Genomic DNA, 167,883 nt, shown 5'->3' on the forward strand with positions numbered 1-167,883 from the left:
CGAGGCGGACGCGCCCCCGGCCCCGGCCAAGAAGGCCACCAAGCGCGCGGCGAAGAAGGCCGCCCCGGCCGCCGCCGAGGACGGCGCCCCCGCCGCCCCGGCCAAGCGCACCCGCAAGGCCGCCGCCAAGAAGGCCGGAGCCGTCGAGACGAACGAGCAGCCCGCCGGCAAGGACGAGCTGATGCGCGCGGTCGAGGAGACCACCGAGGCGGTGCGGGCAGCCGCCGAGGCGGACGCGCCCCCGGCCCCGGCCAAGAAGGCCACCAAGCGCGCGGCGAAGAAGGCCGCCCCGGCCGCCGCCGAGGACGGCGCCCCCGCCGCCCCGGCCAAGCGCACCCGCAAGGCCGCGGCCAAGAAGGTCACCGCCACCCCGGTGGTCGCGCCGGCACCGATCGCCCAGCCCGGCAACCCCGCGGCGCCCTCCGCCCCGCAGCCGGAGCCGCCGAGCCCCGACCCGGCCGAGCCGAACGAGCCGCAGGCGCCCGCCGACGGTGAGCACGCCGGCACCGGCGGCAGCTCGCCGGCCGACACCGCCTCCGAGCCCGGCGCCGAGCTGGTCCCCGACACCGTGCCCGAGCCCGCCGGCACCGAGTCGGCCGCGCCGACCACGGCGACGGACGACTCCACGGAGCCGGACACCACCGGCACCGACGTCCCGGCCACGGCCGGGGCCGCCGAGCCCGAGCCCGCGCCCGCGGTCTCCGGCGCCGAGGTCACCACCGCCGACCTGGTCACCAGCGAGGTCACCGACCTGCCGGCCGCTCCCGACGAGGCCCCTGAGCCCACCTCGACCGCCCTGGTCGAGGCGCTGCCCGACGGTGAGACGCCGGTCAGCACCTCGGTGCCGGCCGCCTCCACGCCGGCCGGCACGGAGGTCAGCCAGGAGGCGCTGGCCGCCGTCGTCGACGGCTGGTCCTACGACCCGCACGGCGTGCTCGGTGCCCACCGGCTGCCCGAGGGCTGGGCGGTGCGCACCCTGCGCCCGGACGCCGTCGCGGTGGCCGTGGTCGACCAGGACGGCACCCGCTACGAGGCACGGCAGGTGTTCCGGGGCGGCGTCTTCGAGGCGCGGCTCCCCCAGCAGCCCGGCGACTACCGGGTCGAGGTCGTCTACCCCGACGGCGCCGGCGGCACGAACACCTACACCGTCGACGACCCCTACCGCTGGCTGCCCACCCTGGGTCAGCTCGACCAGCACCTCATCCGTGAGGGCCGGCACGAGGAGCTGTGGAAGGTCCTGGGCGCGCACGTGCGCGGCTACGACACCCCCGGTGGCCGGGTCGAGGGCGTCTCCTTCGCCGTCTGGGCGCCCAACGCCCGCGGCGTGAAGGTCACCGGCGACTTCGACTACTGGGAGGCCCGCGCCTACCCGCTGCGCTCGCTGGGCTCCTCCGGCGTGTGGGAGATCTTCGTGCCCGGCGCCCAGGTGGGCACCCGGTACCGGTTCCACATCCTCGGCGCCGACGGCCAGTGGCTGGTCAAGAGCGACCCGATGGCCTTCGCCACCGAGGTGCCGCCGTCCAACGCCTCGGTCGTCACCGCGTCCTGGCACGAGTGGCAGGACGACGCGTGGCTGGCCAGCCGCGCCGAGGGCAACTGGCACGAGCGCCCGATGAGCGTCTACGAGGTGCACATCGGCTCCTGGCGACAGGGGCTGTCCTACCGCGAGCTCGCCGACGAACTGGTCGACTACGTCAAGGACGCCGGGTTCACCCACCTGGAGTTCCTGCCCGTCGCCGAGCACCCCTTCGGTGGGTCGTGGGGCTACCAGGTCACCTCCTACTACGCGCCCACCTCGCGCTTCGGCTCGCCCGACGACCTGCGCTACCTCATCGACCGCGCCCACCAGGCCGGCATCGGGGTCATCGTCGACTGGGTCCCCGGCCACTTCCCCAAGGACGAGTGGGCGCTGGGCCGCTTCGACGGCACCGCGCTGTACGAGCACGGCGACCCCCGCCGCGGCGAGCAGCTGGACTGGGGCACGTACGTGTTCGACTTCGGCCGCAGCGAGGTGCGCAACTTCCTCGTCGCCAACGCCCTGTACTGGCTCAAGGAGTTCCACGTCGACGGCATCCGCGTCGACGCGGTCGCCTCGATGCTGTACCTGGACTACTCCCGGCCCGACGGCCAGTGGACGCCGAACGAGTACGGCGGTCGCGAGAACCTCGAGGCCGTGGCGTTCCTGCAGGAGTTCAACGCCACCGTCTACCGCGAGGTCCCCGGCGCGATCACCATCGCCGAGGAGTCGACGTCCTGGCCCGGCGTCACCCGCCCCACGCACCTGGGCGGGCTGGGCTTCGGCTTCAAGTGGAACATGGGCTGGATGCACGACTCGCTGGACTACATGTCCACCGCGCCGATCTACCGCAGCTACCACCACAACCAGCTCACGTTCTCGCTGGTGTACGCCTTCTCCGAGAACTTCGTGCTGCCGATCAGCCACGACGAGGTCGTCTACGGCAAGGGCTCGCTGATCCGGAAGATGCCCGGTGACCGCTGGCAGCAGCTGGCCAACGTGCGGGCGTTCCTGGCCTTCATGTGGGCCCACCCGGGCAAGCAGCTGCTGTTCATGGGCTCGGAGTTCGGCCAGCTGTCGGAGTGGGCCGAGAGCCGCTCGCTGGACTGGTGGCACCTCGACGACCCGGCCCACCGGGGCGTGCTCGACCTGGTCCGCGACCTGAACACGGTGTACGCCGAGCACGAGGCGCTCTACACCCAGGACAACGACCCGGCCGGCTTCCAGTGGATCGACGCGAACGACAGCCAGGGCAACACGCTGACGTTCCTCCGCTACGGCAAGGACGGCCAGGCGCTGGCCTGCGTGGCCAACTTCTCCGGGCAGCCGCACACCGAGTACCGGATCGGCCTGCCCCGCGGCGGCCGGTGGCGCGAGGTCATCAACACCGACTTCGAGGGCTACGGCGGCTCGGGCTCGGGCAACCTCGGCGGCATCGAGGCGGTCCCGGAGTCCTGGCACGGGCAGCCGTGGTCGGCGACGCTGACCGCGCCGCCACTGGGCACCGTGTGGTTCGTGCACGAGGGCCCCGAGCCCGAGCTGCCGGACGACGGCGAGGCCGCCGACCCCGCGCAGATCGCCGCCGCCGAGGCGTCCGGCGACCTCGAGGCGGCCGGTCAGGTCGAGGTGGCCGAGCCCACCCAGGGCTGAGCGGAGCAGGCGTACGGGGCGGGGACCTGCGGGTCCCCGCCCCGTCGTCGTCCCGGGGCGGCCGGCGTCGGTCGCCCCACCTGCCGGGAGCGCGCCGGTCCGGCAGGATGGGGGCACAGCCGCCGGTGCCGGCGGCCCGGACCGATCGGGAGCCCATGTCCTCCACGCCCCGCCGGGCGCTGCGCCGCGCCGTGCTGGGTGCACTGGTCGCGTCGGTCGCGCTGACCGGCTGCGCGGCCACCCTGATCGAGGGCGTGGCAACCCCGGAGGCCGGCGCCCGCGCCGACGTCGCACCGGCGGACTTCCCGATCATCGGGGCCGCCGACGACGACGTCGACCGCGGCGCCCGCAACGCGCTGGCCGACCTGAACACCTACTGGGGCGAGCAGTTCCCCGAGACCTTCGGCCAGGAGTTCACCCCGCTCACCGGCGGCTACTTCTCCGTCGACCCCGACGACCTCGACCCCGCCCGCTACCCCAACGGCCAGATCGGGTGCGGGCAGGAGATCGAGGCGGTCACCGGCAACGCCTTCTACTGCTCGTCCGAGCCCGGCGAGCCCGGCGGCGACGCGATCCAGTACGACCGGGCCTTCCTCGGTGAGCTCGCCGACGGGTACGGCCGGTTCATCCCGGCCCTGGTCATGGCCCACGAGTTCGGCCACGCCGTGCAGGGGCGCGTCGGGTACCCGGTCGAGCGGTCGATCAACGTCGAGACCCAGGCCGACTGCTTCGCCGGCGCCTGGACGGCGTGGGTGGCCTCCGGAGCCGCCCCGCACAACTCCATCCGGCCCGGCGAGCTCGACGACGTCCTGCGCGGCTACCTGCTGTTGCGCGACCCGGTCGGCACCGGCACCCGCGAGGAGCAGGCCCACGGCTCGTACTTCGACCGGGTGTCGGCCTTCCAGCAGGGCTTCGACGACGGCCCGGTCGCCTGCCGCGACGAGTTCGGGGCCACCCGGCCCTTCACCCAGCAGCAGTTCCAGAGCGACCAGGACCTGCTGTCCGGCGGCAACGCCTCCTATCCGGAGACGGTCGGGACGATCATGCCCGAGGGCCTCGCGCAGTACTGGACGGCGACCCTGCAGGCCCGCGGCGTGACCTTCGAGCCGCCCGCTCTCCAGCCGTTCTCCGGCCGGGCACCCGAGTGCGACGGGGAGCAGCCCGACACCGACCTCGTGTACTGCCCCGCCGACCGGTCCGTCGGCTTCGACGAGACCGACCTCACCCAGCCGGTGTACGCCTCGGAGGAGGGCGGCGACTACGCCGTGGTGACCGCGGTGGCGATCCCCTACGGGCTGGCCGTCCGCGACCAGCTGGGCCTGTCCACCGAGGGTCCGGACGCCGTCCGGTCCGCGGTCTGCCTGGCCGGGGCGTTCACCCAGGGCGTGCGCAACGGGGAGACGACCGTCGTCATCTCCCCCGGCGACGTGGACGAGAGCGTGTCGTTCCTGCTGGAGTCCAGCGGCGACCCCTCGGTGCTGGGCGACAGCGGGCTCACCGGCTTCCAGCTGGTCGACGTCTTCCGCGGCGGGGTGTTCGAGGGTCTCCCCGCCTGCGACATCGGCGCCTGAGCCAGCACCGCCGACCGGCCGGGCGCCGGGCCGACGGTGATCAGGTCCCCTGATCGAACTCTGTCCCCCTGCACCAACGTCGGTGCAGGGGGACAGACGGTGATCAGGGGACCTGATCACCGTCCGGCCTCAGAACAGGGCGGCCATCAGGGCCCGGCGGGCGGGGGCGACCCGGGGGTCGTCGTCGCCGACGATGCCGAACAGGTCGATGAGGTGCGTGCGCGCCAGGTCCCGGTCCTCGCCGGCCGTGCGCCGGACGACGTCGAGCAGCCACGCGAAGGCCGCGTCGACGTCCCCGGTGCCGAGCAGGAAGTCCGCGGCACGGGTCTGGGCCGCGACGTCGTCGGGCGCGGCCTCGGCGGCGGCCAGCGCGTTCGGCCCGGCCTCCTCCGCCCGGCGGAACAGCTGGACCTGGCGCAGGGCGAGGCCCGCGACCGGGTGGTCGGGCTCGGTGTCCAGGATCGAGCGGTAGGCGGCCTCGGCCCCGGCGAGGTCCCCGGCGTCCAGCGCGGCCTCGGCGGCGTCCAGGCGCGGGTCCTCGGGCTCGGCGCCGTCGCCGTCCTCGGCGCCGGGCAGCGCGCCGCCGGAGGTGGCCGCGACGAGCTCGGTGATGAACTGCCGGGCCTGCTCCTCGGGGATGGCGCCGGTGAACTCGGTGACCAGCTGGCCCTGCCAGACGGCCTTGACCGCGGGGATGCCCTGCACGCGCAGGCCCTGGGCCAGCGCCGGGTTGGCGTCGACGTCGATCTTCGCGAGCACCCAGGTGCCGCCGCCCTCGGCGGCCAGCCGCTCGAGCACCGGTGACAGCTGCTTGCACGGCCCGCACCACTCGGCCCACAGGTCGAGCACGACCGGCACCTGGAACGACCGGTCGAGGACCTCGCTCTGGAAGGTCGCCTCGTCGACGTCGACCACGGCGCTGCCGGGGGCGCCGACGGGCGCGGCGGCGCTGGGCGGCGGCGCGGCCTGCGCACGGGCGGCCGCCTCGTTGCGCGCCTGGACCGCGGCGAGGTCGACCGCGCCGGCCAGCGAGGCCGCCATCCGTGCCTGCTGGGCAGCGGCGCGGGGGTCGGTGCGCGGAGCGGGACGAGCGGGACGGTTCGGCTGCATGACCTCGATCATCCCACCGCCGGGCAACCGGACGGGCCGGGGTCAGTCCGGTGGGGCGGCGACGTCCCCGGCGCCCAGGCGGATCTTGCGCAGCAGCTGGAAGAGGGTGTCGAGCTCGGCCTCGGTCAGGTCGGACATGCCGAAGTCCTGGCCGGTCACCGCCGCGGTCGCCGGCGGCACGACCTCCCGGCCGCGGTCGGTGATCGCGGCGAGCACGCCCCGGCCGTCGGCGGGGTTGGGCCGGCGCTCGACGTAGCCGGCCGCGACCAGCCGCTCGATGGCGTTGGTGACGCTGGTCGGGTGCACCATCAGCCGGCTGCCGATCACCTTCAGCGGCAGCGCCCCGGTGCGGGAGAAGGTCAGCAGCACGAGCACCTCGTAGCGGGCGAAGGTCAGCCGGTGCGGCTTGAGCGCCTCGTCGAAGTGCGAGATGAGGATCTGCTGCACCCGGAACACCGACGTCGCCGCGCGCATCGACCCGGCCGGGCCGAAACGCTCCTCCCACGTCTGCGCCGCGCGTTCGATCGGGTCGAACGGCAGGCCCAGCGGTCGCACCATGGCCGCGAGCCTAGGTGCCCGCCCCCGGGGGCCCGCTCAGAGCGCGGGCTTCAGCCGCGGCGCCCGCCGGATCCCGAACACCTCGCGCAGCGCCACCCGGGCGGCGTTGTCACCGCAGTGCCCGTGCACCGCCGGTCCCGGCGGGGTGGCCGCCGACGCCAGGTAGGTGCCGCGGACCGGGGTCTTGTAGGTGTTCCAGCGCGGCACCGGCCGGGCCAGCATCTGCCGCAGCGAGGCCTCGCCGTTGGAGATGTCGCCACCGACGTCGTTGGGGTTCCACTGCTGCATCTCCCCGGCGTGCATGGTGTGCCGGGCCAGGACGGTGTCGCGGAAGCCGGGGGCGAACCGCTCGACCTGGTCCTCGATCGCGTCGGTCATGTCGACCGTCGAGCCGTGCGGCACGTGCACGTAGGCCCAGAACACGTGCCCACCGGCCGGGGCGCGCGACGGGTCGACCACGGTCGGCTGGACGGCGAGCACGTAGGGCTTCTCGGCCAGCCGGCCGGCAGCGGGTGCGGCCTCGCCGGCGATGGTCTCCTCCATCGTGCCGGCCAGGTGCACGGTGCCGGCCCGGGCGACGTCGGGGTTGGTCCACGGCACCGGCTCCGACAGCGCCCAGTCGACCTTGAAGACGCCGGGACCGTGCGAGTACCGCTGCACCCAGCGCCGGTAGCCGTCGGGGACCTGGTTGCCGGCCATCGCGACGAACGCACCGGGCGAGGTGTCCAGCAGCACCGCCGGGACGCCGGCGAACTCGCGCAGGTCGGAGACCTCGTGCCCGGTGACCACCTCGCCGCCCTGCTGCTCCAGCGCGGTGACCATCGCGTCGGCGACCACCTGCGAGCCGCCCTCGATGACCGGCCAGCCGTTGTGGTGGCTCATCATCCCCAGGAACATGCCCAGCGCCGCGGTCAGCGGGCGGGACAGGTCGAGCATCCCGTGCGCGGCCGCGCCGGCCAGCAGGGCCTTCGCGGCGTCGTCCTCGAAGTACCGTTCGGCCAGCCACTTCACGTTGGGCAGCCCCTGCAGCCCGAAGCTGGCCACCGCCAGCGGGCTCTTGAGCGGCAGCCGCCGGAAGGCCGAGGTCAGGAAGAACTCGGTGATGTCGTCGGCGTGGGCCAGCAGCGGCGCGAACAGCCGCCGGTAGCCGTCGCCGTCCCGGCCCAGCCCCTGGGCGGTCTGCTCCAGCGAGTGGTGCGACAGCGCCGCGCGGCCGCCGTCCAGCGGGTGGGCGAAGTTGATCTCGGGCTGCAGGACGTTGACCCCGCGGCTGGCCAGGTCGAACTCGCGGAAGAACGGCGCGGTGGCGGCCATCGGGTGCACGGTGGAGCAGATGTCGTGCTGGTAGCCCGGCAGCGTCACCTCCTCGGTGCGCAGCCCGCCGCCGGCCCGGTCACCGCGCTCCACGACCTGCACCCGCAGGCCGGCGGCGGCCAGCCGCAGGGCGGCGGCCAGCCCGTTGGGGCCGGCTCCGACGACGACAGCGTCCGGGGTCCCGTTCACGCGGCCATCCTCCCCGCGTACGGTCCCGCCCGCCCGGTCAGGTGCGGGCGGGGACGTGCAGCAGCAGCGCGTCGCCCTGCCCGCCGCCGCCGCACAGCGCGGCGGCCCCGACCCCGCCGCCGCGGCGGCCGAGCTCGAGCACCAGGTCCAGCACGATCCGCGCGCCGCTCATCCCGACCGGGTGGCCGAGCGCGATCGCGCCGCCGTTGGGGTTGACCTTGGCCGGGTCGATGCCCAGCTCGCGGGTGGAGACGATGGCGACCGCGGCGAAGGCCTCGTTGAACTCGACCAGGTCCAGCTCGGCGGGGTCGATGCCCTCGCGCTCGCACGCGCGCTGCACGGCGCGGGAGGGCTGGGTCTGCAGGGTGGCGTCGGGGCCGGCGACGACGCCGTGCGCGCCGATCTCGGCCAGCACCGTGCACCCCAGCTCGGCCGCCTTCGCCGCGGACATGACCACGACCGCGCAGGCGCCGTCGGAGATCTGGGACGCCGACGCCGCCGTGATCGTGCCGTCGGCGGCGAAGGCCGGCTTCAGCCGGGCCAGGCTCTCGACGGTGGTGTCCGGGCGGATGCCCTCGTCGGCGCGGACCTCGATCGGGTCGCCCTTGCGCTGCGGCACGAGGACCGGGGTGATCTCGGCGTCGAAGGTGCCGTCCTTCGCCGCCCGGGCCGCCTTCTGGTGGCTCGCGGCGGCGTAGGCGTCCTGCTCCTCGCGGGTCAGCCCGTAGCGGCTGTTGGCCGCCTCGGTGAGCTCGCCCATGGCGACCTGGTCGAAGGTGTCGGTGAGCCCGTCGTGGGCCATCGCGTCGACCAGCGTCGCGTCGCCGAACCGGGTGCCGGTGCGCGAGCCCTTCAGCAGGTGCGGCGCCTGGGACATCGACTCCATGCCGCCGGCGACGACGACGTCGAACTCCCCGGCCCGGATCAGCTGGTCGGCCAGCGCGATCGCGTCCAGCCCGGACAGGCAGACCTTGTTCAGCGTGAACGAGGGCACCGACATCGGGATGCCACCGGCCACGGCGGCCGGGCGGGCGGGGTTCTGCCCGGCGCCGGCCTGGAGGACCTGGCCCATGATCACGTAGTCGACCTGGTCGCCGGTGACCCCGGCCCGCTCGAGCGCGGCCCTGATCGCGATGCCGCCGAGGTCGGCGGCGGAGAGGTCCGTGAAGGCGCCGAGCAGGCGGCCCATGGGGGTGCGGGCACCCCCGACGATCACGGACCGGGGACGGGTGGGCTGGCTCATCAGGGCTCCAGGTGCTCCGGTCGCCGCCGTTGGCGACCGCTCTCCGCGGACACCGCGACCGTTCCGGGTCGTCGGCGCGCTGAGGATAACGAGCAGCGACCGGCGGCGACCAGCCTCCGGTCCCCCTGGCGGACACCGGGTGCGCCTCTCGGACGCCGGTCACCGACGCCGAGCCACCGCCCTGCTGGAGCCCCTCGCCCGCTGGTGGAGGACCTGGCCGCCCCCACCGTCCGCCGGCTCGTGGCGGGACCCTGCAGCCAGGCCGGTCCTGCCCTGCCCCGGTCGACGCGGGGACGGCAGGATGCGGGGGGTGACCGCCACCCCCGCCGACGACCTGTTCACCACGATCGACCACGTGGGCATCGCGGTGCCCGACCTGGACGTCGCGATCGCGTTCTACGCGCAGACGCTCGGCGTGCACTCGGTGCACGAGGAGACCAACGAGGAGCAGGGCGTGCGCGAGGCGATGCTGGCCGTCGGCGATGGGACGACGCGCATCCAGCTGCTCGCCCCGCTGACCCCCGAGTCGACGATCGCGCGCTTCATCGGCCGGTCGGGCCCGGGGCTGCAGCAGCTGGCGTTCCGGGTCACCGACGTCGAGGCGGCCGCCGACGTGCTGCGCGGCCGCGGCCTGCGACTGCTCTACGACGAGCCCCGCCGCGGCACCGCCGGCAGCCGGGTCAACTTCGTGCACCCGAAGGACGCCGGGGGCGTGCTGATCGAGCTCGTGGAGCCTGCCGCGCACTGACCGTGACGCCCCTGGGACGGGCAGCGACCGCCGGGTCGGAGCCGCCCTGCCGTCGGCCGGAGTCGGCTGTGAGAGGTCCGGACCACAGTGCCCCGGAGCCGTCCGCAATGCGAGGATGACCGCATGAGCGACCCCCGCGACGACCAGCTCACGTTCCGCGAGAGCGCACCCACCTTCGACGTGGTGCGCAAGGGTTACGACCGGGAACAGGTGGCCGAGACGCTCGCCGGACTGGACGCCGACCTGCGGGTCGCGCTGGCCGACCGCGACGCGGCCGTCTCCCGGTCGGCCGACCTGGCCCGCCAGCTGCAGGCCCTGCACGGCGAGGCCGAGGCGCTGCGCCGCCGCGCGGCCAGCGCCAGCGCCCCCACGTTCGAGAACATGGGCGAGCGCATCTCCAACATGCTCCAGCTGGCCCAGGACGAGGCCGCGGAGATCCGCCGGTCCGCGCAGGAGCAGGCCGCCGCCCTGCAGGCCGCGGTGGCCGCCGAGGTCGACGCCGTCCGCGAGCGGGTCGCCGGTGAGGAGCGGGCCCTGGGCGAGCGGTCCGCCGCCAGCCAGGCCGAGGCCGAGCGGCTGGTCTTCGAGGCCCGCCAGCACGCCGAGCAGATCTCCGCCGTCGCCCAGGCCCGGGCCGACGACCTGGTCAACAAGGCCCGGGAGCGCGCCGCGCAGCTCGACGCCGACTCCCAGGCCCGCCGCACCAAGGTCGAGCAGGACTTCGAGATCGCCCAGCGGGCGCGCCGCACCGAGGCCGCCCGGTTGGAGGAGGAGCGCGAGCAGGCCTCCGTCGCCGCCGCCCAGCAGCGGGTCGCCGCTGCCGACGCGCACGCCGCCCGCACGGTCGCCGAGGCCGACGCCTCGGCCGTCGAGATCCGCCGGATCCGGGACGACGTGACCCGGCGGCTGGCCGACGTCCGCACGCTGCTCGGGCAGCTGCCCGACCTGGCCGACCAGCCGCAGCAGGCACCCGCGCAGGCCACCGCGCAGGCCACCGCGCAGGCCGGGCCCGCCCCCGCCGACGGGGCAGCCGGGGCCCCGGCCGCCGAGCAGCCCGAGCAGCCCGCCGCCGAGCCGGCTGCCGCGCAGGCACCCGCCGCGCAGCCCGCGGCCCGGGAGGCCACCGCGGAGGTCGCGACCGCCGACCTCCCGGCCGAGCCGGCCGCCGCGCCGGAGCGCCCCCAGGAGCAGCCGGTCGCGGCGCAGACCCAGGAGGTCCGGGTCCCGGCGCCGTTCGGCACCTCCGCACCGGCCGAGGCGCCGGCCGCGCCCCGCCAGGCCGGTCGCACGCCCACCCCGGCGCACCCGACGTCGCAGGCGGCGCAGGGCCCGGTGACCGCCGAGCGCGTCGCCGCCCAGGGCGCCCGGCAGACCCCGCCGGTGCCCGCCCGGGCCGCCCGCACCCAGCCCCCGGCCGCTCCCCCGCTGCCCGCGCCCACCGGCGGGCCGGCGGCCCCGAACCGGGGCTGACCGCACCACAGCCGCTCCCCACGGACCCGCCGGGCACACTGCCCGGCGGGTCCGTGTGCGTTGCGTGGCGCCACGCCACAGGTCCGCGGTGGGCATCCGGCAGCAGACCGGGCACCATCGGTCCACGACGTCGGCCCACCGCACCGCACCGGTGCGCCCGTCGCCGCAGCAGCCGCACCGAGCGCCGGAGGAGGTCACCGTGGCCGAGCCGACCGACCCCGGCGCCACCGTCACCGGCCAGGACGGCGGTCCCCGGGCGGCCCGCGACGCCGCGCCCCACACCGTCCCCGGTCGCCGCAGCCGCCGCGCCCGGCAGCCCGCCGAGGCGCCCCCCGTCCGGCCCTCGTCGTCCGTCGCGGTGAGCACGGGCGCCGTCGACGGGCCGGGGTCCGCCGCGGCCCCGCCGGCCGTCCAGCGGCGCGCCCGGCACCGGGCGGCCCGGCAGCCGTGGCCGGAGCGGGTGCGGGTCGGCCTGCTGTGGCCGCTGTTCGCCCTGGTCGTGGTCGGGCTGGTGGGTGCCCGGATGCTGCGCGGGCTCCCGCTCCCGGGCGACGGCGACCTCGCCGCACCCGCCTTCGCCCTCTCCCGCGGCACGGCCGACCTCGCCCCGCTGTCCCCGGAGGGGCTGGCCGCCGTGCACGCCGCGGTCTACGCGACGGTGACCCGGGCGTTCGAGCGCTCCGCCACCCTCGTCGCCGCCGAGCGGGAGCTGCTGCTGGTGGTCCTCGTGGTCAGCGCCGCCCTGCTCTGGCGCACCGCGCGCCGGCTCGGCGTCCCCGACGCCGGGTGCGCGCTCGGCGTGCTGGCCTTCGGCGCACTGCCGGTGCTGGTGCCGCTGCACGCCGTCGCCACCCCGGCCGCGCTGGCCGTGCCGTGGCTGCTGCTGGCCGGATGGCTGCTGACCAACTGGCTGCGCCCGGCCGGCGACCACGAGGCGGGCGGCTCGCTGCGCGGCCGGGTGCCCGTCGCGGTCGGGCTGCTCGCCGCCGTCGCCGTCGTGCTGGCCGTGCTGCTGGCCCCTGACGTGCTGCTCCTGCTGGTCGCCGGGCTGGCGACCGCCGCCGCCGGGCGGGGCGACCCCGCGCGGCGAGCCGCGGTGGCCGCCGGTGGCGTGCTGCTGCTGACCGGTGGGCGGGCGCTGGTCGAGCGCTGGGCGCCCGAGGCCGCCGACCCGGCCCGCTGGGGCGCCGACCGCACCGGCGTGCTGGTGACGACCGGCGTCCTGCTCGCCGTGGGCGTGCTGGCCACCCTGCTGCTCCCCCGCCGGCGCCCGCTGGGCGTCGCCCTGGCCGCCGCCGCGCTGCTGTCGGTCGCACCGCCCTCGCAGCGGGTCGCGGCACTGCTCGTGGCCCTGCCGGTGGCCGCGCTGCTCGTGGCCGCACTCGGCACGCTCGCCGCCGCGCACCTGGGGCGGCCGGTGCTGGTGCGCCCGCGGGCCCGGCTGGTCGCCGGGCTGGCCGGGGCGCTGGCCCTGGTCGTCCTGGGTGCGCTCGCCGCGACCAGCCTGTCCCGCACCCCGCGCAGCGACTTCGGTGCCGCGGCCGACGCGCAGCTGGTCGACTGGCTGGACGGGCAGCTGCCCGACGACGCCGTCGTCACGGCCGACCCCCGGCTGACCACGGAACTGGTGCACGCCGGCGCCGACCCCGACCGGGTGCTGCCCGGCGCCGAGCTCCCGGTGCCCGCCTCGACCGGGCTCACCGCCCCGGTCCTGCAGATCACCTCCGGCACCGCGCCCGCCGGCGGCACGCCGGTCGCCCGGTTCGGCGCGGACGGCGGCCTCGTCGTCACCGACCCGCAGGCGGTCACCCCCACACCCGAGCAGCTGGCGGCCCGCCAGCAGCTGGGCGCGGCCCTGCTGGCCAACCCGACCAACCGGTTCCCCGCCGCCGACGCCGACCTGCTGACCCAGGGACGGGTCGACCCGCGGCTGCTGACGCTGCTGGCCGGCATCGGCGCGCAGTTCGGGGTCGGGGTCGGATCGCTGCCCGCCGTCCCCGGTGAGCCGGGCGACGCCCCGGTGCGGCAGGCGGTCCTCACCACCGTGGGCGGGACGCAGCTGGCCGACGACCCGGCCGCCACCGAGCGCCTCCGCGGCTGGCTCGGCGCACAGCATGAGCCCTACGTGCCCGACCGCGTCACGGCGGTGCCCGGCGGGCTGCTGATCGGCTACGCCCTGGCGAGGGACCCGGACGCGCTCGTCACCGCCCCCCGGCGTTGATCACCCTGCGTCGATGACCGCGGACTCGGCGTGCGGGATCCCGGTCACTCGGGTACACCAGGACGGACCGGCCACCGTGATCGAAGGAGCTCCATGTCCCGGCTCACCCGAGTCCCCCTGCTCGCCCTGCTGTGTGCAGGGCTGTGCGCGCTCGGACTCCCAGCCGCCTCGGCAGCTCCGACGCCCGGCTCGGACACCGGTCTGGTCCGGATGATGCACCTGTCCCCGGACACCCCCTCGGTCGACGCCTACATCGACTCGGTGTCCGCACCGGGCACCGGTGTCGTGCTGCCCGGCGTGAGCTACGGCGACGTCTCCCCGTACCAGCAGGTCCCGGCCGGCACCTACACGGTGAGCGCACGCGGCGCCGGCGCCGACCCGTCGAGCCCGCCGGTGCTGGCGACGACGGTCACGGTCGCCGGCGGGACCGCCACCACCATCGCCGGCGTCGGGTACTTCGCCGACCTGGGCTTCGCCGTCCTGCCCGACGACCTCACCCTGCCCCCGGCCGGCCAGTCGCGCGCCCGGGTCATCAACGCCGCGGCCACCGGATCGCCGGTCGACCTGTCCCTGGGCACCGACACGTCCCTGGCCCGCGGGCTGACCTTCGCCGACAACACCGACTACGTCGACATCCCGGGTGGCGCCGAGACGCTGGAGGTCGCCCCGGCCGACGGCGCCCCCGCCGACCTGCCGGTCGACCTGGCGGCGGGCTCGGTCTACACGGTCCTGGTGCTCGACCGCAGCAACGGTGGGCTGTCGGTCTCCACCGAGCTCGACGCCGCCAGCCCGGGCGTCGTCCCGGTCGGCGGGGTCGAGGCCGGTGCCGGTGGCGCGGCTGCCGACGGCGGCGTGCCGGCCGGCCCGCTGGCGCTGGCCGGCCTCGCGGTCGGCCTGCTGCTGCTCACGCTGCGCAGCCGGCTCCCCCGCCGCGGGCACGAGCCGCGGCACCTCGCGGCCTGACGCCCGTGCCGGAGGGCCCCGACCGGGCGCCGGAGGGAGCGACCCGGGTGCCCGCCGTGCTGGCCCGGGTGGCGGACGGCGGGGGCACCGTCCGCCCGGCGCGGGTCGAGGGCCGGCACCGCCGGCCGCCCCGCCGCGGCGTGGTCGTGCTGCGGGTGCTGCTCGTCGTCGTCGCGCTCGCCGCGGGCGCGGTGGCCCTCGTGTCGGGCACCGGCAGCGAACCGGTCGTGCCCGCGGCGGCCGAGGCGCCGCCGGCGCCGGTGGTGCGCACCGGCACGGTCGCCGACGCGGTCGCCGCGCCCGTGCAGGTCACCGTCCCGGCGATCGACCTCGACACCGACCTGGTCGGCATCGGCGTGGACGCCGCCGGCGCCCTCCTCCCGCCCGCCGACTTCGACCAGGCCGGCTGGTTCTCCGCCGGCCCCGCACCCGGCGACGTGGGGCCGGCGGTCCTGGCCGGGCACGTCGACGACCGGTCGGGGCCGGCGGTGTTCTTCCGGCTGGAGGAGCTCGTCCCCGGCGACGAGGTGCTGGTGACCCGCAGCGACGGCCGGCGCGTGGCCTTCACCGTCACCGAGGTGGCCGCCTACCCGAAGACGGCGTTCCCGACCACCGAGGTGTACGGCCCGACCACCGGCGCGGAGCTGCGGCTGATCACCTGCGGCGGCACCTTCGACCGCAGCCGCCGCAGCTACACCGACAACGTCGTGGTCTACGCCCGCGCGGCCTGAGGACAGCGCCTCACCGGCGCCGGTCGCGGTTGCGCCAGCACGCGGTGTGCCAGTGCCGGCGCCAGTCCGCGGACGACTCGGTGTCCCACGGCTCCAGGTCGGAGGCGCGGGCGTAGGCGGGCCAGGCGACGACGTGCGGCACCCCCGGGCGGATCTCCTGGTCGCAGCCGGGGCAGCGGTAGGTCTTGTCGCTGGCGGCCCCGGTCAGCGGGCGGACCACCCAGTCGCCGTCCCCGGCCTGCTCGATCGGCTGCACCGGACGGCGCGACGGCGACGTCCCGGACGGCGAGCGGTGCTCGTCCCGACGTCCGCCCCGGTTCCCGCCCCGACGGCCCACGGCGCTACCGCCGCCGGTCGCGGGGACCGCGACCAGCCGCGTCACCTCGCGGACCGGCGGGGCCGGCCTGCGTCGCTGCTGTGGCCATCTGCCCCTCCTCCCGCGTCGGTGGTCCGGTGCAGTCTCCCACTGCGACCCGCGGGCCCCGTCCGGCGGAGGGCGGGAGCCGGGTCAGAACAGCCGCTGCGAGGGGTCGTCGGTGCCCTTCAGGACGGCGTAGTCGACGGTCAGGCAGTCGATCCCGCGGTCGGCGGCCAGCACCCGCGCCTGCGGCTTGATCTCCTGCGCGGCGAACACGCCCTTCACCGGGGCCAGCAGCGGGTCGCGGTTGAGCAGCTCGAGGTAGCGGGTCAGCTGCTCGACGCCGTCGATCTCGCCCCGCCGCTTGATCTCCACGGCCACGGTGGTGCCGGTGGCGTCCCGGCACAGCAGGTCGACCGGGCCGATCGCGGTCGGGTACTCGCGGCGGACCAGCGACCAGCCCTCGCCGAAGGTCTCGACGTGCAGCGCCAGCAGCCGCTGCAGGTCGGCCTCGACGCCGTCCTTCTGCAGGCCCGGGTCGATGCCGAGGTCGTGCCGGTGGTCGTGCTCGACCGACTCGATGGTGATGACCAGCTGCTCACCGGCCTTGTTGGTGACCGTCCAGGTGCCCGCGCCGTCGGTCAGCTCCTCCTTGAGCGTGCACGGCGGGGTCATCCAGTTCAGCGGCTTGTAGGCGCGGTCGTCGGCGTGGATGGACACCGAGCCGTCGGCCTTGACCAGCAGCAGCCGGGTGGCGAGCGGGAGATGGGCGGTGAGCCGCCCGATGTAGTCCACGGAGCAGCGGGCAATGACCAGGCGCACGGGGTGGGACGCTACCCGTCGCCGCTGCCGGCCGGGACCGGCCGTTGCGACCCCACCGGGTGGACGGCGGCCGTGGCGGGCAGGCTGGACCGGTGGCCGACCCCGAGCAGCTGACCCTCACCGCGCCGCGGCCGGCGGGGCGCACCGTCTTCACCCAGAGCTGGCGCGACCTGGCCTTCCTGCACTGGGCCGTCGACCCGGCGCTGGTCGCGCCGCTGCTGCCCGCCGGCACGACGCCCGACCTGCTCGACGGCGTCACCTACGTCGGGCTGATCCCCTTCCGGATGCACCGGATCGGCTTCCTCGGCGCCCCGGGCCTGCCGTACCTCGGGTCGTTCCCGGAGACCAACGTGCGGCTGTACTCCGTCGACGCGCTGGGCCGCCGCGGCGTCGTCTTCCGCTCGCTGGAGGCCAGCCGCCTGCTGCCGGTGCTCGCCGCCCGCTGGGTCGCCCGGCTGCCCTACACCTGGGCCGGCATGGACGTGACCCGGGACGGCGACCAGGTCACCTACACGTCCTCGCGCCGCTGGCCGGGCCCGCGGGGCGCGCACAGCCGGGTACAGGTGCAGGTCGGCGAGCGGCTGCCCGGCGGAGACCCGCTGGGCACCTTCCTCACCGCGCGCTGGGGACTGCACCGCCCCGGCCGGCGCGGGCCGGCGTACTGGCCCAACGAGCACGCCGAGTGGCCGCTGCACCGGGCCGAGCTGCTCGAGCTCGACGAGTCGCTGCTGGCCGCGGCCGGCCTGCCCGGCGTCACCGGGGCGCCGGACAGCGTGCTGTTCTCCGCCGGGGTCGCCGTCCGGTTCGGCCCGCCGGTGACGTGGCCGGCCGCGCGTGGTCGACTCGGCGCATGAGCACCCCTCGCACGGACGCCGTCCGCTTCGGCCTGGTCGGCTACGGCTTCGGTGGCCGGTACTTCCACGCCCCGCTGATCGCCGCCGCGGCCGAGTGCACGTTGCTGGGCGTGGTCACCCGCTCCGCCGACCGCCGTGCGCTGCTGGCCCGCGAACACCCCGGCGCCGCGGCGTTCGACTCCCTGGAGCAGCTGGCCGAGGCCGGCGCCGAGGCGGTGGCCATCTCCACCCCCGCCGACACCCACAGCGCGCTGACCGACCGCGCCCTGGACCTCGGCCTGGCCGTGGTGTGCGACAAGCCGTTCGCCCTCGACGCCGCGGCCGCCCGCGCCTCGGTGGAGAAGGCCGAGCGGCTGGGGCTGCCGCTGGCGCCGTACCAGAACCGGCGCTGGGACTCCGACTTCCGCACCGTGCGCGCGCTCGTCGGCGACGGCGTGCTGGGCACCGTCACCCGCTTCGAGTCACGCTTCGAGCGCTTCACCCCCGAGCCCGGCCCGGCCCCCTCCGGCGGCGGCACCCTGCTCGACTTCGGCAGCCACCTCGTCGACCAGGCGCTGGTGCTGCTCGGCCCGGTCGCCACCGTCTACGCCGAGTGGCGGGTGCGCGACAGCGGCCTCGACGACGACGTCCTGGTGGCGCTGACCCACACCTCCGGGGCGCACTCGCTGCTGGCCGGCAGCTGGAGCGAGGGGGCGCCGGGCTGGCGGTTCCGGGTCACCGGCTCGACCGGCAGCTACGTCGTCGACGGGCCGATGGACGGGCAGGAGGACGCGCTGGTCGCCGGGCACAGCCCGAGCACCCTGGGCGACGCGTGGGGCGCCGAGCCCGAGGCGCGCTGGGGCCGGCTGCGCAGCGGCGACACCGCCGTCGTGGTGCCCACGCTGCCCGGCGCCTGGGACACCTTCTACCCGACCTTCGCCGCCGCCGTCCGGGGTCGCGGACTGGTGCCCGTCGACGCCCGGGACGCCGTCGCGACCGCCACCGTGCTCGACGCCGCCCGGCGCAGCGCCACCGAGGGCGTCGTCGTCCACCTCGGCTGAGGCCGAGTGGGTCCGTCGGCGTCAGCTCGACGGATCCACTCCGCCACAGCGGGTGCACGGGAGTGGCACACTCGGCCGAGGGGCGTGGCCGTCGGCCGCACCGAGCAGGAGGTCAGCATGCCGATCGACGCCGGGAGCCTGCACTTCGCCGTCGGACCGGGCATCGCCCTGGTGGCCCTGGCCGTCATCGCGCTCTTCGCCCGCTGGGCCTTCGGCTCCGGTTCGACCGCCAAGCCGGTCAAGGCCGAGGAGCTGCTGACGCCGGTGGCGACGCTGACCCGCCGGGAGTCCGCACTGGCGCTGCGCGCGGTGCTGTCGGACGCCGGCATCCGGTCCACGATCCGCGAGCCCGCCGCGCACCGCGCCGACGTCCTCGTGTTCCCCGAGGACCTCGCCCGGGCGCGCGCCCTCGCGCTCTCCTTCGGCGGCAACTGAGCACGGACCCCGGCGCCGGGGCCCGGGGCTCAGCTGGGGCGCTGGGTGCGCTCGATCTGGACGCCGACGCCGCGCAGCTGCTCGAGGAAGTCGGGGTAGCCGCGGTCGACGTGGTGCACGTCCTGCACCTCGGTGACGCCGTCGGTCAGCAGGCCGGCCAGCACCAGCCCCGCCCCGGCGCGGATGTCGGTGGCCAGCACCGGGGCGCTGGAGAGCCGCTCGCGGCCGCGGACGACGGCGTGGTGGCCGTCGATGCGCACGTCGGCGCCCAGCCGCACGAGCTCGTTGACGAACATGAACCGGCCCTCGAAGACGTTCTCGGTGATCAGCGCGGTGCCGGTGGACACCGCCGCGAGCGCCACGGCCATCGGCTGCAGGTCGGTCGGGAAGCCCGGGTAGGGCAGCGTGACGACGTCGACGCCGCGCGGCCGCTCGTCCATCCGCACCCGGACGCCGTCGGCCTGGGGCTCGACGGTCGCGCCGGCGGTGACCAGCTTGTCCAGCGCGACGCTCAGGTGCTCGGCCACGGCCCGCTCGACGAGCAGGTCGCCGCGGGTCATGACCGCACCGATCGCCCAGGTGCCGGCCACGATGCGGTCCGGCACGGTCGTGTAGGCGACCGGGTGCAGCCCCTCGACGCCCTCGACGGTGATGGTCGAGGTGCCGGCGCCGTCGATCCGGGCGCCCATCGCCACGAGCATGCGGCACAGGTCGACGATCTCCGGCTCGCGGGCGGCGTTGTCGACGACGGTGGTGCCCTCGGCCAGCACGGCGGCCATCACCAGGTTCTCGGTGGCCCCGACCGAGGGGAAGTCCAGCCAGATCGAGGTGCCGGTCAGCCGGGGCGCGGTGGCGACGAGGAAGCCGTGCTCGCTGACGATGGTGGCGCCGAGCCGCTCGAGGCCGGCGATGTGCATGTCGAGCCCGCGCGAGCCGATGGCGTCGCCGCCGGGCAGGGCGACCTTGGCGGTGCCCAGCCGGGCGACCAGTGGGCCGAGCACGCTGATCGAGGCACGCATCCGGCGGACCAGGTCGTAGTCGGTCTCGCTGGAGGGCCGCTCCGGGACGTCGATCAGCACCCGCCCGCCGCCGCTCGGGCTGCTGCCGGGCTCGAGCGGGTAGCGCTCGAAGCTCACCTCGCAGCCCAGCCGCCGCAGCACCTCGCTCATGATCGACACGTCGAGGATGTCGGGCACCTCGTCCAGCGTCGTCCGTCCCGGGGCCAGCAGCGCGGCAGCCATCAGCTTGAGCGCGCTGTTCTTGGCCCCGGTGACGCGGACCCGGCCGCGCAGGGACGCCCCACCGGTCACCTCGAAGCACTCCACCCGGCCAGCCTACGGGGGGCCCGCCGGACGCCCGCACCGCGCGCCCGCCCCTGCCGAGGGGCGGCCGGCCCCTTCTAGGCTGGCCGCATGACCGTCCGGCTGACCCGCATCTACACGCGCACCGGCGACGCCGGGCAGACGCACCTGGGCGACATGAGCCGGGTGACCAAGACCGACCCGCGCCTGGTGGCCTACGCCGACGTCGACGAGACCAACAGCTCGCTGGGCGTGGCCATCGCGCTGGGCAGCCCGCCGCCGGAGGTCGCCGACCTGCTGCTGAGCATCCAGAACGACCTGTTCGACCTGGGCGCCGACCTGTCCACGCCCGTGCAGCCGGCGCCCGAGCACCCGCCGCTGCGCATCACCGCCGCCTACACCGAGCGGCTGGAGGCGGCCTGCGACGTCGCCAACGAGCAGCTGCCGGCGCTGACGTCGTTCGTGCTGCCCGGGGGCACGCCCCTGGCCGCGCTGCTGCACGCCTCGCGCACGGTCGCCCGCCGTGCGGAGCGCAGTGTGTGGGCCCTGCTCGCCGTCGACGGCGAGCGCACCAACGCCGAGAACGCGCGCTACCTCAACCGGCTGTCGGACCTGCTGTTCATCCTCGCCCGCGCGGCCAACCCGGACGGCGACGTCCTGTGGGAGCCGGGCGCGCACAGCGGGGTGCACGCGCAGCGCGCCGCCCGCACCCCACGCTGACCGACGCACCCCGCCACGACCGACCTCCTCGCAGGGCCCGCCGCGAGCCTGCGAGCGGTGGGGCGAGGAGGTCCTTCGTCAGCGGTCGACGGGCGGGGCGGACTCGATCCAGGACAGGAAACCGGTCACCGTCGAGGAGTCCATCGCCAGCTCCTGCGGGCCGAGCCCCGTCTGGCAGGTGAGGATGACCGTCTCGCGCGGCAGCGACAGGTCGTCGGCGGTCGGCCGGCGCCGGGCGTCGACGTGGAACGCCGACCGGCACAGCCGCCGGTTGGGGCGCACCGACAGCGACAGCGCCCGGTACCAGAGCAGGTCGTTGCCGGAGTACCAGGCGACGCCGACGGCCCAGCGCGGCGCCCCGGGGGCGCGCAGCCACATGGTGACCGCGCCCAGCCCGGAGAGCAGGAACCGGCGCCGCAGCAGGAACGCGGCGACGAGGGCCACCACCAGGACGGCGAGGACGACCAGGACGGCGGTGGTCACCGGGGCTGGCTGTCGGCCGCTGCGAGGTCGGAGGGGGTCGGGCGGAGGCGGGTCAGGCGTCCTGGCCGGCGGCGCGGAGCCGGGACTCGGCACGCCGGGCGGCGGCCAGCGCCTCCGGGTCGTCACCGGCGGCCTCGGCGCGGCGGAGCGCCTCGCGGGCCCGCTCCACGTCGATGTCGGTGGAGATCTCCGCGGTCTCGGCGAGGATCGACACCCCGCGCTCGGTGACCGAGAGGAAGCCACCGTGGGCCGCGACGAGGAGGTCCTCACCGGACTCGGGGCGGATGCGCACGACGCCGCCGGGGGCCAGCTCGCCGAGCAGCGGCGCGTGGCCGGGCAGGACACCGAGCTCACCCTCGGTCGTACGGGCGATCACCATGCTGGCCTCACCGGACCAGATCATCTTCTCGACGGCCACGAGCTCGACCTGCAGGGTCGCCACGTCTCTCCTCCGGGTCCACCGGCCGGCCCGTCAGGGCGGCGGTGCGGGTCGCCGGTCCGGACGGACCCGGCGACGGGTCTTGCTCCACTCTAGCGGCGTGTCGCGGGGCACTGCGCCACAGCCCGGTCAGGGCCGGTCCAGCCCCCGCGCTCTGCGGGAGCCGCGGTGCGCGCGGGAGTCGCTCAGCCGGCGTCGCGGCGGTACAGGACGGTCCAGCGCCCGACGCGCAGCTGGGGGTGCCACACCACCGACGGCGGTGCCCACTCGTCGGTGTCGAAGGACTCGACGTCGGCCAGCACCGGCGCGTACGGGGGCCAGCTCCACTCCAGCGCATCGGCCGGGAGGACGTCGGGCAGGCCCCGGCCCGCCCCGGTGACGGTCGCCGTCCTGGTGCTGCTGCGCCGCAGCACCGCGGCGACTCCCGACCTCTGCACGTGCTGCTCCCGGACCTGGCGTCCGCGGCTCGGACGCGCTCCTCCCATCATCGGTCGCTGCACCCGATCGGTTGAGCGCCGGGGTGCCCTGCCACCCGATCGGATGGCACCCTGCGACCTCCCCCGCCCGGCGACGGCAGCGAGCACGCTCACGGGGCCCCGGGAACGGCAACGGCCGGGCCCCCGTGGGGACCCGGCCGTTGCGCGACCCGTCCAGGTGCGGACGGGTGCTCGATCAGCTCTTCTTCAGCTTGTCGTAGTTGCGCTCGAGGTCCTCGAGGCCACCACACATGAAGAACGCCTGCTCGGGGACGTGGTCGTACTCGCCGGCCGCGACCGCCTTGAAGGCCTGCAGGGTCTCGCTCAGCGGCACGTACGAACCCGGCTGACCGGTGAAGGCCTCGGCCACGAACATGTTCTGCGACAGGAAGCGCTCGATGCGACGGGCCCGGTTGACCGTGACCTTGTCCTCCTCACCGAGCTCGTCGATGCCGAGGATCGCGATGATGTCCTGCAGCTCCTGGTAGCGCTGCAGGATCCGCTGCACCTCGCGGGCGGTGTCGTAGTGCTCCTGCCCTACGTACTGGGCGTCGAGGATCCGGCTGGTGGAGTCCAGCGGGTCGACGGCCGGGTAGATGCCCTTCTCCGAGATCGGCCGGGAGAGCACCGTCGTCGCGTCAAGGTGGGCGAACGTCGTGTGCGGTGCCGGGTCGGTGATGTCGTCGGCGGGCACGTAGATGGCCTGCAGCGAGGTGATGGACCGGCCTCGGGTCGAGGTGATCCGCTCCTGCAGCTCGCCCATCTCGTCGGCGAGGGTCGGCTGGTAGCCCACGGCGGAGGGCATGCGGCCCAGCAGCGTGGAGACCTCGGAGCCGGCCTGCGTGAACCGGAAGATGTTGTCGATGAACAGCAGCACGTCCTGCTGGATCTCGTCGCGGAAGTACTCGGCCATGGTGAGGGCCGAGAGCGCGACGCGCAGGCGGGTGCCCGGCGGCTCGTCCATCTGGCCGAAGACCAGGGCGGTCGAGTTGATGACGCCGGACTCGGTCATCTCGGTGATGAGGTCGTTGCCCTCACGAGTGCGCTCGCCGACACCGGCGAACACCGAGACGCCACCGAACTCCTGGGCGACGCGACGGATCATCTCCTGGATGAGGACCGTCTTGCCCACGCCGGCACCGCCGAAGAGGCCGATCTTCCCGCCCTTGACGTAGGGGGTCAGCAGGTCGATGACCTTGATGCCGGTCTCGAGCAGCTCGGTGCGGCCCTCGAGCTGGTCGAACTTCGGCGCGTGGCGGTGGATCGTCCAGTGCGGGGCGTCCGCGCCGTAGCCGGGGGTGTCCAGGCACTCGCCGAGCGCGTTGAACACGTGGCCGGTGACGGCCTCGCCGACCGGGACGGAGATGGCCGAGCCGGTGTCCCGGACCTCGGCACCGCGGACCAGGCCGTCGGTGGGGGCCATCGAGATGGTGCGGACCACGTTGTCACCCAGGTGCTGGGCGACCTCGAGGGTCAGCGTCTTGCCCAGGTCGGCCAGGGTGACGTCGACCTTCAGCGCGTTGAACAGGTCGGGCATCGCGTCGCGGGGGAACTCGACGTCGACGACCGGCCCGGTGACCCGGACGACCCGGCCGGCGCCGGTGGTCCCCTGGGTGCTCGGACGATCCTCGGTGACGGTCATCTGTGCTGCTCTCCTGCCCTCGGGCTGTGTGGGTCCCGCTGTCGATCAGTGTCTTGAGTGTCCCCGGTCGCGGCGACGTGCGCCGCCGCGACCGGGGTCGTGCTCGGTGCTCAGGCGTTCAGTTGTCCGAACCCGCGGTCACCAGCGCGTCGGCGCCGCCGACGATCTCGCTGATCTCCTGGGTGATCTCCGCCTGACGCGCCTGGTTGGCCTGCCGGGCGAGGTTCTTGGCCAGCTCCTCGGCGTTGTCCGAGGCCGACTTCATCGCCCGACGACGCGACGCCGACTCCGAGGCCGCGGCCTCCAGCATCGCCGCGTAGATGCGGGTGGTGATGTACTTCGGCAGCAGCGCGTCCAGCAGCGCCTCGGCCGACGGCTCGAACTCGTACGAGGTCGGGACCTCGCTGTTCCGCTCGGCGGCGGGCGCCTCGTCGCGGAACTCGTCGACCTCCTCGACCACCAGCGGCGCCATCCGCTTGGCCACGGGGACCTGGGACAGCAGCGAGCGGAACTCGGTGTAGACGATGTGCAGCTCGTCGACGCCCTCGATGCCGTCGGCACCGCCGCCGGTCTCGTCGTCGTCCTCACCGGCGGTGAAGGCGTCGATGAGGGCGCGGCCGACCTCCTGGGCGTCCTCGTAGCCGGGCTGCTCGGAGAAGCCGGTCCACGAGTCGACGATCGCCCGGTCCCGGAACCGGTAGTACGTCTCGCCCTTGCGGCCGACGACGTAGAGAACCGGCTCCTTGCCCTCGTTGCGCAGCAGGCCGAGGAGCTCCTCGGTGCGGCGCAGCACGTTGACGTTGTACGAGCCGGCGAACCCCCGGTCGGAGGTGATCACGAGGACCGCCACCCGCCGGGCGCCGGAGCGCTCGGTGAGCAGCGGGTGGTCCAGGCTGGCCGACCCGGCCAGGGCCGACAGCACCCGGGTGATCTCCCGGGCGTAGGGCTTGGAGGCCTCCACCCGGGCCTGGGCGCGCACGATGCGGGCACCGGCGATCAGCTCCTGCGCCGAGAAGATCTTCTTCGTCGACTGCGTGGAGCGGATGCGGCGCCGCAGCGCGCGGAGGGAACCGGCCATGGTCAGCGGCCTCGCTTGACCTGGACGGTCTCCTGGCCACGGTCACCGGCGGCCATGGCCTCGACCTCGGGCTCGTGGCCCTTGAGCTTCTCGCCCTCGGAGGTCGTGAACCGGCCGTAGAAGGTCTCGACGGCCCGCTCCAGGCTGCTCACCGTGTCGGCGGACAGCTGCTTGGAGTTGCGGATGTCGGCGAAGATCGTGTTGTCGCCCCGGGAGATGAACTCCTGGAACTCCGACTCGAAGCGGCGCACGTCCGGGATCGGGACCAGGTCCAGCTTGCCGGTGGTGCCCAGCCACAGCGAGACGACCTCGCGCTCGACCGGGAACGGCGAGTACTGGCCCTGCTTGAGCAGCTCGACGAGCCGCTGACCGCGGTCCAGCGTCGCCCGGCTGGAGGCGTCCAGGTCCGAGGAGAACGAGGCGAAGGCCTCGAGCTCGCGGTACTGGGCCAGGTCCAGGCGCAGACGACCGGCGACGGACTTCATCGCCTTGATCTGGGCCGACCCACCGACGCGGGACACCGAGACGCCGACGTTGATCGCCGGGCGGACACCGGAGTTGAACAGACCGGTCTCGAGGAAGATCTGCCCGTCGGTGATCGAGATGACGTTGGTCGGGATGTACGCCGAGACGTCGTTGCCCTTGGTCTCGATGAGCGGCAGGCCGGTCATCGAGCCCGCGCCCAGCTCGTCGGAGAGCTTCGCGCAGCGCTCGAGCAGGCGGGAGTGCAAGTAGAAGACGTCGCCGGGGTAGGCCTCGCGGCCCGGCGGACGGCGCAGCAGCAGGGAGACGGCACGGTAGGCCTCGGCCTGCTTGGACAGGTCGTCGAACACGATCAGGACGTGCTTGCCCTCGTACATCCAGTGCTGACCGATGGCCGAACCGGTGTAGGGGGCGATGTACTTGAAGCCGGCCGGCTCGGACGCCGGGGCGGCGACGATGGTCGTGTACTCCATCGCGCCCGCGTCCTCCAGCGCCGCACGGGTGGCGGCGATGGTGGAGCCCTTCTGGCCCACGGCGACGTAGATGCAGCGCACCTGCTGCGACGGGTCGCCGGTCGCCCAGGCCTGCTTCTGGTTGATGATCGTGTCCAGCGCGATCGCCGACTTGCCGGTCTGGCGGTCACCGATGATCAGCTGACGCTGACCGCGGCCGATCGGGGTCATGGCGTCGATGGCCTTGATCCCGGTCTGCATCGGCTCGTGCACCGACTGGCGCTGCACGACCGTGGGGGCCTGCAGCTCGAGGGCGCGCCGCGACGTGGTCGCGATCGGGCCCGCACCGTCGATCGGGTTGCCGAGCGGGTCGACGACCCGGCCCAGGTACCCGTCGCCGACGGCCACGGAGAGGACCTCGCCGGTCCGGCGGACCGTCTGGCCCTCCTCGATGCCGGCGAAGTCGCCCAGGATCACGACGCCGACCTCGCGCACGTCGAGGTTCAGCGCCAGACCGCGCACGCCGCCCTCGAACTCGAGCAGCTCGTTGGTCATGACCGAGGGCAGGCCCTCGACCCGGGCGATGCCGTCGCCGGCCTCGGTGACGACCCCGACCTCTTCCCGGGAGACGTCCGGGGTGTAGTCGGAGACGTAGTTCTGGATGGCACTGCGGATCTCGTCCGCGGAGATCGTCAGCTCGGCCATGGCTTCGCGTCCTCTTCTGCTGGTGTCTGTGGTGGTGCGGTGGAGCCGCGGTCGGCGGTGCCGGCCCGCGTGGAGCGGTCGGTCAGCCGGCCAGGCGGCGTCCGGCCTCGTCGAGGCGGTGCGCGATGCTGCCGTCGATGACCTCGTCGTCGACGCGGATCACCAGGCCGCCGAGCACCGTCGGGTCGACCTGGACCTGCAGGCCCATGGTCCTCCCGTACAGCCGCCCGAGGGTGGCGGTGAGCCGCTGTTCCTGAGCGGCCGTCAGCGGCACCGCGCTGACCACGTGGGCGACCGACTGGCCACGCCGGCGAGCCGCCGCCGTGGACAACCGCTCGATCTCGTTCTCCGCGTTGTGCACGTGCGAGCTCGTCAGGGAGTTCCGGACCAGCCGCTCGGTGACCGGGCTGACCTTGCCGGTCAGCAACCGGTCGAGCAGCGCCGTCTTGCCCTCACGCGGCGCCGACCGGTTCCCGAGGATCCGGGCCAGGTCGGCGTCGGCGGCCACGATGCGGGAGAAGCGGAAGAGCTCGTCCTCCACGCTGTCGAGCTCCCCGCGGGCGTCGGCGGCGTCGAGCGCCGCCTCGATCGCGAGGGTCTCGGTGGCCTCGACCAGGTCCAGCGGCCGCGACCAGCGCTGCCGGGCGACGGTCTCGACCACCGCGACGGTGTCGACGCCGACCTGGGCCGACAGCAGACGACGGGCCAGGCCCGCCCGGTCCTCCGGACGCGAGGAGGCGTCCGACAGGGCCCGGCGGAGCGAGGGCTGGCCGTCGAGCAGGTGCGCCACGGCGTAGAGCTCGTCGGCCAGCACCAGCAGCGCGTCACCGCGCGTCCGGCTGCGTGCGCCGTCGGTGTACCGCTGGAGGCTGGCGCGCGACTCCTCCATCGCGGCCCGGCTGGAGGCGTGCATCAGCGGGCGTCCTGCGGGACGTACGCCGTGCTGCCGCCACGACCGTCGGCGGAGCCGGTGGTCGCCGACATGCCGTCGAGCTCGCTCAGGAAGCGGTCGACGGTGCCGCTGCGACGCGCGTCGTCGGCGAGGGACTCCCCGACGACACGGCCGGCCAGGTCGACGGCGAGCGTGCCGATCTGGCCACGCAGCTCGTTGAGGACCTGCTGCCGGGACGCGGTGAGCTGCTCCTCGCCGCGGGCCACGATGCGGGCCGACTCGGCCTGCGCCTGGGCGCGGAGCTCCTCGATGATCTGCTGCCCCTCGGCGCGGGCGTCGTCGCGGATCTTCGCGGCCTCGGCCTGGGCCTCGGCCAGCTGCGCGCGGTAGTGCTCCAGCGCAGCCTTCGCCTCGGCCTGCATGGCCTCGGCGCGCTCGATGCCACCCTCGATCGCCTCGCGCCGCGCCACGAACGTCTTCTCCAGCTGCGGGAAGACGAACTTGATCAGCACGAACAGCAGGATGCCGAAGGTGATGAGCCCGACGACGATCTCGCCGACGGGCGGCAGCAGCGGGTTGTGTGCTTCCGCGGCCAGGATGTTCATGCTCTGCACGTCCCTACGTCAGCTGGGAACGCCCCTGGGAGGAGGGACGTCACTGCCCGAAGATGAACGGAACGACCAGGCCGATCAGGGCCAACGCCTCGGAGAGGGCGGCACCGAGGAACGCGTAGGTGCGGGTGAGGCCGGCCGACTCGGGCTGACGCGCGGTGGCCTGGATGTAGGCCGCCCACACGACACCGACACCGATGCCGGGGCCGATCGCTGCGAGGCCGTAGCCGACCGAGCCGATGGAGCCGGTCAGTTCTGCCAGAACGTCCATTGCGGGGTGTTCCTCCTGTGTCGGTCGCCCGAGGTCGTCCCGGGCGGCTGGCGGGGTGGTGCTGGGTGGTGCAGCTGTGGGGTGTTGCGGCGGATCAGTGTGCAGGCTCGACGGCACCGTTGAGGTAGGTGGCCATCAGGACGGTGAAGACGTAGGCCTGCAGCACGATCACGAGGAGCTCGAAGAACGTCATGACCAGGGCCATGAGGAACGAGAGCGGCGCGAAGACGACCGAGAAGTTGCCGACCTGGAGCAGGTAGACCGCGCCCAGGGAGAAGACGACCAGCAGCATGTGGCCGGCGAACATGTTCGCGAAGAGTCGGACGGCCAGGGTGAACGGCCGGATCACGAAGACCTGCAGCAGCTCGATCGGCGTGACCAGGATCAGCGCTGCCTTGGGCACGCCCGGCGGGATGGCGGCGTCCTTGAAGTACTTGGCCGCACCCTGCTCACGGATGCCGATGTAGTTGTAGATCACCCAGCAGATGACCGCGAGGACCAGCGGCACGGCGAACTTGGAGTTCGGCGAGATCTGCGCGAACGGGATGATGCTCATCGCGTTGTTGGCGAGGATGAAGAAGAAGAGCGAGGCGAGGAACGGCGCGAACGGCAGGCCCTTGGGGCCGATGACGTCGCGGGCGATGCCGTCGCGCACGACGGAGTAGCCGCTCTCGGCCAGCCACTGCATCTTGCCGGGCACGATGCTGGGCTTGCGGACCGCGGCGACGAGCAGGGCGCCGATCGCGATCGTCGCGATCCACATGATGATCGTGATCCGGGTGATCTCGAAGTCCACCCCGAGGAGCGAGAACGACGCGATCGACTCGGGGTAGAACTCTTCGATCGTCGGCGACTGGAAGCCACTGTCCCCTTCGCCGCTCTCGGCGGCGAGCACGTTGACGAGCGCGAGGGCGCTGGAGGTCACCGGTGTCCCTTCTGCGTCCTGGGCTGACTGGATCGGCCACCCGGGCGGTTGTGTCCTGTTCCCCGACCGGGCGGTGGCACGGGCGGGGCGTACTTCATGACGATGATGTAGATCGCCACGCCGAGACCGAGCAGGAGCCCGACCAGGGCCAGGAAGCGCGTTCCCAGCCAGTGGTCCAGCGCCAGCCCGGCGCCACCCCAGACGATGATCCCCGACAGCATCGTGCCGGTGATCCCCCACCCGACATCAGCACCGCTGTGGTGCTCGTCCGGGTTCTCGGGTCGCGGTCGGGCTCCCCCGCGGGCGGGAGTGTCCTCGGCCATCGGTCCGGACACTATCAGCCGCTTGTCGTGCGGTTTTCCGGGTCACCCGTGAGGGGTGGCGCGGTGGTGGAGGCGTGCTGGGGGGGATGCGGAGCGCGAGGGGCTGGCGGCGTGACGTAGTACAGCTGACGGGTCCACACCCACCGGCTCTGCACGACGCTCCAGAAGAGCGCTCCGGCGATCACCGTCCAGCCCAGCACCCGCCGGTCGAGCCAGCCGTCGTCCGGGAGCGACTCGAAGACCGCCCCGATGACGGCCACCTTGATGACGAAGGTGCCCAGGGCCGCCGGCAGCGTGAAGGCGTCACCCACCCGGCCCGCCCAGGCGATGACCGCTCCCGACAGGCAGAAGAAGAGCGCGACCACACCGGCGCCGAGCAGCACGCTGACCGCGGCCGCCCAGCCCATGAGCAGGCCCACCACCACGGCGGCGAGCGCGGCGGCCGGCATGCTGGCCAGCAGCCCGGCGCGCAGGAACGACAGGCTCCACGGGGAGACGCCCCGGTCCCGGTCGGCGCTCACCGGGGCACCGTCGCGGTCGTCGAGGAGCCCGTGCGCGGCGGGCTCACCGCACCCGGCCCCTCACCCCGCACGCCGCGGCTGGCCGGGTGGGCGGCGCGGCTGCGCTCCTTGAGCGCGGCGATCTCGGCCTGCCGGGCGGCGATCGCGGCGCGCCGGGCCCGCGGGCTCAGCACGACGACGACGCCGACGACCAGCAGGGCGCCGATCACGACCAGCACCTCGACGGTGCCGCCGGTGATCGACAGCGCCACGGCGCCGAAGCTGAGCAGCGCGGCCCAGAAGTAGATGATCAGCACGGCCCTCCGGTGCGAGTGCCCGATGGACAGCAGGCGGTGGTGCAGGTGCATCTTGTCCGGCCGGAACGGCGACTGGCCGCGCCGGGTGCGCCGGACGACGGCCATCACCAGGTCGGCGAACGGGATGAACAGGACCGCCGCCGGCACGAGCAGGGGCAGCATGAGCGGCAGCAGGCCCGCGGCGGAGCTCAACGTCTGGGAGTCGGTCTGCCCGGTGGCCGAGACGGCCGCGGCGGACAGCATCAGCCCGACCAGCATCGACCCGGAGTCGCCCATGAAGATCCGGGCCGGACTGAAGTTGTGCGGCAGGAAGCCCAGGCAGGCACCGGCCAGCACCGCGGTGATCAGCGCCGGGGCGCTGGCGACGTCGTCGTAGCCGACCAGCCCCAGGTGGTAGCTGTAGGCGAAGAAGGCCAGGGCCGCGATCGCCGACACCCCGGCGGCCAGCCCGTCGAGGCCGTCGATGAAGTTGAGCGCGTTCACCGTGAGCACGGTCAGCGCGATGGTGGCCGGCACCCCGACGTCCGGGCCCAGCGAGAGGGTGCCGATGTCGGCGACCGGCAGGAACAGGTACGCCAGCTGCACGCCGAGCAGGACCATGACCCCGGCCGCGGCGATCTGCCCGGTCAGCTTGGTCAGCGCGTCGAGGCCGAACCGGTCGTCGAGGACGCCGAGCAGGCAGATCAGCCCGCCGGCGACCAGGACGGCGATGGTCTGGGTGCTGAACTCGAAGCTGCGCTGCAGCGAGGGCAGCTGGGTGGCGACCAGCACGCCGGCGGCGACCCCGAGGTACATGGCCACTCCCCCACCGCGCGGGGTGGGGATGACGTGCACGTCGCGGTCGCGGACCGCGGCCATCACCCGGAACCGGACCGCCGCCACCCGGACCACCGGCGTGGCCAGGAAGGTGACCAGGGCGGCGGCCAGGAGGACGACGGCGTACTCGCGCATGGGCTCAGACGGTCCGGGCGGGCTCGGGGTACGCGGGGTGCGCGCTGACGAGCTTCTCGACGCCCGCGGCGACCTCGGCGGTGCGGGAGCCGTCGGCGTCCCGGATCGCCACCCCGATGAGCTGGGCGATCTCGGCCATGTCGGCCTCGACCATGCCCTGCGTGGTGACCGAGGGGCTGCCCACCCGGATGCCCGAGGCGACCGACGCCGGCTGCGGGTCGAAGGGGATCGCGTTCTTGTTCAGCACGATCCCGGCGGCGTCGCAGCGCGCCTCGGCGACCTTGCCGGTGACGAGCTCACCGGCGGTGTCGGTGACCTTGCGCAGGTCCAGCAGGGCCAGGTGGGTGTCGGTGCCACCCGCGACCGGGCGGAGACCCTGGTCGGCCAGGCCGGCGGTGAGCGCCTGGGCGTTGGCGACGACCTGGCGGGTGTAGGCCTGGTACTCGGGCTGCAGGCACTCCTTGAGGTTCACCGCCTTGGCGGCGATGGCGTGCATGAGCGGCCCGCCCTGCATCATCGGGAACGCCGACTTGTCGATGGCCTTGGCGTGCTCGGCCTTGCACACGATCGCCCCGCCGCGCGGGCCGCGCAGCACCTTGTGGGTGGTGAAGGTGACGACGTCGGCGTAGGGCACCGGCGAGGGGATCGCCTTGCCGGCGACCAGGCCGATGAAGTGCGCCGCGTCGACCATGAAGACCGCGCCGACCTCGTCGGCGATCTCCCGGAAGGCGGCGAAGTCGATCAGCCGCGGGATCGCCGAGCCGCCGGCGATGATCAGCTTCGGCCGGTGCTCGCGGGCGAGGTCACGGACCTGGTCGTAGTCGATGTGCTCGGTCTCCGGGTCCACCCCGTACTGGACGGCGTTGAACCACTTGCCCGAGAAGGAGACCTTGGTGCCGTGGGTCAGGTGGCCACCGTGCGGCAACGCCATGCCCAGCATCGTGTCGCCGGGCTGCAGGAAGGCGCCGTAGGCGGCCAGGTTCGCGCTCGCGCCCGAGTGCGGCTGCAGGTTGGCGTGCTCGGCGCCGAAGAGCTCCTTGGCCCGCTCGATGCCCAGCGACTCGGCCCGGTCGACGACCTCGCACCCGCCGTAGTAGCGGCGGCCGGGGTAGCCCTCGGCGTACTTGTTCGACAGCGTGCTCCCCAGCGCAGCCAGGACGGCGGGGCTGGTGAAGTTCTCGCTGGCGATCAGCTGCAGGCCGCTGCGGAGCCGGTCCAGCTCGTCGACGACGACGCTGGAGATCTCCGGGTCGAAGGCGGCCAGGGCGTCGAAGTCAGGGCCCCAGAACGGGGTCGTGGCGGGGGTGCTCATCGCGGGTGCACTCCTGCTGCTCGGTGCCGGTGCCCGCGCGCACCCTCGGACGGGACACGCGGCTGTCGCACCACGGTATCGCTGTGTCATGGCGATGCTCCGCATCGCATCGCGGCCACGTGCCGTCCCCGGCTGCCGTTGAGCCGCTCAGTGCGAGGACGGCGGGACCCTCCGGGCCCGCGCCGTCCTCCCACAGTCGTCCTCCGGACGACGCCGGGGTCACGTCCCGAGGTCCTCCGGACGCCGGGGTCACGTCCCGAGGTCCTCCGGACACCGGGGTCACGTCCCGAGGTCCTCCGGACGCCGGGGTCACGTCCCGAGGTCCTCCGGACGCCGGGGTCACGTCCTGAGGTCGGGCCCGACCGTGGTCACCCTCACATCGGGCCGTACGGCTGGCAGCGGTGCGGCCCGGCAGGGTCGCAGGTCAGTCCGTGATCTCGGGGACGACGGTGCGCAGGGACTCCAGGTCGACGGCGCCCAGGCGGAGGACGCGCGGGATCAGGGTGGTGCAGTCGACGATGGTGCTGGCCGCCGAGTTGGTGCGCGGGCCGCCGTCGAGCACGACGGCGGCCATCTCGCCGAGCTGGTAGACCGCCTCGGCGGCGGTCGTCGCGGCGGGGCGGCCGGAGCGGTTGGCGCTGGAGACGGCGAGCGGGCCGGTGCGGCGGAGCAGGTCGCGGGTGATGTCGTCGGCGGGCAGCCGGATGGCGACCGTGCCCTCCGCGTCGCCGAGGTCCCAGGCGAGCGTGGGCGCGTGCTCCACGACCAGGGTCAGGCCACCGGGCCAGAACGCCTCGGCGAGCGCGCTGGCCGACGGGGGCACGGCGGCCACCAGCCCGGCGAGGGTGGGCGCCTCGCCGATCAGCACCGGGACGGGCATGTTGCGCCCGCGGTTCTTCGCCGCCAGCAGCTTACCGACCGCCGCCGGGGTGAACGCGTCGGCCGCGACGCCGTACACGGTGTCGGTCGGGGTCAGCACCAGGTCGCCGCGGGACAGCGAGAGGACGGCAGCGGTCAGGCCCGCCTCGCGCTGGTCGGGGTCGCTGCAGTCGTAGAGGTCCGCCACGGCTGGGGAGTCTCCCCCACCTACGCTGCGCCCGTGCAACAGGTGGGTGTACCGACGGTGCGCGCGGCCGTGCCCGCTCTCGTCGCCGTCCTGCTGGCCGGGTGCGGCGCGCAGCCGGCGGAGGTGGCTCCCGGGACGTCCGGGACGCCGGCCGCGGCCCTGGCCGGGCTGGCCGTGGGCGCCCGGGTCGACTACCAGCTCGGCGGCCCCCACCCACCCGCCGCGGCGGTCGCCGGCGTCGTCCGGGACCGCACGGCCGCACCCGCCGCCGGTCTCTGGTCGGCCTGCTACGTCAACGCCTTCCAGACCCAGCCGGGCAGCACCGACTGGCCGGCGGACCTCCTGCTGCGCGGCGCGGACGGCGAGCCCGTGGAGGACCCGGACTGGCCCGGGGAGTTCCTGGTCGACATCGGCACCGCCGGGCAGCGCGACCGGGCGCTCGCCGTCGTCGGCCCGTGGCTCGACGGGTGCGCCGCCGCCGGCTTCTCCGCCGTCGAGCCGGACAACCTGGACAGCTGGACCCGCTCCGACGGCCTGCTGGAGGCCGACGACGCCGCGGCGATGGCCCGCGCCCTGGTCGACCGCGCGCACGGCGCCGGGCTGGCGATCGGGCAGAAGAACGCCCCCGAGCTGACGGCGGCCGGGTTGGGCTTCGACTACGCCGTCGCCGAGGACTGCGGGGCCTACGACGAGTGTGCGGTCTACACCGCCGCCTACGGGACCGTGCTCGACGTCGAGTACACCGACGACGGGTTCGACGCGGCGTGCGGGACGCCGGGGACGAGCGTCCAGCGGCGCGACCTCGACGTCACCCTGCCCGGCGACCCGGCCTACGTGGTGGAGTGGTGCCCCGACAGCTGAGCGGTCGTGTAGCGCGGCCGGCCGGCGAGGTCGGGGTGGTCGGCGACGTCGGTCCACCGGCCGTGCGCGCGCACCAGCGCCGGCAGCGCGCTGCCCTGCAGGTCCGCGTGCTCGATCCCCAGCCAGCCGCCGGGGCGGAGCAGCCGGACGGCGGTGTCGAGCAGCCCGCGGACGACGTCCAGGCCGTCCGGGCCGCCCCACAGCGCCAGCGGCGGGTCGTGGTCGACCACCTCGCGGGGCAGCCGGGCGTCGTCCGGGACGTAGGGCGGGTTGGACACGACGACGTCGACCGTGCCGTCGAGCCCGGTGAGCAGGCCGGGGTCGGTCATGTCGCCGGCGAGCACCTCGACCGGGGTGTCGCCGGCCGCGGCGCGGGCCGCGGCGTTGTGCCGGGTCCACTCGATGGCCCCGGGGTCGCGCTCGACGGCCACCACCCGGACGCCGGGGTGCTCGTTGGCCACCGCGAGCGCGATCGCGCCGGACCCGGTGCCGAGGTCGACGACGGTCGGCGCGGGCAGCCCGGCGATCCGCTCCAGCACCCACCCGGCGAGCAGCTCGGTCTCCGGGCGGGGCACGAAGACGCCGGGCCCGACCGACAGCTCGAGGTGACGGAAGGGCGCGCTGCCGGTGAGGTGCTGCAGCGGCACCCGGTCGGCCCGCTGCTCGACCAGCGCGGCGAACCGCGCGGCGGGCCCGTCGGCGACCTCGCCGGTGGTGAGCAGCGCCGTGCGGGAGACGCCGAGCGCGGCGGCCAGCAACAGCTCGGCGTCCACGCGCGGGGACTCCACGCCGGCCGCGGCCAGCCGGGCGGCCGCCTCGCGGACCAGGGCCTGGGCGGTCAGGACTCCCCCGCCAGCAGCTCGGCGGTGTGCGCGGCGGTGAGCGCGTCGAGCACCGGGTCGAGCTCGCCGTCCAGCACGGCGTCGAGGTTGTGCGCCTTGAAGCCCACCCGGTGGTCGGAGATCCGGTTCTCCGGGTAGTTGTAGGTGCGCACCCGCTCGCTGCGGTCGACCGTGCGCACCTGGCTGCGGCGCTGGTCGGAGGCGGTGGCCTCGGCCTCCTCGCGGGCGGCGGCCAGCAGCCGGGAGCGCAGCACGCGCAGCGCGGACTCGCGGTTCTGCAGCTGGCTCTTCTCGTTCTGCGAGCTGACCACGATGCCGGTGGGCAGGTGGGTGATCCGCACCGCCGAGTCGGTGGTGTTCACGCTCTGCCCGCCGGGGCCCGACGAGCGGAAGACGTCGATGCGCAGGTCGTTGGGGTCGACGGTGACGTCGACGTCCTCGGCCTCGGGCAGCACCAGGACACCGACGGCCGAGGTGTGGATGCGGCCCTGGGACTCGGTGACCGGCACGCGCTGCACCCGGTGCACGCCGGCCTCGAACTTCAGCCGGCTGAAGATGCCCTCGTCGGTGCGCGACTTGATGGCGACCGCGACGTCCTTGTAGCCGCCGAGCTCGGCCGGGACCGCCTCGAGGACCTCGGTCGACCAGCCGCGCCGCTCGGCGTAGCGCAGGTACATGCGCAGCAGGTCCCCGACGAACAGCGCGGACTCCGCACCGCCCTCCCCCGCCTTGACCTCGAGGATGACGTCCTTCTCGTCGTCGGGGTCCTTGGGCAGCAGCAGCTCGGTCAGCCGGGCGCCCAGCTCGCCGACGGTCGCCTCGAGCTGCTCGGCCTCGGCGACGAAGGAGGGGTCGTCGGCGGCGAACTCGCGGGCCGCGCCCAGGTCGTCCCGGGCGGCGTCGAGCGCGCGGGCGGTCTCGACGACCGGCGCCAGCGCGGCGTAGCGCCGGCCCAGCCGGCGGGCGCGGGCGGCGTCGGCGTGCACAGCCGGGTCGGCGAGCTCCGCCTCCAGCTCGCGGTGCTCGGCGAGCAGGCCGGCGAGCCGGTCGCTGCCGGACTCGGGACTGCTCACGGGCGGCGCCTCTCAGAGGGAGGGGCGAAAGTGGCCACTTTCGCCCGGGTGTGCACGGACACGACGACGGCGCCGGTGTTGCGCTTGCCGAACCGCTTCTCGAAGCGGGCGACGCGGCCACCGGTGTCCAGGATGCGCTGCTTGCCCGTGTAGAACGGGTGGCAGGCCGAGCAGGTCTCGACGGTCATGGTGCCGCCGGGCGCCGTGCTCTTGGTCTGGAACGTGTTGCCGCAACCGCAGGTCACCGTGGTGACGTGGTAGTCCGGGTGGATGTCGGCCTTCATGCCGGTACACCCTCTCTCTGGTCTCGTGGTCTGGTGTCTCGCACGCCGCCGGGGTCTGGCCGACCCACGCGACGAAGGCTCGATGGGCCAGTGTACGGCCCCGGCGAGGTGCTGGAGCGGCCCCCTCGTCGGGGGCCGCTCCGGCCTCAGTCCTTCTCGCCCAGGCCCAGGGTGGTCTTCTGGACCTGCATGAGGAACTCGATGTTGTTGCGGGTCTTGCGCATGCGGTCGAGCAGCAGCTCCAGCGCCTGCTGGGGCTCCAGCGCCGAGAGCACCCGACGCAGCTTGATCACGATCGCCAGCTCGTCCGGGGAGAGGAGGATCTCCTCCTTGCGGGTGCTGGAGGCGTTCACGTCGACGGCGGGGAAGACCCGCTTGTCGGCCAGCCGCCGGTCGAGCTTGAGCTCGGCGTTCCCGGTGCCCTTGAACTCCTCGAAGATGACCGTGTCCATCGTCGACCCGGTCTCGACCAGCGCCGAGGCGATGATCGTCAGCGAGCCGCCGTTCTCGATGTTGCGGGCAGCACCGAGGAAGCGCTTCGGCGGGTAGAGCGCCGTGGAGTCGACACCACCGGAGAGGATGCGCCCGCTGGCCGGGGCCGCCAGGTTGTAGGCGCGGCCCAGCCGGGTGATCGAGTCCAGCAGGACGACGACGTCGTGGCCCATCTCGACCAGGCGCTTGGCCCGCTCGATCGACAGCTCGGCGACCGTGGTGTGGTCGGCCGGCGGCCGGTCGAAGGTCGAGGCGATGACCTCGCCCTTCACCGAGCGCTGCATGTCGGTGACCTCCTCGGGCCGTTCGTCGACGAGCACGACCATGAGGTGCACCTCGGGGTTGTTCACCGCGATGGCGTTGGCGATCGACTGCAGCACCATGGTCTTGCCGGCCTTGGGCGGGCTGACGATCAGGGCGCGCTGGCCCTTGCCGATCGGCATGACCAGGTCCATGACCCGGGTGGTCATCAGGTGCGACTCGGTCTCCAGCCGCAGGCGGTCCTGCGGGTAGAGCGGGGTCAGCTTGGTGAACTCCGGACGGTCCTTGGCCTGCTCGGGGTCCAGGCCGTTGACCGACTCCAGGCGCACGAGCGCGTTGTACTTGTCCTTCTTCTCGCCCTCGCGGGGCTGGCGGACCGCACCGGTGATCGCGTCACCGCGGCGCAGGCCGTAGCGGCGCACCTGGGCCAGGGAGACGTAGACGTCGTTCGGGCCGGTCAGGTAGCCGGAGGTGCGCACGAAGGCGTAGCTGTCGAGCACGTCCAGGATGCCGGCGACGGGCAGCAGCACGTCGTCGTCGCTGACGGTCGGCTCACCGGAGTCGAAGCGCTCGCGGCCACCGGCGGCGTTGCCACCCCGGCGGTTGCGGTCGCGGTAGCGACGACCACGCCGGCCGCGGCCGTCGAAGTCGTCGTCGTCCTCGTCGGGGCGAGCGTCACGCGGGGCGTCGGTACGGGTGTCGGTGCGAGCACCGTCCCGGGCACCGTCGCGCCCGTCGCGGGCGGCGTCGCGCCCGTCGCGGGCACCGTCCCGGCCGTCGCGGGCGCCGTCGGCGGCGTTGCGGTTGCGGTTGCGGCCACCGCGCTCCTCGCCGTCGCGGGGGGCGCCGTCGCGGCCACCGTCACGGGCGGCGGCGTCACGGCTGCGGTCGTCGCGGTTGCGGTCGTCCCGGCCACCGCGGTCCTCGCGCTCGGCGCCGTCACGGGCCGGACGCTCGCCGGCGTCCCGGGCCGGACGCTCAGCGCCGTCACGGGCGGCGCGCTCGCGGCGGTTGCGCGGCGGGCGCTCGCCCTCGGTGCGGGCCTCGGCCTGCGGGGCCTGCGCCTCGCGGCCGCCCGCCTGGACCGGGGCGGTGTCGGCGGCGGCCGGCTCGGCCGCCGACTCGGCGTCCGCGGTGGGCGCGCCGGCCGGACGGCTCGCGCCCCGGCGGCGGCGGCCGGTGGGGGCGCCGTCGGCGGTGCTGTCGTTCGTGGTCTGCTCCGGGGTGCCGGTGACCGGTCCCCCGTTGGCGCCACCGCTGATCGGCGCCTCGAGCGGGGCGGCCGAGGTCGCGACGCCGCCGGTGGGGGCGGTGTCGTCGGACGGCGTGGTGTCGCCCGGGGTGCTCTCGGCGCGCGGCGCCGGCTCGGCGGCGACGGGCTCGGCGGCCGGGACGGCGGAGCCGTTGCTGCCGGACCCACCCACCTGCCGCTCGGAGATGGCGGCGACGAGGTCGCTCTTGCGCATCTTGCCGGTGCCGGGGATGCCCAGCTCGCCGGCCAGGCGCTGCAGCTCGGGCAGCAGCATCCCGGACAGCCCGGTGCCGCGGCGACGGGAACGCGCGGCCCCGTTGCCGGCAGCAGCCTCGTCGGACGGGGCGGCGTCGCGCGCGCCGTCGAGGAGGTCGGTGGTCTCGCTCACGTACAGGTCCTTCCCTGCGGTGACCTGCGCCTACCAGCGCAGGAGGTGACCCGCTCCCTGAGGCGAGAGCCCTTGTGTGGACGTCCGCGTCGGCGGGGAGTGCACGGGTCTGTGGAGGTGCGAGGAGGTCGGCGGCGACGGATCGCGGCCCACGCCCCGCTCGAGGCGCGCCCGGAGGCGGCTACGGCGTCAGCCTAGACACAGCCTGACGTCGCCCACAACACAGTCCGTCACCGGTGTGTTCCAGGCGACCCAGACGATACCGCACCGTGATTAACGCCCAGCGTGGTCACGACCGCACCGTCGTGGTCGACCCGCAGCGGCAGGCAGGCCCAGCCCGCGGGGACGGCGGCGGCCAGCTCCCGCACCGCGGCGGCCGAGGCCGGGTCGCCGGGGTGCTCGTCGGGGCCCAGGACGGCGAGGGCGAGCACGCACGGGCCGGCGCCGGAGACCACCGCGGCGTGGCCGTCGGCGCGCAGCCGGGCCAGCAGGGCCGCGCTGTCGGGCATCGCCGGCGCCCGCTGGGCCTGGTGCAGCCGGTCCTCGGTGGCGTCGAACAGCAGCGCCGGGTCGCGGGTGAGCGCGTGCACCAGCAGCGCGGACCGGGCGGCGGCGTGGGCTGCGTCGGCGTGCGGCACCGTGGCCGGCAGCAGCTCGCGGGCCAGATGGGTCGACAGCGTCGTCCCCGGGACGAAGAGCACCGGGACGACCTGCGGGTCGACGGCCAGCCGCACGGCCCGCGCCCCGGCCGGGGTGGTCCAGGACAGCGTCGCCCCACCCAGCAGGCACGGCGCGACGTTGTCCGGGTGGCCTTCGAGCTCCGAGCACAGCCGCAGCACGGCCGCGTCGTCGACGGCTCGTACGTCGGGGCACAGCGCCCAGGCGGCGAGCACCCCGGCGGTGACGGCGGCGGCCGACGAGCCCATCCCCCGGCCCTGCGGGATGCCGTTGCGCGCGGTGAGCCGCAGCCCGGACGGCGTCCAGCCCAGCTCGGCGCACGCGGCGCGGAACGCCTGCACGACCAGGTGCGACTCGTCGGTGGGCAGCGAGCCGGCGCCCTCGCCGGTCACCTCGACCACCAGGCCGCCGTCGGTGACCTCGACGTCGAGGGTGTCCCAGCAGCTGAGCGCGAGCCCCGCGCAGTCGTAGGCCGGCCCGAGGTTCGCGCTGGTCGCCGGGACCTGGATGCGGACGCCGGTCACTCAGAGTCCGAGCTGGGCGGCCGCGGCGCCGGCGTCGACCGGGACGGTGACCGGCACCGGCGCACCGGCGATGGCCCACTCGGGGTCCTTGAGGCCGTTGCCGGTGACCGTGCAGACCACCCGCTGGCCCGGCTCGAGGCCGCCGGCCTCGGCGACCTGCAGCAGCCCGGCCACCGAGGCGGCCGACGCCGGCTCGACGAAGACGGCCTCGCTGCGGGCGAGCAGCCGGTAGGCGGCCAGGATGGCGCGGTCGGTGACGGCGTCGATCCGGCCACCGGAGTCGTCGCGGGCGGCCAGCGCCTTGGTCCAGGACGCGGGGTTGCCGATCCGGATGGCGGTGGCGATCGTCTCGGGACGCTCGACCACCTTCCCGCTCACGATCGGCGCGGCACCGGCGGCCTGGAACCCCCACATCCGCGGGGTGTGCGTGGCCGGGCCGTCGGCGGCGTACTCGCGGTAGCCCTGCCAGTAGGCGGTGATGTTGCCGGCGTTGCCCACCGGGAGGCAGTGGACGTCCGGGGCGTCGCCGAGCACGTCGACGATCTCGAACGCCGCGGTCTTCTGGCCCTCGATGCGGTACTGGTTCACGCTGTTGACCAGGCTCACCGGGTAGTCGATGGCGAGCTTGCTGGCCAGCGCCAGGCAGTCGTCGAAGTTGCCCTCGACCTGCAGCAGCTTGGCCCCGTGCACCAGCGCCTGGGCGAGCTTGCCGGTGGCGATCTTGCCGGTGGGCACCAGGACGGCGCAGGTCAGCCCGGCGCGGGCGGCGTAGGCGGCCGCGCTCGCACTGGTGTTGCCGGTGGAGGCGCAGATGACCGCCTTGGCCCCCTCCTCGAGGGCCTTGGTGATCGCCATGGTCATGCCGCGGTCCTTGAAGGACCCGGTCGGGTTGGCGCCCTCGACCTTCAGGAACACCTCGCAGCCGGTGCGGCGGGACAGCTCGGGTGCGGGCACCAGCGGGGTGGCGCCCTCCTGCAGCGTCACCACCGGCGTCGAGGGGCTCACCGGCAGCCGGTGCCGGTAGGCCTCGATCAGCCCCGGCCAGTGCGGCGAGACCGCTCCGCGCAACGTCGTCCCGGTCATGACAGCCCCTCGACTCGTAGGACGCTGGTGACGCCCCGGACAGCGGGCATCCCCCGCAGCTTCTCCACCGTGGTCGCCAGCGCCGCGTCGGGCGCCCGGTGGGTGACGATCACCAGCGTGGCGGCGTCGCCGTGCCCGTCCTGGCGGACGGTGGCGATGCTGACGCCGTGCGCGGCGAACTCCTGCGCCACGGTGGCCAGCACGCCCGGCACGTCGGCGACGTCCAGGCTCACGTGGTACCTCGTGGGCGTCTCGGCCATCGGGCGCACGGTCAGCCCGGCGTAGCCCGTCGTCCCCGGGCCGGCGGCGCCCGCCAGCCGGTTGCGGGCCACCGCGACCAGGTCGCCGAGGACGGCGCTGGCGGTGGGCTCGCCACCGGCCCCGCGGCCGTAGAACATCAGCTCGCCGGCGGCCTCGGCCTCGACGAAGACGGCGTTGAAGGCCCCGCCGACCGCGGCCAGCGGGTGCGTCGTCGGGATCATCGCCGGGTGCACGCGCACGGCCACCGCGTCGTCGGCGCCCTCGGCCCCGGCCACCCGCTCGCAGATGGCCAGCAGCTTGACCGTGCAGCCGATCTCGGCGGCGCGGGCGACGTCGGTGGCCGAGACCGCGGAGATGCCCTCGCGGTACACGTCGGCGGCGGTGACCGGGGAGTGGAAGGCCAGCGAGGCGAGGATGGCGGCCTTGGCGGCGGCGTCGAAGCCGTCGACGTCGGCGGTCGGGTCGGCCTCGGCGTACCCCAGCTCGGTGGCCTCGGCCAGCGCCTCGCCGAACCCGGCGCCGGTCTCGGCCATCCGGGACAGGATGTAGTTGGTCGTCCCGTTGACGATGCCCACGACCCGGCGCAGCTGGTCACCGGCGAGGGACTCCCGCAGTGGGCGCAGCAGCGGGATGGCACCGGCGACGGCGGCCTCGTAGTACAGGTCGACCCCGCCGTCGGCGGCCGCGGCGTGCAGCGCCACCCCGTCGTCGGCCAGCAGCGTCTTGTTCGCGCTGACCACCGACTTGCCCGCGGCCATCGCGGCCAGCAGCAGCGACCGGGCCGGCTCGATGCCGCCGATCACCTCGACCACCAGGTCGACGTCCGCGCGGGTCACCAGGCCCAGCGCGTCGGTGGTGAGCAGGTCGGCGGGGACGTCGGGGTGCCGGTCGGGACGCCGGACGGCGACCCCGGCGACCTCGATCGGCCGGCCCACGCGGGCCGCGAGGTCCCCGGACTGCTCCGACAGCAGCCGCAGCACGGCACCGCCGACGGTGCCGCAGCCGAGCAGCGCGACCTTCAGGGGCTCGCTCACGAGGTGGCTCCGACCGGGTGCTCGGGCGCCGGCTGGTCGATCGCCGGACTGGGGGCGGGGACGCCGGCGAGGACGGCGTCGAGGGCGAAGACGTCGGCCAGGGTCTGCCGCCGGACGATCTCGGTGGCCGCACCGTCGCGCACGGCGACCACCGGGGGCTTGAGCAGGTAGTTGTAGTTGCTGGCCATCGACCAGCAGTAGGCGCCGGTGGCGGCGACCGCCAGCAGGTCACCGGGCTGGACGTCGGAGGGCAGCCACAGGTCGCGCACCAGGACGTCGCCGCTCTCGCAGTGCTTGCCGACCACGCGGCACAGCGCCGGCGGGGCGTCGGAGCTGCGGTTGGCCAGCACGCAGGTGTAGCTGGCGTCGTAGAGGGCGGTGCGGATGTTGTCGCTCATCCCGCCGTCGACGGACACGTAGTTGCGCACCAGCGGGGCACCGGGCGCGCCGCCGCCCCCGCCCAGCCGGACCGGCTTGATGGTGCCGATCTCGTAGAGGGTGACCGTGCCCGGCCCGGCGATGGCCCGGCCCGGCTCGACGGCCAGCCGCGGCACCGGCAGCCCCAGCGCGGCGCACTCGGCGGCGACCACCGACCGCAGCTTCACCGCGACGTCCTCCGCGCTCACCGGGTCGTCGTCGGACAGGTAGGCGATGCCGAAGCCACCGCCGAGGTTGAGCTCGCCGAGCACCTCGCCGGTGGCCTGGTGCACCTGGCCCATCAGGCCGACGACGCGGTGCGCGGCGGCCTCGAACCCGGCGGTGTCGAAGATCTGCGAGCCGATGTGGCTGTGCAGGCCCGACAGGTGCAGCGCCGGCTCCCGGATCACCCGGACCGCGGCGGTCAGCGCGTCGCCGGTGGCCAGGGAGAAGCCGAACTTCTGGTCCTCGTGGGCGGTGGCGATGAACTCGTGGGTGTGCGCCTCGATGCCGACCGTGGAGCGGATGAGCACCGGCACCGGCGTGCCCCCGGCGGCGACCCGCGCCGCGGCCATGGGGACCAGCCGGTCGATCTCGTCGAAGGAGTCGAGCACCACGTGGCCGATGCCGGCATCGACGGCCAGCTGCAGCTCCACCAGCGACTTGTTGTTGCCGTGCAGCGCGATCCGCTCGGCCGGGAAGCCGGCGGCCAGCGCCACGGCCAGCTCGTTGCCGCTGCAGGCGTCCAGGTGCAGCCCGTCCTCGGCGATCCAGCGGGCCACCTGTCCGCACAGGAACGCCTTGGACGCGTAGTGGACGTCGGCGTCGGCGAACGCGTCGGCGAAGTCCGCGGCCCGGCTGCGGAAGTCGGCCTCGTCCAGCACGAACAGCGGGGTGCCGTGCGCGCGGGCCAGCTCGGTGACCGGCCGGCCGGCCAGGTGCAGCTCGCCGTCGACGCGGGTGGCCGAGCGCGGCCAGACCTGCGGGTCGAGCGCGCCGAGGTCCTCCGGCGCGGCCCCCACCGCCGGCGGCGGGGAGATGTTGCCGTGCAGCGGCCCCGCGGGATGTGCCCTCACGTCCGGTCCCTCCAGCTCTGGAGGGGCCAAAGTCGCGACTTTGGCCCCTGGGGGGCGGTCACATGCGCTCCGGGGCGGAGACGCCGAGCACGGTCAGCCCGTTGCGCAGCACCGTGGCGGTCGCGGCGCACAGCCACAGCCGGGCGGTGGTCAGCGGCGTGGCCTCCTCGTCACCGCGCGGCAGCACCCGGCAGGCGTCGTAGAACCGGTGGTAGGTGCCGGCCAGTTCCTCCAGGTACCGGGCCACCCGGTGCGGGGCGCGCAGCTCGGCGGCCGAGGACACCACCTGCGGGAACTCCGCGATCGCCCGCAGCAGGTCGCTCTCCCGCTGGGTCTCCAGCAGCGCGGTGTCGACGGCGGCGGCCTCGCCCAGCGGCAGGCCCAGATCGGCCGCCCCGCGCAGCAGCGAGGCGATCCGGGCGTGGGCGTACTGGACGTAGAAGACCGGGTTGTCGTTGGTCTTCCGGGTCCAGGCGTCCAGGTCGAGGTCGATCTGTTGGTCGACCGAGGCCCGGGCCAGGGCGTAGCGGGCGGCATCGGCGCCGATCGCGTCGACCAGGTCCTCGAGGTTGACGACCGTGCCGGCCCGCTTGCTCATCCGCACCGGCTCGCCGTTGCGGACCAGGTTGACCAGCTGGCCGATCAGGATCTCCAGGTTGGTGGCCGGGTCGTCGCCCATGGCCGCGACCAGCGCCTTGTACCGGCCGACGTAGCCGGTGTGGTCGGCGCCGAGCATGATCACGACCCGGTCGAAGCCGCGCTCGCGCTTGTCCAGGTAGTAGGCGCAGTCGGCGGCGAAGTAGGTGGGCTCGCCGTCGCTCTTGACCAGCACCCGGTCCTTGTCGTCGGCGAAGTCCGTCGTGCGCAGCCACACCGCGCCGTCGGTCTCGTAGACGTGCCCCTGCTCGCGCAGCCGGGCGATCGCCTTCTCCAGCGCGCCGCTGTCGTGCAGCGTCTTCTCCGAGAAGTAGGTGTCGAAGACGACGCCGAAGCCGGCCAGGCTGCGCTTGATCTCGGCGAACATCAGCTCGACGCCGTGCACCCGGAACCGCTCCTGCTGCTCGTCCTCGGGCAGCTCCAGGACGCCGGGGTCGGCGGCGACGACCTGAGCGGCGATCTCGCCGATGTAGTCGCCGGCGTAGCCGTCCTCCGGCACCGGCCGGCCGTGCGCCGCGGCCATCAGGCTCCGGGCGAACCGGTCGATCTGGGAGCCGGCGTCGTTGAAGTAGTACTCCCGGGACACCTCGGCGCCGCTGGCGGTGAGCAGCCGGCCCAGCGCGTCGCCGACGGCGGCCCAGCGGGTGCCGCCGATGTGCACCGGGCCGGTCGGGTTGGCCGAGACGAACTCCAGGTTCAGCCGCTGCCCGGCCAGGACGTCGGTGCGCCCGTAGGCCTCCCCCGCCGTGACCGTGTGCACCGCGACCTTGCCGAGGGCGTCCTTGGCCAGCGTGATGTTCAGGAAGCCGGGGCCGGCGACGTCGACCGCGGCCACGCCGTCGGCCGCGCGGAGCTCGGCGGCCACCGCCTCGGCCACCTCGCGGGGCGGCCGGCCGGCCGGCTTGGCCAGCCGCATGGCGATGTTGGTGGCGTAGTCGCCGTGCTCGGGGTTCTTCGGACGGTCGATCACGACCGCGTCGGGGACGGCGACCGCGAGCGTGCCGCGCTCCACGGCCGCCGCGACTGCGGACCGGACGACGTCGCTGAGCTGCTCGGGTGTCACCGCTCGATCGTACGGAGAGGTGCGACCCCGTCCCTCCCACCCCGCTCCGCGTCCCACAGGGTGAGCACGCCGACACCCAGCAGGACCGGGTTCCCCACAGGCGGGCGACCTACACTCGCTGCCGCCGGACGGGACTCCCGCCCCGGGACGGAGGAGGCCCGCCTCCCCGGTCAGCAGCGCGATCAGACGCACAGCAGTCAGGAGCGGCAGTGGCCAAGGACCCCAAGCCCCGGAGCGGTGGCGCCACCCGTGCCGGCTCGACCGGCGGGCGCGCACCCGGAGGCAAGGGCCGCACCCGGCCGCCGGCCAACGTGGTCACCCCGCAGCGGCCCTGGGGCCTGATCGCCGCCGCCGTCGCGGTCGCGGTGTTCGCCGTCGCCGTCCTGGGCTACGCCGTGATCAGCGTCAACCGGTCCAACGCGAACAAGGTGACCTCGGCCGACCAGATCGCGGACCTCGCGACCTTCGACTACGCCGGCGCGCAGCACGTGACCACGCCGGTGACCTACACCGAGTCGCCCCCGGTCGGCGGCCCGCACGACAACGAGTGGGCCGACTGCACCGGCACCGTCTACGACGTCGACATCCGGCACGAGAACGCGGTGCACAGCCTCGAGCACGGCGCCGTGTGGATCACCTACAACCCCGACACCATCGCCGACGGCGACCTCGCCACGCTCGAGGAGCTGGTCGACGGCCGGCAGGGCATGATGCTGTCCCCCTACGCCGGGCTGACCTCCCCGATCAGCCTGCAGTCGTGGAACCACCAGCTGTTCGTCGACTCGGCCGGCGACGAGCGGGTCGAGCAGTACGCCGACTTCATGGTGTTCAACGCCGACTTCTACCCCGAGCCGGGCGCGACCTGCGAGAACCCGTCCTTCATCTCGGACCCGCTCGTCGTGGGTGACCAGACCCGGGTGGGTGCTCCCGCCGTGCCCAGCGACGCGCCGGTCTCCGAGACCCCCGCGCCCTGACCCTGGGCGCACCGGCCGCGGCGACCCGCCGCGGCACTCCCCGAGAGGCACCCGACATGACCGAGCCCACCGCGCAGTCCGCGGCCACCACCACCCGCCGTCCGTCGGCGCTGACCGCGGTGCTCCTCGCGGTCATCGCCGTCGGCCTGCTGGTGGCCGGCGGCGGGCTCGCGGTGGCCCTCGGCATCGGGCGCACCGACACCCCGGCGGCCGACTCCGTGGACGCCGGGTTCTCCCGGGACATGTCCCGGCACCACCTGCAGGCCGTCGAGATGGCCAACCTGGCGCTGACCAACAGCTCCGACGAGGAGGTGCGCCGGCTGGCCTTCGACATCTCCGCCACCCAGACCAACCAGGCGGGCCGGATGCAGGGCTGGCTGGCGCTGTGGGGCCTGCCGGCCACCAGCGGCGAGGTCATGGGCTGGATGGACGACGGCGCCATGACCGGGCACGACATGGGCGGCATGGGCGGCATGCACGGGGTCGACCCGGCCGCGGCCGCCGACGGCGCGGTGATGCCGGGCATGGCCACCGAGACCGAGCTGGCCGAGCTCCGCAGCCTGACCGGACAGCCGTTCGACGTGCTGTTCCTGCAGCTGATGACCCGGCACCACCAGGGCGGGCTGGAGATGGCCGAGTACGGCGAGGAGCACGCCACGCAGCCCGCGGTCGCCACCCTGGCCCGGTCCATCGCGCAGAGCCAGACCGCCGAGACCACCACGATGGAGCAGATGCTGCGGGCCCGCGGCGGCAGCCCGCTGCCGGCTCCCTGACCGTCACCGGAGCCCCCTGCTCCGGGCCCGACCGGCGGCTGGTAACGTCCCACCGGCGCCGAGCGAGAGCGGAGCGCAGCACCACCGCCACACCGCAGGTACGAGCCCCCGTAGCTCAGGGGATAGAGCACTGCCCTCCGGAGGCAGGGGCGCAGGTTCGAATCCTGCCGGGGGCACCACCAGCCCCACCGCTCGTACCGCGACTCCCCGCCCGCTCGGCCACCGGCCGAGCGGGCGGAGTCGGCTCAGGCCTCGGTCACCCGCCCGCCGGCGACGGCGAACCGGCGCGTGGTGTGCACCGCCTCGAGCATCCGCCGGTCGTGGGTGACCAGCAGCAGGGTGCCCGGGTAGTCGGCCAGCGCCTGCTCCAGCTGCTCGATCGCCGCCAGGTCCAGGTGGTTGGTGGGCTCGTCGAGCACCAGCACGTTCACCCCGCGGGCCTGCAGCAGCGCCAGCGCCGCGCGGGTCCGCTCCCCCGGCGAGAGCGTGCCGGCCGGGCGCAGCACGTGGTCGGCGCGCAGCCCGAACTTCGCCAGCAGGGTGCGCACCTCCGCGTCGGGCAGGTCGGGCACCTCGGCACCGAACGCCGTCGCCAGCGGCTCGTCGCCCAGGAAGAGCCCGCGGACCTGGTCGACCTCCCCCAGCCGCACGCCCGAGCCGAGCGCCGCCGTCCCCTCCGCGAGCGGGACGCGGCCGAGCAGCGCGCCGAGCAGGGTGCTCTTGCCGCTGCCGTTGGCCCCGGTGATGGCGACCCGGTCGCCCCAGCCGACCTGCAGGTCGAGCGGGCCGAGGGTGAACGACCCGCGCCGGACGACGGCACCGTTGAGCGTGGCGACCACGGTGCCCGACCGCGGGGCGGGGGCGATCTCCATCCGCAGCTCCCACTCCTTGCGCGGCTCCTCGACCACCTCCAGCCGCTCGATCCGGCGCTCGGTCTGCTTGGCCTTGGCCGCCTGCTTCTCCGAGCTGGCCCGGTTGGCGGCCTTGATGTGCTTGTCGCCGTCCTTGGACTTCTTGATCGAGTCGCGGACGCCCTTGGCCATCCAGTTGCGCTGCATCTGCCCGCGCGCCTCCAGCGAGGCCTTGGTCTCGGCGAACTCCTCGAACTCCTCGCGGGCGTGCCGCCGGGCGACCTCCCGCTCCACCAAGTAGGCCTCGTAGCCGCCGTCGTGCACGCGCACCAGCTGCTGGGCCAGGTCCAGCTCCACCACCCGGGTGACCGTGCGGGCCAGGAACTCGCGGTCGTGGCTGACCAGCACCACCCCGGTGCGCAGCCGGGTCACGAAGCGCTCCAGCTGCTCCAGCCCGGCCAGGTCCAGGTCGTTGGTGGGCTCGTCGAGCAGCAGGACGTCGTAGCGGGACAGCAGCAGCGAGGCCAGCCCCACCCGCGCGGCCTGCCCGCCCGACAGGCCGGTCATCTCCGCGTCCAGCGCGACCCCGGGGGCGACCTCGGCCACCACCTCCGCCGACCGCTCGGCCAGGTCGGCGCCGCCCAGGGCCAGCCAGCGCTCCAGGGCGTCGGCGTAGGCGTCGTCGGCGCCGTCCTCCCCCGCGGTCAGCGCCTCCAGGGCGGCGTCCATCACGCGCTGGGCGTCGGCGACCCCGGTGCGCCGGGCGAGGGCGTCGAGGACGGTCTCCCCCGGCAGCCGCTCGTGCTCCTGCGGCAGGTACCCGACGGTCGCCGACGGCGGGCTGAGCACGATCTCCCCGGCCTCGGCCGGCAGCACCCCGGCGAGGGTCTTCAGCAGGGTCGACTTGCCGGCGCCGTTGACCCCGACCAGGCCGACGACGTCACCGGGGGCGACCACCAGGTCGAGGTCGGCGAACAGGACCCGGGCGCCGTGACCGGCGGCGAGGGAGCGGGCGAGCAGCGTGGCGGACACCCGCACATCGTGCCGACCCACCCGTGCCTGGTGACACGGGGGCGACCCGGCCACCGCACGGGCGGCGCTCACCCGCTCCCGGGCGTCCGGTGGTCCGACACGGCTGAGCCGGTGACGACGAGCGGGTCGTACCGGCCCGCTCGCTCGTCCTGCACCGACCCGACGAGGACCTGCGGTGGTGCACTCCGGAGCGGGTCGATGGCCGCCAGCACGTCCGCATCAGTGCGTCCCGTCGTCGGCGGGGCGGGCGCGATGCCCAGGCTGCCGGGCCAGCCGGGGAGCCACAGGACTGCTGCCGTGCCGCCCAGCTGGTCCACGAGCGCGAGAGCCGACCCGTCGTCGTGCACGGACCACCGGCCGTGCACCCGCCGGTCGGCGACCGAGGACCGCACACGCCGCAGACCGTCATCGCTCAGCAGGAGCGCGACGGTGCCGGTCCCCGACCGCGGGGGGAGCACCCGGTGCGCGGCGACGACGAGGGGCGGCCCCCCGCCGGCGACGCGGAGGGCGAGCACTCGCCGTGCCGAGACCAGCACGCCGTCGAGGACCTCGCCCGACCGCACCAACAGCGAGTGCTCGACGCGCAGGTCGGCCGCCCGGCGGAGTGCCGTTGCGGTCTCGGCGACGTCGCCGCCGAGCAGGGCGAGACTCGTCCCCACCAGCACCGCGTGGCGGTGGACGTCCTCCGGTCCACCGAGGTCGTCCTCGGTCAAGGCCGACCTCGCGACGTCGATGAACTCCCGGTCCTCCCCGGTCAGCGGCCCGATCAGTGCTGTCAACACCGTGGCGAACCAGGCGTTGAGCACGCCGGTCGTCGCCGTCCGTCGCGACAACGACGCCTGGTCCAGCATCTCCATCGTGGAGCGCAGCTGGCGGGCTGCGTCACCTGGGCGACCAGCCTGCGCATAGGCCTCGACGAGCTGCGCCGACAGGCTGCCACGGGCGTGCGGGCCCATGTTCTCGACCGCCAGCGCACCTTCGAGGAGACGGACGGCGTCGTCCGGCGCACCGTCGTCGAGGAGCAGGTCGGCCTGCGCGCTGACAGCCGGGAACCCCCTCTCCGCGGGAGGTTGTCGATCCAGCAGCGCCTCGCCCTGCCGGATGAGCGCGCGGAGGCCGGTCTGTCCCGGCCGTCGGCCGTCGAGGCTGCGCAGGTCACGCAGCAGGGAGGCCAGGGAGGAGGCCAGCGCGACATCCTGGCGACCGCTGTCCCAGACCTCGGTCGCGATGGCGATCGCCTTGCCCGCCTCGCCAACGACCTCCTCGACCCTGGTCGACGCTCGCAGCGAGCACTCGGTCGATGCGATGGCGACCTTCAGGTGCAGGGGCGTGCGGGGACCGCCCCAGTGGCTCAGGAGCGCCTCCTCCCTGCGCAGCAGGCCCAGGGCCGCGTCGAAGTCCCCGGTGATCGCATGGAACTTGCTCACGTTCCCCAGGAGCGTGGCCAGGGAGGCCTCGGGCTCGGGCGGGTCGTCGAGCAGGAGGGCCTCCGCATGCCCTGCCGCCACCAGGGCCGACGGCAGCAACCGGCGGACCCCGCGGTAGTCCTCCGCGTCGATGCGGGTCAGCACCTCGTGGTCGAGCACGACGACGTCGGCCAGCAGCGCGGTGCGAGCCAGTGCGGGCGGCATCTCCTGGCGCAGCACCTGCAGGACCAGCTCGTTGGTCGACACGGTGTCCGACGAGTCGTCGGCCGGGTCCCCCACCTCCCGGGTGGCGAGGCTGGCGCGCCCCAGGTCCTGCACAGCGCGGTCGACGAGCAGTTCCGGGACCGGCTCAGCCACGTCGGTGCCGGATCCCTGCAGCGCGTCCAGGACCATCTGACCGGCCTTGGCGGCGCACCGGGTGGGCACCTCACGGGCCGGCAGGAAGGTCATCGCGCACAGTGCCGCCATCGCCAGGGAACCCCGGGCCTCGCCCCGTGCCCGCAGTGCTCCCAGGGCGTGCAGGACGGCGGCCACGAGACTGGGGTGGGTCTCGTACCCCTCCGGCCTCATCGCCGGGTCGCTGAGCGCGGGGAGGGCGAGCTCGTCGAGGTACTCCCCGGTGAAGGCCAACCCCCTGCCGCTCGTGGCCAGGTGGGCGCAGGCGAGCTCGAGGGCGAGGGGCCAGCGTTCCAGCCTGGTCGCGAGCAACTCGACCTGACCGTGCTGCGTGGCATCGGCCAGGTGCACACCGCCGCCGAGCAATCGGGTCGCCACCAGGGCCTCCGCCTCCGCCTGGCTCATGGTCCCGACCACCACCTGCTCCCACGAGGTCCACTCGTTCCCGTCGGTCGACGTCGCGACGACGTCGACGTGCCCGACCGTGGGGAGCCAGGGGGCCAGCGAGCGCCCCGAGGAGGCGTTGTCCATGACCAGCAGCCAGGTGGCCGGCGACGTCGCGAAGTGGTCGCGGACGGCGGAGGTGAACTGGTCCGTCGTCAGGTGCTCGGTCGAGCCGCCCACGACATGGGCCAAGCGGTGTCGGATCGAGTCGTCGCTCTCGGCGTCGACCCAGACGATCCAGTCGTACCGGGCCGCGTAGCGGTGCGCATAGTCCGCGCACGCACTCGACTTGCCGATACCGGACAGCCCGCTCAGCACACACCGGCGGGGCGTCCGCGTCAATTCCAGGGCGGTGAAGTGAGCAGCGAGACGCTCGACCAGCTCACCACGGTCGACCGCCGGCCTGCGCGGGAGCGCGCCCACCGGCCGGCCCCAGTCGTAGCGGCCCAGGGCTCGCGCGACGACGAGGCCGTCCTGCTGGAGGAGCCGCCCGAAGTCGCCCACGGTGAAGGCCCGGTCGGCCGATCGCGCGGAACGGGCAAAGACGTCGGCGATCAGGTGGTTCACCATCAGGGACGCCGACTCCGGGCCGGTCCCCCGGACACCGCCCCGGCGGATCCGGAGGACGTCGTCACGCAGGTCCCCCCAGACTGCGGCCAGGTCCCGCTCATCACGCTCGATCCGGCAACGGGTCAGCCTCGACCAGGTGGACTCGTCGACGCCGTCCAGGAGCGACAACCCAGCCGGCGACTGCGTCAGCACGAGCCGGACGGCTCGGGCGAACTCGGCCTGCGACAGGCCGTCCGCCGCGGTCAACGTGTCGGCCAGGGCACGGACGCCTGGGCTCAGCTGCCTGTTGGTGGCGAGGCGGTAACGGCGTGAGTCGACCGTCACCAGCTGGAGGAGCGTCTCGACGGCCGCCCGGGGGGACAGTTCCGCCGCGGCGCTCCCCGTGCCCTTGACCTGCACGACCTCCACGTAGTGGCCGTCGGGTCCGCTGAGGGAGTAGTCGACCGCGTGGTGCACGGAGTCCTCGGTGTGGATGACCAGGTCGAGCTCGCCCCGCCGCCACTCACGTACGGCTGCCTCGATGGTGAGGAGGTACTGGTACCGGAGCCCGAGAGCCGCCGCGACGCCACCCGCCTCTGCCATCGTGCCCCCCGAGCACTCGCCTGCGTGGTCGGACGGTAACCGTCGCGCACCCCGCCGGACGTGCGCCCCGCCGTGTGCCGGGGCGGCGCAGGGTCATCCCGTCGCACCCCTGCCCGGCGCCTCCGGATCTTCGGAACCGGAGAGCACGTCGTCGGCGATCTCGTCGAGCAGCTGCTCCAGGACGGCCACCCCCGGGTCGGCGTCCTCCTCCGCCGTCCGGCGGCGGACCAGCCAGGGCTGCAGGTTGTCGTAGCCACGCACCGACACCCGGCTCAGCGGGCGGACCCGGTAGGCGGCGACCCCGCGCAGCCGGCGGGCCAGCTCCTCGTCGACCAGCACGGTGCCCGGACGGGCGATCGAGGTCAGCCGGCTGGCCAGGTTGACCACCGGTGAGTAGACGTCGCCGAGCCGGGTGAGCACCGGGCCGCAGGCCGCGCCGACCCGCAGCGGCGGCCGCTCGGGGGCGGCCCACTCGTCGGGCAGTCGCAGCCCGATCTCCACGGCGTCGACCGGGTCGGTGCAGGTGAACAGCACCGCGTCGCCGACGGTCTTGACCACCCGGCCCCGGTGCCGGGCGACCAGGTCGGCGGCCAGGCCCTCGAAGTCCTCGACCATCGCACCCAGCTCGCGCCCGCCCATGCCGCGCGAGCGCGAGGTGTAGCCCACCAGGTCGGCGAAGCCCACCGCCAGCTCGCGCCGGTCGACCGCGCCGGGGCCGGTGGCGAACAGCCGGCCGGCGTTGGCGGTCAGGTGCCGCCGCCACACGTAGTCCTGCAGCTCGGCCATCAGCGGCAGCAGGTCCTCGGTCGCCGCGACGACGTCCGCGCCGACGTCCTCCCCCTCGGCGGCCGCCAGCTGCCCGGCGAGCATGTCGGTCTGCCAGTCGGCCAGCCGGGCCAGCGCCTGGCCCATCGCGCGGGCGACCGAGGCCTCCGCGCCGGTGCCGACGAAGCCGGAGTCGATCAGCGCCGACAGCCGGGCCAGCGCCCGCACGTCGGCGTCGGTGAAGGCGGGGTCGTCGTCGGCGACGTCGGCGAAGCCCAGCGCCCGCCACAGCCGCTGGGTGCGCTCGGGCGGCATCCCGGCCAGCCGGGAGACCTCGCCGCGGGTGTACCGGCGCGGGCCGCCCAGGAGCAGCTGCTCGAGGGCCTCGCGGGGGTCGGTGCCGCCCGGGGGCGGGGCGGACCCGGGCTCGGTCAGCGGTGGGTCCGTGCGACGTCGGTCACGGCGACCGACGCTATCCGACAGCGGGTGCCGACGTGAGCCGGATCTCGGACGCGGGCGTCCGGGACGCCCACCCGCGGGCCCGGCTGCGCCAGGATGGCCGCGACGCCGGACACCCCCGGCGCGACCCGAGGAGGACGGCATCAGCAGCGCCAGACAGGCCGTGGTCGACCCGGTCCGGGTCGACGTGCAGGGCCTCACCAAGACCTTCGGCCAGGTCCGGGCGGTCGACGACCTGAGCTTCACCGTCGAGCCGGGCCAGGTCACCGGCTTCCTCGGCCCCAACGGGGCCGGCAAGACCACCACCCTGCGGATGGCCCTGGGCCTGATCGACCCCGACCGGGGCGGGACGACGTTCAACGGCGTCCCCTACGTGGCGCTGCCCGAGCCGATGCGCCAGGTGGGCGCGGTGCTCGAGACCGCCTTCCACCCCGCCCGCAGTGGCCGGGACCACCTGCGCGTCTACGCGAAGGCCGCCGGTCTGCCGGCCCGCCGGGCCGACGAGGTGCTCGACCAGGTGGGCCTGGGCCCGGCGGGCCGGCGGCGCGCCGGCGGCTACTCATTGGGCATGCGCCAGCGGCTGGGCCTGGCGACCGCGCTGCTGGGCGACCCGGCGGTGCTGGTCCTCGACGAGCCGGCCAACGGCCTGGACCCCGAGGGCATCCAGTGGCTGCGCGGCTTCCTGCGGCACCTCTCGCACGACCAGGGGCGCACGGTGCTGGTGTCCAGCCACCTGCTGTCGGAGGTCGAGCAGACCGTCGACCGCGTGGTCATCGTCGGCGCGGGCCGGCTCGTGCGGCAGGGCTCCATGGCCGAGCTGCGGGCCGGGGCCGGCAGTGGCGAGGTGCTGGTCCGCAGCCCGCGGGCCGCCGCGCTCGCCGAGCTGCTGCGCGCCGCGGGCGCGGTCGTGGCGCCCACCGACGGCGTCCCCGACGGGCTGACCGTCAGCGGGCTGACCACCGCCGAGATCGGCGGCCGCGCCTTCACCGGCGGCGTCGAGCTGCACGAGCTGCGCGCCCACACCAGCGGCCTGGAAGAGGTCTACTTCCGGCTCACCTCCGGCTCCGAGCAGTACGCGGCCGGTCCGACCGGGAAGGACGCCGCCTGATGGGCCGCCTCGTGCAGGCCGAGTGGACCAAGCTGCTGACCACCCGGGTGTGGATCGGCCTGCTGCTGGGCTCCTGCCTGCTGGTCGGGGCCTTCGCCGCGCTGTTCACCGCGTTCGCCGGCAACGACGACAGCGGCATCGCACCGGTCGGGACGCCGCAGTACGAGCAGCTGGCGCTGGCCGTCGCGGCCAACGCCAACATCCTGTTCATCGTCCTGGGCATCATCGGGACCACCCAGGAGTACCGGCACCGCACCGCGACGCCGACCTTCCTGGCCACCCCGCGCCGCGGCCGGGTGGTGATCGCCAAGCTGGTGGCCTACGCGCTGGCCGCCGTCCCGATGGCGCTGGTCGTCATCGCCGTCGACGTCGTCGTGGTCTCGGTCTACGCCGGCGCGAAGGGCGACGCACCGGCGCTGGCCGGCGACAACCTGCGCGTGCTCGGCGGGGCCTGGGCCGCGCTGGTGCTCTTCACCGTGATCGGCGTCGGCGTCGGCGCGCTGCTGCGCAACCAGGTCGGGGCCATCGTCGGCGCGCTGGTCTACCTGTTCGTCGTCGAGGGGATCATCTCGAGCATCCCGGCGACCCAGCCGGTCTACAAGTGGCTCCCCGGCGGCGCACTCGAGGCCATGACCGCCACGTTCAACCAGACCGACCTGCTCAGCGCCTGGCAGGGCGGGCTGCTCCTGCTGGCGTACGCGCTGGTGTTCTCCCTGGTCGGCACCCTCCTCGCCGTCCGGCGGGACGTCGTCTGAGGTCCGCTCCCGGCGCGCCGTCCGCCCCGGTCCGGGCCCGGACGGACGGCGCGCCGCACGGCGGTGAGCGGTGACACGTGCGCCACGTCACGCATGATCACCGTGGGTCGAGGAGCGAGGCGTAAAGTCGGCACCCGGTCCAACGACGTCCCTCGACGAAGAAGGCACTCGACCCTGTGTCAAGCGTGAGCTCACCCCAGCCCTCCCCTGCCCACTCCGACAACCCGGTGGCGGGCTTCGGCACCAACGAGTGGCTGGTCGAGGAGATGTACCAGCAGTACCTCGCCGATCCACGCAGCGTGGACCAGGCCTGGCACGACTTCTTCGCCGACTTCCGCCCGGGCTCGGGCGACGGCGCCCAGGCCCCGGCGGCTGCCGCCGCCGCGCCCGCCGCGGCGGCGCCGCCGGCCGCCGCGCCTGCCGCACCGTCGGCGAAGGCCCCTGCCGCCGCGGCCCCCGCCGCGCCGCCGGCCGCGCCCGCGGCACCGGCCCCGAACGGTCGGTCGACGGCCGACGCCCGGTCCGAGGGCACCGTGGTGGCCCGGGCCGCCGAGCGCGCCTCGCAGCAGCAGCCGGCCGCCCCGGCCAAGGCCGCGAAGCCCGCCGCCGCGCGTCCGGCCGGTGGTGAGGAGGGCGGCCCGAAGCGCTCCCCGCTGCGCGGTGCCGCCGCGGCCGTGGTCAAGAACATGAACGCCTCGCTGACCGTGCCCACGGCCACGAGCGTGCGGGCGGTGCCGGCCAAGCTGCTGGTCGACAACCGCATCGTGATCAACAACCACCTCGCCCGCGCTCGCGGCGGCAAGGTGTCCTTCACGCACCTGATCGGCTACGCGCTGGTCCGCGCGCTCGACGACTTCCCGAACATGAACAGCGCGTTCGCCGAGGTCGACGGCAAGCCGGTGCTGGTGACCCCCGAGCACGTGAACTTCGGCCTGGCCATCGACCTGCCGAAGCCCGACGGCTCGCGGTCGCTCGTGGTCGCCTCCATCAAGGGCGCCGAGGAGATGGACTTCGCCGAGTTCTGGGGTGCCTACGAGGAGGTCATCCGCCGGGCCCGGGCCAACAAGCTGACCATGGAGGACTTCTCCGGCACGACGATCAGCCTGACCAACCCCGGCACCATCGGCACCAACCACTCGGTGCCGCGGCTGACCACCGGCCAGGGCACGATCGTCGGCGTCGGGGCGATGGACTACCCGGCCGAGTTCCAGGGGATGAGCCGCGAGGCGCTGGCCGAGATGGCCGTCTCGAAGATCATCACGCTGACCTCCACCTACGACCACCGGGTGATCCAGGGCGCGGAGTCCGGCGACTTCCTGCGCCGGATGCACGGGCTGCTGCTGGGTGAGGACGGCTTCTACGACGAGGTCTTCCGCTCGCTGCGGGTGCCCTACGAGCCGGTCCGCTGGGTCGCCGACAAGCGGGTCACGCACGAGGGGCAGATCGCCAAGGAAGCCCGCGTCATCGAGGTCATCGAGGCCTACCGGCGCAACGGCCACCTGATGGCCGACACCGACCCGCTGGAGTTCAAGGTCCGCACCCACCCCGACCTGGACATCGTCCAACACGGGCTCACGCTGTGGGACCTCGACCGGCAGTTCCCCGTCGGCGGGTTCGCCGGCGAGCGGGTCATGCCGCTGCGCGACATCCTCGGCGTCCTGCGGCAGTCGTACTGCCGCACGGTCGGCATCGAGTACATGCACATCACCGACCCCGAGGAGCGCACCTGGCTCCAGGAGCGCATCGAGGTCAAGCACGACCAGCCCACCCGGGAGAAGCAGAAGCGGGTGCTGGGCCGGCTCAACGCCGCCGAGGCGTTCGAGACCTTCCTGCAGACCAAGTACGTCGGGCAGAAGCGCTTCAGTCTCGAGGGCGGCGAGTCGGTCATCCCGCTGCTGGACGAGGTGCTGCTGGCCTCCACCGAGTACGGCCTGGACGAGGTCGCGATCGGCATGGCCCACCGCGGCCGGCTCAACGTGCTCGCCAACGTGCTCGGCAAGAGCTACGCCAAGATCTTCGGCGAGTTCGAGGGCAACATCGACCCGGGCACCGTGCAGGGCTCCGGCGACGTGAAGTACCACTTGGGCGCCGAGGGCACCTTCGAGCACGAGGGCCGCTCGATCGCCGTCTCGCTGGCCAGCAACCCCAGCCACCTGGAGACGGTCAACCCGGTGCTCGAGGGCATCGTGCGGGCCAAGCAGGACATGCTCGACAAGGGCCCGGACGGGTTCACCGTGCTGCCGGTCCTGCTGCACGGCGACGCCGCCTTCGCCGGCCAGGGCGTGGTGCAGGAGACGCTGAACCTCTCCCAGCTGCGCGGCTACCGCACCGGCGGCACCGTGCACGTGGTCATCAACAACCAGGTCGGGTTCACCACCAGCCCCGCGCACTCGCGGTCGAGCCTGTACTCCACCGACGTCGCGCGGATGATCGGTGCGCCGGTCTTCCACGTGAACGGCGACGACCCCGAGGCCTGCGTCCGGGTGGCCAAGCTGGCCGTCGACTACCGGCAGGCGTTCAAGAAGGACGTCGTCATCGACCTGGTCTGCTACCGCCGCCGGGGCCACAACGAGGGCGACGACCCCTCGATGACCCAGCCGCTGATGTACGACATCATCGACCGCAAGCGCTCGGTCCGGAAGCTGTACACCGAGGCGCTGGTCGGCCGGGGCGACATCACCCTGGCCGAGGCCGAGGAGGCGCTGAAGGACTACCGCGAGCAGCTGGAGCGGGCCTTCGCCGAGACCCACGACGCCAGCGACTCCTCCGGCCCCGGGCCGGTCATGGACCCCCGCTCCCCGCAGCAGGTCACGGTCGACACCGCGATCACCCCCGAGGTGCTCAAGACCGTCGGTGACGCGCAGGTCGCGTTGCCGGTCGACTTCACCGTCCACCCGAAGCTGCAGAAGATGCTGGAGCGCCGCTCGGCGATGACCAGCGAGGGCGGCGTCGACTGGGCGATGGGCGAGCTGCTGGCCTTCGGCTCGCTGCTGATGCAGGGCGTGCCGGTGCGGCTGGCCGGCCAGGACTCCCGCCGCGGCACCTTCGTGCAGCGCCACTCGGTCCTCATCGACCGGGAGAACGCCGCCGAGCACACCCCGCTGGCGAACCTGACCCCCGACCAGGCGAAGTTCTTCGTCTACGACTCGCTGCTGTCCGAGTACGCCGCGCTCGGCTTCGAGTACGGCTACTCGGTGGCCAACCCCAAGGCGCTGGTGCTCTGGGAGGCGCAGTTCGGCGACTTCGTCGACGGCGCGCAGATGGTGATCGACGAGTTCATCAGCAGCGGCGAGGCCAAGTGGGGCCAGCGCTCCGGCGTGGTCATGCTGCTGCCGCACGGGCTGGAGGGCCAGGGGCCCGACCACTCCAGCGGCCGGATCGAGCGCTTCCTGCAGCTGTCGGCCGAGAACAACATGACGGTCGCCAACTGCTCGACCCCGGCGAACTACTTCCACCTGCTGCGCCGCCAGGCGCTGTCGGAGGTGCACCGCCCGCTGGTGGTGTTCACGCCGAAGTCGCTGCTGCGCGCCAAGGCCGCGGTCAGCTCGGTCGCCGACTTCACCGAGCAGCGGTTCCGCCCGGTGCTGCCCGACCCGGGGCTGGCCGGCAAGCCGCTGGACGCCTCCGCGGTGCGCCGGGTGCTGCTGTGCAGCGGCAAGGTCAGCTACGAGCTGCTCGCCCAGCGCGAGGCCGAGCAGAACACGGCCACCGCCGTCCTGCGGGTCGAGCAGCTCTACCCGCTGCCGGCCGAGGAGATCGCCGAGGCGCTGGCCGCCTACCCGGACGCGACCGACGTCGTGTGGGTGCAGGAGGAGCCGGCCAACATGGGCGCCTGGCAGTTCATGGCCTGCAACCTGCCCGAGCAGCTGCCGGCCGGGCGCACCCTGCGCCGGGTCAGCCGCCGGGCCTCGGCGAGCCCCGCGGTCGGCTCGGCGAAGGTGCACGAGGTCGAGCAGCGCGGGCTGGTCGCCCAGGCCTTCGCCGACTGAGGCACCCGATGTACTTCACCGATCGCGGCATCGAGGAGCTGGCCGGCCGGCGGGGCGAGGAAGAGGTCTCCCTCGCCTGGCTGGCCGACCAGCTGCAGGCCTTCGTCGACCAGCACCCCGACTTCGAGGTGCCGGTCGAGCGGTTGGCCACGTGGCTGGCCCGCGGTGGCACGGACGACGACGTAGACGACTGATGGCCTCGCTGCAGGGTCCTGCCACGAGCTCGCGCGTGGTGGGGGGCAGCGAGGTCCTCCCCCTGCTCGAGGCTCTCCGCCGGGCCGGGGTGGCCGACGTCGACGGCTCGGGGCTGGCCCGCGCGCTGTACTCCACCGACGCCTCGCTCTACCGGGTGCTGCCGCGGGCCGTCGTCCGGCCCCGGCACCCCGACGAGGTCGTGGCGACCCTGACGGTGTGCCGCGAGCTCGGCGTCCCGGTGACCGCCCGCGGTGCGGGCACCTCGATCGCCGGCAACGCGGTGGGGCCTGGCGTCGTCTTCGACACCAGCCGGCACCTCACCCGCGTGCACCACGTCGACCCCGAGGCCCGGACGGCGGTCGTCGACCCGGGCGTCGTCCAGTCGTCACTGCAGGCCGCGGCCCGGCCGTACGGGCTGCGGTTCGGGCCCGACCCGAGCACGCACAACCGCTGCACGATCGGCGGGATGATCGGCAACAACGCCTGCGGCTCCCGGGCGCTGGGCTACGGCCGCACCTCCGACAACGTGGTGGGCCTGGACGTCGTCACCGGGGGCGGCGAGCGGCTGGCGCTCACCGGCGGCCTCCCCGCGAGCCCGCTGGGCGACCGGCTGCGCGCCCTCACCGACGCCCACCTGGAGCTGCTGCGCACCGAGCTGGGCCGCTTCGGCCGCCAGGTCTCCGGCTACGGGCTCGAGCACCTGCTGCCCGAGCGTGGCCGCGACCTGGCCCGCGCGCTGGTGGGCAGCGAGGGGACGCTGGCCCTCACGCTGGGCGCGACGGTGCGGCTGGTGCCCGAGCCCACCGCCCGGGCGCTGGTGGTGCTGGGCTACCCGTCGATGCCCGAGGCGGCCGACGCCACCCCGGCGCTGCTGCGCCACTCCCCGACCGCGATCGAGGGGCTGGACTCCCGGATCGTCCAGCGGCTGCACGACGTGCCGGCCGCCGTCGTCCCCGCCCTGCCACGCGGCGAGGGCTGGCTGATCGTGGAGATCACCGGCGACGACCCGGCCGAGGTCGCGGCGCGCGGATCGCGGATCGCCGCCGATGCCGGTGCCGTCGACACCATGGTGGTCACCGACGCGGCGCACGCCGCGGCGATCTGGCGGATCCGCGAGGACGGCGCCGGGCTCGCGGCCCGCACCTCCGACGGCCGGCCCGCGCACGCCGGCTGGGAGGACGCCGCCGTCCCGGTCGAGCAGCTGGGCTCCTACCTGCGCCGGTTCGAGGCGCTGCTGGTCGACCACGGGCTGCAGGGGCTGCCCTACGGGCACTTCGGCGACGGCTGCGTGCACGTGCGCATCGACTTCCCGTTCGGCCCCGGCTCCCCCGAGACCGACGCCGGCCGGGGGCGGTACCGGGCGTTCATCGGCGACGCCGCGGCCCTCGTGGCCGAGTACGGCGGGTCGGTGTCCGGCGAGCACGGCGACGGCCGCGCGCGCAGCGAGCTGCTGCCCACCATGTACTCCCCCGCCGCGCTCGACCTCTTCGCCCGGGTCAAGGGCCTGCTCGACCCCGACGACGTGCTCAACCCCGGCGTGCTGGTGCGGCCGGCGCCCCTCGACGCCGACCTCCGGGTGGCCGCGGCGCCGGCCCGCCGCACCGGGCTGGCGATGGCGTACCGGCACGACGGCGGCGACCTGTCGGCGGCCGTGCACCGCTGCACCGGGGTGGGCAAGTGCCGGGCCGACCTCACCGACGCCGGCGCCGTCATGTGCCCGTCGTTCCAGGCGACCCGCGAGGAGAAGGACAGCACCCGCGGCCGGGCCCGGGTGCTGCAGGAGATGCTCGCCCCCGGCGGGCCGGTGCACGACTGGCGCTCCCCCGAGGTGCACGACGCCCTCGACCTGTGCCTGTCGTGCAAGGGCTGCGCCCGCGACTGCCCGACCGGTGTCGACATGTCGACCTACAAGGCCGAAGTGCTGCACCAGTCCTACCGCCGCCGGCTGCGCCCCCGCGCGCACTACGCGCTCGGGCGGCTGCCCCGCTGGGCCGACCTCGCCGCCCGCGCGCCCGCGCTGGTGAACCGGTTCCTCGCCAGCCGGCCCGGCGGCGCCCTGGCCCGGTGGGGCGCCGGGGTCGACCAGCGCCGCGACCTGCCGGCGTTCGCGCCGCGCACCTTCCGCGCCGGGTGGACGCCGGTCGCGGACGACGGCCGGCCGGTGGTCGCGCTGTGGGTCGACTCGTTCACCGACCACTTCGCCCCGCAGGTCGCCGACGCCGCCGTCCGCGTGCTGGACGCCGCCGGGTACCGGGTCGAGGTGCCACCGGCCGACACCTGCTGCGCGCTCACCTGGATCACCACCGGCCAGCTCGACGCCGCCCGCCGGGTCCTCACCCGCACCGTGGCCGGGTTGGCCCCCTGGGCGGACGCCGGGGTGCCGATCGTGGGCCTGGAGCCCTCCTGCACCGCGGTGCTGCGCGGCGAGGTGGTCGAGCTGGTCGACGACCCGGCCGCGGCCCGGGTGCAGGCCGCGACCCGCACGCTCGCCGAGCTGCTCACCTCGACCGCGGGCTGGACACCACCGGACCTCGCCGGCACCGAGGTGGTCGCCCAGCCGCACTGCCACCACCACGCGACGATGGGCTGGACGACCGACGAGCGGCTGCTGCGCGACGCCGGCGCCGCGCTGACCCGGGTCGGTGGCTGCTGCGGGCTGGCCGGCAACTGGGGCGTCGAGCGCGGCCACCACGACGTCTCGGTGCAGATCGCCGAGCACGACCTGTTGCCCGCCGTGCGCGCCGCCGGGCCCGGGGCCGTCGTCCTGGCCGACGGCTTCTCCTGCCGAACGCAGCTCGACCACCTCGCCGACCGGGATGGCCGGCACCTCGCCGAGCTGCTGGCCGACCGCCTGCCGGGCTGAGCGCCGGCCGGGGTGCGCCGGTGCGCCTCCCGGGGACAGGCGCACCGCCGGGTGACCCTGGGTCCGTGCTCGGTCACTCCCACGCCCTCTCCGGCTTCGCCGTCGGCGCCGCCACCCTCCCCTGGGCGCCCGTGGAGGGCACCGTCGCCCAGGTCGCCTGGGTCTCCGCGGTCGGCGGCCTGGCGATGCTGCCCGACCTCGACCAGCAGGGCTCGACCATCTCCCGGATGTGGGGCCCGCTCACCGACGCGCCGTCCGGGCTGGTCAACGTCGTCGCCCGGGGCCACCGCTGGGGCACCCACGACGCCGTCCTGGCGCCACTGGCGTTCGGGCTGCTCGCCCACGTCGCCGCCTGGGCCCACTGGTCGAGCCTGCTGGTGCTGGCGCTGGCCATCGGTCTGGCGCTGCGCGCGCTGCACGTGGTCATCCCCGGCCGGGCCGAGAACACCGTGCTCGGCAACCTGGTGCTCTCCTTCGGCGGCGCGTGGCTGCTGCTGGCGCACAGCCCGGCGCCGGGCTGGCTGCCGTGGGCCGTCGCGGTCGGCGTGCTGACCCACATCGCCGGCGACTGGCTGACCCGCGAGGGGGTGCCGGTCCCGGTGGTCTGGCTGGTGCGCCGCAGCCGGCTGGCCCCGGTGCACCTGCGCACGGGCGCGACGGTGGAGAAGGCCGTGCTCGTGCCGCTGTTCGTGGTCGCGACCCTGGCGTTCCTGTACCTGAACACCGGCGCCCAGGACCTGGTCGACCCGCTGCTCGCCCGCCTGGGCCAGTAGCAGGACCCCTCGTCCCCCTACGACGGGGCCGTCAGCGCGGAGCTGGGGGGAGCCGGCCGGGGCGGGGCCGCAGCCGGGCGACCACCCGGCCGACGACGACGGCGGTGCCGAAGGCCCGGGAGTCGTCGGTGACCAGCGGGTTGTCGCCCTCGACCCAGTGCCCGCCCGGGACGGCCCGGCGCACCCGCTTGACCACCAGCAGGTCCGGGCGGGCGGGGAACCGGGCCAGCACGACGGCGCCGGGCGCCACGGCCGCTCCGGGGCGCACCCGGCGCACGAGCAAGCGGTCACCGTGGCGCACCGTCGGTGACATCGAGGGCCCGCTGACCCGGGCGAGCACCCAGGAGGTGGCCAGCCCGGGCACGGTGCGGCCCGGGCCGCTCGCGGAGTCCGGGGTGATCACCGAGAGTAGGGTCGCAGACGAACGTCCCCCCAGAAACCGGAGGCACCCCCATGCGTCTGTCCAGCATGTTCTCCGCAGTCGAGGCCACCGCGCACTGCGACCTCCCCTGCGGCGTCTACGACCCCGCGCAGGCCCGCATCGAGGCCGAGTCGGTCAAGGCCCTCCAGGAGAAGTACCAGGCCAACGAGGACCCGGTCTTCCGCACCCGCGCCATCCTGATCAAGGAGCAGCGGGCCGACCTGGTCAAGCACCACCTGTGGGTGCTGTGGACCGACTACTTCAAGCCCCCGCACTTCGAGAAGTACCCGGAGCTGCACGAGCTGTTCAACAAGGCGACCAAGCAGGCCGGCGCCGCGGGCGCCAAGGGCAGCATGGACCCCGCCGAGGGCCAGAAGCTCCTGGACCACATCGCCCAGATCGACAAGATCTTCTGGGAGACCAAGGCCGCCTGAGGCCCCGGACCCGCCGGACGACGGCGGGACCACAGCGCGACCGGACTGCCGGGCTCCCCTGCGGGGGCAGCCCGGCAGTCCCGTACCTGCCGCCCCCGCCCGGTGCCGGCCGACCCGCACCGAGGCTGGAGCCCCTGCGCATGAGCCCGACGTTCGACCTGCGTTCCCTGCTCGAGCGGGTGGAGGCGGCCCCGCCGATCGACGCGGTCACCGCCGTCGCCGACCAGCTCGCCGAGCTCTCCGGCGCCACCGAGGTGTCCTTCCTCATCGCCGACTTCAGCGGCCACGCCCTGGTCCGGCTGGGCACCGCCGTGCGCGCACCCGAGGGCTCCCGGGTGCAGGGCGCCGAGCACGCCGAGACACTGCCCCTGGAGGGCACGGTGCACGAGCAGGTGCTGCGCACCCAGCGCGCCGAGGTCGAGTCCCTGGCCGGCGGCACGGTGCGGATGATCGTCCCGGTCACCGACCGCGGTGACGCGATCGGCCTGCTCGAGCTGGTGCTGCCCGAGCCGCCCGACCGGGAGATGCACGCCGCCGTGCGGGCCGCCGGCCACGCGCTGGCCTACGTGATCATCGCCAACCGCCGGCACACCGACCTGTTCGAGTGGGGCCAGCGGACGACGCCGTTCTCGCTGGCCGCGGAGATCCAGCGCCGCCTGCTGCCACCGGCCTTCACCTGCGAGGCCGGGCAGTTCACCCTCGCCGGGTGGCTGGAGCCGGCGGCCACCGTGGGCGGGGACACCTTCGACTACGCCCTCGACCGCGACTGCCTCCAGGTGTCCATCAGCGACGCCGTCGGCCACGAGGTGGGCGCCGCGCTCCTGGCGACCCTGCTGGTCGGCAGCCTGCGCAACGAGCGCCGGCGCGGAGCCGGCCTGGCCGAGCAGACCCGCAACGCCAACGACGCGCTCGCCCAGCACGCCGCGCCCGGCCAGTTCGTCACCGGCCAGGTGCTGCGGGTCGACCTGTCGACCAACCGGGCGCAGGTGGTCAACGCCGGGCACCCGCTGCCGCTGCGGTTGCGCGCGGGCCGGGTCGAGGAGGTGCCGCTGCTGGTCGACCTGCCCTTCGGCGTGCAGGAGGGCCTGGAGTACCGGCTGCAGGAGTTCCCGCTCGAGCCCGGTGACCGGGTCGTCTTCGTGACCGACGGCATGCAGGAGCGCAACGCCGTCGAGCTCGACGTCGCCGCGGCGCTGGCCGCCAGCTCCGGGCTGCACCCCCGCGAGGTCGTGCACTCCCTGGGCGCCGCGGTCATGCGCGCCACCGGCGGCGAGCTCACCGACGACGCCACCGTCGTCTGCCTGGACTGGTACGGGGGGCCGCAGCGACCGCGGGAGAGCGACGGCGGCGCCGACCGCCGGCTGGCCTCGTCCTGACCACGCCCGGCCGTCGGCGGGGCACCGACAGCCACCCCCGGTAACCTCGGACCCCCATGCGCATCGACCGGGCCGGCTGGCCCTTCCTCGCCGTCCCCCTCGGCCTCGCGGCGGCCACCGCCGCCCTCGGCCGGGTCGTCGGCGCGCGCTGGGTCCGGCTGCTCGCCTGGCCGTCCCTGGCGCTGTCCGCCTACATGACGCTGTTCTTCCGCGACCCGCAGCGGGCGGCCGACTCCGTCGCCCCGGCCGACGACGACGTGATCGCCCCCGCCGACGGCGTGGTCATGGTCGCCGGTGAGCCGCAGCCCGGCGTGGCCCCCGAGGGTGACTGGCAGCAGGTCAGCATCTTCCTGTCCGTCGTCGACGTGCACGTGAACCGGGCGCCCTACGGCGGCCGGATCACCCGGTCCACGTACCGCCCCGGCAGCTTCCTGGCCGCCTACCGGGCCGAGAGCGCGCACCGCAACGAGCGCAGCGAGCTGTGGGTCAGCGCCGGCGACCGCACCGTGGTCTTCCGCCAGCTCGTCGGCGTCCTCGCCCGCCGGATCGTCACCCGCGTCGTGCCGGGCCAGGAGGTGGCCACCGGTGAGCGGATCGGGCTGATGAAGTTCGGCTCCCGGATGGACGTGTTCGTGCCCCGGGAGTGCGCGGTCCTGGTCACGAAGGGGCAGCGGGTGCGCGGCGGCGAGACCGTCATCGCCCGCTGGTCCCGGCCCAGCTGAGGAGCGGGAGGATGCCGGGCAGGCGCACCACCACGGTCGAGTTCGTCCGCGGGTCCGTGCGCGGCGGACGACGGCGGGCGCGCTCGTGGCTGCCCAGCCTGTTCACCCTCGCCAACATGATGTGCGGTTTCGGGGCCGTCCTGGTCGCCTTCCGCGGGGAGTACCGGCTGGCGTGCGCGCTGATCGCGCTGTCGGTCGTCTTCGACATCGCCGACGGTGCGGTGGCCCGGCTGGTCGGCGCCGTCTCCCCCTTCGGCCTGCAGTTCGACTCCCTGGCCGACCTGGTCTCCTTCGGGCTGGCGCCCGCGCTGCTGGTCTTCGCGCTGTTCTCCGACGGCCGCGACGAGCTCGACGCGCTGGGCTGGATCGCCTGCTTCGTCTGGGTGGCCTGCGCGGCGATCCGGCTGGCCCGCTTCAACACCACCATCGACCCGACGGCCGACAAGCGGTACTTCACCGGCCTGCCCTCCCCCGGCGCCGCCGGTGTCGTGCTGGCCAGCGTGTTCGCCTTCGCCGACCTCATGCAGGGCCGCGACCGGCTGTGGGTGCTGATCGTCGTCCTGCTGCCGGCCCTGCTGATGATCAGCAACGTGCGCTACCGGTCGTTCCGGTCGCTGGTCAGCCCCAAGAGCGGGCGCCCGTACGGGCTGGTGGTCACCCTGCTGGTCGTCGTCGTCGGCCTGGTCCTGGTGCCCACCGTGGCCTGCTGCGTGATCGCGTACAGCTACCTGTTCTCGCCGCTGTTCATCCCGGTGCTCAGCCCGCTGGCCCGGCTGGTGCCCGACCGCGTGAAGGAGGCGCTGTCGTGAGCGTGCGCCCGGTCCGCCCGGACGACGTCGCGACGGTGTGCCGGCTGGTGCGCGAGCTGGCCGCCTACGAGCAGGCCGAGCACGAGGCGCAGATGACCGACGAGCAGCTGCACACCGCGCTCTTCGGCGACTCCCCCGCGCTGTTCGGCCACGTGGCCGAGACGCCCGACGGCGAGGTCGCCGGCTTCGCGCTGTGGTTCCTCACCTTCTCCACCTGGCGGGGCACCCACGGCATCCACCTCGAGGACCTCTTCGTCTCCCCGCGCCACCGGGGCACCGGCCTGGGCCGGGAGCTGCTGCGCACGCTGGCTGCCGAGTGCGTCGACCGCGGGTACGCCCGGCTCGAGTGGTCGGTGCTGGACTGGAACACCCCGTCGATCGAGTTCTACAGAGCGGCCGGTGCGCTGCCGATGGACGGGTGGACGGTCTTCCGCCTGACCGACTCCCCGACCGAGCAGGCACTGACCCGGTTCGCCGCCGACCGACGGTGACCCACCCGACCGAAGAGGAGAACGGCGTGACCACCGAGCGCGGCGAGTCCCAGTGCTGGCTCAGCGACATGGACGGCGTCCTGGTGCACGAGGGCAACGCCCTGCCCGGCGCCGCCGAGTTCCTCGCCCGGCTGGTGGAGCGGCAGCGCCGGTTCCTGGTGCTGACCAACAACTCCATCTTCACCCCGCGCGACCTCTCCGCCCGGCTGGCCCGCAGCGGCCTCGACGTCCCCGAGCAGGCGATCTGGACCTCGGCGCTGGCCACGGCCGACTTCCTGGCCTCCCAGCTGCCCGGCGGCTCGGCCTACGTCATCGGTGAGGCCGGGCTGACCACCGCGTTGCACGAGGCCGGCTACACCCTCACCGACACCGCGCCGGACTACGTCGTCCTCGGTGAGACCCGCACGTACTCCTTCGAGGCCATCACCCAGGCCATCCGGCTGGTCGGCGCCGGCGCCCGGTTCATCGCCACCAACCCCGACGTCACCGGCCCCTCGCCGGAGGGACCGCTGCCGGCCACCGGCTCGGTCGCCGCGATGATCACCAAGGCGACCGGCGCGGAGCCCTACTTCGTGGGCAAGCCCAACCCGATGATGTTCCGCAGCGCCATGAACCGGATCGAGGCCCACTCGGAGTCGACCACCATGGTCGGCGACCGGATGGACACCGACGTCGTGGCCGGCATCGAGGCCGGGCTGGACACCGTGCTGGTGCTCACCGGCTCCACCCGGGCCGAGGACGTCAGCCGCTTCCCGTTCCGCCCCAGCCGCGTCCTGCCCTCGATCGCCGAGGTCATCGACCTGATCTAGCCGGGCCCTTCACCGGTCGCTGTACGCCAGGCGGGCCTCGGGGGTGGCGAGCAGGTAGAGCACGACGCCGACCAGGGCCAGGACCGGGACGCCGATCAACGGCCGGTCGGCCTGGAAGGCAGCCGTGTAGGCGAGGATGCCGAGGAAGATCTGCAGCGCCACCACCGGGCCGCGGGCCCACGGCGCCAGCCGCCACAGCCCCCGCGCACAGGCCAGGAGCACGCCCGCCGCCAGGCCGACGAACACGACCTCGGCCAGCGCCCGGCCCAGGCTGTCCGGCGACCCGGTCACCGTCAGCACGAGCAGCACCAGGGCGAGTGCAGCCAGCGCCGTGCCCTCGACCCCGACGGCCAGCGCGGCCCGGCGGACCGAACCCGGCACCTCGGTCGCGGGCCGCTCGGGGCGCGGCGTGGTGCGCTCGGCGGCGCTGCCGAGGAGCCCCTCGACGCGGGACCGACGACGTCCGGGGAGGTCCGGCTGCTGACCTGGCACGACGCCGAGGTTACGCCGGGCACCGCGGGTGCCGGGCCGGTCGGGAGGCGCTGCCGGGGACGCCCCCCACGCTGGATAGGTTGGCGGCATGCGTGCGCTGCTGGTGGCGAACCCGGCGGCCACGACCACCACCCGCAAGGTGCGCGACGTCCTGGTCCGCGCGCTGTCCACCGAGCTGCAGGTCGACGTCGTGGAGACCGAGCGCCGCGGCCACGCCCGCGACCTCGCCGCCCAGGCCGCCGCCGACCGCGTCGACGTCGTGGTGACCCTCGGCGGTGACGGCACCGTCAACGAGGCGGCCAACGGCCTGCTCGCTGCGGGTCCGGGCGACACGGTGCCCACGCTGGCCGTCGTCCCCGGCGGGTCGACCAACGTCTTCGCCCGCGCGCTGGGCCGCTCCCGGGACCCGGTCGAGGCGACCGGGGAGATCCTCGACTCGCTGCGCGCCGGCCGCACCCGGCTGGTGTCGCTGGGCACCGCCTCGGCGCTCACCGAGGACGGGAGCTGGACGGGCCCGCGCTGGTTCGTCTTCGCCGCCGGCCTCGGCTTCGACGCCGACGTCATCTCCCGGGTCGAGGCCCAGCGCGCCCGCGGGCGCCGGTCGAGCGGCGCCCTGTACGTGCGGTCGGGCGTCGACGCCTTCCTGCTGGGCCGCGACCGCCGCCGTCCGCCGATGACCCTCGAGCTGCCCGGCCAGCCCCCCGTCGACGGGCTGTTCCTGGCGCTGGTGTCCAACGTGAGCCCGTGGACCTACCTGGGCGCGCGGCCGATCGTGCCCAGCCCCGAGGCCTCCTTCGACACCGGCCTGGACGTCTTCGCCATGGGCCGGGTGGGCATCGTGCGGATGCTGCACCACCTGCGGCAGACCATGGCCGACCGGCCGGACGCCCGGGGCCGCGGCGTGCACCGCTGGCACGACCTCGGCGAGCTGACGCTCACGGCCACCCGGCCGCAGGGCTGGCAGCTCGACGGCGACCACCTGGGCACCACGACCGGCCTGCGGCTGACGTCGGTGCCCGACGCCCTGCGCGTGGTCGTGTAGGAGCACTGTGACCCAGCGCCCAGCGCGGGCGTGACGCAGCTGACGTGGACGTCGACGCCGGACGAGTGGCGGGCTCCGCGGAGGCGTGGTGAGCTTCCTCACGAGCACCTCGGAACGACGTGAACTGCTTGACAGTGCGTCGTCCCGTGAAAGCATCACACACAAGCAACCTGCCCGTAACAGGGCGGGCGGTCGCTGTTCAACGTGCTGAGACATCCGCGCGCTGACCTGCGGGGGCGGTCTGGAGACCGGCGACCGACACCCGACGATACCGAGGAGTACACCGCCATGGACTGGCGCCACCGCGCGCTCTGCCGGGACGAGGACCCGGAGCTCTTCTTCCCGATCGGGACGACGGGCCCTGCGGTCGTTCAGATCGAGCAGGCCAAGGCGGTGTGCCGTCGCTGCCCGGTCGTGGAGTCGTGCCTCGAGTGGGCACTGACCTCCGGACAGGACTCCGGCGTCTGGGGCGGACTGTCCGAGGACGAGCGCCGCGCCCTCAAGCGCCGCACCGCCCGCACCCGCGTCCGCACCGCCTGAACGACGACCCCTCCGGGGGTCGTGCAGCGAGAGCCGTTCCCCTCGGGGAGCGGCTCTCGCTGCGTTCAGCGGCGGGGACGGCCGGCACCGGGCAGGGTCAGCACGGCCTCGGTCCCCGGTCCGCTGGCCGGCGGGCCCATCTCCAGCGTGCCGTGCAGCTCGCTGGTGACCAGCGTCCGCACGATCTGCAGCCCCAGGCCCGTGCTCGCCGCCGGGTCGAAGCCCTCGGGCAGCCCCCGCCCGTCGTCGTGCACCCGCACCACCAGGTCGTCGCCGTCCCGCTGCGCGCCGAGCAGGATCGTGCCCGGCTCCCCCTCGGGGAAGGCGTGCAGGGCCGCGTTCTGCAGCAGCTCGGTCACCGCCATCACCAGCGGCGTCGCCACCGCCGCCGACAGCTCGCCGAACGCCCCACCGCGGGTGAACCGGGCCGGTCGCCCCACCGCGGTCACGTCGCCCAGCATCGGCAGCACTTGGTCGAGCACGTCGTCGACGTCCACGACGTCCTCGCGGCTGCCGGCCAGCGTCTCGTGCACCACCGCGATCGAGGCGACCCGGCGCACCGACTCCTCCAGCGCGGCGCGGGCGGCCGGCTCGGTCATCCGGCGGGCCTGCAGCCGCAGCAGCGCCGCGACCGTCTGCAGGTTGTTCTTCACCCGGTGGTGGATCTCCCGGATGGTGGCGTCCTTGGTCATCAGCGCCCGGTCGCGCCGGCGGACGTCGGTCACGTCGCGCACCAGCACCAGGGCGCCGGCCTCGCCGCCGGGGGCCTGCAGCGGCAGCGCCCGGACCAGCATCGTGGCCGCCTCGTTCTCGACGTCCATGGGGTCGGGGAACCGCCCGGCGACGGCCGCGCCGATGCTCGCCGCCACCGCCTCCCCCGCGACCTGGTCGGCGGCGACCGTCCGGGTCACCTCACCGAGGTCGGAGCCGACGACGTCGCCGGTCACGCCCATCCGGCGGTAGGCCGACAGCGCGTTCGGGCTGGCGTAGACGGCTGCACCGCTCGCGTCCAGCCGCACCAGCCCGTCACCGACCCGCGGGCTCATCTCCGCGTCGTCGAGCATCCGCGGCGGGAAGGTGCCGGCGGCGACCATCAGCGACAGGTCGGCGGCGATGTCGAGGTAGGTGAGCTCCAGCGCCGAGGGCGACCGGGTCGCGGCCAGGTTGGTGTCCTTGGCCAGGACGGCGACCACCGCACCGTCGTGCCGCACCGGGATGACCTCGCGCCGCCGGGGGAACGCACCGGACCAGTCGGGGTCGCCCTCGGTGATGGGCCGCCCCTCCCGCTGGGCGAGCACCAGCGGCTCGGCCGCGGGCCCGGCGACCTCGCTGCCGACGAGGTCCTCGGGCTGGCTGGTGGGGGCGGTCAGCGGCCGCACCTGCGCCACGCACCACCAGGCCCCGCTGGCCAGCGGCACCCACAGCGTCAGGTCGGCGAAGGCGAGGTCGGCCAGCAGCTGCCAGTCGGCCACCAGCCGGCGCGCGTGGTCGACCTGCGACGGGCTCGCCGACCCCCGGGTGAGACGTTCGGACAGGCTGCTCATGGTGCGGGAGAGCGTAGTTGACGGGCCCGGCCGCCCCCCCGACCCTCGCAGGCTCGGGCCGGGCCCTGCACCGGGCCGACTAGCCTGCGGGCGTGGTGCCAGCGCTGACGATCGACCGGGCCGTCCCGGCGGACTTCGCCCGGATCGCCGAGCTGACCGTCGGCGTGTACGAGGGCGAGGACCTCGTCTCCCCCGAGTACGTGCCCCAGCTCGCCGACGTGGCCGGCCGGGCCGACCGCGCGGAGCTGCTCGTGGCCCGGGACGCCGGCGGGAGCATCGTCGGCAGCGTCGCGCTCGTGCTCGCCGGGGACTTCGGTGAGGTCACCCGGTCACCGGACGAGGCGGCGTTCCGCATGCTGGCCGTCGACCCGGGTGCCCGGGGACGGGGCGTGGGCGAGGCGCTGGTGCGCACGTGCCTGGACCGCGCCCGCGCGGCCGGCCGGGCGCGCATGGTGCTCTCGACCGGGGAGCTGATGACCGCCGCCCACCGGCTGTACGAGCGGCTGGGCTTCCAGCGGCTCCCGGAGCGCGACTGGGCCCCGCGGCCCGGCGTCGACCTCCGCGTCTACGCCCTGGAGCTGTAGCCGGGCCCGGACCGTCCCGGGCGGGGCCGTCAGAGCTGGACGGTGGCGATGAGGTCGCCCTCCTGGAGGACCTCGCCCTCGGTGACGTGCAGCTCGGCGACGGTGCCGGCCCGCTCGGTGAGCACCGGGATCTCCATCTTCATCGACTCGAGGATCACCAGCGTGTCGCCCGCGGCGACCTCGGTGCCGGGGGCCACGAGCACCGTCACCACGCTGGAGACCATCTCGGCGTGGATCTCCTCGACCGCCACCGGTGCCTCCTCCTCGCCTCGACCCGCCGGACCCCGGCGGAGTGCACATGAAAGCACGGTCACCGACCGCGTCCCGCCCAGCGGTGGACGGGACGGGTCAGCAGTCGGGCACCAGCGCGCCCGCGATGCGCTGCAGCACGCCGCAGACCGCGGCCCCGTCGTGCGGGACGCCGGTCTCCGGCAGGCCGGTGAGCAGGTCGGTGGCGGCCGCGGCGGCCCGCGCCGGGCTGGGGCCCGAGGCGCTCACCGTGGCCAGCAGGGCGTCGTACCAGCCGTCCAGCCGGTCACCGGGCTCGTAGCCGCTGTCGGCGACGACCTCCGGGCCCAGCAGCGGACGGCGGCCGGTGCGGGCGCGGATGTCCGGCAGGCGCCCGGTGACCCGGCCGGCCGTGCCGGGCGGGAGCGTCGAGCGCAGCTGCACCGCGACGGCGGCGCGCGGGGTGCCGGGCAGGACCGTCGGCTCCCCGGGCCGGCCGGAGGCGCTGCGCAGCGCCAGCTCGACCGCGTCCACGCCGTGGGCGCGCTCGAGCACCGCCATGTCCAGGGAGAAGCCGGCCGCCACCTCGGCCAGCTCGCCGTCGGGGTCGATGCCCACGGTGACCAGCCCGCGCCAGCCGATCTCCGGCAGCCGCCGCGCGGCCGGCGGCAGCGGCCCCAGCCCGTCGGCGGGGGTCCAGGAGACCCGGGGGGTGCCCCCGGCGCGGTCGCGCAGCACGGGGGTGACGTGGTGCAGCCCGTCGGCGGTGACCCAGGCCAGGAAGCCGCGCTCGCTGGCCGGCTCCACGCCGTCGCCACCGAGCCGCTCGAGGACGTCGGCGGGCGGCCCCACCCAGGTGAGCTCGGCGTCGGCGACCGCGGCCGCCAGCCGGGCGCTGCCGGCCAGGGCGGGGGGCACCGGCAGGACGGCGTCCACGCGGGTGCGGCGGGCGGCCTCGACCAGCCGGCGCACGTCGAGGTAGGACTGTGCGGCCGGGGCGGGGCCCAGCAGGACCGACTCGTCGGCCAGCCGCACGTGCCGGGCGTCCCGCTCGGGCTCGGAGTACACGGCCACGGCCTTCACGCCCAGCCGCCCGCAGGCCCGGATCACCGCACAGGCCATCGGCCCCCGGCCGGCCACCAGCACGCTCTCGACTGCCTGGACCACGTCGTCCCCCCGTTCCCCACTGACCCGGCCATCCTCCCCCAGGCACCCGGGGGCGGGCGCGGCGGCACGGACGGCCGGGACGCACCACCGCCGGGCGGCGCAGCCACCCGTGAGACCCTGGGCGGGTCAACCGGGCCGTGTCCGGGGTGCGTCAGCACCCCCCGGCGGCCGTCGATCAGCTCCCGGGCCGCAGGGTCCGGCGGCCACTGAGGAGAGGAGGGCAGCGATGTCCAAGCGTGGACGCAAGCGGCGCGCCCGCAAGAAGAGCGGCGCCAACCACGGCAAGCGCCCCAACGCCTGAACCGGAGAGCCCCCGTGTCCCGCCGCGCGGCGGGGCAAGGGGGCTCTCAGGTCCTCGGCGCCGGGGCCCTCAGGCCGTGGGGCGGTCGACGCTGAACGTCTCGACGCTGGTCTTCTCGACGCGCACCTGGGTGCCGTCCTCCTCGAAGGAGACGGTGGTCAGCTGCACCTTGATCCGGTCGCGCAGGCCCACCGGGGTCGGGTCGCCGCCGCAGCGGCGCCGGACCAGGGCCTTGAACTCCTGCTCGATGCCGAACTGCCGCAGGCACGGCGAGCAGTCCTCGAGGTGCTCGGCGATGACCGCGCGGCGCTCGGGGCCGGTCTCGTTGTCGAGGAACTCGAAGACGTGCGACAGGACGTCGTCGCACGAGGTGATCTCGTCACCGTGCAGCTCGTGAGCGTCGTTGCCCATCAGTGCGTCGCCTCTTCCGCGGCCCCGGCACGGACGAAGCCGCGCTCCCGGGCGTAGTCGGCCAACAGCTTCTGCAGACCGCGACGGCCGCGGTGCAGGCGGGACATCACCGTGCCGATGGGCGTGCCCATGATCTCGGCGATCTCCTTGTAGGCGAACCCCTCGACGTCGGCGAGGTAGACCGCCAGACGGAAGTCCTCCGGCAGCTGCTGGAGCGCTTCCTTGATGTCGGAGTCGGGCAGGTGGTCCAGCGCCTCGATCTCCGCCGACCGCAGCCCGCTGGAGGTGTGCTCCTCCGCGGCGTACAGCTGCCAGTCCTGCACCTGCTCGGTCGGGTACTGCTGCGGCTGCCGCTGCTTCTTGCGGTAGCTGTTGATGTAGGTGTTCGTCAGGATCCGGTACAGCCACGCCTTGAGGTTCGTGCCCTCGGCGAACTGGTGGAAGGCCGAGTAGGCCTTGACGAACGTCTCCTGCACCAGGTCCTCGGCGTCGGAGGGGTTGCGGGTCATCCGCAGCGCCGCCGGGTACAGCTGGTCCAGGTAGGGCAGGGCGTCGCGCTCGAACCGGGCGTCGCGCTGCGCGCGGGTCTCGGCGAGCTCGCTGCGGCTGCCGTCGGCGCGCGCCTCGGGGGTCTGCTCGGGCGTCTGGTCGGTCAGCGCCGCCGTGGTGGCGGGGCTGTCGACCGCGGGCTCCTCAGGCACCGACCGTCCTCTCTGCGGCGCCCGGGAACGGACGACCACGTCGGTCGATCGTAGCCGGGCGGGGCCGGGTCGGCCGGGGGGACGGCGGACGGACGACGACCCGCGCGCTGTACGCGCCGGTGCGCCCGGGACTGTGCTGCTCACGGTCGGTGCAACGGCGCCCGCCCGGGGTCGATTCCCGCCCCCGCCGCTCCCTCGCCGGTGCGCTCCCCCGGGGCCCTAGGCTGCTGCGCCGTGGCGGCGACACCTGCGGTGCGGGCAGCGGAGGGAGCCGGCGTGGCGTGCGTCCTGCACGAGTACGACCCGGCGATGAGTGCGGAGGGGCACGGCTACGGCGCGGTGGCCGCCGCGGCCCTGGGCGTCGACCCGGCGCGGTTGTTCAAGACCCTGGTCACCCGGGTGGACGGCGCGCTCACCGTCGCCGTCGTCCCGGTCAGCGGGTCGCTGGACCTCAAGGCGCTGGCCGCGGCGGCGGGCGGGCGCAAGGCCGCGATGGCCGAGCCCGCCGACGCCGAACGGGCCACCGGCTACGTGCGCGGGGGGATCAGCCCGCTGGGCCAGCGCAAGGCGCTGCCCACCGTGGTCGACGAGAGCGCGCTGGGACTGGGGACCGTGCTGGTCAGCGCCGGCCGCCGTGGCCTGCAGATGGAGCTGGCGCCGGCCGACCTGGTGCGGCTCACCCGGGCCCGCACCGCCCCGATCGCCCGCTGACGGACCCCTGCGCCCCGCACGTCCGCCGCCGGACCTCCTCGAGGTCTAGCCGTACGGGGTGAGCAGCTGGTCGACCGGGGCGAAGTCGTCGGTGAGGACGGCGGCGTCGCCGACGAACGCGGTGAGCTGCTCCCCCGCGGCGACCTGCCAGGCCAGCCCGCGGTCGGCCATCGCCGCGGCGATCGCCTCGGCCGGCAGCGGGCGCCGGGACGCCACGGCGACGACGTTGCCGCCGTCCTCGCCGGCCAGCACCGGGGCGCGGGCCAGCAGCAGCACCTCGGGGAAGACCGACCGCAGGGTCGCGAGCTCGGCCCGCACGAAGTCCAGCGGCGGGTGGTCGATGAGGTTGACCGCGTAGACGCCGTCGTCGGTGAGCGCGTCGTCGACCAGCTGCAGCGCCTCGGTGGTGGTCAGCTGCCACGGGACGGACAGGCCGCCGAAGGCGTCGCCCACCACCAGGTCGCGGGTGCCGGCCGGCTCCGACCCCAGCGCCACCCGGGCGTCACCGACCTGCACCTGCAGCTCGGGCGAGGTGCGCAGCCCCAGCTCCTGCTCGTCGACGTCGACGACGCCGGGGTCGACCTCCAGCACCCGGCCCACCGTGCCCGGCCGCACCTCCACCAGGTACCGCGGCAGGGTCGCGCCCCCGCCGCCGACGTGCAGCGCCGACAGCGGGGCGCCCGCCGGGGCCATGGCGTCGGTGACCGAGGCGATGGCCTGGACGTACTCGAACTCCAGGTACGTCGGGTCGGCCAGGTCGACGTAGGAGTGCCGCAGGGTGTCGAGCACCAGCACCCGGCCGCTGCTGCGCTCGGGATCGGTCTCGACCCGGGCGCAGTGGTAGGAGGTCTCCTGCTCGCACGGGGTCGGGGCGACCGCGGCGAGCACCGGCGCGGCGACGGCGAGCACGAGCAGCCCGGCCGGCAGCCGCGCGGCGACCCCGGGCGTGCGACGGCGCAGCAGCACCGCCAGCGCGAGCCCGACCAGGACGACCAGCAGCCCGGTGCCCACCAGGATCACGCTGCTGGGCAGCACCGCGACCAGCAGGAAGCCGGTGGCGAAGGTGGCCACGATCCCGCCGAGCGTGCCGATGCCCGACAGCCGGCCGACCACCGACCCGGTCTCGGCGAGGCTGCCCAGCTGCAGCGCCACCACCATCGGCGGCACGGCCGACAGCAGCGCGGCCGGCACGACGACCGCCACGGCGGCCAGCAGCAGGACGTTGCCCGCGGCGGCGCCGGTGAGCAGCTCGCCGGCGAAGCGCACCAGCGGCAGGACGGCGACCACCAGCGCACCCCCGGCCACCAGCAGCGGGGCGATCAGCCGGCGCGGGTCGGTGCGGTCGGCGGCCGCACCACCGGCCCAGGCGCCGATCGCGATGGCGGCCAGCGCGAAGCCGATGATCGCCGTGTTGGTCTGCAGGGTGATGCCGACGTAGGGCGCGATGAGCCGGAGCCCGACCACCTCGAGCACCAGCACCGCTCCCGAGGCCAGGAAGGTGACGCCGGCGGCGATCCAGTCGGGCAGTGCGCGGGAGACGGCGGCCGGCGGCCCGGGCGGGGTCGTCGTCGCCACGTCAGAAGAGGGCCGGCTGGTCGGCCGGCTCGCTGACCTGCTCCTGGCGGGCGGTGAGCTGGGGACCGTTGTTGGCCACGTTGCCCACGGCCGCGCCGACCGGCCGGATCTCCAGCCGCTCGACGTACTCCGGCGGGGTGGGTGCCGCCACCTGCGTGACGTCCTCCTGCGCCGGGTCCAGCCACGGCGCCCAGCGGTCGGGCGGCAGCACCAGGGGCATGCGCGGGTGGACCTCGGCCAGCGCGCCGACGGCGGGCGCGGTGACCACCGTGCACGTGTAGAGCCGGTCGTCGCCGCGGCCCCAGACCTCCCACAGGCCGGCGAAGGCCAGGCCCGTGCCGTCCTCCGGCGTGACGAAGTACGGCTGCTTGCCGGGGGCGTCGTGCCGGGGCGCCCACTCGTACCAGCCGTCGGCCGGGACCAGGCAGCGGCGGGTGGCCGCGGCGGTGCGGAAGGCGGGCTTCTCGGTCAGCGACTCGACCCGGGCGTTGAGCATCCGGTTGCCGATCGAGACGTCCTTGGCCCAGGAGGGCACCAGCCCCCAGCGCACGACCCGCAGCTCGCGGTGCGCGCCGCCGGTGAGCGCGCCCTCGGCGTCCCGCTCCCTCTTCTGCCGCACGACGTACACGTCCTTGGTGGGCGCCACGTTGTGGTCGGCCGGCAGCGGCGTCTGCCCCTCGGCGACGACGGCCTCGAACTCGACCACCAGGTCCTCCGGACGGCGGCTGGCGGCGTACCGACCACACATGACGGCTCCTCCCCGGGCCGCCCCGGCGCAGGCGGCCCGGCTCCGAGCGTAGGGGCGACCACCGACGGGAGCGGCCCGGACGGCCCGGGGAGCTGCCATCCTGTCCGGCCATGAGGTTCTCCAGCACCGTCGAGCTGGGCGGGAAGACCGCCACCGGCATGGCCGTCCCGCCCGAGGTCGTCGAGGCACTCGGCGCCGGGAGGCGGCCCCCGGTCACCGTCACCGTCGGGGGGCACACCTACCGCAGCACGATCGCCGCGATGGGCGGGCGGTACCTGCTGCCGCTGAGCGCGCAGAACCGGGCGGCGGCGGGGCTGGCGGCCGGTGACGCCGTCGAGGTCGACGTCGAGCTGGACGACGCCCCGCGTGCGGTCGAGGTGCCCGCCGACCTGGCCGCGGCCCTGGACGCCGAGCCGGGCGCCCGGGCCCGCTTCGACGAGCTGTCCCCCAGCGCCCGGCGCCGGCACGTGCTGGCGGTCGAGGGGGCGAAGGCCGAGGCGACCCGGCAGCGGCGGGTCGCCGCCGTGGTCGACGCGTTCCGGGCCGGGGCGGACAGGGCAGGATGAGGCCCATGGTCGAGGTCTGGGCACCCCCGTCGCGCCGCACCCCGGTGGACGCGGTGGTCACCCTGCCCGGCTCCAAGTCGCTCACCGCCCGCGCCCTGGTCCTGGCCGCGATCGCTGCCGGCCCGAGCCGCCTGGTGCGCCCGCTGCGGGCCCGCGACACCGACCTGATGGCCGCCGCCCTCCGCGCCCTCGGCGTCCAGGTCACCGAGGACGGCGCCGACTGGCTGGTCACCCCCGGCGAGCTGCGCGGGCCGGCGGAGGTCGACGCCGGGCTGGCCGGCACCGTGCTGCGCTTCCTGCCTCCGGTCGCCGCGCTGGCCACCGGGCCCGTCCGGCTCGACGGCGACCCCCGGCTGCGCGACCGCCCCAACGCCGGGCTGATCACCGGCCTGCGCGACCTCGGCGTGCGCATCGACGACGAGGGCCGCGGGCGGGCGCCGTTCACCGTGCACGGCACCGGGTCGGTGCGCGGCGGTGCGGTCACCGTCGACGCGAGCGAGTCCAGCCAGGTCGTCTCCGGCCTGCTGCTGGCCGCGGCCCGCTTCGACGAGGGCGTCGCGCTCACCGTGGCCGGCAGCCTGCCCTCGCTCCCGCACGTGGAGATGACCGTGCGCACGCTGGCCGAGCACGGGGTCCAGGTCACGGCCACCGACGGCGGCTGGCGGGTGGCCCCCGGGCCGATCGCCCCGCTGGACCGGGTCGTCGAGCCCGACCTGTCCAACGCCGCCCCGTTCCTCGCCGCTGCGCTGGTCACCGGCGGCCGGGTCACCGTGCGCGACTGGCCCACCGACACCACCCAGCCCGGCGCGCAGCTGGACCGGCTGCTCACCGCGATGGGCGCCGACGTCGTCCGCACCGACGCCGGGCTCCAGGTCACCGGGGGCGACCGGATCGCCCCGCTGGACGCCGACCTCGGCGAGGTCGGTGAGCTGACCCCGGTACTGGCCGCGCTGTGCGCCCTGGCCGACGGCCCGTCCCGGCTGACCGGCATCGCGCACCTGCGCGGCCACGAGACCGACCGGCTGCAGGCCCTCGACGAGGTGCTGACCGCGGTGGGCGCCTCGGTCGAGCAGCTGCCCGACGGGCTGGTCGTCACCCCGGGCCCGCGCCGGGCGGCCCGGCTGGACTCCTACGCCGACCACCGGATGGTGCACGCCGCCGCGCTGCTCGCGCTGGCGGTCGACGGCATCGAGGTCACCGACCCCGGGGCGGTGGCCAAGACGCTGCCCGACTTCACCGACCGCTGGGCCGCCCTGGTCGGGGCGGGCCTGCCCGGGGTCGTGTCGTGAGCGGGCGGCGGATGGACAGCCGCTCCGACGAGGACGACGTCCGCGTCCGGGCGTCCCGGCACGGTTCGCGCCCACGCACCCGCACCCGGCCGGCGCACGAGGAGGCGGTGCCCGGGCTGGTGGTCGCCGTCGACCGCGGCCGGATGACCGTGCGGGTGCAGGGCCCCGACGGCGCCCCGGTCGAGGTGACGGCGATGCGCGCCCGCGAGCTGGGCAAGCACGGCGTGGTCGTCGGTGACCGGGTGCGGCTGGTGGGCGACACCTCCGGGCGCACCGACAGCCTGGCCCGGATCGTCACCATCGCCGACCGGGTCACCTCGCTGCGCCGCACCGCCGACGACACCGACCCCACCGAGCGCATCGTGGTCGCCAACGCCGACCAGCTCGTGGTCGTCACCTCGATCGCCGACCCCGAGCCCGCGCTGGGGTTCCTCGACCGGTGCCTGGTCGCCGCCTACGCCGGCGGGCTCGAGCCGCTGCTGGTGCTCACCAAGAACGACCTCGCCAGCGCCCAGCCGCTGCTGGACCGCTACGCCGGCCTGGACGTCGACGCGGTGCCGATGTCGCCCGAGGCGCCGCTGGACGACCTGGTCGCCCGGCTCCGCGACCGGACCAGCGTGCTGGTCGGGCAGTCCGGCGTGGGCAAGTCGACGCTGTTCAACCGGCTGGTGCCCGGCGCGTTCCGGGCCACCGGTGACGTGAGCAAGATCGGCAAGGGCCGGCACACGTCGTCCTCGGCGGTACTGCTCGACCTGCCCGGCGGCGGCACCCTCATCGACACCCCCGGCATCCGGTCCTTCGGGCTGGCGCACGTCACGGCCCGCGACGTCCTCGCCGCCTTCGACGACCTCGCCGAGGCCGCGGTCGACTGCCCGCCGCTGTGCGGGCACACCGCCGAGGACCCCGGCTGCGCGCTCGACCCGTGGGCCGCCGCCGGGCCGCCCGCCCGGCAGGAGCGCCTGGCCAGCTTCCGCCGCCTCCTCGCCGCCGTCGGTCAGCTCGGCCCCGGCCACTAGCGGCCGAAGGCCGCTCGGCCCCGTTGCGGGACCCGCGACGAGCTCGCGAGTCGTGGCGGGCAACGGGGTCCTCCCTCAGACCTCCACGTAGCCACCGCTGCGCCAGTAGAGGCCGGCGTCGCGGCTGAGCAGGCCCTCGTCGACCAGGTACCGGCGCAGCGCGGCCACGTCGGGGTGCCAGGCCGCGAGCAGCGCGTTGACCTCCCGCTCGGGGTACCGGACGCCGGGCTCGAAGACGTGCACGAGGTGCTCGAGCACGACCAGCCGCTTGGCGCGCTGCGCCGGGATCGACACCAGCCGGCCGTCGCGGAGGAAGGCGCGCAGCACGGCGTCCTGGCCGGGGTCCCCCGACAGCGGCTCCGGTGCCGGCGCGCTGGCCGCGGCGGCGCGGGCGGCCGCAGCGAACCGCTCGGTGTGCAGCGCCAGCGCGTGCCCGTCGCGGTCGACCAGCCCCGCGCGGGCCAGCCGGCGGGCGGCGAGTGCGACGTCCTTCAACGACAGGTCCGCGGCCCGGGCGACGTCCTCGATCGTGGCCGCGCCCAGCGCGAGGGCGGCCACCACCTTCAGCCGCACCGGATCGGCCAGCAGCCCGACGATCGTCCCGGCCTCCATGCCCCGACGGTATCCGGGCCCGGGGCGGGGACTCGGCAGGCCCGCGGCGGGGTAGGGCCGGGGCATGGTGAGCCCGATCGACATCCAGAAGGCCCTGTCCGGCATCGAGTACCCCGCCAAGCGGGACGACGTGGTGCAGCACGCCCGGTCCCAGGGCGGTGGCGACGACGTCATCGAGGCCCTCCAGGGCATCGACGACCAGGAGTACGACACCCCCGCGGCCGTCAGCAAGGCCGTCTTCAAGGACTGAACCAGCTCGTCGGGCGGGGTCGTCGCGCCCCGCCCGATAGGTTCGCTGCCATGACGGCTGGCGCGCGGGGCTACAACGAGGACATGCGCCTGGCGCACGTGCTGGCCGACCAGGCCGACGCGATCAGCCTGGACAGGTTCCGGGCCCAGGACCTGCAGGTCGACACCAAGCCCGACCTCACCCCGGTCACCGACGCCGACCACCGGGTCGAGGAGCAGCTGCGCACCACGCTGTCCCGCGCGCGCACCCGCGACGCCGTGCTCGGTGAGGAGTTCGGCAGCACGGGGCGCGGCGACCGCCGCTGGGTCATCGACCCGATCGACGGCACGAAGAACTTCGTCCGCGGCGTCCCGGTGTGGGCCACGCTGATCAGCCTGCTGGAGGGCGACGTCCCGGTGGTCGGGCTGGTCTCGGCCCCCGCGCTCAACCGGCGCTGGTGGGCGGCGGCGGGCACCGGCGCCTGGACCGGCCGCCGGCTGGAGAACGCGACGCGGTGCACCGTGTCGGCGGTGGGCGACCTCGCCGACGCGAGCCTGTCCTACTCGTCGCTGTCCGGGTGGGAGGAGCGTGGCCTGCTCGACCCGTTCCTCGACCTGACCCGTCAGGTGTGGCGCACCCGCGCCTACGGCGACTTCTGGAGCTACATGATGGTCGCCGAGGGCGCCGTCGACGTGGCCTGCGAGCCCGAGGTCTCGCTGTGGGACCTCGCCGCGCTCGACGTCATCGTGCGCGAGGCGGGCGGCGCCTTCACCGACCTCGGCGGCGCGCCCGGCCCGGCCGGTGGCAGCGCGGTGGCCAGCAACGGCGTCCTGCACCCCGACGTGCTGACGGCGCTCGCCCCCCGCGAGGGGCGAGCGCCGTCGGTGTAGCGCGACCGGTCAGCGGACCGGGCCGGACCCGTTCCCGCGGCCGCCCTGGATGCGCCGGCGCACGTCCTCGATCTTGGCCCGGTTCTTGGGGTCCTTGGCGAACGTCTGGGCCTTGTCCGTCGCCTGACGGATGACCTGCTTGCCCTTCGGGCTGTTCGCGAACTGGATGACCTTGTTCAACAGCGACGCCACGACGCGTCCACCCCCTCTGCTCCGGCGAGCCCCGTACGGGCTCCGCTCGTCGATGTCAACGGTGACAGCCGCGGAGTCGTTCCGCTCGGTGAGCTCAGGTCGCCGCGGCCCACCGCTCCCGGACGGCGACCGCCGCGGCCGGCTGCCGTGGCTCGACCACCGGGTCCACGACCCGCTGCGGCACCAGCTCCCGCCCCACCCCGCGGGCGGCGAGCACCGCGGCCCCCGCGGCCGAGGCGCTGCGCACCTGCACGTGCTGCACCGGCCGGCCCAGGACGTCGGCCAGCAGCTGCTGCACCGCGGGCTCACGGGCCCCGCCGCCGGTGAGCACGACCAGCTCGCCGTCCACCGGGGCCAGCAGGTCGAGGGCGACCGCGACCGCGCAGGCCACGCCCTCCAGCGCCGCCCGGGCCAGGTCGGCGCGGGTGGTGTCGGCCGAGAGCCCCGTCCAGCTCCCCCGCGCCCCCGGGCCGGCCACCCCGCCGCGCTCGCCGGTGAGGAACGGGACGAACGAGACGCCGCCGGCCCCCAGCGGGGACGCCGTCAGGCTGCCGGCCAGCCCGGCCCAGTCGAGCCCGAGCACACCACGCACCCAGTCCCACGCGGTGCCGGCGTTCTGCAGCGCGGCCATGGCGTACCAGCCGTCCCCGGCGTCGGCGAAGCAGTGGACGACGGGGTCGGCGGCCGGGGCGGGGTGCACCCCCGGCCGCAGCAGCTGCGCACCGGACCCGAGGTTCACCTGGACCCCGGTGCCGGTACCGGCGGCCAAGAGCGCCAGCGGGGTGTCCGCGCCGCCCACCACGACCGGGGTGTCGCCGCCGAGCAGGCCCGTGGTGCCCACGACCTCGTGCCCCGGCCGGACCGCGGGCAGCAGGCCCGGGTCGATGCCGGCGGCCGCGGTCGCGGCGGCCGACCAGCGGTCACCGGGGACGTCCCACAGCAGCGTGGCCGAGGCGTCGCTGCGGTCGGTCACCGCCGGGTCGGCACCGGGCACCAGAGCGGCACGCACGGCGTCCTTGGGCAGCAGCACCGTGGCCGCAGCGGCGAGCAGCCCGGGCTCGTGCGCGGTGAGCCAGGCCAGCAGCGGCCCGGTCATGCCGGCCGCCAGCGGGTTGGCCAGCGCGGCCCGGTCGCCGGCGGGCAGCTCCCGCCACCGCCGCAGCTCGGCGGCCGCCCGCTGGTCGGGCCACAGCAGCGCCGGCGCCAGCGCCGCCCCGGTCGTGTCGGCCAGGACGGCGCCGTGCATCTGGCCCGACAGCCCGAGCGCGCCGACCGGCCGGCCCGCGAGCCGGCGGCCCAGCTCGGCAGCGGCGTCGTCCAGGGCGCGCAGCCAGACCGCGACGTCGGTCTGCGCCCAGCCCGGACGAGGACGGTCGACGCCGTAGGCCGCCTCGCTCTCGGCGACCACGGCTCCGGCGTCGTCCAGGGCCGCGAGCTTGAGCCCGCTGGTGCCGAGGTCGGCGCCCACGACGACGGGGTCGGACGGGCGGGACGTCATCCGCTGATCCTGCACCCGGCGGGCGCCGCGCGAGGTCCGGCGCTCAGGCGCCGTTGAGCACGCCGGTGGTGGTCAGCTCCTCGGCGACGTCACGCAGCTTGACGTTGTTGCGTTGCGAGGCGTGGGTGAGCAGCGTGAACGCCTGCTCGGCGGTGATCTTGTAGCGCTCCATCAGGATGCCCTTGGCCTGCTCGATGACCCCGCGGGAGGCCATCGCCCGGCGCATGTTGAGCACGTCGTCGCTGGCCCGCGCGGCGGCCTCGGCGTTGCCCACCGCGATCGCGACGAACGCCGCCACCTCCTCGCCGAGGGCGATGTCGGCCTCGCCGAAGGCCCGCGGCCGGACGGCGTAGTTGTTCAGCGCACCGATCGTCGCCCCCTGGAAGGGCAGCGGTACCGACAGCGAGCTGCCGACGCCCCGCTCGGCGGCGTGCACCGCGTAGTCGGGCCAGCGCTGCTCGGCAGCCATGTCCTCGACGACGAAGATCTCCCCGGCGCGGCCGGCGTCCAGGCAGGGGCCGTAGCCGCGCTCGTACTGCAGCTCGTCGGCGTCGAGGGCGATCTGCCCGTCGAACGCGGCGGTGTAGGCGCGGTCGTCCCGGATCAGCGTGATCGAGGTGGCGTCGGCGCCGGGCATGACGCTGCGGGAGATGCGGACGATCTCGGTGAGCACGTCGGGCAGCTCACGTCCGACGAGGACGACACCAGCGAGGCGCTCGTGCAGCGCCCCCAGGGCAGCGGCGGACATGGCAGTACGTCACTCCTCAGACCACGGCGGATGCGCCGTGATTTCGACGTCCCGCGTGCCCGATCGAGTTCCGGGCACCGACGAGGATAAACGGCACCTCGCCGTCGATCATCGTGCCGCTGGACACGATCGACCACAACCGGCCTGTCCAGGGCGGCGCCGGCCGCTGCGCCGTCCCCGTCTGGTGGGATGGGTGCACGGGCAGCGGCAACCGGCCGCGCCCGGTGTCGAGGAGGCCTGCGTGCAGTACGCCGAGTCCGTCATCGAGCTCATCGGTGACACCCCCCTGGTGCGGCTGCGGTCGGTCACCGCCCACCTGGGCCCGGACGCACCCCTGGTGCTGGCCAAGGTCGAGTACCTCAACCCGGGCGGCTCGGTGAAGGACCGGATCGCCCTGCGCATGGTCGAGGCGGCCGAGGCCTCCGGCGCCCTGCGGCCGGGCGGCACGATCATCGAGCCGACCAGCGGCAACACCGGGATCGGGCTGGCGCTGGTGGCCCAGACCCGGGGCTACCAGTGCGTCTTCGTCTGCCCGGACAAGGTGGGCCAGGAGAAGATCAACGTGCTGCGGGCCTACGGCGCCGAGGTGCACGTCTGCCCCACCGCCGTCGACCCGAGCGACCCGCGCTCCTACTACTCGGTCTCCGACCGGCTGGCCCGGGAGACCCCCGGCGGCTGGAAGGCCGACCAGTACGCCAACCCGGACAACCCGCGGTCGCACTACGAGACCACCGGTCCGGAGATCTGGGCGCAGACCGAGGGGCAGGTGACGCACTTCGTCACCGGCGCGGGCACCGGCGGCACGATCTCCGGCGTCGGCCGCTACCTCAAGGAGGCCAGCGGCGGCCGGGTGCAGGTCATCGGCGCCGACCCCGAGGGCTCGGTCTACTCCGGTGGCACCGGCCGGCCCTACCTGGTCGAGGGCGTGGGCGAGGACTTCTGGCCCGAGGCCTACGACAAGTCGATCGCCGACGAGATCATCGCGGTCTCCGACGGCGACTCCTTCGCCATGACCCGGCGGCTGGCCCGCGAGGAGGGGCTGCTGGTCGGCGGCTCCTGCGGGATGGCCGTGGTCGCGGCGCTGCGCGTGGCCGAGCGGCTCACGAAGGACGACGTCCTGGTCGTGCTGCTGCCCGACGGCGGCCGCGGCTACCTGAACAAGATCTTCAACGACGAGTGGATGGCCGACTACGGCTTCCTCACCGCCTCAGGCGGGGAGACGGTCGGCGAGCTGCTGGACGCCAAGTCGGGCACCACCCCGACCCTGGTGCACACCCACCCCACCGAGACCGTGCGCGACGCGATCGACATCCTCCGCGAGTACGGCGTCAGCCAGCTCCCGGTGGTCAAGGCCGAGCCGCCGGTCACCGCCGGCGAGGTGGTCGGCTCGGTCGCGGAGAAGACGCTGCTCGACGCCCTGTTCTCCGGCCGGGCCACGCTGTCGGACCCGGTGGAGCGGCACATGTCCGCACCGCTGCCGATCATCGGCTCCGGTGAGCCCGTCACCGCCGCGGTGAGCGCGCTGGGCGACGCCGACGCGCTGCTGGTGCACGTCGACGGCAAGCCCGCCGGTGTCGTCACCCGGCAGGACGTCCTCGGGCACCTCGTCGGCCTGCCGCCTACGGTCGCCTCATGACCGGTTTCAACACGCGCGCCATCCACGCCGGCCAGGAGCCGGACCCGGCGACCGGGGCGGTCATCCCGCCGATGCACCTGACCACCACCTACAAGCAGGACGGCGTGGGCGGGCTGCGCGGCGGCTACGAGTACAGCCGCAGCGCCAACCCGACCCGCGACACCCTGCAGACGGCGCTGGCCTCGCTGGAGCAGGGCAGCCGCGCCATGACGTTCGCCTCGGGCCTGGCCGCCGAGGACGTCCTGCTGCGCACCGTCTGCCGGCCCGGCGACCAGATCGTGCTGGGCGGCGACGCCTACGGCGGCACGTACCGGCTCATCTCCAAGGTGCAGGAGCCCTGGGGCGTCGGGCACGTCCCGGTCGACCTCAACGACCTGGACGCCGTCCGCGAGGCGGTCGCCCCGGAGACGACCCGGGTGCTGTGGTGCGAGACGCCCAGCAACCCGCTGCTGAACATCGCCGACATCGCCACGCTCGCCGAGATCGCGCACGCCGCCGGCACGCTGCTGGTCGTCGACAACACCTTCGCCAGCCCCTACCTGCAGCAGCCGCTGACCCTGGGCGCCGACGTCGTCGTCCACTCGACCACCAAGTACCTGGGCGGGCACTCCGACGTCGTCGGCGGCGCGCTGGTGGTCTCCGACGCCGAGCTCGGCGAGCGGCTGGCGTACCTGCAGAACGCCGCGGGCGCGGTCAACGGCCCGTTCGACGCGTGGCTGGTGCTGCGCAGCCTCAAGACCCTCGGCGTCCGGATGGACCGGCACAGCGCCAACGCCGGCCGCATCGCGGAGTGGCTGCTGGAGCACTCCGCGGTCTCGGCCGTGCTGTACCCGGGGCTGCCCGAGCACCGCAACCACGAGATCGCGGCGAAGCAGATGTCGCAGTTCGGCGGGATGGTGTCCTTCCGGCTGCGGGCCGGGGAGGAGGCCGCGCTGCGGGTCTGCGAGCGGGCGCGGGTGTTCACCCTGGCCGAGTCCCTCGGCGGGGTGGAGTCGCTCATCGAGCACCCGCACCGGATGACCCACGCCAGCGCCGCCGGCTCCCCGCTGGAGGTGCCCGCCGACCTGGTGCGCCTGTCGGTGGGCATCGAGGACGTCGACGACCTGCTGGCCGACCTCGACCAGGCCCTGGGCTGATGGAGGACCCCCGTGCCCCCCACCGCTCGCAGGCTCGCGGCGGACCCTGCACGGGGGCCGAGGGGAGGCCCTGCCCGACGTCTACGCCGGGAGCGTGAGGATGCGCGGGCCGTCGTCGGTGACGGCGACGGTGTGCTCGACGTGGGCCGCACGGCTGCCGTCGGCGCTGCGCAGCGTCCAGCCGTCGGCGTCGACCCGGTAGTCGTCGGAGCCGCCGGCCAGGAACCACGGCTCGATCGCGATGACCAGCCCGGCGCGCAGTTTCAGCCCCCGCCCGGCGCGGCCCTCGTTGGGCACGCTGGGCGCCTCGTGCATCGACCGGCCGATCCCGTGGCCGCCCTGGTCGGTGTTGATCCCGCACCCGCCGGCCCGGCCCACCGCACCGATGGCGGCCGAGACGTCGCCGAGCCGCCCGCCGACGACGGCCGCGGCGATCCCGGCCTCCAGGGCCCGGGTGGTGGTGTCGAGCAGCCGCAGGTCCTCGGCGCGGGGCGTGCCGACCGGGAAGGTGATGGCCGCGTCGCCGACCCAGCCGTCGAGGGTGGCTCCGGCGTCGACGCTGAGCAGGTCGCCGTCCTCGAGCTCCTGGGAGGTCGGGATGCCGTGCAGCGCGACGTCGTTGACCGACAGGCAGACCACGCCCGGGAACGGCGGCGTGCTGCGCAGCGGCGCGTAGCCGAGGAACGGCGAGCTGGCCCCGGCGTCGGCCAGCACCTGCCGGGCGGCCTCGTCGAGCTGGGTGAGCCGGACGCCGGGAGCCGCCAGTGCCCGTACCGCCGCGTGCATCCGGGCGACCACCGCGCCGGCGGCCCGCATGGCCTCGATCTCGCCCGGGGTGCGCAGTTCGATCACGTCGTCCTCCTGGTCCTGGTATTGCTATCCCGGTATTACTATCACGCCCATGGTGCGACCGCCGCTGAGCCCGGAAGAGCGTGAGCGCGGCCGTCGGCTGGGGGCGCTGCTGCGCGAGGCCCGCGGCGCCCGCACGCCGGGCGAGGTGGCCCTCGCCTCGGGGGTGAGCCTGGAGGCGCTGCGCAAGATCGAGTCCGGCCGCGTCCCGACGCCGGCGTTCTTCACCGTCGCCGCCCTCGCCCGGGCCGTCGACCTCCCGCTCGACGAGCTGGCCCTCGCCCTCGACGACACCGGTACCGCCCTCTCGGCCTGACCGGCGCCCCGGGTACAACTCTCCGGTGCACAGCGAGCCTGCGGTCAGCGTCGTCATCGCCACCCGGGACCGGCGGGCCTCGCTGCTCCGGTCACTGGCCCGGCTCGACGACGGCGTCCACCCGGTGGTCGTCGTCGACAACGCCTCCTCCGACGGCACCGCGGCCGCGGTGCGGGGACAGCACCCGCGGGTCGACGTCCTGGAGCTGCCGGCCAACGCCGGGGCGGTCGCCCGCACCGACGGCGTCCGCCGCGCCACGACCCGGTACGTGGCCTTCGCCGACGACGACTCCTGGTGGGAGCCGGGCGCCCTGGACGCCGCCGTCGCCCTGCTGGACGCCCACCCCCGGCTCGCCGTCGTCGTCGGCCGGGTGCGGATGGCCGGCGACGGCAGCGAGGACGCCGTCACCCGCAAGCACCGGCGCGCACTGCTCGGCCGCTCCCCCGCGGGACCCGACGTGCTGAGCTTCCCGGCGTTCGCCGCGGTGGTCCGCCGGGACGCCTACCTCGGTGCGGGCGGCTTCTCGCGGCTGCTGTTCTTCGGCGGCGAGGAGCACCTGCTGGCCCTGGACCTCGCCGCGGCCGGGTGGCAGCTCGTGTTCAGCGAGGACGTCGTCGCCTGGCACGACCCGGCCGGGCCGGACCGGCCCAGCGCGGCCCGCTGGTCGCTGCAGACCCGCAACGACGTGCTCGTCGACTGGCTGCGCCGTCCGCTCCCCGTGGCGCTCACCGCGACCGCGCGGCTGGCCCACCGGGCGGTCACCGAGCCGGCCGCCCGGACGGCGCTGGCCGGGCTGGTGCGCCTGCTCCCGGCCGCTCTCGCCCAGCGGCGGCCGGTGCCGGCGGAGGTGGAGCGACGCTTCGCCACCGCCCAGCGGCCGGCCGTCAGCCCTGCAGCCGGCGGCTGAGCCACTCCCGCGCCTGCGCGTTGGACGCCGCACCACGCTCCTGGGCGGCGGTGATCGCCTCGGCGAGCGTGCCGGACAGCGCGTGCTCGAGCGCGGCGTCCAGGGTGTGGGCGTCGACCTGGTCGCCCGGCACCACCAGCGGCCAGCCCAGCGCACCGGCCTGCGCGGTGACCTTGGCGCCACCGACGATGGCATCGCAGGCGATGACCGGCTTCCCGTGCGCCAGCCCGAGCACCAGCGCGTGCAGCCGCATGCTCACCACCGCGTCGGCCCGCCGGATGAGCGCCTCGACCTGCAGCGGGAACCGCTCGTAGGGCTTCTCGAAGCTGTCCATGGTCAGCTCGAACCACGGGATGGCGCGGGCGCCGAGCCACCCCTCGATGGCCGCGCGCACCTCGACCGCCCGGCTGCGGTCGCCGTACTCCTCCTGCGGCGGGGCGAACGCGACGGCCAGCACCGGGACGTCGGGCGTCCGGGTGGCCATGGCCAGGTCCGGGCGGGCGACACCGGGGGCGTCGCGCTCCCACACCTCGTGGAACAGGGCCCGGCCGGCCTCGGTGACCACCGAGACGTTGACCGCCCAGCGCTGGGCACCGGCGAACGCCTCGGTCAGCTCGCGCAGCAGCGGGGTGTCGGAGACCGGGCCGCTGACGAACACCAGGTGCGTGAAGTCGGCCGGGTCGAGGTCACGCCAGTTCGGCCCGCGCTGCAGGAAGGGCGCCCAGGCCACGGAGTGGTCGACGTCCAGCTCACGCAGCCAGCCCGCCACCACCTCGGCGCCCAGGTCGTCGCCGACGGTGGCGATCACCTCGTCGAAGCTGAACCAACCGGTGACCAGGACGCGCATGCGCCCAGCTTCGCAGGCGCTCCGCGCCGGACCTCAGGAAGGGTCGGCGACCAGGTCGCGGTACTCGGGGTGCCGCTCGATCCAGCCCTTCACGAACGAGCACTGCGGGACGACGGTGCCGCCCTGGCTGCGGACGTCGTCGAGCGCGGCCCGCACCAGGGTGCTGCCCAGCCCGGAGCCCTCGCTCTCGACCTCGGTGTGGGTGAACACCACCGTGGAGCCGTTGCGGAGGTACGCGGCGATGCCGAGCAGCCGGTCGCCGTCGCGGATCTCGTAGCGGCTGTCCTGCGGGGCGTCGGAGACGGTCGGTTCCATGCCCCTGCCGAACGGTGCTCCCGGGCGGGGTGTTCCCCCGCCCGGGAGCGCGTCAGCTCAGCCGGCGGGCCGCGGGGCCGGACGTGACGGTCAGCGTGACCGGCTCGGTCAGCCCGCGCTCGCGGCAGGCGGCCACGACCGCCGCGTCCACGGCGGCCGCGTCGGCCGGGCGGATCAGCGCGATCGCCGAGCCGCCGAACCCACCGCCGACCATCCGGGCACCGAGCGCACCGGCCGACCGCGCGGCCTCGACGACGACGTCGAGCTCGACCGCGGACACCTCGTAGTCGTCGCGCAGCGAGGCGTGCGAGGCGTCGAGCATCGGCCCGATCTCGGCCACCCGGCCGGCCCGCACCAGCTCGACGACGGTGTCGACGCGCTGGTTCTCCCCGACCACGTGCCGGGCCCGGGCCTGCAGCCGCGGGTCGGTGAGCCGGACGACGTCCTCGGGGGTGGCGTCGGACAGCCACTCCAGGCCCAGCTGGCGGGCCGCCTCGTCGCAGTCGGCGCGGCGCTTGGCGTACTGGCCGTCGGCGAGGGTGTGCTTGACCCGGGTGTCGATGACCATCAGCTCCAGCCCGGCCTCGGCCAGGCCCAGGTGCACCGGCTCGGTGCGGAAGTCGCGGGTGTGGATGAGCAGGGCCGAGCCCTCCTCGGCCAGCAGCGCGACCGTCTGGTCCATGCCGCCGGTGCCGGCGCCCACGACCTCGTTCTCCGCCCGGATCGCGGCCTGCACCAGCACGTGCCGCAGCTCGACCGAGTCGGTGCGGCCGGCCAGCTCCGCCGCGGCGAAGGCCACCGCGGCCTCCAGCGACGCCGAGCTGGACAGGCCCGCGCCCAGCGGGACGTCGCTGCTGACCGACAGGTCCATGCCGGGTACGTCGATGCCGGCCTGCTGCAGCGCCCACAGCGTGCCCGCCGCGTAGCCGGCCCAGCCGGTGGCGGTGCCCGGGCCCAGGTCGCCCAGCCGGCCCTCGAACGGCGCGGCGTCCGGGTCGGTGCTCGACAGCCGGACGACGTCGTCGTCCCGGCGGCGGACGGCGGCGGCGGTGATGCGGGTCAGCGCCATCGGCAGGCAGCGGCCGCCGTTGTAGTCGACGTGCTCACCGATCAGGTTGACCCGGCCGGGGGCGGTCCAGACGCCGTCCGGCTCGACCTCCCAGGTCGCGCGCAGCTCGGCGACCGCGAGGTCGGCCTGTTCCCGGGCGCTCACGACGCCACCTCCCGCAGCCGGTCGGCGATGCGCTCCGGCGTCGTGTCGTTGATCCAGGCACCCATGCCGGACTCGGAGCCGGCCAGGTACTTGAGCTTGCCCGGTGCCCGCAGCAGCGAGAACAGCTGCAGGTGCAGCCGGCCCAGGTCGCGGTCCTCGCCGGTCGGCGCCTGGTGCCAGCCGGAGATGTAGGGCACCCGGTCGACACCCGGGTGGAAGCGGGACAGCCGGCGCAGCAGCTCCTGGTAGACCACCGCGAGCTCGGCCTTCTCCGCGTCGTGCAGCGCGGCGAGGTCGGGCACGTCGCGGTGCGGGGCCAGGTGCACCTCGATCGGCCAGCGGGCGGCGCGGGGCACGTAGGCGGTGAAGTGCTCCCCGCTCAGCACGACCCGGGTGCCCTCGGCCTGCTCGGCGGCGAGCACGTCGGCGAGCAGGTTGCCCCCGGTGGCCTCGCGGTGCTTGCGGGCCTGCTCGACCAGCTGCGCGGACCGCGGCGGCACGGTCGGGTAGGCGTAGACCTGCCCGTGCGGGTGGGTCAGCGTCACCCCGATCTCCTGGCCGCTGTTCTCGAACACGAACACCTCGGCCACCTGCGGGTCGGCCGAGTGGGCGGCGGTGCGCTGGGCCCACGCCTCGACGATCGTGCGCATCCGCGCCACGGGCAGGTCGACGACGGCGGCCTCGTGGTCGCTGGAGAACACCACGACGTCGCAGTGCCCGTACGCGGGCCGGTCGGCGGGACCGAACGCCGGCGGCGCGGCGTCCGCGCCCGGGCCGACGGTCAGCGGCGCGAAGCTGGGGAACCGGTTGGCGAAGGCCACGACGTCGTAGCTGCTGTCGGGCACCTCGGTGGGTCGCGCCGGGTCCAGGGTCGGGTCCAGCGGGCAGTCGGCGGCACTGGGCAGGAACGTGCGGTTCATCCGGTGGCCGGCGATCGTCACCCACTCCCCGGTGAGCACGTCGAAGCGGACCTCACCGGCGTGCGGGGGCTCCGGCAGCGGGCGGGTGTCCTCGGCCTCGTGCACCGCGCCGGCAGTGGCCACGTCGTCGAAGTAGAACATCGGACGGCCGTCGGCCATCGTCCGCTCGGTGACCTGGCCCGGCCACTGGTCCGCTCCGTCGGCGGGGTGTCCCACCGTGGGTCCGGCGTCCATGTGTGTCGTCCTCCTGTCGAGCTGTGTTCCCCCGAACGGACTGAGTCTGCACGGGCACGCACGGCAGACAGACGGAGGGCCCGGTCACCTGTTCGGTGACCGGGCCCTCCGGTTGGTAGCGGGGACAGGATTTGAACCTGTGACCTCTGGGTTATGAGCCCAGCGAGCTACCGAGCTGCTCCACCCCGCGTCGCAGGGAGAACACTACCCCACGTCCGGCCGGCGCGCTCGCGGGGGGCCGTCCGGCGTCCAGGGCGCGGGCTCGGCCGGCTCCGCCGGCGGCTCCCGCAGCGGCAGCTGCCACCAGCCGACGTCGTGCCAGCGGCCGGCCTTGTACCCGGCGGCGCGGTAGACGCCCACCGGGGTGAAGCCGAGCGCGGTGTGCAGCCCCACGCTCGCGTCGTTGGGCAGCGCGATGCCGGCGAAGGCCGTCACGTACCCGAGCGGGAGCAGCTCGGCCAGCAGCCGCTCGTACAGCGCCCGCCCGGTGCCCGCGCCGCGCTCGTCGGCGGAGAGGTAGACCGAGCAGCTGACCGACCAGCGGTAGGCCGCACGGACGTTGTGCGGCGCCGCGTAGGCGTAGCCGACCACCGCGCCGTCCCGCTCGGCGGCGACCCAGGGCAGGCGGGGCGCGCCGAGCATCCGGCGGGCGATCTCGGCCGCGTCCGGCGGCACGGTCTCGAAGGAGGCCACCGAGCCGGTGACGTGCGGCCGGTAGACGGCGGCGATCCCCGCGGCGTCCGCGGTGTCGGCGGTGTCGGCGGCTCGGACTCCGGCGGGGCTGCGCACGGCGGGCAGCGTAGCCAGGAGACGACGAAGGCCCGGTCACCCTGGGGGTGACCGGGCCTTCGTCGGTGGTAGCGGGGGCAGGATTTGAACCTGCGACCTCTGGGTTATGAGCCCAGCGAGCTACCGAGCTGCTCCACCCCGCGTCGCTGGGAAAATCATACCCCACCTGCGGTGGCTCGCTGCGCAGGGGTGGTCCCCGGGGTCACGACCCCGGGGACCACCCGCCTGCTCAGCCCGTCGGCGACGGGGCCGGCGTGGACGACGGCGCGGCGGACGCCTGCCCGTTGGCCGCCTGGTAGGCCTGCACCGCAGCCTGCAGGTCGGCCTGCGCCTGCCCGATCCGGGCGAAGTCGCCGGCCCGGGTGGCCTCCCCGAGCGCGGTGATCGCGTCGTTGAGCCGGGTCACCGCCGCGTCCCGGGCAGCCTCGTCGACCGGCCCGGCGCTCGGTGCCGGGGTGGCGCCGTCGGTCGGTGCCGGGGTCGGCGTGGTCGGCGTGGCCGGCGGGGTCCCGCCGTCGGCGGCCACCTCGCCCACGCCCTGCCCGAAGACCTGGTCCAGCGCCTCGGCGAGGGTGTCGGCGTAGCCGATCCGGTCGGCGTAGTTGACCAGCACCTTCTGCAGCAACGGGAAGGAGTTCTCCCCGGTCCCCTGCACGTACAGCGGCTCGACGTAGAGCAGGCCGGCGTCCCCGATCGGCAGGGTGAGCAGGTTGCCGAACACCGCCCGGGAGTTCTCGCTGCTGAACAGCGTGAGGTCGGGCCGGACCTGGTTGTTGGTCACGAAGGCGTTCTGCACCTGGTTCGGCCCCCGGTAGGGGGTGTTGCCGGGCAGTCGCAGCACCTGGATGTCGCCGTAGGTCTCGGGGTCGGAGGAGGCGGAGACGAACGCCGACAGGTTGTCCCGCTCGAAGGCGTTGAGCGCGCTGGTGAGCTGGAAGCTCGCCTCCTCGTCACCCGGCCGCTGCGACAGGATGTAGTACGGGGGCTGGTCCTCGTCGGTGGTGGTGCCCTGCTGCGTCGGGTCCGCCGAGACCTGCCACCGGTCGTTCTGGTTGTAGAAGGCGATCGGGTCGGACACGTGGTACCGGGTCAGGATGTCCCGCTGCAGCTTGAACAGGTCCTCCGGGTACCGGACGTGGCTCTCCAGCTCGGCGGTCACGTCGCTGCGCGGCTTCACCAGACCCGGGAAGGCCTTCATGTAGGTCGCCAGCACCGGGTCGGTGTCGTCCCAGGCGTACAGGCTGACCGTGCCGTCGTAGGCGTCGACCGTGGCCTTGACCGAGTTGCGGATGTAGTTGAACTGCTGGTCGGGCAGGGCGGTCGTGCCCGTCCCGGTCAGCGCGTCCGCGGCGCTGTCCCGCAGCGACATCTGCTCGGAGTAGGGGTAGGCGTCCGAGGTGGTGTAGCCGTCGAGGATCCACACGATCCTGCCGTCGACGACCGCCGGGTAGGGGTCGCCGTCCACGGTGAGGAAGGGCGCGGCCTTCTCCACCCGGTCGCGCGGGTTGCGCACGTAGAGCACCTTGGACTGGTCGTTGACCGCGCTGGAGAGCAGGAAGTTCCGCTCCCGGTAGTAGATGGCGTAGGTCAGCCGGCGGAAGAAGCTGCCGACCGAGACGCCCCCGGCGCCGTCGTAGGTGGAGTTGATCTGCCCCTCGCCGGACCCACCCTCGGGCTGGTCGAACTCCCGGGGCGAGGGCCCGCCGACGACCGAGTAGACGTCGACGCCGTCGTTGTTGAGCAGCTCGCCGTAGTAGATCTGCGAGCGGTCGACCTGGATGTCACCGCGGTTGGGCAGGTCGCCGGTGGTGAAGTTGGGCTCGCCGCCCTCGGACCCGGCGACCACCTCGTTGGCCGGCGCGGCCACGAAGCCGTTGCCGTGGGTGTAGACGGTGTGCCGGTTGATCCAGCTGCTCTGGTTGCCGCTGAGCTCGGAGCTGTTGAGCTCGCGCACGGCCACCACGTAGTCCTGGGTGACGCCGTCGACGGTGTAGCGGTCGATGTCCAGCTTCTCGGGGAAGCCGTAGACGTTGCGGATCTGCTGGCGGGCGGTGAACGTCGCGGACAGCACGTTGGGGTCCAGCAGCCGCGCGTTGGGGATCGTCTCGGTGTCGTCGCGCAGCGCGGCGATGGCCGCGTCGCGGTCGGCGCCCTCGGTCTGGTCCTGCGCGTAGTTGACGTACTCGATGTCGTTGAGCTGGTAGGCGTCCAGGGTGGAGGTGATCGCCCGGCCGGTGAACTCCGCCTCCCGCTGGTCGGCCGAGGGCCGGACGACGAACTGCTGCACGATCGCGGGGTAGGCGAAGCCGATGAGCAGGCTGGCCACCAGCAGCAGCCCCAGCGCCGCGGCCGGCAGCACGGTGTTGCGCACGGCGATGTTGACGAAGAACGCGATCGCGCAGATCGCGGCCACCACGACCAGGATGTTCTTGGCCGGCAGCAGCGCGTTGACGTCGGTGTAGGAGGCGCCGGTGTACAGCCCGCCCCGGTCGGAGTACACGAGGCTGTAGCGGTCCAGCCAGTAGGCGACCGCCTTGAGCGCCACGAACAGGCCCAGCAGCACCGACAGCTGCACCCGGGCCGCGCCGGTGAGCTTCTGCCCCGGAGTCTGCAGCCGCAGCCCACCGAACACGTAGTGGGTCAGCACCGACCCGATCAGCGCCAGCAGCACGATCGTGAACCCGAAGCCCAGCGCGAGCCGGTAGAAGGGCAGGTCGAACACGAAGAAGGAGATGTCCCGGCCGAACTGCGGGTCGGTGGCGTTGAACGGGGTGGCGTTGCGCCAGGCCAGCCAGGTCTGCCAGCTGCCCTGCGCGGCCGCCCCGGCCAGCAGGCCCAGCACGACCCCCAGCGCGGTGAGCACGACCTTGCGGCGGGGCTCCAGCGACTGGCGGTAGCGCTCGAGGTTCTGCTGCTCCAGCGACATCGGCCGGAACGCGGGCCGGAACCGGTAGGCCAGGTGCACCGCCAGCACCACCAGTCCACCGGTGGCCACCCCGGCCAGGGCGAACAGCAGGGCGCGGGTCTGCACCTCGGTCCAGAACACCTCGGTGAAACCGGTCTCGTCGAACCACAGGTAGTCGACGTAGACGTTGGTCAGCGTGCCGATCACGGTGGACAGCACCAGCAGCACGGCGACGACGCCGATGGCCAGCTTGGCGCGCCGGGACAACGCCGGCACCGGCACGGGGGGCCGCATGGCCACGGTCGGACTCCTGTCTCAAGGGTGGGCGCGGGCACGGGGCCCGGCCGCGGGAACTCGGACACGGAGAGCCCGCACCCCGCCGTGAGCGGGGAGGAGCGGGCCTGGGGTCCGCTCCCTCAACTGCTGTCGGCGGCGGCGGGTTCCCGGCCGTGCCACAAGCACACCACGGTCCGGCGCCCGGGCGGTCAGCAGGGAGCGGGCGTCCTCCCGGCGCGCAGGTCACCCAGCGCGGTCAGGGCGTCGTCCAGGGTGGCCACCTTGGCCATCGGCAGGCCGGGCTGGGCGTTGGCCAGCGCCTCGGCGCAGTTGGCCGCCGGCACCAGGAACAGCACCGCGCCGATGTCGCGGGCGGAGACGAGCTTGAGCGGGATGCCGCCGATCGGGCCGACCGCGCCGGTGGCGTCGATGGTGCCGGTGCCGGCGATGACCGCGCCCTCGGTCAGGTCGGTGTCGCCGACCATGTCGATGATCCCCAGCGACAGCATCAGCCCGGCCGAGGGACCGCCGACGTCGTCCACCTGGATCGACACGTCGAAGGGCGCGTAGGGGGTCTCCAGGACCTGGATGCCCAGCGCCGAACCGTCGCCCTCCTGCGCCGCGCCGGTGGTGACCGTGGCGGTGCCGGCGACGCCCATCCGGGTGTAGTCGACCTGCACCGCGGTCGAGGGCGGGATGGCCTGCAGCGCGGCGAGCAGCGCGTCCTGGGTCGGTGTGGGCGTGCCGTCGACGGCCACCACCGCGTCGCCGTCCTCCAGCCGGCCCGCCGACGGCGACCCCTCCGGCAGGCCCTGGACGACGACCTGCACCGGGTAGCCCAGCTCGGCCAGCGCGGCCCCGCGGGCGGACTGCTCGGAGGTGAGGAATGCCTGCCGGTTCTCCGCCTGCGTCTCCTGCACCGACTTCCCCGACGGGTAGACCTGCTCGCGCGGGACGACGGTCACCTCGCCGTCGAGCCAGCCCTGGACCGCGCGCACCAGGTTCAGCGAGCCCTGCGGGATGCCGACGGTGGTGAGGTTGAGGTTCCCGGACGTGTCGTTGGGCTCGCGGCCGGTGACGGTGATGATCGGGGTGCCGTTGATGTCGCCGAGGGTGTTGTAGGTGGGCCCGGGCACCTGCGCCACGTAGGGCACGGGCAGGACGGCACCGAGCACCCCGAACAGCAGCAGCAGGACGGTGCCGGTCACCAGCACGGTGCTCCGACGACTCACGGTTCCTCCTCGCGGCCAGCGGCCGACGTCGGCTGGCCGCCCGGCCCCGTCGGCCCCGAGGCCGCGGCGAGCGCACCCGTCGAACGGCGAGCGTAGGTGACCGCGGCGACCGGGCGGCCCGGGGCGGGTTCGCCGAGGGCGGAACCGCAGGAGCCCAGGAGTCCGGTCGGGGCCGGTCGGGCGGGTGCCCGCGCGGCTACGGTGGAGCCATGAGCGATGTGCCCTTCGGCTTCGGACTCCCCGACCGCGACCCCGAGCGACGGGGTGAGTCCGACGGGCCCGGCGGCACCGGGCCGAGCGCGAACGACCCGTTCGGCCTCGGCGCCCTGTTCGGCGGCGGCCTGGGCGGGCCCGGCGGGGGCGACCCGTCGGAGCTGCTGGGCAAGATGCCGCTGTTCGCCGAGCTGCAGAAGCTGATGAACTACTCGGGCGGCCCGGTGAACTGGGACCTCGCCCGGCAGGGCGCGATCAGCCAGCTCGCCCCCGGCCACCAGCCGACCTCGGCCGCCGAGCGCGCCGCGGTCGCCGAGTCCCTGCGCCTGGCCGACCTGTGGCTGGACCAGGTCACCGAGCTGCCCTCGGGCATCGACCGCGGGCTGGCCTGGTCGCGGGTGGAGTGGGTCGAGCAGACGCTGCCGGCCTGGAGCGCGCTCATCGACCCGCTGGCCGAGCGCGTCGTCGCCGCGATGACCAGCGCACTGCCGGCCGAGGCCGCCCAGATCGCCGGCCCGCTCGCCGGGATCATGGGCCAGATGGGCGGCGTCATGTTCGGCGCCCAGGTCGGCCAGGCCCTGGCCAAGCTGGCCGACGAGGTCACCACCAGCACCGAGGTCGGGCTGCCGCTGGGGCCCAAGGGCGCCGGCGTGCTGCTGCCGCAGAACGTCACCGCGTTCGGTGCAGGTCTCGACCGCCCCGAGGACGAGGTCCGGTTGTTCCTCGCCCTGCGCGAGGCCGCCCACCAGCGCCTGTTCGCGCACGTGCCGTGGCTGCGCCAGCAGCTCACCGACGCCGTCCACGCCTACGCCCGCGGCATCCACGTCGACCCCGAGGCGATCCAGCGTGGTCTGGACGAGGCGATGAGCGGCATGGAGGGCGGGCTGGACCCGCAGGACCCCGAGAGCATCCAGCGGCTGCTGGGCAGCGGTGTGCTCGAGCCGGAGGAGACCCCCGAGCAGGCCATGGCGCTGCGCCGGCTGGAGACCCTGCTGGCCCTGGTCGAGGGCTGGGTCGACACCGTCGTGGCGGCCGCGGCCGCCGAGCGGCTGCCCGGGCACTCCGCGCTGGCCGAGACGATGCGCCGGCGCCGGGCGTCCGGCGGACCGGCCGAGCAGACCTTCGCCACCCTGGTCGGGCTGCACCTGCGCCCGCGCCGGGCCCGCGACGCCAGCACGGTGTGGGGCGCGATGGCGCAGAAGCACGGCCCGGCCGAGCGGGACCGCCTCTGGTCGCACCCGGACCTGCTGCCCACCTCCGACGACCTCGACGAGCCGCTGGACTTCGTCGCCCGCCAGGGCGCGGCCGACCCGTTCGCCGAGCTGACCGAGGGCTCCGACCCCCGCGACGACCAGGACGGCGACACCCCCGAAGGCCCCACACCGCAGAGCTGAGGAAGGACCCCCTTCCCGGGGCCCCACGCGCTCCGCGCGCGGCGGGCCCCGGGAAGGGGGTCGACCGAGCCTGGTGGTGCCGAGCGGCCCCGGTCAGGCGACGGTGCCGGGCTCCAGGTCGTCGTCCTCGGGACGGCTGCCGGCGGAGCCGTGCTCGACGCCCTCCAGGAAGCCCAGCGCCCGGTCGGCCTGCGGGTAGGCCCGCACCAGCGCCCAGAAGTGCTCGTCGTGGCTGGCCTCGAGCAGGTGCGCGAGCTCGTGCACCAGCACGTAGTCGACGACGTACTCCGGCATGCCGCGCAGCCGGCTGGAGAGCCGGATCGACCGGTCCGCGGGGGTGCAGGAGCCCCACCGGCGGTTCTGGTTGTCGACCCACCGGATGCTCGCCGGCACCGCGCGGCCGCGCAGGTGGGCGTCGGAGAGCTCGAGCGCACGCACCATCAGGTCCTCGTCGGAGGCCAGGTTGCGCCGCCGGCGGTCCTCGCGGGTCTGCAGCTTGGCGACCATCTGGTCGACCCACCGCCGCTCCTCGGCCGCGCTGAACGCCGCGGGGATGAGCACCACGGTGCGGCCGTTCTCGCGGTAGGCGGTCACGGTCCGGCGGCGTCGCGCGCTGCGGCGGACCTCCACCTCGCTGTCGAGGCGCGGCGCCGTGCGCACGGCGGGGACGGCGGCCGTCGACGCAGCCGGCGGGCGGCGGTCAGGTCGTGGTTGCACGAACGCACCGTAACCGGCAGCCGCGAGCGCCCCCTGATGAGGACACCCGGACGTGGACAGGTGCACACGGACAGTGGACACCTGGCCCCGGGGCGTCCCCCGAACGGTGGAACGGCCGTCCCGTGTCCACAGGCCGCCCGCCGCGTCCGTGCTGGTGGGGACGGCGTTCACGCCCCGTTGGGCCGGTCGTCACCCCCTGGGTCCCCTGCCGGTGCACAACGACACCCCGACGGGTCCCCACGGTGTCCACAGCTGTGTCCACAGGCTGTGGGCACAGCTCGTCCAGCGCGCCCCGCGGGAACCTACGGCCGCTGTCCACGATCTCCGCGCCGACGCGCCGGAGCACCTGTGGACGAACTGCGCGGACGGGGCTGCTCCGCTGGCACGCTGCCCGCGATGACCGAGACCCCGCACCCGCTGCTGCCCGCCACCACCCCGGTCCTCCGGCTGGACGACGACCTGCTGCAGGTCGGCGGGGTCGACGGCCGCGCGGGACTGCGCCTGCACCCCGCCGGGGCCGAGGTCACCGCGCTGCTGCGGGGGCTGGACGGCCGGCGGAGCGAGCGGGCCGTGCGCAGCGAGTCGGTCGCGGGCGGGGTACCGGCCGAGGTGGTCGACGACCTGCTCGCCGGGTTGCGGGGCGCCGGCCTGGTGCACGACCTCGCCGCCACCGACCTGCTGGCGACCGACCCGGGCCCGGCGGCCGCGGCCCGGGCCGGGCTGGAGCTGCCCGCGGCCATGCCCCGCGCGGGCACCGGTGGGCGGTGGCGGTCCCGCCGGCAGTGCGCCGTGGTGGTCGACGGGGCGACCCGGGTGGGCACACCGCTGGCCGCGGTGCTGGCCGCCAGCGGGGTCGGCCGGGTGCACGTGCGCGACCGCGGGCCCACCCGGGCGGGCGACACCGTCGTCGGCGGGGCGACGGCGGCCGACGAGGGGCGGCCCCGGGCACTGGCCGCCGCGGACGCCGTCCGCCGGGTCAGCCCGCTCACCGACCTGCGGCCGCTGCCGCCCGAGCGCACACCCGACCTGGTCGTGCTCTGCCGCCCGTGGGCGGCCGCCGACCCGTTGTCGGCTGCGCTGCAGCGGGCCGGCACGCCGCACCTGGTGGCCACGGTCCGCGAGGAGACCGGCGTGGTCGGCCCGCTGGTGCTGCCCGGTGGCACCAGCAGTTGCCTGCGCTGCGCCGACGCGCGCCGCCGCGACGACGACCCCGCCTGGCCGCGGCTGGCCGCCCAGCTGGCCGCGACCGACCCCGGGCCCAGCGGCGCCACCGTCACCTGCCTGCTCACCGCGCTGACCGCCGCGGTGCAGGTGCTGGCCCTGCTCGACGGCGACGACGAGCCGGTCACCGTCGGGGCGACCCTGGAGCTGCGGCCACCGGACCTGCTCCCCCGGCTGCGGCGCTGGCCCCCGCACCCGGACTGCGCCTGCGGGGCGGCGGCCCGGCTCGCCGCAGCCGGTGGCTGACCGCCGCCGCAGCGGTCGCGGGTCGCGGCCGGGGCGGCGCCGGCCGCGACAGGGGACACTGTGGGGGTGAGTGACACGGGGCGCGACATCCCACGGGGGGCGGTGTCCCGCACGGCCCGCCTGGCCGCACTGCCGCTGGGCGCCGCCGGCCGGGCCACCCTCGGCATCGGCAAGCGCCTGTCCGGCCGGCCGGCCGACGAGGTGAACGCCGAGCTGCAGGAGAAGGCGGCCGAGCAGCTGTTCGCCGTCCTCGGCCAGCTCAAGGGCGGGGCCATGAAACTGGGCCAGCAGCTGTCGATCTTCGAGGCCGCGGTGCCCGAGGAGATGGCCGGGCCCTATCGCGAGGCGCTGGTCAAGCTGCAGGAGGCGGCCCCGCCGATGCCGGTGCGCACCGTGCACGCGGTGCTGGCCCAGCAGCTGGGCGCCCGCTGGCGGGAGCGGTTCCGCCACTTCGACGACACCCCGGCGGCCGCCGCCAGCATCGGCCAGGTCCATCGCGCCACCTGGCGTGACGGCCGCGACGTCGCGGTGAAGATCCAGTACCCCGGCGCCGGCACCGCCCTGATGGCCGACCTGAACCAGCTGGCGCGCTTCGCCCGGCTCTTCGCGGCGATGTTCCCCGGCATGGAGGTCAAGCCGCTCATCGCCGAGCTCAAGGCCCGGGCCGAGGAGGAGCTCGACTACGGGCTGGAGGCCGACGCGCAGCGGGCCTTCGCCCAGGCCTACACCGACGACGACCAGATCGTCGTCCCGCGGATCGTGGCCAGCGCCCCGAAGGTGATCGTCTCCGAGTGGCTCGAGGGCACGCCGCTGTCGCGGATCACCGCCGAGGGCACCCGGGAGCAGCGCGACCGGGCCGGCCTGCTGATGGCGGTGCTGCACTTCTCCGGCCCGCAGCGCGCCGGGCTGCTGCACGCCGACCCGCACCCGGGCAACTTCCGGCTGATGCCCGACGGCCGGCTCGGGGTCATCGACTTCGGCGCCACCGCCCGGCTGCCCGACGGGCTGCCCGAGCCGATCGGCCGGCTGGTGCAGTGGGCGCTCGCCGGGCGGGCCGAGGACGTCCTCACCGACCTGCGGGCGGAGGGCTTCGTTCGCCAGGACATCCAGGTCGACGCCCAGGGCGTGCTCGACTTCATCCTGCCGTTCCTCGCGCCGCTGTCCACGCCGTCGTTCCGGTTCACCCGCGCCTGGATGCAGGAGCAGGCCCTGCGGATCGGCGACCCCCGCAGCGACGCCAGCCGGCTGGGCCGGCAGCTGAACCTGCCCCCGGCGTACCTGCTCATCCACCGCGTGACGATCGGGTCGATCGGCGTGCTGTGCCAGCTCGACGCCGAGGCGCCCTACCGCGGCGTCTGCGAGGAGTGGCTCCCCGGCTTCGCCGGCTGAGCCGGGCCGGGACGTCCCCGGTCGGGAGACCGCGGTCTCCCGGCCGGGGACGACGTGGGCGCCCCGGTCACCAGACGGCGGAGCTGGCGCGGGCGGCCCGCTGGGACGCCTGCTCGGCACGCCGGGCCCAGCGCCGGGCGCTGGCCACCCGGCGGGCGCGGGAGGCCTGGTCGGCCTCGGCCAGCCGCTCGGCCTGCCGGCTGCGGACCAGGCCCTGGTCGATCATGTACATGACGGTTCCTCCGGACGGAGCGCGCCGGCGGACGGCGCGACGGACTGGCAACGGTCGACGGGACGCCCGGCGCGGGGACGCCGGACGGCGGGACGGCGGGGAGCACCCGGCGGCTGCCGCCTCACGCGGCGACCTCCGCCCGGACCTTGCGGGGACGGCCCCGGGGCCGCTTGCGGGCGATGACGACCCCCCGGTCGAAGATCTCCCCGCCCCAGACGCCCCAGGGCTCGGCCCGGTCGAGGGCGCCGGCGAGGCAGGCCGCCTGCACCGGGCACTCGACGCACAGGCGCTTGGCCTGCTCGAGCTGGTCGGGGCTCTCGGCGAACCACAGGTCGGGGTCGGTGACCCGGCAGGGCAGCGCCCGGCGGACGACCTGCCCTGCCGGTACCCGGGTGGACACGTGCGTGCGGTCGAGCCCGGGCCGACGGTGGGACGTCGCGGGGTCGATCGTGGTGTGCACGGTCGCTCCTCCTCTTCCTCAGTCAGTGCGTCCGGTCGGCGGAGACCCGCCGACCAGTGGTCGGTGGGGGCCGCGGACAAGGCCTGAGAAGACAGAGGCCGCGGTTCCCGGTGTCCGGGAGCCGCGGCCTCGAGGAGGTCCAGCCGAGCTGTGTCAGCTCAGGAGGGCTCTTCGGGGCAGGTCACCCGGGGTGCTGCTGGTGCGCTCGGCGTAGCCGCCGTTGGTGGCGGGCAGGCGCTGGGCGCCGATCTCGACGGCGGGCAGGGCATCGGGGCCGGTCGGCAGACCGGTGGTGCCGAACGCGCCCCAGCCGGTCTTCGAGCCACGGAGCCGGACGGCCATGCCGGCGAACGGCAGACCGGTGGTGGTGGACGGGGCACCGGCGGTGGCCGTCGCCAGGACGGCGGGGCGCACGGAGGCAGCGCAGCGGCCGGCAGCCGGAGAGGTCACGGTGGTGCCGACGGTCGTCGTGTCGGTGCTGTTCACGGGGCCCCTCCTTCCGGGGACGGAGCCCGGCCTCTCGGCCGGTCTCGGTGCTGGCTGGTGCGTGGGCGTGCGGTGGTGCCGGTGCGTCCGGGATCACTCCCAGGTGGTGCAGCGAAGGCTAGGGGACCCGCCACCGGGGGGTCAACCGATTAACGGCGATTCCTGCAGGAGCGTGTTCCCGCTGGTCAGCGAGCCGTCAGGCGTCGATGGCCGCGAGGACCCCGGCGCCGTAGAGGTCGAGCTTGCGGGAGCCCACCCCGGGCAGCCCGGACAGCTCGGCGAGGCTCGAGGGGCGGGCCTCGGCGATCGCCTGCAGCGTCGCGTCGGTGAAGACGACGTAGGCCGGCACCGAGGCCTCCTGCGCGGCGCTGCTCCGCCAGGCGCGCAGCCGCTCGAACAGCTCGCCCGCCTCGCCCTCGAGCACGACCCTGGCCCGCTTCACCGGGCGGCGGACCGCCGCTGCGGCGTCCGGGGCGAGGCCGTCGAGGAAGCGGCTGCGCGGGCGGGACCGGCGTCCGCCGGGGTTGCGGGCCAGCGACCAGGACAGCGTGAGCTGCTCGCGGGCGCGGGTCACCGCGACGTAGAGCAGCCGCCGCTCCTCCTCGACCGCCTCGGGGCGGGACTGCGACTGGGCGATCGGCACGACCCCGTCGACCAGGCCGACGACGAACACGGCGTCCCACTCCAGGCCCTTGGCCGCGTGCATCGAGGCCAGCGTGACCCCCTGCACCGTCGGGGCGTGCTGGGCGTTGGCCCGCTCGGCCAGGTGGGCGACGAAGCCGGCCAGGTCGAGGGTGGGCTGCTCGGCGACGAGGTCGACGGCGAGGTCGACCAGGGCGGCCAGCGACTGCCACCGGTCGCGGGCGGCGCCACCCGGCGGGGGCCGGTGCTCGGCCCAGCCGACGGAGGCCAGCACGTCGCGGACGGCGGGCACCAGCGCGCCGGGGTCGTTGCCGCCGGCGGCCGCGCCGCGCAGCAGCACCACCGCCTCCCGCACCTCGGGGCGCTCGAAGAACCGCTCGCCGCCCTTGAGGACGTAGGGCACACCGAGGTCGGCCAGGGCCGACTCGTACACCTGCGACTGGGCGTTGATCCGGAACAGCACGGCGATCTCGCTGGCCGGCAGGCCGCTGTCGACCAGCTCGCGGCAGGCCCGGGCCACCGCCGCGGCCTCGGCCGGCTCGTCGTCGTGCTCGACGAACCGGGGTGCGGGGCCCTCGGCGCGCTGGCCCAGCAGCCGCAGCCCGGGCAGGCCCTTGCGGGGCGGCGCCTGGCCGATGAGCTTGTTGGCCAGCCCGACCACCTGCGGCGTGGACCGGTAGTCACGCTCGAGCTTGACCACCTCGGCGTCGCCGTAGCGGTCGGCGAAGCCCAGCAGGTACTCCGGGTCGGCGCCGGTGAAGGAGTAGATGGTCTGGTTCGGGTCGCCGACGACGCACACCTCGGCGCGGCCGCCGAGCCAGGCGTCGAGCAGCCGCTGCTGCAGCGGGTTGACGTCCTGGTACTCGTCGACGACGAAGTGCCGGTACTGGGCGCGCACCTCGCGGGCGACGTCGTGGTGCTCCTCGATGGCGTAGGCGGTGACCAGCAGCAGGTCCTCGAAGTCCAGGGCCCCGTCGCGGGACTTGGCCTCCTCGTAGCTCTGGTAGACCGCGGCCACCGCGGCGGCGTCGAAGGGCAGGTCGCGGCCGGCCGCGGCGGCGCGCGCCGGGTAGTCCTCGGGGGTGGCGAGCGTGGTCTTGGCCCACTCGATCTCGCTGGCCAGGTCGCGCAGGCTGGTGCGGTCGGTGGTGAGCCGGTTGCGGGTGGCCGCGCCCGCGACGACCCGCAGCTTGTTCTCGATCAGCTCGGGCATCGGGCCGCCGAGCACGCGGGGCGCGAAGTACCGCAGCTGGCGCATCGCCGCGGCGTGGAACGTGCGGGCCTGCACCCCGCCGACGCCCAGCGCCGACAGCCGGCCGCGCAGCTCACCGGCGGCGCGGGCGGTGAAGGTCACCGCGAGCACCTGCTCGGGCACGTACTCCCCCACGTGGACGCCGTAGGCGATCCGGTGCGTGATGGTGCGGGTCTTGCCCGTGCCGGCGCCGGCGAGGATGCACACCGGCCCCCGCACGGCCGCCGCTGCGGCCCGCTGCTGCTCGTCGAGCCCGGACAGGACGGCGTCCGCTCCCGCGCCGCCGTCGGTGCCCGTCCGCGCGCCTGCCACGTCTGTCGTCCCCACGGGGCGATCCTCCCAGCCGGGACCGACGGACGGGGGAAGCATCCCCAGGGTGGCGGCGTTCTGCGAGCGGCACACCCCCGACGTCGGCGCACCCCACCCGGGTGTCCCGCCCGGGGGACGACGAGGGAGGATCCACCAGATGAGCGCTCCGGCAGCCGCGGTGACGATGTACACGACCAACTGGTGCGGCTACTGCATGCGGTTGAAGAAGCTGATGCAGCGCGAGGGCATCGAGTTCGCCGAGGTGAACATCGAGGAGGTCGACGGCGCCGCCGACATCGTGATGGCCGCCAACGGGGGCAACCAGACCGTCCCCACCCTGGTGTTCACCGACGGCACGGCGCTCACCAACCCGAGCATCGACCAGGTCAAGGCCCAGCTCGCGGCGTCACCCCGCGCGTGATCCCCGGACCGCGGCCCTCGGGGGGCGACCACCGCCTCCCGGGAGGCTGCGGTGGGGCGCCGGCCGGCGACGAGCCGGCCGTGCGCCCGCCCGTCCCCGTCGTGTTCCCGCCCGAGGCGGTGCACGGCCCCTCGGGTGGCCCGGCGGCCCTGGTCGTCCGCACCACCCGCGGCTGGGCTGTGCTCAGCGGCGACCGGGACGCCGGACCCCCTGCCGAGGCCGACGGGCTCACCCTGGTCGAGGCCATGACCCTGGCCGACCTGCTCGCCAGCGAGCTGGGCGCCGGGCCCGAGCCCGACCGGGCCAGCCGACGGGCCGCCCGCACGGGCGCTGCACCGGCCGCCGAGGCCGTCGACCCGCGGGACGCCGAGATCGCCGCCCTGCGCCGCACCGTGGCCCAGCTCGAGCACGCCCTGGCCGCCCGGGTGTCGATCGAGCGCGCCATCGGCGTGCTGGCCGAGCGGCACGGCTGCACGCCGCGCGAGGCCTTCGAGGAGCTGCGCGGCCGCGCCCGCTCGCAGGGCCGTCCGGCCGCCGCGCTGGCCGTCGAGGTCCTCGACGGGCTCCCGTTGCGCGCCACGGTCCCCGGCCAGCGCCACGAGCACCACCCCGGGGAGCCCGGCCGCCGTCCGGCGACGGGCGCCGGCCACCCCGTGCCGCGCCCCGAGCAGGCGCGCGCCGACCACCCGTGTCCGGAGCGTCCCGCCGACGACGACGCCGTGCCCGGGACACAGAGCTGACCACCCCGCTCCCGCTCTCCCCCGACGCGCTCGCCGACCGGCTGGCCGCCCTGCTCGCCGCCGTCCCGCCCGAGCCCGGCGCGGCCGCTCTCCGGGTCGCCGTCGACGGCCCCGAGCTGCCCGGGAGCCCGGGCGTGACCGGGCCGCGCGTGCTCGCCGGGGCGCTCGCCGAGCGGCTGCCGACGCTCAGCCGGCCGGCCGCCGTCGTCCCGGCGGAGGGGTTCTACCGGCCGGCGTCGCTGCGCCTGGAGCACGGGCGCACCGACCCCGACGCCCGCTACAGCGACTGGCTGGACTCCGGGGCGCTGGCCCGGGAGGTGCTCGACCGCTGCGGTCCCGGTGGGCCGGGTGAGTACCTGCCGGCGCTGTGGGACCTCGAGCGCGACCGGGCGGCCCGGCTGCCGCACCGGCCGGCGCCCGGGGGCGGGGTGCTGCTGGTGCCCGGGTCGCTGCTGCAGGGGCTGGGGCTGGCCTTCGACGTCGTCGTCCACCTGCGACTGTCCCCGGCCGCGCGGCGGCGGCGGGCACCGGCCGACCGGGCGTGGGAGCTGCCGGCCTTCGACCGCTACGACGACGAGGTCGACCCGGTGTCGCTGGCCGACGCGGTGGTGCTCGCCGACCACGCCGACCGCCCGGCGCTGGTCCTCCAGGGCCGCTGGTCGGCCTGAGCCCGCCCTGGTGCGGGGGCGGACCCGATCAGCTTAACTCGCCGGCCACCCAGCGGTCGATGATGTGCCGGGCGATCGAGACGTTCGGCGGCAGCGCCTGCGGTCCGGTGCCCGAGCGCAGCTCGTCGCGGCTGAACCAGCGCGCCTCCTCGATCTCGTCGTGGTCGGGCACCAGCTGGAGGTCGGTGGCCCGGGCGACGTAACCGAGCATCAGCGACTGCGGGAACGGCCACGGCTGGCTGGAGACGTAGCGGACGTCGGTGACCCCGATGCCGACCTCCTCCTCGACCTCGCGGGCGACCGCCGCCTCGGCGGACTCCCCCGGTTCGACGAAGCCGGCCAGGATCGAGTACCGGCCGGCCGGCCACGTGGCCTGCCGGCCGAGCACGCACCGGTCGCCGCCGTCGTGCACGAGCATGATCACGGCGGGGTCGGTGCGGGGGAAGATCTCGCGCCCGCTCGCGGGGTCGTGCTGGGCCCAGCCGGCCCGCTCGACGGTGGTGGGGGCGCCGGTGATCGGTGAGAACCGGTTGCGCTCGTGCCACTCGATGATGCCGATCGCCTGGGACAGCAGCCCGGCGTCGAGGTCGCCCAGCTGGGCACCGACCTGGCGCAGCCCGGTCCAGGTGTCGACCGGCCGACCGCCGACCGTGCCGGGGCGGGGCGCGCGCAGGGCCGCGTACGGGACGCCGTCGGCCTCCCCCAGGTAGATCGCGTCCTCCGGCCAGGCCGCGCGCTCGTCGTAGACCAGCTCGGGACCGTGCGGCCCCTCGTGCACCGGCACGGTGCGCTGGTCGTCGACCAGCAGCACCCGCACCGGCCGGCCACGGGACGGGTCGGGCAGCAGCCGCTCGAGGTGCCCGCGGTCGTGCGCCGTACGCGACAGCAGCGGGACGTCGGTGACCGCGCCGGCCCGGCTGTCGTCGGGCCACTCGCCGCGGGGAGGCGGCGGGTTGTCGGCCGTGGTGCTGCCGCCCTCGGGGACGGTCACGGCTGGGCTTCGGCGGCAGGCGTGCTGACCTCGACCGGCCCGAGCACCCGGAGCTGGTCGGCGACCTGGTCGGCGTCACCGACGACGACCGCGGTGAGCGCCGAGGGCGCCAGCCACTGCCGCGAGGCCTCGGTGACCTCGTCGATGCCCACGGACAGCAGCGCCCGCTGGTGCTCGGCCAGCCACTCGGCCGACAGCCCCGCCCCGAGCAGCGCCGACAGCGTGCTGGCCAGCCCGCCGTGGGTCGCCGTCCCGAGGGCCATGGTGCCCAGCAGGTAGCGGCGGGCCGAGTCGAGCTCGGCCTCGGTGACCGGGGTGAGCGCCATCCGGCTGAGCTCGTAGACGGTCTCCATCAGCGCCGGGCCGGTGACGCCGGTGGCGACGTCGGCCTCGACGGTGACCGAGGAGCCGGCGAGCAGGTGCTCGACGCCGCTGCGCGGGCTGTAGGTGTAGCCGCGGCGCTCGCGGATGTTCTCGACCAGGCGGGAGGAGAAGTAGCCGCCGAACACCATGCTGGCCAGCCGGAGCGCGGGCAGCTGCGGGTCGGTGCGGCCGGGTGCCCGACCACCGAGACGCAGGTTGGACTGGACGGCACCGGGCCGGTGCACCAGCTGCAGCGGCTGCGCCGGCGTCGGCGGCACCGGTGGGGCGGTGACCGCGGTGCCCTCGGTGGTCCAGCCGGCCAGCGCCGCCCCGACCAGGTCGGCGGCCGCGGCGGGGTCGACGTCGCCGACCAGCACCAGCGTGCTGCCGGCCGGGCGCACGCGCTCCCGGTGCAGCTTGCGCAGCGCGGCCGGGGTGACCCCGGCGACCAGGGCCGCTGAGGGCAGCTGCTGGCCGTAGGGGTGGGCGCCGTACCGGCGGGTGGCCAGCGCGGTGCCGGCGATGGTGCGCGGCTGCGAGCGGGCGATCTCGATCCGCTCGACCACCCGGGCCCGCTCGGCCTGGACCTGGTCGCCCGGGTAGGTCGCCGAGGTCAGCAGCTCGGCCAGCACGTCGAGGACCGGTCCGAGACCGGTGCGCAGCATGGTGGTGGAGAACAGCAGCCGGTCGGCGTCGTCGGAGACCGACAGCTCGCCGCCCTGGGCCTGCAGCAGCTGGGCGATCTCGAGCTGGTCGTGCGCCGCGGTGCCCATCAGGACCGCGCCGGTGAGCACCGAGGCCCGGGCGGTGTGCGCCGCGGCGGTGCGCGCGGTGGCCGCGAAGGGCACCCGCAGCCGCAGCTCGACCAGCGGCACGCCGGGACGCGGGACGACGACCAGCCGCAGCCCGTTGGGCAGTGTGGTCTCGTGCACCTCGGGGACCAGGGCCGGGCGGGGGTCGCCCAGCGGGGGGACCAGGGACGCGGTCACTTGGATCCTCCGGTCGCGCGCAGTTCGAGGACGGCGGCGGTGTCGGGCGAGAGCCCGGCGGCCGCCGTCCGCACCTGGTCGGGGGTGACCCGGGCCAGCCGGCCGGCGAGCTCGCCGGCCAGCTCGGCGCGGCCGTGGACGAGCTCGGCGGAGGCGAAGCCGAGCGTGCGGCCGAGCACGGAGTCGGCCTGCTGGAGCAGTTGCGCCTCGATCCGGGCCTGGACCCGGGCGAGCTCGGCCGGGTCGACGCCGTCGGTGGCGACCCGGTCGACCTCCTCGTGCACGGCGGTCAGCACCCGGTCGACCGGCACGTCGGCCGAGTGGTGCACCTCGGTGACCAGCAGCGTGGCGTCGCGGACGTCGAAGGGGTCGCCGAACAGGCCGAGGTAGCTGCTCTGGCCGACCGCGATCCGGTCGGTGTGCAGCAGCCGGCGCTCCAGCCGGGAGGCGTCGCCCTCGCTCAGCAGCTCGGTGAGCAGCACGGTGCCCAGGTAGGTGTCGAGGTCACCGACCGGGTCGGGCACCCGCCAGCCGAGGGCCACGGCGGGCAGCGGGGCCAGCCGGTCCTCGACGACGCCGCGGCGGACCGTGGTGGGCGAGGGCTCCCCCACCACCGGGGCCGGCGGCGCGGGTCGGGCCGGGACGGCGTCGAACCAGCGGCGGACCAGCACCTCGGCCTCGGCCGGGTCGAGGTCGCCGCCGATGCACAGCACCGCGTTGGCCGGGGCGTAGTAGCGGTCGAAGAAGTCCAGCGCGTCGTCGACGGTGGAGGACTCCAGGTCGACGAAGGAGCCGTAGCCGTCGTGGGTGTTGGCGAAGCTCTCGAACGCGATCGGCGGCAGCTGCAGCCAGGGGAAGGCGCCGTAGGGCCGGTTGAGCACGTTGACCCGGATCTCCTCCTTCACCACGTCGATCTGGTTGCGGAGGTTCTCCTCGGTGATCGCCGGGGCCGCCATGCGATCGGCCTCGAGGAAGATCGCGCGCTCCAGCGCCTCGGAGGGCAGCGCCTGGAAGTAGTTCGTGTAGTCCTGGTGGGTCGACCCGTTGAAGGTGCCACCGGCGGCCTGCACGAGCCGGGCGTGCTCCATCTTCGGCACGTTCGCCGACCCCTGGAACATCATGTGCTCGAAGAGGTGGGCGAACCCGGTACGACCCGGGGGCTCGGACCTCATGCCGACGTCGTAGTAGACGCTCACGGCGACGACGGGAACGCTCCGGTCCGGCGCGAGCACCACCCGCAGCCCGTTGTCGAGCGTGAACCGCTCGACCGGGTGCCGCAGGGTCAGGTCGGCCCCAGCTGCTGTCACGACCCGACCCTAACCGCGCTGCACGACACGCCGGTCGCCGGGACCGCTGCCGCCACCCGTCCGGACGACGCCTCAGAGCACGTCGACGTCGTCGAGGACGCGGTCGATCGACCCGTAGAGCTCGGCGTGGGTGTCGGGGATCGACAGGTACAGCAGCGCCGGGGACGGCTCGCCGACGTCGATGAGCAGCAGGGCCGCCCGCTCGCCGCTGGCGTCGAAGCCCTCGACGTCCCAGCTGAGGTCGAACTCGTAGAGCCAGGCGTCGGCGCCGTCGACGGTGCGGGCCTCGCTGCGCAGCACCTCGCGCTGGTTGGGCGCCGGGTAGTAGCTGGTGCGCACCCGGTCGGCGACCGCCTGGACGGTGCCCTGCAACGTGCCCGTGCCGCCGCCCCAGCCGAAGCCGCTCGCCAGCGGGCCGGAGGTGCACTGGGCGATGAAGTCCTCGTTGCCCGGGGCGTCGTCCTGGGTGACGAAGTACTGGCCCGCGGTGGAGGTCGTCTCGGCGACGTCGCCGCGGTCCCACTCGAACCAGCCGTCGCCGAGGAACGGGTAGGAGATGCCGGCCTCGCGGTCGAAGATGCGCACGGTGCCCGGCGGGAACGTGCTGGTGGGCGAGCTGGGCGCGGCCTGCGGTGCGCGCTCGTCGTCGTCGGTCCCGGAGGTGCTGACGACCACGGCCACGAGCAGCAGGACGAGCGCCAGGCCCAGTGCGCCGAGCGTGACGAGCAGCCCGGTGGACGGCGTCCGGCGGGGCCGGGCCGGCTCGGGCGTCCCCCAGGCGTCCCACGCCGGGGCGGGCTCCGTGCTGGTCCGGCCCGCGGGCTCGAACGACCGGCCCACGGTGACGCCCGGCCCGGCGGGGGTGGTGACGTCCGACCAGGTCGACCCGCTCCACCAGCGCACCAACCCGGCCCCGCCGTCGGGGTCCGGGTACCACCCCGGCGGCGGGCCGGCCTGCCCCGGTCCGGTCACGTCAGCACCGTGGGTCGCCGGTCAGCCGGTGAAGCGGACGCCGGCGAGCTCGCGCCACAGGTGCGCGGTGGCCTCGGCGCCGCGGTACAGCATCGGCAGCAGCACCCGCTCGTTGGGCGAGTGGATGCGGTCGGTGGGCAGCCCGGCGCCGAGGAACAGCAGCGGGGCGCCCAGGATGCCGGCGAGGTCGGCCTCGGGGCCGCTGCCGCCCTCGCGGGTGAACAGCACCTGGTCGGCGTCGGTGTCGAAGGCCTGCGCGATCGAGCGCAGCAGGGCGTCCATCGCCGGGTGGTCGAGGTCGCTGGCGCAGGGGGCGACGCCGCCGGCGGGCACGTGCACGTCGGCCTCGATGCCCTCGGGGACGTTGGCCTGCACCCAGGCGCGGACCTGCTCGCCGAGGTCGGCCGGCACCTGGTCGGCGACCAGCCGGAAGGTGATCTTGGCGTGCGCCTCGGCGGGCACGATCGTCTTGTGGCCGGGGCCGGTGTAGCCGCCCCACATGCCGTTGACCTCGGCGGTCGGGCGGGCGCCGACCCGCTCCAGGGTGGTGAACCCGGCCTCGCCGGAGGCGACCCGGGAGGCGGCCGGGCCGGCGAGCCAGGCGGCCTCGTCGAAGGGCACCCGGCCCATCAGCTCACGCTCGCGGTCCGACAGCGGGCGCACCTTGTCGTAGAAGCCGGGCAGGGTGACCCGCCCGGACTCGTCGTGCAGGCCGGCGACCAGCTCGGCCATCGCGTGCAGCGGGTTCGGGACGGCGCCGCCGAAGGAGCCGGAGTGCAGGTCGACGGCCGGGCCGCGCAGGGTGATCTCGGCGTCGGCCAGCCCGCGCATCGCGGTGACGGCGCTGGGGACGTCGGGGGCGGCCATGCCGGTGTCGCTGACCACGATCACGTCGCAGGCCAGCCGGTCGGCGTGCTCCCGCAGCAGGTCGGCGAAGTACGGCGAGCCGGACTCCTCCTCGCCCTCGACGATCAGCTTGACGGTGACGGCGGGGGTGTCGCGGCCGGTGGCGGCCAGGTGGGCGCGCATGCCGAGCAGGTGGAAGGCGACGTTGCCCTTGTCGTCGATGGCGCCGCGGGCGTGCAGCTCGGGGCCGGCCGCGGTCTCGACGACGGTGGGCTCGAACGGCGGGTGCTCCCACAGCTCCAGCGGGTCGACCGGCTGGACGTCGTGGTGGCCGTAGACCAGGGCGACCGGTGCATCGGCGTCCGCGGAGGGCCACTCGGCGTAGACCGCCGGGGCGCCCTGGGTCTGCCAGACCTCGACGGTCGGGAAGCCGGTGCGGCGCAGCGCCTCGGCCAGCCACTCCGCGCTGGCGGCGACGTCGCCGGCGTGCGCCGGGTCGGCCGAGATCGACGGGATGCGCAGCCAGGCGTCGAGGTCGGCGTGCAGGTCGTCGAGGTGGGCGGTGACGAAGTCGCGTTCCGCGGAGCTGCTCACGCCCCGCACGCTATCCCGCCGTCCCGGCCGTCTCTCGTCGCGGGAGCTAGGTTGCGTGCATGGCCGTCGGGATGCTGCAGGTGGACGTCGGGGACCTCACGTTCGACGTACGGACCGACGGCCCGGACGACGGCCCGCCGGTGCTGCTGCTGCACGGCTTCCCGGAGACGTCGCTGTGCTGGTCGGCGGTGACGCCGCTGCTGGCCGAGGCCGGGCTGCGCACCTACGCACCCGACCAGCTGGGCTACTCCCCCGGCGCCCGCCCCGACGAGGTCGACGCCTACGCGCTGCCGTCGCTGGTGCAGGTGACCGCGGACCTGATGACCGCCCTCGACGTCCCCGTCGCCCACGTCGTCGGGCACGACTGGGGCGCGTTCGTGGCCTGGGCACTCGCAGCCTGGCACCCCGACCGGGTGCACTCCCTGACGGCCGTCTCGGTGCCCCACCCCACCGCGATGACGATGGCGATGAAGGCGGACCCGGAGCAGCGGGAGCGCTCGGCGTACATGCGCCTGTTCCGCCAGGAGGGCGAGGCCGAGGCCGTGCTGCTCGCCGACGACGCCCGCCGGCTGCGCAGGATTCTGGAGGCGCCCGGGGTGCCGGACGAGGCGGTCGACGTGTACGTCGCGCAGCTGTCCGCGCCGGGCGCGCTGACCGCGGCGCTCAACTGGTACCGGGCGATGGACGCCGGCACCCGGGTCGACCCGGTGGACGTGCCGACGACGTACGTGTGGAGCGACGGCGACGTGGCGGTGGGCCGGATCGCCGCGGAGGCGTGCGCGGACCAGGTGACCGCCGACTACCGCTTCGTCGAACTGCCCGGCATCACCCACTGGGTCCCCGAGCAGGCCCCCGAGGCCCTGGCCCGCGCCGTCATCGACCGGATCGCCACCGTCGGCAGCTGACCTGGTGCGACGGGGTGCGTCGAGGCCGGGCCCTCAGCGTCACGGCCCGGCGTCGGTGCAGATCGCAGCGTGACCCGGGGACGCGAGATCCGCGTTCTCGGGGCGACCGGAACCGGGAGCCCCCGAGAACGCAGACCTCATGCACCGGTGACCAGGGCGAGCAGGCCGGCCTCGTCGAGGAGGTCGACGGGGCGCAGGGTGCGGTCGGCGGCGACGTGGTGGAAGCCGGCGCTGACCCGCTCCACCGGCACACCGGTCAGCCGCGACCAGCCCAGCCGGTAGGCGGCCAGCTGGACGCCCGCGGCGGCCAGCTCGGCGGCGCCGGGCACGGGGCCGGTCTTCCAGTCGATGACCTCGAAGCCCCCGGCGGGGGTGGCGTAGACCGCGTCGATCCGGCCGCGCAGGGTCAGCGGCCCCAGCGGCGTCTCGAACGGGGCCTCGACGTCGACCGGCTGGCGGTCGGCCCACTCGCTGGCCAGGAACGCCTGCTGCAGCGCGGTCAGCGCGGCGTCCGGTGCCGCGGCGGCGTCGCCGCTGCCGGGCAGCTCGTCGAGGTCGATGAGCCGGGAGACGCCGAACCGCTCCTCCAGCCAGGCGTGGAACGCCGTCCCCCGCCGGGCCAGCGGCGCCGGCGCGGCCGGCATCGGGCGGCGCAGCCGGCGGGCCAGCTCGGCCGGGTCCCGGCGCAGCGCCACCAGCGCGGACACCGACAGGTGCGAGGGCAGCGGGACGTCGACGGTGCCGCGGCTGTGCTCGGCCCGCTCGCGCAGCAGCAGGTCGGCGTCCCGGATCCAGTCGGCGACCAGCGGGTCGTCGGTGGCGCCGAGGGCGTCGGCGGTGAGCGGGTGCGGCTCGGTGGCGGCGACCAGCTCGGCGGCCGCGGTGAGCGCCCGGCGGCGCCCCGAGGACAGCGGGTCGGCCGGCCACACGCCCACCGGCCACTCCGCCAGCGCCGGGTTCTCGGCGTCGTCCTCCGGCGGCGGCGCCCACGCGTCGACCACCCCGGCGCCCTGGTCGCACGCCTCCTTGAGGGTGACCAGCAGCGCCGACGGACCGCACGCCGTCTTGCCGTCACGCCACCAGCTGCCCGAGCACAGCAGCAGGTGCTTGGCCCGGGTGACCGCGACGTAGCCGAGCCGGATCTCCTCGGCCAGGCCGAAGTCCTTCCACTCCTCGACGTACTCCTCCAGCGCGTCGCGTACCGCGGCCTGGTCGCCGGACCCGGGCACGGGCAGCCGCAGCTGCGGCAGCTCGGCGCGGTCGGTGGCGCGCAGGTCGACCGGGACGGCGCCGGGGTCGCGGATCCAGGAGTCGGAGGCGTCGCCCTTGGCCGGGAACTGACCGATCGTCATGCCGGGCACCGCGACGACGTCCCACTCCAGGCCCTTGGCCGAGTGGCCGGTGAGCAACTGGACCGCCTCGGGGTTGACCGCGACCTCGCCGGGCTCGAGCCCGCGCTCGCGGACCTCGGCGTCGGCCAGGTAGCCCAGGAACGCCGGCAGCGAGGGCAGCTCGGCCAGCTCGCTGAACTCGGCGGCGACCTCGTGCAGCGCGTCCAGGTGCGTGCGGGCCCCGCCCGGGGTCACGTCGGGGTGGCTGGCCAGCTCGGTCTCCAGGCCCAGGCTGCGCACGACCTCGTCGACCAGGTCGGGCAGCGACTCACCCAGCCGGGACCGCAGCGCGGTGAGCTCGTTGGCCAGCCGGCGCAGCCGCCGGTGCCCCTCGGTGGAGTAGGCCTCGGGGCGGCCGAGGTCGTCGAGGGCCTCGATGATGCTGCCGCGCTCGCGGGGCGGCGTCGGCGTCGCCGGTGCACCCGGTTCGGGCGGGGTGGCGTCCTCGACCGGCTCGGGCGACGTGGACCGCTCGCGCACCAACGCCCGCGACCGGGCCTCCAGCGCGGCGAGGTCGCGCGGGCCGATCCGCCAGCGGGCGCCGGTGAGCAGCCGGCCCAGCGCGTCGCCGGCGCTGGGGTCGACCAGCACCCGCAGCGTGGCGACGACGTCGGAGACCTCCGGGACGTCGAGCAGCCCGCCCAGGCCGACGACCTCCACCGGCAGCCCGCGCTCGCGCAGCGCCGCGGCGATCCCCGGCAGCTGCGCCCGGCGCCGGACGAGGACGGCGATGGTCGGCCGCTTGGCGACATCGCCGGCGCCCTTCCAGCTCTGCTCCAGCCGGTCGGCCAGGGCGGTCGTCTCATCGGCGACGGTGTCGTAGAGGCCGACGTGCACCTCCCCCGGGCCGGCCACCGGCGAGGCCTCGAGGTCGGGCAGCGGCACGACCGGCTCGGGGAGCATCCCGGCGACGGCGTTGGCCATGGTCAGCACGGCGCGGTCGTTGCGCCAGCTGGTGGACAGCGTCAGCCGCTCGGCCGGGCGCTCGGGTGTACCGGGGAAGGTGCGGTCGAACCGCTCGATGGTGCCGGCGGAGGCACCGCGCCAGCCGTAGATCGACTGCCGGGGGTCGCCGACCGCCAGCACCGGGTGCCCGCCCGGGCCGCCGAACAGCGCCTCGAGCATGCGCAGCTGCCCGACGCTGGTGTCCTGGTACTCGTCGAGCAGCACGACCCGCCACCGGGCGCGCTCACGCCGGCCGACCTCGGCGGAGGTGACCGCGACCCGGGCGGCCAGCGCCACCTGGTCGGCGTAGTCGATGGCCCCGGCGGCGCGCTTGCGGGCGGCGAAGGCCTCGACCATCGGCAGCAGCGCGACCCGGGCCCGCTGCCGCACGACCATCTTGAGCACGTCGGCGTACGGGCCCTTCTTGCGCCCGGCGTCGGGGTAGCTGCGCAGCTGGGCCTCGAACCGCGCGGTCCAGGCCCGCAGCGCGGCCGGGGTGACGTCGTGCTCGCCCAGCTCGGCGGCCAGCTGCAGCACGTCCTCGGTGGTGGTGACCAGGCCGAGGGCGACGTCGCTCATGTCGCCGGTGTGGCTCGCCACCGCGGTGGCGGCCTGACCCCAGCACATGGCCGGGCCGAGCACGCCGGAGCCGGGCTCGACGCCGATCCGCAGCCCGTGCTCGGCCACGATCGAGGCGGCGTAGCCGTGGTAGGTGGCCACCGTGGGGGCCGCCACGGCCAGCCGCTCGCGCAGCGCCGGGTCGGTGTCGGGGTGCTCGGCCAGCGCGCCCAGGCGCAGCCGCACCCGGGCGTTCAGCTCGCTGGCGGCCTTGCGCGTGAAGGTCAGCCCCAGCACCGCCTCCGGGGCGACGAGCTGGTTGGCGACCAGCCAGGCGACCCGGGCGGCCATCGTCTCGGTCTTGCCCGACCCGGCGCCGGCGACGACCACCAGCGGCCGGTCGACCGGGGCCTCGACGACGCCGGCCTGCTCCGGCGAGGGCGCGTAGCTCAGCCCGCAGCGGGCGGCGACCTCGGCCGGGGTGAGCAGCCGCGGCAGCTGCACCACCGCCGCCGGCTCCATCCCCGGCATCTCGAACGACAGCTGCGTCACGCCGACTCCTCCTCGCGCCCCGGACCGCGGCGGACCGCCCGCCCGGACGACGGCCGGGTCACCGGGTCACCTGCCGGCCGGACTCCTGCATCGGGCACGAGCGGCGGAAGGCGCAGCGCTCGCAGTCGGTGTCGGTGCGGGCGGTGAACTCCGCGCCGCCCATCCCCTCCCCCACGGTGGCGATCAGCTCGCCGGCCCAGGTCTCCCGGGCGTCGACGTCGGCGGGCAGCGCCGTCTGCGCGTGCTCCTTGGCCGCCCGCTGCGACCCACCGACCTGCAGCAGCGACGCCCCGCCGGAGGTGGTGCCGTGCTCGGCGAACGCCCCCTCGGCCACCGCGACCTGGTAGGCGGCGAGCTGACCGTGCTCCTCGACGTCGCGCGGTGCGGTCTTGCCGGTCTTGAGGTCGACCACCACCAGGCGCCCCTCGCCGTCGCGCTCGAGCCGGTCGACCTGGCCGCGCAGCCGCGCCCGGCCGACGGTGACGTCGAAGTCCTCCTCGGCGGCGACCAGCTCGCGGTCGGCCCGGGCGTGCCAGGCGAGGAACTTGGTCAGCATCTCCTGGGCGCGCTCGCGCTGGCGCTGGTCGAACCAGCCCGGGCCCAGGTCGAGCCCGTCGAGCTCGACGTCGAGGACGCCGGGGGCGTCGGCGGGCGCCAGGCCCTCGGCGACCTGCTGGGCGACGTCGTGCACCGCCGAGCCGACGGTACGGGTGGCCTCGGGGGCGGCCTCGGCGCCGACCGCGCCGAGCACCCACCGCAGCGGGCAGCGCTGGAAGGTGTCGATGGCCGACGGGCGCACCGGCACGACCTCGGCCGGGTCGACCAGCGGCGCGTCGTCGGACAGCGGGGCCAGCCCCCACCAGCTGGACGGAGCGGCACCGGGCACCCGCTCCTCGCCGAGCCGGCGCAGCACCGCGGCCGCGCTGGAGCGGCGGGCCGGGTCGGTGTGCGGGTCGGTGAGATGCCGGCGCAGCTCGGCCACCAGCGCGGGCAGGGTGAGCTGCCGCGGCAGCGGGGTGTGCGGCCGGATGCCGTCGGCGTCGGCCGGGGCAGGGGCGATCAGGTCGAGGAAACGGGACGCGGTCGCGCCGGCGTCGCCGCCCTCCAGCGAGCCGTCGACCGCGGTGACCAGCATCCGGCGCCGGGCGCGGGTGCAGGCGACGTAGAACAGCCGGCGCTCCTCGGCCAGGGTCAGGGTGCGGTGGTCGAGCGTCGCCGGGTCGGTGCCCTCGACCGCGTCGACGAGGTCCTCGGCGCCCAGCAGGCTGGCCCGGCTGCGCAGGTCCGGCCACACACCCTCCTGCACGCCGGCGACGCAGACGAGGTCCCACTCCAGGCCCTTGGCCGCGTGCGCGGTCAGCAGCCGGACCGTCTGCTCGCCCTGCCCGCGGGCGGCACCACTGTCACCGGGCAGCTCCTGCGCCGACAGGTGCTCGACGAAGGCGGCGACGGTCGCGTGCGGCAGCCGGTCGACGAAGCCGGCGGCGGCGTCGAACAGCGAGACGACGGCGTCGAGGTCGCGGTCGGCGACGGCGCCGGTCGGCCCGCCGGCGGCGCTGGCCCGGGCCCAGCGGTTGGCCAGGCCGCTGGCCTGCCACATCGCCCAGAGCACGTCCTCGGCGCTGCCTCCGGACACCAGCGACAGCCGGCCGGCGGTCATCACCCGGGCCACCCGCGCGGCCGGGCGGGCCAGGTGCTCGGGCAGCGCGTCGAGCAGCGTGGCGTCGTCGAGCACCGCCGCCAGCGGCGCGTTGCGGACCGCGGAGTCCTCGCCGCGCACGGCCATCGCCCGCCGCACGGCCCGGCGCAGCCGGCGCAGGTCGAGCACGGTGGCCCCGCCCAGCGGGGAGGCCAGCAGCGCCTCCGCCCCCGCTTCGTCCAGTCCGGCCTCGGCCGGGTGGTCGGCGGGGAAGCCGTCCTCGACCGGGACCGCGGCACCGGTGCGGGGCAGCAGCGCCGACAGCGCGGCCAGCAGCGGCTGGACGGCCGGCTGCCCGGCGAGGGCGACGTCGTCGGCGGAGACCGCGACCGGCACCCCCGCCTGGGTGAGCGCGCGCCGGACCGGGCCCAGCGAGGCCGAGGCCGACCGGACCACGACCGCCATCTCCGACCACGGGACGCCCTCGAGCAGATGGGCCCGGCGCATCGTGTCGGCGATGTAGGCGGCCTCCGTGGACGGGGAGTCGAAGACGTGCACCTCGGCCGAGCCGGGCTCGATGCCGGCGCCGGGTGCGAGCCGGCGGTGCTCCCACGGGCCGGGCAGCCCCTCGGCGACCCGGCGGCTCACCGCCAGCAGCTCGGCCCCCGACCGGCGGCAGACGCCGAGGGACAGCCGGTCGGCCGGGCGGCCGTCGCGGTGCCGGAAGCGGGTGGGGAAGTCGATGATGCCGCGCGGCTCGGCGCCGCGGAACGCGTAGATCGCCTGGTCGGGGTCGCCGACGACGACCAGGTCGCCGCCCCCGCCGGCCAGCAGCTCGACCAGCTCGACCTGCGCGGGGTCGGTGTCCTGGTACTCGTCGACGAACAGCCAGCTCGCGCGCTCGCGCTCGACCCGCAGCAGCTCGGGGTCGTCGCGCAGCTCGTCGATGGCGGTGCGCACCAGCTCGGCCGGGTCGTAGCCCGAGGCGCCACCGCGGGCGACGGTCGTGAAGTACGAGACGTCCTGGTACTGGCGCAGGAAGTCCGCCGCCGCCTCCCAGTGCGGCAGGCCGCGCTCGCGGCCCCAGGCGGCGAGCCGGTCGCTGTCGATGCCCCGCTCGGTGGCCCGCAGCAGCAGCTCGCGCAGCTCCTCGCGGAAGCCGGGCATGGCCAGCGCCTCGGTCAGCTCGGCCGGCCAGCGGACCACGCCTTCCTGGTCGGCGTCGCCGCGGAGCAGGTCGGCCACGACGGCGTCCTGCTCGGCGGAGGTCAGCAGCCGCGGCGGCGGGTCGCCGCGCAGCACGGCGGCCCGGCGCAGCACGCCGAAGGCGTAGGAGTGGAAGGTGCGGGCGACCGGCTCGCGGATGGTGCGGCCGACCCGGGCGGTGATCCGGGTGCGCAGCTCGGCGGCGGCCTTGCGGCTGAAGGTGAGGACGAGGAGCCGCTCGGGGTCGGCGCCGGCGTCGATCCGTGCCGCGACCGCCTCGACGATGGTCGTGGTCTTGCCCGTGCCGGGCCCGGCCAGAACCAGCAGCGGGCCGCCGCGGTGGTCGACGACGGCCTGCTGGGTCGGGTCGAGCCGCGGCCGCACCACGGGTACGACCTCCGGCTGCACCAGCCGGTAGACCGGCGCCTGCTCTGCCGTCGCTGCTCCCCCACGCACCTCTCGATGAGACCACGCGGGTACGACAGTCCCGCTCAGTCGGGCCAGCCGACCGCGGCCAGGTCGACCCGCTGGCCGCGCAGCGGGACCCCCTCACCGGCCAGCAGCTCCAGCTGCCGCACCCGCACCGGCTCGGCCGCCGTCCCGTCGGCCCGCACGACCCGGTGCCAGGGCACGGCGGCCCCGCCGGCGGACAGCGCACGGGCGACCCGGCGCGGGCCGACGCCGACCAGCCGGCCGATGGCCCCGTAGGTGCTCACGCGACCCGGTGGGATGGCCTCGACCGCGTCGTAGACGGCCTCGTCGACGTCCGCCGCGTCCCGCGCCTCCGCACCGGGCTGACGGCCCCGCTGCAGGGGGGCAGCGGGGCCCTCCGTCATGCCCGGCGGCCGAAGCGGGCGAGCAGGCGGGTCTGCAGGTCCGCACCCGGCGGGACGTCGACGGGCGGCTCGAAGATGCCGGGCACGCCCTCCTCGCCCAGGTTGCGCTCGGCGTAGCGGAAGGCGGCGGCCACCAGTTCCGGGTCCAGCTGGGTGTCCCGGCCGAGGGCGTGCGCGAGGTCCCAGGCGTGCACGGTGAGGTCGGCGGTCATCTCCGCGAGGTAGTCCGCGGCCGCGGCCGGGCCGGAGTAGAGGTGCACGGTCCGGTCCAACGCGCCGGGCTGGGCCCAGGCGGTGAGGGCTGCGTCGGCGGCGTCCTCCCAGGAGGACAGCGGGTCGCCGGCCAGCAGCTCCTCGGTGTCGGTGGGGATGCGCGCGGCGGCGTCCTCCAGCGGCTCGCCGGCCAGGAGCGGAGGCACCCACAGCTGCTCGTTCGTCAGGTGGGCGACGAGGTCGGCGACGCTCCACTCGGGCAGTGCCGGGGCGTCCCACTCGGCGGCCTCGACCGCGTCGACCCGGTCGGTGAACTGCGCCTGCGCCCGCTGGTAGCTCATCAACAGATCGGTCCGGGAGGGCTCGGGCATGCCCGTAGTAGACAGCACGAGGGCCCCACTCCGAACCGGAGTGGGGCCCTCGCCGGCCTCGTCCCAGGGGCCCGCGGCGCGCGCAGCGTGTCGTGGGGAGGGACGAGGTCCTTCCTCAGTACGTGGGCAGGGCCTTGTCGATGCGCGTGGCCCAGGCGGTCACGCCGCCCTGCACGTGCACGGCGTCCTTGAAGCCGGCGGCCTTGACCGCGGCCAGCGCCTCGGCCGAGCGCACACCGGTCTTGCAGTGCAGCACGATCGGGCGGTCGTTGGGCAGCTGCGACAGCGCCCGGCCGGAGAGGATCTCGTCCTTGGGGATCAGCGTCGCGCCCGGGATCGAGACGATCTCGTACTCGTTGGGCTCCCGGACGTCGATCAGCTCGAAGTCCTTGCCGGCGTCCATCATGTCCTTGAGCTCGTCGACGGTGATCGTCGAGCCGGCGGCGGCCTGCTGGGCCTCCTCGGACACGACACCGCAGAACGCCTCGTAGTCGATGAGGCCGGTGATCGGCTCACCCTCGGGGTCGCGGCGGACCTTGATCTCGCGGAAGGTCATCTCGAGGGCGTCGTAGACCATCAGCCGGCCCAGCAGCGTCTCGCCGATGCCGGTGATGAGCTTGATCGCCTCGGTGGCCTGGATGGCGCCGACGGTGGCGCAGAGCACGCCCAGGACGCCGCCCTCGGCGCAGGAGGGGACCATGCCGGGCGGCGGCGGGACCGGGTAGAGGTCGCGGTAGTTCGGCCCGTGCTCGTTCCAGAAGACCGACACCTGGCCGTCGAACCGGTAGATCGAGCCCCACACGTACGGCTTGTTCAACAGCACGGCGGCGTCGTTGACCAGGTACCGGGTGGCGAAGTTGTCGGTGCCGTCGACGATCAGGTCGTACTCGCGGAAGATGTCGAGCACGTTGTCGCTGTCCAGGCGCGTCTCGTGCAGCCGGACGTCGACGTTCGGGTTGATCTCCTTGATCGAGTCCCGGGCGCTCTCGGCCTTGGACCGGCCCACGTCGGACTGACCGTGGATGATCTGGCGCTGCAGGTTGGACTCGTCGACGGTGTCGAACTCGACGATGCCCAGGGTGCCCACACCGGCCGCGGCCAGGTACATGAGCACGGGCGAACCGAGTCCGCCGGCGCCGACGGCGAGCACCTTGGCGTTCTTCAGGCGCTTCTGCCCGTCCATCCCGACGTCGGGGATGATCAGGTGGCGGCTGTAGCGGCGGACCTCGTCGATCGACAGGTCCGCGGCGGGCTCCACCAGGGGTGGCAACTGCACGGCGCGCTCCTCACAGTGCTGCGGTGACAGGGCTGACCGGCTCCAGAGGCCGGGGTCCTGGACTGCGCAACAGCGTGCCACGCCGAACTGATTCCCCGGGCGGCCAGGCACCCCGGGGAGGTGGTGCCGACCGGCGGGCCGATGTCCCCGGCCCGCCGGTCAGCACCGTCCCTCAGCGGTAGGCCACCTCCATCGGCAGCCGGACCGGCCGCTTCGGCGTGGTGACCGTGAGCACGCGGGTCGCCTCGTCGAACGTCCAGCTGCTCGCGGCCATCCGGGCGCCGTTGAGCATCACCGAGGTGGGCTCGTGCGCGTCCAGGAAGCGCACCGTCCACGTCCGGTCGGCCACCGCGCCGGCGTAGCTGCCCTTGGGTGCCGACACGTGCACGATCGAGCGGTTGCCGTCCTGCGAGGTGCGGACCGCGGTGGTCCGGCTCTGCGCACGGTCGTCGGTCGTGCCGTCGTCCTCGAAGAGGGAGAACTCCCCCTTCGCCCCGCTGCCGACCGTGAGGGTCACGTCGGTCAGCGGGTTCTGGGCGTCGTTGGCGACGTCGTTCGTCCGGGTGGCGACGATGCCGCCGGACCGCACGAACACCGGCATGGTGTCCAGCCCGGTGGTGATGTCGGCGGTGGTGCCGCCGGCGTACGTCTTCCCGGTGAACCAGTCGGTCCACGAGCTGTTCGGCGGGAACCACACCTTCGTGGTGGCCGTCGTGCCCGGCGTCACGACCGGCGCCACGAGGACGTCGGGGCCGTACAGGTACTCGCTGCCGGCGCTCGCGTAGGCCTCCTGCTCGGCCGGATAGTGCAGGTAGGGCGCCCGGACGACGGGCACGCCGGTCGCCTCGGCCTGACGGGCCAGCGTGTACGTGTAGGGCACGAGGGCCTCCCGCAGGCGCAGGGCGTCGGCGGCCGACTCCCCACCGGCACCCGGGTACTGCCAGGGCAGCCGGTCGCCGTGGTTGCTGTGCAGCCGGTCGATCGGCTGCCAGGTGCCGAACTGCACCCAGCGGGCGTAGAGGTCGTCGGGCAGCTTGTCGGTGCCCGGGTCGGACCCCTCCAGACCCCAGTTGCCGCCGTTGTGCCCGCCGATGTCGTGGCTGATCGGCGACAGGCCGGTGGCAGCGGACTGCCCGGACGTGAAGCCGACCTCGGCGGCGAGCATGTCCCAGGTGGACGTCGTGTCACCGGTGAAGGGCAGCGTCGTGCGCTTGTCCGCCCAGGGCCCGGTCGGCAGCGGCGTCGCGTTGCCGTAGCCGCCGGCCTGCAGCGACCCGAAGGCGCGGGAGAAGGCGAACCCGCGCCCGAGCCGGGAATCGCTGTAGTCGGCGTAGGCCTGGTTGATCCACGCGTCGCCGGTGACGCCCTCGAGGTTGGACTCGCTGGAGTCGCAGCACCAGTCCAGCCACCAGACGTCCTGGCCGGCCGCCTGCATCTGGTCGTGCAGCTGCAGGTAGGCCTCGAGCTGGTCGGGGTCGCCGAAGTCGAACGTGTAGCAGGTCCCGCCGCCGTTGCACCCGCTCGTGCGCTTGGTCAGCTTGCCCTTCGACGTCTCCAGCGCCTGCGCCAGCTGCGGGTCACGGGAGTCGATGCTGGGGTGCACGTTCAGGCTGGTGTGCAGCCCCTGCGCCTTCGCCCAGGCGAAGAAGCCGGCCGGGTCGGGGAACTTCTCCCGGTCGATCTCCCAGCCGTTCCAGGTGTTGACCGCCTTGAAGTCGGTGTCGATGACCAGGGCGTCGAGCGGGACGTCGTTCGCGCGGAACTGCTCGACCACGGCCTGGTACTCCGCGGCGGTGCGGTCGAGGTACTCGGAGAACCAGACGCCGTAGGTCCAGCGCGGCAGCAGCATCGACGGACCGGTCAGGGTCGCGAGGTCGCCGAGGGCCTTCGTGTAGTCCTGCCCGTAGCCGAAGACGTAGCCGTCCTGGTAGCCGCCGGCCCCGTGCGAGGTGCGCGGGGTGGCGGTGCGGGTGGCCTGGTCGTAGGTGGCCGACGTCGTGTCGTCCAGCAGCGACCAGCCGTCCTGGTAGAGCAGGCCCGGGTTCAGCGTCGGGTTGCCGTTCCGGCCGTCGACGCCGTCCAGGCTCCGGCGGTAGCCGCCGAGGGCGGCGTGCGGGGCGAGCAGCGGCGCGGTGGTCGCGGTGACGGCGACCGTGTCGAGGTTGACGCCGCAGCCACCGGCCGCCGGGCAGCTGAGCCGGACGTCGTTGTCGCCGGCCGCCAGCACGACGGGCGTGCTGACCGTGCGCCAGCTGTCCCAGCTGCTGGTCGCCGGGAGGGCGACCGCGGCCGCCGGGCGGGTGCCGGCCTGCACGGTGATCGAGCCGTCGCCGGCCACGCCCTTGGCGTAGCGCAGCTGCAGCGCGTAGGTGCCGGCCTTCGGCACGCCCACGACGTGCACGGAGTCGGTCGCACCGGTCACGTCGAGGCCCGCGGTGAAGCCCTCACCCGAGTACCCGTTGTGGTCGGCGGCCTGACGCGCGCCGGCCGACAGGGCGCCGGACTCGGCCTCGCAGATCGAACCGAAGGCGCAGTCCTCGCCGACCACCGGCGCGGGCTGCCCGAGACCAGACCCGACCGGGCCGACCGTCAGGCTGTCGAGGTTGGCGTTGCCGCCGTCGGAAGCCTGCCGCAGCACGGTCACCCGGTTGCTGCCCGCGGCGAGCTGGACCCGCGCGGTCGCCAGGCCCCAGCTGTCCCAGTTGCCGGTCGTCGGCAACGCCAGCGCGGTGCTCGTGCCGCCCTGCACCGCGACCGTGACGCCGGTGGGCTCGGCGAAGCCCCGGGCGTACCGAGCGGTGAGGTCGTACTCGCCCGCGGCAGGCGCGTCGACGGAGAAGGTGGCGGAGTCGCCCACGCCCTCGAAGCCGGCGGCGAAGCCGGTGCCGGTGTAGCCCGGGTGGTCGGTGGCGACGTGCATCCGGCCGGACAGCGCGAGGCCCTCGGCCTCGCACAGGGCACCGAAGTCGCAGACCACGGTGGTCGCGGGGTACGCGGCGCCGGGCGCGAGCACGGCCAGGCTGTCGACGTTGAGCTGCCCGGTGTCCCCGGAGCCGTGGGTCAGGGCCAGGGTGTGCAGCCCGGCGGTGAGGTCGAGGTCGACCGGCAGCACGGCCCAGGTGTCCCAGCTACCGGTCGGCGGCAGCAAGATCTGCCGGGCGCCGGCGCCGTCCACGGTGAGGGTCAGCGTGCGCGCCTCGCCCAGCCCGTTGGCGTAGCGCAGGGCGAGCTGGTGGGCCCCGGCGGTGGCCGCGGTGACCTCGAACGACAGCGAGGTCGAGGTGCCCTCGAAGCCGGCGGCGAAGCCGGTGCCGGTGAAGCCCGAGTGGTCCGTGGCCACGCCCACGCTGTCGAGCGTGAGGTCCTCGGCCTCGCAGAGCGCGCCCACGTCGCAGGTGGCCAGGCCCCGCCCGGCCCACGGTGCGCCGACGACGTCCTGCCTGCCCGAGCGCAGCTGGACGACCAGGTTGTCGTCGGTGAAGCGGCCGGAGCCGACCTGGTACCGCAGCGTCATCGCCCCGGTGTCCAGGGTCAGCCAGCCGTCCTTCGTGCTGGTCCGGACCGGCGTCTTCGGGAACGCGTCCCGCCCGATGGCGTTGAAGGTCGGCGCGTCGACGAAGCGCGAGTCGCCGGCGAACTCGGTGCGCACCAGCGTCGGCGACAGCACCTCGAAGCGGGCCTGTCCCGACGTGACCGTGGTGGGCGGTGTCGCCTTGGCCGGCCCGGGGGCGGCGGTCGCGGTGGGCGCGACCGCGACCGCGACGGCCAGGCCGACCGCTGCGGCCGACAGGGCGGCCAGTCCCCCGACGCCGCGGCTGCGACGTCCTCGTCCTGCTGAGCTCATCCGACAACCTCTCTGTTGTCCACGAGGGCGTGCCGGCTCGGCCGGGGGCGGCGTCGGTGCCGCTCCGGGGCCGGACACGCGGGCCCGCTCCCCCGGCGCGTGCCCGGTCGACCCGCCGTCGGGCGGGCCACCAGGTCGTACGCACAGAGCAACGAACCTGGCAGGATCCTGTGGGCGCCGTCACAGGTTGTCAACGCCCGGGCGCAGATGCGTGACGGACGATGTCGTCCGCTCCGGGACCGGCGTCAGCCCTCGGGGTACGGCCAGGCGTTCTTCGCACACCCCTGCAGGCCCAGGGTCTGCTGCTGCATCACCGGGGCCGGCTGCCCCGGGCCGGGGCACAGCTCGTGGCCGTTGCCCAGCGCGTGCCCGACCTCGTGGTTGACCACGTAGAGCCGGTAGGTGGCGACGTCGCCGCCGTAGTCGGGGACGGCGGTCTCCCAGCGGGCCAGGTTGATGACCGCCCGCTCGCCGTACCGGCAGGAGGTGTAGCCGCCGGTGCCCACGCCCGGGCACCAGGTCTCCATGCTCCCGGGGCTGACCAGGCTGACCCGGAAGTCGTAGTCGCCCGCCGCCGCCTCGGCCGCGCCGACCCGCTGGAAGGACAGCCGGCCACCCGCACCCCACGACCGGCCGTCACCCAGGGTGGCCGTGACCGCCTCGGCGAACTGCCCGCCGTCGACGCCGATGCCGTCCTCGACCTCCACCACGAGGCGCTGCAGCGGCCCGGTGCCGTAGACGGCCGAGCTGCCGTCGACCACGCCCAACGTCCCGGCGCCCTGCTCGACGTAGGTGGCCGGCGCCGGCGGCGGCAGCTGGGTCGGCGAGCCCTCGCCTTCCGCGTCGGGCACCGGGGCCCCCTCGGAGGAGGGCGGCCCGGCGGACGGGGTCGCCACCCCCGACGTGGGCGCGGCCACGCTCGACGGGGCGGCCACCGGCGTCGTGGTGTCCCCGCCGCCGGCGGTGACCACGTCGACCAGCGCGACGACCGTGGCCAGGACCAGGAACGGCAGGGCGTAGGCGCGCCAGCCGTGGCGGCGGACGAACCGGCGCAGCCACCCGCCGGCGGGCGGCCCCGCGTGCCGGCGGCGGACCGGCGCGGGACCCGGGCGGGCAGGGTCACGCCGGGCGGCGGGCGGGTCGCCCGGCCGGGGACGGCGCTCCCCCGGCGGTGGGACCGGCAGCCGCGGGTGCCGTCCGGCGGCGTGGGCCCCGGCGGCCGGCCGCTGCCCCGGCGCCCGACCGGCTGCCCGGTCGGCGTGCGGCCCGGAGCTGGTCACGGCGGCAAGGCTCTCACGGCCTCCGGGTACGGCGGCAGAGCTGCACCGGGCGTGCCGGTGCCCGGCTCACGCCTGCCCGGCGGGCGACCGGGACGCACCGTCCCGAGCCCGCCGGGCGGCGGCGTCCTCGGCGAGCGCCAGGACCGCCCGGGCGGTGGGCTCGGGGGCCTCCAGCATCGCCAGGTGCCCGACGCCGGCCTGCACCTGCACCCGGGAGTCGGGCAGGACGCCGGCCAGGCGGGGGGCCAGCCGTGGGTCGACGAGCCGGTCCCGGTCGCCCCAGACCACCAGGGACGGGGCCCGCACCGAGCGGGCCGTCCGCCAGGCGTTGGCCCGGCCCACCCGCAGGTAGGAGGTCATCAGCCCGCGCAGGCTGCGGGTCAGCGCCTGCCCGGCCCACGGCTGCTCGTCGCGGCGCCGGGCCTCCTCCACGGCCTCGGCGACCCGCTCGGGCGGCACCCGGCTCGGGTCGCCGAAGCACACCTGCAGCAGGCCGCGCACGCGCTGCTCGGGGCTCACCCCGGCCAGCCGGCGGGAGGCGAGGGCCGGGACCCCGGGCAGCAGCACCAGCGCGACGGCCCGGTCGAGCGCGGCGGGCACCCGGTACACCGGCATCGCCGCGGAGATCAGCGTCAGGGTGGCGACCAGGTCGGGCCGGCGGGCCGCGACGAGCACGGTCACCAGCCCGCCGAGGGAGTTGCCCGCCAGGTGCACCGGTTCGCCCTGCCCGGGGCCGGGCCGGGCGACGATCCACTCGAGGACGTCGACGACCGCCTGCACGTGCCCCTGGATCGAGTAACGGCGCGGTGGCGCGGACTGACCGAAGCCGGGCAGGTCCAGGGCCCAGCCGTCGAAGCGGACGGCGAGCAGGCCGGCGAAGTCGGTCCAGTTGGTGGCGGCACCGCCCAGGCCGTGCACGTACAGCGCCCGCTCCCGCGGGGCGTCGGCCGGTGGCTCGCCGCCGCCGGGTGCGCCGCCGGCCGGGAGCGGGCCGCGCCAGGGCGTGTGCCGGACGAACACCTCGCCGTCGGACACCGGCACCGTGTCCCCCGGCCACGGCGGCAGGTGCCCACCGGGCTTCGGCAGCGGGACGTCGGAGAGCCGGGCATCGGTCACGCGCCCGACGGTAGGACACCGCGGCGCCGCCCACCGCTGCACGGCCGCGGGGCACCGACCCGCCGGTAGCATCGCGCTCGCCATGCAGCCCAGCCGACCCGCGACCGCACCGCCGGCTCCCCGCCGCGCCGCCCGCCTCCCGCGGGACGCCCGGCGGCTGCAGCTGCTGCGGGCCGCGCAGGACGTCTTCGTCGCCCAGGGGTTCCACGCCGCGGCGATGGACGACATCGCCGTCCGCGCCGGGGTCAGCAAGCCGGTGCTCTACCAGCACTTCCCGGGCAAGCGGGAGCTGTACCTGGCGCTGCTGGAGGAGCAGGTCGACGAGCTCACCGACCGGGTGCGCCAGGCGATGGCCGCCACCGAGGACAACCGGGCCCGGGTCGACGCCGCGGTGGGCGCCTACTTCGACTTCATCGACGCCGACGGCGAGGCGTTCCGGCTGGTGTTCGAGTCCGACCTGCGCAACGACGCCGAGGTGCGCCGGATCGCCGACCGGGGCTCCCGCGCCTGCACGGAGGCGATCGCCGAGGTCATCGAGGAGGACACCGGCACCGACCGCGAGCGGGCGCTGCTGCTGTCGGCCGGGCTGACCGGGCTGGCCGAGACCAACGCCCGCTGGTGGCTGGCCGGCAAGGGCACGGTGTCGCGGGACGAGGCGGTGTCGCTGATGTCGGCGCTGGCCTGGCGCGGCATCTCCGGCTTCCCCCGCCGCGACGACGCCGACTGAGGCACCCGTCGTTCGCTGTCGGCGCATCCGCCGGGACGGCTGGCTCCGCGGGCCTGGACTAGCGTGGGGAACCAGCAGTCCGACCTGAGGAGGCATCCAGCAGTGGAAGTGAAGATCGGTGTCCAACACTCCCCCCGCGAGCTGGTCATCGACAGCCCCAAGACGCCGGACGAGATCGCGGCCGAGGTCTCCGCGGCCATGACCGCCAAGGACGGCCTGCTCACGCTGGTCGACGAGCGTGGCCGCCGGGTCGTCGTCCCGACCGACCGGATCGCCTACGTGGAGATCGCCGAGGCGGACTCCCGCCGGGTCGGCTTCATCGCCGGCTGAGCGCCGGAGGCGCTCGACGGCAACCCGATGGAACGGCCCCGGTGCAGGGGCCCGCGCCGAGTTCGCGAGGCGTGGGGGGCACCGGGGTCCTCCATCAGGAGGGCAGTCCGAGGGCGTCCATGCGCACCGCGTGGGCCCGGGTGAGCCGCTGCAGCAGCGCGCCCACGCCGGTGAGGTCACCGGTGCCGGAGATGATCAGGTCGGCGAGGTCGTCGTGCTCGGCCATCACGGCCTGGGACTGGGTGAGCGCCTCCCCCACCAGCCGGCGGGCCCACAGCGCCAGCCGCCCGGCCACCGTCGGGTCGGCCGCGATCGCCGCCCGCACCTCCCGGACGGCGAAGTCCGCGTGGCCGGTGTCGGCGAGCACCTCCTCGACCAGGGCGCGGTCGGGCGCGGGCAGGAAGACGGCGACCTCCCGGTAGAAGTCGGTGGCCAGGCCGTCGCCGACGTAGGCCTTGACCAGCCCCTCGAGCCAGGTGCTGGCGTGCGTGCCGTCGTGGAAGGCGTCCAGCGCGGCCACGAACGGGGTCATCGCCGCGACGACGTCCACGCCCAGTTCGCGCAGCCGCGCGGCCAGCCGCTCGTGGTGGGTGATCTCCGCGGCGGCCATCCGGGCCAGCGCCGCGCGCCCGTCGAGCGTGGGGGCCAGCCGGGCGTCCTCGGCAAGCCGGTCGAAGGCGGTCAGCTCGGCGTAGGCGAGCACGCCCAGCAGCTCCACGACCGCCCCGCGCCGGGCCTGCCCCTCGACCTCGGACATCCGCTCCCCCCTCGTCGTGCGCCGGGCGTGCACGGGCCTCCCCGCCCGGCCGTCGGCGCCGGATCCCGGGGGTGAACGGTAGCCCCAGGCTAGGATGGAACAGGCGGGCCTCCGGGCCCGTTCCTGAACGTGCTACATCCCTGTGCGCTGATGACCGCTGGACATCAACTCGAGACCGGCCCGACGAGGGCCGTCTCCCGGGCCGTCCGCACCTGACGCCCGGTCTGCTGGCCGCGTCGGCGCTTGGATCGAACATCCCGGAACCGACCCCCGGGACCGGCGAGCGCCGCCGGGCAACGCCTGACTCCAGGCACCGCCGAGCGCTCCTGGTCCCCCACCAGACCGAGGCGAGAGCACTGACCTCCACCGAGAACACCCCCACCGAGACCATCCCGGCCCCCGAGCTGGAGCGCGCCGAGACCGGCGCCCCCGCCCCCGAGGAGCTCGAGCAGCAGGTCGAGGAGCTCGGCGGCGCGCCCGTCGCCAGCGACAGCCCGCTGTTCAGCGACTTCGACGTCCACCCCGACATCGTCGCCGCGCTGGCCGAGGTCGGGATCACCCGCACCTTCGCCATCCAGGAGCTCACCCTCCCGCTGGCGCTGGCCGGCAACGACCTCATCGGGCAGGCGCGCACCGGCACCGGCAAGACGCTGGGCTTCGGCATCCCGCTGCTGCAGCGCGTCGTGCCCCCGGCCGAGGGCGGCGACGGCGTCCCGCAGGCGCTGGTCGTCGTCCCCACCCGCGAGCTGTGCGTGCAGGTCTCCCGCGACCTCGCCGCCGCCGGTGCCAAGCGCGGCATCCGCGTCCAGGCGATCTACGGCGGCCGCGCGTTCGAGCCGCAGATCGCCGCGCTGCAGGCCGGCGTCGAGGTCGTCGTCGGCACCCCGGGCCGGCTGCTCGACCTGGCCCAGCGCGGTGACCTGATCCTGGGCAAGGTCCGCGCCCTGGTCCTCGACGAGGCCGACGAGATGCTCGACCTGGGCTTCCTGCCCGACATCGAGCGCGTGCTGGCGATGGTCCCGGAGAAGCGGCAGACGATGCTGTTCTCCGCGACGATGCCCGGCCCGATCGTCACCCTGTCCCGGTCGTTCATGACCCAGCCCACGCACATCCGGGCGCACGGCAACGACGAGGGCTCGACGGTCCCGCAGACCACGCAGTTCATCTACCGGGCGCACAACCTGGACAAGCCCGAGCTGCTGGCCCGGGTGCTCCAGTCCCGCGACCGCGGCCTGGTCATGGTCTTCTGCCGCACCAAGCGCACCGCGCAGAAGGTCGCCGACGACCTGGTCGAGCGCGGCTTCGCCGCCGCGGCCGTGCACGGTGACCTCGGCCAGGGCGCCCGCGAGCAGGCGCTGCGCGCGTTCCGCGCCGGCAAGGTCGACGTCCTGGTCGCCACCGACGTCGCCGCCCGCGGCATCGACGTCACCGGCGTCAGCCACGTCGTGAACTACCAGTGCCCCGAGGACGAGAAGACCTACGTGCACCGGATCGGCCGCACCGGCCGGGCCGGCAGCACCGGCGTCGCGGTCACCCTCGTCGACTGGGACGACATCCCCCGCTGGCAGCTGATCAACAAGGCGCTGGACCTGCCCTACGCCGACCCGCCGGAGACCTACTCGACCTCGCCGTGGGTCTACACCGACCTCGACGTGCCGACGACGGCGACCGGTCGGCTCCCCCGTGCCCAGCGCACCCGTGAGGGCCTGGGCGCCGAGACGCTCGAGGACCTCGGCGAGACCGGCAAGCGGCAGAAGGCCGCCGGCCGCACCGGCGACCACTCCGGCCCGGGTCGCGACAGCGGCCGGGACGGCGCACGCGGTGAGGACGAGACCGCCCCCGGCCCCCGCAAGAGCCGCCCGCGCCAGCGCACCCGGGGCAGCGGTGCCGCGGCCGCCGGTGCCGCGGCGATGGCCGAGCCCGGGTCCCCGGCGGCCGAGGGCGACGCCGCCGTGCTGACCGCCCCCGGCTCCGGCGAGTCCGTCGGTGCCGACGGCGCGGCCCGCCCGCGCCGGCGTCGGCGTCGCGGCGGCCGTGGTGGCAGCGGCGGCAGCAGCAGCACCGGCGGCGAGCAGCCCACCGCCTGATGGACGGCGCCCGGCCCCGGCGACTCCCGCCGCTGCGGATCTGGGTCTGGACGGCGGCCACCCTCGTGGTGGCCGCCGTCGCCGTGCTGCTGTGGCGCACCTCGGACGCCGCGGCGACCTCCAGCACCACCGCCGGCGCGGCGCCCGACGTCCCGGCGTCCGCGCCGGCCAGTGAGCTGGCGGAGTCCTGGTCGGCGGCGCTCGCGCCGGACCCGGGTCCGGTGGTGCAGAGCGGCCGCGTGCTGGTCACCGACGCGCGCGGCGTGGCCATGGTCGACCCGGCCACCGGCCAGGAGGCGTGGCACTACCGCCGCGCCAACGCGACCCTGTGCGACGCCACGGCCGTCGACGGCAACGTGGTCGCGGTGTTCCGCGGCACCGGCCGCTGCGACGAGGCGGTCGGCCTGGTCGCCGCCACCGGCGTGCGCGACTGGTACCGCAACGTCCCGTTCGGCCCGGAGGTCGAGCTGACCGGCACCGCACGGATCGTGCTGGCCAGCAGCTCCACCGGCCTGGACACCCTCGACCCGACCGGCAACACCCTGCGCTGGCACCACGACCCGGCGGCCGACTGCCAGGTCGTGGGCTCGACCGTCGGCACCGCGGGGGTGGTCGTCCTGCAGCGCTGCGCCGGCGCGCTGCAGGTGCAGTTGCTCGACGGCTTCAGCGGCGACGTGGTGTGGACCCGCGACGTCGACACCGGGGCGGCCACCGCCCGCATCGCCGGCGCCGACGATCTCGTCGACGTCGTCCTGGGCGACCGGGTGCTGGTGCTCTCCCCCGCCGACGGCAGCACGCTGACCCAGCTGCCGCTGCCGGCCGGCGCCGACCCCCTCACCGAGCCGCTGCTGCAGACCGGGACCGGCGACGTCGCGCTGCTGTGGGCGCGCGGGACCCTCTACGCGCTCGACCGCACCACTGGCCTGGCCCGCTGGCAGCTGCCCGCGCTGGGGCTGCCGGCCGTCTCCGCCGACGCGAGCACGCTCACCGTCCCCGAGGACGGCGCGTTCGTACGGCGCACCACCGCGGACGGCACCGAGCAGTCCCGTGCCCGGGTCGACGGGATCCCGGCCGGCGGCCGGACCGCCACCCTGGGTCCGGTGGTCGTGCACGCGACGGCCGGCGAGGTCCGCTCCTACCGTTGACGCCGCCGCACGACCGGCCTCGGCCGGCTCGGCGGCGCACGACCGGACGGCGGGGCACACTCGGGGCATGGTCTCCCCCGGCGGCTCAGCCCCAGCCCCCTCTGCCTCCGCCGACCCGGTCGCCCCGGCCGCCGGCGTGCTCGGCCAGCTGACCGCACACACGGCCACCCCGGTGACGCTGCCCGGCACCGCCGGGGAGCTCGCCGCGCTCGACACCGGCGGCGCCGGCCCGACCGCCCTGCTGGTCCCGGGCTTCACCGGGAGCAAGGAGGACTTCGCCCCGCTGCTCACCCCGCTGTCGGCTGCCGGGGTGCGCGTCGTGGCGCTCGACCAGCGCGGGCAGCACGAGTCCGCCGGGCCCGACGACCCGGCGCGCTACTCGATCGACGAGCTGGCCGGTGACCTGGTCGCCGTCGGCCGCCGGCTCCGCGCGGAGGGCAGCGGCCCGCTTCACCTGCTCGGCCACAGCTTCGGCGGCCTGGTCGCCCGCGCGGCCGTGCTGGCCGAGCCGACCCTGTTCGACTCCCTGACCCTGCTCGACAGCGGCCCGTCCGCGCTCACCGGCCCGTCGACCGAGCTCATCGCCCACCTGTCCCCGCTGCTGGACGTCGGCGGCACCGACCTGCTGGCGGGCACGCTCGGCGAGCTGTGGGCCGCCGAGCCGGCGCGCGCCGCCGTCCCGCCGGAGACGACCGCGTTCCGGCTCGAGGTGGTGCGCCGCAGCGGCCCGGCCGCGCTGCGCGGCATGTCCGAGGCGCTGGTCGGCGAGCCCGACCGGGTGGCCGAGCTGGCCGCCACCGGCGTCCCGGTGCTGGTCGCGTACGGCGTCGACGACGACGCCTGGACCCCGGCCGTGCAGGCCGACATGGCCGCCCGGCTCGGGGCCCGGCACGAGGTGATCGCACCGGGGCGGCACTCCCCCGCGATCGAGAACACCGACGCCACCGTCGCCGTGCTGCTGTCGGCCTGGGCCGCGGTCCCGGTCCGGCGCGACGAGCAGACCGTCGGGGCGCAGTCGTGAGGCCGACCCCGTCGATCAAGGACTTCACGCCCGAGGAGGACCTGCTGGGCTTCTTCGGGCCCGACAGCGTCAGCTGGCGGATCCACAGCGACCCGGCGTTCTCGGTGGGCGGCATCCGCGCGCTGCTGCTGCAGGCCCTGCACCCGGTGGCCATGGACGGCGTCCACCAGTTCTCGGTGGCCTTCGAGCACGAGCCGTGGGCGCGGCTGACCCGCACCGCCGAGTACGTGGCGACGCTGACCTTCGGCACCCGGCGCGACGCGCTGCGCCAGGTGCGCCGGGTCCGCGGGCTGCACCGCGGCAAGGCGGGCGTCGAGGAGACCACCGGCCGGCGCTTCAACGTCGACGACGCCGACCTGCTGCTGTGGGTGCACAACTGCGAGGTCGACTCGCTGCTGTCGACCGCCCGCCGCGCCGGTGTGCCGCTCACCGACGCCGAGGCCGACCGCTACGTCGAGGAGCAGGTCGTGGCCGCGGTGCTCGTGGGCTGCGAGGAGGCCGACGTCCCGCGCACCGAGGCCGAGCTGGCCGCGTACTTCGACGGCGTCCAGGCCCAGCTGGCGGTCACGCCGGCCGCCCGCACCGCGTCGCGGTTCATCCTGGTGCCGCCGATGCCGGGCTGGGTTCAGCTGCTCACCCCGGCCCGCCCGGCCTGGGCGACGCTGGCCTCGCTGGGGGCGGCCACGCTGCCGCAGTGGGCCCGGCGGCTCTACGGCCTGCCCGGCTTCGGGCTCACCGACGCCGCCGCGACCGCGGGCCTGCGGGCCTTCCGGCAGGCGACGCTGGCGGTGCCGGCGCGGGTGCGGGAGTCCCCGATCGTGCGGGCCGCCCGCGAGCGCGTGGCCCAGGCGGAGCCGCTCAGCGCCTGAGGGAGGACCCCGGCGTCCGGTCAGCGCTGGTCGAGGTGGTGGCGGGCGGCGGTGCGGACGGCGTCGGCCACCCGGTCCAGCGACGGTGAGCGCAGCCGCCACTGCTGCCAGTACAGGACGACGTCCACGCCGCCGTCCCGGTCGAGCTCCTCCAGCCCGCCCGGTGGCTCCTGCTGCGGCGGCACCATGCCCCAGCCGAAGCCCAGCGTGACGGCGGTGACGTAGTCGACCGAGGCCGGCACGTGGTGCACCGGCGGGACGGCGGGGTCGACCCCCCGCGCGCGCAGGTAGCCGTGCTGCAGCTCGTCGGTGCGGTCGAACACGACGACCGGCGCCCGGGCCAGCGCCTGCGCGGTGACGCCGTCGGGGAACCAGCGGCGGGCGAACTGCCGGGTGGCCATCGGCCGGTAGCGCATGCCGCCCAGCCGGGTCACGGTGCAGCCGGGCACCGGGTCGGCAGCCGCGGTCACCGCCGCCATCACCCGGCCGTCGCGCAGCAGGGCGGCGGTGTGCTCCTGGTCGAGCACGTGCAGGTCGAAGGCGACGTCGCCGGCGAGCGGGGCCAGCGCGGGCAGCACCCAGGTGGCCATCGAGTCGGCGTTCAGCGCGATGGGCAGGGTGACCGCGCGGTCGCCGTCCGCGGGGGCCAGCTCCCTCGTCGCGTCGGCGGCCAGCAGCGCCACCTGCCGGGCCAGCCGCAGCACCGGCTGCCCGGACTCGGTGACCTGCACCGGCTTGCTGCGCACCAGCAGGACGCGTCCGGTCGCGGCCTCCAGCGCCTTGAGCCGCTGGCTGATCGCACTCGGCGTGACGTGCAGCGCGCGGGCCGCCCCGTCGAGCGTGCCAGCGGTGACCGTCGCGTCGAGGGCGCGCAGCTGCGCGAGGTCCAGGTCCACCCCGTCATTAGACGCGCTTCAGGTGCATCAGGAAAGACAGCTGGAGTGACGGTCGTCGGCGCCCTAGCGTCGACGGCATGTCACCCGCCCTGCTCACCGCTGCCGCCGCCGGACTCGGGCTGGGCCTGTCGCTGATCGTCGCCATCGGCGCCCAGAACGCCTTCGTGCTCCGGCAGGGGCTGCGCGGCGAGCACGTCGCCGCGGTCGTGGCCGTCTGCCTGCTCTCCGACGTCGTCCTGATCGCCGCCGGGGTCGGGGGCGCCGGTGCCCTGGTCACCCGGGCGCCGGACGTGGTGACCGTCGTCTGCTTCGCCGGTGCCGCGTTCCTGCTGGTCTACGGGCTGATGGCCGCCCGCCGGGCGCTGCGGCCCAGCGCCCTGGTCACCGACGCCGGGGGCGGCCGCACGCGGGTGACGGTCGCGGTCGGCACCGCGCTGGCGTTGACCTGGCTGAACCCGCACGTCTACCTGGACACCGTGGTGCTGCTCGGCTCGCTGTCGAGCACCTACGCCGAGCGCCGGTGGGCGTTCGGCGCCGGTGCGGCGGTGGCCAGCGCCCTGTGGTTCATCGGCCTGGGTTTCGGCGCCCGGCTGCTGCGGCCGGTGTTCGCCCGGCCGGCCGCCTGGCGGGTGCTCGACGCGCTGATCGCGGTGGTGATGCTGGCGCTGGCGGTGTCGCTGGCCGTGCGCGGCGCGACCGGCGGCTGACCCGGCTCAGTCGGCCGGGGCGGGCTCGGGAGGCAGGAAGCTCCAGGTGTCGCGGGCCGGGGCCGCGGCCTGGCCGGTCGGGCAGCTGGACCGGAAGTCGCACCAGCTGCACTGCTGCCCGGGCACCGGCGGGAAGGCGGCGTCGACGTCGGCGCCGCCGTCGAGGGCCTCGGTCGCGGCGGTGATGTCGAGGGCGATGTCCTCGGCCCGGCGCACGTGGTTGGCCAGCGACCGGTCGGTGTGCTCGAACGCCGCGACCGTGCCCGAGGGCAGGTGGTGCAGCTCGACCCGGCGGCAGGCGCGGCGCAGCGTGCGCCGGACGCCGAGCACGTAGAGCGCCAGCGCCGGCGAGCTGCGGGCGTCGTCCTCGGTGCTGGGGGTGCGGCCGGTCTTGTAGTCGACGACCACGAGCTCGTCGCCGCGCCGGTCGATGCGGTCGACCCGGCCCGACAGCGCCAGCGCCCCGGTGGTGGCCCCGACCGTGCGCTCGGTGCCGGCCGGCTCGTCGGTGGGGTCGAGGTCGGCGACGTAGTCGGTCAGCCACCCGGCCGCCTTCGCCCGCCAGGTCTGCGCCTGCCCGTCGTCGCGGAACCCGGCGCTCGACCAGCCGGTGTGGAGCAGCTGCCGGGCCGCGGCGGGCGTGCGCTTCTCGACCGGGAGGTCCCACCACGACCGCAGGGCCGCGTGCACCGCCGCCCCCACCGTGTTGTGCGCCCAGGCCGGGCCGCGCGGCGGGCGGGGCTGGGTCAGGTAGGCGAAGCGGTACCGACGCGGGCAGTCGGCGAAGGTGGCCAGCTTGCTAGGCGTGCAGGAGAACAGCCGCTTGGGCATGCCCGGCATCTCGAGCTGGTCACCGGCGGTCGCCACCGGTCCACGGTAGCCCGCGGGTGCGACGGTCTCAGTCGGTCAGCACGGGCGAGCCGGTGCCGGCGGCCAGCAGCGCGGCGTACTGGTCGGGCTCGGTCGTGCAGGCGGCGATCGGCGTCCGCTTGTTCGTGCCGTGGTAGTCGCTGGAGCCGGTGCACAGCAGGCCCAGCCGGTCGGCCAGCACCCGCAGGTGCGCCCGCTGGTCGGGCCGGTGGTCGGGGTGGTCGACCTCCAGGCCGAGCAGCCCGGCGTCGGCCATCGCCTCGATCGCGGCGTCGTCGACGACCCGGCCGCGGGAGGTGGCCAGCCCGTGGGCGAACACCGGCACCCCGCCGGCCGCGCGCACCAGCGCGATGCCCTCGAGCACGTCGGTGTCGACCTTGGCCGCGTAGTACGGGCTGCGGTGGTGCAGCAGGGAGGCGAAGGCCTCGTCGACCGAGGCGACGACGCCGGCGTCCACCAGCGCCCGTGCGACGTGCGGCCGGCCGACCACGCCACCGCCGCTGCGCGCCAGCACGTCCGCCCAGACCACCGGGTACCCGTCGGCGGCCAGCGCGCGCACGATCAGCTCCGCGCGGGACAGCCGCTCGGCGCGCAGCCGGGCCTGCTCGGCGGTGAAGGCCGGGTGCAGGGGGTCGAAGAGGTAGGCCAGCAGGTGCAGGGAGACCGGTGCCCCCTCGCCGGCCGACCAGCTGCAGGACAGCTCCATGCCGGGGACGACGGTGAGCCCCGCCGGGCGGGCGGCGGCCGCGGCGGCCCAGCCGGCGGTGGTGTCGTGGTCGGTGAGGGCGACGACGTCCAGCCCCGCGGCGGCCGCGGTGGCGACCAGCTCGGCGGGGCTCTCCGTGCCGTCGGACACCGAGGAGTGGGTGTGCAGGTCGATGCGCACGCCCCCAGCCTGCCGCACGCGCTCTCCGGCCCGCCGGGCGGTCAGTCGTCGTCCAGCGGGTTGCGGGGCCGGGTGGGGCGCAGCCGCGGGATGGGCGCCGTGTCGTGCCGGCGTCCGTTGGTCAGCGGCCGGGGCATGTGCTGCTCGGGCGCCTGGGGCGCACCGCGGTCGTCGGCGGCCAGCGATCCCTCGGCGTCCTCGTCGGAGCTGACCGGGTTGGAGGAGGAGTCGGTGCCGAACATCAGCTCCGACAGCCGCTTGTAGAGCGCGTCGGCGTGCGGCATGTAGTCGATGACGTCGAGGCCCTGCGACTGGCCGGCGGACTCGAACCGGAAGGTGCCGTAGCCCAGGACCTGCCCCCAGAAGGTCTCCTTCCAGGTCAGGTCGGTGATGCGGCGCAGCGGCATGACGGCGACCGTGCGGATGATCACCCCGGAGGTCAGCAGCACCCGGCGCCGGGTGACCAGGAAGTGCCGCACCCACCACTCGGCGACGTAGAGGGCCAGGTAGCCCAGCGCGCCGAGCACGACCACCAGCCCCACGACCGCCGAGACCCGGTTGGTGGGGTCCAGCTGCAGGACCCAGATGCCGACGGCCAGCGCCGGGACGCCCCGGAGCAGCGGCCGGGCGAGCACCGCCGGGTGGCGGCGGGTGGCGATGACCGGCGGCTCGTCGGACAGCAGGTACTTCTCGGCGTCCTTGCCCCAGCGGGGCCTGCGCGTGCGCGGGCCGGTCACGACCGCACTAGACGAGCGAGCCCACGAAGGCCGACAGCGAGGCGGCGGCGTCCCCCAGGGCGGCGCCCGCGCTGCGCACGATCCCGGCGGCGTCCTCGGGTCGCTGGATGACGTAGAAGACCACGAAGGCGACGGCCAGCCAGGTGAGCACCTTCTTCAGCACGTGCGCGCTTCCTTCCTCAGGTGGCCAGGCGGACGCGACGAGGGCGCGGCACCACGACGGCCAGCTGGACCGCGACACATGGGTAACAGCCGCCCCACCCGGAGCACCAGCCGCCACGCCGGGGACGGACGACGAATGCGCAGGGCGGACCGGGCACTCAGCGGCCGGGGAGCAGCCGGTCGGTGGGCGGGCCCAGCGGCAGGTCGGGGTGCACGCGGTCGCGCAGGTCGAGCAGCGACAGGTCCTCGGCCAGCAGCCAGGCGGCGGACGCCGGCCAGGTGACCAGCCACAGCCAGACGCCGTGGGCCTCCCCGACGTAGGCGGCCCGGTCGTCGACGGTGGGCACCATCCACAGCGGCGCCCGCTGCCCGGCCGCCTGGACCTCCGCGTGCGAGGGCCCGGACACCAGGTCGCCGGGGTCGACCCCGGGCAGCCCCGCGTACCCGCAGCCCAGGCCGGTGCCGGGCTCCTCGGCGACGAGCACCAGCTCGGCCGGTCCGCCCAGCGGGGCCGGGCCGGCGCAGGCGACGACGATCGCGCGGGCGCCGGGCTCGCCGCCCCAGGCCAGCCCGGTGACCGCCCAGCCACCGGGCATCGGGTCGGGCACCCAGGCCGGGACGCGGGCGTCGGCGCAGACCGCGCTGATCGCGTCGTGGGCGATGACGGCGGTGTGGTGCAGCGGGGTGACGGCGGCGTGCACGTGGCACCAGCCCTCGCCGGTCGAGCCGGGCCGGACCACGAGGACCTCCCCGCACCGCGGGCACACCGGGGACACGCTCATGGCCGCTCACCGTCCTGTTCTGCCGGAGCCGCGTCAAGCATCGGTCACCGTCGAGCCGCCCGCGTCACCGGGGCGGTGGCACCGGCAGCCGTAGCCTGCGGGCGTGGACTCCCCTGCACCCGACCAGCCGGTGCCCGAGGTGCCGTGCGTGGGCGCAGTGGTGCACGACGAGGCGGGCCGGTTGCTGCTGATCCGCCGCGGTCACGCGCCCAGCGCCGGCCTGTGGTCGGTGCCGGGCGGGCGGATGGAGGTCGGGGAGACCCAGGAGCAGGCCGTGGTGCGGGAGCTCGCGGAGGAGACCGGGCTGGCGGTGCGGCCGGAGCGGGTGCTGGGGGCGGTCCGGGTCGCCGGCCACGGCGTGGTCTTCCTGGTCACCGACTGGCTGTGCACCCTGACCGCGCCCGGGCAGCGACCGGTCGCCGGGGACGACGCCGACGACGCGGTGTTCGTCGACGCCGCCGGGCTCGCCGCACTGGACATGGCGCCCGGCGTGGTCACCGCGCTCGCCGGCTGGGACGTGCTCCCCCGCTGCTGACCGCACCGCTGCGGCGGCTGGGGCCGGTGGGCCGGCCGGTGGCGCCGGTGACACCGCCGGGGTGCGGGGCGAACCTACGATGCCCGCGTGCAGCTGCAGACCGCTCCCGAGCCGACCGCGGAGGAGGAGGTCGTCCGGCTGCCCCGCGCCGCCCGCGCCTGGCGGCTGGCCGTCGCCGGGGTCCTGCTGGCGCTGACGCTGGCCGGCACCGCCTGGGGCAGCGACGACGACTTCCCGGTGGGTCCGTTCCTGATGTACGCCGGCCGGGCCGGCAACGACGCCCCCGTCGGCTCGACCCGGGTCGTGGGCGTGACCGCCGACGGCACCGAGGTGGGGATGTCCGGCGGTGAGGTGGGGCTGCGCCGGGCGGAGTTCGAGGGCCAACTGGGCCGGGTGATCGAGCAGCCCGAGCTCCTCGGTGCGCTCGGCGAGGCGTACGTGCGGCGCAACCCGTCGGCCGAGCCGCTGGTGCGCGTCGACGTGGTCCAGCGCGACTTCGAGCTGCGCGACGGGGTGCAGACCGGCGGGTTCACCGACCGGGTCGTGGTCAGCTCCCCCGTCGGGACGACGGAGTGAGCACCGCCGTGGCGAGCCCGCCGGCCGCGCCAACGCGGGAGCGCTGGTGGTTCCGGCCGGTGCCGCTGGCCCGGATCGCGGTCTTCCGGGTCATCGCCTACCTGTTCATCCCGGTCGACGTGTTCCTCACGACGACCTTCGTGCGGGCGCACGCCGACGTCCCCACCGACTGGTACCAGCCGCTGCTGGTCGCCCGGGTCCTGCACCTGCCCACGCCGACGCACACCGTCGTGGTCGTCGTGCAGTGGGCGCTGGTGCTCGCCGCCCTGGCCGCCGCGAGCGGCCGCGCACCGCGGGTGCTCGGGCTGACCGTCTTCGCCCTCTACTTCGAGTGGATGGTCATCGCGATGAGCTACGGGAAGGTGGACCACGACCGGTTCGCCTTCCTGGTGGCCCTGGCCGTGCTGCCCACCATCGGGCGGGCGCACTTCAGGGACCGGCGGTCCTCGGAGGCCGCCGGCTGGGCGATGGCCCTCGTGCTGGTCGCGGTGGTGCTCACCTACTTCCTGGCCTTCTGGGCCAAGATGCGCTTCGGCGGCTGGAACTGGGCGACCGGCGCCACGCTGACCTGGGCGGTGATCCGCCGTGGCACCCCGCTGTCGGACTGGACGCTGGACGTGCCGTGGCTGCTGCCGGCGGCGCAGTGGCTGATGCTCGTGTTCGAGGCGCTGACCCCGCTGGTGCTGCTGGTGCGCCGCGACCGGGCCCGGATCGCGCTGGTCGCGTTCCTCATCGGGTTCCACCTGATGGTGTTCGCCGGGGTGACGATCATCTTCCTGCCGCACTGCATCGCGATCGCCTCGATCCTGCCCTGGGAGCGGCTCGTCGGGGCACGGCGCCGGTCGGCCGACGCAGCACCCGCGACGAGCTCGCCCCCGGGCTGACCGGCGGGTCAGAGCAGGGCACCGATCCGGGCGGCCATCTCCGACTCGTGCTGCTGGTAGGCGGCCGCCACGCTGTTGAGCAGCTGGCCCATGCCGGTGAGCGCGTCGCTGACCCCCTGGCTGGACTGCCGCCACTTCTCGTGGAGCTCGCTGAACTGCACGGCCGCCTGGCTGTCGGTCCAGCCCGCCAGCACCGAGCTGTTGATGCCCGCCGACAGCGTGGCGTGCCGGGCGGTGGTGTCCGCCGCCTCCGCCTGGCACTGCCCGGCCATCGTGTTGAGCGTCGCGATGTCGACCTTCATGGCTCCTCCTCGGTCCGGGCACCTCCCGGTGGGCTAGAAGGTAGGGCCGCCACCGCTTCCCCGGCCGCCGCCGTCCACAGGCCGGGTCGCCGTCCACAGATCCCGGCCGCGGGCCCCACGGCGGGCACTGCGGCGGCAGCATCCCTGCGTGCGTCCTCCCCGTCCACGGCACCGGCCGTGACCCTCCCCGACCGCGGACCCGGCGTCCGCACCTGGACCCTGCACACCACCGAGGGCGCCGTCGACGTCGACGTCGAGGCCACCGACACCGTCGTCCTCGGCGAGGTGCTCGCACCGCTCGGCGACCTGCTCGGGGTGCCGGCGACCGCGCTCTGGTCGGGGTCCGGCGCCCTGCCCGCCGACACCCCGCTCACCGCCGCGCCGCTGCGGCACGGGGCGGTGCTGGGGCTGGGCCGGCCCGGTCCACGCACGGTCCCGGCCGCGGGGTCCGGCGCCCTGGAGCTGCACGTGGTCGGTGGCCCCGACGCCGGCCGCACGGTCCCGCTGGCGCAGGGCGACCTGGTCGTGGGCCGCGGCGCCGGGTGCACGCTGCCGCTGGCCGACCCCGACGTCTCGCGCCGGCACGCCGTCGTCTCGGTGGCCGAGGGCCGGGTGGGCGTGGCCGACCTCGGGTCGTCGAACGGGTCGTCGCTGAGCACCGGCACCGGCACCCCGGTCCGGCTCACCACCGAGCCCCGCGAGTGGCCGGTCGGTGCGACGGTGCGGACGGGGGCGAGCACGCTGCGGCTGACCGGTCCCCGCGGAGCCGCCCTGCAGTGCGCGCCCGCGCCCGGCGGGCGGGTCCTCGTGCGCCCGCTGCGCGCCTCCCCCGGGCCGGCCGGCACCGGATCGGTGCGGCTGCCGACCCCGCCGGCCGAGGCCCCCCGCCGGCGGCTGGGCTGGGTGGCGGTGCTGCTGCCCGCGGTGGGCGGCGTGCTCATGGCCTGGCTGCTGTCGGCTCCGCACTTCCTCTTCTTCGCCCTGCTCAGCCCGGTCGTCGCGGTGGCCACCTGGTCCTCCGACCGGCTGTCCGGACGGCGGGCCCGCCGCCGCGACGCCGCCGAGCACGCCGCCGCCCTGGCCCGGGCCGAGGCCGAGCTGGACGCGGCGGTCGCCGCCGACCTCGCCCTCCGGGAGGAGACGCACCCCGACCCGGCCCGGCTGGCCGCCGCGGCCCGCCGGCGCGCCAGCCCGCTGTGGTCCCGTGCGGCCGACGACGCCCTGCCCGCGCGGCTGGGCACCGGTCCCGGCCCGACCGGCGTGAGCCGCGTCGAGCCCGACGGTTCCCGCTCCCCCGCGGAGGCCGAGCACCTGCCGGTCACCGTGCCGCTCGGCGCCACCGGCGGGGTCGGCATCGTGGGCCCGCGCCCGGTCGCCGTCGCCGCCGCCCGCGCACTGGTCTGCCAGCTCGCCGTCCTGCACCCGCCCGCCGACCTGCGCATCGTCCTGGTCTGCGGACGGCGCCAGGTCGCCGACTGGCGCTGGTCGCGCTGGCTGCCGCACCTGGTCGCCGTCCGGGCGGACGGGGCGCCGCTGCCCGCGGAGCTGCTGACCCCGGCCGGCGACGGCGGACCGCGCACGCTCGTCGTCCTGGACGGGCCGGTCGACCCGCGGACCGCCGCCGCGGTGGCCGGCGCACCCGACGTCGTGCGGGTCGACCTCGCCGACACCGAGGCCGGGCTCACGCTCCCTGCGCTGGCCCGCCTGCAGGTCACCGGCGAGACCGGCACCTCGGCGCGGCTGCGCGTCCCCGGCGCCGACCGGGAGCGGCCGCTGACCCTGGACGCCGTGGCCGAGGACACCGCCGACCGCATCGCCCGCGACCTGGCCGCGCTGGCCGGGCCGGTGCAGGCCGGCGGGGTGCCCGACACCGCCCGGTTGCTGGACCTGCCCGCGGGCGGGCTGTCGATCGCCCCCGCCACCGAGCGCGCCACCGGGGTCTGGCACCGCACGCGCGCCCGGCTGACCGCGGTGCTCGGCGCCACCGGCTCCGGGCCGCTGGCGGTCGACCTGGTCGCCGACGGACCGCACGCCCTGGTGGCCGGCACGACCGGGTCCGGGAAGTCCGAGTTGCTGCAGACCCTCGTGGCGAGCCTGGCGCTGCACCACCCGCCGGACCGCTGCAGCCTCCTGCTCGTCGACTACAAGGGCGGCGCGGCCTTCGCCGAGGCGGCGGCGCTGCCGCACACGGTCGGCGTCCTCACCGACCTGGACGTCCAGTCGACCGCGCGGGCGCTGCGCTCGCTGTCCGCAGAGCTCACCCGGCGGGAGCGGCTGCTCGCCGAGCACGGCGCGCGGGACCTGGCGCAGCTGCCGGCCGAGGTGCCCGCCGCCCGGCTGGTCATCGTCGTCGACGAGTTCGCGACGCTGGCCGAGGAGCTGCCCGGCTTCGTCAGCGGGCTGGTCGGGACCGCCCAGCGCGGCCGCTCGCTGGGGGTCCACCTGGTGCTGGCCACCCAGCGCCCGGCGGGTGTGGTCAGCCCGGAGATCCGGGCCAACTGCTCGCTGCGCCTCTGCCTGCGCACCACCGACGAGGGCGACGCGCGTGACGTGCTGGGCAGCACGCTGCCCGCGGCGCTGCCGCCCGACCGGCCGGGGCGGGCCTACCTGCGCACCGGCAACGGCGCCCCGGTCCTGCTCCAGGTCGCGCGCGTGTCGACCGGCCCGGAGGCCGGCGTCCCGACGGTGTCGGTCACCCGCCGCCCCTGGCCTCCCGCCCCCGGCGCGCACCGGGCACCCGCGGGGGCTCCGGGCACCACCGACCTGCAGCGGCTGGTCCGGGCCCTCGGCGACCGGGCCCGGGCCGACGGGACCGGCGCTCCGGACCGCCCGTGGCTGCCGCCGCTGCCCGACCGGCTGCCGGCTGCCGCGCTCGACCCCGCGCCACCGGGCGGACCGCCGACGGTGCTGCGGATCGGGCTGCAGGACTCCCCCGACGCGCAACGGCAGGCGCCGCTGGAGCTGGACCTGTCCGCCGGCGGTGGCCTCCTGCTCGTCGGCGGTCCACGCAGCGGGCGGAGCACCGCGCTGCACACCGTGCTGGGCGAGGCGGTGCACCAGCTGCGCCCGGCGCGGCTGCAGGTGCACGTCCTCGACCACGGCGGTGGCGCGGTGGCGGCCCTGGCCGCCGGCCTGCCGCACGCCGGCACCACCGTCGGCCGGGACGACGCGCACCGCAGCGCCCGGCTGGTGTCCCGGCTGGTCGCCGAGGTCGACCGCCGCCGCGCCGGCACGGGCGGCGACGACCCGCTGCTGCTGCTGCTCGTCGACGGCTGGGAGAGCCTGACCGCGCAGCTGGAGGAGGCCGACCCCGCCGCCGGCGCGGGCGGTCTGCTCCGGCTCGTGCGCGACGGCGCGGCGGTGGGGCTGACGGTCGTGCTCACCGCCGAGCGCGCGGTCCCCGGCAGCCGGCTGGCCGCCGCGGTGCGCACCCGGCTGGTCCTGCCGCTGCCCGACCGCGCCGACTACGCGGTGGCCGGCGTCGCCGCGCGGGCCGTCCCGGGCCACCGCCCACCCGGCCGGGCGCTGCTCGGCGAGGACGCGGTCGAGTGCCAGCTCGCCCTCCCCAGGTCGCCGCTGCAGCCCCGCGGAGGGCCGCGGGCCCCCGCCGTCCGGGTGGTGCAGCTGCCGGTCGACCCCGCGCTGCCGCTGCCTCCGCCGGCCTCCGGGGACGCCGTCGCGCTGGAGCTGCCGCTCGGGCCCGGCGGCGACGACGGGGCGCCCGTCGGGCTGGACGCCGCGCGCACCGGTGGGCTGCTGGTCGTCGGGCCACCGGGCAGCGGACGGTCGGCGACCCTCGCGGCCCTCGGCCGGCACTGCCGCGCACTGGGCGTCCCGGTGGCCGCGCTGGCGCACCCGCGCGGCCCGGCCGGTCCCGACCAGCTCGACCGCACCGACGCCGCGGGGGTGCGCGCCTGGCTGGCCCGGCAGGAGGGCCGGCGGACGGTCGTGCTCGCCGACGACCTCACCGGCCTGCCCGACGACGTCGCCGACGCCCTGGGCGGCACCGGCGGTCAGCTGCTGGTGCTGGCCTCCGGCACCGCCGCGGAGCTGGCCGCCTCGTTCCGGGGCGCGGCGGCGGGCCTGCGCCGCAGCCGGACCGCCCTGCTGCTGCAGCCCGCGCCGGGCGACGCGGAGCTGCTCGGACTGCGGGTGCCGCGCACCCCGCTCCCGGCCCGCCCGGGCTCGGGCTGGCTGGTCGACGCCCGCGGTGCGACCCGGGTCCAGGTCGCGCGGCACCGCACCGGCCCGGACGCCGGGTGAGCCGTCAGAGGAGCTCGAGCGCCGGGCCGATCTCCTGCGTGGCGTACCAGGCGAGCTCGTGGCCCTCGGCCTGGTCGACGACGAACTGCGCATCGGAGCTGCCGAGATCGGCCTCCAGCACCACGCCCACCGCGGCACGCACGTCGTCCTCTGCCTCGGCGACGTCGATGTGCGCGCTGGCGACGTCGGCCGTCGCCACGTCGGCGGTGGTGCGCGCCGCGCCCGGGTCGGCGCCCTCGTCGACGATCGGCGTGAGCGTCGACTCCGGGACGTCGGCGGCCAGCACCACGCGGCGCCGGGCCGCGCCCGGGTCGACGTCGATCAGCCGCAGGCTGGCCCGCGCCGCAGCGATCAGGGCCGCGTACTCCAGCTCCTCGTCGTCCTCGCTCAGCTCGTAGGCCTCCCGCAGCTGCGGGGTGACCGTGAAGACGGTGAGCGGGCCGGTCAGCCGGCCCTCGTCGAGCAGCCGCTGCAGCACGGTCGTCGTGGCCGGCAGGTACACGCGCACCCGGTCCCCCTGTTCAGTCGTGTGACAGCGACACCAACGTCACCGGCCCGGCGATCTTCCCAGGCCGGGCCCCACCGGCCCGCCGCCCGTCCACCCGGCCCCTTCGCAGGGCCCCGCCGCGAGCCTGCGAGGGAGGGCAGAGCGTCCTCGCTCAGCTGGTCGCCGACTCGACGAGGTAGGCGACCTCCTGCTCGATCAGGTCGGCGAGCACGTCGACGTCGCTGACGCTGTCGCGGTCGGCGTTGAGGCCGACGTAGACCGTCCCGTCGTAGCTGGTCAGCCCGACCGCCAGCCCCTGACCGCGCACCAGCGGGACCACCGGGAAGACCTCGGCCATCCGGGCCCCGCCGGCGTACAGCGGCACCTGGGGGCCGGGCACGTTGATCACCACGAGGTTGAACAGCCGCCGCGACAGCCCGCTGGCCGCCCGCGCGCCCAGCGCGTGCAGCGTCGGCGGCGCGAAGCCCGACAGCGCGCTGAGCGTCTCGGCCCCCACCGACTGCCCGCTGGGGGCGACGCCGCGCATCGCGTAGCTGATCCGGGTCAGCCGCACGCGCGGGTTGGGCTCCCCGACGGGCAGGTCGACCAGGAACGACCGCACCTCGCCGGCCGCGCCGTCGTCCTCGCCCCGTACCGAGACCGGCACCAGCGCGCGCACCGACGTGCTGCTGACCACCGGCTCGCCCCGGGACAGCAGCCACTCCCGCAGCGCGCCGGTGACCACGGTGAGCAGCACGTCGTTGACCGTCCCGCCGTGCGCGGCGCGCACCACCCGCAGGTCGTCGAGCGTGGCCCGGGCGACCGCGACCCGCCGCTGCCGGCCGATCGGGGCGTTGAGCGAGCTGGCCGGCGCCGGTGAGACGGCCGTGCGCGCCAGCGCCGCCGCCAGCCCGCCGGCCACCCCGGCCCAGCGGGCGGCGGTGGCGCGCACGTCCCCCACCGCGGTGCGGGCGGTCTCCAGCACGTCCGAGGGGCGGCGCAGGTAGTCCTCGACCGCCTCCCACACCAGCGCGGCCGGGCCCGGCGGACGACGGGGCAGCCACGGGTCGGCGTCGGGCAGCGGGGCGGCGCCGGCCGTCGGGTCGGGGTCGAGGATGACCTGGGCGATGTCGATGGCGCCGAGGCCGTCGACCAGCGCCGGGTGGGTCTTGGTGACCACGGCGGTGCGGTCACCGGCCAGGCCCTCGACCAGGTACATCTCCCACAGTGGCCGGCTCCGGTCCAGCGGCCGGGCGGTGAGCCGGGCGACGAGGTCCATCAGCTGCTCCTCGGTGCCCGGCCGGGGCAGCGCGGACCGGCGCACGTGGTAGCCGAGGTCGAAGTCCGGGTCGTCGACCCAGGCGGGGTTGGCCAGGTGCCCGGGCACCTCGACCACCTTCTGCCGGTAACGCGGCACCAGCGGGAGCCGGGCGCGCACCAGCTCGACGAGCGCCTCGTGGTCGAACTCGCCGGAGGGGCGGTCCAGCACCAGGACGGCGCCCACGTGCATCGGGGTGCCGGGCTCCTCCAGGTACAGGAAGGACGCGTCCAGCGCGGTCAGCCGCTCGACCACCGTGACCCTCCTCACCGTCGGGACCCCCACGCTACGGGCGGCGGCCGCGGGCCACCGCCCGGGGGTCAGGCGCGTCGACGACCCCGGCGGCCGGTCGACGCCGGGACCCCGGCCAGCTCGGCGGCCAGCGCACGCAGCCCGGTCCGCAGCGGCGACCCCGGCGCGACCTCGGCCAGCGTCCGGCCGCCGGCGAGCGCGGCGTCGGTGGACCGGCGGTCGGCCGGGAGGAACGCGCGCACCTCGCGGCCGGCGAAGCGCTCGAGCGCGGCGGTGATCTCGCGCTGCGGATCGCCGGGCACCGGGCCGCGGCGCACCTGGTTGACCACCACGGCCGGCTCCACGTCGGGCAGCACGTCGCGGAGCTCACCGAGCGCCCGCACCGTGCGCTGCAGGGCCACCGGGTCGGCGCCGCTGACGCACAGCACCTCGTCGGCCGCGGCCAGCACCGCGAGCGTGGCCCCGTTGCGGCGCGGGGCCGCGGTGTCGAAGGACAGCTCCTCGTCCTCCTCGACGGCGAAGCCGCAGTCGACGACGGTCAGCGCGGCGAGCCGGCGGGCCTCCTCGAGCACGACCTCCACGCCCTGCGGTCGCAGCTCCGGCCACCGGTCGGCGCGGGCCAGCCCGGTGAGCACCCGCAGCCGCGGTGTCACCGCCCAGGCCAGCCGGGTCAGCGCGGCCAGGTCGAGGGTGCCGGCCGAGGCCTGCCGGGCGGCGGCCACCACGCCCGGGGACTCGTCGAGCAGGCCCAGCACCTGCGCCACGACGCCGCCGTAGACGTCGGCGTCGACCAGCAGGGTGGCGACGTCCAGGCGGGCGGCCTCGTCGGCCAGCCCCACCGCGACCGTCGTCCGGCCCGGTGCACCGGTGGGGCCCCAGACCGCGACCACCCGGCCGCGGCCCGCCGGCCGGTCCTGCTCCTCCGCCGGCAGCCCCAGCACCGGCAGCGCGGCGCGCGGGTCGCCGACCTCGTGACCGGCGGGGCGCTCCCCGGTGACCGCCTCGCGCAGCGCCCGGGCGATCGTCTCCGGGTCGGCGTCGGCGGACAGCACCCGCCCGACGCCCCACTGCCGCAGCCGCTCGGTGGCGCGGGTGTCGCCCGGCTCGACCAGCCCGACGACCGCGACGCCCGCGGCGGTGAGCCGCGCGACGGCGGCGCCGTCGAGCCGGCGCAGCTCCGCCGACAGCAGGACCGCCTGGCCGGTGCCGGTCGTCGCGGCAGCGAGCAGGTCGCCGACGTCCACGCAGCGCCGGACGACGGTGACGCCGTGGTCCTCGCGGTCGAGCGCCCCGACCAGCTCGGACTCCCAGGCCGCTCCGGTGACGGCGGTGAAGACCTGCAGCGCCATCAGCCGGTCGGCCCCACCGGCGCCGCACCCTCGGCGGCGGCCTCGGCTGCGGTGGTCGCGTCGTCGACGGACCCGCGGACGACCACGACCAGACCCCGGCCACCGATCGCGGTCAGCACCCGCGGCACCTCGTCGGCCTCGACGGCCACCACGACCTGCAGCGTCGTGGCCGACGTCGACAGCACGCCCTCGCCACGGCCGGTCACCGCCTGCACGGCGACGCCGGAGAGCACCAGGTCGACGTCCCCGCCGGTGGCGGCACCGGCCCCGACGGCGGGGTCGGCCACGGCGTAGACGTCGACCAGCTGGCCGTGGGCCAGCGCCGGCGGCACGTACCCGGCCTGCACCGGCAGGGCCAGCTGGACCTCGCCGGTCGCACCCTCGAGCACCGACCGGGGCAGCAGCTCACCGGCGCGCACGGCGCGGGCCAGCACCCGCCCACCGGGCCGGGTGCTGGTGGCCAGGTAGGAGCCGGCGGCGTCGTCGAGCCGGACGGAGACCGCGACCAGGTCGTCCTCGGCCAGCACGGTGCCGGCGGCCAGGTCGCCGGCGGCCGACCAGACCGGCACCGTCGCGTCCGCGGCGCTGACCACCCGGGCGCCGATCAGCACCGAGCCCAGCACGAGCAGGACGCCGAGCACGAGGCGCAGGTCCAGCCAGCGCGGCGGCCGGACGCGCCGCGGCGACGGCCCGGCCGGGACGGCATCGGTGCGGACGGCGGCTGCCGCCGCGGTGGGCACGCTCATCGTTCGGTCTCCCCTCGCCTGTCGTACCGGCCCGCGGACGACCGCGGAGGGCGATCATGACCGAGCCCGGCGACCGGCTGCAGCCGTCGTCCACACCTTCGGGTGGACGACGGAGGGTGATGTCACCCGGCTGCCACACTGACGGGGCACCTTCGACAGGAGACGACGACCCCATGGCCACCCAGCGGTTCCTCACCCTCGACGACGTCGCGGAGATCCTGAACGTGTCCTGGTCGCAGGCCTACGCGATGGTGCGCCGCCGCGAGCTGCGGGCCATCCAGGTGGGCGGGCGCGGCCAGTGGCGGGTGGAGAAGGACGAGCTGGAACGCTTCATCCAGCAGAAGTACGCTGAGGCCGGCGGGGCACTCGCCGCCGAGGAGCAGGTCGCCGACGGCGTGGACGCCGACTCCGCCCGCTGATCCACCTCGCCCGGCCTGACCGGGCGACCGCGCGTCAGGCCGTCCGGACGGCGACGACGGCCGGCAGCGCGACCGCCCGGACGCCGGTCACCGCACCGCGGCGGCGGGGCTGGTCCAGCGGGTGCTCGGCCAGCTCGAGGAAGTCCGCCCCGACCCGGTCGATCGTGCCGGTGAGCACCCCACCGTCGGCCAGCAGGCACTGCACGCCCGCCCGGTCGCGGGCCAGCCCCCGCAGCGCACGGCGCAGGTCCAGGTGCCGGTCGACCGCGCTCTCCCCGGCGGCCCCGGCGGTGACCGCGGTCAGCCCGGCGACGGCGGCCACGGCCCGCGTCGCCACGAGCACCTCCCGCCCGCCGGTGTCGGCCAGCAGGACCCAGTCGACGCCGACGTCGACCAGCCGCCCGGCGAGCTCGCCCGCCCCGGGACAGCGCAGGGAGACCGGGCTGCCCACCGCGCCGCGCAACCGGTCGACCAACCGGACCCGGCCGTGCTCGGCGCGCACCCGGGACGGCTCGTCGAGACGCTCGTCGGCCGCCGCCCGGGCGGCGAACTGGGCCTCGAGGTCGGTGAACAGCTGCTCCCAGCGCATGTCGGCAGGCTAGCCCGTCCACAGGTCCTTGCATTTGGTTGCGTTTGCTTGCGTTGATGGTGTTTGGTCATCGCACGAACGAGGGAGGTGCCGTGTCGATCCGACGGTGGGCCGCGACGAGCGCGGTCATGGGCCTGGTGGCCTGGGCGCTGGCGCTGCTCGGGCCAGGGCCGACCGAGGTGCGGGACGCCCTCGGCGACCCGCAGGCCCTGGTGGACGCCGCCGGGCCCGACGCGCTCGTCGTCGTCGGCGTCGGGGCGCTGGCCTGGCTGTGCTGGGCCTGGGGTGCGCTGGGGCTGCTGCTGACCGCCGCCGCCACCGCGCCGGGGTGGGCCGGCCGGGTCTCCGCCGTCCTGCTCCGGGGTCTGCTCCCCGCCGGCGCCCGCCGGGCGGCCGCGGTCGCGATCGGCGTGGGCCTGAGCACCGTGGGCCCCACGGTCCTGCCCGCGGTGCTCGCCCCCGCGACGGCCGTCGCGGTCGCGAGCGAGGCCGGCCCCGCGGTCGCCCTCGACTGGCCGACGACATCCTCCCCCGCACCCGACCTCGACTGGCCGGCCCCCGCGCCCGGCGGGCACGTCGTCGTCCGCGGCGACTGCCTCTGGGACATCGCCGCGGCCTGGCTGGCCCGCCAGCACCCCGGCGCCCCGGTCGCCGACGCCGAGGTCGCCCGGGCCGTGCACGCCTGGTGGCTGGCCAACGCCGCCGTCCTGGGCCCCGACCCCGACCTGCTGCTGCCCGGCCAGGTCCTCCGGCCACCCGGCTGACCCCGCCCCCTCCCGCCGACCACCCGCACCGTCCCAGGAGAGCCGCCATGACCGCGTCCCCGCACCTCGCCCCGACGTCCCCGGACGACGTCGCCGGCCCTGCTCCGCGCCGGCTGCGGCTGGTCGTCGTCCCCACCCCCGGGCCGCCGCTGGAGGACGAGGCAGCGCCGGTGCGCCTGCTGGTGCCCGGCCGGCGCACCGCCCGGCCCGCACCCGCGCCGGGACCCCGCCCGCGGCTCGACCGGCCCGTACCGCGCACGGAGGACGCCGCGGACTTCGGCCCGGTGTGGTCGCAGCGCGCGGAGCTGCCCGACGCCCAGGCCGCGGGACGGCGGCTGGTGACGCTGACGCTGGAGGCCTTCGCCGGCCGCCGCCCGATCGGTCAGCTGCAGAGCCTGGTCAGCCCGGCGCTGTTCGGGGCGCTCACCGCCGGACGCCGGCCGCGCTGGTGCACCGAGGGGACAGCGCCGCTGCTGGTCAGCTCGGTGCGGGTGTGCGAGCCGGTCGACGGCGTGGCCGAGGTGAGCGCGGTGGCCCGGCGCGGCGGGCGGGCACATGCGGTCGCCGCCCGGCTCGAGGGCGTCGACGGCCGCTGGCGCTGTACCGCCCTGCAGATCGGCTGAGGACGGACCCGCACAGCAGGACGCCCCGCCGACCGGGTGGTCGACGGGGCATCCTCGTGCGTCAGGGCCTCACGCGCCCGCGGCGCCGTGGCACTGCTTGAACTTCTTGCCCGACCCGCAGGGGCAGGGCGCGTTGCGCGGGGTCTCCTTGGTGCCGGTCACGGTCACCGACTTGGCGGCCTTGGCCGGACCCGACTCCTTGGGCGAGGCCTCGAGGTTCGGGGCGCTGTAGCTCAGCTGCTCCTGCTTCGGCGCCTCCAGGCCCTTGACGCCCAGGTCGGGGCCGGTGCCCGTGCCCGAGGTCTCCGGCTCCGCGGTCCCCGGCTCGGCGGTCACCGTCGCGGTGGCGGCGGCCGGCGCGGGCTTGCGGGTGCGCCGGGCCGAGCTCGTCGTCGTCCCCCCGCCGTTGCCGTTGCTCGACGGCGCCGGGGCGGCCGGCGTCTCGACAGCGGCCGGGGCGGGGGCAGCGGCGGGGGCAGCGGCGGGGGCGGCGGCAGCGGCGGGGGCGGCGGCAGCGGCGGGGGCGGGCGCCGTCCCGTCGCCGTTCGAGGAGGGGGCCTCGACCGGCGCAGCGGTCATCGCGGCCCGCACCGCGGCGGCCTGCGCGGCAGCCGCCTGGGCGGCGGCCTGGCGGGCGAGCACGGCCTGGGTGCCGGCCTGGGCGCGGGCGAGCGCCTCGGCCTCGGCGGCCGCCTGCTGCTGGGCGGCCTCGGCCTCCTGCTGCGCCTGGCTCTTGACCTCGAGGTTGAACAGGAAGCCGACGGACTCCTCCTTGATGCCGTCGAGCATCGCGTTGAACATGTCGAAGCCCTCGCGCTGGTACTCCACGACCGGGTCGCGGTTGGCCATCGCGCGCAGGTGGATGCCGGCCCGCAGGTAGTCCATCTCGTAGAGGTGCTCGCGCCACTTGCGGTCGAGCACGCTCAGCAGCACCCGGCGCTCGAGCTCGCGCATGACCTCCGAGCCGAGGGCCTCCTCGCGCGCCTCGTACGCCCGGTGGACGTCGGCGAGCAGCTCGGCCTTGAGGTCGTCGGCCGACAGCGCGGACTGGTCGCCGTCGGCGATCCGGTCGAGCATCTCCTGCTGGTCCAGGCCCACCGGGTACAGCGCCTTGAGCCCGGTCCACAGCTGCTCGAGGTCCCAGTCCTCGGCGTAGCCGGTCTCGGTCGCGCCGTTGACGTAGGCGGCCACGACGTCGTCGACCATGGTCTGCACCTGCACGTGCAGGTCCTCGCCGTCGAGCACCTTGCGGCGCTCGTCGTAGATGACGGTGCGCTGGCGGTTGAGCACCTCGTCGTACTTCAGGACGTCCTTGCGGACCTCGAAGTTCTGCTGCTCGACCTGGGTCTGCGCCGACCGGATCGCCCGGCTGACCATCTTGGACTCGATCGGCTGGTCCTCCGGCACGCGGAGGGTGTTCATCATCGACTCGAGCATCGGGCCGTTGAAGCGCCGCATCAGGTCGTCGCCCAGCGACAGGTAGAACCGGGACTCACCCGGGTCGCCCTGACGGCCGGAGCGGCCGCGCAGCTGGTTGTCGATGCGCCGGCTCTCGTGCCGCTCGGTGCCCAGCACGTACAGGCCACCGACCTCGGCGACCTGGTCGTGCTCGGCCTTGACCTGCGCCTTGGCCTCGGCGACGGCGTCGTCCCAGGCGGCCTCGTACTCCTCCGGTGTCTCCGCCGGGGACAGGCCCGCAGCCCGCAGTCGCTCGTCGGCGATGAACTCGGCGTTGCCACCGAGCTGGATGTCGGTGCCGCGGCCGGCCATGTTGGTGGCCACCGTGACCGAGCCCAGCCGCCCGGCCATGGCGATGATCGAGGCCTCACGCGCGTGGTTCTTGGCGTTCAGCACCTCGTGCGGGATACCGCGCTTGAGCAGGTACTTCGCCAGCTCCTCGGACTTCTCGACGCTCGCGGTGCCGACCAGCACCGGCTGCCCGGCCTCGTGGCGCTCGGCGATGTCGTCGACGACCGCGGTGAACTTCGCCTTCTCGGTCTTGTAGATGACGTCGGCGCGGTCGTCGCGGACCATCGGCCGGTTCGTCGGGATCGGGACGACGCCCAGCTTGTAGGTCTGGTTGAGCTCGGCGGCCTCGGTCTGGGCCGTGCCGGTCATGCCCGCGAGCTTGTCGTAGAGCCGGAAGTAGTTCTGCAGCGTGATCGTGGCGAGGGTCTGGTTCTCGTCCTTGATCTGCACCCGCTCCTTGGCCTCGATGGCCTGGTGCATGCCCTCGTTGTAGCGGCGCCCGGCCAGCACGCGGCCGGTGAACTCGTCGACGATGAGGACCTCGCCGTTGGTGACGATGTACTGCTGGTCCTTCTTGAACAGCTCCTTGGCCTTCAGGGCGTTGTTCAGGTAGCCGATCAGCGGGGTGTTGACCGCCTCGTAGAGGTTGTCGATGCCCAACTGGTCCTCGACGAACTCCACGCCCTCCTCGGTGACGGCGACCGTGCGCTTGGCCTCCTCGACCTCGTAGTGCCGGTCGCGCTTCATCAGCGGGGCGATGCGGGCGAACTCGCCGTACCACTTGGCGCTGGTCTCGGCCGGGCCGCTGATGATCAGCGGGGTGCGGGCCTCGTCGATGAGGATCGAGTCGACCTCGTCGACGATCGCGTAGGCGTGGCCGCGCTGCACCAGGTCGGCCTTGGCCCAGGCCATGTTGTCGCGCAGGTAGTCGAAGCCGAACTCGTTGTTCGTGCCGTAGGTGATGTCGCAGGCGTACTGCTCGCGGCGCTCGGCCGGCTGCTGACCGGAGACGATCGTGCCCACCGACAGGCCCAGGAAGCGGTGGATGCGCCCCATGGTCTCGGCGTCGCGGGCGGCGAGGTAGTCGTTGGTCGTGACGATGTGCACGCCCTCGCCGGGCAGGGCGTTGAGGTAGGCGGCCAGCACACCGGTGAGCGTCTTGCCCTCACCGGTCTTCATCTCGGCGATGTTGCCCAGGTGCAGCGCGGCGCCGCCCATCATCTGCACGGGGTAGTGCCGCTGGCCCAGGGTGCGTCCGGCCGCCTCGCGGACGACGGAGAAGGCCTCCGGCAGCAGCAGGTCGAGGCTCTCGCCGTCGGCGTACCGCTCCTTGAACTCGTCGGTCTTCGCGCGCAGCTCGGCGTCGGTCAGCGCGGCGGTGTCGGCCTCGTGGAGGTCGACCGCGTCGGCGATCTTGGACAGCCGTCGGAGGAGCTTGCCCTCACCGGCACGCAGGATCTTGTTGAACACCACGACACCAGCGTAGGCGGCGAACCCCCGAACTGGTCCACGCGGCGACCGATCCGGCTACCCGGGCGCGCCCGCTCCGTACCGTCGGGAAGCGTGTCCTCCACCTCAGACTCCCCCGATCCCCTCCTCGGGCCCGGGCTGGTGGCCTTCTTCACCGAACGGCACCTGGCCACGCTCACCACGCTGCGCACCGACGGCACCCCGCACGTCGTCCCGGTCGGGGTCACCCTCGACCCGGAGACGGGCACCGCGCGGGTGATCACCTCGGGCACCTCGAGAAAGGCCCGGCACGTCCGCGACGGCCAGACCCGGGTGGCGGTCTGCCAGGTCGACGGCGCCTGCTGGACGACGCTGGAGGGGACGGCGGTGGTGCGCGACGACGCCGCCGCGGTCGCCGACGCCGTGGCCCGCTACGCCGCCCGCTACCGGCAGCCGCGGGAGAACCCGGCCCGCGTCGTCCTGGAGATCAGCGTGGACCGGGTGCTGGGCAACGCCGAGCGCCACCGCGGCCCCGGGGCGGGGTCCCCGGCGTGAGCAGCGCACACCCGGGCGGCATGGACCTGTCGGGCATCGACCTGGCCACCGAGACCATCCGGACCGAGCGGCTGGTACTGCGTCCCTTCCGCGAGGACGACGTCGACGCGGTGCTGGCCGGCTGCCAGGACCCCGAGGTCCAGCGCTGGATCAACATCCCGGTGCCCTACACCCGCGAGCACGCCCGCAGCTACGTGCTGGAGGAGTCCCCGGCCGAACGGGCGGCCGGCACCGGGACCGACCTGGCGGTGGAGGTCGACGGTCAGGTGGTCGGCTCGACCGGCGTCCACCGGATCGGCGTGCACCCGATGGGCCCGGAGATCGGCTACTGGATCGCGCCCGAGGGCCGCGGCCGCGGCTACGCGGCCGAGCTGACCCACGCGCTCGCCGCGTGGGCCCTCGGGCTCGGCGCCCACCGGGTGTACCTGGTCGCCGACGTGCGCAACGCCGGCTCGCAGCAGGTCGCCCGCCGGGCCGGCTTCTCCCAGGAGGGCGTGCTGCGCTCCTACCTCGCCTACCGCGACGGCAGCCGCGGCGACGCCGCCCTCTTCTCCCGCCTGCCCGGCGACTGAGGAAGGACCTCCCTGCCCCCACCACTCGCGAGCTCGCGGCAGGCTCCTGCCGGGAGGCCACGAGATCGCAGATCTCGGCGGACGAGCGGGCCCGGACGTGCGGCGAGCCGCCCGCCGCGGGTGCGGAGGACGGCTCGCCGGGTGGGCCGGGTCGGTCAGGCGTGCGCGGGTTCGCGCTCGGCCGCGGTGGGGGCCGCGGCACCCTCGGACGACGCGACGGAGGCGCCGAGCCGGATCAGCCCGTAGTCGAAGGCGTGCCGCCGGTAGACGACCGAGGGCTGGCCGGTGTCGGCGCACAGGAACAGGAAGAAGTCGTGCCCGACGAGCTCCATCTCGTAGAGCGCCTGGTCGACGTGCATGGGCGTGGCCTGGTGCACCTTCTCGCGGACGATGCGCCCGGGCAGGTGCTCGTCGAGGTCGGTGACCAGGGGGCCGTCGACGAGCGCGGCCTCGATGTCCGCGGACGGCTGGGCCGCCGGCGCCTCGGCGAGGTCGCCGATCGGGGCGGTGGTGTCCGCGGCGCCCACCGGCACGACGTCGACGGCCGCGCCGCCGACCCGCACGCTGGGCGGGGTGTGCCGGCCGTGGTGGACCCGGCGGCGGTCGTTGGCCCGCCGCATCCGGTTCTCCAGCTTGCCGGCGGCCAGTTCGAGCGCGGCGTAGAAGTCCGGTGCGCACGCCTCGGCGCGCGCCACCGGGCCCTTGCCGCGGAGGGTGATCTCGACACGCTGGCAGTTGGCCGCCTGACGTGGGTTCTTCTCGTGCAGCAACTCGACGTCGATGCGGATGACCTTGCTGTCGAATCGTTCGAGCTGGCCGACCTTGTCCTCCACCTTCTGGCGGAAGTGCTCGGGCACCTCGACGTTGCGACCTCGGACCACGATCTCCATGAGACCTCCCGATCGGGCGGGTGTGATCGAACCCACGCTAGCCGCACTCGCCCGGTCCCGACACCGGGAGCAGTGACCTAACTCGTCCGGATCACCTCCGGACGGTGAAGGTGGCCGGTGCGCGCGCCGGCGCCGAGCGCGGGCCCCGGCGCACCGTCGCGGCGACGACCGCCGCCACGACCGGCTCACCGGCGTCCGGGGAGCCGGCACCGGCGGTCAGGGCGCGGGCCGCCTCGGTGAGGGTGGCGCCGCTGGTGGCGACGTCGTCGACCAGCACCAGCCGGCACCCCGGCGGCAGCCGCGCCGGCAGCCGCCGGAACCGGCCGGTGAGGTTGGCCCGCCGGGCCGCGGCGTCCAGGCCGGCGGAGTCGCGGGTGCGCCCGGTGCGGCCCAGCAGGGGCACCGACCCGGCGGGCAGCCCACCGGCGCGCAGCTCCGCGACGGCGTGCGCGGCCAGCTCCTGCACGTGGTCGCGGCCGCGCCGCCGCACCGCGGCCGGTGCGCTGGGCATCGGCACCAGCAGGACCGGCCCCGGCGACGGCGGCAGCCCGCCGAGGACGGCGGCCACCGCGAGGGCCAGCGCGGCGCCCAGCGGCGCGGCCAGTTCCGCCACCCCGTGCTCCTTGAACGCCACCACCGCCGGCCGCACCGGCCCGGCGTAGGCCCCGGCGGCCACCGTCGGCGGGAAGCCGGGCGGGTGGCGGCGCGGCTCGGCCAGCCGCGGGCGGGTCAGCCGGCTGCGGCACGCCGGGCACAGCACCGCGCCGGGGCCGGCGCACCCCGCGCACACGCGGGGCAGCACCAGGTCGGCCAGCGCCCGCCCCCCGGTGCGCAGCAGCCCGGGCGGTCCGTCGTCCTGCGTCGTCCCCGGCACGCCACCGAGCCTGCCGGGTGGAGCGCCGGGCGAGCGGACCGCCGGCCGGTCCGGGGACCGCACCCCCGGATGGGGACGGCGGCCGGCCCGGACGGCTCACATCGGGTAGAAGGGCGCCTGCCCGGCCAGCGGCGGCGCACCGCGGACGAGGGTCACCCAGGTGCCGCCGGACAGCTGCCACACCGTGCCCTTGGAGACGACCAGCGGCTGCCGGCCCGGTGCCGCCGCCAGGGAGGTGGCCTGTTCCGGCAGGCCGTTGGTGACCACCGGCGCCAGCCCGAACCCGTCGACGCCGACGGTGTAGGGCACGGTCCGCTGCGCGCTCGGGTCACCGGCCAGCACCATCAGCAGGCCGGCGTTGCGCCACGCGACGTCGACCACCTGCCGCACGGTCGGAGCGATGGACCGCAGGTCGCGCACGCTGACCGCGTCGTCGGCGCGGACGACCGTGCCGACGTAGAGCCGCCCGCCGCCGGGGCCGTCGATCACCACCGCGGCACGGACGCCGTCCGGGGACAGCTGGAAGCTGGTCGCCCGGCCCAGGCCGGGCAGCGTCGGGGCGCTGACCGCCTGCGGGGAGCCACCGGCCGGCAGGCGCACCACGTCGGTGCCGTTGCGGACCGTCCAGACCTCCGACCGCGTGCCCGGCGTGGTGGGCGCGGTGAAGCTGGCGCCGTCCAGCACCCAGGCGAGGTCGCCGTCGTAGGGGCCGGCGAACAGCGTCGCGGGCGCCCCGGTGGGCGAGTTGGTCGTCGACACCCCGGCGGTCAGCGCGAGCTGGCCGGTGCGGGGGTCGACCGAGACCGCCGCCGACGACAGCCCGTACGCCCCCGCCCCGGCCGGGCCGGGGGACGGCGTGCCGTCCGACGCCCGGCGCAGCCCGCCGTCGGCGAGGTAGTGCCCGACCGCGTTGGGCGGGGCGGCGTCGGGGTTCAGCTGCGGCCAGTCCTCGCGCGTCTGCCGGTCGGGGACGCCGGACAGGCCCAGCGGCTGCCCGTCGCGCAGCACCTCGACGGTCTGCAGGCCGAGCTCCTCCTGCTGCAGCGACCAGACCAGCTGCCCGGCGGCGGAGGCGACGGCCTCGTCGCTGGTGCCGGCGGGGAAGGCCAGGTCGACGGTCGCGGTCTGCCCGGAGACGGCCACCGTGCTGCGCAGGCTCGCGCCGGTGAGCGGGTTGACCACCCCGGCCGCCACCGCCGGTGCCGGCCCGGACAGCAGCCGCTCCACCACTGCGTTGGGCTGCGCCTCGCCGTCCACCAGGTACCGCGGGTCGGGGACCACGCGGGTGCCGGTGGGGTCGAGGAAGAAGACGTCGACCTGCTCGTAGGTGCGGGTGAAGTCCGGCTCCAGCAGGAGCAGCCCGTCCGGCGGGTCGGTGATCCGCCACTCCCCCGACTCGTCGGTGAGGGTGAACGTGCGGGCGAAGACCTCCTCGGACCCGACGGCGAAGACGCCCCGCTCGTCGACCGAGCCGATCTCCTTGGCCGTGACCTGCACCGTGCCCGCCTGCGCCTGCACCGGGGCGTAGTCACCACTGATCACGGTGACCCCGTCGCTGTCGGACCAGCTGCTGGCGGCCTGCGCGCTGAGGTACTGGCGGGCGACCGGGTGGTTGCGCGCGGTGCTGGCGTTGGCGTCGATGAACCCGCGCACGACCTCCTCGGGCGTCGCCCCCGGCTCGGGCGCCTGCGGCTCGATGCCCACCGCGTCGGCCGGCGGCTCGGCGGCCTGGGTGATCTGGGTGATCGGCGAGCTGCTGGGCACCGTGCTGCACGCCGGCAGCAGGACGGCGACCAGCCCGACCAGCCCGGCCCGCGCGGCCCGGCCGGTCACGCCTGCCCCCGGCTCAGCATCGGCGGGCGCAGCGGCAGCGGCGAGCTGGTGAGCTCGTCGCCGGCGACCAGCGGGAGGGTGAGCCGGAACTGGGCGCCCTGCCCGGGCAGGCCCCACACCTGCAACCAGCCGCCGTGCAGCCGGGCGTCCTCGAGGCTGATCGACAGGCCCAGGCCGCTGCCGCCGACGGTGCGCACCCGGGACGGGTCGGCGCGCCAGAACCGGTCGAAGACGTGCTCGGCGTCCGAGGCGCTCAGGCCCACCCCGTGGTCGCGGACGGTGATGGCCACCGCCGACCGCGAGGCGGCCAGGGTGATCTCCACCGGCTGCCCGCGGCCGTGCTCGATCGCGTTGCCGACGAGGTTGCGCAGCACGCGCTCGACCCGGCGTCCGTCGACCTCGGCGATGACCGACCGCGGCGGCAGGCTCACCAGCAGCGCGCAGTCGTGCCGCTCGGCCAGCGACGCCATCCCGGTCACCACCCGCTGCACCAGCGGGCCCAGCTCCTGCGCCTCGGGCTCGAGGGTCGCGGCACCCGCGTCGTAGCGGCTGATCTCCAGCAGGTCGGTCAGCAGGGCCTCGAAGCGGTTGAGCTCGGCCTGCAGCAGCTCGGCGGACCGGGCGACCGCGGGGTCGAACTCACCGCGGGCGTCGTGCAGCACCGCGGCCGCCATCTGCACGGTCGTCAGCGGGGTGCGCAGCTCGTGCGAGACGTCGGAGGTGAACCGCTGCTGCAGCTGCGACAGTCCCTCCAGCTGGGTGATCTGCTGCTGCAGCCCCTCGGCCATGGCGTTGAAGCTGGTGGCCAGCCGGGCCAGGTCGTCCTCCCCGCGCACCGCCAGCCGCTCCTCCAGGTGCCCCTCGGCCAGCCGCTGGGCGCTGCCGGCGGCGCGGCGGACCGGGTCGACGACCAGCCGGGTCACCAGCACGCCGATGCCGGCCACGAAGAGGACGAGGACGGCGCTGGTGATTGCCACCGTGCTGCGGATGCCGGAGAGGTTGGCCTGCTCCTGGTCCAGCGGGAAGGCGAAGTAGACCTCGACGCTGTCGCCGCCCCCGGGGTCGGTGGGCACCGGCGCGCCGACGATCAGCGTGGGCACCGGCTCGCCGCGCAGGTCGGGCACCCGGGCGTAGCGGTAGGCCTGCGCCCCGCCGGCCACCTGGGCCTCCAGGTCGGCCGGCAGCGCGGGCTCGACGCCGCGGCGGCTGACCGCCGGCCGCTCGTCCTCGCCGGAGCGGTAGATCATCACCACGTCGAAGTCGCCGGCCGCGCCACCCCGGCGCTGCAGGCCCTCGACGGTGCGCGACAGGGTCGAGCGCACGCTCGCGGAGTCACCGGTGGCGATGCCGCTGACCTCGGTCTGGGCGTAGGCGACGCCGGCCAGCGTCTGGTCGACGGCGGCCTGCTGCTTGACGTCGAGCAACTGGTTCCGGATCTGGGTGAACAGCACCATGCTCACGATCACCACCACGACGGCGGCGACGAGCATCGTGATCGCACCCACCCGCAGCTGCAGCGACGCGCGCCAGGCGTGCAGCACGCGGCGGGCCCCCCGGCCGGTGCGCACCAGCGCCCGGCGGCGCACCCGGCGCACGCGCCGGCGGAGCCCGCGGCCCAGCTGGGCGGGCCGGCGGCGCGACGGCCGGGGAGCGCCCCCGCCGTCCGGCTGGGGCCCCCGGTCGACGACCGGCGGCCCGATCGTGGTGCTCACCGGACCGGGAGGGCCCCACGACGGGGCGCGCTCACGGCGGGCCGGCCTTGTAGCCCACCCCGCGGACGGTCAGGACGACCTCGGGCTTCTCCGGGTCGCGCTCGACCTTGGCGCGCAGCCGCTGCACGTGCACATTGACCAGGCGGGTGTCGGCGGCGTGCCGGTAGCCCCACACCTGCTCCAGCAGCAGCTCGCGGGTGAACACCTGCCGCGGCTTGCGGGCCAGGGCCACCAACAGGTCGAACTCCAGCGGGGTCAGCGCGATCGGGGCGCCGTCCCGGGAGACCTGGTGGGCGGGGACGTCGATCTGGACGTCGCCGATGGCCAGGCTCTCGGCCTGACCGGTGTCGCCGCGGCGCAGCTGAGCGCGCACCCGGGCCACCAGCTCGACCGGCTTGAACGGCTTGGTGACGTAGTCGTCGGCGCCGGCCTCCAGCCCCTGGACGACGTCGATCGTGTCGGTCTTCGCGGTGAGCATCACGATCGGCACGGAGGACTGGGTGCGGATGTCGGCGCAGATCTGCAGGCCGTTGCGGCCGGGCAGCATCAGGTCCAGCAGCACGAGGTCGGGGCGCAGCTGCTGGAACGTGGCCACGGCGCGGGCCCCGTCGGAGACGAACGCGGGGTCGTAGCCCTCGCGGCGGAGCACGATGCCGAGCATCTCGGCGAGGGCGGCGTCGTCGTCGACGACGAGGACGCGACCGCGGCTGGCTCCTGCGCTGGGAGCGGATGGTGGCACGCCGCCATTGTGCGTGACGCGCGCCGGGAAACGCCCCGCCCCGCCCGGCGGACTTCACCGGACGGGGCAGGTGGTGCTGGTCAGCGGCCGGTCGGGCGGCCGTCGCCGGTGCGGGTCGACCCACACCGGCTGACGTGGAGCCGCGCCACGGCACGGCTCCACGTCAGCTCACGGGGGTCG

154 protein-coding genes, 3 tRNA genes and 1 pseudogene are annotated in these 167,883 nt (G+C 75.4%); 64 read left to right on the forward strand and 94 right to left on the reverse strand.

The window, feature by feature from the left end:
* Nucleotides 1-3,166, forward strand: a 3,166-nt coding sequence (gene glgB, locus ACGBYP_RS06055; RefSeq protein WP_411582375.1) for a 1,4-alpha-glucan branching protein GlgB, incomplete at its 5' end; no start/stop codon positions are given.
* A gap of 155 nt (nucleotides 3,167-3,321) precedes the next feature.
* Nucleotides 3,322-4,737, forward strand: coding sequence for a neutral zinc metallopeptidase (locus tag ACGBYP_RS06060; protein WP_411582376.1), 1,416 nt, complete (start codon nucleotides 3,322-3,324; stop codon nucleotides 4,735-4,737).
* Nucleotides 4,738-4,866: 129 nt separating this feature from the next.
* On the opposite strand, the gene ACGBYP_RS06065 is transcribed toward ACGBYP_RS06060, so the two are convergent.
* Genes ACGBYP_RS06065 through ACGBYP_RS06080 form a run of 4 tightly spaced genes read right to left on the reverse strand, consistent with a single transcriptional unit; the run spans nucleotide 4,867 to nucleotide 9,151 of the window.
* A complete protein-coding gene (locus ACGBYP_RS06065) occupies nucleotides 4,867-5,847 on the reverse strand; it encodes a tetratricopeptide repeat protein (protein WP_411582377.1) in 981 nt (326 codons plus the stop codon).
* 42 nt (nucleotides 5,848-5,889) lie between these two features.
* On the reverse strand, nucleotides 5,890-6,405 hold the full coding sequence (locus ACGBYP_RS06070; RefSeq protein ID WP_411582378.1) for a MarR family winged helix-turn-helix transcriptional regulator: 516 nt from the start codon (nucleotides 6,403-6,405) through the stop codon (nucleotides 5,890-5,892).
* A gap of 36 nt (nucleotides 6,406-6,441) precedes the next feature.
* A complete protein-coding gene (locus ACGBYP_RS06075; protein WP_411582379.1) occupies nucleotides 6,442-7,908 on the reverse strand; it encodes a phytoene desaturase family protein in 1,467 nt (488 codons plus the stop codon).
* A 37-nt stretch (nucleotides 7,909-7,945) separates the two neighbouring features.
* The gene (locus tag ACGBYP_RS06080) at nucleotides 7,946-9,151 is read right to left on the reverse strand and encodes an acetyl-CoA C-acetyltransferase (protein WP_411582380.1); all 1,206 of its coding nucleotides are present in this window, start codon (nucleotides 9,149-9,151) and stop codon (nucleotides 7,946-7,948) included.
* Between the two features lie 310 nt (nucleotides 9,152-9,461).
* On the opposite strand from ACGBYP_RS06080, the gene mce reads away from it, so the two are divergent.
* From mce to ACGBYP_RS06105, 5 genes are all read left to right on the forward strand, one after another.
* The gene (gene mce / locus ACGBYP_RS06085) at nucleotides 9,462-9,899 is read left to right on the forward strand and encodes a methylmalonyl-CoA epimerase (RefSeq protein ID WP_411582381.1); all 438 of its coding nucleotides are present in this window, start codon (nucleotides 9,462-9,464) and stop codon (nucleotides 9,897-9,899) included.
* 123 nt (nucleotides 9,900-10,022) lie between these two features.
* On the forward strand, nucleotides 10,023-11,369 hold the full coding sequence (locus ACGBYP_RS06090; protein ID WP_411582382.1) for a hypothetical protein: 1,347 nt from the start codon (nucleotides 10,023-10,025) through the stop codon (nucleotides 11,367-11,369).
* Nucleotides 11,370-11,568: 199 nt separating this feature from the next.
* Nucleotides 11,569-13,590 carry a hypothetical protein gene (locus ACGBYP_RS06095; protein ID WP_411582383.1) on the forward strand — a complete coding sequence of 674 codons (2,022 nt, stop codon included), beginning with the start codon at nucleotides 11,569-11,571 and terminating at the stop codon, nucleotides 13,588-13,590.
* A 213-nt stretch (nucleotides 13,591-13,803) separates the two neighbouring features.
* Entirely contained in the window at nucleotides 13,804-14,553 is a 750-nt protein-coding gene (locus ACGBYP_RS06100; RefSeq protein WP_411582384.1) for a DUF4397 domain-containing protein, read from the forward strand.
* Between the two features lie 47 nt (nucleotides 14,554-14,600).
* The gene (locus ACGBYP_RS06105) at nucleotides 14,601-15,284 is read left to right on the forward strand and encodes a class F sortase (RefSeq protein ID WP_411582385.1); all 684 of its coding nucleotides are present in this window, start codon (nucleotides 14,601-14,603) and stop codon (nucleotides 15,282-15,284) included.
* A gap of 10 nt (nucleotides 15,285-15,294) precedes the next feature.
* On the opposite strand, the gene ACGBYP_RS06110 is transcribed toward ACGBYP_RS06105, so the two are convergent.
* Together ACGBYP_RS06110 and nucS are read right to left on the reverse strand one after the other, a co-directional pair.
* Nucleotides 15,295-15,540, reverse strand: a complete 246-nt coding sequence (locus tag ACGBYP_RS06110; protein WP_411582386.1) for a hypothetical protein — start codon at nucleotides 15,538-15,540, stop codon at nucleotides 15,295-15,297.
* A gap of 252 nt (nucleotides 15,541-15,792) precedes the next feature.
* Nucleotides 15,793-16,464 (reverse strand): endonuclease NucS, encoded by a 672-nt coding sequence (gene nucS, locus ACGBYP_RS06115; RefSeq protein ID WP_411582387.1) that lies wholly within the window; start codon nucleotides 16,462-16,464, stop codon nucleotides 15,793-15,795.
* 92 nt (nucleotides 16,465-16,556) lie between these two features.
* Here nucS and ACGBYP_RS06120 point away from each other — a divergent pair, with 92 nt between their 5' ends.
* The 3 genes from ACGBYP_RS06120 to ACGBYP_RS06130 all read left to right on the forward strand — a co-directional run bounded on the left by ACGBYP_RS06120 (nucleotide 16,557) and on the right by ACGBYP_RS06130 (nucleotide 18,793).
* Nucleotides 16,557-17,318: a YqjF family protein gene (locus tag ACGBYP_RS06120; protein ID WP_411582388.1), complete on the forward strand. Its 762-nt coding sequence runs from the start codon at nucleotides 16,557-16,559 to the stop codon at nucleotides 17,316-17,318.
* Complete coding sequence (locus ACGBYP_RS06125) at nucleotides 17,315-18,358, forward strand: Gfo/Idh/MocA family oxidoreductase (protein WP_411582389.1); 1,044 nt, start codon at nucleotides 17,315-17,317, stop codon at nucleotides 18,356-18,358. The genes ACGBYP_RS06120 and ACGBYP_RS06125 overlap by 4 nt, the downstream gene beginning before the upstream one ends.
* A gap of 84 nt (nucleotides 18,359-18,442) precedes the next feature.
* A complete protein-coding gene (locus ACGBYP_RS06130) occupies nucleotides 18,443-18,793 on the forward strand; it encodes a hypothetical protein (protein ID WP_411582390.1) in 351 nt (116 codons plus the stop codon).
* A 29-nt stretch (nucleotides 18,794-18,822) separates the two neighbouring features.
* On the opposite strand, the gene murA is transcribed toward ACGBYP_RS06130, so the two are convergent.
* A complete protein-coding gene (murA, locus tag ACGBYP_RS06135; RefSeq protein ID WP_411582391.1) occupies nucleotides 18,823-20,118 on the reverse strand; it encodes a UDP-N-acetylglucosamine 1-carboxyvinyltransferase in 1,296 nt (431 codons plus the stop codon).
* 87 nt (nucleotides 20,119-20,205) lie between these two features.
* Between murA and ACGBYP_RS06140 the strand changes: the two genes are divergently transcribed.
* Nucleotides 20,206-20,814: a cob(I)yrinic acid a,c-diamide adenosyltransferase gene (locus ACGBYP_RS06140; RefSeq protein WP_411582392.1), complete on the forward strand. Its 609-nt coding sequence runs from the start codon at nucleotides 20,206-20,208 to the stop codon at nucleotides 20,812-20,814.
* Nucleotides 20,815-20,892: 78 nt separating this feature from the next.
* On the opposite strand, the gene ACGBYP_RS06145 is transcribed toward ACGBYP_RS06140, so the two are convergent.
* From ACGBYP_RS06145 to ACGBYP_RS06215, 15 genes are all read right to left on the reverse strand, one after another.
* Nucleotides 20,893-21,297: a DUF2550 domain-containing protein gene (locus ACGBYP_RS06145; protein WP_411582393.1), complete on the reverse strand. Its 405-nt coding sequence runs from the start codon at nucleotides 21,295-21,297 to the stop codon at nucleotides 20,893-20,895.
* A gap of 52 nt (nucleotides 21,298-21,349) precedes the next feature.
* The gene (locus ACGBYP_RS06150; protein ID WP_411582394.1) at nucleotides 21,350-21,739 is read right to left on the reverse strand and encodes a F0F1 ATP synthase subunit epsilon; all 390 of its coding nucleotides are present in this window, start codon (nucleotides 21,737-21,739) and stop codon (nucleotides 21,350-21,352) included.
* 182 nt (nucleotides 21,740-21,921) lie between these two features.
* Nucleotides 21,922-22,173, reverse strand: a complete 252-nt coding sequence (locus ACGBYP_RS06155; protein WP_411582395.1) for a hypothetical protein — start codon at nucleotides 22,171-22,173, stop codon at nucleotides 21,922-21,924.
* 235 nt (nucleotides 22,174-22,408) lie between these two features.
* Nucleotides 22,409-23,854, reverse strand: a complete 1,446-nt coding sequence (gene atpD, locus ACGBYP_RS06160; protein ID WP_411582396.1) for a F0F1 ATP synthase subunit beta — start codon at nucleotides 23,852-23,854, stop codon at nucleotides 22,409-22,411.
* 118 nt (nucleotides 23,855-23,972) lie between these two features.
* Complete coding sequence (locus ACGBYP_RS06165; protein WP_411582397.1) at nucleotides 23,973-24,932, reverse strand: F0F1 ATP synthase subunit gamma; 960 nt, start codon at nucleotides 24,930-24,932, stop codon at nucleotides 23,973-23,975.
* Nucleotides 24,933-24,934: 2 nt separating this feature from the next.
* Nucleotides 24,935-26,572: a F0F1 ATP synthase subunit alpha gene (gene atpA, locus ACGBYP_RS06170; RefSeq protein ID WP_411582398.1), complete on the reverse strand. Its 1,638-nt coding sequence runs from the start codon at nucleotides 26,570-26,572 to the stop codon at nucleotides 24,935-24,937.
* An 82-nt stretch (nucleotides 26,573-26,654) separates the two neighbouring features.
* The gene (locus ACGBYP_RS06175) at nucleotides 26,655-27,485 is read right to left on the reverse strand and encodes a F0F1 ATP synthase subunit delta (RefSeq protein ID WP_411582399.1); all 831 of its coding nucleotides are present in this window, start codon (nucleotides 27,483-27,485) and stop codon (nucleotides 26,655-26,657) included.
* Nucleotides 27,485-28,069, reverse strand: a complete 585-nt coding sequence (locus ACGBYP_RS06180) for a F0F1 ATP synthase subunit B (RefSeq protein WP_411583669.1) — start codon at nucleotides 28,067-28,069, stop codon at nucleotides 27,485-27,487. Before ACGBYP_RS06180 ends, ACGBYP_RS06175 begins: the two co-directional genes overlap by 1 nt.
* A gap of 49 nt (nucleotides 28,070-28,118) precedes the next feature.
* The gene (gene atpE / locus ACGBYP_RS06185) at nucleotides 28,119-28,346 is read right to left on the reverse strand and encodes an ATP synthase F0 subunit C (protein ID WP_138759728.1); all 228 of its coding nucleotides are present in this window, start codon (nucleotides 28,344-28,346) and stop codon (nucleotides 28,119-28,121) included.
* A gap of 94 nt (nucleotides 28,347-28,440) precedes the next feature.
* Nucleotides 28,441-29,271 (reverse strand): F0F1 ATP synthase subunit A, encoded by an 831-nt coding sequence (gene atpB / locus ACGBYP_RS06190; RefSeq protein ID WP_411582400.1) that lies wholly within the window; start codon nucleotides 29,269-29,271, stop codon nucleotides 28,441-28,443.
* Nucleotides 29,268-29,594, reverse strand: a complete 327-nt coding sequence (locus ACGBYP_RS06195; RefSeq protein ID WP_411582401.1) for a hypothetical protein — start codon at nucleotides 29,592-29,594, stop codon at nucleotides 29,268-29,270. Before ACGBYP_RS06195 ends, atpB begins: the two co-directional genes overlap by 4 nt.
* Nucleotides 29,595-29,608: 14 nt before the next feature.
* On the reverse strand, nucleotides 29,609-30,115 hold the full coding sequence (locus tag ACGBYP_RS06200; protein WP_411582402.1) for a hypothetical protein: 507 nt from the start codon (nucleotides 30,113-30,115) through the stop codon (nucleotides 29,609-29,611).
* Nucleotides 30,112-31,362, reverse strand: coding sequence for a glycosyltransferase family 4 protein (locus ACGBYP_RS06205; protein WP_411582403.1), 1,251 nt, complete (start codon nucleotides 31,360-31,362; stop codon nucleotides 30,112-30,114). Before ACGBYP_RS06205 ends, ACGBYP_RS06200 begins: the two co-directional genes overlap by 4 nt.
* A 4-nt stretch (nucleotides 31,363-31,366) precedes the next feature.
* Entirely contained in the window at nucleotides 31,367-32,674 is a 1,308-nt protein-coding gene (glyA, locus tag ACGBYP_RS06210) for a serine hydroxymethyltransferase (protein ID WP_411582404.1), read from the reverse strand.
* A gap of 424 nt (nucleotides 32,675-33,098) precedes the next feature.
* A complete protein-coding gene (locus ACGBYP_RS06215) occupies nucleotides 33,099-33,740 on the reverse strand; it encodes an L-threonylcarbamoyladenylate synthase (protein ID WP_411582405.1) in 642 nt (213 codons plus the stop codon).
* Between the two features lie 33 nt (nucleotides 33,741-33,773).
* On the opposite strand from ACGBYP_RS06215, the gene ACGBYP_RS06220 reads away from it, so the two are divergent.
* Nucleotides 33,774-34,601 (forward strand): endo alpha-1,4 polygalactosaminidase, encoded by an 828-nt coding sequence (locus ACGBYP_RS06220; protein WP_411582406.1) that lies wholly within the window; start codon nucleotides 33,774-33,776, stop codon nucleotides 34,599-34,601.
* Here the strand turns inward: ACGBYP_RS06220 and prmC are convergent.
* The 9 genes and pseudogenes from prmC to argS form a co-directional block, all read right to left on the reverse strand.
* Entirely contained in the window at nucleotides 34,571-35,443 is an 873-nt protein-coding gene (gene prmC / locus ACGBYP_RS06225) for a peptide chain release factor N(5)-glutamine methyltransferase (RefSeq protein WP_411583671.1), read from the reverse strand. The two genes, ACGBYP_RS06220 and prmC, sit on opposite strands and share 31 nt — an antisense overlap.
* A complete protein-coding gene (prfA, locus tag ACGBYP_RS06230; protein ID WP_411582407.1) occupies nucleotides 35,440-36,516 on the reverse strand; it encodes a peptide chain release factor 1 in 1,077 nt (358 codons plus the stop codon). Before prfA ends, prmC begins: the two co-directional genes overlap by 4 nt.
* Nucleotides 36,517-36,584: 68 nt before the next feature.
* Nucleotides 36,585-36,800 (reverse strand): annotated as a pseudogene (gene rpmE / locus ACGBYP_RS06235) (50S ribosomal protein L31); the annotation flags it as partial.
* Between the two features lie 146 nt (nucleotides 36,801-36,946).
* Nucleotides 36,947-39,193: a transcription termination factor Rho gene (rho, locus tag ACGBYP_RS06240; protein WP_411582408.1), complete on the reverse strand. Its 2,247-nt coding sequence runs from the start codon at nucleotides 39,191-39,193 to the stop codon at nucleotides 36,947-36,949.
* Nucleotides 39,194-39,423: 230 nt separating this feature from the next.
* Nucleotides 39,424-40,395 carry a homoserine kinase gene (gene thrB / locus ACGBYP_RS06245; RefSeq protein ID WP_411582409.1) on the reverse strand — a complete coding sequence of 324 codons (972 nt, stop codon included), beginning with the start codon at nucleotides 40,393-40,395 and terminating at the stop codon, nucleotides 39,424-39,426.
* Complete coding sequence (gene thrC, locus ACGBYP_RS06250; RefSeq protein ID WP_411582410.1) at nucleotides 40,396-41,478, reverse strand: threonine synthase; 1,083 nt, start codon at nucleotides 41,476-41,478, stop codon at nucleotides 40,396-40,398. It lies immediately after the preceding gene.
* A complete protein-coding gene (locus tag ACGBYP_RS06255; RefSeq protein ID WP_411582411.1) occupies nucleotides 41,475-42,773 on the reverse strand; it encodes a homoserine dehydrogenase in 1,299 nt (432 codons plus the stop codon). The genes thrC and ACGBYP_RS06255 overlap by 4 nt, the downstream gene beginning before the upstream one ends.
* Nucleotides 42,770-44,266: a diaminopimelate decarboxylase gene (lysA, locus tag ACGBYP_RS06260; protein WP_411582412.1), complete on the reverse strand. Its 1,497-nt coding sequence runs from the start codon at nucleotides 44,264-44,266 to the stop codon at nucleotides 42,770-42,772. Before lysA ends, ACGBYP_RS06255 begins: the two co-directional genes overlap by 4 nt.
* 58 nt (nucleotides 44,267-44,324) lie before the next feature.
* On the reverse strand, nucleotides 44,325-45,986 hold the full coding sequence (gene argS / locus ACGBYP_RS06265) for an arginine--tRNA ligase (protein ID WP_411582413.1): 1,662 nt from the start codon (nucleotides 45,984-45,986) through the stop codon (nucleotides 44,325-44,327).
* A 209-nt stretch (nucleotides 45,987-46,195) separates the two neighbouring features.
* Here argS and ACGBYP_RS06270 point away from each other — a divergent pair, with 209 nt between their 5' ends.
* The 3 genes from ACGBYP_RS06270 (at nucleotide 46,196) to ACGBYP_RS06280 (ending at nucleotide 47,912) form a co-directional block, all read left to right on the forward strand.
* A complete protein-coding gene (locus ACGBYP_RS06270; RefSeq protein WP_411582414.1) occupies nucleotides 46,196-46,960 on the forward strand; it encodes a DUF3105 domain-containing protein in 765 nt (254 codons plus the stop codon).
* A 56-nt stretch (nucleotides 46,961-47,016) separates the two neighbouring features.
* A complete protein-coding gene (locus ACGBYP_RS06275; protein WP_411582415.1) occupies nucleotides 47,017-47,733 on the forward strand; it encodes a DUF305 domain-containing protein in 717 nt (238 codons plus the stop codon).
* Between the two features lie 104 nt (nucleotides 47,734-47,837).
* Nucleotides 47,838-47,912, forward strand: a tRNA-Arg gene (locus ACGBYP_RS06280).
* 66 nt (nucleotides 47,913-47,978) lie between these two features.
* Here the strand turns inward: ACGBYP_RS06280 and ACGBYP_RS06285 are convergent.
* The 3 genes from ACGBYP_RS06285 to ACGBYP_RS06295 all read right to left on the reverse strand — a co-directional run bounded on the left by ACGBYP_RS06285 (nucleotide 47,979) and on the right by ACGBYP_RS06295 (nucleotide 54,115).
* Nucleotides 47,979-49,616: an ABC-F family ATP-binding cassette domain-containing protein gene (locus ACGBYP_RS06285; protein WP_411582416.1), complete on the reverse strand. Its 1,638-nt coding sequence runs from the start codon at nucleotides 49,614-49,616 to the stop codon at nucleotides 47,979-47,981.
* A gap of 68 nt (nucleotides 49,617-49,684) precedes the next feature.
* Nucleotides 49,685-53,035: a hypothetical protein gene (locus tag ACGBYP_RS06290; protein ID WP_411582417.1), complete on the reverse strand. Its 3,351-nt coding sequence runs from the start codon at nucleotides 53,033-53,035 to the stop codon at nucleotides 49,685-49,687.
* 93 nt (nucleotides 53,036-53,128) lie between these two features.
* Nucleotides 53,129-54,115 (reverse strand): adenylate/guanylate cyclase domain-containing protein, encoded by a 987-nt coding sequence (locus tag ACGBYP_RS06295; RefSeq protein ID WP_411582418.1) that lies wholly within the window; start codon nucleotides 54,113-54,115, stop codon nucleotides 53,129-53,131.
* 307 nt (nucleotides 54,116-54,422) lie between these two features.
* Here ACGBYP_RS06295 and ACGBYP_RS06300 point away from each other — a divergent pair, with 307 nt between their 5' ends.
* The 6 genes from ACGBYP_RS06300 (at nucleotide 54,423) to ACGBYP_RS06325 (ending at nucleotide 63,942) form a co-directional block, all read left to right on the forward strand.
* The gene (locus ACGBYP_RS06300) at nucleotides 54,423-55,367 is read left to right on the forward strand and encodes an ABC transporter ATP-binding protein (protein ID WP_411582419.1); all 945 of its coding nucleotides are present in this window, start codon (nucleotides 54,423-54,425) and stop codon (nucleotides 55,365-55,367) included.
* Nucleotides 55,367-56,122 carry an ABC transporter permease gene (locus tag ACGBYP_RS06305; protein WP_411582420.1) on the forward strand — a complete coding sequence of 252 codons (756 nt, stop codon included), beginning with the start codon at nucleotides 55,367-55,369 and terminating at the stop codon, nucleotides 56,120-56,122. Before ACGBYP_RS06300 ends, ACGBYP_RS06305 begins: the two co-directional genes overlap by 1 nt.
* Before the next feature lie 185 nt (nucleotides 56,123-56,307).
* Nucleotides 56,308-60,111, forward strand: coding sequence for a multifunctional oxoglutarate decarboxylase/oxoglutarate dehydrogenase thiamine pyrophosphate-binding subunit/dihydrolipoyllysine-residue succinyltransferase subunit (locus ACGBYP_RS06310; RefSeq protein ID WP_411582421.1), 3,804 nt, complete (start codon nucleotides 56,308-56,310; stop codon nucleotides 60,109-60,111).
* A gap of 8 nt (nucleotides 60,112-60,119) precedes the next feature.
* A complete protein-coding gene (locus ACGBYP_RS06315; protein WP_411582422.1) occupies nucleotides 60,120-60,305 on the forward strand; it encodes a DUF6104 family protein in 186 nt (61 codons plus the stop codon).
* A 35-nt stretch (nucleotides 60,306-60,340) separates the two neighbouring features.
* On the forward strand, nucleotides 60,341-63,169 hold the full coding sequence (locus tag ACGBYP_RS06320) for an FAD-binding and (Fe-S)-binding domain-containing protein (RefSeq protein WP_411582423.1): 2,829 nt from the start codon (nucleotides 60,341-60,343) through the stop codon (nucleotides 63,167-63,169).
* Nucleotides 63,170-63,234: 65 nt separating this feature from the next.
* Nucleotides 63,235-63,942, forward strand: a complete 708-nt coding sequence (locus ACGBYP_RS06325; protein ID WP_411582424.1) for a metal-dependent hydrolase — start codon at nucleotides 63,235-63,237, stop codon at nucleotides 63,940-63,942.
* A gap of 31 nt (nucleotides 63,943-63,973) precedes the next feature.
* Here the strand turns inward: ACGBYP_RS06325 and ACGBYP_RS06330 are convergent, their stop codons facing one another.
* Nucleotides 63,974-64,345, reverse strand: coding sequence for a S26 family signal peptidase (locus ACGBYP_RS06330; RefSeq protein ID WP_411582425.1), 372 nt, complete (start codon nucleotides 64,343-64,345; stop codon nucleotides 63,974-63,976).
* A gap of 50 nt (nucleotides 64,346-64,395) precedes the next feature.
* Here ACGBYP_RS06330 and sodN point away from each other — a divergent pair, with 50 nt between their 5' ends.
* From sodN to ACGBYP_RS06360, 6 genes are all read left to right on the forward strand, one after another.
* Nucleotides 64,396-64,797: a superoxide dismutase, Ni gene (gene sodN, locus ACGBYP_RS06335; protein ID WP_411582426.1), complete on the forward strand. Its 402-nt coding sequence runs from the start codon at nucleotides 64,396-64,398 to the stop codon at nucleotides 64,795-64,797.
* 140 nt (nucleotides 64,798-64,937) lie between these two features.
* Complete coding sequence (locus ACGBYP_RS06340; RefSeq protein WP_411582427.1) at nucleotides 64,938-66,173, forward strand: PP2C family protein-serine/threonine phosphatase; 1,236 nt, start codon at nucleotides 64,938-64,940, stop codon at nucleotides 66,171-66,173.
* Between the two features lie 56 nt (nucleotides 66,174-66,229).
* Nucleotides 66,230-66,895, forward strand: coding sequence for a phosphatidylserine decarboxylase (locus tag ACGBYP_RS06345; protein WP_411582428.1), 666 nt, complete (start codon nucleotides 66,230-66,232; stop codon nucleotides 66,893-66,895).
* Between the two features lie 11 nt (nucleotides 66,896-66,906).
* Entirely contained in the window at nucleotides 66,907-67,704 is a 798-nt protein-coding gene (gene pssA / locus ACGBYP_RS06350) for a CDP-diacylglycerol--serine O-phosphatidyltransferase (RefSeq protein ID WP_411582429.1), read from the forward strand.
* Entirely contained in the window at nucleotides 67,701-68,195 is a 495-nt protein-coding gene (locus ACGBYP_RS06355) for an N-acetyltransferase family protein (protein ID WP_411582430.1), read from the forward strand. Before pssA ends, ACGBYP_RS06355 begins: the two co-directional genes overlap by 4 nt.
* 68 nt (nucleotides 68,196-68,263) lie before the next feature.
* Complete coding sequence (locus ACGBYP_RS06360; protein ID WP_411583673.1) at nucleotides 68,264-69,004, forward strand: HAD-IIA family hydrolase; 741 nt, start codon at nucleotides 68,264-68,266, stop codon at nucleotides 69,002-69,004.
* 9 nt (nucleotides 69,005-69,013) lie between these two features.
* Here ACGBYP_RS06360 and ACGBYP_RS06365 read toward each other — a convergent pair whose 3' ends face one another.
* Nucleotides 69,014-69,496, reverse strand: a complete 483-nt coding sequence (locus ACGBYP_RS06365) for a hypothetical protein (protein WP_411582431.1) — start codon at nucleotides 69,494-69,496, stop codon at nucleotides 69,014-69,016.
* Nucleotides 69,497-69,584: 88 nt separating this feature from the next.
* Here ACGBYP_RS06365 and ACGBYP_RS06370 point away from each other — a divergent pair, with 88 nt between their 5' ends.
* Entirely contained in the window at nucleotides 69,585-70,538 is a 954-nt protein-coding gene (locus ACGBYP_RS06370) for a diacylglycerol/lipid kinase family protein (protein ID WP_411582432.1), read from the forward strand.
* 288 nt (nucleotides 70,539-70,826) lie between these two features.
* Nucleotides 70,827-71,078, forward strand: a complete 252-nt coding sequence (locus ACGBYP_RS06375; RefSeq protein ID WP_163612279.1) for a WhiB family transcriptional regulator — start codon at nucleotides 70,827-70,829, stop codon at nucleotides 71,076-71,078.
* A 65-nt stretch (nucleotides 71,079-71,143) separates the two neighbouring features.
* On the opposite strand, the gene ACGBYP_RS06380 is transcribed toward ACGBYP_RS06375, so the two are convergent.
* Nucleotides 71,144-72,622: a sensor histidine kinase gene (locus ACGBYP_RS06380; RefSeq protein WP_411582433.1), complete on the reverse strand. Its 1,479-nt coding sequence runs from the start codon at nucleotides 72,620-72,622 to the stop codon at nucleotides 71,144-71,146.
* Nucleotides 72,623-72,714: 92 nt separating this feature from the next.
* On the opposite strand from ACGBYP_RS06380, the gene ACGBYP_RS06385 reads away from it, so the two are divergent.
* Nucleotides 72,715-73,206 (forward strand): GNAT family N-acetyltransferase, encoded by a 492-nt coding sequence (locus ACGBYP_RS06385; protein WP_411582434.1) that lies wholly within the window; start codon nucleotides 72,715-72,717, stop codon nucleotides 73,204-73,206.
* 29 nt (nucleotides 73,207-73,235) lie between these two features.
* On the opposite strand, the gene ACGBYP_RS06390 is transcribed toward ACGBYP_RS06385, so the two are convergent.
* On the reverse strand, nucleotides 73,236-73,457 hold the full coding sequence (locus ACGBYP_RS06390) for a biotin/lipoyl-binding carrier protein (protein ID WP_411582435.1): 222 nt from the start codon (nucleotides 73,455-73,457) through the stop codon (nucleotides 73,236-73,238).
* Between the two features lie 97 nt (nucleotides 73,458-73,554).
* Complete coding sequence (locus ACGBYP_RS06395) at nucleotides 73,555-74,601, reverse strand: biotin carboxylase N-terminal domain-containing protein (RefSeq protein ID WP_411582436.1); 1,047 nt, start codon at nucleotides 74,599-74,601, stop codon at nucleotides 73,555-73,557.
* Between the two features lie 226 nt (nucleotides 74,602-74,827).
* Here ACGBYP_RS06395 and ACGBYP_RS06400 point away from each other — a divergent pair, with 226 nt between their 5' ends.
* Complete coding sequence (locus tag ACGBYP_RS06400) at nucleotides 74,828-74,902, forward strand: 50S ribosomal protein bL37 (RefSeq protein WP_014742531.1); 75 nt, start codon at nucleotides 74,828-74,830, stop codon at nucleotides 74,900-74,902.
* Between the two features lie 69 nt (nucleotides 74,903-74,971).
* Here ACGBYP_RS06400 and rsrA read toward each other — a convergent pair whose 3' ends face one another.
* Together rsrA and ACGBYP_RS06410 are read right to left on the reverse strand one after the other, a co-directional pair.
* Entirely contained in the window at nucleotides 74,972-75,313 is a 342-nt protein-coding gene (rsrA, locus tag ACGBYP_RS06405; RefSeq protein WP_411582437.1) for a mycothiol system anti-sigma-R factor, read from the reverse strand.
* Nucleotides 75,313-76,014 (reverse strand): sigma-70 family RNA polymerase sigma factor, encoded by a 702-nt coding sequence (locus ACGBYP_RS06410; RefSeq protein WP_411582438.1) that lies wholly within the window; start codon nucleotides 76,012-76,014, stop codon nucleotides 75,313-75,315. The genes rsrA and ACGBYP_RS06410 overlap by 1 nt, the downstream gene beginning before the upstream one ends.
* A 252-nt stretch (nucleotides 76,015-76,266) precedes the next feature.
* Between ACGBYP_RS06410 and ybaK the strand changes: the two genes are divergently transcribed.
* Nucleotides 76,267-76,725: a Cys-tRNA(Pro) deacylase gene (gene ybaK, locus ACGBYP_RS06415; RefSeq protein WP_411583675.1), complete on the forward strand. Its 459-nt coding sequence runs from the start codon at nucleotides 76,267-76,269 to the stop codon at nucleotides 76,723-76,725.
* Nucleotides 76,726-76,770: 45 nt separating this feature from the next.
* Here the strand turns inward: ybaK and ACGBYP_RS06420 are convergent, their stop codons facing one another.
* Entirely contained in the window at nucleotides 76,771-78,300 is a 1,530-nt protein-coding gene (locus ACGBYP_RS06420; protein ID WP_411582439.1) for a fused MFS/spermidine synthase, read from the reverse strand.
* A 1-nt stretch (nucleotide 78,301) separates the two neighbouring features.
* Nucleotides 78,302-79,048, reverse strand: a complete 747-nt coding sequence (locus ACGBYP_RS06425; RefSeq protein ID WP_411582440.1) for an SOS response-associated peptidase — start codon at nucleotides 79,046-79,048, stop codon at nucleotides 78,302-78,304.
* Between the two features lie 110 nt (nucleotides 79,049-79,158).
* On the opposite strand from ACGBYP_RS06425, the gene ACGBYP_RS06430 reads away from it, so the two are divergent.
* From ACGBYP_RS06430 to rsgA, 3 genes are read left to right on the forward strand one after another with little or no spacing between them, the layout of a single operon-like run.
* Nucleotides 79,159-79,614, forward strand: a complete 456-nt coding sequence (locus tag ACGBYP_RS06430) for a YdeI/OmpD-associated family protein (protein ID WP_411582441.1) — start codon at nucleotides 79,159-79,161, stop codon at nucleotides 79,612-79,614.
* A gap of 5 nt (nucleotides 79,615-79,619) precedes the next feature.
* Nucleotides 79,620-80,903, forward strand: a complete 1,284-nt coding sequence (gene aroA, locus ACGBYP_RS06435; RefSeq protein ID WP_411582442.1) for a 3-phosphoshikimate 1-carboxyvinyltransferase — start codon at nucleotides 79,620-79,622, stop codon at nucleotides 80,901-80,903.
* Nucleotides 80,900-81,919 carry a ribosome small subunit-dependent GTPase A gene (gene rsgA / locus ACGBYP_RS06440; RefSeq protein WP_411582443.1) on the forward strand — a complete coding sequence of 340 codons (1,020 nt, stop codon included), beginning with the start codon at nucleotides 80,900-80,902 and terminating at the stop codon, nucleotides 81,917-81,919. The genes aroA and rsgA overlap by 4 nt, the downstream gene beginning before the upstream one ends.
* A gap of 75 nt (nucleotides 81,920-81,994) precedes the next feature.
* Here the strand turns inward: rsgA and ACGBYP_RS06445 are convergent, their stop codons facing one another.
* Entirely contained in the window at nucleotides 81,995-82,531 is a 537-nt protein-coding gene (locus tag ACGBYP_RS06445) for a DUF2087 domain-containing protein (protein ID WP_411582444.1), read from the reverse strand.
* A gap of 64 nt (nucleotides 82,532-82,595) precedes the next feature.
* On the opposite strand from ACGBYP_RS06445, the gene ACGBYP_RS06450 reads away from it, so the two are divergent.
* Together ACGBYP_RS06450 and hisN are read left to right on the forward strand one after the other, a co-directional pair.
* Nucleotides 82,596-82,781: a DUF2795 domain-containing protein gene (locus ACGBYP_RS06450; protein WP_411582445.1), complete on the forward strand. Its 186-nt coding sequence runs from the start codon at nucleotides 82,596-82,598 to the stop codon at nucleotides 82,779-82,781.
* Nucleotides 82,782-82,831: 50 nt separating this feature from the next.
* On the forward strand, nucleotides 82,832-83,650 hold the full coding sequence (hisN, locus tag ACGBYP_RS06455) for a histidinol-phosphatase (protein ID WP_411582446.1): 819 nt from the start codon (nucleotides 82,832-82,834) through the stop codon (nucleotides 83,648-83,650).
* Between the two features lie 9 nt (nucleotides 83,651-83,659).
* Here hisN and ACGBYP_RS06460 read toward each other — a convergent pair whose 3' ends face one another.
* From ACGBYP_RS06460 to ACGBYP_RS06470, 3 genes are all read right to left on the reverse strand, one after another.
* On the reverse strand, nucleotides 83,660-83,842 hold the full coding sequence (locus ACGBYP_RS06460) for a hypothetical protein (RefSeq protein WP_237495811.1): 183 nt from the start codon (nucleotides 83,840-83,842) through the stop codon (nucleotides 83,660-83,662).
* Between the two features lie 94 nt (nucleotides 83,843-83,936).
* Nucleotides 83,937-85,340, reverse strand: coding sequence for an FGGY family carbohydrate kinase (locus ACGBYP_RS06465; RefSeq protein WP_411582447.1), 1,404 nt, complete (start codon nucleotides 85,338-85,340; stop codon nucleotides 83,937-83,939).
* Between the two features lie 43 nt (nucleotides 85,341-85,383).
* Nucleotides 85,384-86,088 carry a GAF and ANTAR domain-containing protein gene (locus tag ACGBYP_RS06470; RefSeq protein WP_411582448.1) on the reverse strand — a complete coding sequence of 235 codons (705 nt, stop codon included), beginning with the start codon at nucleotides 86,086-86,088 and terminating at the stop codon, nucleotides 85,384-85,386.
* 241 nt (nucleotides 86,089-86,329) lie between these two features.
* Between ACGBYP_RS06470 and ACGBYP_RS06475 the strand changes: the two genes are divergently transcribed.
* Nucleotides 86,330-87,724 (forward strand): cystathionine beta-synthase, encoded by a 1,395-nt coding sequence (locus ACGBYP_RS06475; RefSeq protein ID WP_411582449.1) that lies wholly within the window; start codon nucleotides 86,330-86,332, stop codon nucleotides 87,722-87,724.
* Nucleotides 87,721-88,860: a cystathionine gamma-synthase gene (locus tag ACGBYP_RS06480; protein WP_411582450.1), complete on the forward strand. Its 1,140-nt coding sequence runs from the start codon at nucleotides 87,721-87,723 to the stop codon at nucleotides 88,858-88,860. The genes ACGBYP_RS06475 and ACGBYP_RS06480 overlap by 4 nt, the downstream gene beginning before the upstream one ends.
* Nucleotides 88,861-88,941: 81 nt before the next feature.
* Here ACGBYP_RS06480 and map read toward each other — a convergent pair whose 3' ends face one another.
* Entirely contained in the window at nucleotides 88,942-89,712 is a 771-nt protein-coding gene (gene map, locus ACGBYP_RS06485; RefSeq protein ID WP_411582451.1) for a type I methionyl aminopeptidase, read from the reverse strand.
* A 49-nt stretch (nucleotides 89,713-89,761) separates the two neighbouring features.
* Between map and ACGBYP_RS06490 the strand changes: the two genes are divergently transcribed.
* Together ACGBYP_RS06490 and ACGBYP_RS06495 are read left to right on the forward strand one after the other, a co-directional pair.
* On the forward strand, nucleotides 89,762-90,025 hold the full coding sequence (locus ACGBYP_RS06490; RefSeq protein WP_411582452.1) for a helix-turn-helix domain-containing protein: 264 nt from the start codon (nucleotides 89,762-89,764) through the stop codon (nucleotides 90,023-90,025).
* 25 nt (nucleotides 90,026-90,050) lie between these two features.
* Nucleotides 90,051-90,932, forward strand: coding sequence for a glycosyltransferase family 2 protein (locus ACGBYP_RS06495; protein WP_411582453.1), 882 nt, complete (start codon nucleotides 90,051-90,053; stop codon nucleotides 90,930-90,932).
* On the opposite strand, the gene ACGBYP_RS06500 is transcribed toward ACGBYP_RS06495, so the two are convergent.
* From ACGBYP_RS06500 to ACGBYP_RS06540, 9 genes are all read right to left on the reverse strand, one after another.
* The gene (locus ACGBYP_RS06500; protein ID WP_411582454.1) at nucleotides 90,910-91,779 is read right to left on the reverse strand and encodes a polysaccharide pyruvyl transferase family protein; all 870 of its coding nucleotides are present in this window, start codon (nucleotides 91,777-91,779) and stop codon (nucleotides 90,910-90,912) included. The two genes, ACGBYP_RS06495 and ACGBYP_RS06500, sit on opposite strands and share 23 nt — an antisense overlap.
* Nucleotides 91,780-91,812: 33 nt before the next feature.
* Entirely contained in the window at nucleotides 91,813-92,094 is a 282-nt protein-coding gene (locus tag ACGBYP_RS06505; protein ID WP_411582455.1) for a GNAT family N-acetyltransferase, read from the reverse strand.
* Nucleotides 92,095-92,146: 52 nt separating this feature from the next.
* Nucleotides 92,147-93,307 (reverse strand): galactokinase, encoded by a 1,161-nt coding sequence (gene galK / locus ACGBYP_RS06510; protein WP_411582456.1) that lies wholly within the window; start codon nucleotides 93,305-93,307, stop codon nucleotides 92,147-92,149.
* Nucleotides 93,304-94,461: a galactose-1-phosphate uridylyltransferase gene (galT, locus tag ACGBYP_RS06515; protein ID WP_411582457.1), complete on the reverse strand. Its 1,158-nt coding sequence runs from the start codon at nucleotides 94,459-94,461 to the stop codon at nucleotides 93,304-93,306. The genes galK and galT overlap by 4 nt, the downstream gene beginning before the upstream one ends.
* Nucleotides 94,462-94,574: 113 nt before the next feature.
* Nucleotides 94,575-94,651 (reverse strand) — tRNA-Met (locus ACGBYP_RS06520).
* Between the two features lie 14 nt (nucleotides 94,652-94,665).
* The gene (locus ACGBYP_RS06525; protein ID WP_411582458.1) at nucleotides 94,666-95,250 is read right to left on the reverse strand and encodes an N-acetyltransferase family protein; all 585 of its coding nucleotides are present in this window, start codon (nucleotides 95,248-95,250) and stop codon (nucleotides 94,666-94,668) included.
* 66 nt (nucleotides 95,251-95,316) lie between these two features.
* Nucleotides 95,317-95,393: transfer RNA gene (locus ACGBYP_RS06530), tRNA-Met, on the reverse strand.
* A gap of 86 nt (nucleotides 95,394-95,479) precedes the next feature.
* Nucleotides 95,480-98,449 (reverse strand): UPF0182 family protein, encoded by a 2,970-nt coding sequence (locus ACGBYP_RS06535; protein WP_411583677.1) that lies wholly within the window; start codon nucleotides 98,447-98,449, stop codon nucleotides 95,480-95,482.
* A gap of 191 nt (nucleotides 98,450-98,640) precedes the next feature.
* Nucleotides 98,641-99,663, reverse strand: coding sequence for a PDZ domain-containing protein (locus tag ACGBYP_RS06540; protein ID WP_411582459.1), 1,023 nt, complete (start codon nucleotides 99,661-99,663; stop codon nucleotides 98,641-98,643).
* Between the two features lie 209 nt (nucleotides 99,664-99,872).
* On the opposite strand from ACGBYP_RS06540, the gene ACGBYP_RS06545 reads away from it, so the two are divergent.
* A complete protein-coding gene (locus tag ACGBYP_RS06545) occupies nucleotides 99,873-101,270 on the forward strand; it encodes a zinc-dependent metalloprotease (RefSeq protein ID WP_411582460.1) in 1,398 nt (465 codons plus the stop codon).
* A 93-nt stretch (nucleotides 101,271-101,363) separates the two neighbouring features.
* Here the strand turns inward: ACGBYP_RS06545 and ACGBYP_RS06550 are convergent, their stop codons facing one another.
* The gene (locus tag ACGBYP_RS06550; RefSeq protein ID WP_411582461.1) at nucleotides 101,364-101,987 is read right to left on the reverse strand and encodes a M48 family metallopeptidase; all 624 of its coding nucleotides are present in this window, start codon (nucleotides 101,985-101,987) and stop codon (nucleotides 101,364-101,366) included.
* A 396-nt stretch (nucleotides 101,988-102,383) separates the two neighbouring features.
* On the opposite strand from ACGBYP_RS06550, the gene ACGBYP_RS06555 reads away from it, so the two are divergent.
* Together ACGBYP_RS06555 and ACGBYP_RS06560 are read left to right on the forward strand one after the other, a co-directional pair.
* Entirely contained in the window at nucleotides 102,384-103,454 is a 1,071-nt protein-coding gene (locus ACGBYP_RS06555) for a ThiF family adenylyltransferase (RefSeq protein WP_411582462.1), read from the forward strand.
* Between the two features lie 66 nt (nucleotides 103,455-103,520).
* Nucleotides 103,521-104,843 (forward strand): ABC1 kinase family protein, encoded by a 1,323-nt coding sequence (locus ACGBYP_RS06560; protein ID WP_411582463.1) that lies wholly within the window; start codon nucleotides 103,521-103,523, stop codon nucleotides 104,841-104,843.
* Nucleotides 104,844-104,910: 67 nt separating this feature from the next.
* On the opposite strand, the gene ACGBYP_RS06565 is transcribed toward ACGBYP_RS06560, so the two are convergent.
* The 4 genes from ACGBYP_RS06565 to ACGBYP_RS06580 form a co-directional block, all read right to left on the reverse strand.
* Nucleotides 104,911-105,075: a hypothetical protein gene (locus ACGBYP_RS06565; protein ID WP_411582464.1), complete on the reverse strand. Its 165-nt coding sequence runs from the start codon at nucleotides 105,073-105,075 to the stop codon at nucleotides 104,911-104,913.
* A gap of 121 nt (nucleotides 105,076-105,196) precedes the next feature.
* Nucleotides 105,197-105,535 (reverse strand): WhiB family transcriptional regulator, encoded by a 339-nt coding sequence (locus tag ACGBYP_RS06570; RefSeq protein ID WP_411582465.1) that lies wholly within the window; start codon nucleotides 105,533-105,535, stop codon nucleotides 105,197-105,199.
* Between the two features lie 153 nt (nucleotides 105,536-105,688).
* A complete protein-coding gene (locus ACGBYP_RS06575) occupies nucleotides 105,689-106,021 on the reverse strand; it encodes a hypothetical protein (protein ID WP_411582466.1) in 333 nt (110 codons plus the stop codon).
* A gap of 196 nt (nucleotides 106,022-106,217) precedes the next feature.
* Complete coding sequence (locus ACGBYP_RS06580; RefSeq protein ID WP_411582467.1) at nucleotides 106,218-108,227, reverse strand: ATP-dependent helicase; 2,010 nt, start codon at nucleotides 108,225-108,227, stop codon at nucleotides 106,218-106,220.
* Nucleotides 108,228-108,381: 154 nt separating this feature from the next.
* On the opposite strand from ACGBYP_RS06580, the gene ACGBYP_RS06585 reads away from it, so the two are divergent.
* From ACGBYP_RS06585 to ACGBYP_RS06595, 3 genes are all read left to right on the forward strand, one after another.
* Nucleotides 108,382-108,645 carry a mycoredoxin gene (locus tag ACGBYP_RS06585; protein ID WP_411582468.1) on the forward strand — a complete coding sequence of 88 codons (264 nt, stop codon included), beginning with the start codon at nucleotides 108,382-108,384 and terminating at the stop codon, nucleotides 108,643-108,645.
* A gap of 80 nt (nucleotides 108,646-108,725) precedes the next feature.
* Nucleotides 108,726-109,385: an ANTAR domain-containing protein gene (locus ACGBYP_RS06590; RefSeq protein ID WP_411582469.1), complete on the forward strand. Its 660-nt coding sequence runs from the start codon at nucleotides 108,726-108,728 to the stop codon at nucleotides 109,383-109,385.
* A complete protein-coding gene (locus tag ACGBYP_RS06595) occupies nucleotides 109,334-110,053 on the forward strand; it encodes a uridine kinase (RefSeq protein WP_411582470.1) in 720 nt (239 codons plus the stop codon). Before ACGBYP_RS06590 ends, ACGBYP_RS06595 begins: the two co-directional genes overlap by 52 nt.
* A 28-nt stretch (nucleotides 110,054-110,081) precedes the next feature.
* On the opposite strand, the gene nudC is transcribed toward ACGBYP_RS06595, so the two are convergent.
* From nudC to ACGBYP_RS06620, 5 genes are all read right to left on the reverse strand, one after another.
* Nucleotides 110,082-111,044: an NAD(+) diphosphatase gene (nudC, locus tag ACGBYP_RS06600; protein ID WP_411582471.1), complete on the reverse strand. Its 963-nt coding sequence runs from the start codon at nucleotides 111,042-111,044 to the stop codon at nucleotides 110,082-110,084.
* On the reverse strand, nucleotides 111,041-112,396 hold the full coding sequence (locus ACGBYP_RS06605) for a M16 family metallopeptidase (RefSeq protein ID WP_411582472.1): 1,356 nt from the start codon (nucleotides 112,394-112,396) through the stop codon (nucleotides 111,041-111,043). The genes nudC and ACGBYP_RS06605 overlap by 4 nt, the downstream gene beginning before the upstream one ends.
* On the reverse strand, nucleotides 112,393-113,703 hold the full coding sequence (locus ACGBYP_RS06610) for a M16 family metallopeptidase (protein ID WP_411582473.1): 1,311 nt from the start codon (nucleotides 113,701-113,703) through the stop codon (nucleotides 112,393-112,395). Before ACGBYP_RS06610 ends, ACGBYP_RS06605 begins: the two co-directional genes overlap by 4 nt.
* 72 nt (nucleotides 113,704-113,775) lie before the next feature.
* Nucleotides 113,776-114,675 (reverse strand): DUF2510 domain-containing protein, encoded by a 900-nt coding sequence (locus tag ACGBYP_RS06615; RefSeq protein WP_411582474.1) that lies wholly within the window; start codon nucleotides 114,673-114,675, stop codon nucleotides 113,776-113,778.
* Nucleotides 114,676-114,696: 21 nt separating this feature from the next.
* Complete coding sequence (locus tag ACGBYP_RS06620; protein WP_411582475.1) at nucleotides 114,697-116,115, reverse strand: dipeptidase; 1,419 nt, start codon at nucleotides 116,113-116,115, stop codon at nucleotides 114,697-114,699.
* Between the two features lie 59 nt (nucleotides 116,116-116,174).
* Here ACGBYP_RS06620 and ACGBYP_RS06625 point away from each other — a divergent pair, with 59 nt between their 5' ends.
* A complete protein-coding gene (locus ACGBYP_RS06625) occupies nucleotides 116,175-117,020 on the forward strand; it encodes an alpha/beta fold hydrolase (protein ID WP_411582476.1) in 846 nt (281 codons plus the stop codon).
* Nucleotides 117,021-117,157: 137 nt separating this feature from the next.
* Here ACGBYP_RS06625 and ACGBYP_RS06630 read toward each other — a convergent pair whose 3' ends face one another.
* The 8 genes from ACGBYP_RS06630 to ACGBYP_RS06665 all read right to left on the reverse strand — a co-directional run bounded on the left by ACGBYP_RS06630 (nucleotide 117,158) and on the right by ACGBYP_RS06665 (nucleotide 132,247).
* Nucleotides 117,158-120,466: a UvrD-helicase domain-containing protein gene (locus tag ACGBYP_RS06630; protein ID WP_411582477.1), complete on the reverse strand. Its 3,309-nt coding sequence runs from the start codon at nucleotides 120,464-120,466 to the stop codon at nucleotides 117,158-117,160.
* Nucleotides 120,467-120,524: 58 nt separating this feature from the next.
* On the reverse strand, nucleotides 120,525-123,767 hold the full coding sequence (locus ACGBYP_RS06635) for an ATP-dependent helicase (protein WP_411582478.1): 3,243 nt from the start codon (nucleotides 123,765-123,767) through the stop codon (nucleotides 120,525-120,527).
* A 35-nt stretch (nucleotides 123,768-123,802) separates the two neighbouring features.
* Nucleotides 123,803-124,147 carry an MGMT family protein gene (locus tag ACGBYP_RS06640; protein ID WP_411582479.1) on the reverse strand — a complete coding sequence of 115 codons (345 nt, stop codon included), beginning with the start codon at nucleotides 124,145-124,147 and terminating at the stop codon, nucleotides 123,803-123,805.
* Entirely contained in the window at nucleotides 124,144-124,731 is a 588-nt protein-coding gene (locus tag ACGBYP_RS06645) for a TIGR03086 family metal-binding protein (protein WP_411582480.1), read from the reverse strand. The genes ACGBYP_RS06640 and ACGBYP_RS06645 overlap by 4 nt, the downstream gene beginning before the upstream one ends.
* A 115-nt stretch (nucleotides 124,732-124,846) precedes the next feature.
* A complete protein-coding gene (gene moeZ, locus ACGBYP_RS06650; protein ID WP_411582481.1) occupies nucleotides 124,847-126,007 on the reverse strand; it encodes an adenylyltransferase/sulfurtransferase MoeZ in 1,161 nt (386 codons plus the stop codon).
* A 172-nt stretch (nucleotides 126,008-126,179) separates the two neighbouring features.
* A complete protein-coding gene (locus tag ACGBYP_RS06655; protein WP_411582482.1) occupies nucleotides 126,180-129,851 on the reverse strand; it encodes a TIM-barrel domain-containing protein in 3,672 nt (1,223 codons plus the stop codon).
* Nucleotides 129,852-130,096: 245 nt separating this feature from the next.
* Nucleotides 130,097-131,131 (reverse strand): DUF3152 domain-containing protein, encoded by a 1,035-nt coding sequence (locus ACGBYP_RS06660; protein WP_411582483.1) that lies wholly within the window; start codon nucleotides 131,129-131,131, stop codon nucleotides 130,097-130,099.
* Nucleotides 131,132-131,197: 66 nt separating this feature from the next.
* Nucleotides 131,198-132,247 carry an alpha/beta fold hydrolase gene (locus tag ACGBYP_RS06665; protein ID WP_411582484.1) on the reverse strand — a complete coding sequence of 350 codons (1,050 nt, stop codon included), beginning with the start codon at nucleotides 132,245-132,247 and terminating at the stop codon, nucleotides 131,198-131,200.
* An 82-nt stretch (nucleotides 132,248-132,329) separates the two neighbouring features.
* Between ACGBYP_RS06665 and ACGBYP_RS06670 the strand changes: the two genes are divergently transcribed.
* Nucleotides 132,330-132,974, forward strand: a complete 645-nt coding sequence (locus ACGBYP_RS06670) for a TetR/AcrR family transcriptional regulator (RefSeq protein WP_411582485.1) — start codon at nucleotides 132,330-132,332, stop codon at nucleotides 132,972-132,974.
* A 102-nt stretch (nucleotides 132,975-133,076) separates the two neighbouring features.
* The gene (locus tag ACGBYP_RS06675; RefSeq protein ID WP_304610752.1) at nucleotides 133,077-133,304 is read left to right on the forward strand and encodes a DUF3107 domain-containing protein; all 228 of its coding nucleotides are present in this window, start codon (nucleotides 133,077-133,079) and stop codon (nucleotides 133,302-133,304) included.
* Between the two features lie 94 nt (nucleotides 133,305-133,398).
* Here ACGBYP_RS06675 and ACGBYP_RS06680 read toward each other — a convergent pair whose 3' ends face one another.
* Entirely contained in the window at nucleotides 133,399-134,061 is a 663-nt protein-coding gene (locus ACGBYP_RS06680) for a ferritin-like fold-containing protein (RefSeq protein ID WP_411582486.1), read from the reverse strand.
* Between the two features lie 71 nt (nucleotides 134,062-134,132).
* Between ACGBYP_RS06680 and ACGBYP_RS06685 the strand changes: the two genes are divergently transcribed.
* The 4 genes from ACGBYP_RS06685 to ACGBYP_RS06700 all read left to right on the forward strand — a co-directional run bounded on the left by ACGBYP_RS06685 (nucleotide 134,133) and on the right by ACGBYP_RS06700 (nucleotide 139,183).
* Nucleotides 134,133-136,148 carry a DEAD/DEAH box helicase gene (locus tag ACGBYP_RS06685; protein ID WP_411582487.1) on the forward strand — a complete coding sequence of 672 codons (2,016 nt, stop codon included), beginning with the start codon at nucleotides 134,133-134,135 and terminating at the stop codon, nucleotides 136,146-136,148.
* Nucleotides 136,148-137,293 carry a PQQ-binding-like beta-propeller repeat protein gene (locus ACGBYP_RS06690; protein WP_411582488.1) on the forward strand — a complete coding sequence of 382 codons (1,146 nt, stop codon included), beginning with the start codon at nucleotides 136,148-136,150 and terminating at the stop codon, nucleotides 137,291-137,293. Before ACGBYP_RS06685 ends, ACGBYP_RS06690 begins: the two co-directional genes overlap by 1 nt.
* Before the next feature lie 67 nt (nucleotides 137,294-137,360).
* On the forward strand, nucleotides 137,361-138,314 hold the full coding sequence (locus ACGBYP_RS06695) for an alpha/beta fold hydrolase (protein WP_411582489.1): 954 nt from the start codon (nucleotides 137,361-137,363) through the stop codon (nucleotides 138,312-138,314).
* Nucleotides 138,311-139,183 (forward strand): oxygenase MpaB family protein, encoded by an 873-nt coding sequence (locus ACGBYP_RS06700; RefSeq protein WP_411582490.1) that lies wholly within the window; start codon nucleotides 138,311-138,313, stop codon nucleotides 139,181-139,183. The genes ACGBYP_RS06695 and ACGBYP_RS06700 overlap by 4 nt, the downstream gene beginning before the upstream one ends.
* Nucleotides 139,184-139,203: 20 nt before the next feature.
* Here the strand turns inward: ACGBYP_RS06700 and ACGBYP_RS06705 are convergent, their stop codons facing one another.
* Entirely contained in the window at nucleotides 139,204-140,079 is an 876-nt protein-coding gene (locus ACGBYP_RS06705) for a LysR family transcriptional regulator ArgP (protein WP_411582491.1), read from the reverse strand.
* Between the two features lie 77 nt (nucleotides 140,080-140,156).
* Here ACGBYP_RS06705 and ACGBYP_RS06710 point away from each other — a divergent pair, with 77 nt between their 5' ends.
* Nucleotides 140,157-140,786 (forward strand): LysE/ArgO family amino acid transporter, encoded by a 630-nt coding sequence (locus ACGBYP_RS06710; RefSeq protein WP_411582492.1) that lies wholly within the window; start codon nucleotides 140,157-140,159, stop codon nucleotides 140,784-140,786.
* Between the two features lie 6 nt (nucleotides 140,787-140,792).
* Here the strand turns inward: ACGBYP_RS06710 and ACGBYP_RS06715 are convergent, their stop codons facing one another.
* The 5 genes from ACGBYP_RS06715 to ACGBYP_RS06735 all read right to left on the reverse strand — a co-directional run bounded on the left by ACGBYP_RS06715 (nucleotide 140,793) and on the right by ACGBYP_RS06735 (nucleotide 144,223).
* Nucleotides 140,793-141,653, reverse strand: coding sequence for a RecB family exonuclease (locus ACGBYP_RS06715; protein WP_411582493.1), 861 nt, complete (start codon nucleotides 141,651-141,653; stop codon nucleotides 140,793-140,795).
* Nucleotides 141,654-141,684: 31 nt separating this feature from the next.
* Nucleotides 141,685-142,542, reverse strand: a complete 858-nt coding sequence (locus ACGBYP_RS06720) for a PHP domain-containing protein (RefSeq protein ID WP_411582494.1) — start codon at nucleotides 142,540-142,542, stop codon at nucleotides 141,685-141,687.
* A 41-nt stretch (nucleotides 142,543-142,583) separates the two neighbouring features.
* Complete coding sequence (locus ACGBYP_RS06725) at nucleotides 142,584-143,279, reverse strand: PH domain-containing protein (protein WP_411582495.1); 696 nt, start codon at nucleotides 143,277-143,279, stop codon at nucleotides 142,584-142,586.
* A gap of 7 nt (nucleotides 143,280-143,286) precedes the next feature.
* The gene (locus ACGBYP_RS06730; RefSeq protein WP_411582496.1) at nucleotides 143,287-143,442 is read right to left on the reverse strand and encodes a hypothetical protein; all 156 of its coding nucleotides are present in this window, start codon (nucleotides 143,440-143,442) and stop codon (nucleotides 143,287-143,289) included.
* Nucleotides 143,443-143,599: 157 nt separating this feature from the next.
* A complete protein-coding gene (locus ACGBYP_RS06735; protein ID WP_411582497.1) occupies nucleotides 143,600-144,223 on the reverse strand; it encodes a DUF6758 family protein in 624 nt (207 codons plus the stop codon).
* Nucleotides 144,224-144,326: 103 nt separating this feature from the next.
* Between ACGBYP_RS06735 and ACGBYP_RS06740 the strand changes: the two genes are divergently transcribed.
* From ACGBYP_RS06740 to ACGBYP_RS06750, 3 genes are all read left to right on the forward strand, one after another.
* Nucleotides 144,327-144,758: an NUDIX domain-containing protein gene (locus ACGBYP_RS06740; protein ID WP_411582498.1), complete on the forward strand. Its 432-nt coding sequence runs from the start codon at nucleotides 144,327-144,329 to the stop codon at nucleotides 144,756-144,758.
* A gap of 87 nt (nucleotides 144,759-144,845) precedes the next feature.
* Nucleotides 144,846-145,334, forward strand: coding sequence for a hypothetical protein (locus tag ACGBYP_RS06745; RefSeq protein WP_411582499.1), 489 nt, complete (start codon nucleotides 144,846-144,848; stop codon nucleotides 145,332-145,334).
* Entirely contained in the window at nucleotides 145,331-146,218 is an 888-nt protein-coding gene (locus ACGBYP_RS06750) for an MFS transporter permease (protein WP_411582500.1), read from the forward strand. Before ACGBYP_RS06745 ends, ACGBYP_RS06750 begins: the two co-directional genes overlap by 4 nt.
* A gap of 8 nt (nucleotides 146,219-146,226) precedes the next feature.
* Here the strand turns inward: ACGBYP_RS06750 and ACGBYP_RS06755 are convergent, their stop codons facing one another.
* Nucleotides 146,227-146,520, reverse strand: a complete 294-nt coding sequence (locus ACGBYP_RS06755; RefSeq protein ID WP_411582501.1) for a WXG100 family type VII secretion target — start codon at nucleotides 146,518-146,520, stop codon at nucleotides 146,227-146,229.
* A gap of 177 nt (nucleotides 146,521-146,697) precedes the next feature.
* Here ACGBYP_RS06755 and ACGBYP_RS06760 point away from each other — a divergent pair, with 177 nt between their 5' ends.
* Nucleotides 146,698-150,783, forward strand: coding sequence for an FtsK/SpoIIIE domain-containing protein (locus ACGBYP_RS06760; RefSeq protein ID WP_411582502.1), 4,086 nt, complete (start codon nucleotides 146,698-146,700; stop codon nucleotides 150,781-150,783).
* A 4-nt stretch (nucleotides 150,784-150,787) separates the two neighbouring features.
* On the opposite strand, the gene ACGBYP_RS06765 is transcribed toward ACGBYP_RS06760, so the two are convergent.
* The 4 genes from ACGBYP_RS06765 to ACGBYP_RS06780 all read right to left on the reverse strand — a co-directional run bounded on the left by ACGBYP_RS06765 (nucleotide 150,788) and on the right by ACGBYP_RS06780 (nucleotide 154,935).
* A complete protein-coding gene (locus ACGBYP_RS06765) occupies nucleotides 150,788-151,291 on the reverse strand; it encodes a DUF6912 family protein (RefSeq protein WP_411582503.1) in 504 nt (167 codons plus the stop codon).
* A 151-nt stretch (nucleotides 151,292-151,442) separates the two neighbouring features.
* On the reverse strand, nucleotides 151,443-152,858 hold the full coding sequence (locus tag ACGBYP_RS06770) for a WS/DGAT/MGAT family O-acyltransferase (protein ID WP_411582504.1): 1,416 nt from the start codon (nucleotides 152,856-152,858) through the stop codon (nucleotides 151,443-151,445).
* A gap of 50 nt (nucleotides 152,859-152,908) precedes the next feature.
* The gene (locus ACGBYP_RS06775; RefSeq protein ID WP_411582505.1) at nucleotides 152,909-154,189 is read right to left on the reverse strand and encodes a CpaE family protein; all 1,281 of its coding nucleotides are present in this window, start codon (nucleotides 154,187-154,189) and stop codon (nucleotides 152,909-152,911) included.
* The gene (locus tag ACGBYP_RS06780; protein ID WP_411582506.1) at nucleotides 154,189-154,935 is read right to left on the reverse strand and encodes an SAF domain-containing protein; all 747 of its coding nucleotides are present in this window, start codon (nucleotides 154,933-154,935) and stop codon (nucleotides 154,189-154,191) included. The genes ACGBYP_RS06775 and ACGBYP_RS06780 overlap by 1 nt, the downstream gene beginning before the upstream one ends.
* Nucleotides 154,936-155,108: 173 nt before the next feature.
* On the opposite strand from ACGBYP_RS06780, the gene ACGBYP_RS06785 reads away from it, so the two are divergent.
* Nucleotides 155,109-155,354, forward strand: coding sequence for a helix-turn-helix domain-containing protein (locus ACGBYP_RS06785; RefSeq protein ID WP_411582507.1), 246 nt, complete (start codon nucleotides 155,109-155,111; stop codon nucleotides 155,352-155,354).
* 34 nt (nucleotides 155,355-155,388) lie between these two features.
* Here ACGBYP_RS06785 and ACGBYP_RS06790 read toward each other — a convergent pair whose 3' ends face one another.
* The gene (locus ACGBYP_RS06790) at nucleotides 155,389-155,943 is read right to left on the reverse strand and encodes a hypothetical protein (protein ID WP_411582508.1); all 555 of its coding nucleotides are present in this window, start codon (nucleotides 155,941-155,943) and stop codon (nucleotides 155,389-155,391) included.
* A 92-nt stretch (nucleotides 155,944-156,035) separates the two neighbouring features.
* Here ACGBYP_RS06790 and ACGBYP_RS06795 point away from each other — a divergent pair, with 92 nt between their 5' ends.
* Together ACGBYP_RS06795 and ACGBYP_RS06800 are read left to right on the forward strand one after the other, a co-directional pair.
* Nucleotides 156,036-156,707 carry a hypothetical protein gene (locus ACGBYP_RS06795; protein ID WP_411582509.1) on the forward strand — a complete coding sequence of 224 codons (672 nt, stop codon included), beginning with the start codon at nucleotides 156,036-156,038 and terminating at the stop codon, nucleotides 156,705-156,707.
* A gap of 47 nt (nucleotides 156,708-156,754) precedes the next feature.
* Nucleotides 156,755-157,330, forward strand: coding sequence for an Rv3235 family protein (locus ACGBYP_RS06800; protein ID WP_411582510.1), 576 nt, complete (start codon nucleotides 156,755-156,757; stop codon nucleotides 157,328-157,330).
* Between the two features lie 69 nt (nucleotides 157,331-157,399).
* On the opposite strand, the gene secA is transcribed toward ACGBYP_RS06800, so the two are convergent.
* Nucleotides 157,400-160,552 carry a preprotein translocase subunit SecA gene (gene secA / locus ACGBYP_RS06805; RefSeq protein WP_411582511.1) on the reverse strand — a complete coding sequence of 1,051 codons (3,153 nt, stop codon included), beginning with the start codon at nucleotides 160,550-160,552 and terminating at the stop codon, nucleotides 157,400-157,402.
* Nucleotides 160,553-160,642: 90 nt separating this feature from the next.
* On the opposite strand from secA, the gene ACGBYP_RS06810 reads away from it, so the two are divergent.
* Nucleotides 160,643-161,083, forward strand: coding sequence for a TIGR03618 family F420-dependent PPOX class oxidoreductase (locus ACGBYP_RS06810; RefSeq protein ID WP_411582512.1), 441 nt, complete (start codon nucleotides 160,643-160,645; stop codon nucleotides 161,081-161,083).
* Nucleotides 161,080-161,655 (forward strand): GNAT family N-acetyltransferase, encoded by a 576-nt coding sequence (locus ACGBYP_RS06815; protein WP_411582513.1) that lies wholly within the window; start codon nucleotides 161,080-161,082, stop codon nucleotides 161,653-161,655. Before ACGBYP_RS06810 ends, ACGBYP_RS06815 begins: the two co-directional genes overlap by 4 nt.
* A 155-nt stretch (nucleotides 161,656-161,810) precedes the next feature.
* Here ACGBYP_RS06815 and hpf read toward each other — a convergent pair whose 3' ends face one another.
* The 5 genes from hpf to mtrA all read right to left on the reverse strand — a co-directional run bounded on the left by hpf (nucleotide 161,811) and on the right by mtrA (nucleotide 167,703).
* Nucleotides 161,811-162,545 (reverse strand): ribosome hibernation-promoting factor, HPF/YfiA family, encoded by a 735-nt coding sequence (gene hpf / locus ACGBYP_RS06820; protein WP_411582514.1) that lies wholly within the window; start codon nucleotides 162,543-162,545, stop codon nucleotides 161,811-161,813.
* Nucleotides 162,546-162,636: 91 nt separating this feature from the next.
* Nucleotides 162,637-163,419, reverse strand: a complete 783-nt coding sequence (locus ACGBYP_RS06825; RefSeq protein WP_411582515.1) for a ComF family protein — start codon at nucleotides 163,417-163,419, stop codon at nucleotides 162,637-162,639.
* Nucleotides 163,420-163,515: 96 nt separating this feature from the next.
* Nucleotides 163,516-165,252: an LpqB family beta-propeller domain-containing protein gene (locus tag ACGBYP_RS06830; protein ID WP_411582516.1), complete on the reverse strand. Its 1,737-nt coding sequence runs from the start codon at nucleotides 165,250-165,252 to the stop codon at nucleotides 163,516-163,518.
* On the reverse strand, nucleotides 165,249-166,964 hold the full coding sequence (gene mtrB / locus ACGBYP_RS06835; RefSeq protein ID WP_411582517.1) for an MtrAB system histidine kinase MtrB: 1,716 nt from the start codon (nucleotides 166,962-166,964) through the stop codon (nucleotides 165,249-165,251). The genes ACGBYP_RS06830 and mtrB overlap by 4 nt, the downstream gene beginning before the upstream one ends.
* A gap of 31 nt (nucleotides 166,965-166,995) precedes the next feature.
* Complete coding sequence (gene mtrA, locus ACGBYP_RS06840; protein ID WP_411582518.1) at nucleotides 166,996-167,703, reverse strand: MtrAB system response regulator MtrA; 708 nt, start codon at nucleotides 167,701-167,703, stop codon at nucleotides 166,996-166,998.
* Between the last annotated feature and the right edge of the window lie 180 nt (nucleotides 167,704-167,883).

This window comes from Modestobacter sp. SSW1-42 (assembly GCF_046635825.1).
GTDB lineage: Bacteria > Actinomycetota > Actinomycetes > Mycobacteriales > Geodermatophilaceae > Modestobacter.

Excerpts from the sequence above, each read along its gene's own strand:
- ACGBYP_RS06060 (WP_411582376.1), top strand. The coding sequence starts at position 3,322 with ATGTCCTCCACGCCCCGCCGGGCGCTGCGCCGCGCCGTGCTGGGTGCA.
- ACGBYP_RS06065 (WP_411582377.1), bottom strand. The coding sequence starts at position 5,847 with ATGCAGCCGAACCGTCCCGCTCGTCCCGCTCCGCGCACCGACCCCCGC.
- ACGBYP_RS06070 (WP_411582378.1), bottom strand. The coding sequence starts at position 6,405 with ATGGTGCGACCGCTGGGCCTGCCGTTCGACCCGATCGAACGCGCGGCG.
- ACGBYP_RS06080 (WP_411582380.1), bottom strand. The coding sequence starts at position 9,151 with ATGAGCCAGCCCACCCGTCCCCGGTCCGTGATCGTCGGGGGTGCCCGC.
- ACGBYP_RS06090 (WP_411582382.1), top strand. The coding sequence starts at position 10,023 with ATGAGCGACCCCCGCGACGACCAGCTCACGTTCCGCGAGAGCGCACCC.
- ACGBYP_RS06100 (WP_411582384.1), top strand. The coding sequence starts at position 13,804 with ATGCACCTGTCCCCGGACACCCCCTCGGTCGACGCCTACATCGACTCG.
- ACGBYP_RS06125 (WP_411582389.1), top strand. The coding sequence starts at position 17,315 with ATGAGCACCCCTCGCACGGACGCCGTCCGCTTCGGCCTGGTCGGCTAC.
- ACGBYP_RS06140 (WP_411582392.1), top strand. The coding sequence starts at position 20,206 with ATGACCGTCCGGCTGACCCGCATCTACACGCGCACCGGCGACGCCGGG.
- atpD (WP_411582396.1), bottom strand. The coding sequence starts at position 23,854 with ATGACCGTCACCGAGGATCGTCCGAGCACCCAGGGGACCACCGGCGCC.
- ACGBYP_RS06165 (WP_411582397.1), bottom strand. The coding sequence starts at position 24,932 with ATGGCCGGTTCCCTCCGCGCGCTGCGGCGCCGCATCCGCTCCACGCAG.
- atpA (WP_411582398.1), bottom strand. The coding sequence starts at position 26,572 with ATGGCCGAGCTGACGATCTCCGCGGACGAGATCCGCAGTGCCATCCAG.
- ACGBYP_RS06175 (WP_411582399.1), bottom strand. The coding sequence starts at position 27,485 with ATGCACGCCTCCAGCCGGGCCGCGATGGAGGAGTCGCGCGCCAGCCTC.
- ACGBYP_RS06180 (WP_411583669.1), bottom strand. The coding sequence starts at position 28,069 with ATGAACATCCTGGCCGCGGAAGCACACAACCCGCTGCTGCCGCCCGTC.
- atpE (WP_138759728.1), bottom strand. The coding sequence starts at position 28,346 with ATGGACGTTCTGGCAGAACTGACCGGCTCCATCGGCTCGGTCGGCTAC.
- ACGBYP_RS06195 (WP_411582401.1), bottom strand. The coding sequence starts at position 29,594 with ATGGCCGAGGACACTCCCGCCCGCGGGGGAGCCCGACCGCGACCCGAG.
- ACGBYP_RS06205 (WP_411582403.1), bottom strand. The coding sequence starts at position 31,362 with ATGCGCGAGTACGCCGTCGTCCTCCTGGCCGCCGCCCTGGTCACCTTC.
- glyA (WP_411582404.1), bottom strand. The coding sequence starts at position 32,674 with ATGAGCACCCCCGCCACGACCCCGTTCTGGGGCCCTGACTTCGACGCC.
- thrC (WP_411582410.1), bottom strand. The coding sequence starts at position 41,478 with ATGACCGGGACGACGTTGCGCGGAGCGGTCTCGCCGCACTGGCCGGGG.
- ACGBYP_RS06275 (WP_411582415.1), top strand. The coding sequence starts at position 47,017 with ATGACCGAGCCCACCGCGCAGTCCGCGGCCACCACCACCCGCCGTCCG.
- ACGBYP_RS06290 (WP_411582417.1), bottom strand. The coding sequence starts at position 53,035 with ATGGCAGAGGCGGGTGGCGTCGCGGCGGCTCTCGGGCTCCGGTACCAG.
- ACGBYP_RS06295 (WP_411582418.1), bottom strand. The coding sequence starts at position 54,115 with ATGCCGCCCGAGCGCACCCAGCGGCTGTGGCGGGCGCTGGGCTTCGCC.
- ACGBYP_RS06305 (WP_411582420.1), top strand. The coding sequence starts at position 55,367 with ATGGGCCGCCTCGTGCAGGCCGAGTGGACCAAGCTGCTGACCACCCGG.
- ACGBYP_RS06315 (WP_411582422.1), top strand. The coding sequence starts at position 60,120 with ATGTACTTCACCGATCGCGGCATCGAGGAGCTGGCCGGCCGGCGGGGC.
- sodN (WP_411582426.1), top strand. The coding sequence starts at position 64,396 with ATGCGTCTGTCCAGCATGTTCTCCGCAGTCGAGGCCACCGCGCACTGC.
- ACGBYP_RS06340 (WP_411582427.1), top strand. The coding sequence starts at position 64,938 with ATGAGCCCGACGTTCGACCTGCGTTCCCTGCTCGAGCGGGTGGAGGCG.
- ACGBYP_RS06345 (WP_411582428.1), top strand. The coding sequence starts at position 66,230 with ATGCGCATCGACCGGGCCGGCTGGCCCTTCCTCGCCGTCCCCCTCGGC.
- pssA (WP_411582429.1), top strand. The coding sequence starts at position 66,907 with ATGCCGGGCAGGCGCACCACCACGGTCGAGTTCGTCCGCGGGTCCGTG.
- ACGBYP_RS06360 (WP_411583673.1), top strand. The coding sequence starts at position 68,264 with ATGGACGGCGTCCTGGTGCACGAGGGCAACGCCCTGCCCGGCGCCGCC.
- ACGBYP_RS06370 (WP_411582432.1), top strand. The coding sequence starts at position 69,585 with ATGCGTGCGCTGCTGGTGGCGAACCCGGCGGCCACGACCACCACCCGC.
- ACGBYP_RS06375 (WP_163612279.1), top strand. The coding sequence starts at position 70,827 with ATGGACTGGCGCCACCGCGCGCTCTGCCGGGACGAGGACCCGGAGCTC.
- ACGBYP_RS06380 (WP_411582433.1), bottom strand. The coding sequence starts at position 72,622 with ATGAGCAGCCTGTCCGAACGTCTCACCCGGGGGTCGGCGAGCCCGTCG.
- rsrA (WP_411582437.1), bottom strand. The coding sequence starts at position 75,313 with ATGGGCAACGACGCTCACGAGCTGCACGGTGACGAGATCACCTCGTGC.
- ACGBYP_RS06425 (WP_411582440.1), bottom strand. The coding sequence starts at position 79,048 with ATGTGTGGTCGGTACGCCGCCAGCCGCCGTCCGGAGGACCTGGTGGTC.
- ACGBYP_RS06430 (WP_411582441.1), top strand. The coding sequence starts at position 79,159 with ATGAGGTTCTCCAGCACCGTCGAGCTGGGCGGGAAGACCGCCACCGGC.
- aroA (WP_411582442.1), top strand. The coding sequence starts at position 79,620 with ATGGTCGAGGTCTGGGCACCCCCGTCGCGCCGCACCCCGGTGGACGCG.
- ACGBYP_RS06445 (WP_411582444.1), bottom strand. The coding sequence starts at position 82,531 with ATGGAGGCCGGGACGATCGTCGGGCTGCTGGCCGATCCGGTGCGGCTG.
- ACGBYP_RS06450 (WP_411582445.1), top strand. The coding sequence starts at position 82,596 with ATGGTGAGCCCGATCGACATCCAGAAGGCCCTGTCCGGCATCGAGTAC.
- hisN (WP_411582446.1), top strand. The coding sequence starts at position 82,832 with ATGACGGCTGGCGCGCGGGGCTACAACGAGGACATGCGCCTGGCGCAC.
- ACGBYP_RS06465 (WP_411582447.1), bottom strand. The coding sequence starts at position 85,340 with ATGACGTCCCGCCCGTCCGACCCCGTCGTCGTGGGCGCCGACCTCGGC.
- ACGBYP_RS06470 (WP_411582448.1), bottom strand. The coding sequence starts at position 86,088 with ATGTCCGCCGCTGCCCTGGGGGCGCTGCACGAGCGCCTCGCTGGTGTC.
- ACGBYP_RS06480 (WP_411582450.1), top strand. The coding sequence starts at position 87,721 with ATGACCGGTTTCAACACGCGCGCCATCCACGCCGGCCAGGAGCCGGAC.
- ACGBYP_RS06490 (WP_411582452.1), top strand. The coding sequence starts at position 89,762 with ATGGTGCGACCGCCGCTGAGCCCGGAAGAGCGTGAGCGCGGCCGTCGG.
- ACGBYP_RS06500 (WP_411582454.1), bottom strand. The coding sequence starts at position 91,779 with ATGCGCGTCCTGGTCACCGGTTGGTTCAGCTTCGACGAGGTGATCGCC.
- ACGBYP_RS06505 (WP_411582455.1), bottom strand. The coding sequence starts at position 92,094 with ATGGAACCGACCGTCTCCGACGCCCCGCAGGACAGCCGCTACGAGATC.
- galT (WP_411582457.1), bottom strand. The coding sequence starts at position 94,461 with ATGGACGCCGGACCCACGGTGGGACACCCCGCCGACGGAGCGGACCAG.
- ACGBYP_RS06535 (WP_411583677.1), bottom strand. The coding sequence starts at position 98,449 with ATGCGGCCCCCCGTGCCGGTGCCGGCGTTGTCCCGGCGCGCCAAGCTG.
- ACGBYP_RS06545 (WP_411582460.1), top strand. The coding sequence starts at position 99,873 with ATGAGCGATGTGCCCTTCGGCTTCGGACTCCCCGACCGCGACCCCGAG.
- ACGBYP_RS06555 (WP_411582462.1), top strand. The coding sequence starts at position 102,384 with ATGACCGAGACCCCGCACCCGCTGCTGCCCGCCACCACCCCGGTCCTC.
- ACGBYP_RS06565 (WP_411582464.1), bottom strand. The coding sequence starts at position 105,075 with ATGTACATGATCGACCAGGGCCTGGTCCGCAGCCGGCAGGCCGAGCGG.
- ACGBYP_RS06585 (WP_411582468.1), top strand. The coding sequence starts at position 108,382 with ATGAGCGCTCCGGCAGCCGCGGTGACGATGTACACGACCAACTGGTGC.
- ACGBYP_RS06625 (WP_411582476.1), top strand. The coding sequence starts at position 116,175 with ATGGCCGTCGGGATGCTGCAGGTGGACGTCGGGGACCTCACGTTCGAC.
- ACGBYP_RS06640 (WP_411582479.1), bottom strand. The coding sequence starts at position 124,147 with ATGACGGAGGGCCCCGCTGCCCCCCTGCAGCGGGGCCGTCAGCCCGGT.
- ACGBYP_RS06645 (WP_411582480.1), bottom strand. The coding sequence starts at position 124,731 with ATGCCCGAGCCCTCCCGGACCGATCTGTTGATGAGCTACCAGCGGGCG.
- ACGBYP_RS06655 (WP_411582482.1), bottom strand. The coding sequence starts at position 129,851 with ATGAGCTCAGCAGGACGAGGACGTCGCAGCCGCGGCGTCGGGGGACTG.
- ACGBYP_RS06670 (WP_411582485.1), top strand. The coding sequence starts at position 132,330 with ATGCAGCCCAGCCGACCCGCGACCGCACCGCCGGCTCCCCGCCGCGCC.
- ACGBYP_RS06680 (WP_411582486.1), bottom strand. The coding sequence starts at position 134,061 with ATGTCCGAGGTCGAGGGGCAGGCCCGGCGCGGGGCGGTCGTGGAGCTG.
- ACGBYP_RS06690 (WP_411582488.1), top strand. The coding sequence starts at position 136,148 with ATGGACGGCGCCCGGCCCCGGCGACTCCCGCCGCTGCGGATCTGGGTC.
- ACGBYP_RS06695 (WP_411582489.1), top strand. The coding sequence starts at position 137,361 with ATGGTCTCCCCCGGCGGCTCAGCCCCAGCCCCCTCTGCCTCCGCCGAC.
- ACGBYP_RS06710 (WP_411582492.1), top strand. The coding sequence starts at position 140,157 with ATGTCACCCGCCCTGCTCACCGCTGCCGCCGCCGGACTCGGGCTGGGC.
- ACGBYP_RS06735 (WP_411582497.1), bottom strand. The coding sequence starts at position 144,223 with ATGAGCGTGTCCCCGGTGTGCCCGCGGTGCGGGGAGGTCCTCGTGGTC.
- ACGBYP_RS06755 (WP_411582501.1), bottom strand. The coding sequence starts at position 146,520 with ATGAAGGTCGACATCGCGACGCTCAACACGATGGCCGGGCAGTGCCAG.
- ACGBYP_RS06775 (WP_411582505.1), bottom strand. The coding sequence starts at position 154,189 with ATGGCGCTGCAGGTCTTCACCGCCGTCACCGGAGCGGCCTGGGAGTCC.
- ACGBYP_RS06780 (WP_411582506.1), bottom strand. The coding sequence starts at position 154,935 with ATGAGCGTGCCCACCGCGGCGGCAGCCGCCGTCCGCACCGATGCCGTC.
- ACGBYP_RS06785 (WP_411582507.1), top strand. The coding sequence starts at position 155,109 with ATGGCCACCCAGCGGTTCCTCACCCTCGACGACGTCGCGGAGATCCTG.
- ACGBYP_RS06790 (WP_411582508.1), bottom strand. The coding sequence starts at position 155,943 with ATGCGCTGGGAGCAGCTGTTCACCGACCTCGAGGCCCAGTTCGCCGCC.
- ACGBYP_RS06800 (WP_411582510.1), top strand. The coding sequence starts at position 156,755 with ATGACCGCGTCCCCGCACCTCGCCCCGACGTCCCCGGACGACGTCGCC.
- hpf (WP_411582514.1), bottom strand. The coding sequence starts at position 162,545 with ATGGAGATCGTGGTCCGAGGTCGCAACGTCGAGGTGCCCGAGCACTTC.